We start from the raw sequence: 166,945 nt of genomic DNA, 5'->3' as shown, positions 1-166,945 counted from the left end.
TCGGCGATCACCTGGTTGACCTCGACCCGGTCGCCTTCGACGACGATGGGCTTCTGGTTGAACGAGGTGCCCTGGTTGGAACGCTTGAACTTGGCCACCCGGGAGGTGATGCGGGTGCCGTCGTCGTTCATCACGGTGACGTAGTCGGCGGAGACCTCCTCCACCACACCGGCCTTGGCGGCCATGATCATGTCACCGCTGTCGGTCGCCGCACGATACTCCATGCCGGTCCCGACCAGCGGCGCCTCACTCTTGAGCAGAGGTACGGCCTGCCGCTGCATCCCCGCCCCCATCAGGGCGCGGTTGGCGTCGTCGTGCTCCAGGAAGGGGATCATCGACGTGCCCACCGACACCGTCTGGTGCGGCGACACGTCCATGTAGTCGACTTCCTCGGCACGCGCGAGCTCGGTGTCGCCGCCCTTGGTGCGGACCAGGACGCGCGACTCGGCGAAGGTGCCGTCCGCGTTGAGCGCCGTGTTGGCCTGCGCCTTGACGAAGCGGTCCTCCACGTCGGCGGTCAGGTAGTCGATCTGGTCGGTGACCTTGCCGTCGACGACCTTGCGGTAGGGCGTCTCGACGAAGCCGAAGGCGTTGATCCGGCCGAAGCACGCCAGGTACCCGATCAGGCCGATGTTCGGGCCTTCCGGCGTCTCGATCGGGCACATCCTGCCGTAGTGGGAGGGATGCACGTCACGCATCTCCACGCCCGCCCGCTCCCGCGACAGGCCGCCGGGGCCCAGCGCGGACATGCGGCGCCTGTTGGCCAGACCGGCCAGGGGGTTGGTCTGGTCCATGAACTGCGACATCTGGGAGGTGCCGAAGAACTCCCGGATCGAGGCGACGACCGGGCGGATGTTGATCAGGGTCTGCGGCGTGATCGCCTCGACGTCCTGCGTGGTCATCCGCTCGCGCACGACGCGCTCCATCCGGGCCAGGCCCAGGCGGACCTGGTTCTGGATGAGCTCGCCGACGGTGCGCAGACGACGGTTGCCGAAGTGGTCGATGTCGTCGATCTCCGCGCCGTCAACCCCCGCGTGAAGGCGAAGCAGATACTCGATCGTGGCGACGAGGTCGTCCTCGGTCAGCGTGGTCTCGGTGATCTCCGCTTCCACGCCCAGCTTTTTGTTGATCTTGTAGCGGCCGACCTTGGCGAGGTCGTAGCGCTTGGGGTTGAAGTAGAGGTTCTCCAGGAGGGCCTTGGCCGACTCCTTAGTCGGCGGCTCGCCCGGACGGAGCTTGCGGTAGATGTCGAGCAGGGCGTCGTCCTGGCCGGCGGTGTGGTCCTTCTCCAGGGTGGCCCGCAGCGACTCGTACTGGCCGAAGCGCTCGAGGATCTGTTCGGTGGTCCACCCGAGCGCCTTCAGCAGCACGGTGACGGGCTGCTTGCGCTTGCGGTCGATGCGCACACCGACGCTGTCGCGCTTGTCGATCTCGAACTCCAGCCAGGCGCCACGTGAGGGGATCACCTGGCAGCTGAACAGGTCCTTGTCGGAGGTCTTGTCGAGGCTGCGGTGGAAGTAGACGCCGGGAGAGCGGACGAGCTGGGAGATGATGACCCGCTCGGTGCCGTTCACGATGAACGTGCCCTTCGGGGTCATGAGCGGGAAGTCGCCCATGAACACCGTCTGGCTCTTGATCTCACCGGTGGCGTTGTTGATGAACTCCGCCGTCACGAAGAGCGGGGCGGTGAACGTCATGTCCTTGTCCTTGCACTCTTCGACCGAGTGCTTGGGCGGCTCGAACCGGTGGTCGCGGAACGACAGGGACATGGTCCCGGAGAAGTCCTCGATCGGGCTGATCTCTTCGAAGATCTCTTCCAGGCCGGACTGGGGCGTGATGTCCTTGCGCGCCCGCCAGTTGTCGTTGCCCAGCAGCCAGTCGAAGGATTCGGTCTGCATGGCCAGCAGGTCGGGGACTTCGAGGGTCTCCTGGATGCGGGCGAAGGAGAGGCGAGGTGGAGCGGTGCGTGAAGCTGCCAACAGTTGTCCTTCCGAGGCGGCGCGGATGGATCCGAGCGCACGCATGCCGGACGCCCCGTCAATCGCTAAGCGAAAGCGGGGCACCAAAGGGTCGTGCGAAACGGCAGCATACCCTAAAACGCAAACGGAAGTCCACAACTACTTTGCTTGTCAACCTCAACGCATTCTCATTATTACACGCCTCGAAGGGCCTCGTCAATTCGGAAAATGTGTCCACGAGAGGCGGCGCCGTATGAGGCCAGAGTAGGTGGTCCGACGGAGCGGACGTGAGGGAAAGGGGAAGACCCGCGCCTTTCCACTCTCAACGTATAGCGCACCGGGGGGCTTGCGGCAAGACCCCCGTCATGCCGCATACTCGCTGGCCGAGGCCAGAACCTGCGGAAACGGGGGACAGAATGCAGGTATTGCTGACGACGTACGGCTCACGCGGCGACGTCGAACCCATGCTGGGACTCGCCGTGCGGCTGCGGGAACTCGGCGCGGAGGTGCGCATGTGCGCGCCCCCGGACGAGGAGTTCGCGAAGCTGCCGGCCGGTGCCGGTGTGCCGCTGCTCCCGCTGGGACCGGCGATGGGCACGATGGCGCGGCCGTCGACCGCGGCCGACGCCTCCCGGCGCGTGTCCCAGCTCGCCGAGCTCTACGACACGGTCATCGCGGCGGCCGAGGGCTGCGACGCCCTGGTGGCCGGCGGGCTCGCGCACTTCGCCTCCCGGTCGGTGGCCGAGAAGCTGGGCGTCCCCTACCGGTACGCGACCTTCTGCTCGTACCTGGAAACGGCCCTGAACCCTGGGACCGCGGCCAGGGCGGGCGCCCTGGCCGCGACCATCCGCACCGACGGGGCGGAGGTGGCCGCCAAGCTGCTGCTCGACACGCTGAGCCGGGAACGGCCGCCCGTGTCCGCGTGAACCGCGCGCGACCATCCAGCCTACATTCGCAACCGAAGGACGTGAACCACCTGAACACCAGCGCGTTCGACCTACCCGCCCACCTCGCCCCCAAGGCCGACCCGGCGCTGATCGCCGACGACGAGCGGCACTTCGCGGCCATCGCGCGCAGCCTTGAGCAGTCGATCGCCGAACTGTCCGGCCGCCTGGACGCCGAGCGCAGGTCGCCGGGCGGCAAGGGCCGGCAGGCGCTGGACCGTGACCTGGAGATCCACCGGATCTCGGCCCGCCTGCGCGCGCTGCGCCGCTTCGGCCTGGACCTGTGCCTCGGGCACATGGTGAGCGCGGACGGCGCCGAGCCCGTGTACGTCGGCCGGCTCGGCCTGACCGACAGCGACGGCCGCCGGTTGCTGCTCGACTGGCGCTCCCCCGCGGCCGAGCCGTTCTTCGGCGCCACCCACGGCAACCCGATGGGGCTGGCCAGCCGCCGCAGGTACCGCTGGACCCGCGGCCGGATCAGCGACTACTGGGACGAGGTGTTCGCCTCCGAGGGGTTCGAGGGGCACGCCGCGCTCGACGACCAGTCCGCCTTCATCGCCAGCCTGGGCAGCAGCCGCTCGCCGCGGATGCGCGACGTGCTCGGCACCATCCAGGCCGACCAGGACGCCATCATCCGCGCGGGCTCGCGCGGCGCCCTGGTCGTCGACGGCGGTCCCGGCACCGGCAAGACCGTCGTCGCCCTGCACCGCTCGGCCTACCTCCTCTACTCCGACCCCCGTCTCGGCCACCACCGTGGCGGCGTGCTGTTCGTCGGCCCGCACCAGCCCTATCTGGCGTACGTCGCCGACGTACTGCCGAGTCTCGGTGAGGAGGGCGTGCAGACCTGCACCCTGCGCGACCTCGTCGCCGAGGGGGCGAAGGCGACGGCCGAGGCCGACCCGGAGGTGGCCCGGCTGAAGTCGTCGGCCGAGATGGTGACGGCCATCGAGCCGGCCGTCAGGTTCTACGAGAACCCGCCCGCCAAGCCGATGACGGTCACCACCCCCTGGTCCGACATCCGGCTGAGCGCCGAGGACTGGGCCGAGGCGTTCGAGGCGCCAGACCCCGGCACGCCGCACAACGACGCGCGCGAGCAGATCTGGCAGGAACTGCTCACGATCCTGGTGGACCGGCACGACGGCGAGGCCCCGGAACACCTGCTGCGCAAGTCCCTGACGCAGAACAGGGAGCTGCGCGAGGTCTTCAACCGCGCCTGGCCGCTGCTCGAAGCGGCCGACCTCGTCGGCGACCTGTGGACGGTGCCCGCCTACCTGCGCCTGTGCGCTCCCTGGCTCAGCATCGACGAGATCCGCACGTTGCAACGCCAGGAGGCCCAGGCCTGGACGGTGTCCGACCTGCCGCTCCTGGACGCGGCCCGGCAGCGGCTCGGCGACCCGGAGGCCGCCAAGCGTCAGCGCCGGCGCAAGGCCGCCGCCGAATCCGAGCGCGCCCACATGGCCGAGGCCATCGACCGCCTGCTGGAGGCCGATGACGACGGCGAGGGCGCGGTGACGATGCTGCACGGAAAAGACCTTCAGGACGCGCTGGTCGACGAGGGCGCGCCGCCGGCCACCGACCTGGATGTGCTGGCCGGGCCGTTCGCGCACGTCGTCGTGGACGAGGCGCAGGAGCTGACCGACGCCGAATGGCAGATGTTGCTGCTCAGGAACCCCTCGCGCAGCTTCACCATCGTCGGGGACCGCGCGCAGGCCAGGCACGGGTTCACCGAGTCGTGGGAGGAACGGCTGAAGCGGATCGGGCTCGACCGGATCACCCTGGCCTCCCTGAGCGTCAACTACCGCACGCCCGAGCAGGTGATGGCCGAGGCCGAGCCGGTCATCCGGGCCGTTCTGCCCGACGCCAACGTGCCGGCCTCCATCCGCCGCGGCGACCTCCCCGTCGTACGCGGACCGCTCTCCGACCTCCAGCCGATCCTCGACACGTGGCTCGCCGGGAGCGCGGACGGGATCGCCTGCGTCATCGGCGACCCCGCCTTCCGGGCGACGCCGCGGGTGCGCTCACTGACGCCGGAGCTGTCGAAGGGGCTGGAGTTCGACCTCGTCGTCCTCGTCGACCCGGACAGGTTCGGCGAGGGCATCGAGGGGGCGGTCGACCGGTATGTCGCGATGACCAGGGCGACCCGGCAGCTCGTCATCCTCACGAGTTCGTAGGGCGGCCTCGGGGTCACAGGTTCACGCCTGTGGCCCCGGCGGCGTACGCGCGCAGGTGGCGCTCGGCCAGCGCGGGCGAGAGTGTGGGCACGGCCATCGTGATGTGCAGGCCGTAGCCGTCCTCCAGCGTCACGAGGTTACGCGCGATCGCCAGCGGCTCGTCGGCCAGCGTGAACGTGCCGGTGGCGGCGCCCGCCTGCAGGATGGCCGCGTAGATGCCGACCTGGCGCTCGTAGAGCTTGATGTAGGCGGCGGCGCAGGCGGCGTCGCGCCTGGCGATCGCGCCCAGCTCGTACAGCAGGACGCACAGCTCGTCACGCGGGTCGCCGGGCAGGCCGCTGGAGATCATCGCCGACAGTTTGAGCCGCGGGTCGCTCTCGTCGCGCACGACGGCCTCGCGCTCGTCGCAGAACCGCTCGACGGCCTCGCGGTGCACCTCCCGCAGCAGTTCGGTGAGGCCGGGGAAGTAGTAGAGCACCGAGCCGGAGGACATGCCCGCCTCCTGCGACACGTCGCGCAGGCGCAGGCCCAGGAGTCCCCGCTCGACGACGCTGCGCCTGGCCGCGGCGATGAGATGGGCGCGCCGCTCGTGGGCGCGGCTGGGTCGTGCCATGGCACCTCGCATTCCTTGAAGGCATCTCAAACTTTAGTCGGCCGCTATTGACTGCGGTTCAGCGGAGTTCTTTGATGCTTGTTAAAAGTATGGAGGCGCGGATGAGCACGTCCCAGACCCGTCCCGGTGCCCGTCTCAAGCGCGGGCTGCGCGCGTTCGGAACTCTCCTGATCGTCCTGTCGGCCATCACTCCCGCCTCGTCCGTCTTCATCATCGGCCCGGGCGTGGTCCGGCAGGCCGGGACGGGCGCGTTCTGGAGCTACGTCCTCGCCGCGGTGGTGGGCGTCTTCATGGCCTTCGTGTACGCCGAGTTGTCGTCGGCCTATCCGCTGACCGGCGGCGAGTACACGATCATCGGCAGGACACTCGGCCGGCTGCCCGGTTTCCTGGCGCTGGTGCTGGTCCTGGTCACGCAGCTGCTGATCCTCGCGGTGATCGCCCTGGGCGTCGGCACGTACCTGGGCGTGCTGTTCCCCGGCCTGCCGGGTCCCCTCGCGGGCGCGGTCACCGTCGCGCTCGCCGCCGTGGTGGCCGTCTTCGACATCCGCTTCAACGCCGTGGTGACCGGCGTCTTCCTGGCTCTGGAGATGCTGGCCCTGCTCGCGCTGTCGGCCATCGGCGTGCTCAATGTCGAGCGCCCCTTCACCGATCTGCTGGTGAACCCGGTCGCGCCCGACGGCTCCCCCGCCACGCTCGGGCTGATCGCGCTCGCCACCGCCGTGGCGATCTTCTCCTACAACGGGTACGGCTCCGCCGTCTACTTCGGCGAGGAGACCCACGGTGCCCGGCGCAACATCGCCCGGGTCATCCTGTGGGCGCTGGCCATCACCGTGGCCGCCGAGCTCATCCCGATCACCGCCGTCCTGCTGTCGGCCACCAGCCTCGACGGCGGCAACGTGGTCCAGCAGGTGGTCGCCGAGCACGGCGGCGGCACCCTGAACACGCTGATCAGCCTGGGCGTCGCCCTGGCCATCGCCAACGCGGTGATCGCCATCATGCTGCTCACCGCGCGCCTGATCTTCAGCAGCGCCCGCGACGCGACCTGGCCGGCGCGGGTCAACGCCCTCTTCGGCCGCATCCACCCGCGTTTCGGCACCCCCTGGACCGCGACGATCGCCGCCGGCGCGGTCAGCGCGGCGCTCTGCTTCGTGCCGGAGCGCTACCTCCTCGTCGTCACCGGCACCTCCCTGGTGGTGATCTACGCCGCCCTCTGCGTCGCCGTCATCGGCGGCCGCCGCAACGGCAGCACCGCGCACGGCGTGTACCGGATGCCGCTGTACCCGCTGGCGCCCGTCGTGGCCCTGGCCGCGCTGGCGTACGTGATCTACACCAGCGCCATCGACCCCGTGATCGGCCGCCCCAGCCTGATCGTCACCGCCGCCATCCTGGTGGCGGGCACGGTGGTCTATCTCACCGTCGTACGGCGGCGCGGCGCCTGGACCCTCCAGGACACCGCCGACGATCCCGAATGACCGGCAGGAAGAACTGAACGACACACCGATTACGGATCTTCCGCGTAACGCTCTAGCATTCCATTATCCGGAATATGCGAGGGAGGCGTTATGGCGGAGACCCAGTCACCGGTGGGAAGCGTGGACCGTGCCCTGCTGATCCTTCAGGAGATCGGCAGGCACAGCCGCGGAGTCACGCTCGACGAGCTGGCCACACGGCTCGGGCTGCCCAAGAGTTCGCTGCATCGGCTGCTCGGCGCGTTGAAGCACCGGGGGTTCGCCGCGCAGCCCGAGCCGAGCGGGCCGTACTTCCTGGGCACCGAGATGCTCGCGACCGCGTTCAGGTTCTACGAGAGCATGGATCTGCGCACGCTCGTGCGGCCGCTGCTGCTGCGGCTCAGCGAGGAGTTCGCCGAGACCGTGCACATGGCGACGCTCGACGGCATCGAGGTGGTCTACCTGGACAAGGTCGAGGCGGTGCGCTCGATCACGATGACCTCGGTGGTGGGCGGGCGCAACGCCGCGCACTGCACGGGCGTGGGCAAGGCGCTGCTGGCCTGGACGTACCCGAGCGACGAGGCGATCAAGGCCTGGGCCGAGCGGTTCGGCCCGCTGGCGACCAGGACCCGCAACACGATCACGAACCCGGCGAAGCTGGCCACCCACCTCGACCAGGTACGGCGCCGCGGTTACGCGCTCGACCTGGAGGAGAACGAGCCGGGCGTGCGGTGCGTGGCGGCCCCCCTCTTCCTGGGCAGGACCGCCCCGGTCGCCGCGGTGAGCGTGACCGCGATCAAGGACAGGATGCCGCCGGCGCGGATGGAGGAGCTGGGGCACAGCCTGCGCAAGGCGATCGCCGAGCAGGGCTGACGGTTGACAGCCCGATTCCGGGGTGATGGTGTGGGCTAGGCGTGGAATGAGATTCTGTATCGCGGAAAGAAGGAGGAGTCATGGAGCCGGAGGTCGTTCCCGTGCCGCGGGCGAGCCTGGGTGAGGGTCCGCGCTGGGACGGGCACACGGGCACGCTCCTGTGGGTCGACATCCCGGCCGGGCTGGTGCACCGGCTCGATCCGGCCGACGGCTCGCACGAGGTGACCGAGGTCGGCCGGCCGGTGGGCGTGGCGGTGCCCAGGACCGGCGGCGGGCTGGCGCTGGCCGTCAGGGACGGCTTCGCCGTCCTGCGGGACGGGGGCGGGCCGCGCGACGAGCATGGGGTGCGCGACGGGCGCGGGCTGGAGGTGGTCGCGGCGGTCACGGCCGGCGAGCGGCCGGGCAACCGGATGAACGACGGCGCCTGCGACCGCGCCGGCCGGTTCTTCGCCGGGACCAAGGCCGAGGACGACACGCCGGGCGCGGGCGCGCTCTACCGGCTCGACCCCGGCGGACGCTGCGAGCGGGTGCTGGACGGCGTCTCGATCTCCAACGGCATCGCCTGGAGCCCGGACGAGCGGCTGCTCTATTACGTGGACACGCCGACGGGCCGGGTGGACGTCTTCGACTACGACCCGGCGAGCGGGCGGATGGCCGGGCGCCGGGTGTTCGCCGAGATCCCGCGCGGCTACCCCGACGGGATCACCGTCGACGCCGGCGGGCACGTGTGGGTCGCCCTGTGGGAGGGCGGCGCGGTCCTGCGCCTGCGGCCCGACGGGCGGCTCGACCTGGCCGTGGAGGTGCCCGCCGCCAACGTGACGAGCTGCGCGTTCGGCGGCCCCGGTCTCGGCGAGCTGTACATCACCACGGCCTGGGACGGCAGGGCGGGCGGGGAGCTGTGGCGCTGCCGTACCCCCTATACGGGTCTCCCCGCCAACCCCTACCGCGACCTCAGCCCTTGACCGCGCCGGTCAGCGCCTGGACGAACCGGCGCTGGCCGAACAGGAACACCGCGAGCACCGGCAGCGTGGTCAGCACGGTGCCCGCCATGATGGCCGGCCAGTCCGCGCGGTGCTGGCCCTGGAAGGTCGTCAGGCCCACCTGGACCGTGTAGTTGTCCTCCGAGTTGATCGCCACCAGCGGCCAGAACAGGTCGTTCCACGCCGTGATGAACGTGATGACGGCCAGCGCGGCCAGGGCGGGCCTGGCCACCGGCAGCACCACCCGGTAGAACGTCGCCACCCGGGAGCAGCCGTCGATGCGCGCCGCCTCCTCCAGCTCCTTCGGGAAGGACTGGAAGAAGGAGGTCATGAGGAAGATGCCCACGGCCGAGGCGAGCTGCGGCACGATCAGCGCGCCCAGCGTGTCGGTCAGCCCGGCCTTGTTGAAGATCAGGAAGGTCGGGATGACCGTGAGCTGGAACGGGATCAGCGCGGTGGCGATGACCAGGATCAGGACCAGCTTGGAGCCGGCGAACCTGATCCTGGCGAACGCGTAGCCGGCCATGCTGCACAGCACCACCTGGGCCACCACGATCGCGCCCGAGACGATGATGCTGTTGACGAACCAGCGCAGGAAGTTCGAGCGCTCCACGACCGTGCGGTAGCCGCCCAGGTCGACGCTCTCCGGCCAGATCGCCGGGGGGAACCTGTTCAGCTCGGCCTGGGTCATCACCGAGCTGAGCAGCAGCCACACGAACGGCAGGACGACCACCGCCGACATCGGCACCAGGAGCAGATGCCACCTGCCGGACCAGCGCCTCATGTCGTCACCCCCTTGCGCCGGGCGAGCAGCAGGCCGGCGACGATCAGCACCAGGGTTCCGGCGAACAGGGCGTAGGCCACGGCCGCGCCGTACCCGGCGGTGGAGAAGCTGAAGGCGAGCTGCCACACGTAGTAGACGATGGTCACGGTCGCGTTGGCGGGGCCGCCCTTCGTCGTGGTCATGACCAGGTCGAAGAACTGCAGCGCGTCGATCACGCCCCACACCGTGAGGAAGATCGTCATCGGCCGCACCGACGGCACGATGATGTGACGGAACCTGGCCCAGGCGCCGGCGCCGTCGATCGCGGCGGCGTCCAGCACCTCCTTGCTGATCTCCTGGATGGCCGCCAGGTAGATCACCACGGCGAACCCGAAGCGGGTCCAGAAGAAGATCGCCGTCAGCACGAGCATCGCCTGCGAGGGGCTGCTGAGCAGGCCCTGCAGCGGCAGGCCGAGCTTGGCCAGCAGCCCGTTCACCAGGCCGAAGTCGCGGTCGAAGACGAAGCCCATCAGCAGGCCCGTCGCGGTGGCCGACACGACGTAGGGCACGAGGAAACAGGTCCGGTAGAACCCGATGCCGCGGACCTTCCTGTTCAGCAGCACCGCCACGAGCAGCCCGGCGATGAGCGAGGACGGGATGTACAACACCAGGAGCAGCCCGGTGTTGCGCAGCGCCTGGAAGAACACCGGGTCGGCCAGCAGCGCCCGGTAGTTGTCCAGCCCGACGTTTCGTCCCGGCGACATCAGGTCGGAGTCGGTGAACGACAGCGCCAGCGCCCAGGCCATGGGGATCAGCGAGAACCCCAGGATGACCAGGGTCGCCGGCCCGGCGAAGGACCACCCGGCGATGTTCTCGCCGAGCCTCCTGCGGTCCTTCTGACGCCGGTGCTGGCTGGCGGTGGCGCCGAGCGCGGTCGCGCTCATGATCCCGGTACGGCCAGCGCCGCGTCGGCCTTCCTGGCCGCCTCGTCCAGGGCCGTCTTGGCGTCGCTCTTGCCGAGCAGGGCCTGGGCGATGCCCTCGGCGACGAACGCCGACACCCTCGGGTACCGCGTGGTCGGCGGCCGGACCCGTTTGGCGTTGGCCAGGTTGGCGGAGATCACGTCGATACCCGGATATTTCTTGAGATAGTCCTGGTAACCGGGCAGCTTGGTGATCGACTCGCGGATCGGCAACGACCCCGTGTCGCTCATCCACACGAGCTGCTGCTCGGCCGCGGTCAGCCAGGCCAGGAACGTCGCCGCCGCCTTGACCCGGCGCTCGTCGTGCTGGAAGACCACCCAGTTGTCCGGCCCGGAGATGGTCTCGTGGTTGCCGTTCGTGCCGGGCAGCGGCGAGACGCCGTAGTCGACCTTGGCCGCCTGCAGGTCGGGCAGCACCCACGGCCCGGACATGAACATGGCCAGCCGTCCGGACTCGAACAGCTTCTGCCCCTTCTCGGCCGGGCTGGAGTCGAGGTAGAGCGACTTGTCGTCGACGGCCATGGCGCGCAGCCGGTCGAGGGCCTGCTGACCCTGGGCGGAGTTGAAGGCGGCCTTCTTGTGGTCGGGCGTGAGGATGTCGCCACCCGCCTGCCAGACCATCGGCCACAGGCCCCAGACCGCCTCTTCGCCGCCGCTGATCGGCCAGGTGGCGCCGAAGACGCCGGCCTTGGCGTCGGTGGACCGCTTGGCCATCGCGCGGAAGTCGTCCCAGGTCCAGTCCGGTCCCGGCGGCTTGAGCCCCGCCTCGGCCAGGACGTTCTTGTTGTAGAGGACCACCATGTTGTCGACGACCGCGGGGAAGCCGATGACCTTGCCGTTGACGGTGACGGCCTCGCGTTCGCTGGCCCAGAAGTCCTGCCACTTGACGGCCGGGTCCTTGACGAACGCGGTGAGGTCGGCCGTCTTGGGGTTCCTGGCGATGTTGGGCGCCCAGGAACCGTAGAGGTAGGCGATGTCGGGGTAGGCGTCGGAGGTGAGCGCTGCGGTGATCTTGGGCAGCATGCCGTCCGCGGTGGCTCCGCCGGACTCGGTGTCGACCTTGATGCCCGGGTGGCTCCGGTTGAACTGCGCGACCAGCTTCTCGATCGACTTGGCGGAGGCGTCCTCCTGGCCGTGCCAGATGGTGATCTCCACGGGGCCGTTCGCCGCCGGTTCCTTCCCGCCCGCCCCGCAGCCGGTCACGGCCAGCGCGAGGACCGCGGCGGCGGCCAGGGCCAGCCTCATCGCACACCCTCCGGCATCAGGTCGCCGTGGGCGGCGATCATCTCGTCCACGAGGTCGTGGATCTGCTGGAGCGTGAGCGTCGCCGCGGCGTTGGGGTCGAGCATGGCCGCGTGGTAGACGTGCTCGCGGCGTCCTTCGAGCGCTGCCAGCACGGTCAGCTCGCCCACGTTGAGGAACGTCGTGTTCAGGGCGGCGAGCTGCGGCGGCAGCGCGCCGATCCTGGTCGGGCGCACCCCGGCCCGGTCCACGAGGCACGGCACCTCGACGCAGGCGCCGGCGGGCAGGTTGGCGATCAGGCCGTCGTTGCGCACGTTGCCGTGGATCACCCGGGGCGTGCCGGTCTCGATGGAGTGGATGACCTCGGAGGCGAGCTCCATGGCGGGCTCGATCTCCACGCCCTCCCCCGCGGCCAGCCGCCGCCTGGTCTCCTCGTAGGTGCCGAGGTTCTCCTCCGACCAGCGCAGGTAGATCTCCACGGGGATGCGGAAGTGCGCGACCTGGTCGTCGTGATGGAGGAACCACGGCAGGTACTCCGAGCCGTGTTCGCTGGACTCGGTCGGGAAGTGGCCGAAGCGGCGGTACATCTCCACCCGGACGGTCCTGCGCAGTTCGGGGTCGGCGGCGACGACCTCGTCGAGCGCCGGGTAGAGGTCGCGGCCCTGGTGCTCGAACTTCAGGACGAACGCCTGGTGGTTGGCCCCGGCCGTGACGAAGGAGACCTCCTCCTCCGGCACGCCGACCAGCGAGGCCAGGCGGGCCTGGGTGTCGCGGACCGAGTGGCACAGACCCACCACGTTCGTGAACGGCGTGCCCTGGTAGACCGCGCGCGGGATCATCGCCATCGGGTTGGTGTAGTTGAGCAGGAGCGCGTCCGGCGCCAGCTCGGCCAGGTCGTGGCCCAGCCCGACCATGACCGGGATCGTGCGCAGCGCGCGGAAGATGCCGCCGATGCCGAGGGTGTCGGCGATCGTCTGGCGCAGGCCGTAGCGGCGCGGGATCTCGAAGTCGGTGCGCGTGGCGGCGTACCCGCCGACCGCGATCTCGTTGATCACGTAGTCGGCGCCCTCGACGGCCCGGCGGCGGTCGAGGTGGGCCTCGACCTTGGCGCCCAGGCCCAGCTTGGCGACCATCCAGGCGGCCATGGCCTCCGCGGTGGCCAGCCGTTCCGCGTCGATGTCGTGCAGGACGAGGGTGGTGGAGTCCCCCAGTTCCGGAAATGTCAGAATGTCAGAGAGAACGTTCTTGGTGAATTCGACGCTGCCCGCGCCGACGAACACGATGCGTGCCATGGGCCACTTTCCCTCCACAGAGCACGAAGCGGGCGTGGGTCTCCGCTACGTGCGGCAGTATAACCAGCTATCCGTAATACAGACCAGAATTCCATACTGTGGAATGATCGTCAGCACGGAATTCTCGACATCGAGAGAAGGTTGACAACCTCCGATCTTCCTCTGTTTCCTTATCTGCGGAACATGATTCCGCAATACGGAACGGAGGGTTGGTTTGTTGATCCATCGCATATCCCGCCTGGCCCTGGCCGCGGCGCTGGCGTTCGTGCCGGCACTGGCCTTCACCGCCGGAGCGGCGGCCGACGTGTCGAGCGGCGCGGCGATCTGGCGGCCGCCGGTGCAGAGCCGCTGGCAGTACCAGCTCCAGGGCAGCAAGGCCCACGCCGCCACCGGCGGCATCAACGTCGGCATCTGCGAGGTGCCGCAGTCCGGCGGCGCCTGCGTACGGCCGAGCGTCTTCGACATCGACCTGTACGTCGACGCCGAGGTCGCGGGTGACAACACCACGCTCAACACCGCGGGCGTCGACGCCATCCACGCCAAGGGCGCGAAGGCCGTTTGCTACATCGACGCGGGCTCGATCGAGGACTTCCGTCCCGACTACCCGGCGTTCGCCGAGTGGCACGACAGCCACGGCAAGTCGCTGCTGGGCAAGCCGTTCAGCGACGAGTTCCCGAACGAGCGCTGGGCCAACATCAACAACGACAAGGGCCAGCGGGACTTCCTGCTGAAGATGATGGAGGCCCGCGTCGACAAGTGCGTCAGGGCCGGGTTCGACGGGGTCGAGTTCGACGTCGTCCACGCGCACGAGGAGGGCCAGAAGGTCACCGGCTGGAACATCAGCGCCCAGACCCAGCTGACCTACAACAAGGCGCTGGCCGCCATGGCCCACAGGAAGGGCCTGTCCGTGGCGCTGAAGAACGACCTCAGCCAGGTGGACGAACTGGTCTCCCACTTCGACTACGCGGTCAACGAGGAGTGCTTCCAGTGGAAGGAGTGCGATGTCCTGTCCGCCTTCGTCAAGGCGGGCAAGCCGGTCTTCCAGGTGGAGTACAAGACCTCGCCGGGCGGTTTCTGCTCCAAGGCCGCCGCGCTGAAGTTCAACTCCATCAAGAAGGCGACCGACTACTCGCTCTACGACAAGCCGTACAAGCCGTGTAGGTGAGGGCCCCGGGCGGTCCCGCCGGGGGCGGGGCCGCCCGTTCACGCCAGCCTCGGCACGAGCGCGCGGACGTTGCCGGCGTAGACCTTGCCCAGCACGTCGCCGGGCAGGTCGAGCCCGCTGATGGTCCATCGGCCCATCAGCGGCGGGTCCTCGGTGGAGTGGGCGAACGCCTCGTCGGCGGTCTCCAGGAAGCGGAAGTGGATCCGGTAGGTCTCCGGGTCCGGCGGGAGGTCGTCGGTGCCGAACAGCACGCGGCCCGGGTGGCGCATGATCAGCTCGCGCGCGGCCCGCGGCGCCCGGCCCAGCTCGGCCAGGCGCGCGGCGATGTCGATGTGGAAGTTGGGGTGCTCGTCGAGCATCCCGCCGACCCAGGCCAGGTTCTCCGGCCAGCATCCGGCGTGCACGCCGATCACGGTGGTGGCCGGGTGCGTGCCGATCATGGTCTCCATGGCCTCGATCAGCCGCTCGAACGGCGGGAACTCCGGGCCGGAGAACACCCAGCCGGGGTGGGCGGCGAGCTGTTCGAGCCGTTCGTTGCGCTCGTCGACCGGCTCGAAGAACGCCACCGGGTCGGCGGTGTGCAGGGCGATCGGGATGCCCAGCTCCCCGGCCGCGGCCCACAGCGGGCCGAGCCGTACGTCGTCGAGCATGACCAGCTCGCCGCGGTGGTCGCGCACGCGCAGGCCGACGTCCTTCCAGACCTTCAGTCCCGCGGCGCCCTCCGCGACCGAGGCGCGCAGCTGCGCGGCCAGGCGCTCCCCGAAGCCGGGCTCGGCGGCCTGCGACCAGTCGACGTGGCAGAAGGTGGCGAACCTGCCGGGGTGGGCGGCGTCGTAGCGTTCGAGGTTGGCGGCCAGCTCCCGGCCCCAGCGGCCGTCGAGGTTGACCATGGCGCGCACGTTGAGCGTGTCCATCTCGGCCAGCAGCGCGGGCACGTCCTTGACCATCCAGTCGCCGTCCTCGCTGAGCCAGCGGCCGAGGTGGGTGTGGGCGTCCACGACCGGCAGCCGGGCCCGCTCCACGTGGTGAACGGGGACCCTGAGCTGCGAGATCGGGCGGTACTCGGACAGAGGTGTGCGCACGGACATGGACGCCTCGATTCAGAAGGTCAGCAGGGCTTTGACGGGGGTGGTGCGCCCGTTCATCAGCGTGGTGAAGATCTCCGCGCCCTCGCCGATCGGGTAGGTGGCCACCCAGCCGAGGTCCCAGCCGGCGACCAGGCCGACGGCGGCGGCGAAGTCGGCGTCACGGTAGGCGAAGGAGCCGACCACCTGCTTCTCCCCGCGTACCAGCGCGGCGGCGTCGAATCCGGCGGTCGGGTCGGCCAGGCCCAGCCAGACGGCGGTGCCGCCGGGACGCAGCCGGGCCAGCGACTGCTCGTGGGTGGCGGCGGCGCCCACCGCGTCGAAGATCACGTCGTACTCTCCGGCCAGCTCCGGCACGGCCGCGCCGGCGCCGAGCCGGCGGGCGATCTCGCGGCGGTGCCCCGAGCGGTCGGCGACCTCGATCCGCGCCGCGCCGCCGGAGCCGGCGACCAGCAGGCAGGCCAGGCCGATGGCGCCGGCCCCGATGACGCCCACGCGGGCGCCGGCGGGCGCGCCGGCCAGCGACCAGGCGTGCACCGCGTTGGCCGCGGGCTCCACGATCGCGGCGGCCGTCCAGCCGAGCCCCTCCGGCAGGTCGGTCAGCGTGCCCGAGGGCACCGCGACCCGCTCGGCGAAGCCGCCGGGCCGGTGCACCCCGACGATCTGCCGCTCCCTGCACACGTTGCGCAGCCCGAGCGCGCACAGGTCGCAGGCGCCGCACGACAGGATCGGGTTCACCACGACCCACCTGCCGTCGCCGGTACGGCCGGCGAACTCGTGCCCCATCACCAGCGGCGGCACCCGGAAGCCGGGCGTCCTGACCCCGTGCAGCTCGCTGCCGCAGATGCCGGAGGTCACCACGTGCACCAGTTCGTCACCGGGGCCGACCTCGGGTTCCGGCACGTCGCGGACCTCCATGGCGCCGGGTCCGGTGAACACCAGGGCCCTCATCGGGTGCCCTCCGTGACGGGGTTGACCAGGACGCCGATGCCCTCGACGCCCGTCTCGACGGTGTCGCCGGGGCGCAGGGAGCGCCGCGGGTCCATGAACTCGCCGCAGCCCCAGGGGGTGCCGGTCAGCACGACGTCACCGGGTTCGAGGGTGAAGGCGCGCGAGCAGAAGGCGAGCAGTTCGGCCACCCCGAAGAGCATCTCGGCGGTGCTGGAGTCCTGGACGGTCTCGCCGTTGACGCGGGTCCACAGCTTCAGCGCCTGGGGGTCGCCGAGCTCGTCGGGCGTCACGACGACCGGGCCGAGCGGGCAGAAGGTGTCCAGGCTCTTGCCGCGGGTCCACTGGCCGTCGGCGAACTGCAGGTCACGTGCGGAGACGTCGTTGGCCACGGTGTAACCGGCCACGCCCGCCAGCGCCTCGTCCCCGCTCACGTTCCTGAGCGGCGTGCCGATGACCGCGGCCAGCTCGACCTCCCAGTCCACGCGCTCGGTCAGCCCGGTGTCGATGACGATGGGCTCGCCCGGCCCGATCACGCTGGAGGGGAACTTGGCGAACATCAGCGGCCGCTGCGGCTTGTCCATCCCGGTCTCGCGGATGTGGTCGAGGTAGTTGAGTCCGATCGCCACGATCTTGCCCGGCCGCAGGGGCCGGACGGGCACCGCGGCGTCGAGCGGCCCGGCGGTGCGCACCGAGCCGAGCCCGCGGGCCAGCACGGCCTCCAGCGGGGTGCCCGGGGGCACGTCGAGGGCGTACCAACGTCCGTCGCGTTCCTCCGCGGCCATGCGGGTCTGTCCGACCCGGACCGTGCCGACTCTCATGCGAGCTCCCATTCCATGATGCAGAATGCCATTCCGGCTACGCGAAAAGGACAGCAGTGGCGGGGGCACCTGTCAAGAGTTCTCTGGAACTGTCCAGCATTCTGTATGGCGGAATGCTAATGCTTCTGACGGAATGGCTGTGTTACGTTCGACGGGCAGAGACCCGAGAGGGCGTGATCCATAGATGTATCCAGAAATCGACACCCCTGCCCTGGTCATCGACCTCGACGTGGTCAGGGCCAACGTGAACGAGATGGCGAAGGTGGCCGCCGCAAACGGCGTCCGACTCCGGCCGCACGTCAAGACCCACAAGATGCCCGAGCTGGCCAGGATGCAGCTCGAGGCCGGGGCGAGCGGCATCACCTGCGCGAAGCTCGGCGAGGCCGAGGTGATGGCACAGGCCGGCATCGACGACATCCTGCTCGCGTTTCCGATCTGGGGCCGGCCCAAGCTGCGCCGCCTCGCCGCGCTGCGCGAGCGCGCCAGGGTGCGCGTCAGCCTCGACTCCCCCGAGGTCGCCACCGAGCTCGGCCGCCTCGGCGGGCCGCCGGTGGAGGTGCTGGTCGAGGTCGACACCGGCCAGCACCGGCTGGGCCGGCCACCGGGCCGGGCCACCGCCGACCTGGTCGCCGAGATCGCCGCCGTCCCCGGCGTGGAGGTCGCCGGCCTGCTCACCCTCGCCGGGCACGCCTACCACTGCCGCACCCCGGCCGAGCTCGCCGAGACCGCCCGCCGCGAAGGCGAGGACCTGGTGGCGACCGCCGAGATGTGCGCCCGCGACGGCATCGCGCTGCGCGAGATCAGCGTCGGCTCGACCCCCACCGCCCGCCACGTGGCCGGAGTCGCCGGCGTGACCGAGATCCGGCCGGGCACCTACATCTTCAACGACACCGCCATGATGCGCCTCGGCGTCGCCTCCGAGGAGAACACCGCGGCCAGGATCCTGACCACGGTGATCGGCCGGCCGATGCCCGAGCGGGTCGTGTGCGACGCGGGCACCAAGTGCCTCACCTCCGACGGGTACGGCACGCCGGGCTGGATCCGCGCCGTGGGCCTGCCGTACCTGGGGATGGAGTTCTTGAACGAGGAGCACGGCGTGGCCCGTCTGGAGCCCGGCCACCACGGTGAGCTGCCCGTCGGCTCGCGGATGGGGCTGATTCCCAGCCATGCTTGCTCTGTCGTCAACCTCTTCGACATCGCCTACGGCGTCGAGGACGGGGAAGTCATCACCGAACTGCGCGTCGCCGCCCGCGGGGCCGTGCGCTGAAAGGAGGCAGCATGCGCGGCCTGGCCGGCAAGCGGGTGCTGATCAGCGGAGGCAGCAGCGGCATCGGCGCCGCCACCGCCCGCAGGTTTCTCGAAGAGGGCGCCAGGGTCGTGCTCGGCGGCCTCGACGAGGCAGAGGTGGACGCGGCGGTGACCGGGCTCGCGGCGCTCGGCGAGGTGAGCGGGCTGGCCGGCGACGTCAGCGCGGAGGCCGACGTGGCCCGCCTGGTCGACGGCGCCGTCGCGGCGCTGGGCGGGATCGACGTCCTGGTCAACAACGCCGGTACGGCCTGGCGCGAGCCGTTCCTGGAGATCACCCCGGGGCACTGGGACCGGATCATCTCGGTGAACCTGCGCGGCATGTTCCTGGTCGCCCAGGCAGTCGCCCAGCACCTGGTGGAGCGCGGTTCCGGCGGAGTGATCCTGAACATGTCCTCCACCAACGGCCTGGGCGGCGAGGCCGACTACGCCCACTACAACGCCTCCAAGGGCGGCGTGCTCCTGCTGACCAGGACGATGGCGGTCGAGCTCGGCAAACACGGCATCCGGGTCAACGCGCTGTGCCCCGGCTACATCCAGACGCCGCTGAACTCCGCCATCTCCTCCGGCCTGGCCGGCGACTTCGTCTCCGCCTACGCCCGCGACCACATCCCGCTCGGCCGGGCGGGGCTGGCCGAGGAGGTCGCCGCCGCGTACGCGTTCCTGGCCTCCGACGACGCCGCCTTCGTCCACGGCACCGAGCTCGTCATCGACGGCGGCCAGCTGGCGATCATGTGAGCGGGCCCGCCGGACGGTAGCGCAGCCACAGCACGCCCGACCGGTACGGCGTCGCGGCCACCAGCCGAAGCCGGATCGGGCCGACGCCGTCGAAGACGCGCGGGCCCGCCGCCCAGAGGCAGGGGTTGACCCAGAACCAGAACTCGTCGACGAACCCGCGCCTGGCCAGCGTGTGCGCGAGCTCGCCGCAGCCGGAGACGACCAGGTTGCCGCCGTGGGTGTCCTTCAGCTCGGGCACGACCTCGTCGAGCTCGCCCTTGATCAGGGTGGCGTTCCACTCCAGCGGGCCGGGCCGGGTCCGGGAGGCGACGTACTTGGGCATGCCGTTGATGCGCTTGGCGTAGCGGCCGAGCGCGGGGTCGCCGCCGAGGTGGGGCCAGACGGCGGCCAGGTCCTCGTAGGTCTTGCGGCCGAGCACCAGCGCGTCGGCCAGCAGGAGTTGTTCGAGGGAGGCGTCACCGCTGTCGTTGTCCGCCTCCAGCCAGGTGTCGGGGGCGGGCGAGTCGAACACGCCGTTGACGGTGATCATGTTGTGCGCGATGAGCTTTCCCATGGCCGGCCTTTCGACGGTTACCCAGGCACGCTAGGAGCCGGGGGCGGCCGGCCGCATCGGTCGAACTACTGGCGCTGAACCGGCGGCCTGCCTACAGGTCGAGCCGGCCCAGCTCCGCTCGCCTGCTGACGCCGAGCTTCGGGTAGGCCTTGTACAGGTGGTGGCCCACGGTGCGCGGGCTGAGGAACAGCTGGGCGGCGATCTCGCGGTTGCTGAGGCCGAGAGCGGCGCGCCGGACGACCTGCAGCTCCTGCGCGGTGAGCTGTTCGGCGGCCGCGGTCTCGGGGGGCGGGACGGGGCCGCCGAGCGCGACGAGCTCGGTCCGCACGCGGGCCTGCCAGCCGTGCGCGCCGATCTGGTCGAACGTCGCCAGCGCCCGCGACAGCAGGGTCCGCGCCGAGGTGGGGCGGCGGTGGCGGCGCAGCCATTCGCCGTAGGCCAGCTGGGTCCGGGCACGGTCGTAGGGGCCGCAGCCGTCGACGGCCAGCGACGCCTCGAAGCGCTGCCCCGCCTCGCGGCTCTCGTCGAGGAGGGCGGCGCAGCGCAGCAGGAGCGCTCCGGCCGCGGGGCTGGCGGTGTGCCCGGCCCAGCTCTCCAACTGCGGCAGGTGGTGGCGGGCCCGGTCCTGGTCGCCGGCGCGTACCCCGGCCTCGACGTGGTCGGCGATGGCGCGGACGGTCACGTCCCTGCCGGGCGGGCCCGCGCAGACCTCGTCGAGCCGGTCGAGGGCGGCGTCGGGGTCGCCGGCCATGAGGTCGATCAGCGCCAGTCCCCATCGGGCCTGGGCCGCGGCCATGCCATGGCGGCCGGCGTGTTTGAGCACCAGCTCGGCCTGCTGCCTGGCGGTGTTCACCTCGCCGCGGACGGCGGCGAGCCAGGACGAGATCGCGGTGAGCACGATCACCTGGAAGTCCTGGCCCAGTTCGGCGGCCAGGGAGACGGCCTCGGCGACGTTCGCCTCCGCGTCGCGGAACCCGCCGGTGACGAGCTGGGCGAGCGCGAGCGGCTCCTGGACGTACGGCAGCCAGCCCACGGCGCCCTGGGCGCGCATGGTGGCGACCTGCCGGTCGAGCACCGTCAGGGCGAGGTCGTCGGCGCCGATCAGGACGCCCAGGAAGCCGGCCGTGAGCCCTTCGAGGGTGGCGTCCATGGCGCCGTCGCGGGCCGCGAGGAGCAGGTCGCGCATCGGCGGCACCGCCTCCTCGGTCCGGCCGCTCAGCAGGGCGACGAAACCGCCCAGCGCGCGGGCGACCTCGGGCGGTCCGCCGCGCACCCGGCCCAGTCGCTCGCCGCATCGGGCGAGGAGCCCTTCGTCCGCGGCGTCGCGGGCGCACCACACCGCCTCGGTCAGCACGGAGATCGCGCGGGCCGGATCGGCGGCGAGGACGGGGACGGCGGCGTCGAGGGCGAGTGCGCAGGCCCGCGCGGGCGATTCCCGCTCGTAGGCGACCTGCGCCCGGATCCACGCCGCCTCAGCCTGAATCCACGCCACGCCCGCGACCGTCGCCCCATTCTCGACCGCACCCGCACCCGCGGCCGTCGCCGTGCCTTCGACGGCCTTTCCGGCTGTCGCGCCCCCCGTCGGCGGGTCGTCCGCCCGCTTCGGCGCCCGCCGGGGCGGGTGGTCCGTCGGCTTCGGTGTCCGCAGGGGCGGGGCCGGTCATCGCGGTGACCGCTGCGGCCAAGGTGTCCGCGTGGTCCAGCAGGCCGGCGTCGTAGGCCGCGCGTGCCGCCGCGACCAGGCGGCGGGCCTGGACGGCGGCGTCGCCGCTCAGCCGCACCGCCCGTTCCAGCGCCCGGGACGCCGCCGCGGGCGCGCCCCGGGCGAGGGCACGTTCCGCGGCCCGTTCCAGCTCGTCGGCCACCCCGTCGTCGATCCCGCCCGCAGCGGTCGCGGCGTGCCAGGCACGCCGGTCGGCGTCGCGCGGATCGGACAGGACGTCGGCGAGCGCCCGGTGCGCGGCGAGCCGCCACGCGAGCGGCGCCTCCTGGTACGCCGCGGCCCGGATCAGCGGATGCCGGAACTCCACGGCGTCGGCGGTCACCCGCACGAGCCCCGCGTGCTCGGCGGGCTCCAGGTCGCCGGCGCGCAGCCCGAGCCGCTCGGCCGCGGCCAGGTACGACCACAGCTCGCACCCGTGGTCGGCGGCCACGAGCAGCAGAGCCTGCCGTGTGCGCGAGGGCAGCGTGCGCAGTCGCAGGCGGTAGTGCTCTTCCAGCCGGCCGACGGCGGCCAGGGGCGCGACGGGTGACGGGAGAGCGCCGGTGCCGGACCTGGCCAGCTCCACGATCGCCAGCGGGTTGCCGCCCGACTCCACGAGCACCCGGTCGGCGACCGGCTGCGGCAGCGGGCCGACCGTGGCCAGCAGTTCGGCGGACTCGCGCGCGCCGAGCCGCGGCAGCCTGACGTCGTCGATGCCCGAGGCGGGGAAGGGCCGCTCGCCGTCGCGCACCGCGAAGACCGCTCCCACCGGGTCGGTGTGGAGCCGCCGGACCGCGAACAGCAGCGCGTCCACGGAGGACCGGTCGAACCACTGCACGTCGTCGAACAGGCACAACAGCGGCCTTTCACCGGCCAGCTCCGACAGCAGTGTCAGCGTGGCGGCGCCGACCATGAGCCGGTCGCCGGAAGCCGGTCCCGTCCCGAACGCCGCCCGCAGCGCCTGCGCGTGCGGCGCGGGCAGCGTGTCGAAGCGCGCGGCGTCGCGGGCCAGCATCAGCTGCAGCGCCGCGAACGGGATCTCGGCCTCGGACTCGATCCCGGCCACCCGCAGGACCCGCATGCCGCCGGCGACGCCCGCCGCGTACTCCAGCAGAGCGGTTTTGCCGATGCCCGCCTCGCCGCGCACGACCAGCGACCGGCTCCGGCCGGCCTTGGCGTCGGCGACGAGGCGGACCAGCCGGGAGCGTTCGGCGGAACGTCCCACCATCATGGGGGAAGTCTAGGGTGAGCACCGCTTTTCCCCGTGGAGAAGGGCGTAGGCAGGCGTGAGCGGGCGCTGGTCGTCCTGGAGGAGATGCGGCTGCGGCCGTACGACAGGGAGTCGTTCGAGGCGATGGGCTGCTCGAACTGCCGGCCGCCCGGCATCCGCGCCATCCCGGCGTGCGGCGGATCCTCGCCGACGCGCTCAAGGACGCGAAGGCGTCGCTCGACCTCATGCTCACGCTGACCGCGTACCTGGTCGTGGCGGGTGTCCCGGTCGCGGTCCTCGCCGCGGCCGGCGCGCCGCTCGGGCCGCCAGTTCCTGTACCGCGGCGACCCGCCCGTCTCGCCCGAGTTCCGCTACCGCGACGCCCCCGGAGGCGACCCCAAAGGGCCGGTGCTCAGGGGATGAGGATCGTCTTGCCGGCCAGGCGTCCGGTGACGGCCTCCTCGTGGACGGCGGCCAGATCGGCCAGCGGCCGGCGGCCGGCCACGTCGATCTTCAGGGTTCCCGCGTCCACGCGGGCGACCAGCTCGGCGAGCTGGGCGGCGTCGCTGCGGGCGAATACCTGGGCGACGCGCACGCCGCGACCGGTGTCCTCGGCGGCGGTGGTGGTGCTGACGAAGACGCCGTCGTCGGCGACCAGGTTCGTCAGCTCGGCGGTCTCCTCCGGGCTCGTCCGGACGAGGTTCAGCACCACGTCGAACCTGCGGCCCTCCAACGCCCGCGTGACGGGGGTCTCGGTGTGGTTCACGATCTGGTCGGCCGCGTAGGAGCGGATACGGCCGGCGCTGCGCGGGCCGGCGGTCGCGGTCACCACGGCGCCGGTCCGCTTGGCCAGCTGGGTGGCGTAGCCGCCCACCGCGCCGCCGGCGCCGTTGATCAGGATGTGCCGGCCTGCCCGCAGGGCGGCGTGCTCGTACAGTGCCTGCCAGGCCGTCAGTCCCACCGCGGGCAGGGCGGCGGCGTCGGCGAGGTCCACGCTCCGCGGGGCGGCGGCCAGGATGCCGGCCGGGACAACGGTGTACTCGGCCGCCGCCCCGGGGGTGGTCATCGGGAGGAAGGCGACCACCGCGTCGCCTTCGCTCCAGCCCTCCACCCCGTCGCCGATCGCGGTGATGACGCCGGACAGGTCGAAGTTCGGGATGTGCGGGAAGGTCAGCGGGAACACCTCCCGCACGTAGCCGGCGCGGATCGCGACGTCCACCGGGTTGAACGAGGTGGCGGCCACCTTCACCACCACCTGGCCGGGTCCCGCCGCGGGGAGGTCGGTGTCCTCGTGAACCAGGACGCCGGTGTCGCCGTAGGAGTGGTAGCGCACTGCCTTCATGATCTCTCCTCCTGAAATTGCTTCGAAGTTGAAGCGTGTGATGACAGTAGCTTGCTTTGAGTTCGAAGCAATACCCGGCGAGGAGGCGATGCCGGTCACAATGCTTTGAGTTCGAAACATATAGGCTGAACGGATGACCGACGACGGCGTTCAGGGGCTCGACCCCCGGCAGCTGGGGGCCTACTTCGCGCTGATGGAGGCCGTCAGCCTGCTTCAGCACCACGTCGAGCAGCAGCTCCAGGCCGCGGGGGACCTCAGCTACGTGCAGTTCCAGCTCCTGGCCCGGCTCGCCAACGCGCAGGGGCGGCTCACCATGACCGAACTCGCCGACGGCGTCGTCTACAGCCGCAGCGGCCTCACCTACCAGGCCGGGCTGCTGGAGAAGACCGGTCTCATCACCCGCGGCCCCTCCCCCGACGACGAGCGCACCACCCTGGTCACCATCACCGAGGACGGGCTCGCGCTTCTGGGACGCGTGATGCCGGGGCACATCCAGGTCGTGCGCGGCATGCTGTTCGACCCTCTGGCCGACGAGGACCTGAGCCGGATCGGCGACATCATGGTCCGGGTCCGCGACCACATGCGCTCGCTGCCGCCCCGCTCGGCCGCCCCCCGCAAACGCCGCCCGCCGAGCGCCCGGGCCTGAACCCGCTTCCCCGGGCGGAACGTGTTGTTCGCGGTCGCGCTTGTGGAACATCCGGCTCGACGAGCGCGGCGCCGAGCCCGGCCCGGCGCCAGTTCATCGAGGGACTGACGCATACCGGGCTCCAGGGGCGGGTCAGCTCACGGCCTGCTTCACCAGCGCGCTAATGCGGGCCTCCACCTCGGGGGTGATCTCGATCAGGGCGTAGGAGACCGGCCACATCGCGCCGTCGTCCAGCTTCGCCGGGTCGCTGAAGCCGAGCGTCGCGTAGCGTCCCTTGAACTTCTCCGCGGCCTGGAAGTGGCAGACGAGCTTGCCGTTGAGCGCGTAGGCGGGCATGCCGTACCAGAGCTTCGGAGCGAGGGCCGGGGCACTGGCGGTGACGATGGCGTGGACGCGCTCGGCCAGGACGCGGTCCGCGTCCTTCATCTCGGCGATCTTGGCGAGCACGTCCCGCACCGCCTCCGCGGCCTTCTCGGCCTCGCTGCGGCGGGCCGTCGTCTTCAGCTCCTTGGCGTGGTCCTTCATCGCGGCGCGCTCCTCGGCCGTGAACCCCTCGTACGCGGTGGTGGCGGTGCGGCTCATCGTGTGCTCCTTCGTCGTTGTCGCTGTAAGACAAAGGTGCCTGGGCGGGTTGATACATCCGCTATGCGGAGACGATGCGGCCGCATACCTTTTCTTTCTGGATACCGTCCTGTTAGTTTGCCAGCTATGCCCCTCTCGCTGTTCTTCCTCCTGGATGGCGTTGTTTTCGCCACGTGGGTGGTTCGCATCCCCTCGGTCAAGGACCACCTCGGCGTCTCCACCGGCGGTCTCGGCGTGGCGCTCATGTGCATGGCGATCGGCACCGGCCTCGCCATGACCGTCAGCGGGCGGCTCTGCCTGCGCTACGGCACGCGCCGCGTCATCCTCGCCGCCATCACCCTGCTCAGCCTGGCCCTGCCGGTGATCTCGCTCGCGGACACGATGGTGGCGCTGTGCCTGACGCTCGCCGTGACCGGGCTGTGCTACGGCACCCTCAACATCGGCCTGAACAGCGCGGCCGTCGAGGTCGAGCGGGCCACCCGCCGGCCGGTCATGTCGGTGCTGCACGGGCTGTGGAGCGCGGGCGGCCTGGCCGGGGCGCTGCTCGGCGGCCTCCTCCTGGGCTCGCTGACCACCTCGCAGCACTTCCTGCTGGTGTCCGCCCTCATCCTGCTCGGCACCGCCGTCCTGGCCAGGCCGCTCCTGCGCGGGACGGTCCCCGCGGCCGCGAGCTCTCCCGCCAAGGGCGGGCCGCGAACGTTCCGCCTGGCCGTGGCGCTGTGCGGGGTACTGGCCGTGTGCGCGGCGTTCGGCGAGGGCGCGGTGGCCGACTGGAGCGTGCTGCACCTGCGCGACGACCTGCGCGCCGAGGCCGACCTGGCCGCGTACGGCTTCTCGGCCTACTCGGTGGCGATCGCGATCACCCGGCTGGCGGGCAGCCGCCTGGTGGCGCGGTTCGGGCAGAGCACCGTGCTCGTGAGCGGCGCCGTGCTGGCGGTGTGCGGCAGTCTGGCGGCGTCGTGGACGGGTTCGGTGGCGGTGGCGTTCGCCGGGTTCGTGGTGGTGGGGTGCGGGCTGGCCAACGTCTTCCCGCTGGCCATCGCCCAGGCGGGGGCGCTGGGCGGACCGGCGGGCGTGAGCCTGGCCTCCAGCATCGGCCACGCGGGCATGCTCGGCGGGCCGCCGTTGATCGGCTTCCTGGCCGAGCACGTCGGGCTGCCCGCCGCCCTGTCGGCCATCGCCGTCTCCTCGGCCGCCGTCGTGCCGCTCGCGCTGTACCTCCGCTCAGCGCGATAGATCCCCTGCACACGGAACCCTCAATTATCAGAATAAGTAGCGATATCGTGCTTGGGCATGACAGGAGGGGAGATCACCTCGGAGGCAGGAACCCGCGCACGGGCGTGAGGCCGCCACCCGCGGCGGCACGAAAGGGAGCGATGGAAACGCGCACAGGCGACGCTCTGATCGAGCGGATCCGCACGCATCCGGCCGACGACGACATCGTGGGCCCGGCGGCCAACGACCTGCTCGGCGAACTGCACGCGGGATACCCGGTCGAGAACCTCGGCAGGCTTCTGCGCAGCGACGACGAGGCGGTCGCCGGGACGGGCGCCTGGTTGCTGGCGGAGCTGGCGGAGCTCGCCGCCCCGATGATGGACGAGATCCCGGCCCTGCTCTCCCACCGGAACCGCATCGTCCGCTACTACGCGATCGCGGTCGTCCTGGAGAACGCCGGCGAACGCCACGGGCCCGTCATCGCCCAGGTCATCGCCCTGAGCCAGGACCCGGAGAGCGCCATCCGCTGGAAGGTCCTCGAATTCCTGACCGAGTCCTCCGTCGAGCAACTCGAGGCGGGGGCGTCGTGCCTGTCCCCCGGCCGGTTCAGGGACCTGATCGAGTGGCTGGTCCTGCAGGAGGACGAGGAGCCCGACGTCTCCGGCATCATCACCCGGCTGGCGGCGGGCGACCCGGTGACCAGGCTGTTCGCCGCGGCGGCCGCCACCAGCCTGTCCGGCCCGGACGACATGAGCCTCCTGGAGCACGCGGCCGGGGCCGAGGACGAGGAGATCCGCTCGTTCGCCGGGGAACGGCTGAGCGAACTGCGCGAGCACGGCACCGGCTAGGAGATTACTGGGCGAAGTACCTAAGTACGACAGATTCGCCGTGCCCGGCGTTTGTCTAGCGTTGGGGTCAAGACGAACTCTGAGGAGAAAAGCACATGAGCGACATCAAGCGCTACCTCGCCACCTGGAACCAGACCGACGACGCCGTGCATGCCGGAGCCTGAGTTCCCGGCCGCCATCTGACTTCGGAGGAAACATGACCGCGTACCTGCTCGCTCACCTGCGCAAGCCCGACGAGATCCACCCCGAGGTACTGGAGTACAAGGACCGGGTCCAGTCCACCCTCGACCCCTTCTCCGGCCGGTTCATCGTGCGCGGCGGCGAGGTCGACGTCCGGGAGGGCGACTGGCCGGGCGACGTGATCCTGGTGGAGTTCCCGTCCATGCGGCACGCCCGCGCCTTCTACGACTCGGCCGCCTACCAGGAGATCCTCCACCTCCGCACGGACCACCTGAAGGGCGAGGTGATCCTCGTCGAAGGCATCTGAACCCGGGGCGCCGTCACTCCCGCGGGCGGTTCAGCGCGGAGTGGCGGTAGCTGTAGGCCGCGTAGATGACCAGGCCGATCGCGAACCAGATCGCGAAGCGCAGCCAGGTCGCCGGGCTCAGGAAGGTGATCAGCCACACCGAGAAGATGACGCCGATGGCCGGGACCACCGGCATGCCCGGCGTCCGGAAGGTACGCGGCAGGTCCGGCTGCCGGTACCGCAGGACGATGACGGCCACGCACACCACGACGAAGGCCAGCAGGATGCCGATGTTGGTCAGCTCGGCCGCCTCGCGAATCGGCAGGAACCCGGCGATGAGGGCCGAGACGATGCCGACGATCCAGGTGATACGGCTCGGCACCCGGCGCACCGGGTGGACCCTGGCGAACCAGCGCGGCAGCAACCCGTCACGGCTCATCGCGAACCACACGCGGGTGACGCCGAGCATGAAGGTGAACATGACGGTGAGGATGCCGATGATCGCGCCGACCGCGATGACGCCCGCGAGCTTGGACAGCCCGACCGCGGCGAAGGCCGAGGAGAACCCGCTCTCGGGGTCGATGTCCTGGTAGTTCTGCATGCCGGTCAGGACCAGCGTGGCCAGGACGTACAGCACCATCGAGATGGCCAGCGAGTAGATGATCGCCTTGGGCATGTGGCGCTGGGCGTCCTTGGACTCCTCTGCGGCCGTGCTCATCGCGTCGTAGCCGAAGACGGCGAAGAAGACGGTCGCCGCGCCGGTGATCGCGCCGGTCACGCCGAACGGGAAGAAGGGGGTGTAGTTGGCCGGGTTGATGAAGAAGAAGCCGACCACGATCACCATCAGCACGACGGCGACCTTCAGCACGACGACGAAGGTCTCGAACCGTGCGGCCGCCTTGATGCCGAGGTTCAGCAGGAACGCGATGAGCAGGCACAACACCACCGCGAACAGGTCGACGACCCGGCCGGGCCCGGTGCCGGGCGCGCCCAGCATCCATTCCGGCAGATCGAGGCCGAGGTTGCCGACCAGGAACCCGAAGTAGCCGGAGATGCCGATCCCCACGACCGCGACGATGGCGGTGTACTCCAGCAGCAGGTCCCAGCCGATCAACCACCCCGCCAGCTCACCCAGGACGGCGTAGCCGTAGGTATAGGCCGAGCCCGCTTTCGGGATGAGCCCGGCGAACTCCGCGTAGGAGAACGCCGCGGCCGCGCTGGCCACACCGGCGATGAGGAAGGAGATGAGCACGGCGGGCCCGGCGGTCTGGTTGGCGACCGCGCCGGCGAGGGCGAAGATCCCCGCGCCGATGATGCCGCCGATGCCGATCGCGGTGAGCTGCCACAGGCCGAGCACCCGTGTCAGTTCCCCTTCGTGCTCGCTGGCGATCTGCTCCACCGGCTTGCGCCGGAACACTCCCGAGCCGCCTCCGAACGAAGCCATCGTCTCGCCTCCCTGGTCACGACGCTGTCACCGGCGAGGGGGATGGCTAGAAACGTACCCGTTTTCGCGAAGAATCAGACCGAAGCGTGGACGGAGCCGCGACCAGGCCGGACCCAGTCGCGGTTCTCGCGCAGGACCGTGAATCCGGCCGATCGGTAGAGCGCCACCGCGGCGTGGTTCGAGGACGGCGTCAGGACGGCGACCGCGCTCGCGCCCCGCTCGACGAGGGCCGCGCACGTGCCCTGGACGGCATCGCGCCCGTAGCCGTTCCCGCGATGGCCGGGAACGGTGCCGACCGGTTCGAGCAGCCCGCACCTGCCCACGCCGGCGAACCATCCGGTCGCGGCCGCGGCGGGCTCGCCCGCGGGCGTGCGCACCAGCCTCTCCACGGCCAGCCCGCCCGCGGGCGAGCGCTTCATCGCGTGCCAGCCCTCGATGGTGAACGTGGATCCCGCGAACGCGGAGCGCTGCACCAGCACGCGGTCGGCCGCGTCGGCGTCCGCGACCGGCCGGGCCCGGCCGCGCACCGGCCGCGGAGTCCACGACATGACGACCCAGCTCTCCCCCTCGCGTTCCCACCCGGGCACGGGCAGTCCGTCGGACCAGTCGTTGCCGGGTTCGAGCAGGTCCCCGGCGTCGGCCGCGAGCGCGCCGAGATCGGCGCCGGGCGCGGCGGTCACGCGCAGCACGGGGCCGTCGAGGAATCCGGCCGCCACCGGCGCCGCCCCGTCCGTCCAGAGGAAGACGGCCGCGTCGGCCACCCGCAGGTACCAGCCCACGTCTCCGGGATGGAGGCCGCCGGCCGGGGCGTCGGCCGGCGTCCATGCCGACAGCGCGTGGAGCGCCGGGCCGGTCTCGGCAGGGGTCAGGCGGCGTCGAGCGAGTGAGATCACGGACGGCAGGGTAGCCAGCGCGCTCCCGGTGACTCAAAGGCTTTTCACCGCAGCGCGTCCGCCGGTTCCATGCGGGCCGCGCGCAGCGCCGGATACAGGCCCGCCAGCAGCCCGACCAGCGCGCCGGCCACGGGTGCGGCCAGCGCCAGCCGTACGTCGAGGACCGGGGTCCACTGGCGCACGGCGGCCACCGCGACCACCGTCACCATGCCCACGCTGGCCCCGATCACCCCGCCGGTCAGGCCGATCAGGCTGGACTCCATCAGGAACTGGGCGGCGATGTGGCGGCGGGCCGCTCCCAGGGCGCGGCGCAGGCCGATCTCGGCGACCCGTTCCATGACGGTGACCAGCGTGACGTTGGCGATGCCCACCGCGCCGACGACCAGGGAGACCAGGCCGAGGATGAGGAACAGGCCGTTGACGTCGTCCTGGGCGCCGTCGCGCGCCCGTTTGGGGCTCGGCGGCGCGATCACCTGCAGCTCGGCGCTGCGGTTGGGGCTCAGCGCGAGCGGCGCCTGGCGGGCGATGAGCTCGGCGGCGCCCAGCTGGGTGGCGACCAGGACGCGGGTGACGTCCTTGAGCCCGATGTCGGGGCCCAGCGTGGGCGGGACGAGCACCGCGCTGGCCAGGATCTGCTCGCGCCGCAGGCCGCCGATGATGCCGATGACGGTGTAGGCGCGCTCCTTGATGAACACGGCGGGCGCGTGTTCCAGGCTGGTGATGCCGAGCATGGCGGCGGCCTGCTCCCCCAGCACGACGACCCGGTCGCGGCGGGTGACGTGGCCGGCGTCGTAGTAGCGCCCGGCCAGCATCCGGCCGAGGGTCGTCTGCGGCAGGTCGGGGGTGGCCGCGACCACCGCGAGGGTCTGCCCGGACACCCGGGTGGGGTCGAGCAGGTTGTTGGCGGTCACGACGAGGTTGGAGCTCGTGTCGCTCTGCGCCAGCGCCGTCGCCGAGGTCACGCCGCGCAGGAGACGCAGCTCCTTGGCCGCGTCCCAGGTCACGATGGGGTTGTGGCCGCCGCGGGGCACCTCGACGGTGACGCTGGTGGCCAGCAGCTCGTCGAACCGGCCGACGATCTGGTTGCCCGCGGTGGCGGCGATGCCCAGGGTGACCACCAGCGTGCCGATGCCCAGGACGGTGCCGAGGGTGGTCAGGGCCGAGCGCACCGGACGGGCGAGCATCCCCGCCATGGACTCGGCCCACAGGTCACGGAGCTTCACTGAGCACCCCGTCCGCGATACGGACCCGGCGTTTGGCGCGCGCGCTCACCCCGTCCTCGTGCGTGATCACCAGGATGGTCAGCCCGTCGGCGCGCAGGCCGTCGAACAGGTCGAGGATGGCCTCGGTGTTGCGGCTGTCGAGGTTGCCGGTCGGCTCGTCGCACAGCAGCAGGGCGGGCCTGGCCATCAGGGCGCGGGCGATGGCCACGCGCTGGCGTTCGCCGCCCGACAGGCGATCGGGCAGGAAGCGGATGCGATGGCTCATGCCCACCTGCTCCAGCGCCTGTTCGGCGCGGGTCCGGCGGCCGGAGCGGGGGTGCGGGCCGTACACCTCGGCGAGCATCACGTTCTCCACGACCGTCCGGTGGGACAGCAGGTGGAAGGACTGGAAGACGAAACCGATGCGGGTGCCCCGCAGCCGGGTCCGCCCGCCGTCGCGCAGCGCCGTGGTCTCGACCCCGTCCAGCCGGTACGTGCCGGAGGTCGGCCGGTCGAGCAGGCCGAGAATGTTGAGCAGGGTGGACTTGCCGGACCCGGACGGCCCGACGATGGCCATGTAGTCACCCTGCTCGACGCGCAGGTCCACGTCGGCCAGCGCGCGTACCGGCGGGTCGGAAGGGAAGTCCCGGCAGACGCCGGCCAGCTCGATGACGGGCTCAAGCATCGCTCACCACGACCCGATCGCCCTCCTTCAGCTCGCCCGCGCGCACCGGCGTCACCTTCACCACGCCGTCGGCGGTCAGGCCCGTCCGCACCTCGACCTCGCGGGTACGGTCGCCGTCCAGCGCGACCCTCACCCGGGGCCGGCCGTCGGCGGAGGTGATGACGGCGGCCACGGGGACCGCCAGCACCTCGCCCTCGGTCGAGCCGACCGAGATCCGCACGGTCATGGGCGAGCCGACCAGCGACTTGAGCTTCTTGGCCGAGCCGGGCGTGAGCAGGACGGGCACCGAACCGGACTCCTGTTCCTCGCCCTTCGGCTTGTCCGCTCCCGCCTTGGCGTCCTCCCCCACCGCGCTCAGCGTGGCGGGCAGCTGCGTTCCGTCCATGGTCTCCATCGAGGCCTCCTGGCCGGGGCGCAGCAGCTTGGCCTCCTTGGCCTCGACCGACCCGCTGACCGCGAAGGCCGAACTGGTCACGGTCGCGACCTTGCCCTCGATGGTGTCGCCCGGCTTGACCTCGGCCTTGTCGATGCGGGCGGGCAGCTTCGGCAGGAAGACGATCTCACCGGCCGGGACGCTGACCCCGTAGGTCTTGCGGAACTCGGCCAGCAAGGTCTGGGCGTCGGCCAGGTTCGCGACGCTGTGGGTGACCTTCGCCCGCAGCGGCGAGACCTTCCTGGCCCGCTTCAGCGCCTGGTCGGCGGTGGCCTCGGCCTCCTTCGCCGTGCGCACCGCCTTGCGCAGGTCCTCCAGCCGCTTGTCCCGGTCGGCGCGGACCTGCTCCTCGTAGGCGGCCACCGCCCGGTGGGCCTCGTCGAGGTCCTGCCGGGCGTTGTCCAGCTTCATCTCCAGCAGGCTCGTGTCCACCGCGCTGGGGGTGGGCGCCGGTGTGCCGGTCGGCGTCGGCGCCGGCTTCCTGGCCTCCGCCAGCGCCTGCTCGGCCGCGAGCACCTGCTCCTCGGCAGCGCGTACGGCACGGCGCAGCGCGGCCAGCTGGGTCTCCTGCTCCGGCGTGACCTCCGGCGCCTCGGCCAGCGCCTTCTGCGCCGACTTCAGGTCCCGGCGGGCGTTGTCGTGGCGCAGCCGCAGCGGCCGCACGTCCAGGCCCTCGTCCAGCGCCTTGCGGTCGGCGGCCAGGGTCTCCTGCGCGGTCTGTACGGCCTGGCGGAGCTGCTGCAGGCTCTTACGCGCTTCCAGGTCGGGTTCCTGGGCCTTGTAGCCGCGTTTGGCGTACCAGCGTTTCACCGCCGCCACCGTGGCCGCGTCGAAGACGCCGCTGGCCCGGACCCGCAGCGCGCGCTGGAGCTGTTTGACGTCGTCGCCCTCGGTGCCGGGCACGAGCGGGCGGTACATCGGCTTCTTACCCTGCAGCGCGAACACCGGCCGGCCGTTGACCTGCATCAGCGTCTGGCCCGCGCGGATCGGGCCGGGTTTGGGCGCCGTGGTGACGCGCTGGGCGGCGCCGTTCGCCCCGCCGCCCGGACCGGCCCCGGCGCCCCCGCTGTTCCCGCCGACCATCCCGGCCAGGGTGATCGGCAGCGGCGAGCCGTACGTCAGCGTGCCGCTGACCGTCACCGTGCTCGTGAGCTTGCGGCGCTCGACCGCCGAGGTGACCAGGGAGGGTTTGGGCGGGCGGCGCGAGGCGGCCTCCTCGGCCGGGGACCGCAGCCGGGAGCCGACGACCCAGCCGACCGCGGCGATCACCAGCACCCCCGCCACGACCAGGGCGAGCACTCTGGATCTGCGCACGCTAGCTCGCAACCGTCGCCATCATCATGCCCACGCCGGGCAGGAACTGGGCCTTCTCGTAGACCCCGTTCGCCTTGGGCCGGTAGGCGGCGTAGAAGTCCTTGCCGCACTCCAGGTCCTCCAGGGAGGCCTTGATCTCGCGCTGCAGCAGGGGCCGCGCCTGGTCGGCGGTGGGCGTCTTGCCCTGGCCGAGCTTGCCGAACTCCTGCATGAACGGTTCCTCGGTGCTGCGCGCGATGTCCGAGGGGCGTTGCGAGGAGGTCCGGTAGCCCTTGCCCTTCAGGCAGTCGGCGAACGCGCCGGCCAGCTCCACCAGCTTGGGGTCGCCGTCGATCTCACGGGCGATGATCTGCTTCAGCATCTCGCCCTGGGCCTTGGAGACCTCCTCCATCGACTTCATGTTCTTGCCGGTGACCTTGTTGATCATCACCAGCGTGCAGGAGCCCATCGCGTCGAAGTAGGCGTCCCGCTGCGCCTTCGGCAGCCCGGCGATGACCTTTCCGTTGGGGTCGTCGCCGGCTCCGTCCATCTCCTTCGTCCGCATCGCCATCCGGCCGACGCCGTCGTTGGGGTAGACGAAGGAGGCGGCGAAGCCGAACCCGTACTTTTCACGATATTTCCGCATGCCCTGGTAGTCGCCGGACATTTCCTGCTTGATGGCGTCCGGCAGCTTCGGCGTGGTCACGACCGGGTGATAGGTGAACCCCTTGCCCTTCATACAGGTGGCCAGTTGGGCCTGGTGCTGGCGCTGCTTGCCTGCGGGGTCCGCGGAGGGTGAGGCGGCCGCCCCGGTCTCACCGGAGGTAGAGCATCCGGCAAGGGCCGCCAGCAGGGCCGCAACAATCATGAGCGGCGCTCGGGAGTTGGTCATGGGACTTCACTGTCGCCAGTACAAGCTGAAGCGAACCTGAACGCGCCTGAAGCGCGCTGCTCCCGCCGGCGATCATCACACGGACCCCTGCGGCGCCCGCCCGCGCACGGTCTCCGGCTGCCCCTCGAACAGCTCGTGCGGCCTCCGCACGAGAGGCGAGGGCTACCGGCCCCGGTCCGGGCCACCGAAAGGGCGGTCCCGTCGATCCACGCCACCGGCGGCCTGGTGACGGCTCCCGGCCGGTGGCGCGCTCGCGCGGGCCCGTGAGAGCGGCCCGCCCCCGCCCGGAGCGCGCCGGGCGGGGGTGGTGGCGGTGGCGGTCAGCGGAGGTCGCGGATGAGGGTGCCGATGATGGAGTCGACCTTGTCGGAGTTGAACGAGTCCGAGCCGATCAGCAGGGTGACGGCCCGCCGCCCGTCGTCCGTGACGGCGTTCCTGAACTTGTGTCCGCTGGCCATACTTCCGCTGTGTCCCCACGTGACCAGGCCGGGGGCGTGCTGGTAGCCCTCGACGCCCAGGCCGTAGTCCTGGCCGAAGTCGTCCTTGATGGTCTTCTTCATCTCGGCGAGCTGGGCCGGGGCCAGCAGCTTGCCGGTCATCAGCGCGCTCCAGAAGGCGGTCGTGTCGGCGCCGGTCGAGATCAGCGCGCCCGACGCGTCGGCCTCGGAGGTGTTCCACTCCGTCTTGTCCACCAGCTTCCCGCCCTCCTTGATGTAACCCCGCAGGTCGGGCTTGGGGAGGGTGGTCCGGTCGCCGGGCCAGGAGGTTTCGCGCAGCCCGAGCGGCTTGATGATGCGCCGCCTGATCTCATCGCCGATGCCGCGGCCGGTGATCTTCGTGACGATCAGCCCGGCCAGGTTGTAGTTGGTGTTGGAGTAGGCGAAGCCCGACGGGGTCCTCTCTGGCGGGGGCAGGGGCAGCGCCTGCTCCACCGTCTGCAGGGGCTCGATGTGGTCCCAGCGGTGCTCCTCCTCGTCCTCCCAGAACGGCGCGGCCAGGTAGTCGGGCAGGCCGCTGGTGTGCTGCAGGAGCTGGCGGATCGTGATCTCGCGGCCGTCGTAGTCCTTGGTGCGGATGAGGCCGGGCAGATGGCGCTCGACGGTGTCGTCCAGCTTGAGTCTGCCCTCGCCGGCGAGCTGCAGCACGACCGTGGCCGTCCAGGTCTTGGTGTCGCTGCCGATGCGGCTGTGCTCGTCGCCGGTGACCTTGCGGCCGGTCCTGCGGTCGGCGAGGCCGACGCCGCCGGTCCAGACGCCGCAGCGCGGGCTTTTCACCGTGACCGCGATCCCCGCCCCGACCCTCTCCAGCGCCTTCAGCGCCGTCCAAATGGGCTGGGTGTCGCACCGTGACGTCACGGCCGACGCGGCGGACGGCGCGGCCACCAGGGAGGCCGTGACCACGAAGGCCACGAGAACACCTCGCATATTGTCTCCTTTGACGATACTCCCGCATAAGGCGGATACCCACGGCACGTGCATGCAGCCAGCGTCGCCGCTGACCTGACCGTCCGCATTCGGTGCCCGTCCAGACATTCCGTGCATGCTTTGTACGGCCGGCCAAAGAGGTGAGGATGCTCGGCACCGGAGTACCCGATCTCGCCCAAGTCCTGGACGCGCTGGGCTCGTCGCTGCTGCGCCCGCTGACCGTACTGCCGGAAGGGCCGGTACCGGTCTCCGGCGTGCTCATCTTCGAGCCGCGCGCCCCGCTGCCGTCCGTCAGGGACGCGATCCTGCTGGCCGTCGGCGTGAGCACGGGCGGAACGCGGGCGATGGAGCTCGTGGACGCGGCGGCCGGCATTGGCTACGCCTGCCTGGTGGTGAAGAGTTTCGGCGAACCGGCCGCCGAGCTGGCCGAAGCCGCGCAGCGGTCGGGAGTTGTCCTGCTCGCCGCCGACGAGGCGGTCGCCTGGCATCACCTGGACGCCATGATCTCCACGGCCCTCGCCTTCACGGTCCGCTTCGAGCAGGCCGCGGGAGCGCCGGCGGTCGGCGATCTGTTCGCCCTGGCCAACGCGATCGCGGGGATGGTCGGCGGCGCCACCGTGATCGAGGATCCGCACCGGCGCATCCTCGCGTACTCGACCCTGCCGGGGCAGGCCATCGACGAGGGCCGCCGCCAGGGCATCCTCGGCCTGCAGGTGCCGGACGGCCCGGACTACGACGAGGTGTACCGCGCGCTGGTCAAGGCGGGGTGTACCTGCCGGTTCCCGGCGTTTCGCGGCGGGCTGCCCCGCCTGGGTGTCGTGGTCCGCGCGGGCAGCGAGGAACTGGGCTCGATCTGGGTCGTCGACGCGGAAGGCTCGCTGGACGCCGCCGCCGAACAGGCGCTGTCCGATGTGGCCGACATCGTCTCGCTGCACCTGCTCGCGGCGCGTACCGCCGACGACGCCGTGCGGCGCAGGCGCGCGGACCTGCTGCGGCGGCTGCTGGCCGACCCGAGCAGCGTCACCGCGGTCGCGCCGCAGCTCGGCCTGGACCCGAACCTGCCGGTCGCGGTGGCCGCGTTCGCCGTCGTGTCGAGCAAGGCCGACGACGTTCTGGCGGCGCACGCGGCCACCCGGCTCGCCGACCTGGTGAGCCTGCACTGCGAGGCCCACTACGGCAGGCACGGCTGCGCTCTGATCGACGGCACGGTCTACGCGCTGCTGCCGAGCGGGCCGTCGCCGAAGGCGCACCACGAGCTCGTCGCCGACATCGCCCGGCGGGCCCACGGCGCGCTGCGGGTGCCGATCCAGGCCGGGCTCGGCTCGCGCGTGCCGGGGCTGCGCTCGATCGCGAGCTCACGCGCCGACGCGGATCTCGTCCTGCGCGCCCTGACCGACCGGCCGGGCGAGCACCGGCCGTGCCAGGTCGCCACGATCGACGAGGTGTGGGCGGGCGCGACGCTGTCCGCGCTGGCCCAGATCCTGGCCGCGCACGACGCGCTGCCCCGCAGCCTCGGGCCGGCGGTCCGCGCCCACGATCTCGAGCACGGCACCACCTACGCCGACACCCTCCTCGCCTACCTGGGCGCCGACGGCGACTTCGCCGCCGCCTCCCAGCGGCTGTCGGTGCACCCGAACACGATCCGCTACCGGCTCTCGCGCGCCGAGGAGATCTTCGGCTTCGACCTCGCCGACCCGGACGAACGTCTCGTACTGTGGCTGCGGTTGCGGCTGGGCGACCAGGTCGGCTGGTAGGGGGTGCGACCCATGACGAACGAGCTCAGCGTCCGCGTGACGACCTTGTCTCGCGGCGTCGTCATCCACCTGTCCGGGCCACTGACCAGCGGCGCGCCGGGACATCCGCCTGATCATGGCGGCCACCGGACCGCCGATCGCGCAGGCCGCGGAACGGCCTGCGGGAGGCCGTGGACGAGCTCGAAGGTTGACTCGCGACCAGGGACCCCCGTTAACCGCTTTTTACCGCAGGCAGCCCAAGGGCCTGATACAGTCGTGGGCAGTTGCAGTTGTGGTACCCCATACAAACTTTTGGTGCACCTGGCGATCGTGATGGGTCAGGTGCGTTTTTTGTTGCCGGTCATCTCCGGATGGGCACATCGCGGCAACTCGGAATCCGTAGGTACGGATGCCGGTTCTGCACACCTATCAAAGGGAGATAGACATGGCCGTCGGAACTGTCAAGTGGTTCAACGCGGACAAGGGCTTCGGCTTCATCGAGCACGAGGGCGGTCCGGACGTCTTCGCGCACTACTCGCAGATCGTCTCTCAGGGCGGCTTCCGCGAGCTGCGTGAGGGCCAGAAGGTGTCGTTCGACATCACCCAGGGCCAGAAGGGCCCGCAGGCGGAGAACATCGTTCCCGCCTAGTCTGTACGCGTGAAGGCCGAGGCTCGCACCCGATGGGTGCGGGCCTCGGCTCGTTTCTCCCCCTTGACCGCGGGGAAGAGCATGATCCCGGCCACGACCAGCGCCGCTCCGGCCACGTGCCAGACGGTGAGCGCCTCGCCCAGGAACGCCACCGCCGTCATGACGCCGATCACCGGGACCATGTTGAGGATCACGCCCGCCGTACCGGCGGGAATGTGCCTGATCGCGTGGTTGTAGAGCACGAAGCCGAGCGCGAAGCAGACCCCGCCCACGAAGATCGCGGCCAGCCAGTACGGCGCGGCCACGCCGGTCGGCAGCGGCTCCCTGCCGCTCATCCACGGCCAGAGCGCCAGCGGCAGCACGAGCGCCGTGGCGTAGGTGAACTGGTAGGTCGTCATCGTGAGCGCGTCCACGCCCGGAGCGGTCCTGGCGGCGAGCGTGACGTAGACGGCCGCGGCCAGCGAGCCGCCGAGCACGATCAGGTCGCCGGCGTTGAAGCCGCTCCCGAATCCGTTCCCGAAGCTGCCGCCGTCGAGCACCAGAACACCGAGCAGCGCCAGCACCAGACCGAGCACGGACCTGCTGCGGATGCGCTCCTTCAGGAACATCGCCGCCAGCACCAGGACGAAGGCGGACTCGGTCGCCCCGAGCAGCGAGGCGTTCGTCGCCGTCGTGAAGGTCAGGCCCAGCGTCAGGCCGCCGTAGGCGAGCGCGGGCTCGAACAGGCCGAGCAGCGCGAACCGCCACGGACCGGGCGCCCCGTCGCGCCGGCCGCGCAGCAGCAGGACCGCCCAGAGCACGGCGGTCGCGGCGGCGAGCTTGACGACCAGCAGGGTGAGCGGGCCGAAGCCGTCCAGGGCGTATTTGGTGGCCGTCGTCGCGGCGCCCCAGCCCACCGCGGCGACGATCAGGAGCACGCGGTTCATGACACCGACCGTTCTACGGGGCAGTCGTCCTGCGGGCAGGCGACGTAGTCGCAGAGGCGGCAGATGCGGTCCGCGCGCTCGCGGCTGACGGCCAGGGTGGCCAGCACCTGTTCGACGAGGCCGGTCAGCTGCCGCGCCTGCTCGTCGGTGAGCGTTTCGAGCGCCCTTCGCAGTACGGCCCGCCGCCCGGCCACGATCGCCGTGGCCATCTCGGCGCCGCGCTCGGTCAGCCACAGCGACACGCTGCGCCGGTCACGCCCCGGGCGCCGTTCGACCAGGCCTTCGGCGGCCAGCCGGTCGACCAGGCGGACCGTCCCCGAGCCGGTGATGCCGAGCACCCGGCTCAGCTCGTCGATGTGCTCGCCCGGCACGGCCAGGATCGTGGCCAGGGCCGAGGCCCCGGTGGCGCCCTGGGCGGTGACGCGCCGCGTGGCCTCGTCCAGTTCGTCGGCGAGCCCGACGACCAGAGCGCTGACGAGGTTCGCTGATCTGTCGTCCATGTCGTCCATGCCGTCCATAATAGCTGACTGAGTCAGTCATATAAAGGTTTCAGGGGTGGCTGGCCGGAGCCGGTGATCGTATCGTCTGGAGAGATTCCCGACGTGAGGATCTTCGGATGCCCCGACCACGCACCGTCCTGGCCTTGTTCGCCCTCGTCGCGCCCCTCCTGTACGGCGGGCCCGCCCAAGCCGAGACCGACCAGCCGTTACCCTCGGCGATCTTCCGCGCCACGCACAACAGCTACTCGGGCGACATCGGCGGCGCCAGGAAGTCGATCCCCCACCAGCTCGACCGCGGCATACGCTTCATCGAACTCGACATCCACGACAACGGCTACGCCACCTCCCGCGACTACGCCGTCGGCCACGACTCCCCCGGCGACGAGGTCGACCACCAGGCGGGCAACCCCGGCTCCAACAACCTGCGCGACTGGCTCACCGTGATCAACAACTGGTCCGCGCAGCACCCGGAGGCCGCGCCGATCGTCGTCGCCCTGGACGTCAAGGACAACCTGACGGACAACGGCTCCTACGCCGCGGGCAACCTGGCCGCGCTCAACGACGAGCTCACCTCCGTCTTCGGCGCGCGCCTGCTGCAGGCCAAGGACTACCCCGCGCAGCCGCCCACGGTCGACGCGCTGCGCGGCCGGGTACTCCCGGTGATCTCCGGCGACGGCGGCACCCGGGCCCAGTACAAGCGGGACGTCGGCCACAACCCGGCCGTCGCGATCAACGGCCGCGGGCAGGTCGTCGAGGTGCACGACTCGGGTTCCGGCGACCTCTGGTACTGGTCCGGCGTGTACGGCGCCGACGGCCGCGTCACCTGGCTGCGCCACGGCAGGTACGACACCGGCGTGACCCCGGCCGTCACCCTGAACGACAACGGCGACCTGGTCGAGGTCCACCAGTCGCAGAACGCGACCACGCTCTGGTACCGCGTGGGCCGCCTCGCCGCCGACGGCGAGATCACCTGGTCGGCCTCGAACCGCTACGACAACGGCGTCCTGCCGACGGTCAGGTTCACCGACCCGGCGGGCACCCGGTTGCGCGAGATCCACCGCAGCCAGGCGAACAGCCAGAACTGGACGTGGAACGGCGCCTTCGACGCCGGAGCCCGATCGGTCACCTGGAGCGCCAACGCCAGGACCTCCGACCCCCGCTACGACAAGAGCACCTCGGTCAGCGGCTCCTCCCGCGTGCGCGTGTGGACCGGCGCCGACGGACCGACACCGGCCCAGACCCTGCGCGTGGACACCGACCGGCACGCCGGCGCGCGCATCCGTTACCAGCAGACCGCCTTCATCGAGTTCCAGCAGGGCAACAGCGCCGAACTGCAGCAGGACGCGCTGTTCTACGCGGCGCCCGCGAGCGCCTCCGCGTTCATGGTCTCCTCCCGGCAGGCCGGGCGGCTGGTGCGCGGGTGGGGCTTCAACTCGGCGGGCAACGCGACCACGCCGCTGGCCGGCTATCCGGCGACGGATCACCCGGACGCCGCGTGGTACCAGGACCTCCTGACGAGGTCCGGCGCCGTGCGGTGACCCGGGAAGGGCACGGCCGTACCGCCACCGGCCGTGCCCGCCCCGATCCGCGAGGCCGGGCCGCCCATGGGGGGAGCCGCGGATCAGAGTCCCTCGCGCAGGTTCGCCGCGAGGATCTTGGCCGCGCGCACCGTCGCCGCGTGACCGGTGCTGCGCGGGCTGTGGTGCACGACCAGGACCACGACGTTCGCCAGCCGGAAGGCGAACTGCGAGCGGTAGGGCCCGGACGCGCCGGTGGTCGAGTACTGGGTGAACATGAAGGACCCCTCGCCGACCTTCGGCCGGGAGTGGAGTTTGGTCCCCGGCGTGTGTTTCGGCGTGTCCTTCATGGATCTGACCATCTGCGCCTGATGGTCGCGGGCGAAGGCGAGCTTCTTGTACCGGATGACGGTGACTCCAAGGTACGTTCCGTCCGGACGCTCCCAGGCACAGGAGTTCACGTTCAGGAAGCGGCGCCTGGTCCCCGGCCCGAGCAGCTCGCGGACCTCGGCGGCGTCCAGCAGCTCGCAGGTGTCGACGTCGCGCGTGAACAGTTTCGGGGATGGAGCGGAGGACACGGACGGGCTTGCGGTCGTGGACGGGCCGGCGGTCGTGGTGGTGCGGCCGGGCGGGTTCCGGGTCACGATCACCACCGTGGCCGTGCCCGCCAGCGCCACCGCCAGCGCGGCGCCCAGGATGACGGGTTTACGGCGGCGCGGCGGCCTGGCCCGGCGGCGTCCCGCGCCGGTCGTGGGCGCGCCCCGGGCGGCGGCGTTCAGCCAGTCGGCGGCCTGGGCGGGCGAGCACCGGCGGGCCGGGTCCTTCTCCAGGAGCGCGGCCAGTACCGGGGCGAGCGACCCCGCTCTGCGCGCGGGCGGCGGCTCCTGCATGAGCACGGCGGCCATGGAGGCGGCCGGGTTCTGGCGGGCGAACGGCGCCGTGCCCTCCACCGCGGCGAAGAGGGTGGCCCCGAGCGACCACAGATCGGCGGGCGGGCCGTCGGCCTCGCCGCGCAGCCGCTCGGGAGCGATGTAGCCGGGCGAGCCGGTCAGCAGCCCGGTCTGGGTGAGCACGGCGTCACCGGCGACGCTCGCGATGCCGAAGTCGGTCAGCAGCACCCGTCCGTCGTCGGTGAGCATGACGTTGGCGGGTTTGACGTCGCGGTGCGCGATTCCCGAGGCGTGCGCGGCCGCGAGCGCCTCCAGGATGCGCGCGCCGATCCTGGCGACCTGCTGGGGCGGGAGCGGGCCGTGCTCGCGTACCGCCCGGTCGAGGGAACGGCCGCGCACCAGCTCCATGACGATCCACGGCCGGCCGCCGTCCAGGACGACGTCGTGCACGGTGACGATGGCCGGGTGCGAGCGCAGCCGCGCCGCCGCCCGCGCCTCGCGCAGCGTGCGTTCTCCCAGCTCGGCCCGTGCGGCGGCGTCGAGGTCGGGCGGCAGCCGTACTTCCTTGACAGCGACCTCCTGGCGCAGGAGTTCGTCCAGCGCCAGCCAGACGATCCCCATGCCGCCCTGGCCGAGCTGGGACAGCAGCCTGTAGCGGCCCGCGAGGAGTCCTGCGGATTCTGCGCCCGACATCCCCGTCTCCCGTCGCCCTGGAAAGTCCCGATATTAGGGATAAATGGGGTGAGGTACCGGGGTTTCGGTGATCAGCCGGGGCCTGTTCCCCGGTGTACGCCGGAGCGGGCGCGGCGCTCGCCGGCCCGGCTGACCGCCCGCGAGCACGAGGTCCTGCCGCTGCTCGGGCTCCGCGGCACCAGGCGACGGCCCGGGTCGGCCGGTGATCCGGGGACGATGCGCGCTCCGGACGATACTCAGCACTCCCAGAACCCTACGTGATCATCGACGGCCAGGCAGGTGGCCGCCGACCTGTGCCAAGGGCTCATCGCGTGCCGGACCGGCCGCCGCGCCCGTCTGGCTGGTTCGTCGCCGAACGCCATGAACTGGGCTATCCTCCCGATCCAACAGCTTTTCTGGTTATATGAACCGGTTTGGGGCCTCATGTCTACCCTTGTGCTTCTCCATGCCTTCGGCTCCAGCCGCCGCGCCTGGTCACCCCAGGTCGCCGAACTGTCCCGGCGGCACCGGGTGCTCACGCCCGACCTGCCCGGCCACCACTCCAGCCCCGGCCCGTTCTCCCTGGACGCCGCCGTGCGCTCGGTCCGCGAACTGCTGGCCGCCGAGGACCGGGTCCACCTCGTCGGGATCTCCGGATCGGTGAGCGTCGCCCTCCTGACGGCCCTGGCCGAACCGGAGAAGGTCGCGAGCCTCGTCCTGTCCGGCGGCGTAGCGGCCCCGACCGGCGGCGACGGCCTCCAGCGCACCGTCATGGGGCTGCTGCCGACCGGGATGATCGTGTCGATGATGAAGGGCATGTACTCCGGCGGCCGCCCCGAGCACACCGCGACCGCCGCCGAGGACCTGCGGGCGGCGGGTAAGGCGGCGCTGCTCACCGGGCTGCGCGAGCTGGGCGAACTCGACCTGCGGCCCAGGCTCGCCGAGATCAAGGCGCCCGCCCTGGTGCTCGTCGGCGAGAAGGACAAGGCCAACCTCGCGCCCGCCGAGGTCCTGGCCGCCGGACTCCCCCAGGCGGAACTGCGCGTGATCCCGGGCGCCGGGCACATCTGGAACCTCGAACAACCCGAGCTGTTCACCCGCCTTGTCGCCGGCTGGGCCGAGGCCCCACGGGGTTAGCCCACGGCCGCCGCCAGGCGTTCCAGCTCCAGGGCGACGCCGTCCTCGTCGATGGAGCCGATCACATGGTCCACGGCCGCCAGCACGTCGGCGTGCCCGTTGGCCATGCCGTACGACGTGCCCGCCCAGGCCAGCATGGGCAGGTCGTTCGGCATGTCACCGAACGCGATCACCTCCCCGGCCCCGATGCCCAGCCCCGCGGCGTACGACATCAGGGCCGAGGCCTTGCTCACCCCGGCGGCGATGGCCTCGATCAGGCGTGATCCGTTGGAGTGGTAGACGGTGACGATCGGGGCCAGCTCCGGCGCGGCCAGCGCGAGCAGCTCGTCGGCCGACAGCGTCGGGTGGCGGCCCAGCAGCTTGGGACCCGGCCTGCCGAACAGCTCGTGGTCGGCCATCCGCCGCGGCGTGATGCCGCGGTCCCAGTCCCACGGCTCGTACAGGTCGTCGGCGGCCAGCGTGCCGGCGTACTCGACCGCGATGCCGATGCCGGGGATGGCGGCGCGCAGCCGGGCGGCGGCCTCGCCCAGCACCTCGGGCGGGATGGCGTTCTCCTCGACGACCCGGCGGCCGCCCAGGTCGTAGACGAGCGCGCCGTTGGAGCAGATGGCCACGCCGTGATGGCCGAAGGCGGGGGCGATCTCGTGGATCAGCCGCGGCGGGCGGCCGGTGACGAACACGACGCGCGCGCCCAGCCGTTCCGCGGCGGCGAAGGCGGCCACCACGCGCGCGGACACCGTGCCGTCCTCGCGCACGACCGTGCCGTCGAGGTCGGTGGCGATGAGGCGGGGAAATCCCGGCAGAACGGTTCACCTCCATGGGGCCTGGCAGACAGCCAGACTGGCAGCGCCGGACAGCCGCCCGCAAGGTCAGCCCGCCCGGCGCCCACCGCCACCTCGACATGCACGCCGCCATCGGCCCGGCGCCCCTGTTGTCCCGGTGATCGCCTTCCGTAGGATGGCCGGGTGCGCGCTCGTGAGCTTCCCATCGCCCTGCAGGGCCGCCCCGGTCCCGCCAACGCCATCACCGACGTACCCGGTGTCCAGGTCGGCTACGTCACGCTGACCGAGGGTGCGGCCCGCACCGGGGTCACCGCCATCCTGCCCAGAGGCCGCGACGGAGTCGGCACGCCGTGCGCGGCCGGCGTCTACTCACTCAACGGCAACGGTGAGATGACCGGCGTGACGTGGATCGAGGAGAGCGGCGCGCTGACGCTGCCCGTCGCGATCACCAACACCCACGCCGTCGGCACCGTGCACCGCGGCGTCATCGACTGGGTCGTCGCCGCCCATCCCGCGCTCGGCGCCGAGTGGCTGCTGCCGGTCGTGGCCGAGACCTGGGACGGCTACCTCAACGACATCAACGGCCCCCACGTCCGCCCCGAGCACGCCGGCCAGGCCATCGAGTCGGCCGCCGGCGGGCCGGTCGCCGAAGGCAACACCGGCGGCGGCACCGGCATGAACTGCTACGGATTCAAGGGTGGCTCGGGCACCGCCTCACGCCTGGTCGAGCACGCCGCCGACACCTACACGGTCGGCGCGTTCGTCCAGGCCAACTTCGGCAGGCGATCCGAACTGACCGTGGCCGGGGTGCGCGTCGGGCAGGACCTTCTCGACGACAACCCCATGGAGGAGCGCGCGCGGGCACGGGCCGGCGCGGGCTCGGTGATCGTCGTGGTGGCCACGGACGCGCCGCTGCTGCCCGGCCAGTGCAAGGCGCTGGCGCGCCGGGTGCCGATGGGCCTGGCCAGGACCGGCACCACCGGCAGCCACTTCTCCGGCGACATCTTCCTGGCCTTCTCCACGGCCAACGAAGGGGCGCTGGCCAGCGGGTTCGCCGCCGGTGACGACTACGAGACGCTGCGGTTCGTGCCGTGGGGCCGCATGGACCCCTTCTACACGGCCGTCGTCGAGGCGGTGGAGGAGGCGGTGCTCAACGCGCTGACCGGCGCCGAGGAGAGCGTCGGCCGCGACGGCCACCGCTCCCCCGCCCTGCCACTCGACCGCCTGACGGAACTACTCTCCCGCTGAGGTCACTCCCGGGCGACGACCGCGCCGCCTCAGGGGTCACGGATTTTCCCGCCGCGGGGTACGGCGGCGCCGCCGTACCCCTGTCAGGGCTCGCTCAGTACGCGGCCGGGATCGCGCGCGGCACGCGCGGCATGCCCCACAGGCGGTTCTCCTCGCGCAGCGTGCGCAGGCGCTCCACCTCGGCGCTCCACTCGGCGCCGGCGGGCGTGGCCTTGGCCTTGCGGCGGGCGATGCGGTCGTCGTAGGCCTTGACGCCGAACGTGGCCCGCTGGCCCGCCTCCGCGCCGCGCAGCGCCTCGGTCAGCGCCTTGTCGAAGATGCGGCCCGCGGCCAGCAGCTCGATGTCGTCGACGTCGGCGGCCCGAAGCTCACGCACGGTCAGCTCGGCCTCGCGGGCCTTGGCCAGCAGCTCCGGGAAGGTCTTGGAGATCTCGATGTCCGCGTGGTAGCGCACCTCGGCCTCGCGGCTCACCCGGGGACGGAAAAACGCCATCGACTCTGCCTTTCTCAACGCTGCGTATCAGGCGTAGCGTACGCCGTCGCGGGACACGGGCCGTAATCGGACCCGCCCCGGCGCCTTTACATAGTAGATTTCTTACATGCCCGCGAAGCGACCGCCCGTACCCCTGTCCCGCGAGCGCATCATCGACGCCGCGCTGCACATCGCCGACAGCCAGGGCCTGCGCAGGCTGACCATGCGCCGCCTCGGCGACGCGCTGGAGGTGGAGGCCATGGCCATCTACCACCACCTTCCCCGGGGCAAGGACGCGCTGATGGACGCCCTGGCCGAGCACGTCACCGCCGTCCGGGTCGAGGCGGCTTCGAGCTGGCAGGAGACGGCCAAGGCCTGGTGCAGGGCCGGGCGCGAGGCGTTGCGCGACCATCCCGGCGTGCTCGCCCTCGCCCTGACCAAGCCGCCCAAGGGCGCCACCACGGTCTCGATCAGAGACCAGACCGAGCAGCTCGCCGACGCCGGCCTGCCCGCCGCCGCCGAGGCCGTGCGCACCATGCGCGCCTTCGTCTTCGGCAGCGTCGCGGTCGAGGTCCAGCAGTCCGGCTGGGCCGATCCCGAGGTCGACACCTGGACCCGCCGCGACGAGCGAGCCGACGCCGACTTCGAGCGCGGCCTCGACGCCCTCATCAAAGGACTGCAAATTTAGTCGGCGTGTCGCGCTTGGACCGTTATCCTGCTTAAGACACGCTGTGTCGTAGGTCACAGACTCACCCGGGGCACCCTCCACTAACCGCCCGAACGGGCTATGTCGGTTTGTGTGACCCACGTCGCACACTTGCTAGAAACGAACAAGCCCGAGCCGCTCCCCGTCAGCTCAGTGCGACATGGGAGCCATCCACGAGATATCGGAGGCACGCCGATGTGCCCGCACGACCCGGTCTGCCCGTCTGCCGAGGCGCCCGACCGCGAGGCCGCACGAACCCTCGCCTGCCACCCCGAGCAGGGGTGGAGCCTCCTCTGCAACGGCGTCGTCCTGTTCGAGGACACCGGGGAGCTCCTGCCCGGCGGCATCGTCATCGCACCGCACCGCCCCGCCGTGGGCGCCGCCTGACCTACGCGTAACGCACGATCCAGCGGGCGACGATCTCGCCCACCTTCTCGGGGTCCTTCTTCAGATCATGTCCCTCCCCCGGCAGGACGACCAGCTCAGCGGCGTCTGCCGGGTCCGGCACCCCGAACGGGTCCCGGTCCCCGTTGACCACGAGCACGTCGACGCCCGCCTCGCGCAGCTCCCCCGCCCTGGAACGTTCCGGCCTCCCCGGCGGATGCAACGGAAACGCCAGCGCCACCACGGCCGCGGCGCCCGCCCTCCGCGCCGTACGGCAGGCCACCCGGGCCCCGTTGCTCCGCCCGCCCTGCACCAGCGGCAGGCCGGGAAAACGCGCGGCCAGCGCCGCCACGACGACCTCCCACGCCTCGTCCTGCCGCTCGGGCGAACCCGGCGCCCTGGCCCCCGCCAGCCGGAACGGCTGCGTCACCCTGGCCACGCCGACGCCGGCGGCCAGCGCGTGCTCGCGCACCGCCAGCAGGTCGGGCGCGTCCACCGTCCCCGCGGAGCCGTGCGTCAGCACCAGCAGCAGCTTCGGCCGCCGGACCTCGTCGAGGTCGACCCGCGCGAGACCGCGCGCAGTGGTGATCTCCATGGCGCCAACGGTACTCGGGGAGGAGGCGCGACCTGGCTCTCAGGTGGGATGACGGCGCGCCGCCGGGAGGGGACAATCTCGGTATGGCAGACATGCGTCCTCTCCGCGACGAACTGCAGGCGACTCTCGACGCCCGGCGCGATCTCGGTCCCGAATATGAGCAGGCGTTGGTGGAATCGTTCGTGGAGCGGCTGGACGCCACGATCGCCGCCCGGGTGCGCGCCGAGCTCGACACCCACGGCCCCAGACCCGGCAAGAACCACAAGTCGAGCACCTCGTCGCTGATCCCCATCGCGCTCGGCTCCCTCGCCCTCGGCATCCCGCTCACGGCCATCGCCGCCTCGGCGGCCGGTCCGGCGGGCCTGGTCATGGCGTGGCTGGCGATCATCATGGTGAACGTCGTGGCGGCCGTCGCCATCATGCGCGGCCGCTGACCGCACACCGCTCCGCCACGGGTACGAGGGCTCCGTGGCCCGCGGTGGACAGCCGGGCGGTCAGCCGTCGCGGTCGAGGCGCAGGCGGACCTCTTCCGCCAGCGCCTGGTCGGCGTGGTTGAGGCCATAGCTCCAGACCCGCTCCGCGTCGTCGGCGCGCCCGCGCAGCGGCAGCGTGCGCGCCAGCAGTTCGATGGCCAGCGCGCTGGTGCCCGGCTCGTCGCCGTCCTCCACCGCGCCCGCGAACTCCGCGCAGGCCAGCTCCAGGTGGGCGATCCCCAGCTGCACCCGCAGCCTGGCCACCTCCGCGGCCGGGGCGTCGTGCAGGGCGGCCATGAGCACGTCCGCGGCCTCACCCGGCTCGCCCTGAAGCAGCAGCAGGTCACCGAGCTGCTGGGCGGCCCGCGCGCCGAGGTGCGGGTCTCCGGCGCCGATCGCCGCGCGCAGCTCCTCCTCCGCCGCCTCCAGGTCGTCCCGCTGTACGGCCAGCCTGGCCAGCCCCAGCCGCGCCAGCGCCACGTACTCGGGGGCGCCCATGCCGAGCACCGCCTGCCAGGCGCCTCTGGCCTGCTCCGGCCGGTTCTCGCGCTCGAAGCCCTGGGCCAGGTGGCAGGCGGCCTGCGCGCCGTACTCGGGATGGCCGGTCGACAGCGCCACCCGCGCGGCCGCCCGCGCGCCCTCGGCGTCGCCCCGTTGCTCCAGCACCACCGCCAGCCCCACCGCGGCCTGCGCCCGGTCGGGCCCCGCCGGGTCGGCGGCCAGCTCGGACAGGATGGCCGCCGCCGCATCGAGATCACCGCCCTCGGCCAGCCTCCTGGCGTGTTCCAGCGGGGACGCGTCGACGTCTGGGGGTGTCAAGGAGGCTCCTTCTGAACGTTGATCGCCCCGAGCCTAACGACTCGGAGCGATCACGTCTCGCAACTCGGCCTGTCCTCATCTATCCCTGATGGACACGCTCTTGTTGCCTGCCGCCGTGACGAACGTCCAGGGCGGCCCGTGACATACACCACGACCGTCCCGGCCGGCATCGGACGTCAGCAGCCCCGGGCGCCGAACGCCAGGAACTGGGTGACCTCACGCTGGTCGAAGTTGTCGTCGCTGCCGATCACCAGCGTGCACTCGCCGGTGGCCAGGCGCGGCCCCCACGCCAGGCTCTCCAGGTTCTGGACCGGCGACCTGACGTTCTCCAGGTCCATGACGAGCCGCTTGGAGACGGGCCGGTAGGGGCGCCCGGTCGCCAGGCTGTCACGGGCCTGGACGTCGGTGGCCCGGCGCAGGTCGATCTCGTAGAGCTTGACCTTGTAGTCCACGCCCTCGATCCAGGAGCGCTCCAGCGCGAGGTAGCGGTGGTCGTCGAGGGCGAGGATCTCCGACACGCCGCTGTCGGTGACGCCGTCCGGCGGGATCGGGGCGGCGGGCAGACGGTCGATCGGGTAGGCGTACTGCCCGCGCAGCCGGCCGTCGCGGCCCCACACCGTGATCCGGGCCGGGGCGCCGGACTCTACGGTGGGCGGCTCGCCGTCCTCATAGCGGGGGCCCTCCACGATGGCGGCGATCGTGGTCGGCGCGAACGTCAGCCCCTCGAACCCGAAGTTGCGCCGCGGGCCGCTGGTCGTGCCGGTGACCTTCAGGTTGCCCGGCAGCGGAAGCTCGCCCAGATGACGCCCGTCGCGCCCGGCCCAGCGGACGAACAGGCCGGACAGCGGGATGGCGGGGTTGTGCGCGTCCGGCCGGTCGCCCTCGTGGCCCCAGAGCAGGTTGCGGCTCCACCGGTCGAAGCGGATCGTCTCCGGGTCGGCGTCCCCGGGCTTGCCGTACCCGGGATAGGGGGTCCCGTCGGGGCGCAGGAGCGTGGTGGCGCCGGTCAGCCGCACCCCGGTGAACGCGCCGGTGCGCCGGTCGATGTCGAGGGCGCCGGTGTAGAAGCGGGCGGGGTTGTAGCGCCAGCGGTCGTCGGAGATGAAGTACCAGGTGCCGGTCCGCGGGTCGCGGTCGATGCCGGACAGACCGCCGACCACCGTGCCCTCGAACTCCATCTTGTGCGGAAGGCGCTGCTCACCGAGAAAACGGGTGATTCTGAGCTCCTGCCGCGGGTCGGAGGCGGCGCTCGACGGCGGGGTGGCGACGAGTTGCGCGCCGACCGCCAGCGCCAGAGCCAGGGCGGCCTTCACCGATCTTCCCCGAAGGATCATTCACTTCTCCACGGCTTGGAAACGGGCCCCGTCGGGGCCTGAGCAAGCACATGAGAGCGTGGATCAAGAGGAAAGTCATGAGGACATGCCGCTGCCCCGGCAGCCTTTACCGTCGGCTCCCGGGCCCGGACCGTCGAAGGCCCCGGGAAGGCACAAAGCGCTTCCCGGGGCCTTCGTCAACCTCAGTCCTCGTACGCCTCCAGCGGCGGGCAGGCGCAGACCAGGTTGCGGTCACCGTAGGCCTGGTCGATACGGCGCACCGGCACCCAGTACTTGCCGTCGCGCAGCGAGCTGAGCGGGTAGGCGGCCTCGGCGCGGGTGTAGGGGTGCGCCCAGGTGTCGGAGGTGGCCGCCTCGGCGGTGTGCGGGGCGTTGCGCAGCGGGTTGTCGTCCTTGTCGTAGGCGCCCGAGGCCACCTTGGCGATCTCGCCGCGGATGGCGACCATGGCGTCGGCGAAGCGGTCGAGCTCGGCCAGGTCCTCACTCTCGGTCGGCTCGATCATCAGCGTGCCCGCCACCGGGAAGGACATTGTGGGCGCGTGGAAGCCGTAGTCGATGAGGCGCTTGGCCACGTCGTCGACGGTGACGCCGGTCTCCTTGGTGATCTGGCGCAGGTCGATGATGCACTCGTGGGCGACCAGGCCGCCGCGGCCGGTGTAGAGGACCGGGTAGTGCGGGGCCAGGCGGCGGGCCAGGTAGTTGGCCGACAGGATGGCCTGCTCGGTGGCGGCCTTGAGGCCCTCGCCGCCCATCATCCTGATGTAGGCCCAGGAGATGGGCAGGATGCCGGCGGAGCCGTACGGGGCGGCCGAGACCGCGCCGACCGGCGAGCCGGGACGCAGCGCGTGACCGGGCAGGTAGGCGGCCAGGTGCGCGCGGACCGCGACCGGGCCGACGCCGGGACCGCCGCCGCCGTGCGGGATGCAGAAGGTCTTGTGCAGGTTGAGGTGGGAGACGTCGGCGCCGAACTCGCCCGGCTTGGCCAGGCCGACGAGGGCGTTGAGGTTGGCGCCGTCGACGTAGACCTGGCCGCCGGCCTCGTGGACCTTGGCGCAGATCTCGGTGATCGTCTCCTCGTACACGCCGTGCGTGGACGGGTAGGTGACCATGATCGCGGCCAGCGTGTCGCGGTGCTTGGCGATCTTGGCGTCGAGGTCGGCGAGGTCGATGTTGCCCTCGTCGTCGCAGGCGACCACGACGACGCGCATGCCGGCCATGACGGCGCTGGCGGCGTTGGTGCCGTGGGCGGAGGACGGGATGAGGCAGACCTCGCGGCCCGTGTCGCCGCCCGCCTGGTGGTAGGCGCGGATGGCCAGCAGCCCGGCGAACTCGCCCTGGGAGCCGGCGTTGGGCTGGATGGAGACGGCGTCGTAGCCGGTCACCTCGGCCAGCCAGGACTCCAGCGTGCCGATCAGCTCCAGGTAGCCCTCGGTCTGCTCGGCCGGGGCGTAGGGGTGCACGGCCGCGAACTCGGGCCAGGTGATCGGCTCCATCTCGGTGGTCGCGTTGAGCTTCATCGTGCACGAGCCCAGCGGGATCATCGAACGGTCGAGGGCGATGTCCTTGTCCTGCAGCTTGCGCAGGTAGCGCAGCATGGCGGTCTCGGAGCGGTGGCTGTGGAAGACCGGGTGGGACAGGTAGTCGTCCTCGCGGGCGAGCGAGGCGGGCAGCGCGTCGTCACCGGCCAGGTCGCTGAGCCCGGCGGAGACGCCGAAGGCGGCGGCGACCTGCTCCAGGTGGGCGAGCTCGGTCTTCTCGTCGCAGGAGACCGAGACGTGGTCGGCGTCGACCTGCCAGAGGTTGACGCCGCGGGCGGCGGCCTCGGCGACGACCCGGGCGGCCCTGCCGGGCACGCGGGCGGTCACGGTGTCGAAGAACTCGCCGTGCACGACCTCCACGCGGCCCGCGCGCAGCACCTCGGCGAGCGTCACGGCGTGCGCGTGGGTACGGCGGGCGATCCGCCGCAGGCCCTCGGGCCCGTGGTAGACCGCGTACATGCCGGCGATGACGGCCAGCAGCACCTGGGCGGTGCAGATGTTGGAGGTGGCCTTCTCACGGCGGATGTGCTGCTCGCGGGTCTGCAGGGCCAGGCGGTAGGCGGGCGCGCCGTCGGCGTCCACGGAGACTCCGACCAGGCGGCCGGGCATCTGCCGCTGCAACCCCTCGCGCACGGACATGTACGCGGCGTGCGGCCCGCCGAACCCGAAGGGCACGCCGAAGCGCTGGGAGGAGCCGATCGCGATGTCGGCGCCGAGCGCGCCGGGCGCGGCGATGAGCGTGAGGGCGAGCAGGTCGGCGGCGGCGACCACGAGGGCGCCGGCGCCGTGCGCGCGCTCGGCCAGCGCGCGGAAGTCGCGCACACGGCCGGAGGCGCCCGGGTACTGCACCAGCACGCCGAAACACTCGGGCAGCTCGCCGTCGAGGTCGGAGGAGACGAGCTCGATGCCCAGCGGCTCGGCGCGGGTGGCCAGCACGGCCTTGGTCTGCGGGAGGGCGTCGGCGTCGACGACGAAGACGTGGCTCTTGGACTTGCCGGCCCGGCGGGCCAGGGTCATCGCCTCGGCGGCGGCCGTGCCCTCGTCCAGGAGGGAGGCGCCGGCCACGTCGAGGCCGGTGAGGTCGGAGACGACCGTCTGGAAGTTGAGCAGCGCCTCGAGGCGGCCCTGCGAGATCTCGGGCTGGTAGGGCGTGTACGCGGTGTACCAGCCGGGGTTCTCCAGCAGGTTGCGGCGGATCACCGCGGGCGTGATCGTGTCGTGGTAGCCCAGGCCGATCATCGAGGTGAGCACGCGGTTGCGGCCGGCCAGCTCGCGCAGCTCGGCGATGACCTCGCTCTCGCCGGCCGCCGGGGGCAGCTTCAGCTGGTCCTTGGCCCTGATGGCCTCGGGTACCGCCACCGCCACCAGGTCGGAGACCGACTCGAAGCCGACGGCCTCCAGCATCCGCTGCTGCTCGTCGGCCGAGGGCCCGATGTGGCGGGTGGAGAACGGAGGTGCTGTCAGGTCGGTCATGAGGGTGCCCTCCCGAGGCGATGGAGACCGGCGCCGGGGCGCGGTGGCCGGGTCTCCCCCTCTGTCATGGGACCTGAGAGCTTCACCCCGCGGGCGGGGCTTGCACCGTCGGTGAGGCGCGCCTGGCTGGCGTGCCTGCTTTCCAGAGTTGCCTCACCCGAGCGGTACCGGTTGCCTGAGAGATTCCGGGGAGGGTTGCTCCTTCGGCGCCCCGACTCAGGGTCGGGGACTCTCCCGCACGGGGTCGTCAGCCTTCGGGTCCTAGATTACTACGCCGGGCCGCGTCAGGCGTTCCGGCACGCTCGGCTATCCGATCTTGCGCGCGCGCCGCCGCTGCGCCAGCTCGTCCGCGGGGTGGTCGGCCGGGTCGTCACCGGCCGCGGCTCGTTCCCCCGGCAGCTCCGCGAGCGACCCCTCGACTTCCCGCCAGACTTTGCCCAGCGCGATCCCGAACACGCCCTGACCGCCCTGCAACAGGTCGATGACCTCGTCGGCCGAGGTGCACTCGTAGACGCTGACGCCGTCGCTCATGAGCGTGATCTGCGCGAGGTCGGCCACGCCTCGATCACGCAGATGCTGGACGGCGGTGCGGATCTGCTGGAGCGAGACTCCGGTGTCCAGCAGCCGCTTGACGACCTTGAGCACCAGGATGTCGCGGAAGCTGTACAGGCGCTGCGAGCCGGAGCCCTGGGCGGCCCTTATCGTGGGCTCGACCAGGCCGGTTCTGGCCCAGTAGTCCAGCTGCCTGTAGGTGATGCCGGCCGCCGAGCAGGCCGTCGGGCCCCGGTAGCCGATGTCACCCGGAAGTGTCGCGGGGGCGTCGTCGAAGAGCAGGCCCTGCTCTCCGGCACGCTGCCGCGCGCTCTCGCGCCGCACCGGATCTTCCTGGCCGGCCGTCTTTCCCTCGCCGCTGCTGACCGCCACGCGGACCTCCGGCTTTCTCTCATCCCGCGGCCTGATCTGGGGGTTCGCAACGCGCGACCACGGGTTTCACTTGCACCGTAGGACCGTGACCAAGCGCAGTCAACGATCCGGCTCGGCGCGTCGTGAAGCGTAAATGCACTGAAATACCTACCCCGCCCTGCCGAAGTCCTCGGGCGTGATCGTGTCAAGGAACTCCCTGAACTTCTCCACCTCGTCCTCCTGGTCGTCAGGGATGATCACACCGGCTTCCTGCACGACCTCCTCGCTGGCGAAGATCCGGGCACCGGTGCGCAGGGCGAGCGCGATGGAGTCGGACGGCCTGGCGCTCACTTCGACGCCGTTGGAGAAGACCAGATCGGCGAAGAAGATGCCGTCACGCAGCGCGACGATGTTGACCGCGCGCAGGCCGACGCCGAGCGCGCTGAGCACGTCGCGGAACAGGTCGTGCGTGAGGGGTCGCGGCGGCGGCTCCTCGGCCTGGGCCAGCGCGATGGCGGTCGCCTCGGTCATCCCAATCCAGATCGGCAGGAACCGCTCTCCGTGTGCCTCCTTGAGCAAGACGATCGGCTGATTTGTGGGCATTTCAACGCGAACGCCCACTACCTCCATCTGCAACACGGGCTGCTCCGTATCCGACACCTGACCGCTCTTATGCAATTCAACGTAACACCCGGCGGACACCTGAGGGCGCGCCGGTGGCCTCTTCATCGGCCCAGGACACTCCGCACGCCCGCGCGCAGCAGGGCCGCGTGCAGATCGAGCAGGTGTGCGGACAGCTCCCTGCCCACCTCGTCGGCCTCCCCGATCGCGCCGGGTCTGCGGCGTTTGAGTATGGGCGCGACGGTCTGCTCCACCAGCCCCGCCTCACGCTCGGCCGCGGCCTTGACCGCCCGCAGGTGCCGGGCGTGCAGGCCGAACCTGGCCAGGGCGCCGACGCTGCGCGCCACCTGGAGCGCGTCCTCGTCGTAGCGGCGCGCGACGGGGGCCAGCAGGCCGTAGTCCTCCAGCTCGGTGAGCGTCTCCTCGCTCAGCCCCGCCGCCTCCAGGAGCTCGGCGCGGCTGAGCCGCACCTCCGGGGTCTCCTGTACGGCGTGCGGCCGCCCGAACGACTCGGCCATCTTGTCCTTGATCACGCGCAGCGGGAGATAGTGATCACGCTGCTCGCGCAGGATGAAACGCAGCTGCTCCACGTGCAGATGCGTGAACTTGCGATAGCCGGACGGGCTGCGCTCGGGCTCGATGAGCCCCTCCCCCTCCAGAAAACGGATCTTGGAGATCGTCACGTCGGGGAACTCGGCGTGCAGCAGGCCGAGCACCTCCCCGATGCTCATGTGCGAGCGGGCCGCCTGAGAGGTCATCCCGCGACGGCGGTCCGCATCAGGAAGACCAGCCGGAACTTGCCGATCTGCACCTCGTCTCCGGAGTGCAGCGGCACCTCCTCGATGCGCTCGCGGTTGACGTAGGTGCCGTTGAGGCTGCCCACGTCGCGCACGGAGAACTGGCCGCCGTGGTGGCGGTAGAACTCCACGTGCCGGCGCGAGACCGTGATGTCGTCGAGGAAGATGTCGCTCTCGGGGTGGCGCCCGGTCGTGGTGAGGTCCTTGTCGAGCCGGAAGCGGCTGCCGGCGTTGGGACCTCTGGTGACCGTGAGCAGCGCGGTGCCCGGAGGCAGCTGCTCCACCAGGGCCCGCTCGGCGAGCATGAACTCACCGGTCTCCGCCTCGTACGCCTCGATTCCCGCGACCGAGATGGTCGAAGTGGTGTCCCCGGCGACCTCGGGTCTGGTCAGCGGTGACCCACAGCGGGAGCAGAAACGGGCATCCTCGGGGTTGGCGTGCCCGCACTGCGTGCAGTAGACGCTCGGCATCGATCGGCTCGGCCTCCTACCGCGAAGTCGCGGCAACGGTGCTCGGGGCGCGCCTCGCTTCGCTCTTCAAGTTTGCGAATGCCGCAACTTACGCTGATCAGCGACGAAGGTCAAGACGGACGCCTGACGACAGGTTTGGACGGTGACAAAGTTACCGCCGAGTCTGCCTCAAGGTCCATGCCGCCGCGCTGCCTTTCTGTCACGTTCCTGTTGCCTGCCGGGCGATCCGGCAGGTCATCCTCCCAGATGCCCGTCCAATGATCCACTCGAAGATCCGGCGTGTCACCCCCGGGAATCCCGTTCGATGATCCGGTACGCCACGTTCTGGTGGCCTGGCCGGCTCACGTTCCCGAGGCCTGTTCCACGATGCGGGCCCAGCGTTCCAGGAGCGCCTGTGCCGAGTCGGCGTCGGCGGCCTCGGCCCAGACGTCCGTGACGGGCTCGGTGGCGGCCGGGAGGATGAGCGCCCAGCTGCCGTCGCCGGCGGCCAGCCGTACACCGTCGGTGGTGTCGACGCGGAAGCCCTCGCCCGCCGCTTCCGCGGCCTCGATGACCGAGCGCATCACCGCGCCCTTGGCCGCCCACGGGGTGGGGACGCTGCGCTTGAGCAGGCTCGCCTCGGGGATGCGGGCGTCGATCTGGCTGAGCGACAGGCGCGTGCGGGCGACCAGGCCGAGCAGGCGCATGAAGGCGGCCAGGCCGTCCACGGCGGGGCTGAACTCCGGCACGATGAAGCCGCCTCGGCCGTCCCCGGCGAAGACCAGGTCGTCGGCCGCGGCGGCGGAGGTGAGCGCGTCGGTGCCGGTGGAGGTCCACTCGACCTGCACGCCGTGGAAGCGGCAGACCTGCTCGGCGACGCGGGTGGTGGTGACGGGCAGGGCGACGCGCCCGCGGCGGCGCTCGGCGGCGACGAGGTCGAGCACGACGAGCAGGGCGCGTTCCTCGCCGATGAGCTGGCCCATCTCGTCGACCAGGGCGATGCGCTCGCCCATGGGGTCGAAGCGCACGCCGAAGGCGGCCCGCGAGGAGCTGACCAGCTCCGCCAGGCGCTGCAGGTCGCGGCGGCGCTCGGCGAGGGTCTCGGTGGGCGAGGCCTCGTCCAGGCGGGCGTTGACGGTCAGCACCTCGACGCCGACACGGCCGAGCAGCGTCGGCAGGACCAGTGTCGCGGTGCCGCCGGCGCAGTCGACGACGACCTTCATGTCGCGTACGCCGGTCATGTCCACGCAGGCCAGCAGCTCGTGGGCGTAGTCCTCGACGGCCCTGGCCGGGTAGCGCAGCTCGGCGATCTCGCCGGGGAACGCGCGGCGGAACTCCTGGCGGGAGTAGACGCGCTCCAGCTTGCGCTGGGCGGCGGGCGGCAGGTCGGAGCCGCGCTGGTCCATGAAGACGATGTCGACGCTCTGGGGGTCGCCCGCGGTGGTACGCAGGGCGATGCCGCCGGCGGCCGCCTCGCGGGAGGTGTGGAAGCGCGCCACGGGCAGCGGGGCGGCCTCGAGGTCCAGGACGTTGATGGCGCTGGCGGTCAGGGCGCCGATGACGGCCCGCTTGAGCGCTCTGGCCGCCAGTGAGGAGTCCCGGGCGGTGACGACCCGCTCGCCCTTCTTGAGCGTCGTGGCGTAGGCGCTGGCCAGCCGTACGCACAGCTCGGGGGTGATCTCGACGTTGACCAGGCCGCTGACGCCGCGGGGGCCGAACAGGCTGCGCTGGCCGCGCGACTCCCAGATGACGCTGGTGTTGACGACGGCGCCCGCCTCGATGGTCTTGAAGGGGTAGACGCGTACGCCGCTGGAGACGTAGGCCTCGGCCTCGATGACGCAGTCGTCGCCGATGACGGCGTTCTCCTCGACGCGGGCGCCGGTCATGAGGTCGGTGCCCTTGCCGATCACGCAGCCGCGCAGGTGGGCGCCGGGGCCGAGGTAGACGTTGTCGTGCAGGACGGCGCGGTGCAGGAAGGCGCCCTCGCGGACCAGCGCGTTGTTGCCGACGACGGTGAACTCGCGCAGTTCGGCGCCGGCCTCGATCTTGGCGTACTCGCCGATGAGCAGGGGGCCCTTCAGGACCGCGTCGGGGTCCACGGTGGCCGATTCGGCGACCCAGACGCCAGGGGAGCGTTCGAAGCCGCCGATGTCGAGCTGGACGCGTCCCGACAGGGCGTCGGCCTGGGCCTTGAGGTAGCTCTCGTGGGTGCCGACGTCCTCCCAGTAGCCCTCGGCGACGTAGCCGAAGAGCGGGGCGCCGCGCTTGAGCAGGCGGGGGAAGACGTCGGCCGACCAGTCGACCACCTCGCCGTCGGCGACCTCGTCGAGGACCTCGGGCTCCATGACGTAGACGCCGGTGTTGACGGTGTCGGAGAAGACCTGGCCCCACGTGGGTTTTTCGAGAAAGCGCTGGATGCGGCCGTGCTCATCGACGATGATGATCCCGAACTCGAGCGGGTTGGGCACGCGTTTCAAGCCGATGGTGACAAGCGCCGCATTCTCACGATGGAAACGGATCATGTCCGATAAATCGATATCCGTTAGGGCGTCGCCGGAGATGACCAGAAAGCGGTCGTCCCTGAGCTTGTCCGCGGCGTTCTTGACGCTGCCGGCGGTGCCGAGCGGGAGGTCCTCGGTGGCGTAGTTGAGGCTCATGCCGAGCTCGTCGCCGTCGCCGAAGTAGTTGCGCACGAGCGCGGCGAGAAACTGCACGGTCACGACGGTCTCGGTGAGGCCGTGCCGTTTGAGCAGCCGGAGCACGTGCTCCATGATCGGGCGGTTGACCACCGGCAGGAGAGGTTTGGGCTGGTTGGCGGTCATCGGTCGCAGCCGAGTACCCTCCCCGCCCGCCATCACGACCGCCTTCACCCGATCACTCCTTCTTGTCGGCCTTGATGAGCTGGCGCACCTGTACCACATACAACAGCCCGGCCCACCAGTACAGGCCCGTTCCCCAGATCGCGAAGGCCCAGCCGGTAATCCGGGCAATTTCCGCATACCACCCAGTGTGGGAGGCGAGGAAGAGGAGCGGGAAGGCGTACATCAGGTTGAACATGGCGGCTTTGCCCAGAAAATGCACCTGGAGTGCCCTGTAGCCGTGTTTGCGAAGGACGGGAGCGAAACTCGCGACGAAGAGTTCACGACCGAGGATGAGCACCACCAGCCACCAGGGGATGACCTCGCGCAACAGCAGGCCGATGATCGTGGCGAACACGTAGAGCTTGTCGGCGGCGGGGTCGATGATCCGGCCGAGGCGGCTGGTCTGGTTGAACGCGCGGGCGATCTTGCCGTCGAGCCAGTCGGTGAACCCGGCCACCATCAGCAGCGCGATGGCCCAGCCGTCCGCCTTGGGCCCGAGAACCAGCCAGAGGAACACGGGGACGCCAAGCAGGCGCAGGAAGCTCAGCAGGTTCGGAACTGTCCAGATCCGGTCCTCGGCGGAAGTTTCGCTCACGCTGCGACCCTACTGCGTTGGGTTGTCCTCCCACGCGATCACCTGCTGTTCATCCCCGGACTCCCCCATTTCCGCCCACTCCGCCCGCGGGCCCCGAGAGAGCGAACACGCGGTGCGGGGTCCCCGGGGCGGTCCCGAACGCCAGGGTTCGCGGAGGCGGGCCCGTCGCCGCGTGGGGGCAGGCGCCAGGGGCGGGTCCTGGGCCCGGGGTCTCGGTCGCGAGGGTGGGCACCTGGCGCGGGCAACCCTGGCTCTGGGAGCCACGGGCGGGGGTGCCGGAAAGCCCGGAGCTGGGGCAACAGGGCTGGGCGGGGGGCGTACCCCCGCAGAACGGCTATGGGCGGGCGGAGGTGAGGAAGGCTCGGATGAGGGCGGAGTCCTTCACGCCGCGCGCGACCTCCACGCCGCTGGAGACGTCCACGCCCCACGGCGCGGCGGCGGCCACCGCCGCGCGTACGTTCTGCGGTGTGAGACCGCCCGCCAGCAGCCAGCGGCCCGTCGGGCGGCCGCGTACGGCGGACCAGTCCCAGGGCTCGCCCGCGCCCGCCCGGGGAGCGTCGACCAGCAGCAGGTCCTCGTCGTAGGCCCCGCAGCGCAGATCGGCGTCGGCGGCCACGGCGCGCACCAGCGTGAGGCCCAGGTCCTTCAGGGCGGTGAAGTCGGAGTGCGGGTGCCGGCCGTGGAGCTGGATCGCCCGCACGCCCGCCGTCAGTGCCGCGGCTCTGACCGTGTCCGGGTCCTCGCCCTTGAAGACGCCCACGGTCAGGACGTGCGGGGGGACCAGGGCGGCGAGTTCGGCCGCGCGCTCGGGCGTGATGCGGCGCGGGCTGTTGGTGAGCACGAGGCCGATGGCGTCGGCGCCGGCCTCGACGGCGGTCCGCACGTGCTCTTCTTCGCTCAGGCCGCAGATCTTGACGTACACCCCTCCAGGCTACGGCAATCGTGAGAGAGCGCTCATGAACGCCTCATGAACGGGTAATCACGCTCCGCGACGATCGTGGTCGTGACAAGAACGATCTCCGCCCTCCTCCTCAGCGCCCTGGCCGTGACCGCCGTCGTGATCTTCACGCCGGGGCTCGGCACGCAGGGGAAGATCACGCTGGGCGTGTTCGCGGTGGCGACCGTTCTGTGGGTGATCGCCACGGTGGACGACACGCTCGTCGCCCTCGGGGCCGGGCTGGTGCTGGTGGTGTCGGGGGTGCTGCCCGCCGACGACTTCTTCGGGGCGCTCGGTGAGCCGACCGTGTGGCTGCTCATCTGCGCCTTCGTGATCGCCGCCGGGGTGTCGGCCTCGGGGCTGGCCGCGCGGGCGACCGCCTGGCTGGTCTCCCGGGCCTCGACGGTACGGCGGCTGGTGCACCTGACCACGGCGGCGCTGGTGGTGAGCGCGTTCGCGGTCCCGGCCACGTCGGGGCGGGCGGCGCTGGCGGTGCCGGTGTTCCTGGCGCTGGCCAAGGTGCTGGAGGGGCGGCGCCGGGTCGTGGTGGCGCTGGCGCTGGTCTTTCCCGCGGTCATCCTGCTCTCGGCGGTCGCCTCCCTCATCGGGGCGGGCGCGCATCTCATCACGGTCGAGATGTTGTTCCAGGCCACGGGCGAGCGGATCGGGTTCGCGCACTGGCTGCTGCTCGGGCTGCCGCTGGCCGTCGTCTCCTCGCACCTGTGCGCCGAGATCGTGCTGCTCATGATCACGCGGCGGGCCGACCGGCGCGAACCGGTGAGCGTCGACGCCGAGGCGGTCGGCGAGGCGACGGGCGTACCCGTCAGCGGGCCACTGGACGGGCCGCAGCGCCGTTCGGCCGTGCTGCTCTGCGTGGTGGTGGCGCTGTGGTGCGCCGAGCCACTGCACGGGGTCTCGCCCGCGGTCGTCGCGTTCGTCGGCGCGGTGCTCACCGCCACGCCGAAGGCCGGGACGATCACCATGAACAAGGCGCTGGCCACCGTGCCCTGGGCGATGCTCATGTTCATGGCCGCCACCATGGCCATGGGCGTGGCCATGACCACCTCGGGGGCGGCCGGCTGGCTGGCCGGCGGGTTGTTCGGCGTGCGGGTGCCGGCCTGGCAGTTCCTGGCCGCGGTGGTCGGGGTGAGCACGCTGGCGCACCTGCTGCTGCAGTCGCGCTCGGCGCGCTCCAGCGTGCTCGTCCCGCTCGTCATCACCGCCGCCGCCGGTCTCGGGGTCTCCCCCGCGGCGGCCGCGTTCGCCTCCACGGCCGCCGCGGGGTTCTGCCACACCCTTCCCGCCTCCGCCAAGCCCGTCGCGCTCTTCCACCGCATCGAGGAGGTCCCCACGTACGGCTCCCGCCACCTGCTGGCCCTGTCGGCGGTGCTCGCGCCGCTGACCGCCGGGCTCGTTCTGCTCTTCGCACTCATGGTGTGGCCGCTTCTCGGCCTGCCCTACTGAAGGATGATCATGCGTATTCTCATCGCCCCGAGTGGTTTCAAGGAGTCCCTGAGCGCGGGGATGGTCGCCGAGGCCATCGCCCGCGGGGTACGCCGGGTTCTGCCGCTGGCCAGGACCGAGACACTGCCCCTGGTGGACGGTGGCGAGGGCTCGGCCGCCGCGCTGGCCGAGGCGCTGGGCGGGCGGCTGGTGCCGTACACGACGACCGGGCCGGTGGGCGCGCCGGTGGACTCGCACCTCGCGCTGCTGCCCGGCGGGACGGCGGTGGTGGAGATGGCGGCGACCGCGGGGCTGCGGCTGGTGCCGCGTGAGCTGCGCGATCCGGGGCTGACCACGACGTACGGGGTGGGCCAGCTGATCGCCGCCGCGCTCGATCACGGCGTGCGGCGGGTGCTGGTCGGCTGCGGCGACTCCGGCACCTCCGACGGCGGCGCGGGCGCCCTGACGGCGCTGGGCGCCCGGCTGCTCGACGCGGAGGGGCGCGCGCTGCCGGCGGGCGGCGCGGCGCTGTCGCGGCTGGACCGGATCGACGTCTCCGGGCTGGACCCCCGGCCGGCGGGCGTGGAACTGCTCGTGGCCTGCAACCCGTGCAACGTGCTGTGCGGCCCGCGCGGCGTGGCGCGGGTGTTCGGGCCGCAGAAGGGCGCCACCCCCGAGCGGGTCGAGGAACTGGCCGCCGCGATGGAGCGCTGGGCCGAGGTGCTGGAGCGCGACCTCGGCGCCGGCGGGCTGCGGACCGCGCCGGGGAGCGGGGCGTCCGGCGGTCTCGGCGCGGGTCTCGCGGCGCTCGGCGGGCGGTTGCTGCCGCGCTTCGAGGTGCTGCTCGACCACGTGGACCTCGACGCGAGGATCGCCGCCGCCGACCTGGTGATCACCGCGGAGGGGGCGATCGACGCGCAGACGCCGTCGGGGAAGATCCCGGCCGAGGTGGCGCGCCGGGCCAAGAGGTACGGCAAGCCCGTCCTCGCCCTGGCCGGAACCATCGGCGCCGGGGCCAGCCAGGTGCACGAGGCGGGCATCGACGCCTTCGAGAGCATCGTGCCGGGGCCCATGCGGCTGGCTGAAGCGATCGACGGCGGCGAGGAGTTCCTGGTGGCGGCGGCCGAGCGGGCGCTGCGCATGGTCGTGGTGGGCGCCCGGCTCCAGCGGGCCCGCGGCACGTCCGAGATCATGACGGCCGCGCTCCCCGGGATCCCGGGAAACGGGCCGTCGCCGGGAACGGGCCGCCCCGCCGTCCCGCCCGCGGCCGACCAGGCGTCGGCGGACCGTGCCTCCGGGGGCCGGGTCGCGACGAAGCCGCGGCCCTCAGAGGGCGGGATCACGAGGATGCCGTCGATCTCCGGCGTTCCCCCGCTGACGGAGCTGATCAGGGGGCGGGTCGCGTGATGGGACGGAAGTGGGCGTCCACCAGCCCCATCCGGTGGGCCACCACCGCCGCCTGGATGCGGTTGCGCAGCCCCAGCTTCTCCATCACCGCCCCCACGTGCGTCTTGACCGTGGTCACGCCCACGTGCAGGAGCTCGGCGATCTCGCTGTTGGACAGCCCGGAGCCGAGCAGGGTCAGCACGTCCAGTTCCCGGTCGGTCAGGTGGGGCGCGGGCGCGGCCTCGGCGCGTACGTCCTCGGCGGCCAGCGCCCGCTCCACCACCCGGCGCAGCACGGACGGCGCCAGCAGCTGCTCGCCGATCGCGGCCCTGCGCACGGCGTCGACCATGCGCTCGGGCTCGTCGTCCTTGACCAGGAAGCCGAGCGCGCCGGCGCGCAGGGCGGCGTAGACGTTGGCGTCCTCGGCGAAGGTGGTCAGCACGACGATCCTGGCCGACGGGGTGGCCGCCAGGATGCGCCGGGCCGCCTCCAGGCCGTCGACGCGGGGCATGCGCAGGTCCATGAGGATGACGTCGGGCGTGAGGTGGGCGGCCAGGCGCACGGCCTCGGCTCCGTCCTCGGCCTCGCCGACCACCTCCATGCCGCCCGCCGCCTGCAGCAGCATGCGTACGCCCGCCCGTACCAGGGCCTGGTCGTCGGCGACCAGCACGCGGATCACGCGGATCACGCGGCGCTCCCCCGGGCGCCGGGCAGGGTGGCGCTCAGCAGCCAGCCGCCGCGCCCGTCGGGTCCCGCGGTCAGGGCACCGCCGAGTGCGCGCACCCGCTCGCGCATCCCGGCCAGCCCCTGGCCGGAGGAGGGCAGCGGCTCGCGGGTGGTGACCGGCGGGCCGTTGCGTACCTCGACCGACAGGCCGCCCGCGGTGCGGGCCCGGGTGACGCTGACGCTCACCTCGGTGCCGGGTCCTGCGTGTTTGAGCACGTTCGTCAAGCCTTCCTGGACGATGCGGGCGGCGGAGGCGCGGGTGACCAGCGGCGCCTCCTCCATGGCGGGGTCGACGTCGAGCGCGACCACGAGGCCGGCGGCGCTCATCCGCTCGGCCGACTCCCTGACCACGTCGCCGGGGTCGGCGAGCAGGTCGGGCGGGCTGTCGGGGTCGCGCAGCAGGTGGAGCAGGCCGCGCAGGTCCTCCAGCGCCTGGTGGCCGGTCTGGCGGATGTCGGCGAGCGCGTCGGCGATCGGGCCCTCGGGCGCGGCGTAGTGGGCGGCGCCGGCCCGCAGCACCATGGCGCCGACGTGGTGGGCGACGATGTCGTGGACCTCGCGGGCGATGCGCTCGCGCTCGGCGAGCTGGTCGGCGCGTACCTGGGCGACCGCCAGGCGGGCCGACTCGCGGGCGCGCAGCTGTTCGGCCGAGCGCGCGGCCTGGTTCGCGCCGAGGTAGCGGCCGATCGCCACCGGCGTGACGACCAGCGCCATCAGCACCACGACGCGGACCGGCGTGGTCTCGACGCCGGGCTCGACCACGGCGATCGAGCCCAGGATGCACGCGGCGAGGTAGACCGCGGCGGTCCACAGCCACGAGGAGACCCGCATCGCGAACACGCCGATGGAGATGAGCACCAGCAGCATGCAGGTGTTGACCACCTGCGGCAGGTAGCTGTCGGCGGCCAGCAGCAGCAGCCCCTGGAGCAGGAAGACCAGGCCGGGCAGCCGCCGCGCGACGCCGAGCGACAGCCCGCCGGCCACCGCGAGCAGCCCGGTGACCCAGATCGGCTGCTCGGCGGCGTGCCAGCTCGTCCAGGTGCTGAGCACCGCGTAGGCGACGCCGCCCGCCGCGAGCAGCAGGTCGGGCGCGATGGCGCGCTCTTCCAGCCGTACGGCGGGCCGCCGCAGATAGGCGCCGAGCAGCGCGGGGAACAGCGCTATCCCCACCGAGTACATCCACGCGGTGGACGTGAACGCCACGCCCGGGTCGGCGATGTTGAACGCGCTCGCCAGCGCGCCCGCCGCCACGGCCGCGACCATCCGGGACCAGCGGGTGCGGTAGGCGGCGGCGCCGAGGGCCGCGCACAGCAGCACCTGCGCCGTGTTGGAGGTGAAGGACCCGATCTGGTCGGTGTAGACGAGGAAGCCCGCGAGGTAGAGGACGACGGCGACCGGCCAGCGGCGCACGAACCCCATCGGCGCCCCGGCCAGCACCGCGAACAGGATCACCGACAGGGCGGGACGCTCCTCCCACGCGGGAGCCTTGCCCGATATCAGCAGGTCCAGGCCGATGCCGGAGGCGGCCAGGAGGAGATCGAGCGGCACTCCCCGCCATCGCCAACGCATGGACAAACGCTATCCCCGCGTGTCGGCTACCGGGTCCTCCCCGGGGAGGACCGGGCCTCCTCCAAGTGGCCGGAACTCTGTCCGTTCGACCGAGGAGTGAGCCCCGATCTATGCCGTAAGTTTCCTCACATGTCTAACGACACCGCTCTCTTTCTGGGCCAGTTCCTGCGCTCGCCCGCCAGCATCGGCGCGCTCGCACCCAGTTCCAGGCGGCTGGCCGAGGCGGTCTCGGCCCCGATCCCGGAACGCGGAGAACCGGTCGTGGTCGAGCTCGGCCCCGGCACCGGCCCCTTCACGGCCGAGATCCAGCGCCGGTTGTGCGGGCGCGGGCACCACCTGGCCGTCGAGTTGAACGACTCGCTGGCCGGGCTGCTCGCCCAGCGCTACCCGCTGGTGGACGTGGTACGCGACGACGCCGCCCGGCTACCGGAACTGCTGGCCGAGCGCCGCCTGAACCGCGCGGACGTGGTCGTCAGCGGCCTGCCCTGGGCCGCCTTTCCCGAGAGCCTGCAGCAGCAGTTGCTCGGTGCGGTGTGCACGGCGCTCGGCTCCGGCGGGGCGTTCACCACGTTCTCCTACATCCACGCCATTCCGCTCAGCGCCGCCCGCCGCTTCCGCGGCCTGCTGGACGAGCGGTTCGAAGAGGTCGTGCCGGGCCGTACGGTGTGGCGCAACGCGCCGCCCGCCTTCGTCTTCCACGCGCGCCGCCCCCGCCCCTGAGCCTGCCCGCGCGGATCAACGATGATCCGCGCGGCTCGACCCTGACCAGAACTTCCTTCTACGATGGGCCGATGGATTTCACGCTTCCGGAGAGCGCGCTGGCCGTCCAGCGCGGCGTCGGCGACATCTGCGCCCGATACGACATGGACTACTGGCAGCGCTGCGAGGCCGAGAAGCGGTGGCCGGAGGAGGTCTGGGCGGAGCTGGCCAAGGGCGGGTGGCTGGGGCTGGCCGTACCCGAGGAGCATGGGGGTGGCGGTCAGGGGCTGCTGGAGCTCGCGGTCGCGACCGAGACGCTGTCGGCGTCGGGATCGGCGGGGGGCTCGGCGTTCACGTACGTGCTGACGCCCGGCTTCGGCGCGCTGACCATCGCCCGGCACGGCTCGGACGAGCAGAAGGCCGCGCTTCTGCCCAAGATGGCCACGGGCGAGATCGAGACGTGCTTCGCGCTGACCGAGCCGGACGCCGGGTCGAACTCCCTGGCCATCACCACCTCGGCCCGCCGCGACGGCGACGAGTTCGTGGTCAGGGGCCAGAAGATCTGGATCACCGGCGTGCAGCGGGCGACGTGGATGCTGCTGGTGACGCGGACGATCCCGGCGGCCGAGGCCAAGCCGCGCACCAACGGCCTGACCGTGCTGCTGGTGAACGTGCCGGAGGCGGTGGCCGCGGGCCAGCTCAGCTACCGGCCGATCCCCAAGATGGGCGCGAACACGACGCCGTCGAACATGGTGTTCCTGGACGACCTGCGGGTTCCGGCGAGCGGTGTCGTGGGGCAGGTGGACCAGGGCGCGCTGGTGCTGTGGGACATCCTCAACCCCGAGCGCATCCTGCTGGCCGCCTCCGCGCTGGGCGGGGCCGAGGTGGCGCTGCGGGTCGGGGTCGCGTACGCCAAGGAGCGCGAGGTGTTCGGCCGGGCGATCGGCGCGAACCAGGCGATCGCGTTCCCGCTGGCCCGGGTCAAGGCCAAGATCGAGCTGGCCCGGCTGATGTTGTACAAGGCGGCGTGGTCGTTCGACCGCGGGCTGCCCTGCGGGACCGAGGCCAACATCGCCAAGCTGACCGCCTCGCAGGCCGCGTGGGAGGCGGCCGACGCAGCCTTCCAGACGCACGGCGGCATGGCGTACTCGCTGGAGTATCCCGTGGCCCGCCTGCTCACCGACGCCCGGATCGGCAAGGTGGCGCCGGTGACCGAGGAACTCCTCCTGAACTACCTGGCCACCCAGGTCCTCGGCCTGCCACGCAGCTTCTGAGGCAGCGCGCCTCGCCCACGCCCGGAGGCGGTGCCGAGCCGGTCGGCGGACTAGAAGCTCGGCGGCCGCTTCTCGCGCAGCGCCCGCACGCCCTCCCGCACGTCGGGGCCGGTGAAGCCGAGGAACTCCATGGCCAGCGAGGCGTCGAAGGCCGGTCCCGCCATGCGCAGCCAGTTGTTGAGCGAGTACTTGGTCAGCCGGATCGCCTCCTGGGCGCCGGCGGCCAGCCGTACCGCGATCTCCATGGCCTTGTCGTGGACCTGGTCGTCGTCCACGCACAGGCTGACCAGGCCCATCCGCTCGGCGTCCGCGCCGGAGACCGGCTCGCACAGCAGCAGGTGGTACTTGGCCTTGGCCATGCCGCACAGCAGCGGCCAGATGATGGCCGCGTGGTCGCCCGCCGCGACGCCGAGGCGGGTGTGGCCGTCGATGATGCGGGCGGTGCGCCCGGCGACGGAGATGTCGGCCAGCAGCGCCACGGCCAGCCCCGCGCCGACCGCGGGGCCCTGGATGGCGGAGACGATCGGCTTGGAGCAGTTGAGGACGTTGTAGACGATGTCGCGGGCCTCGCCGAACACGCGCAGCCGGGTGGCGTGGTCGAGCGTCATCTCCTCGATCATCGACAGGTCGCCGCCGGCGGAGAACGCGCTGCCCTCTCCCCTGACCACGACCGCGCGGACCGCGTCGTCGCGGTCGATGTCGCGCCAGATCTCGGCCAGTTCGCGGTGACCGGCCATGTCGACGGCGTTGAGGCGGCGCGGCTCGCTGATGGTCACGCGCAGCACGCCGTCGGCGGGCATGTCGGTCTTGAGCTTGTCGTAGGAGTAGATCACGGGGCCAGGTCCTCGCGCAGCCGCTCCGCCACGTACTCGCGGGCCTCGATCGCCTGGTCGAACAGCCCCGGCAGGCCGAAGAAGCTGTGCACGGCGCCGTCGAACCTGCGTGACTCCACCGCGACCCCGGCCTTGGCCAGGCGTTCGGCGTAGCGCTCGCCCTCGTCGCGCAGCACGTCGCATCCGGCGGTCACGACGGTCGCGGGCGCCAGCCCCTCGCAGGAGTCCAGCCGCAGCGGCGACAGTCGCGGGTCGGCCGGGTCGGCGCCCGGCGCGTACTGGGCGAAGAACCAGGCCATCTCCCTGGCGTCGAGCCCGAAGCCCTCGCCGAACTCCCGGTAGCTCGGCGTGTCCATCGCCGCGTCCATGACCGGGTAGACCAGCACCTGGTGGGCCAGGCTCAGCCCGGCCTCACGCGCCTGCCAGGCGGCCACGGCGGCGAGGTTGCCCCCGGCGCTGTCGCCGATGACGGCCACGCGGCCGTTGCTCTGGTAGAAGGCGGGCCGGGCGAAGACGTCGCGCACCACGGCCCAGGCGTCGTCGGCCGCGTCGGGGAAGACGTTTTCCGGAGCGAGCCGGTAGTCGACGGAGACCACGACGGAGCCGGTGCGGATGGCCAGGTCGCGGCCCACGGCGTCGTTGCGCTTGACGCTGCCGAAGACGAAGCCGCCGCCGTGGAAGTAGACCACCACCGGCAGGGCGTCCTCGCCGCGGTCGGAGCGGTAGATCCTGATGGGCACGCCCTCGGCCGTCTCGTCGCGCACGAACGGCAGGTGCGTGATCGGCCCGCGCTCGGCGGCCAGGCCGTCCTCCGCGCGCATCCGCTGGATGGCGCCCAGATCGAGCGTGTCCGGGTCGACGCCCAGATCCGACGGGAAGCGCGCGACGAAGTCCCGCGCCTGGGGATGCAGCGGCATGATCCGAAGCCTAGCGGGCCGCCTCCACGAGCGCATCGAAGAGCTTGATCTCCTCGGCGCGTTCCGGGTGCCACTGCACGCCCACGCCGAAACGGTGCCCCTGGAGCTCGATCCCCTCGACGATCTGGTCGTCGGCCCAGGCGACGGCCAGCAGGCCCGAGCCGAGCCTGCGTACCGACTGGGTGTGCGGGGCCACCACCTCGACCTTGTCGCCCACGGCCTTGCCCAGCTTGCTCGACACGCTCACCTGGATCACGTGCGGGCCCTGTTCGCCGTGCCGTTCGTGGTCGAGCACGTCGGGCAGCCAGGGGATGAGCGTGCCGCCCTGGGCGACGTTGAGCACGTGCATGCCGCGGGCCACGGCCAGGATGGGCACGTCGGCCTGGACGGCGGCGCGGGCCAGCGCCAGCTCGAACCGGTCGCGGTGCGCCTGCGGCTCGGCCACCCTGGCGTCGTCGTCCTCGCCGTAGGCCTGCGCGCCGACCTCGACGCCACCGGCCAGCACGATGCCCTTCAGCCCGCGTACGTAGTCCTCGACGGCGTGCAGGCCGAGCGGCGGCAGGATCACGGGGGCGCCGCCGGCGCGGGTGACGGCTTTGGCGTACGAGGGCGGAGACAGCACGGCCTCCCTGACCCAGTCGCCCCAGCGGGCGGCCTCGAAGTAGGCGGTGATACCGATCAGGGGTCGAGACATGCGATCTCCAGGGAGTTGGGGCCTCAAGCCCATCATGGCGCAGACCATTTCGGTTATGTCGGCTCTCCCGGAGATCCCGTTCTGTCACTTCTATCCCCGCCCGAATCTCACGTGCTGATCCGCTTCTCGGCTATCGGTGGGCGGACAGGAGGTCGCCGGCGGCGCGGGCGAAGGCGAGGACCCGCGCGCTCCCTCCCCCCGACCGCCACATGAGGCCCCACTCGACCGGGGCCGCGTCGCCGAAGGGCACGTAGGCCACGTCGGGGCGGGGGTGGTAGCGGCGGGTCTGCGCGCCGACCGGGAACACGCCGCGCCCTGCCCCCACGAGCGTGAGGATCTCGTGCAGGGTCGCCGCCACCGGACCCGGCGCGATGGCCCGGCCGGCCGGTGTACGGCGGGGCGTACGGTCGGCCCGGTGCGACTCCGGCACCGACTCGGGCAGCCGCAGCACGGGCACCCGGGCCAGATCCTCGACCGACACCCGCGTCCTGCGGGCGAACGGATGCCCGGCGGGCACCGCCAGCATCCGCGCCTCGCGCACCAGCACCGGCCCGGCCACCACGCCGGACGCGTCCATGGGGAAGCCGGTCAGCGCCAGGTCGGCCACGCCCTCGCGCAGCCAGGGCACGACGTCGCCGAGCTGCGCCTCCCTGATGTCCACCGCGCACCCCGGCTGCCTGGCGCGGAACTCCTCGGCCGCCCCCATGACGAGCTGCCCGCCGGCCGGGCCCACGAAGGCGACGGTCAGCGTGCCGGTGATGCCCTTGCCGGTCTCGATGGCGCGTTCCACGGCCGCGCCGATCAGCTCCCAGGCGGGCCGGATCTCCTCGTGCAGCTGCCGTCCCACGGCCGACAGCTCGACCCGCCGGCTGCTGCGGTCGAACAGCGGCACCCCGACCTTCCGCTCCAGCTTCTTGATCGTCTGGCTGACGCGGGCGGTGGACACGCGCAGCCGCTCGGCGGCGCGGCCGAAGTGCAGTTCCTCGGCCAGCGTCAGGAAGGCTTCCAGCTCGTATCTCTCCACCATGCCACCCCGGACCGTTAAACCACGCTTCATGATCCTTGCACAGACTCGCATTGATGACGAGAACGGACGAAACAAGGATGAATCACATGTACGTCACTACTGACCGCGCGCTCGCGGACGGCGCGGACCCGCGCGACCTGCCGGAGATCATCGACGCCCTGTACCGGTTCGCGCTGGGCCAGGACCTGGGGGACGCGGAGCTGTTCGCCTCGGCCTTCGCCGAGGACGCCGGCCTGGACTTCGGCCCGGCCGCGGCGAAGTGGGGGGCCGCGCCGCCGGTGATGTCGGGCAGGGACACGATCGTCTCGGCCATCCTGGGCGGGTTCGCGGGCCGGGTGGCGACCACGCACCAGGTCACCAACCCGCGCGTCCAGGTCACCGGCGACACGGCCCGCCTGACCGCGATGGTCGAGGCCCAGCACCTGCTCACCGCCGACCGGAGCGTGCACGCGCTGCTGAAGAACCTCTACGACGTGGAGCTGGTACGCGAGGGCGGGCGCTGGGTGATGACCCGGGTGGTGATCGACAACCGCTGGTACACCGGCGACCCGCCCGCGATCTTCGGCTAGAGGCGGACCGGGAGGGTGGCGGCGGAGTTGGAGAACAGGGAGGGGACCGGGGGGATGCGCGCGGCGTCCAGCGACATGCCGGGATAGCGGGCGAACAGGGCGGGCAGGGCCACCGCGGCCTCCAGACGGGCCAGCGCGGCGCCCAGGCACACGTGCGGCCCGCCGCCGAAGGCCAGGTGACGGCGCTGCTCACGGGTGAGGTCGAAGCGGTCGGCGTCCGCACCGTGCTGCGCCGGGTCGCGGCCCACGGCGCTGTAGGGGGCCAGGATGGCCTCGCCCGCGGGGATCGTCACACCCGCCACCGTGAGGTCCTCCAGGGGGTAGCGGGCCATGAAGTTGCCGATGGGCGCGTCCCAGCGCAGCGTCTCCTCCACCACCGCGGCCCAGGTGGCCTCGTCGCCCTTCAGGGCCAGGGAGAGCTGGTCGGGGTGGGTCAGCAGCGCCCGTACGGCGTTGACGACCAGGCTCAGCGTGGTCTCGTGCCCGGCGGCCAGCATGAGCCAGATGGTCCCGGCCAGTTCCTCGTCGGTCAGCCGGTCCGGGTCGTCCACCTGCGCGGCGATGAGCGCGCTGGTCAGGTCGTCGCCCGGTGCGGCGTGCTTGCCCGCCACCAGGCGGCCCAGCAGCAGGTGGATGTCGCGCTGGGTGCGCAGCACCTCCTCGGGGGAGGTGGTCGAGCGGAAGATGCTGTCCACGAGCGTGCGCAGCTCGTCGCGCTCCTGCTCGGGCACGCCGACCAGCTCGCAGATCATCCGCATGGGCACCGGGTAGGCGTAGTGCGGGCGCAGGTCCACGGTTCCGTCCGGGGCGGCGTGGCCGGGCAGCTCGTCCAGGAGCCCGTCCACGATCTGCTCCAGCCTCGGCCGCATGCCCTGCACGCGGCGCGGCGTCAGCGTCTGGGTGACGAACTTGCGCAACCGGTGGTGCTCGCGCCCGTCGGCGGTGACCATGTTGGTGACCTTGACCATGCCGATCAGCGGCCAGTCGTCGGGGATCTCGCCGCGCCGGATGGCGTTCCAGTTGCGCCAGTCCTTGCTCACCCGGCGGTCGGCGACCAGTTCCGCCAGGAGTTCGTGGTGGGTGACGGCCCAGGCCCGGACGCCGCCGGGCAGCTCCACCCGCACGACCGGCCCCGCCTCGCGCAGCCTGGCCGCCTCGCCGTGGTGGTCGGTTCCGGCCGGGTCGAGCGTGATGATGTCCATCAGTGATCTCCAAACAGGACCGGGAGCGCCGCGGGGCAGCGGGTCCACGGCGAGGGGTGCGGGGTGAGCTCGTCCGGCGCCACCGCGAGGCGGACGTCGGGCAGCAGGTGCAGGGCCGTCTCGACCGCGGTGCGGGTGATCAGGCGCGCCGGGACCGGGGCGGGGCAGGCGTGCGGGCCCGCGCTCCACGCCAGGTGGGCCCGGTTGCCGAGTTCGATCACCGCTTCGCCGGTGTGCGCGCCCGGGTCGGCGTTGGCGGCGGCCAGACCCAGGACCAGGGCGTCGCCGCGCGCGATGCGCCGGCCGCCGAGTTCGGTGTCGCGCAGCGCGTACCTGGCGGGCATGTTCGTCATCGGCGGGTCGCGCCACAGGACCTCGTCGAGCGCGTCGTCGACGCCGAGCCGTCCGCCGCGCATGCGGCCGGCGAAGCGCGGGTCGGTCAGCACCAGGCGCAGCGTCTGGGAGATCCACGTGGTCGTGGTCTCCTGGGCGGCGGAGATCATCACCACCATCGACTGCAGCACCTCGGCGTCGCCGTTGAGGTCGTGGTGGCGCAGGAAGCGGCTGGTGAGGTCCTCGGCGGGGTCCTGCTGGCGGGCGTGCATGATGCCGCCGAGGATCTCCTCGAACTTCCTGTTGCCGGCCTGGGAGTCCTCGGCGCTGCCGAACAGCGCGCGCAGCGCCGCCAGCAGCTCGTGCCCCTGGGTGACGTCCAGGCCGAACAGGTCGGCGATGGCCAGCATGGGGATGACCGCCGCGTACTCCCCCACCAGGTCGGCGCTGCCCTTGTCGCGGAAGCCGGCGATCAGGTCCGCGCACATGCCCTCCACCGAGCGGCGCATGCGCCGCTGGTCGATCGCGGCCACGCCGTCGTCCAGCGGACGGCGCAGCCTGCGGTGCTCGCCGCCGTCGGCGCCGATCACGTTCGGCCGCCAGAACATCATCGGCCCGAGCCCCGAGTCCGGCGGCACCACCCCCTCCTGGAACAGCCGCCAGTTGCGGGCGTCGCGGCTGTAGAGCTTCTCCTGGCGGGTGATGGTGAGGATCTCCTGGTAGCCCATGACGAGCCAGGCGCCCACCCCGGGCTCCAGCTCGACCCAGGCCACGTCACCCCACTGGGCCCGCAGCTCCTCGTAGTCGGTGGTGGCCGTGAGCGGGGTGGTCATGCCTTCTCTTTCTGTACGGCGGGCGCCTTCTGGCCCGCCTGCTCTTTCTGTACGGCGTGCTCGACCAGCGTGATGAGGCAGTCGAGGGAGGAGGCCCGGTTCCTGGCGTCGCACTCGACGATCGGCGTGTCCGGGGCCAGGTCGAGCGCCTCGCGCAGCGCCTTCCTGCTGTGCCTGACCGAGTCGGGGAACAGGTTCACGGCCACGGCGAACGGCATGTCGCCGCGGAGTTCGAGCTGGTCGAGCACCTCGAAGCTGCCTTCGAGGCGCCGCGTGTCGATGAGCACCAGCGCGCCCACCGCCCCTTCCGACAGCCCCGCCCACAGATCCCAGAAGCGCTGCTGGCCCGGCGTGCCGAACAGGTAGAGGGCGGTGAGCGGGCTCAGCGTGATGCGGCCGAAGTCCATGGCGACCGTGGTGGTGGCCTTGGCCTCCAGCCCGGCCAGGTCGTCGACGCCGACGCTGGCCTGCGTCATCGTCTCCTCGGTGCGCAGCGGCTCGATCTCGCTGACCGACCCGATCATGGTGGTCTTCCCTACGCCGAAGTCGCCGACCACGAGGATCTTCACCGATTCCTGGACCGTGTCGGGAAGGTAGCGGTCAGCGGAGCCTGCGGAGGCCATCCAGCACCTCCTTGAGCATGTTCGGTGACGGCCGGGCGACTTCGGGGATACGCGAGCGGGCGGTCAGGTGGCCGGAGTCGACCAGGTCGGAGGCGAGGATCGAGGCGACGCTGAGCGGCAGTTCCAGGTAGGCCGCCGCCTCGGCCAGCGACAGCAGCCTGCGGCACATGCGCACCAGGTCGCGTTCCTGGCGGCTGGCCGAGACCGGCAGCGGCTTGCCCGCCTCGGTGACCACGAGCAGCGTGTCCAGGCCGATCGTGTTGCGCGAGGGGCGGGCCCTGCCCTGCGTCAGCACGTACGGGCGGACCGCCTGGTCCTTGTAGCCGCCCGGGTCCGTCATGCCCTGCGGGCCGGGGTGCTGAAGTTCCGTTCTCCGATCTTGATGACCTGGGCCTGCATCTGCTGGGCGATCAGGCGCGGGTCCACCACCGGCTCGGTGATCACCACCAGGTGGGAGCCGGTGCCCGCCGAGCGCGCGAACAGGTAGCCGCCCTCGAAGCCGACCATCAGCTCCTTGACCGCGCCGCCGTCCATGCCGAACTCCCTGCCGACGCTCTGCGCCAGCGACTGCAGGCCCGAGCAGGCCGCCGACAGGCGGTCGGCGACGTCGCGCGGGGTTCCGGCGGAGCGGGCCTTCAGCAGCCCGTCGGAGCTGAGGACGACGACGTGCCTGACACCGGGGACCCAGACGACCTCGCCGATCATCCAGTCCTGGTCCTGCTGCATCCATTCCTCCGTCATTCGTCGTCGCCGGGCTCGGTATCGGCGTTGTGGTCGAAGAAGGCCGCCATCCAGGCGCCCGCCTGCTCGGGCGTCGTGTCGGTGCGCGCCGGTGCGGGCTGGTCCGCGGGCACGCCTTCCTCGCCTGGGCCCTCCGCCGCGGTGAACGGGCCGCCCGCCGTACCCTCTGCCGGGGGCGCGGCCTCGCCGCGCTTGGAGCGGCGGCGGGGCAGCTCGGGATCCTGGGGGGCGGCGTGCGGCGCCCTCTCCTCCGGTACGGCGGGCCGGGCCGCCCTGACCGGCGGCGCGGACACCGGTTCCAGCGTCTCGACCACCTCGGTCGGCACCAGCACCACGGCGCGCACGCCGCCGTAGGGCGAGGGCAGCAGGTCGGCCAGGAAGCCGTGGCGGCGCACGTAGTGCCCGATGACGGCCAGCCCCGTCTGCGGGATCTCGCCGACCTCGCCGACGCCGACGGTGCGGCGGCCGGAGACGACCTCGCGGGCCTGCTCCAGGTGGTGCTCGTCCATGCCGACGCCGCCGTCGTCGATCTCGATGACCGCGCCGCGCTGGACGTTGCGGATGGCCACCAGCACCGTGGTGGCGGGGGGCGAGGACTGGGTGGCGTTGGCCAGCAGTTCGGCGACGAGGTGGATGAGCGGCTCGACGACCTTGGCCGAGGCGGCGGTGTCGGGGTCGCCGGAGACCTCGACGCGCTTGTAGGCGACGATGCGCGAGGCGGCGGCGCGTACCACGTCGACCAGCGCGAGCGGCTTGGGCCACTGCTGGCCCGGCCAGTCGCCGCACAGCACGGCCAGGCTCTGCGCGTGGCGGCCCTGCTGGGCGGCGGCGTGGTCGACCTGCATGCTGGCCTCGAGGACGTCCGGGTTGCCGGGGTGCCGCTCGGCCATGAGCGAGACGGTCTCCTGGATGCGGTGCGCGGAGGTCTGCACCCGGCGCGCCAGCGCCACGACGGCCAGCCGCAGCGACTCCTGCCGCTCGCCGTCCTGCTTGGCGGACCCGGCCACGGCGTCGAGCACGTCCTCCAGCCGGGCGGCCACCTCCTCGTCCAGGGCCCCGTTCTGGTACGGCGGGGGCACCGGGGTGTCGTTTCCCACCGCCGGGATGCGCTCGGTGACCAGGTGCTTGACCGCCTCGTCGAGGGCGGCGGCGCGGGCGGCCAGGTGGTTGTTCCACTGGAGGTTGCGCTGCTGGACGTGGTGCTGGAACTCGGCCTCGCGCTGCTTGCTCGCCCGCTCCCGCTGCTCCAGGGCCTGGACCGTGGCTCCGTGCTCGTACCGGACGGCGGCCACGGCCACGGCGCAGACCAGCGCCAGCACGCCCGCGGCCACGGGTAACCAGGCGGCGGCGCCGGTCGCGGCGGCGAAGGCCAGCAGCGCGGCGAGGATGGGGAGGGCCAGGGTGACGGGCCAGAGCCACTGCGCCTGCTGGGGCGAGCGAGGGGAAGCCATGACAACCTTTGCATGGGTGGATGGGAGGCGTGGCCGTCCTGCGGGGTGTCGCTTGTGGCGGCGGAGGAACTCACACACCAAGATCCGATTATTCCGACTTCACACGATCAGTCAATCCATCTCGCGTTATCTGTCAGATATATGGCAAAGGTTGGTTTTATCCCGGTTTTGGATGATTTATCAGCTTTTAGGGGTGTTTTCGGGCCCGGCTGGCGCGCACCCCGCCCCCGGCACCCTCTAATATGTCTGGCAGATACGTGAGCGCGCTCACCGTGCGAGCGCCGATCGGAGGAGAGCACAGGCCGGCGACCTCCGTCATATGTCTGCCAGACGCATTATGCTGGCCGCATGGCACAAGATGATCAGCTGCCCGACCTGACGCCCACCGCGTGGGCGATCCTCGGCTTCCTGTCGTTGAAGGCGCAGTCCGGCTACGAGATCCTGCGGGCCGCGAAGCGCTCGATGGAGGCGTTCTGGGGCATCAGCAACGGCCAGCTCTACCCCCAGCTGCGCCACCTGGCCGAGCAGGGGCTCATCCGGCCGGACGGGGAGGCCGAGGGTCCGCGCTCACGCCAGCGCTGGGAGATCACCGACTCGGGCCGCTCCGCGCTGCGCGCCTGGCTGGAGTCGCTGTCATCGCCCGTCCAGATCAGGGACGAGAACCTGGTCAAACTCTTCTTCGCCGGCGGCGGCAGCCCCGACCTCGTCGGCCGCCTCCTGGAGGAGCGCAAGAACATCTTCTCCCAGTTCGAGAAGGTGATCGACGCGGTGCTGCCCGGCGACCAGCTGCCCGAGGCGGAGCAGGCCGCCTCGCTGGGCGCCCCCGAGCTCCTGTTCCGCTACGGCAAGCACTTCACGAAGTCGACCATGCGCTGGATCGACCAGGAGGAGTCCCGCATGCTGGCGGCCCTGCGAAAGGCCGAAGAGGACGACGAGGGGCGCTCCTGAGCATGGACCTCCTGACTCCCCTCACCCTGGCCGTCACCGCCTGGCTGGCCGCCGTCGTGGCCAGGCGCGCGCTCGGCATCCCGGTCGGCTGGCCCCGCACGATCGTCGTCGGCCTGTTCGTGACCAGCGCCATCGGCTCGGCCGTCACGTCGTTCTCCGAGTTCGCCGGGATCGTCGCCGACGGCCGGATCATGGTCTCGATGCCGGCCGCGTACCTCGTCCTCAGCCTGGTGATCGCGTGGGTGTTCGTCCTCGGGCTCACCGCCCTCGTGGTGCTGGAGGTGGTCGTCCCCACCGGCACGCTGCCGTCCCCGCTCGACCTGCTCAAGGGCTGGCGGGCCCGCCGCCGCCGGGCCCGCCGCTACACACAGATCATGAAGATCGCGGTACGGCACGGCCTCGGCGGCTACCTGCGCGGCAGGCGCAGAACCGACCCGTACCACGGCGACACGAAACTCGCCCGCTCCCTGAAGGCGGCGCTCAACGAGGGCGGCGTCACCTTCGTCAAGCTCGGGCAGATGCTCTCCACCCGCCGCGACCTGATCCCCGGGCAGTTCGCCGACCAGCTCGCGACCCTGCAGACCAGGGCGGAGCCCGAGCCGTGGCCCGAGATCGAGGCGGCCATCAGGGCGGCGCTCGGCAGGCCGGTGGCCGAGGTGTTCGCCTCCGTCGACCCCGAGCCGATGGCCGCCGCCTCCGTCGCCCAGGTGCACGCGGCGCGGCTGCTCGACGGCCGCGAGGTCGTGCTCAAGGTGCAGCGGCCGCGCGCCCGCGCCCAGGTCGCCTCCGACATGGAGATCATCCTCAGGCTCAGCCGCAGGCTGGAGCGCGGCACGCCGTGGGGGCGCTCGCTGCGGGTGTTCACGCTGGCGAAGGGGTTCGCCGCCTCGCTGGAGGAGGAGCTCGACTACACCGTCGAACTCGACAACCTGCGCAGTGTGTCGGCCACGCTCGACGGCGGCATCGCGGTGCCCGAGGTCGTCGAGGAACACTCCAGCGGCACGCTGCTCGTCATGACCCGCCTGCGCGGCACCCCCGTCGGCGCCGCCGCGCCCATACTGGCCGCCCTGGGCCCCGAACGGCGCGGCCAGATCGCCCACCGGCTGCTCAGCGAGGTGCTCAGGCAGCAGGTACGCACCGGTGTCTTCCACGCCGACCTGCACCCCGGCAACGTCCTGGTCGACGAGGACGGCGGGCTCGGCCTGCTCGACTTCGGCTCCGTCGGCCGGCTCGACGACTCCACGCGGCGGGCGCTCGGCATGCTGCTGCTGGCCGTGGACAGGGACGACGCGATCGCCGCCACCGACGCCCTGATCGAACTGCTCGACCGGCCGCGCGGCCTGGCCGAACGGGACCTGGAACGGCAGATCGGGCAGCTCATGGTCCGCTACCGGAGCGGAACCGGGCGCGGCGGGTCGAGCGGCATGTTCGGCAGCCTGCTGAGGGTGGTCCACGACCACGGCTTCGCCGTACCGCCGCAGATCGCGGCCGCCTTCCGCGCGCTCGCCGCGCTCGACGGAACCCTCGCGCTGATCAGCCCCGACGTCGACATGGTCGGAGCCGCCCGCGAACAGGGCCGCGCGCTGATGCGCGAGGCCGTCGAGCCCGGCAGGGTCAGGGCCGATCTGGAGGAACGGCTGGCCGGCTACCTGCCGATCCTCCAGCGGCTGCCGCGACGCGTCAGCCACGTCGTCGAGGATCTGGAGCAGGGCAGGCTCTTGTTCAACGTACGGCCGCTGGCCGACGACGGGGACCGGCGGTTCCTGACCGGGCTGGTGCAGCAGATCGTGATCGCGGTGCTGGCGGGGAGTGCCACGCTGGGCGCGATCATGCTGATCACGGCGGACATCGGGCCGATGATCACACCGAACATCCGGTTGCTGACGGTGGTCGGGGGTGCGTTCCTGCTGATCGGGTTCATCCTGGCACTGCGGTCGCTGGCCCTGGTCTTCAACCCGAGATCCGACTAGCGCCCTTTCCCGTCCCCTATGTGCTCTCAGCGGGCCGGCCGGTGCCAGGCCTCGCGGATGGCCGCTCCGGCATCCGCCACCGACCCGGCCGCCCGCCACGCCACGGTGGGCGCATGGCCCATGGGTGGCGGTCGGGGCGGGAGCGGGCCGGGGTGGGGTGCGGTGGTCAGGCCGGTGGGGGCGGAATGGGGGCGGCTTGAGCGAGAGAAAGGGGGGAATGCGAATCCGATTAACTTTCACTTTTAAAGTCCGCCGCCATAACCAGATGAATGCGGAAAATAACGTTACAGTTACGGATAGTTGTGGTTCGCACCATATTGAGGTGAAACGGTTGTGGCTCCAACGCAGTGATGTAAGACTCCAAAGCGAGCGATCGGCCGAGCCGGGGCCCGTCGAGCGCTCGTCACCCGGAGCCGTCAGGGAGGTGAACATCACGACCGGAATGAGATTCCGGCCGAAAAGTGGGGTCAGTTAAATGACGTTGAATCCGCGCCTGGTCAAGGAAAGTTTCTCCGTCGTCGAACCGGTGGCAGACAAAGCCGCCGCCTACTTCTACGGCCGGTTGTTCGCCGAGAGCCCGCACCTGCGAGGGATGTTCCCACCGGCCATGGACATCCAGCGCGACCGGCTCTTCACCGCCCTCACCCGCATCGTGTGGAGCCTGGACAGTCCCGACAGCCTGGCCTCCTATCTCGGCCAGCTCGGCCGCGACCACCGCAAATACGGCGTGATCGCCGAGCACTACACCGCCGTCGGCAACGCGCTTCTGGCCACGATCAGGCGTTTCGCCGCCGACGTGTGGAACACCGAGATCGAGGCGGCCTGGGTCGCCGCCTACACCGCCGCCGCCAACCTCATGATCGAATCGGCTTCCGCCGACGCCGGGGTCTCGCCCGCGTGGTGGCTGGCCGAGGTGATCGACCACGAACGCCGGGCCCCGGACATCGCCGTCCTCACGCTCCGGCCGACGCAACGCCTGCCGTACACGGCGGGACAGTACGTGAACGTCCAGACGGCGCGATGGCCGCGCGTCTGGCGGACCTTCTCCATCGCCAACGCCCCGCGCGCCGACAACACCCTGCGCCTGCACGTACGCGCGGTGCCCGGCGGCTGGGTGTCGACCACGCTGATCCGGCACACGCGCATCGGCGACACCGTCATGCTCGGCCCGCCCATGGGCACGATGGCGGCCGAGGAGCACAGCGCGCGCGACATCCTGTGCGTGGCGGGCGGCACCGGGCTGGCGCCGATCAAGGCGATCATCGAGCACGTCATCGCCTCGGGCCGGCGTCCCAACATCCATCTGCTGTACGGCGCGCGTACCGCGGAAGAGCTCTACGACCTGCCTGATCTGATCAGGATGGAGTCGTCGTTCCCGTGGCTGCGCGTGCTGCCCGTGGTGTCCGGCCAGCCGTCGTGGGACGGCATGCGCGGCCACCTGCCGGAGGTGACGCAGCGTTTCCACACGTGGTCCGAGCACGACGTCTACGTCTGCGGCCCGCCCTCGATGGTCAACGAGACCGTGCGCCGCCTGCAGACCGACGGCGTGCCGCTGTCGCGCATCCACCGCGACATCGTGCAGTCGGAGCGGTGAGCGCCTAACGGAAGAACGCCGCCGTCTCCTCGTCGTTGGGCCAGAACGTCTCGATGGCCAGCTCCGACACCGTCACCTCCACGGGCGTGCCGAACGTCGCGATCGTGGTGAACATCGACAGCACGCGCTCCCCGTGCCGCACCCTCAGCGGCAGCAGGATGTCGGCCGGGCTGGGCACGACGGCGACGTTCAGCTCGACGCCGGGGTAGGTGTAGGCGGCCAGTTCGTCGTGCAGTTCCGCCAGGCGGCCGTCGCCGCTGGTCTCCGCCTGGCGGCGCAGCCGGTGCAGCAGGTGGGCGCGTACCTCGGGCAGGTTGAGCAGGCGCCCGCCCATCGCCTCCGGGTGCAGCGACAGCCGCATGATGTTGATCGGGTCCTTGAGCAGGTGGTCGGGGACGCCGTCCATGAACATCCCGGCGGCCTCGTTGGCGGCCACGAGGTTCCACGTCGCGTCGACGACGACCGCCGGGTACGGCTGGTGCCCGGCCAGGATCTTGTCCAGGGCCTGCCGTACCGCGTCCATCTCGGGGGCGGTGACGTCGCGCTCGCGGAAGACGGGCGCGAACCCGGCCGCGACCAGCAGCCGGTTGCGGTGCCGCAGCGGCACCTCCAGCTCCTCGGCGAGCTTCATCACCATCTCGCGGCTCGGCCGGGCCCTGCCGGTCTCCAGGAAGCTGACGTGCCGGGCCGACACCTCGGCCTCGATGGCGAGGTCGAGCTGGCTGACGCGGCGCCGCTGGCGCCAGGATCTCAGCAGGTCGCCAAAGGACTCTTCAGTCATAGCAAGCGCTTCCATAGCCCGGAATCTACCGAGCATGGGGAAGTATCACGATTACCTGGCGGGTAATCGAACGACCTTCGGTACAAATCCCACAGTCACCGGCGGTACCTGCCATGCCGTGACACGATGGCCGAGAAGCGAACATGCGAACGATGGGAGCTCCGACATGAGTGAGGCCATACTCGCGATCGGCACCCGCAAGGGCCTGTTCCTCGCGCGATCCGGCGACGGCGGCCCGTTCGAGGTCGGCCCGATCCACTTCTCGACGGTCGCCGTGCCCGCCGTGGCGATCGACACCCGCCACGCCACGCCCCGCCTGCTCGCCGGCATCGAGTACGGCCACTTCGGCCCGTCGGTCATGTACTCCGACGACCTCGGCGAGACCTGGCAGGAGGCCGACCGCGCGCCGATCGCCTTTCCCGAGGACAGCGGCGCCACGCTGGAGCGGGTCTGGCAGCTGCTGCCCTCCCCCTCCGAGCCCGACGTGGTCTGGGCCGGGGTGGAGCCGGGCGCGCTGTTCCGCTCGGAGGACGGCGGCGTCACCTACGAACTCGTCGAGGGCCTGTGGCGGCACCCGCATCGCGAGCAGTGGCAGCCCGGCGGCGGCGGGCTGTGCCTGCACACGATCCTGAACCACCCGACCGACCCGAAGGTCCTCGGCGTCGCCGTCTCCACCGGCGGCTTCTACCGCTCCACCGACGGCGGCGCCTCGTGGGAGGCGGCCAACCAGGGCATCCGCGCGCCGTTCATGCCGGAGGGCCAGCAGTACCCGGAGTTCGGGCAGTGCGTGCACAAGGTGACCTTCCACCCCGCGCGCCCGGAACGCCTGTTCCTGCAGCACCACTTCGGCGTCTACCGCAGCGACGACTTCGGCTCGTCCTGGAAGGACATCGGCTCGCCGCTGCCCTCCGACTTCGGCTTCCCGATCGTGGTGGACCCGGCGCGGCCCGACACCGTCTTCGTGCTGCCGCTGCAGGCGGACATGGACCGCACCCCGGTCGAGCACCGCTACCGCGTCTACCGCAGCGACGACGCCGGTGACACCTGGCGCCCCCTCGCCGAGGGCCTGCCCGAACCGCCGGTCTACGCCACCGTCCTGCGCGACGCGATGACCGCGTCGGAGGCGGGCGTCTTCTTCGGCACCCGCGACGGCTGCGTGTACGGCTCGCGCGACGGCGGCGAGAGCTGGGCGCAGATCGCCGGACACCTGCCGGATGTCCAGACCGTCCGGGCGGCGGTGCTCTAGGCGATGGCCAGGCCCGTCACCATGGTGGTGTTCGTGCTCCCCAGCGCCTTCCAGCGGTGGGTCAGCGGGCAGAGCGAGGTGAAGGTCTTCGCCGTGGGCGCCGACCCCGAGACCCCGCCGACGCTCGGCTCGGCGCTCGACACCCTGCGCCGCGTCCACCCGTCGCTGGAGGAACGGCTGCGCGACGAGTACGGCAGCATCCGCCGCCACATCAACATGATCGTGTGCGGTGAGAACGGCCACGGCGTCGGCCGCCTCGACTGCGAACTCCCGCCGGGCGCCGAGGTCTACGTCCTGCCCGCCCTCTGATGACCGGCGCCCGCGCTCGCGCGGGCGCCGGTCATCAGAGCTTCTCGGCCAGCGACTCCATGAACGTCGGCCAGGCGCGCCCGCCGGTGTCCACGCCGAAGCGCACCATCACCAGCTTCTTGTCCGGCACCACGTAGATGACCTGCCCGTAGCGGCCGGAGGCGACCCTGGCCTCGCCGCGGGCCCACCAGAAGAGCTGGTAGCCGTCGGCCCAGCCGTTCGGGGCGACCACCGGCGTGTTGGGCTCGTTGATCCATTCGGCGGGCACCAGCTGCTGCCCGTTCCACCGGCCCTGCTCGGCCACGAGCATGCCGAGCTTGGCGAAATCGACGGCGCGGCCGTTGACGCCGCTCTCCATCTTCTCGAAGCCGTCGGAGGAGTCCAGGCTCCACGAGCCGTCGGCCTCCATCCCGAGCGGGCGCCAGAGCTTCTGCTCCAGGTAGGTGGCGACCGGCACCTTCGTCGTCCGCTCCAGCGCCAGCCCGACCAGCAGCGGGTTGAAGTTGTTGTAGCGGAAGCCCTGGCCGGGATCGCTCTCCACGCCGGAGTCGTCGATGGCCAGGCCGCGCAGGTCGGGGCTGTAGTAGGTGCTGGTGTCGTCGCTGAACGGCGTGCCCTCGTCGTCGTAGCGCAGCCCGGAGCGCATGCCCATCAGGTGCCGCAGCGTGATCTTCTCGAAGCGCGGGTCGCGCTCGCGCAGCTCCGGCACGTACGCGGTGATCGGGTCGTCCGCCGACCGGATCTTCCCCTCGCCCACGGCCACGCCCACCAGCAGCGACAGCACCGACTTGGCCACCGACATCGAGGTCAGCGTGGAGTCGCGGCGGGTGCCGTTGAAGTAGCCCTCGTACAGCAGCTTGCCGTCGCGCACCACGACGAACGCGGTGGTCTGGCCCGCCGCGAGCGCCTGCTCGTCGAGGCCGGGGATCGCCTGCGGCTGCTTGGGCAGCGGCGCCGGGGTGCCCGTGGACACCTTGCGGAACGGGAAACGCTGCCAGTCGCCGACGTCCGAGTCACCCCAGAAGAAAGCCCTGGCCAGTTGCGAACGGCCGGTGCTGGCCCACAGGCCACCGTAGGCAGCGGCGGCGACCAGCACCAGAACTCCGAGGATGATCAGCAGTCGGCGCACACGCCCATTGTTGGTGCGCCGCCTGCTGACGTAAACCCTTACTCCGCCGGAGGTGCAGGGGTCAGACCTTGCGCCAGCCGGGGACCCAGGCGCCGTCCTCGACCACGTAGTCGCCGAACAGCGCCGGCGCCTCCTTCTTCATCAGCTCGCCGATGCGCTGGAAGAGCAGGCGGATCTCCTCCTCCGCGCCGACCGCGGTGCGCGCCTCGATGGTGTGGCGCAGCGTGCGCACGTTGGCCGTCCACACCAGGCCGGTGGCCACGCCCTCGGGGGCGAAGCGCCGCATGAAGGAGGTGCGGTGCTTCTTCTCCGAGAACGGCACGCCCTCCTCGTCGAGGCCGAAGTGCCCGGCCATCCACCCCTGGAACTCCTCCAACTGCTCCAGCACCGCGCCGGCCCGCTTCATCAGCTCGGGGTCCTCGCGGGCCCAGTCGGGGAACCAGAAGGGCAGCTCGGTCAGCCGGACGAAGCGCAGCGACTCCTGCGAGATGGCCACGCCGGGCCGGTGGCGGACGAGTTCGTGCGTGAGCACGCGGCTGACGTTGTGGAGCACGAAGCTGAAGCTGACGTGCTCGAGGACCGAGCCGTGGGCGCTGGCCAGGATGTTCCGCAGGTACTCGGTCTGGTCCTTGCGGATGCGCACCACGTTGGGGTTGAGGCCGGGCTCGAAGGAGCGGTAGCACAGCCGCCCGGCGAACTCGGCGAGGTTCTGGGCGTCGAGGTCGCCGCGGTCCAGCCGTTCCAGCCACGCCGTGCCGCCCACCTCGCCGAGGTAGCGGGCCAGCTCGTCGTAGTCGAGTTCGGGACGGGCGACGATAAAGACCTCTGGTTCGACGGCGTGCATGGCAGCCCCCCGGCTTGGCGATGTGACGGCCCTAGCAAACCAGGTCCGGGGGTCGGTTCGCGACTCGCCCGCCGTACCTCTGAGCGATGGGGTACGGCGGGCGGCCGGAAGGGTGTCAGCAGCGGCCGATGGGCCGCTCGCGGTAGACCAGATCGGTGTCTCCGGCGGAGCCGTCGATCCAGGCGGTGAGCGTGCCGTCACCGGAGGCGTTGGCGAACTGGTCGCCCCTGTTGCAGGAGAAACGGGTCATCGGCCCGCCCGCGAGGGGCAGCTGGAACAACTTGGGCAGGTTCGCGTTGGTGAGCGTGCCGTCGCCGTGCGGGTTGACGCCGACGGTGACGATGGCGTCGTTGGCGTCGACGGTGCTGGGCAGCAGCGCCTTCGGCCCGTCGGGCACGAGCCAGGTCAGGCCGGTGCCGTCGTGGTTGGCCCGCACCAGGCCGTAGACGTCGTCGGCGTCGGTGTCGGCGTACCACACGACGTGCTTGGAGGTGAGCACGGGCAGGGCCGAGGACGACGGCTCCTGGCCGGTGGAGGGCACCTCGGGCAGCAGCGTCTCGGTGCCGGTGGCCACGTCGTGCACGACGGGCGCGGTGTGCGTCTGCTCGCCCACGCGCCAGACCCGCAGGTAGGACAGCTTGCCGCCCTTCAGCTTGGGCTGGACGCCGAGCACGTCGGCGGTCGCGGTGAGGTTGACCGGCGGCGCCGTGCCCTTCTTCAGCCACATCTCCGTCTCGAACGTGGCCGTGTCCAGCGACTCCCAGGCGATGGCCCCGCCGGAGGCCGCCACCACCCCGAGGGGGGTGGACACCTCGGCGACCACCTGCTCGGGCGCGCTGCCGTCCAGCGGCCGGGTGAGGATCCGGTACGTGCCGGTGCCGGCGTTGAATCCCGCCCACACCGCCCGCCGGCCGTCGATGACCGGGGCGAAGTTCCAGGAGGTGTTCTGCGAAAGCTTCACCGGCTTGCCGCCACGGAAGCGGCCGGTGAGGATCGAGGTCGGCTCGGAGGCGTCGGGCGAGGAGTTGCCGACCACGTACCGGTCGCCGGCCACGCCGGGGCGGGCGCCGCCGTCGCTGATGTTGTCGACCAGCACGCGGCTGTCGGTGCGGATGTCGCGCTCCCAGCCGCGCCGGATGCCGTGGCGCTCGAAGGCCAGGGCGATCGTCACCCGGTCGTGCAGCGACACCCCGAGCGCGCGGGCGGCGGACTCGACGGCGCGGCGGCCGTCGGCGAAGTCGTCGATGGGCGTCATGTACTCCGTCAGCGCCTTGTAGACGACCTTGTCGGCCTTCGCTCCGAGCTTCTCGCGGATGTCCCAGAGCGCGCCGGAGAAGATCGTGGAGTTCAGGTGGACGCCGCCACCGTCGAGGCTGACGCCGACGCCGATCCAGTCCTTGGCGGCCGAGCGGCCGTCGTCGAGGTCGCGGATGGCGCACTCCTTGGGCGGCAGCGTCTTGCACAGCCGGTCGCCGAGCAGGCTGGCGTCGGGGTGGCTCATCGGGACGCCGAGCGCGTCGACCTCGATGGCGTTGCCGAAGTAGTCGGCCAGGCCCTCGTTCATGGCGCCCGACTGGCCGAAGTAGGCGAGGTCGGCGCTGTTGGTGATGACGCCGTGGGTCATCTCGTGGCCGACGACGTCGAGGCCGGCGGCGAGGGAGTGGTAGGTGGGGCCGCCTCCGCCGTACACCATCTTGGTGCCGTCCCACAGGGCGTTCTCGAACGGTTCGCCGAAGAAGGTGACGTTGACGACGGACAGCATCGAGCCGCCCTTGCCGTCGAGCCCTTCCCGGCCGAGCCCGCGGTAGTACTCGTAGACCTTGCCGGTGCCCCAGTGGGCGTCGGCCGCGCCGCTCTCGGTGTGGCCGGGCCCGAAGACGGGCGTGGGCGACTCGGCCAGCTTGGCGCCGGGCGGGATGCCGGGCACGAGGTAGTCGAACAGGTCGCCCTTGTTCGCGTCGTAGGTGAGGATCTCGCCGCTCGTGCCGTTCCACATCGGGCGAGCGCGGTCGCGGGTCTCGTAGACGCCGTCGGCGCGCTGGTAGAGGTTCAGGGGTACGGCCCGGCCGTCCGAGGCGGTTCCGGAACCGGTGGCGGGGCCCTCCATCTGGATCCGGCTGATGGCCTGGAGCGGCTGGCCGGAGTGGGCGTCGATGTAGGCGTCGAAGGCGAGGAGCTTCTTCTTGGCCCGGTCGAGGCCGGTCATCGGCAGTTTCCAGGCCAGGCGGCCCATGGTGCCGCGCGGGACGACGACCAGGCTGCCCTGGCCCGTCTTCACCGCGCGGCGGGCGAGCGGGTCGGTGACGAAGCGCGTCAGCGCGATCCGGGCGGCCGACTCGGCGGTCAGCTTGGGCGTGGTGTCCACGCTCAGCTCGGTGAGGAAGCGCCCGCCGGCGCCGGTGACCTGCCGGGCGGCGCCGCTGCCGCGGAAGTGCACGAGGTACTGGCCGCCGAGGACCGGCAGGCCGCGGTGCTTCTGGGCGAACCTGACCGTCGTGTCCTGGCCGTCGGTGACGGTCTGGATCGGGGTGAGGTCGGCGGGGTCGAGGTGGTAGCGGGAGTTCTTCAGGTGGTTCCTGGCCGCGGTCGCGAGGTCGCCTTCGGCGGCCGCTTCGGCCAGGCCGCTCACCTCGGCGGGGGCGTCGGTGCCGGCGCGGGGCTCGACGGCCGGCGGGTCGGCGGCGTGGGCCGGGCCCTGGACCGTCAGGGGGACGGCTAACGCGAGCGAGAGGGCAAGAGCCGATGATGTGATGGGACGCCAGGACACGACACCTCCAGGTGTTGCGTAAGGGGTTCTGGCGTCTTGATCATCGCCTTGCCCTGACTGGCTAGTGGGTCACGTTTCAATATCATCAGTCAGGAAATTTCGCTTTTCTCAGGCCTTGCGTAGATGTGTGCGAGGGAGTTACGGCCCCGAGGCCGTCGCGGGCCGCGGGGCTGCCACCCTGCCATCGGGACGGTCACGACACGGACTCGGGCGTGGCCGCAACTTCGCCCTAAAGGTTGTCCCTTCAAGTTTTCAGGACTACAGTCTGGCTCACCGCAATAACTTGAAGGGACAACCAATGGACGTGGTCCTCTGGATCCTCCAGATCCTGCTCGCCCTCGCCTTCGCCGCCTCAGGCGTCAGCAAGATGGTCGTGGCGAAGGAGCGGGTCAGGGAGCGCATGCCGTACGTGGACGACTTCACCCAGGGACAGCTCCGGCTCGTCGGCCTCGTCGAGTTCCTCGGCGCGCTCGGCCTCGTCCTCCCCTGGGCCACCGGCATCGCGCCCATCCTCACGCCGCTGGCCGCCGTCGGGCTGGCGGCCACGATGGTCGTCGCGGCGGGCGTACACGTGAGGCGCAAGGAGAACTTCGCCGTTAACCTGGTACTGCTGGCGGTGGCGGTCGTCATCGCCATCGGACGGTTCTGACGCTGGGAGTTCTTTGATCGAGGGCCTCGACGCCGACGAGCGGCGCGCCTGGCACGGGCTCATGGCCGTGTTCCTGGTCGGCATTCCGCAGGTGGAGCGTACGTTCCGCGCGCATGGGCTGGTGCACATCGAGTACGGCTTCCTGTGCGCGCTGGAATCGGCCCCGAAGCGGCTGTCGGACCTGGCCGCGACCTCCAACGTGTCCATCAGCCGGTTGAGCCACCGGATCAGCAAGCTGGTGGAGCGGGGGTACGTGCGGCTGCGCCCCGACGAGAGCGACGGCCGGGCCACGGTCGCCGAACTCACCGACACCGGCCGCGCCCTGATCGCCGAGATCGCCCCGGCCCACGCGAAGGCGCTGCGCGAGGTCCTGTTCGACCACCTGACCCGAGACCAGGTCAACGCGCTGGCAGAAGCCATGCAAACCGTCGGCACCAACCTGGGCGCCTGCCTCGACCCCACCTGACCCCCGCGCCCCTGCCCAGCGCCACGGCCCCGCCGCCCAGACGCCCAGCGGGCGGCGCGCCACCTGCTCGAAGGACTCCGCCGGCGGGTCATCATGCCGGCCACCCGGGGCTCACGCGCGGCCGGTTCACCGCATCGGTTCATCTCGGCCTCGGCAGCTCGCCGAGCCTGTCCGCGCATCCAAGCCGTGCCCGCGCGGAGGGTCCCCGGCAGCACCCGCAGCGCTGCCCCTGGATCCAGCCCGGCAACCACGCGACGATCCGGTGGTGTTCTGCGGGGCTGCCCGTGGGTCCTCGGGGGTCAGAGGCGGTAGACGCGGCGGGCGTTGCCGGAGCCGATCATGTGGGCGATGCGGGCGCAGTCGGTGGGGTTCCACTCGCCGTCGTCCAGGCGGGCGCGCAGGGTGCGGGCCAGGCCGTGGCGGAAGTAGAGGGCGCCCAGGTGGCAGGTCTCGGCCACGCCGTAGCAGTCGGAGGAGAACATCTGCTTGTGGAACGGCACCAGCTCCAGCAGTTCGGCCATCACCCTGGCCGAGCCGGCGGCGGTGTAGGTGAGGGCCAGGCCCACGTCGACGTAGACGTGCGGGAAGACGGCGGCCAGGTAGGCGGCCTGGCGGTGGTAGGGGTAGCAGTGGAGCAGGATGACCGGGATGCCGATCGGCTGCAGGGAGCGGATGAAGCCGGTCATCAGGGCCGGGTCGGCCCGGTCCAGGTCGAGGTCGGTGTCGCCGTACCCCGTGTGGAACTGCAGGGGGAGGCCGCGCTCGCGGGCCACGTCCACGGCGGTCCAGAGCAGGTGGCGCAGCAGGATCGGGTCGGTCAGGCGCTGCTTCGGGTCGGACAGCCGGCGGTTGGCGGCGGCGATGACCGAGCCCCTGCTCGGGCGGGCGGGGTCGAAGTCGAGGCCGCACCGGTAGGCGACGATCGACTTCAGGCCCACGGCCCGGGCGGCGCGGGCGGCCAGTTCCTCGGCGAGGCTGTCCATGTAGTCGACGGCGATCTGGGCGGTTTCGGCCACGTCGTGCTCGATCTGCTCCAGGCGGACGATCTCGTCTGCCGCGGCGCCGCCGTGGCGTCCCATCTCGGCGGCCGACAGCAGTTCGGGGGCCTCCAGGCCCGTGTCCACCAGGAACGCCACGATGCCGGCCGCCTCCAGCAGCCTCCTGTTGACCTCGCCCGCGCCCAGCTCGGCGCGTCTGGCCAGGTAGACGGCGGGTGGAGCGTGGGGTTCCAGGTCGAGCACCGGCGCGCACCACCGGCGGATCGCGGCGCCGACGGGGGTGTCGAAGTGGGTGGTGCCGGGGGGCGCGGGGGTGCTGCCTTCGGTGATGAGCAGCTCGAACTGTGCCCTGCTGAGCTCGTCGCGCCTCACCCCGTGGCAGTGGTGGTCGACCAGGGGCGCCAGCAGCGCCTCGCGCACCGCGTCGGGAAGGTCTACGGGGAGCATGCGGGCGAGCCTAGGCGTTCGCGCCGGGCCACACGCCGCGATTGCGCACTTGTCCCGGCGCCACCGCCCGGGGATGCCCCGATGCGCCCCGTAACGCCGGTCCCGTGTTCACCGAGGGCGGAGCCCGGGGACCTGGAGCGGCCGGAAAGCCTGGGTCAGCCCGTGGGCCGGGCCCAGGCAGGGCCTCCGCTTCCGCGGGAACGGTCGAGGCGGGAGAGGGCGTGCCGGAGAAACCGGGGTGTGAGGCGCGTGGGGAACAAGCGCTGGCGTGGCAGCGCGCGTGGAAGGTGGGGAGCCCGTGGGGAGCGGGCGCAGGGGGGTGGAGGCACGCGCGTGGAAGGTGGGTGGGCAGGGTCCCGGAGAGGGCCTGCCCACCCTGCCGTTCGGTTAGCGGCGGGTCAGGCGGAGGACGTTGGCGATGATTTTGGCGCCGGCGTCCCCCTCGGCCGTGAGGATGGACTCCGGGTGGAACTGGACGCCGTAGCGCCGGTTCGCCGGGTCCTCGATGGCCATGACGTTGCCGTCGGGGGTCAGGGCGGTCGGGGTGAAGGAGACCACCCCGGGGCGCTTGGCGTGCAGCGAGTGGTAGCGGGCGGCCGTGAACGTCTCGGGCAGGCCCTCCAGCAACGCGCTCTCCCCCAGGCGCGAGACCTGCCCGCGCTTGCCGTGCTCCGGGTAACTCAGCAGTTCGAGCGTCCCGCCGGCGTGCTCGACCATGGCCTGCAGCCCCAGGCACACGCCGAAGACCGGCAGGTTCCTGGAGTACAGCTCGTCGATGAGCGCGGACATCCCGAAGTCGACGGGCCATCCCGGCCCGGGTGACAGGACGACGAGGTCGGGGGCGATCGTGTCGATCATCGCGGCGGGGAAGCCGTGCCGCAGCGTGGTGACCTCGGCGCCCTGCTGGCGGAAGTAGTCGGCGAGGGTGTTGACGAAGGAGTCCTCGTGGTCGACGAGCAGCACCTTCATGCCGAGCCCCGGCTGTTCGGGGGCGGGGGCCACGGGGACGGACGCGGGCTGGTTGACCGCGTCCAGGGCGCCGAGCAGCGCGCTGGCCTTGAGTTCGGTCTCGCGCTCCTCCGACTCGGGGTCGGAGTCGAACAGCAGCGTGGCTCCGGCGCGTACGGTGGCCACGCCGTGCTTGATCTGGGCGGTACGCAGGGTGAGCCCGGTGTTCATGGACCCGTCGAAGCCGATGAAGCCGATGGCCCCGCCGTACCATCTGCGCGTGGTGGCCTCGTGGTCCTCGATGAACTGCATCGCCCAGGTCTTGGGGGCGCCGGTGACGGTGACGGCCCACATGTGGGTGAGGAAGGCGTCGAGGGCGTCGAACTCGGGGCGCAGGCGGCCCTCGATGTGGTCGACGGTGTGGATCAGGCGGGAGTAGAGCTCGATCTGGCGGCGGCCGATGACCTTGACGGTGCCGGGGACGCAGATGCGCGACTTGTCGTTGCGGTCGACGTCGGTGCACATGGTCAGCTCGCTCTCCTCCTTGACGGAGGAGAGCAGGGTGCGGATGGCCTCGGCGTCCTCGACGGGGTTGGAGCCGCGGGCGATGGTGCCGGAGATGGGGCAGGTCTCCACGCGGTCGCCGCTGACGCGCACGTACATCTCGGGTGAGGCGCCGACGAGGTGCTCGCCCTCACCGAGGCTGATGATGAACTCGTACGGGGCGGGGTTGGACCGGTGAAGGGTGCGGTAGAAGGCGGGCGGGTCGGTGCAGACGGAGTGGAAGACCTGGCCGGGCACGACCTCGAACAGGTCGCCGCGCTTGAACTTCTCCTTGGCCGCGGCCACGACCTTGGCGTAGGAGCCCTTCTCGGGGTCGGGCGGGATCTGGCCGGGGACCACCTGCGGCACCGAGGCTCCGGTGCGCTCCATGCCGCGGGTGGAGACGCCGTCGACGGTGAACTCGTAGCGGTGCTCGACGCTGGTCTCGCGCTGGCGGTCGATCACCACGAGCCGGTCGGGCAGGTGCAGCACCAGGTCGCGCTGGTCGTCGGGGCGGGTCAGCTCGTGCCGGATCGGCTCGAACTGGAAGGCCAGGTCGTAGCCGAAGGCGCCGTACAGGCCGAGGTGGGCGTCGTCGCCGGCGAAGGCGGCGATGACCTCGCGGATGGCGGTGAAGACGGTCGGGCGGCGGCTGCGCATCTCCTCGGGCAGCAGTTCGTCGCTCTCGGGAACGTGCACCTCGACGCGGTCGGCGGTGGGCTGGGCCACCGGCTTGCCCGCGGCCAGCAGGCACGTCGCCAGCACGGGCAGGACGACCCTGCCGCGCTCGTTGAGCGCCGTCGCGCTGATGCGCCGCCCTCTGGCGACGAGCTCGACGCACGGGTCGACGTAGCCGAAGGCCCACCGGCTGTAGCGGCCCGGGTAGTCCATGCCCGAGGAGAACGCGCCGCCGCGGCGTTCTCCGAGCGCGCTCACGATCTCTTCGAGGGCCTCTTCGGCGACCTCACGTGTCTCCCGCTCGACATGGACGCCACCGGCGGTCGTATATCCGCTCGTCTCCATTGCCTGCCCCTTGCTAACCCAATGAGCCCCGGAGGCGAGACAACGAAGGCCGCCTTCCGGGGCGGCCGTCGTTGAGGAATGCGAAGTACGCGCCGCCTAGAGGGGGCGCCACCACTGGCTCTGCAAGCCGATTCGCATGCAGGGATGCTAACACGCCCGGCCGAGGTCGCGACCATGGCGTGCCCCCTGACACGGCAGCGGTTCGCGTAAGGGCGGGTTAGGGGCTCGCACGTGGTGACAAGCCCAAGTCAAGCACCTAACTTCAGCGAGTATGGAGCGCGCCTTCGCCTGGCGGCCCGTCACCGCGATCGCTCTCGGCACGGCCGCGATCCTGGTGGCTTTCAGCGGGGCCTACGACTATCACCGTGACGAGCTGTACTTCCGCATGCTCGCCGAGCATCCGGCCTGGGGCTACGTCGACCAACCTCCGCTCACCCCGATGCTGGCGCGTGCCGCCATCGGGGTGTTCGGCGACACGCTCACCGCCATCCGCGTTCCCGCCGCCGTGTGCGCGGCGGTGCTGCTGGTGCTGGTGGCACTCATCGTCCGCGAACTCGGCGGTGGCCGGTTCGCGCAGATACTGGCCAGTCTGGGGGTGGCGACCGCGGGATTCGTCCTGATCGTCGGCCACTCGCTGCTGACGCTCAGCGTCGACCTGCCGCTGTGGGCGGCGGCCATCCTGTTCATCCTCAAGGTGCTGCTGCGCGACGAGCCCCGCTGGTGGCTGGCCGCCGGCGCGGTGATCGGGGTGGCCACCTACAACAAGCATCTGATCGCGCTGCTGGTCATCGGCCTTGCCGCCGGCCTGCTCGCGGTGGGGCCACGCCGGGTGCTGCTCAGCCCGTGGTTGTGGGCGGGGGCGCTGATCGCGGTGCTGCTGGCCGTACCGAATCTCGTCTATCAGGTCGCGAACGGCTGGCCGCAGCTGAAGATGGCGGCGGCGCTGAGCGCCGACAAGGGCGCGGAGATGCGCGCTTTGTTCCTTCCGATGCAGGTGCTGCTGCTCGGCCCGGCGGCGGCGGTGGTGTCGGCGTTCGGGTTCGTGCGACTGTGGCGCGACCGGCGGGTGCGGGCGCTGGCGGTGGCCTATCCGGTGACCGGGCTGCTGACGGTGCTTTCCGGCGGCCGTCCCGACTACATCACCGGGCTGATGGTGCTGCTGTTCGCGGCGGGCTGCGCCGGCCTGGAGGTCGCGCGCCCGCGCTGGCGGGTGGCGGGCACGGCGGCGCTGGCGGTGGTGGCGGCGGGCAACCTGTTCATCGCGCTGCCGATCCTGCCCGCGAAGGAGGTGGCGCAGACGGTGATCCCGGAGGCCAACCAGGTGGTCCGCGAGTCGCTGGGCTGGCCGAGCTTCGCCACGCAGCTCCGGTCGGTGTTCGACACGCTGTCACCGGAGGACCGCTCGCGGGTGATCCTTCTGATGGGCAACTACGGCAACGCGGGCGCGGCCGACCGCGCGGGCCTGCCGCGTGTCTACAGCGCGCACAACCAGTTGTTCGAGTACGGCCCGCCCCCCGAGACCGGCACCGTGGTCATCGCGGTCGACGTGATCAGGTGGGCCATGAACAAGCAGTTCACGACGTGCGACGAGGCCGGCGAGATCGACAACGGCCTTGACCTGGACAACGAGATCCAGGGCATGGTGATCTTCGTCTGCAGAGGCCTGAAGATCCCGTGGCGCGACGGCTGGCGCAACTTCCAGCATTACTCGTAGAAAACCCGAATTACCACTTTGACTCTTGCCAACTTGACTGTGTCGAATCACGCTCTGCACATGGTTGTCAAGATCGCCTGGCGGGCGGCTCTCACGGGGGCCGCAGCAGCCCTGTGCCTCCTGCTCCCCCAGTCCGTGGCCCTGGCCGCACCCCAACCCGACAAGATCGACAAGTCCGTGATGGACGACCTGAAGGCCGATGACAAGGCGACCTTCTGGGTCAAGATGAAGGGCGAGGCCAACTTATCCGCGGCCCGCCGGGCCACCTCCAAGGACGCGAAGGCCGCCGAGGTCTTCAAGACCAAGAAGGGGCACGCCGCGTCCTCCCAGGCGGAGCTGCGCAAACTGCTGACCGCGCAGAACGCCGACTTCGCCCCCTACTGGATCGTCAACGCCGTCCGCGTCACCGGCGCGGGCGCCAAGCTCGCCACCGCGATCGCGGACCTGGCGGAGGTCGAGAGCATCCTCCCGGTACGCACGTTCGCGGTGCCGAAGCCGGAGCAGGGCAGGGCGGAGGCCAGGGCCAGGGCCGCCGTCGAGTGGAACATCGACCGGGTCGGCGCGCCCCGCGTGTGGAGCGAGCTCGGCAGCAAGGGCGAGGGCATCGTCGTCGGCCACATCGACACCGGCGCCGACTTCACTCACCCGGAGATCGCCGCGCAGTACCGGGGCCGGGGCCCCGACGGCTCCTACGACCACAACTACAACTGGTTCGACCCGGCGGGCGTGTGCCCGAGCGCGGCCCCGTGCGACAACAACGACCACGGCACCCACGTGATGGGCACCATGGTCGGCGCCAACGGCATCGGCGTGGCGCCGGCCGCGCGCTGGGTCGCGGCCAAGGGCTGCGAGACCGACAGCTGCACCGACGAGTCGCTGATCAGGTCCGGCCAGTGGATGGCCGCGCCGACCGACCTCAACGGGGAGAACGAGCGGCCCGACCTGGCGCCCGACATCGTCAACAACTCCTGGGGCGGAGCGGGCTTCGACCCCTGGTACAAGACGATCGTGGAGTCGTGGATCGCCGCCGGCATCTTCCCCGCCTTCGCCAACGGCAACGCCGGCCCGGCCTGCACCACCAGCAGTTCCCCCGGCCAGTACGTGATCAGCTACAGCGTCGGCGGCCTCGACATCAACAACGTCCTGTACGCCCGCTCCAGCAAGGGCGCCGGCGAGAACGGCGAGATCAAGCCGAACATCGCCGCCCCCGCGGTGAACGTGCGCTCCTCGGTGCCCGGCGGCGGATACGCGGCCTTCACCGGCACCTCGATGGCCACGCCGCACGTGGCCGCTACGGTGGCGCTGCTGTGGTCGGCGGCGCCGAGCCTGCAGGGCAACGTGGACGCCACGCGGCCGCTGCTCGACAGCACGGCGATCGACGTCAACGACACCAGCTGCGGCGGCACGGCCACCGACAACAACGTCTGGGGCGAGGGCAGGCTCGACTCCTTCGCCGCCGTCCAGTCGGCGCCCCGCGACGGGCTCGGCGGCCTCAGCGGCACCGTCACCGCCGGCGGTGCCCCGGTCGCCGGCGCCGAGGTCAGCCTGACCGGGCCGCTGAGCCGCACGGTCTTCACCGGCGCCGACGGCACCTACGCGGTGCCGCGCCTGCTGCCCGGCGACTACCAGGTGAGCGCGGCCAGGTTCGGCTACACCTCCGGCACCGCGAGCGCCACCGTGGCGGCCGGGCAGACGGCCACCGCGGACGTCACGATGACGCGGAAGGACAGCGGCACGGTCTCCGGCCTCGTCTCGATCGCGGGCGCGCCCGAGTCCGGCGCGACCCTCGCCGTCGCCGGTACGCCGGTCCAGGCGGTCACCGGCGCCGACGGCCGCTACACGTTCACCATCCCGCACGGCACCTACGACGTGACCATCACGCCGCGCTCGCGCTGCGCGACGGCCTCGACGACCGTCCAGGTGACGGTGGCGGGGGACGTGGTCAAGGACGTCGACCTGCCGCTGCGGGGCGACGGGTTCGGCTACACCTGTGAGAGCAAGGCCCTGCCGTACGTGGGAGGGACCGAGAAGCTGGCGCTGACCGGCGACGACGAGGCGCAGCAGGTGACGCTGCCGTTCACCTTCCCGTTCTACGGCGCCGCGCAGGCGAAGGCGTGGATCACCACGAACGGCTACGCCTCCTTCGCCAACGAGAAGGTCACCACCGGCGCGAACGGCACGCTGCCGACCACGGGCACGCCGAACAACGCGGTCTACGCCTACTTCGACGACCTCGTGGCCGACGCGGAGTCGGGCATCTACACCGCGACGCAGGGCACCGCGCCCAACCGCGTCTACGTGGTGGAGTGGCGCAACGTGAAGTTCTACTCCGACGCCACGATGCGGATCTCGGTGTCGATGCTCCTGGGCGAGAACGGCACGGTGTCCTACCGCTACAAGGACGTCGAGGGCGCCCGCGAGCAGGGCAACAGCGCCACGATCGGCGTGGAGAACGGGACCGGCACCGACGCGCTGCTGTACTCGTTCAACACCGCCGCCGTCTCGACCGGCCAAAGCGTGACGGTCGCGGCCACCCGCCACGGGCTGGTCACGGGCACGGTCACCGACGCCAACGACGGCAAGGCGATCGCCGGCGCGACGGTGAAGGTGGGCCAGGCGGCCACGTTCACCACGGGCGCGGACGGCACGTTCTACGGCCAGGTGCCGGCCGGCGACCACAAGGTGGAGGTCTCCAGGGAGCACTACGGCACGTTCTCCCAGGACGTCACGGTCGCTCCCCTGGCGTTCACCCGGGTGGACACGGCGCTGATCACCGGCGCGGTCAGCGCCTCGGTCGGCGAGCTGGCCGTGGTCATGCCCACGGGCGTCAGCCGCAGCCGCTCGTTCGAGCTGACCAACCTCGGCGCGCCCGCCGACTACACCGTCACCAGCGACGCCGCCTGGCTCACCGCCGCGCCGACCGCCGGCCGCCTCGCCAAGGGCGAGAAGGCCGCGGTGAAGGTCACGGTCAGCAGCCAGGGCGTGCAGCCGGGCACGGTTCAGGCGGGCAAGCTCACGGTGAAGTCCAACAGCGGCCGCCAGCCGGTCCTGGAGATCACGGTGAACGTCGTGGTGCCCAAGCACCAGGTGGCGCTCGACGCCGGCGCCTCCAGGCAGGTCGTCGACGCCCAGGGCGACGTGTGGACCGCCGACCGCAAGTACACCCAGGGCGGCCATGGCTGGGTGGCCAACCAGAACCGCACGGCCGACACCCGCAAGACCATCGCGGGCACCACGGAGCAGACCTTGTTCCGCACCGCCCGCGAGAACCTGCTGGAGTACCGCTTCGACAACGTGCCGAACGGCACCTACACCGTCGAACTGGGCTTCGCCGAGATCACCTCGAAGCGTCCCGGCTCCCGGGTCTTCGACGTGATCGTCGAGGGCCAGCTCGCCGTACCCGCGCTCGACCTGGCCCTGGAGGTGGGCACCTACACGGCGGCGAACCGCTCGTACACCGTGAAGGTCACCGACGGCCAGCTGAACGTGCGCTTCGCCCGGCGTGACGGCCAGCCGATCGTCAACGCCGTCCGCGTCTCCGAGCGTCCCGACAAGAACTAGCCGGGCCGTACCGGCGTCAGCCCCGGCCGCTTGGGGCTGACGCCGTCGCCGGAGGAGCGGCCGTGCAGGCGGCGGTTGATCCACGGCGCGAGGAACTGCCTGGCCCAGCGCAGGTCCTCCCGCCGGGCGTCCGTCCAGACGGGCGGGCGCCGCGGCGGGTACGGCTCGCGCCAGTCTTGCTCGACCGGTACCCCGAGCACCTCGGCGGCGGCCAGCGCCACGCGGCGGTGGCCGTCGCCGTTGAGGTGGAGACGGTCGGAGTCCCAGGCGCGCGGGTCGCGCAGCACGGCCATGGGCCACAGGTCGACCAGGTGGGCGTCGTAGCGCCGGGCGATGTCGTGGATGTGCAGGTTGTAGACCTCGATCTTGCTGTGCGCCAGCCGCATGACGGGCACGTGCCGCAGGTCGAAGCCGGTGAAGAGCATCACCTTGGCTCCGGCCTCGGTGAGCGTGCGCACCCCTTGTTCCAGCCGCCTGGCGACGATCGCGGGCCCGCTGCCGGGCCGCAGGATGTCGTTGCCGCCCGCGCAGAGCGAGACCAGGTCGGCGCCCATGGCGACCGCCCGCGGCACCTGCTCGTTCACGATCTCGTCGATGATCCGGCCGCGCACCGCGAGGTTGGCGTAGCGCAGGCCGGGCCGGTCGGCCTCGATGTGCTCGGCGAGCCGGTCCGCCCAGCCGCGGAAGCCCGTGGCGGCCGGGTCTTCGAGTCCCTCTGTGAAGCTGTCCCCTAGGGCGACGTATGAAGAAATTCGTCCCATGACGGGATAGTTTGCCGCGAATGTCAGGCCCTACGCGACCGTAGGTCAATCCGGCGGGCGCCCCCGGACGAAGAAGGAGGCAAAGTCCCCACGAGAAGGAGCACCCATGCGTAAGACACTGGCCCTCGCCGCCATCGTGGCGGCCGCCGGCGCCGGCCTGGCCGCGCCCGCGCTCGCCGACGCCTCCCCTCGGCGCGACGGCGCGACCCTGCGGGTCGCCGGGCTGACGGCCGACGGCAGGCTGGTCGCCTTCCGCGCCGACCGTCCCGGCTCCGTCACGGACATCGGCAAGGTCAACGGGCTGAACGGCGACGCGAAGGTGGTCGGCATCGACTACCGCGTGCAGGACGGCAAGCTCTATGCCGTCGGCGACCAGGGCGGCGTCTACACGCTGTCCGGGGCGGCCAAGGCGACCAAGGTCTCCCAGCTCAGCGTCGCGCTGGACGGCAAGAACTTCGGCGTCGACTTCAACCCCGCCGCCAACCGGCTGCGCGTGATCAGCGACACCGGCCAGAACCTGCGCCACAACATCGACGACCCCATGGGCGCCCCGGCCACCGGCACGACCGCGACCGACGGCAAGCTCACCAACCCGCCCGTGCCGCCCGCCACGACCGGCCTCACCGCCCTCGGCGTGAGCGGCGCCGCCTACACCAACAACGACCTGGACGCGACGACGGCCACGACGCTGTTCGACGTGGACACCACCGCCGACCAGATCGCGGTGCAGTCGCCGGCCAACGCCGGCAACCTCGCCCCGACCGGCAAGCTCGGCGTGGACGCGGGCCCCGCGGCCGGCTTCGACATCTACACCACGCTGCGCAAGGGCGCCGCCTCGGCCAACACCGCCTACGCGGCGCTGACCGTGAGCGGTTCCTCCCGCTTCTACGCCGTCGACCCCCTGACCGGTGCGGCCGTGCAGGTGGGAACGTTCCCGTCCCGCCGCCAGGTCGTGGACATCGCGCTGCCGCTCGACCAGGGCTGACGCCCTCCGGAACCCCGTCTGACCGGGACATCGGCGGCACGCCCGGCCGGCCGTGAAGCCACACGGGCGGCACGCCCCGCACCGGCCGTCAAAGGCACGCCTGACCCGCCTCTGGGCGCGAATCCCCCTTGTCCCCCCGCCCGCGCGTCTGTTACCCGTTGAGATATGCGGGGGAAATATCCAATACGTGTCACCAGAGACCTGCCCGTCCCCATGCCCGACGGCGTCCGGCTGCTGGCCGACCACTACGCGCCCGTGGGGGCGCCGCGTGCTCCGGTCGTGCTCATCCGCTCGCCGTACGGCCGCAGGGGCGCCTTCGGATGGATGTTCGGCCGCGGCTTCGCCCGGCAGGGCTTCCAGGTCGTCATGCAGTCCTGCCGGGGCGGTTTCGGCTCCGGCGGGCTGCTCGACCCGCTCGGCGACGAGCACGACGACGGCCTGGCCACCGTGGCCTGGATGCGCGAGCAGCCCTGGTACGGCGGCAGCTTCGCCACCTTCGGCCCCTCCTACCTCGGCTACACCCAGTGGGCCATCGCCCCCTACGCCGGTCCCGACCTGCGGGCGATGGCCACGCAGATCACCGCCTCCCAGTTCCGCGACGCCGCCTACGTGGGCGGGGCGTTCGCGCTGGAGTCGGCGCTGAGCTGGACGACGCTGACCGACGCCATGTCACGCCGCTTCGGCGGCACCGCCGCGCTGACCGCGCCCCGGCTGACGCGCCGCGCGGTGCTGTCCGGGCGGCCGATGGGCGAGCTCGACCTGGTCTCGGCCGGGCATCCGCTGGCCTTCTACCAGGATCTGCTCGCCCATCACGGCGATCCCGCCGCGCCGTACTGGGCCAAGCGCGACTTCTCCCCCGACGTGGCCGACGTCGGCGCCGCCGTCACGATGCTCGGCGGCTGGTACGACGTGTTCCTGCCCTGGCAGATCAAGGACTATCTGACGATGCGCAGGGCCGGGCGGCGGCCGTACCTGACCATCGGCCCCTGGTACCACGTCGACATGCGCCACGGCCGCCCCTCCGTCGCCGAGGCGCTGACCTGGTTCCGCGCCCACCTGCTGGGTGACTTCTCCCGGTTGCGGGCCGACCCGGTGCGGCTGCACGTCACCGGCGCCGGCGAGTGGCGTGACTATCCGGACTGGCCGGTTCCGGGGATGCGGATGCGCCGCTGGCACCTGCGGTCCGGGTTCGGGCTGGATCCGGCCGCGCCCGGCGAGGACGGCGCCGACGGCTTCCGCTACCACCCCGCCCATCCCACGCCCGTCATCGGCGGCCCGGTCCTGCTGGCCGACTCCCGCCCACGCGACCAGCGCCGCCTGGAGGCCCGCCGCGACGTGCTCGTCTACACCTCCGCGCCGCTGCGCGCCGACACCGAGATGATCGGTCCCGTGGGGGCCGAGCTGTCGGTGCGCTCCAGCGCGCCCTGCACCGACGTGGTGGTGCGGGTCTGCGACGTGCACCCGTCGGGCGCGTCCATGAACATCTGCGAGGGGGTACGGCGCACGCTCGGCGGGCCGGAGGACATCCGGCGGGTCGAGGTGGACCTGTGGCCGATCGGACACCGCTTCAAGCGCGGCCACCGTATCCGCGTCCACGTGGCGGCGGGGGCGTACCCGACGATCGCCCGCAACCCGGGCACCGGCGACCCGATCGCGGACGGCGGGCCCATGCTGGCGGCCGACGTGGAGGTCCTCCACTCCCCCGCTCATCCCTCGGCCGTCCTTCTGCCGGAAGTGCCCGGCCCTTAGAGTCGGATCGTGCGCGCGTCCCGGTTGATGTCGGTGATCCTGCTGCTGCAAGGGCGGGGCGGGATGACGGCGGCCGAGCTGGCCGAAGAGCTGGAGGTCTCCGAGCGGACCGTCCACCGTGACGTGCTGGCGCTGTCCGAGGCGGGCGTCCCGGTCTACGCCGACCGGGGGCGGCGCGGCGGCTACCGGCTGCTGGAGGGTTACCGCACCCGGCTGACCGGGCTCGACCGGGCCGAGGCGGAGGCCCTGTTCCTGTCGGGCGTGCCGGGGGCGCTGCGCGAGATGGGGCTGCAGGACGTGGCGGCCACCGCCCGGCTGAAGGCGGCGGCCGCGCTGTCACCCGGGCTGCGGGACGCGCCCTCGACGGCGGCGCAGCGCTTCCACCTGGACGCGCCGGGCTGGTTCGCCGGCGAGGACCCGCCGCCGGCCGCGCTGGCGCCGCTGGCCAGGGCGGTGTGGAGCGATCGGGTGGTCGGGCTGGCGTACAAGGGCAGGCAGCGCACGGTGCGTCCGTACGGGCTGGTGCTCAAGGCGGGCGTCTGGTACTTGGTGGCGCACGCGGGTGACTTCCTGACCTTCCGCGTGGACCGGGTGGAGGCGGTCGTGGCCCGGGAGGAGGGCTTCTCCCGCGATCCGGGGTTCGACCTGGCGGCGTACTGGCGGCGGCAGTCGGCCCGCTTCGCCCGCTCCCTGCTGCGCGCCACCGTCACGCTGCGGCTCAGCCCGTCCGGGGTGCGCATGCTGCGGCACATCGCCGACCCGGCCGCGCTGGAGGACGCGCTGGCCTCGCTGGGCGAGGACGGGACGGTCGAGCTGGCCGTGGAGTCGATGAGGGTCGCGTTCACGCAGGTGCTGCGGTTCGGGCCGGAGGCGGAGGTGCTGGCGCCGCCGGAACTGCGCGCGATGGTAGGCGAGGCCGTCCTGCGGACGGCCCGCCTGTACACCCCTGACGGCTAGCGGTACTCGGACGCGTCGGCCTTCTTGCCGCCGTCCTCCACCTCGTCGATGTAGCGCCACACGTCCGGCCGGCTGCCGTCGAGGTCGGTGAAGCCGTAGACCTGGGCCAGGCCGCCGCTGTCGAGGGACTGGCCGGTCCAGCGCATCTTGTCCGGGTCCTGGGCCAGGGCCGCCACGGCCCGCCCGACGAAGGCCGGCGTCTCCGACACCGCCCAGGTGGCGTTCTTCGGGATGTAATCGCGCCAGGTCTCCTCGGTCACCTCGAAGTTCTCCAGCATCGCCTCCGAGCGCAGGAACCCGGGCGTGAGGGCCACGGCGGCGCAGCCGTGCTCGCGCAGGTCGTGCGAGAGCGCGTACGCCAGCCGGACGACGGCGGTCTTGGCCTGGTCGTAGAAGAGCGAGAGCCGGTAGTGGCCGTCGTTGTACTTCTTGGTCCCGTCGGTCACCTCGACGACCAGTCCGCCGGGCTTCCTGGACAGCAGCGGCAGCGCGTAGTGGCTGGTGATGATGTGGGTGTCGATCGCCAGCCGCAGCAGGCGCAGCCCGTTGTCCAGGTCGTGCTCCCAGACCGGGACGTTCCACTCGGTGAGCCGGTCGCCGCCCCACACGTCGTTGACCAGGACGTCGAGCTGTCCGTGGTCGCGTTCGATCCGCTCCACCAGGGCCTTGACCTGCTCCTGGTCGAGGTGGTCGACCCGGACCGGGATGCCGGTGCCGCCGGCGGCGGTGACGAGCGCGGCGCTCTCCTCGATGGTCTCCGGCCGGTTCATCTCCGAGCGCCGCGATCCGCTGGAGCGGCCGGTGCAGTAGACGGTGTAACCGGCGGCGCCGAGTTGTACGGCGATGCCCCGGCCCGTGCCTCGTGTGGCCCCTGCCACCAGTGCGATCTTCATGAAGACCACTCTCGGCCGAAAAGAGGACACCTCATGTCATGTTTTCTCAAGGATTCTCGCGTGATAAGTAAGGAGTTACCATGAACGAAGAGTTCGAACTGCGCGGGGTCAACCATCTGGCACTGGTCTGCTCGGACATGAAGCGGACCGTCGACTTCTACTCCGGCGTCCTGGGCATGCCGCTCATCAAGACGATCGAGCTGCCGATGGGCTGGGGCCAGCACTTCTTCTTCGACGCCGGCGGCGGCAACGCGCTGGCCTTCTTCTGGTTCCCCGACGCGCCGGAGGCGGTGCCCGGAATCTCGGCGCCCAAGGGACTGCCGGACCGGGGCGAGCTGCTGTCGGCGGTCGGCTCCATGAACCACATCGCCTTCGACGTGCCGCCGGACAAGATCGAGGAGTACCGCGACCGGCTGATCGCCAAGGGCGTGGACGTGGGCGTGCTGCTCAACCACGACGACAGCGAGTTCGGCGTCGCCCCTGCCCCGCACGAGGGCGTGTTCGTGCGTTCGATCTACTTCAAGGACCCCGACGGCGTCCTCGTCGAGTTCGCCTGCTGGCTGCGGGAACTGGGCCGCGAGGAGGACGTGCGGCACGAGCCGAAGACCGCCGCCGACCGGACCGCCTGATGCCGCGCCTGCGCCGGGTCCCGCGTGAGGAGGTCGCCGATCCGCTCACCGCGTTCTTCTACGACCGCCTGCTGACCGGCGACGGCACCGCCACGGGCTCGCCCGGCGACTGGTGGGAGGTCTTCGCGCTCGACCCGGCGATCCTGCGCCACTGCGTGAAGGGCTTCCAGCTCTACCGGGAGTCCGCGCTCGACCCGGTGCTGCGCGAACTGGGCCAGACCCGCGCCGGATGGGCCAGGCAGTCGCGGTTCGTCTACTCGCAGCACTGCAAGCAGATGCGCGCGATCGGCGTGCCGGAGGAGAAGATCCAGGCGGTCGCCTCCTGGCAGGTGAGCACCGTCTTCGGCGAGCTGGAGCGGGCCGTGCTCGCCTACACCGACGCGCTCGTGCTGGACGGCGGCCGGGTGCACGACGAGGTCTTCGCCGTGCTCAAGAAGCACCTGCCGGACGAGCAGATCCTCGAACTCACCTACGTCACCTGCATGTACGAGATGCACGCCACGATGGCCAGGGCGCTGCGGGTGGAGTTCGACGACCGCGACGACCCGATCACCGAGGTGCCGGCGCCCGAGGGGTACGGCACCCGGGACATCGCCGACGAACTCGCCTGACCGCCCGCCTGACCGTTCGTCGCGAAGAGCCGACCGTTCGCCGATCCGCGACCGGTTTCCCGGCCGAACCTCACTAATGTCACGTCGGATGACGCCTCCCCTGCCATCCCCCCAATGGTCTAGAAATAGGCCAAAACGTGATATTTCAGTCATTGGGCCTTCTGGGTTGTGACGCTAGTGTCCCCTCACTCGCGAACCACTGTCATACCGGAGGGGTCATGGCCGAGCCGCCACCTCGCACCGACAAAAGCCCGTGGAACTGGCTGCTGATCGTGCCGATCGTGCTGCCGTTGTGCACGTTCCTGTTCAACGCCGACGAACCCCGGCTGATGGGCTTCCCGCTGTTCTACTGGCTGCAGCTCGCCTTCATCCTCGTCGGCGTCGCCTGCACCGTGGTCGTCTACAGGATGACCAAGTGAGCGGGCACACGACCGAGCTGGTCGTCTTCATCGCACTGTTCGCCCTGGTCAGCGGCATGGGCTTCGTGGCCGCCCGCTGGCGTAAGCCGAAGGACATCGAGAGCCTCGACGAATGGGGCCTCGGCGGGCGCAACTTCGGGACCTGGATCACCTGGTTCCTGGTCGGCGGCGACCTCTACACCGCCTACACCTTCGTGGCGGTGCCCGCCCTGGTGTTCGGCGCGGGCGCGCTGGGCTTCTACGCGGTGCCGTACACCATCGTGATCTATCCGCTGGTCTTCCTCGTGCTGACCCGGCTGTGGTCGGTCTCGCACGTGCACGGCTTCGTCACCCCGGCCGACTTCGTGCGCTCGCGCTTCGGCTCGCCGACGCTGGCGCTGGTCGTGGCCATCACCGGGCTGGTCGCGACCATGCCCTACATCGCGCTGCAGCTCGTCGGCATCGAGGCCGTGCTGCAGTCGATGGGCGTCACCGGCCACTGGCCGATCATCGTCGCCTTCGCCATCCTGGCGGCCTACACCTACCAGTCGGGCCTGCGCGCCCCCGCGCTGATCGCCTTCGTCAAGGACTCGCTGATCTACATCGTGATCCTGGCGGCGGTCGTCTACATCCCGATCAAGCTGGGCGGCTGGGGCAACATCTTCGACGCGGCTGCGGCCAAGTTCGACAAGTCCCCCGCCCCGGGCGACGGCCTGCTGCTGAACGCGGGCAACCAGCTGCAGTACATCACGCTGGCCTTCGGTTCGGCGCTGGCGCTGTTCCTCTACCCGCACAGCCTCACCGGCGTGCTGGCCGCCAAGAACCGGACCGTCATCAAGCGCAACATGTCCGCGCTGCCCGCCTACAGCTTCCTGCTCGGCCTCATCGCCCTGCTCGGCTACATGGCGATCGCCGCCGGCACCAAGCCCGTCATCGGCGAGAACGGCAAGCCGATCGGCAACACGGTCGTCCCGGTGCTGTTCGACAACATGTTCCCCGACTGGTTCGCCGGCGTCGCCTACGCCGCGATCGCCATCGGCGCGCTCGTGCCCGCCGCGATCATGTCCATCGCCGCGGCGAACCTGTTCACCCGCAACATCTACCGCGAGTACTTCAACAAGAACGCCACCGACAAGCAGGAGGCCACGGTCTCCAAGCTCGTCTCGCTCGTGGTCAAGGTCGGCGCGGTCCTGTGCATCCTGCTGCTGGACCCGCAGTTCTCCATCGACCTGCAGCTCATCGGCGGTGTGATCATCCTGCAGACGCTGCCCTCGGTGGCCCTGGGCCTGTACACCCGGTGGTTCCACAAGAACGGCCTCATCGCCGGCTGGGCCCTGGGCCTGGCGGCCGGCATGTGGATGCTCTACACCATCCCGAACCCCGCCTCCGGCAAGCTGCACTTCGGCGGCTCGGCGTTCTCGCTGGGAGAGCTCGGCTTCGACACCAAGACGACCGTCTACGCCGGCATCCTGGCCCTGGCCGTCAACCTCCTGGTGGCCGCCGTCGTCACCGTGGCCCTGCGCGCCGCGAAGGTGGCCGACGGCGAGGACGGCACGCGGCGCGACGAGTACTTCGCCGACGAGGGCGACCCTCGGGTCAAGGACCTGGACGTGTCCGCACCACACTAGCGGCCGCCGCGGAGGGGCAACGTTGATGCAACCTCCGCGGGCACACCGTGGACAAATGGGCACGCCCCGTCCGTCGCCCCCGTGCAGACGGTACGTGCCCCGGTCCGGGCGGGCGGTGATCTGCGCCTTGCCACCCGCCCGGACCGCAGGAGCGCGTCACGGAGCCGCGTAGCCGGGGTTGGCGACGTCGAGCTTGGCGCGCACCGCCGCGGTCAGGGCCGCGAGCAGCTCCGGGTCGTCGGCGCGGCCCTCCCTGATCCGGGCGGCCAGCTCCGCGTCGGTGCCCACGCCGAGCCCGGCCAGCCGTTCCGCGTGCTCGGCGGCCTGGGCGGGGCCGAGTTCGATCTCCCGCTCCACCATGCCGAGCACGTTGATCGCCACCCGCGTGTGAAAGCGCACCCGGCCCTCGACCGCCGGCAGTACATCGGACTCCAGGAACTGCCTGACCGCCGCGACCAGCTGGGCCGCGTCGGGCACGTCGTGCGGCGCCGCCATGGCGCCTCCTCTCCGCTCCGCCGAAGACGTTGGAAAGTGACCGCTTATCCGTTGACCGGGCAACGGATAGACGGTGTGATCCTTTCATGAGCTTCGCCGTACCCGACAGCGTCCGGCCGGTTCGCGACGCCGTCCACGCGTTCATGACCGAGCGGGTCGAGCCCGCCGAGCCCGCCCTGTGCGACGGCGACGCCGCCACGCTGCGCGAGCTGCAGGAGGAGGCCAAGAAGGAGGGCCTGTGGGCGCTCGGCCATCCGCGTGAGCTGGGCGGCGGCGGCCTGCCGTTCCTCGACTACGTCTACGTCAACGAGGTGCAGGGGCGCAGCGAGTTCGGCCAGCTCGCGCTCGGGACGTTCACGCTGCAGGACTCCCTGATGCTGCACGAGCACGCGTCGAGCGGCCAGCGCGAGCGCTACCTGGAGCCTCTCGTGCGCGGCGACATCTGGCCGAGCTTCGCGATGACCGAGCCGGACGTCTCCAGCAGCGACCCCACCCAGATCCAGACCGAAGCGGTGCTCGACGGCGGCGAATGGGTCATCAACGGCCACAAGTGGTTCACCACCGGCGCATCCCGCGCCGCCTACACCACCGTGATGTGCCGCACCGAGCCGGAGGCCCCGCCCCACCTGGCCTTCTCCATGATCCTGGTGCCGACCGGCACGCCCGGCTACACGATCGTCCGCGAGACGCCCGTGCTCGGCCTCGGCGGCGCCCACTGCGAGGTGCGCTACGAGGACGTCCGCGTCCCGGCGGCCAACCTGCTCGGCGAGCGCGGCCACGGCTTCGTCATCGCCCAGAAGCGCCTCGGGCCCGGCCGGATCTTCCACTGCATGCGCTGGCTCGGGCAGGCGCAGCGGGCCTTCGACCTGATGTGCCACCGCCTGCACGGGCGTACGGCGTTCGGTGAGCCGCTGGCCAAGAAGCAGCTCATGCGCCAGCACGTCTTCGACTCCTACACCGAGATCCAGTCCGCGCGGCTGCTCACCCTGCACGCGGCGCAGGCGGTGGACGCCGGTTCCGACGCGCGCGTCGAGATCGGGGCGATCAAGGTGGTGGGGGCGCGCATGCTGCACAACGTGATCGACCGGGCCATCCAGGTGTACGGCGCGGCGGGCCTGACCCCGGACACGCCCCTGGACCGGATGTACCGGCACGCCCGCGCCGGACGCATCTACGACGGCCCCGACGAGGTGCACATCGACTCGGTCGGCAGGCGGGTCCTGGGCGCGTACACGAGCGGCGGCTCGTGGGAGTTCGGCCTGCGATGAACGCGCGCACCGGCGACCGGGTGGCGGGCATCGTGCGGGACGCGCTGGGCGCGGGGGCGGTGGTCCTGTCGAGCGCGCGGCTGCCCGGCGGCGCCTCACGTGAGACCTGGTCGCTCGACGTGGACACGCCCGGCGGTGAGCGGGCGCTCGTCCTGCGCCTGGACTCTCCCGGCGCGCCCCTGAACCCCGGCACCTCCCCGAACCCCGGCGCGCCCCCGAAGACCGGCGCGCCCCCGGAGACCGGGGCGCCCCTGGAGACCGGCGCGCCCCCGGAGACCGGCGGCGGACTGGCTGCCGAGGCGGTCCTGATGCGCGCCGCCGCCGAGGCGGGCGTCCCGGTCCCGGAGATCGTCGCCTGCGGGGACTCCTACATCCTCATGGCGCGGGTGGACGGGGAGACGATCCCGCGCAAGATCCTGCGCGACGAGGCCTACCGGCACGCCCGGCCGCTCCTGGCCGCGCAGTGCGGGCGGGCGCTGGCGGCGGTGCACCGGATGCCGCTCGGCGCCCTGCCCGCGGAGAAGGAGACCGACGCGCTGACCCGGTGGCGCGAGGTGCTCGATCTGACCGGACAGCCGCATCCGGTGTTCGAGCTGGCCCTGCGCAGGCTGGCGGCGACCCGGCCGCAAGGCACGCGGCGCACGGTCGTGCACGGCGACTTCCGCAACGGGAACCTGATCGTGGGGCCCGAGGGCGTGCGGGCGGTGCTCGACTGGGAACTGGCCCACGCCGGCGACCCGGTCGAGGACCTCGGCTGGCTGTGCGTGAAGGCGTGGCGGTTCGGGCAGAAGGCGCCGGTGGGCGGCTTCGGCACCTACGACGAGCTGGTCAGCGCCTACGAGGAGGCCTCGGGGCACGCGGTGGACCGGGAGGCGCTGCGGTGGTGGGAGGCGTTCGGGGTGCTGAAGTGGGGCGTCATCTGCGTCATGCAGACGATGCGGCACCTGGCCGGCGGCGCGCGGTCGGTGGAGCTGGCGGCGATCGGGCGGCGGGTGTGCGAGACGGAGTGGGACCTGCTGGAACTGCTCGGCGCCCGCTGAAAACGCGTTGCGGACGCCCGGCCGGCACCGCACGCCGGCCGGCCTCGAAGGGGTTGTCCGCGTGGGCGCTCAGGTGCGTGCGCGCCCAGGGGAAGCCGTCGCGGTTCGGGGGCTGAGCGGGCGCGGGGCGAGCGCGGCCACGATCACCTCGGCCAGGCCGTCGACGACCTCGCCGGGGTCGACGCCGGGATGGTCGAGCCACCAGTCGGCGGTCGTCTGGACCATGCCGATGAAGGCGTGGCCGAGCACCTGGGCGCGTACCGGATCGGGGGTGACGCCCTCGGCCACCAGCACCTGCGCGAGCTCCTCGCCGAGACCTCTGACCAGCGTGGTCATGTGGCTGCGGATCTTGCTGTCCTCGGCGCTGGCCCGGTGGAACAGGAAGCGGTAGAGGTTGTGGTTGGCGCCGATCAGGTCGAGGTAGACGGCGATCGCGGCGCGGGCGCGCGAGCGCAGGTCGCCGCCGCCCTCGGTGAACTGCGGGCGCAGCCGGTCGATGACGGTGCGCACGTGGCGGTCGGCCAGCGCCTGGTAGAGGCCGCTCTTGTCGCCGAAGTGACGGTAGAGGATGGGCTTGGTGATCCCGGCCTCAGCGGCGATCGCGGCCATCGACACCTCGTGCCCGTCACGCTCGATCACCCGGTCGGCGGCGTCGAGCAGCGCCCTGCGCCGGTCCGGGCTGCGTCCCCTCACCCGGCAAGGATAGATCGCTCCCGTCCGCGCAACAGCGCCGAGGTCACCAGCAGCGCGCCGACGACCGTGTAGAGGCCGGTGACCCCGGCCAGGGTGCCCGGCGGCTCGCCCGGCAGCGCGCCCCAGCGGGGCAGCCCCGCCGCCACCAGCAGCGCGAGGTCGAGCCGCGTGGCGAACAGGGCGCCGAGCGCGACGAGCGGCAGCCCGCAGATGATCGCGGCCAGCGGGGACAGCCGCTGCCATCCGGTCAGCAGCCCGGCCAGCGCGGCCACGGCGCTCAGGTATCCGAATCCGGCCGGGCTCGGGCCGAAGCCGGTGTAGCCGGCGCGCAGCGCCCGCGCGCCGGCCTCGGTCAGGTAGTAGACGGCGGGCAGCGCGAGCAGGCCCACCGCGGCGGCGGCCAGGTGACGTCCCACGTCTTCATCGTCCCGTGGAATCCGGACAATGTCTCGATCTTGGGACAGACGGCCCGGAGTGCAGGCTTTAGCGTGGATACATGGCTAACAGTGGCACTGGTCCTGGTTCGATCACACCTGACGGATCCCCTGTTGAGTTCTATCTCCTCATCGAGCCCGGCGGCGAGCCCGAGATCGTCAGCGCCGCGCTCGCGCCCGGCGCGTCGATCCTCGAGATCGGCTCGGGGGTCGGGCGGCTCACCCATCCCCTGCTCGCGCTCGGCCACGAGGTGGTGGCCGTGGACGAGTCCGCGGACATGCTCGCGCACGTGCGCGGCGCGCGGACCGTGCGGGCACGGGCGCAGGAGCTGCGGCTGGAGCGCGAGTTCGACGCGGTCCTGCTCGCCTCCTACCTGGTCAACACCGCCGACGACGACGCGCGCAGCGAGCTGCTGTCGGCGTGCGCCCGGCACGTACGGCCCGGCGGCTCCGTCCTCATCCAGTGGACCCCGGCCGAGCAGCACGACGCGTGGGAGGTCGGCCGGGGGCGCACCACGGGCAACCTCACCATCACCCTCGCGGCGCTGGAGCCGGTGCGGCCCGGGGTGGTCGCCTCCACGATGCGGTACACGCAGGACGAGCGGGTGTGGACCCAGTCGTTCTGGTCGCGCCGCCTGACCGACGACGACCTCCGGGCCGAGCTGGAGCGGGCCGGGCTGCGGATGGAGCGGTTCCTGACCGACGACCACAGCTGGGTGCTGGCCGTACGCGGCTGATCAGGAGAGGATGCCGTGCCCGAAGGGGTAGAGCGGGTCGCGGGTGCCACCCGGGACGTCGGACGGGCTGGCCTCGACGGCCGCCATCGACCGCGGCAGCTCGTACGGCAGCCGCCCCTTCGGCTCGGCCCGCCCGAACAGCACCTCCAGCAGCGCCCGGTCACTCGCCCCGTAGTCGGCGACCACGGCGGCGGCGCCCTCGGCGATCTCGGGGAAGACCGCGGGCCGCTCCAGGTAGACGTTCACGACGGTGGGCACCGTGCGCTGCAGGCGGGTGATCCGGTCGATCTCGGCGGCGTCGAAGGCGAGGCTGCCGGAGTGGAAGAAGGCCTCGAAGGCGCCCGGCCGCGGCTCGTACGGCGCGGCCAGCCGTAGCACGGCCACGTCGGCCTCCTCCGGTGCCGGCACGACCTTGCCGTAGCCGGCGGCGAGGCCGGCGTCCACGCCCTCCACGTACAGGCGCACGCCCTCGGCCAGCGGCAGCGGGCCGTTCTTCAGCAGGGTGAGCGAGGCGGTCTGCGCCTCGAACCCGGCCCGCGCGAAGGCGGCCCGCCCGACGATCTCCCCGGCCGCGTCGGGGTCGACGAAGGGCGCGTCGAACAGCCCGAGCGTGAACTTCTCCCGCAGCACCCGCCGCACCGACGCGTCCAGCCGCCCGGTGCTGATCCGCCCGGCTTCGACCCATTCGGCGAGCAGATCGGGGCAGGCCTCGCCGCCGAACTGGTCGACGCCGGCCTCGAACGCCTTCAGCACGCGTTCGGCGGGGGTGAGGTGCTCCACGCCCCAGGCGCGGGCGGGCATCTCCTGTCCCATGATGAAGGCGTCGGTGATCAGGCCCCAGTCGGTGCAGACGATGCCGTCGAAGGCGTAGCGCTCGCGCAGCAGGCCGGTGATGACGCCCTTGTTGAAGCCGAAGCCGACCTCTTCGTGCTCGGTGCCGACCGGCACGCCGTAGTAAGGCATGATCTGTGAGGTTCCGGCGTCGAAGGCGGCCTCGAAAGGCTTCAGGTGGTGCTCGAACCGGCCGCCGGGGTAGACCTGCTCGCGGCCGTGGGCGAAGTGGGGGTCCTCGCCGTCCTTCTGCGGCCCGCCGCCGGGGAAGTGCTTGGTCATGCAGGCGACGCTGCCGGGGCCGAGGCGCTCGCCCTGGAAGCCGAGGATGTAGGCGCGCACGAGGCGGGAGGTGAGCTCGGCGTCCTGGCCGAAGGTGCCGTTGGCGCGTGACCAGCGGGGCTCGGTGACCAGGTCGATCTGGGGGTGGAGGGCGACGCGGATGCCGACGGCCAGGTACTCCTGCCGTGCCATGTCGGCGAAGGTCCGGACCAGCTCCGCCGAGCCGATCGCCGCCAGCCCCGGCGGCTCCGGCCACTGCGAGAACGCCCCGGCCATCATGGACGCGCCCGGGTTGCCGGAGAAGGAGTGCCGCGGGTCGGTGGAGAGCGTCACCGGGATGCCCAGCCGGGTGGCGGCGGCCCGCTCCTGCAGCGCGTTGTGCCACTCGGCCATCTCGCGCGGCGAGCCGCCGCCGAGCACGTTGAAGTGGTTCATGTGCCTGCCGTCGATCATGCTCTCGGCGGTCTCGGCCCCCGGCGGCGGCGCGAACCAGGAGATGGTGTGGAACAGCAGTCCCGCCTTCTCCTGCAGGGTCATCCTGGCCACGAGGTCGTCGACCCGCGCCGCGGTGGGGAGTGAGGGGTCCTTGTAGGTCATGGCGTGATTATACGTATCATCACCTTCTTTACCAGAGGTTCGCGCCATGCGCCACGCCGCCGCGTGCCGAAATTACTGGGAAATACTGGAACTCCTGCTACCCTCGCGCCATGAGTGACCGGCTGGACCAGCTGGAGAGGCGCATCGACGAACTCCGCGCCGGGGTGCGCCGCGCCATGCGCGCCCGTGACGCGGTCACCGCCCGGGGCCTGCGCGCCGACCTGCGCGCCGCGGAACGCACCTGGGACTCCCTGGTCAGCTCCCCCGTCCAGACCCCGGGCGGCAAGCGGGCCGGCGCCACGACCGTGCGCGAACGGGTGCACCAGGCGCTCGACGCGCTCGGCGCCCCCGCCCAGCCCCGGCTGATCGTGGCGGTCAGCGAGGCGTTCTTCTCCGGCGGGCTGCGTTCCGCGCAGCTCACCAGCATCCGCCGCGACGAGGAACGTTCCTTCCGCTCCAGCCCGTACGGCCGGCCGTACTACCTGTGCGCCGCCCTGACCGACCGCCTCTCCCCCGCCCGGGGCCTGCTCACACTGAGCACCTGGCCGCTGGAGCGGCGGGTGGTGGGGCCGCTGAGCCCGAGGGTCGACTTCCTGACCTGCGCGGCGGCGGTGGCCCGGCACATCCAGCGCAGCGCGGGCCCGTCGCCGGAGTCACTGCGGCTGGTGGCCAGGATGGGGCGCAACATCCCCGGCGGTGAGCTGGTCGAGCTGGGCAAGGACGTCGATCCCGGCCGCGTGGCCGAGATGGCGCTGGCGGAGCTGGCCGTACACCTTGATCGGGACACGCGCGACCGGGCCGGGCTGGCGGCCCGCGCGCGCGAGCAACTGGACGACCCCGCGCGGCTGTTCGGCGCCGCGCTCCTGAGCGCCGCCAACGTCGGCGCCCTCGGCAAGGAAGGGATCACGGCGTGAGACGGATCGACGCGCTGCGGGGGACGACACCGCCGAAGCCGCACGACGCGCGGGCCATCGCGGCACTGGCCGCGAATCCGGGTTGCGCGCGCCGGGCGCTCATGGACGGCGCGGGGGTGGACAAGGACGCGGCCGCGCGGCATCTGGGCTTTCCCGCGCCGTTCGGGCAGTCGCCGTTCGCGATCACCCGCGGCAACCAGTTCGAGGCGCTGGTCAAGTCCGACGGCTGCGCCGAGCTGCTGCGCATGCTGCGCGAGCTGCTGGAGCTGCCGATCGCCGAGGTCGCCTACCACGACGTGGAGAACGTGGGCGCGCACCTGCGCCACGCCCACACCCGCGCGTTGTTCGACCGGGCGGCCAGGGGCGAGCACGACGCGGGCACGCTCTACGACCACCCGCTGCTGAGCCTGGACATCGCCGGCCACACCGCCTACCTGGAGCCGGACGTGGTCGCCTTCCAGCTGGAGGGCCGCTTCCACATCGTGGAGATCAAGTCGTTCGCGATCGTGGACGGCCAGGCCGACCCGGCCGCGGTCGCGGCGGCCGCGCGGCAGGCGGCCGTGTACGTGCTGGCGCTGCGCACCATGCTGGAGGAGCTCGGCCACGACCCGCTGGCCGTCTCCCACGACGTGGTCCTGGTCTGCCCCGAGAACTTCGCCAACCGCCCGGTCGCGAAACTGGTGGACGTGCGCAGGCAGCTCGCGGTGCTGCGCAGGCAGCTGACCAGGATGACCACGCTCGACCGGCTGCTGGAGGAACTGCCGGAGGAGCTCACCTTCGACCTGGAGCCGGGCGAGGACGGCCTGCCGCTGCGCCGCGCCGCGGACCTCGCCGACGCGCTGCGCGCGGTCGCCGCCCGTTACGCGCCCGACTGCCTGTCCACCTGCGACCTGTGCTTCTTCTGCCGGGACGAGGCCCGCGAGGAGGGCGCCTCCGACCTGCTGGGCCGCAACGTCCGCGACGAGCTGGGCGGGGTGGCCGGCGTCGAGGAGGCGCTCGGCCTGGCCGACGGCACCCGGGCCCCGCGCGAGGGGCAGGAGGAGATCGCCCGCCTGCTGCGCGGCGCCGAGCGGCTGCGCCAGGACTGCCTCGCATGAGTCTCCTGACGTCGCTGGCCAAGCTGCGCGCCCTGCAGGAGGGGCGGGCGCAGCCGATCGCGACCGTGCGGCACTGCCACCTGTCCGAGCGGCCGATGGTGTTCATCCCGCTGAAGCTGTCCGGCGAGGCCGCCGCGCCGCTGGCCGCCATGTTCGGCACCGACCGGCAGGCGCCCCAGCTGCTGGTGGTGGCCCAGCCGCGCAACCGCGACCTGCGCTTCGCCTTCACCGCGGAGCTGGCCGGGCTGCTGCTGCCGTATCTGGAGAGCTTCCTGGCCGACACCGAGACGGTCGAGCGCAAGAACGCCGACCCCTACGAGCGCGCGCTCGACGCGCCGCAGGTGCTGCTGCCCAACCGCGTGGGCGTGGCGTTCACCGCGCTGCTGGGCCGTTCGACCCGCTTTCGCCGCGTCGACGGCCCGTACCCGGTGCCGGAGGGCGTGCCGCTGCTGGGCCGCTGGCTGACGTATCTGGCCGAGCGCGCCGCCTACCCGGGTTCGTCGCTGACGCTGGCCGTGACCGAGGAGCTGGGCCGCCACTGGGCCAGCGGGCAGAGCGCGCTGGAGGACGCCAACCTGGCCGCCCTGATGGCGTGGGTCGAGGGACGCCCCTCCGACGAGGCCGAGGACCCGCTGGTCTGGCCGCCCGCCGGGCCCGCCACCGACCCCGGCTTCGACTCCGAGGTGCTGGCGCCCGCGATCGAGAACGGCTCGGCCGAGCGCATCACCGAGGCGCTGCGCACCCAGCTGGAGCCCACGTGGCGGCTGATGTGGCAGGCGGCCGACCTGCTGCGGGCACTGCCCGAAGGCGCCAGCGTGGCGCAGCGGTGGGAGCTGGACCGCGGCTCCTACAGCGGTTTCGCCACGCAGCTCGCCGAGGGCGGCCCACCGCAGGCCCGCCGCGACGGCGCGGTCGCCGCCGCCTCCCGCCTGTCGCGCATGGAGCGCGCCCAGGCCTCCTACGACGTGCAGCGCGCCTACGACGACCCGCTGATCATGGCCGACCACCGGCTGTCGGGCGAGGCGTTCGCCGGCGAGGTGGTGCAGACCGAGCCGGACAACTTCGAGGGCGAGGGCCGTTCGCGCAAGCTGCGCCCGCTCGTGGTGGTCAAGACCGACGATCCGGTACGGCTGCCGCCCGGCAGCGCCCTCGGCACCCCGCAGCGCAGGGGCCAGGGCGCCGAGCTGGTCGAGGCGGGCGGCGGCCTGGTCACCTTGAAGATCACCAAGGGGATGGGCAGGGGCAAGACGCCCGCCCCCGGCTCGGTCCCCGAGGTCGGCGAGCGGGTCTGCTACACCACGCTGACCGACGACTTCCAGGGCGCCGCGACGCTGCCCGAGCCCGAGGCGACCCCGTGGACGCACGGCGGCCCGCCGCTGGAGTACGTGCCGAACGACGACGACGCCAGGGAGGCGTGGGAGTGAGCCCCGAGGAGGTCATCCAGAACGTCCTGGCCGACCTGCCCAGACACCGCGGCGTGGTGGTCGACTCCCCGCCCGGCGCGGGCAAGTCGACGCTCGTGGTGCGGGCCGCGGCGCACATCGCGGCGACGGGCGAGCCGCTGATGATCGTGGCGCAGACCAACGAGCAGGTCGACGACCTTGTCACCCGCATCAGCGACAAGCACCCGGACCTGACCGTCGGGCGGCTGTCGGCCGGCGGGTACGTGCCGCCGCGCCGGCTGCTGGAGCTTCCCGGCGTCACCGTCGGCACCCGCATCCAGGACCTGGGCGACCCGGACATCGTCCTGGCCACCTCCGACAAGTGGGCGTGGATCTCCGGACGCACCTGGCCGTGGGCGATCGTGGACGAGGCGTACCAGATGCGCTCGGACAAGCTGCTGCGCATCGCCGCGCTGTTCGAGCGGGCGTTGTTCGTGGGCGATCCCGGCCAGCTCGACCCGTTCTCGATCGTGGAGGCGGACCGCTGGTCGGGGCTGTCGTGGGATCCGCTGCAGAGCGCGGTGTCGGTCCTGCTGCGCCACAACGGCGACCTGCCGGTGCACCGGCTGCCGGTCTCCTGGCGGCTGCCGGCCTCGGCGGCGCCGGTGGTCTCGCGGGCCTTCTATCCGTTCACCGGCTTCACCTCGGGCACCGGGCCCGGTGAGCGGCGGCTGGAGCTGAGCACGGGCGGGCTCGGGACCGTGCACGACCGGGCGCTGGAGGAGGCGGCGCGCTCGGGGTGGTCGCTGCTGGAGCTGCCGAACCGGCACACGGTCCGCACCGACGGCGAGGCCGTGCAGGCGGTGGCGCTGCTGGCGGCGCGGCTGCTGCAGCGGGGCGCGGTGGCGAGCTCTGAGCAGGGCGAGCGGCCGGTGACGGCCGAGCGCATCGCGGTCGGCGCGGCCCACCGCGACCAGGTGGCGGCGATCAGGAACGCGGGGCTGCCGCCGGAGATCACCGTGGACACCGCCAACCGGCTGCAGGGCCGCGAGTACGACGTGACGATCGTGCTGCACCCGCTGTCGGGGCGGCGTGACGCGACCGCCTTCCATCTGGAGTCGGGACGGCTGTGCGTGCTGGCCTCGCGGCATCGGCACGCGTGCGTGGTGGTGGCGCGGGCGGGCATCGCCGAACTCCTGGACGCCCACCCGTCGGCCGAGCCGGTGCAGCTGGGCGTGCCGGTGAAGTTCCCCGACGGGTGGGAGGCCAACCAGTCGGTGCTGGAGCATCTGGCCGCGCACCGGGTCAGGGCCTGACGACGTCCTCAGACCCGGCGGCGCCACACGTCGATGACCATGACCGGGCTCATGCCGGCCGAGGTGTAGAGGCCGAGCGCCGGGGTGGTGTTGTTGGAGTCGACGTGCAGGATCGTGCCCTTCCTGCCGCGGGCGTGGTCGGCGGCGAACGCCTGGAGCAGCAGGTGGCGGCCCAGGCCGCGGCCCCGGTAGGCGGGCAGGGTGGCCAGCGTGCCGACGTAGCCGCAGTCCTCGTCGGGGACGAAGGCGTTGTTGGCGTGGAGCATGGCGGCGGGCTCGCCGTCCACCCTGGCCACGATGAGCTGTGACCAGTCGTTGACGCTCTGGGCCGCGCGCCGCTGGTACCAGGCGTCGTAGCCGACCTTGGTGAAGCCGAAGTGGTCGGCGAAGCCCTCCTGGTGGACGAGGTGGGCCTGGCGGCGTACCTCGTCGTCCTCGCCGGTGTGCAGGGTGAGGCCGGGCAGCGGTTCCGGGGCCGCGGGCGGGGCGGTGAAGTCGACGCGCATGCGGTGGAAGCTGGTGGCGGGCTGGAAGCCCTTCGCGCCGGCCTCGGCCCGCTTGGCCTCGTCGTCCCGGTAGACGCCGATGTCGACGGTGGCGCCGCCGTGGCCGAGCTCGGCGGCGATCTCCTTGGCCCTGCCGAGCACCAGCGCCCACAGGCCCGCGGACAGGCCTTCGGTGCCGGGCCGTACCAGGACCTCCACGTCGACGTTGTCGCTGTCGCCCTTACGGCAGGCCCACGCCCAGCCGACCGGGCGCCCATCGGAGTCCTCGGCCAGCCAGCCGTCGGTGTCGCGGTCGAACTCGGGCTCGACCAGCTCGTCGGCGATGTCCTCGAGCGTGGTGTCGACGCGGCCGAGCACCGCCAGGTCGCAGGCGGAGACGAGGTCGTGGATGGCGGCGGCGTCCTCGATCTGCGGGCGCCGGATCCGATGGGTGTTCATGCAGGATATTGTCCCGATCTATCGGGTTTTCCGCCTCCGATTTTTCCCTCGTCGTAGGCTGGTGGCGTGCTCGACAAGACCCCGCTGCGCGTCGAGGTCGCCACTCCCGTCCCGGGCACCGTCAGGCTCTCGCTGACCGGCGACCTCGCCTTCGACACTGCCGCGAAACTCTCCGGGCTGGTGTTCGAGTCCGGCTACCACCGTCTCGACCTGGACCTGGCCGGGGTCTCCTTCATCGACTCCTCCGGCCTGGCCGCGCTCGTCCGCCTCCACCAGCAGGCCGAGTCGGAGGGCGCGGCCCTGCGGCTGGTCGCGGTCAGCCCGCACCTGCGCCGGCTGCTCAAGGTGACCGCGCTCGACCAGTTGTTCAGGCTCCCTTGAGCGACTCCTCTGGCTCCTGCGCGGGCTCGGGCGCGCCGCCCCGCAGCGGGATCTCCTTGATGAACAGCGCCAGCAGCGGTACGACGACCGCGAACGGGATGGCCCACCAGAAGATGTTGGAGGTGGCCCCGGCCAGCGACTCCAGCACTCCGGCGCGCTCACTCGGCACCATGGCGGCCAGGGTCGCCGGGTCCAGGCGGCCCCCGCCGCCCGCCAGGCGCGCGGCCTCCTCCGCCCCGAGGCGCTCGGTCATCCCGGACAACAGGTGGTTGTTGAAGATCGCGCCGAACACCGAGACGCCGAACGAGCCGCCGATCGAGCGGAAGAACGTCGAGGTGCTGGAGGCGACGCCGAGGTCGCGCTGCTCGACGCTGTTCTGGGCGATGAGCATCGTGGTCTGCATGAGGAAGCCCATGCCGACACCGAGCACGCCGATGAACAGGCCGGTCTGCCACTCCGGGGTGCCCACGCCCATGAGCGAGAGCAGCCACATGCCGAGCGCCATGCCGACGCCGCCGAGGATCGGGTAGAGCTTGTACTTGCCGGTGGCGGTGATGGCCTTGCCCACGAAGATCGAGACGACCATCGCGGCGCCCATCATCGGCAGCAGGAGCAGGCCGGAGTTGGTGGCCGAGGCGCCCTGGACGGTCTGCTGGTAGAGCGGCAGGAAGTTGATCGCGCCGAACATCGCGAAGCCCAGCAGGAAGCCGATGGCCGAGATCAGCGTGAAGTTGCGGTTGCGGAAGAGCTGCAGCGGCATGATCGGCTCGGCGGCGCGGCGCTCGATCGGGATGAACGCGGCCAGCGTCACGATGGCCAGCGCGCCCAGGCCGAGGATCTGCGGGGAGCTCCAGGCGTACTGGCTGCCGCCCCAGGCCGTGACGAGCACCATCGCGGTGATGCTGATCGACAGCAGGATCGCGCCCAGCCAGTCGATGCGCACCTGGTTGACGTGCTTGGGGAGCTTGAGCTTGACCGCGAGCCAGGCGAGGGCGAGGCCGCCGACGGGCAGGTTCACGTAGAAGGCCCAGCGCCAGTCGAGGTGGTCGGTGATGAAGCCGCCGACCAGCGGGCCGGCGATCATCGCCAGCGACATGACGCCGGCGGTGATGCCCTGGTACTGGCCGCGCTCGCGCGGCGGGACGAGGTCGCCGATGATGGCCATGACGTTGACCATGAGGCCGCCGGCGCCCAGGCCCTGGATGGCACGGAAGGCGATGAGCTCCATCATGCCGCCCTCGGGGCCGCCGAGCAGCTCGGATCCGGCCATGCCGCACAGCACCGAACCGATCATGAAGATGACGATGGAGACCATGAAGATGGTCTTGCGCCCGTACAGGTCGCCGATCTTCCCCCAGATCGGGGTGGAGACGGTGGTGCCCAGCACGTATGCGGTGACGACCCAGGACAGATGGGTGACGCCGCCCAGCTCGCCGACGATGCGCGGCATCGCCGTACCCACGATCATGTTGTCGAGCATCGCCAGGACCATCGCGAGCATCAGGCCAGGGAGGACGACCATGACTTCGCGCCGTCTTTCCACGATTACACCCCCAGTTTTGGATCTTACTTACTTGCCGACCGGCAAGCTTAGACTAGACTACGTACTAATCCCTCGAAATAGGTGCACATTGCGGGAAGACACCCGATCGCGGATCCAGCAGATCGCCCTCAGGCTCTTCACCGAGCAGGGCTACGAGGCGACCTCCCTGCGGGAGATCGCCGAGGAGCTCGGCGTCACCAAGGCCGCGCTCTACTACCACTTCAAGACGAAGGACGACATCGTCGCGAGCCTCGCCGACGACCGTGTCGCCGAGATCGAGGAACTGCTGGAGTGGCTGCGGGAGCAGCCCCGCACGCCCGAGACCCGCCGCGAGCTCATCGTGCGCTACGCCGAGAGCCTCGACCGGCCGCGCCAGGCCGGGCTGGCCCGCTTCCTCGAACGCAACCAGACGGCCCTGCGCGACCACCCGAAGATCCTGCGGATGCGGGAGAAGATGCTGGAGGTGATCGCCGAGCTCGTCGAGCCCGGCGACCCGCTGACCACCAGAATCAGGCGCACGCTGGCGATCTTCAGCCTGCACGCCGGCATGTGGCTGACCCAGGACGTGGACGCCGGCCCGGAGGAGCGCAGGAAGGCGACCCTGGAGGTCGCGATCAGCCTGCTGGAGTCTTAGGGACGCATAACCGGCGAGGTTCCGGGCATGGTGCGCCCATGGAGGCGACCATCGCGCTGAGACTGCCCAGAGACGCCGCGAGCGTGCCGCTCATCCGTCAGATGTTCGACGGCACGCTCCGATCGCTCGGCGTCGTTCCCCAGATCAGGGACGACATCGAGCTCATGCTGAGCGAGGCCTGCACCAATGTCGTACGGCACGCCGCGCCGAGCGACGAGTACATGGTGACCGCCGGCGTCCACGACGACCTGTGTGTGATCAGGGTCGTGGACACCGGCGGCGGCTTCGACCCCCACCAGGTCCGTGAGCCCAAGGAGAGCGCGGAGAGCGGGCGGGGGCTGCTCATCATGCGTGCGCTGGCCGACGACGTGCGTTTCACCAACCGGCGCGAGAACGGCGCGGTCGTGTCGCTGGAGAAGCGGCTGCGTTTCGAGGCCGGCGCCGCGGGCCTGTCCCTCTGACCGTTCAGCGGGGTCTGGCCAGTACGCCGAGCACGACGAGGGTGAGCGCCGAGATGAGCAGAACGGCCAGGAAGCACAGCAGGAGGGTGATCGTCAGGGAGGCGGCCATGCCGAGCATCGTCAACATGGCACCATGCCCTGCCCGATATAGCGGGCTTTATGCGTCTATGTGGTGCGCACCACACGGCTGGGGAGAAGGTCGAGGCGGCGCAGGATGACGCCCTCGCGCAGCGCCCACGGGCAGACCTCCAGACGCTCCACCTCGAACAGGTCCATCGTGGCGTCGGCCACGATCGCGCCCGCGGCCAGCTGCATCGCCCGGCCCTCCGAGACGCCCGGCAGCTGACGGCGGGTGGCGGCGTCCATCGTGGTGAGCTTGACCGTCCAGTCGGCCAGCGCCTCCCTGGTCAGCGAGCGCGAGACGTACGGGCCGTCGCTGGAGGGGGCGCCGCCGGCCAGCCTGGCCAGCTGCTTGAACGTCTTGGAGGTGGCCACGGCGCGGTCGGGCTGGCCATAGCGGACGATGTCGCCGACCGTGCGGGCTATCTCGGCGCGCACGTGCCTGCGGAGCTTGCGCACCTCGGCGACCGGCGGCGGGTCGGCGGTGAACCAGTCGCGGGTCAGCCGCCCGGCGCCCAGCGGGAGCGAGACGGCCACGTCCGGCTCCTCGTCCACGCCCGCGGCCAGCTCCAGGGAGCCGCCGCCGATGTCGAAGGCGAGCAGCCGGCCCGACGACCAGCCGAACCAGCGGCGCACCGCCAGGAACGTCAGCCTCGCCTCGTCCTGGCCGGTGAGCGTCTGGATGTCGACACCGCAGCGGGCGTCGATCTCGGAGAGCACCTGCTCGCCGTTGGCGGCGTCGCGGACGGCGGAGGTGGCGAAGGCCAGGAAGTCCTCCACGCCCTTGTCCTCGGCGATCTGGAGCGCTTCCTCGACGAAGGCGCCGAGCCGTTCGACGCCCTTGGAGGAGAGCGTGTCGCCCTTCTCCAGGTGCTCCGACAGGCGCAGCTCCTCCTTGTGGGAGTAGGCGGGGATGGGACGCGCGCCGCGGTGGGCGTCCACGACGAGGAGATGGACGGTATTGGAGCCGATGTCCAGAACGCCGAGTCGCATGGCAGGAACGCTACCGGTCCACGGGCCTTGCGGCGAAGTGGAGGGCCGCCTGCGGGGATCGGATCATATGCGGGCATACGCGGGGGCTACTCTGCCTAGGAAACCGGGACGGGTGAAGGGGTGCAGGTGGAGTCGTGCTGCGGGCCCGGCAGGGATGCCGGGGCGGTGCCGTACCAGGTGGAGGTGACGCCCAGGCGGCAGGCGCCGCGCGGGATGGCGCGGGTGCCCGGCGGGCCGTTCCTGATGGGCGGCGACGACGCCGACGGGCGGCCGGGCGACGGCGAGGGGCCCGTGCGGGAGGTGCGGGTGGACGCGTTCCTCATCGATCCGGCGTGTGTGACCAACGCGCAGTTCGCGACGTTCGCGAAGGAGACCGGGTACGTCACCGAGGCGGAGGCCATCGGGTGGTCGTTCGTGTTCCGTCCCTTCGCCACCGGCGGGATCATGGACGCCTCGGTGCCGCAGGCGCCCTGGTGGGCCGGGGTCGAGGGGGCCGCCTGGCGGACGCCGGAGGGCCCCGGGTCGACGGTGGGCGACCGGCAGAACCATCCGGTCGTGCACGTGTCGTGGAACGACGCCCACGCCTACGCCACCTGGGCCGGCAAGCGGCTGCCGACCGAGGCCGAATGGGAGAAGGCCGCACGCGGCGGGCTGGAACGGGCGAAGTACCCGTGGGGGGACGAGCTCGCCCCCAAGGGACGCCGCCGGTGCAACATCTGGGAAGGTCCCTTCCCCAGCGCGCCCAGCAAAGGCACCGTGCCGGTGAAGTCCTTCCAGCCGAACGGTTACGGGCTCTACAACGTCTCGGGCAACGTCTGGGAGTGGACGGCCGACTGGTGGGGCACCTCATGGCGGGATTTCGCGGAAAATCCCACAGGTCCGGAGGCCGGCGACGCTAAGGTCATTCGCGGGGGTTCGTACATGTGCCACGACTCCTACTGCAACCGCTACCGGGTCGCCGCGCGCACCATGAACACGCCGGACTCCTCGACTGGGCACACCGGTTTCCGCTGTGCGGCAATACTCTGATCGCATGGCACGAACCCTGCGACTCCTGATCACCGGCGGCGGCACCGGCGGTCACACGTACCCGGCCCTCACCACCCTGGCCGCGGTGCAACGGCGGCAGTTGCCGCACGACGTGCTCTGGGTGGGCACCGCGAACGGCCTGGAGGCCAGGATCACCGCCGAGCACGGCATCCCCTTCAAGGCGATCACGACGGGCAAGCTGCGCCGCCGTCCCAACCTGCGCGAGCTGGGCACCAACGTCGCCGACGTCTTCCGCATCCCCGTGGGCGTCGCGCAGGCGGTCGGGCACGCCGCCAAGTACCTGCCCGACGTGGTGCTGTCGACGGGCGGTTACGTCGCGGTGCCGATCGGGGTGGCGGCCAAGCTGATCCGCCGCCCGCTGGTCATGCACGAGCAGACGACCGTGGTGGGCCTGGCCAACCGCATCCTGTCCCGGCTCGCCACCCGCATCGCGCTGTCGCACGAGTCGTCGCTGGAGTACCTGCCCGAGTCGGCCCGCGCCAAGGCGGTCGTGACCGGCAACCCGATCCGCCCCGAGCTGCTGCGCGGTGACCGCGCCGCCGCCTACGACCACTTCGGGCTCACCTTCGAGGTGCCGCTCATCTACGTGACCGGCGGCGCCCAGGGCAGCAAGCAGATCAACACGCTGATCTCCGAGAGCCTGCCGGTGCTGCTGCGGCACGCGCAGATCGTGCATCAGTGCGGCCCGGCGTGGATCGAGCACATGCGGTCCGTGCCGCTGCCTCCCGGACTGGCCGACCGCTACCATCCCGTGCCCTACGTGGGCGCGGAGCTGCCCGACCTGTTCGCCGCCGCCGACGTGGTGGTGGCGCGCAGCGGCGCGGGGACGGTCTCGGAGCTGACCGCCGTGGGCAAGCCGTCGGTGCTGGTCCCGCTCATTCCGACCGGCGGCGACGAGCAGCGCAAGAACGCCTCCTACCTGGCCTCGTCCGGGGCGGCGCGGGCGCTGCTGGAGCCGCGGCCGACGGCCGAGATGCTGCTGGCGGAGCTGATGCCGATGCTGGCCGACCCGGCGCTGCGGGCGGCGATGGCGGAGGCGGCGCGCAAGCTCGGCCGCGTGGACGCCGCCGACGCGCTGGCCGACGTGCTGCTGCAGGCGGCCGCGAGCTCCGGCAGAGGCTGAGCCCTCAGGCGCCGGGCCAGGTGTCGCCCGGCCTGGTGTCACCCGGCCTGGTGTCACCCGGGCTCGTGTCACCCGGGCTCGTGTCCCTCTCGCGAGGATCGCCCGGCCTGATGCCCAGGTGCGGGGTGTCGCCGGAGCCGAGGCCGTTGGAGTCCTGCCGGTCGTGCGGGTCGAGGTGGCGGAAGGCCTCGTGGGCGGAGCGGACGCTCCGCCTCAGCGCCTGCTCCAGCAGGTCCGCGTCGTCCGCCAGCCGATCGAGCTCCGGTACGGCGAAGCCGTCCGCCCCCGACTCGGCCACCAGTTCCTCGTACTGGGGCAGCCGCCCCCGCAGTTCCTCGATCTGGTGGTGGGCGTGGAAGGCCCGCTCGGCCTCGGCCACGTGGGTGGCGTAGCGTTCCAGCGCCTCCACCCGGGCCACGACGGCCGCCTCGCTGCTGTCGAGCGCCCTGGCCAGCGGCGCGGCGACCGCCTCCACCTCGGGCGCGAGACCGGTGGAGACCGTCCTGTGATGCTGGGCGCGTAAGCCGGAGAGCTTGGCCAGCAGCCGGGCGATCTCCCATTCCTCGGCCGGCAGCATGACCCCGTTGCGCACGTCGTCGAGCAGGCCCTCGGCGTTGACGCGGGAGCAGAGCACGGCCTGGATCGCCCGGCCGGCCCTGCCCAGCAGCCGCTGGGAGGACTCGTCGAGGTCGCCGAGAAGGATGAAGCGGCCCTCGTACCAGCGGGCCTGCTCGTAGACCTCCCGCAGGGTGGTCTCGCGCTCGTCTTCCGCGGGGTCGATGTCGCGCCGGAGGATCCCGGTCATGAAGATGATCACGGTGACGACGCCGAGCAGGAACCCGAAGCCGTCGAAGCCGGAGTTGATGACGGTGATGACCAGCACGATGGCGAGCGCCGCCGCCAGGCCGAGCTGCATCTTCTGCTTGTGGGCCGGGCTCGCGTCGGTCCGTCGCGGTGGCGCCCATCCGCGGCGGATCCTGGCCAGCAGCGGCCCGTGGCGCCGTAACAGATGAGCGTCATGGTCCGGCACGTCGGGATCTACGATGACATCGGCCATCGGCCTATCTTTCCAGATGACGGAACGCCTCGTGCGCCGAGCTGACACTGTCGCGCAGGGCCTGCTCCAGCCGGCCGGCGTCGTCGGCGAGCTCGGTCAGCTCGGGCACCGCCTGCCCGTCGGCGCCCGACTCGGCCAGCAGTTCCTCGTAGCGGGGCAGCTTGGCGGTCAGGCGTTCGATCTGGCTGCGGGCGCGGTAGGCGCGCTCGGCGTCGCGCACGTGCCCGGCGTAGCGTTCCAGCGCCTCGACGCGCTCGGTCACCGCCCGCTCGCTGCTCACCAGCACCTTGGCCAGCGGCTCGGAGACCGCGAGCACCTCTGGGGTGACGCCCTCGGACATGACCTCACGGTGCTCGGAACGCAGCCCCGACAGCTTGGCCAGCAACCGGGCGATCTCCCACTCCTGCGCGGGCAGCATGATCGCGTTACGCGCGCCGTCCAGCAGTCCCTCGGCGTTGACCCGTGACTCGGTGACGGCGTCGATCGCGCAGTGCGCGCGCAGCATGAGCGCCCTGGCGGCCTCGTCGAGGTCCTCGCGCAGCACGAACCTGCCCTGGTACTGCCGGGCGCACTCGTAGACGTCGAGCTCGGAGTCGAGCTGTTTCTCCACCTCGGCGTCCGGGTTGGGCTTGAGCAGGGAGGCCAGGATGAGGAAGGAGACGCCGGTCATGATGAACGCGAACGTGGTGTAGTGGGCGGCGCGGAAGAAGGCCAGCGCGGCCACGGTCGCCGAGGACGCCATCGCGATCAGAATGATCTTGTAGGTGATGCGCGCCGCCACGCTGCGCCGTTTGTGCGGCGGCGCCCAGCCGCCGCGCATGCGGACGAGAAGCTTGCGGTGCTGCCGTAACAGCTCCGCCGCCTGGTCGGGAACGGTTGGATCGACAACCACTTTCGCCTGACGCCCGGACACGCAAATGATCCTATGTAACGTTCTGTCCTAATGTCAGCCTTCGAGGTGGCGAAACGCCTCGTGTGCGGACGTCACGCTCCGCCGTAAGGCCTGTTCGAGGTGGCCGGCGTCCTCGGCGAGCCGTTCTATCTCGGGTACGGCCAGCGCGTCGGCCCCCGACTCGGCCAGCAGTTCCTCGTAGCGGGGCAGCCTGGCCCTGAGTTCCTCGATCTGGCCGCGGGCATGGTAGGCGGCCTCGGCCTCGGCCACGTGGCCGGCGTACCCCTCCAGGGCCTCGACGCGCGCCAGGACGGCGGCCTCGCTGGAGTCGAGGGCACGTTCCAGCGGCGCGACCACCTCGGCCACCTCCGGCGCGACCCCCCGGCCGAGCAGCGCCCGGTGCTCGGTGCGCAGCGACGAGAGCTTGGCCAGCAGGCGGGCGATCTCCCATTCCTGGGCGGGCAGCATGACGGCGTTGCGGATGTCGTCGAGCAGGCCCTCGGCGTTGACGTGGGAGCGCAGGACGGTGCCGATGGCCTCCTGCGCGCGGGCCAGGATCGGCAGCGCCTCGGCGTCGAAGTCCTCGGGCAGCAGGTAGCGGCCCTCGTTCCAGCGGGCCTGCTCGAAGACGATCCGCTCGTGGACCCTGCCGTCCGGCGGGGTCTCGTTGATGGCGGCCATCCTGACCAGGACCAGCACCACGAACGCGCCCAGCACCACGAACCCCGCCGGGGCCACGCGCGACTCCAGCAGCACCGCCACCAGCGCGATCATGGGCGGCGTGGCCAGCAGCAGGAGCAGGCTCGACGGGTTTCTGCGGGGGCGCTCCGTCGCCACGGGCTCGGGCCGCCAGCCTAAGCGGATCCTGGCCAGCAGGTGAGCGTTCGCACGGAGGAGTCCGGCCGTCTCGGCGGAGACCGCTGGGTCGATGACCACACTCACAGGCTGTACCGGCAACTGGCGCCCCCAAATGCTGGTTTTGCCCGGATACTACGGCGATTTCCCGCCCTATGGCAGAGATCGACGGAGGCCGTTCAGCGCCAGCGCCGCCGCGACGCAGGCCAGCGGGATGGCGGGCAGCACGTAGCGGTGGTCGAAGTCGAGCGCGGCGACCGGTGCCACCAGCAGGAAGACGGCCGCCGCCCACGGCAGCAGCGCGTCACCCGCGGAGCGGGCCGCGGCCTCGGCCCGCGCGCCGTCCACGACCGCGTGGCGGACCGGGCGGCGCGGGCGGGCCAGGCCGGACAGGCCCGCCAGCAGGAGCACGGCGAAGAAGGGGCCGCCGTGCAGGAGCCAGGGCCAGCGGTAGCGGGCCAGGAGGCCGGCGAAGGGCTCGACGGAGCGCTGGGCGCGGATCGCGGGGTCGTAGGCGGCGCGGGCCTGGGCGACAAGGGGGTGGCCGGGCAGGCTCCAGACGCCGGTGGGGAAGGCGCCGTCGGGCACCGAGACGCGTTTCGGGTGCGCGGTGGGCGTCCAGGCGAAGGCCAGTGAGGTGTCCTCGGCGACCTCGCGGAGGTAGTCGAGGGGCTGGGCGGTGATCGCGGCCAGGGCGAAGCGGCGGGCGCGGTCGTTGTGGGCGAAGCGGTCGCCGAGGAGGTTCAGGGAGGCGCCGGGGTCCCAGACGTACTCGGAGGCGGCGTCCAGGCGGACGCTGTTCGGGCAGAGCGGGGCCAGGTCCTGCGGCGGGCGGATCCTGGCGCAGTCGGCGAAGGTCATCGTCCTGGCCCACAGGGCCACGCCGTCGGAGCCGCTGAGGGCGAAGCGGCCGTGGTGCTGGGCGTACCAGCCGGCGTACAGCACCAGGGGCACCAGGGCGGTCGCGGCCATGGCGGCGGTGGTGCGCCATGGCGTCCGCCGTACCAGGAGGAAGAGCAGCGCCAGCCCGATGAGGGGGACGGCGGCCGTGCGGGTCAGCCCGGCCAGGGCGAGCATGAGGCCGGCCGCGGCGGCCGCGCCGGGCGCCACGCGCTCGCGCCACAGCAGGACGGTGATCGCGCCGACGGTCAGGAAGATCACCTGGAGGTCGGAGAGCACGGCGTGCTCCAGGCGCAGGAACCCGGTGTCGAACAGGACGGGCACGGCGGCCGTCGTCGCGGCCCAGCCGGGCAGGCCGCGGCGGCGCAGGAGCAGGTAGATCATCGTGGCGATGCCGAGGCCCATGGTGTGCTGGACGGCGGCGACCAGTTCGACGCTGTGGAAGGGGCGCAGCAGCCACAGGAACCACGAGTATCCGGCCGGGTGGAAGGCGCCCTGCGGGCGCATGCGCAGGGCGGTGTCGAGGTAGGTGAAGGAGTCGTACCAGTACAGCTGGGCGGTGTCGTAGGCCAGCATGACGAGCACGCGCAGCGCAGCGGCCAGAGCGAGGACGGCCGGGAACAGCCGGTGTGTCGAGGTCGGGGTGGTCACGGGCGGGTAGCCCACCGCCCCGGAGGTAGCCTCGGCGTCACGTGATCTGGTTACGCGGAGGTTATGTGACAATCACCAGACTTACGGGAGTTTAAGATCGTTTGGGGGGAAGAGTGCGAGTGCTGATCGCCGAGGACGAGCGCATGCTCGCCGACTCGATCGCGGAGGGGCTGCGCGCCGAGGCGCTGGCCGTGGACGTCGCCTACGACGGGGAGTCGGCGCTGGAGCGGCTGTCGGTGAACGCCTACGACGTGCTCGTCCTCGACCGCGACCTGCCGCTCGTGCACGGGGACGAGGTGTGCAAGCGGGTCGTCGCCGACGGGGCGCTGGTGCGCGTCCTCATGCTGACGGCCGCGAGCGACATCCGGGCGCGGGTGGCGGGGTTGTCGTTGGGGGCCGACGACTACCTGCCGAAGCCGTTCGCGTTCGAGGAACTGGTGGCGAGGGTGCACGCCCTGGGCCGCCGGGCCCGTCCCGCCGACCCGCCCATGCTGGATCGCGCGGGCGTGCGGCTCGACTGGGCGCACCGCCAGGTCTTCCGCGACGGACGGTACGTGCCGCTGGCGCGCAAGGAGTTCGGCGTGCTCGCGGAGCTGCTCCGGGCCAAGGGCGCCGTCGTGTCGGCCGAGGACCTGCTGGAGAAGGTGTGGGACGAGCACATCGACCCGTTCACCAACACCGTGCGGACCACGATGATGAAGCTGCGCAAGAAGCTCGGCGAGCCGCAGGTCATCGAGACCGTGCCGGGAGCGGGGTACCGCATCCCATGAGCGTGCGCCTGCGCTTCTCCCTCGCCTGCGCGGCGGTGTTCCTCGTGCTGGGCGCCGTCGTGCTGGCCGCCGTCTACTTCGTCGTGCAACACAGCCTCTCCTACCGCACCGGCCTCATGACGCCGACCGGCATCGACGTCAACGTGCCGGCGGAGTACGGCCCTGGCTACTACGAGCGCTTTTCCGCCCATTACGAGATCGCCCGCGCGCGGGCCATGCAGGTCCAGGCCGTCTACCGGCGCGACACGCTCGCCAACGTCCGCCTGATCGGCCTGGCCGCCGTGGCGGCGGGGACCGGCCTGGCGTTCCTGGTCGGCTGGCGCGCCGCCTCCTGGGCGATGCGCCCGGTGAAGACGATGACCGAGAACGCCCGCCGCGTCGCCCAGAGCCACGACTTCACCGAGCGCATCGGCTACGAGGGCCCGCGCGACGAGGTCGCCGAACTGGCCGGGACCTTCGACACCATGCTCGTCCGCCTGGCCCGCTCCTTCGACGGCCAGCGCCGCTTCGTCGCCAACGCCTCCCACGAGCTGCGCACCCCGCTGACCATCAACAGGACCCTCGTCGACGTGGCCGTGCGCCGTCCCGACGCCACCGAGGACGTCAAGCGGCTGGGCGAGTCGCTGCTGCTGGTCAACACCCGGCACGAGCGGCTCATCGACGGACTGCTCGCCCTGGCCGAGGGCGAGCGGGCGCTGCTGGACCGGCGGCCGTTCGACCTGATGGACGTGGCCGAGCACGTGCTCGACCAGGTGGCCGTCGAGGCCGGCAAGGCCGAGGTGAGCATCCACCGGCTGCTGGACACGGCGCCGACCAGCGGCGAGGCGGTGCTGGTCGAGCGGCTCGTGCAGAACCTCGTCGAGAACGCGGTGCGCCACAACCACCCGCAGGGCGAGGTGTGGGTGACGACGCGGGGCCGGGCCGAGCAGGTGGAGCTGGTGGTGGCCAACACCGGGCTGCCGGTGCCGCCGTACGAGCTGGAGGCCATCTTCGAGCCGTTCCGGCGGCTGCACGGGGACCGGCTGCGTTCCGATCGGGGCAGCGGGCTGGGGTTGTCGATCGTGCGCGTGATCGCGGAGGCCCACGGGGGGACCGTCATCGCGCGGCCCCGGGAAGAGGGCGGGCTGACGATCACCGTCGAGCTGCCGCTGGACAACGCCTCCGGGTGACACCCGCTTTTCGGATGGCCGATACCCTGACTGGATATCGGGCGATCTTTCGGGAGGTGCGGTGGAACTGCGGGGCAAGGTCGTCCTGGTGACGGGCGCGTCGTCGGGCATCGGGGCGGAAACGGCCAGGGAGTTCGCCCGCGCCGGGGCCACGCTGGTCCTGACCTCCAGGAACGAGGTCAAGCTCCACGCGCTGGCCACGGAGCTGGGCAAGTCACACGTCTTCCCCGCGGACCTGGGCGATCCGGCGGCCGTCACCGCCATGGCCGAGCACGTGAAGGCCACGGCCGGCGTGCCCGACGTCATCGTGAACAACGCGGGCGCCGGGCTGTGGCTGTTCGCCGACGAGACCTCTCCCGAGCAGTTCAGGGAGCTGGCCGCGGTGCCGTTCCTCGCCGCCGGCTACGTGAGCGCCGCCTTCGCCCGTGACATGGTACGGCGGGGCAGCGGCCGCATCGTCGTCGTCAACTCCCCCGCCTCCCGCATCGCCTGGCCCGGCGCGTTCGGCTACACCGCGGCCCGGTGGGGACTGCGCGGCCTGGTCGCCGCCCTCCGCGCCGACCTGCACGGCACCGGGGTGGGGGTGACCGAAATCATCCCTGGCAAGGTCTCCAGCGACTACTTCGCCAACAACCCCGGCTCGGAGGAGCGCATCCCGCGCATCGCCGGCATCATCCCGACCGTCACCCCCGAGCAGGTGGCGCGCGCTCTGGTCAACGCGGTGCGACGGGGGCGGGGACGTACGTCGCTGCCGGTGATGATGCGCCTCATGCTGGGGGCCGCCTGGGCCTCGCCCAGCCTGACCCGCCTGCTGGCGACCAGGACCGGGGCACGCCGTTAGCTCCCGGGGTGGGTCAGCGGCCGGCTCTGGAGCGGGTGACGGCGACGCCGGCCAGGCACAGGAGGCCGCCGGCGAACGTCAGCCAGCCCGGCACCTCACCCAGCACCACCCACGCCATGGCCACGACCAGCGCAGGGACCGCGTACGTGGTGGCGCCCATCTTGCCCGCCGTCGTCCTGGCGAGGGCGTAGGCCCAGGTCGTGAAGGCGACGGCGGTCGGGAAGACGCCCAGGTAGACCAGGTTGAGCGTGGCCGACAGCGGGGCCCGCGCCGCCTCGGTGACCAGTTGCCCGGCGAAGGGCAGGCAGGCGATCGTGCCCACGACGCACCCGTAGGTCGTCACCTGGAGCGCCGAGGCGTACTTCAGGGCCGGTTTCTGCGCCATGATCGCCACCGCCCACGACACCGCGGCCAGCACACACAGCCCGACCCCCAGCACCGACGACGCCCCGCCCTCCGACATCGACACCCCGACCACGACCGCGCCGGCGAACGACACCGCCAGTCCCGCCAGCAGCCGCCCGGGGAAGCCCTCCTTGAGCACCCACCCGCCGAGCAGCGCCATCAGCACCGGCCCGATCCCCAGCACCATGGAAGCGGTGCCGGCGTCGACCTGCTGCTCACCCCAGTTCAGGGCCACCATGTACACCCCGAACCACAACACCCCCGACACCACGATCCCGGGCCAGGCCTGACGCGAGGGCAGCCCTTCGCGGCGAACGAGCAGGATCACGCCGAGCGCGATCGATCCGGCCAGCAGCCGCCCGAGGGCGAGCGCGCCGGGCGAATAATCCTGTACGGCGGCGCGAATCGCCACGAACGCCGACGCCCACAACACCACGGTCACCCCGACCGCCACCAGCGCCCGCCGGTCGGTCCTCACCTCAACGCTGTGCTCCATACCCCTGACCCTAGGGCCACGACATTTAACCCTTCATCAAACCATCCCCACCCACCCCGGCTACCCCGGCACCTCGGCAACCCCACGTCCCCACGCCTGACGCCCGGGACATGCGGGTCCAGGGACGCCGAAGGCAGCGAGCCCCCACGCGCCCGCATGGGTTACAGGGCGTCGGTGATCTCCTGGAGGGCGGCGGGGTCCTCGATGGTGGAGGGGGTGCGGTAGGGGCGGCCGGCGGCGATGTCGCGCATGGTCGCCCGGAGGATCTTGCCCGACCGGGTCTTCGGGAGGCGGGTGACCACCAGGGCGCGGCGGAAGGCGGCGACGGGGCCGATGCGGTCGCGGATCATGGTGACGAGTTCGCGTTCGAGATCGGCGGGGTCACGGTCGGCGCCGGCCTTCAGGACGACGAACCCCATGGGCAACTGGCCCTTCAACGGGTCGTCCACGCCGATCACGGCGCATTCGGCCACGTCGGGGTGGGCCGCGATGACCTCCTCCATGGCGCCGGTGGACAGGCGGTGCCCGGCCACGTTGATGACGTCGTCGATGCGGCCCATGACGTAGAGGTAGCCGTCGGCGTCGATGTAGCCGCCGTCGCCGGTCAGGTAGTGGCCGGGGTAGCGGGTCAGGTACGACTCGGTGAAGCGCCGGTCGTCCTTGTACAGGGTCGGCAGGCAGCCGGGCGGCAACGGCAGGCGGATCGCGACGGCGCCTTCGATGCCGGGCGGGCAGTCGGCGCCCGCGGAGTCCAGGATGCGCACGTCGTATCCGGGGACCGGCTTGGTGGGTGAGCCGGGCTTGAGGGGGAGCTGTTCGATGCCGACGCAGTTGGCGGCGATGGGCCAGCCCGTCTCGGTCTGCCACCAGTGGTCGATGACGGGGATGCCGAGCAGGCCGGTGGCCCAGTGGTAGGTGTCGGGGTCGAGGCGTTCCCCGGCCAGGAAGAGATGCCGCAGGCCGGACAGATCGGTTGTAGCGGCCCGCTCCCCCGCCGGGTCCTCCTTCTTGATGGCCCGGATCGCCGTCGGCGCCGTGAACAGCACGCGCACCCCATGTTCGGCCACCACCCGCCAGAACGCCCCGGGGTCCGGGGTTCCGACCGGTTTGCCCTCGTAGAGGATGGTCGTGCAGCCGGCCAGCAGCGGCGCGTACACGATGTAGGAGTGCCCGACCACCCACCCCACGTCGGAGGCCGCCCAGAAGACCTCGCCCGGCGCGACGCCGTAGACGGCGCTCATGCTCCAGTGCAGCGCGACCGCGTGCCCGCCGTTGTCGCGCACGACGCCCTTGGGGACGCCGGTGGTGCCCGAGGTGTAGAGAACGTAGAGCGGATCGGTGGCCCGCACGCTGACACAACCGGTGGGCTCGGCCGTGCTGAGCGCCTCGGCCCAGTCGAGGTCGCGCCCCGCTTCCAGCTCCGCGCGGCACTGCGGCCGCTGCAGGATCACGCAGTGATCGGGCCGGTACTCGGCCTGCCGGAGTGCGGCGTCGAGCAGCGGCTTGTACTCCACCAGGCGGGACGGCTCGATCCCGCACGAGGCCGACATCACCACCTTGGGCCGCGCATGGTCGATCCGCACCGCCAGCTCAGGCGCCGCGAACCCGCCGAACACCACCGAATGCACCGCCCCTAGCCGGGCGCAGGCCAGCATGGCGACGACGGCCTCGGGCACCATGGGCATGTAGATCACCACGGTGTCCCCGCGCCCGACACCGAGCCCGGCCAGCATCCCCGCCGTCCGAGCCACCTCATCCAGCAGCTCACGATAGGTGTAGGTCCGTTTGAGCCCGGTGACCGGGCTGTCATGGATGAGCGCCGCCTGCTCTCCGCGTCCGGCGGCGACGTGCCGGTCGAGCGCGTTGTGGCAGGTGTTCAGCCACCCATCGCCAAACCACCGCCCATCACCCCAGACCCGCGCAGGCTCCACATCCCACTCAATCCCCCGCGCCGCCTCGGCCCAGAACCGCTCGGGCCGCTCAATGCTCCGCCGATACACCTCATCAAAACCCACCCCCCGATCCCACCAGCCCCGCCACCACCCGATCAACCCTCCCAGCCGCCGTTTTACCGCTCACTCCCCACAAGCCCTCGATCTTTTACGGCTCCGCCACCCCACCCACCCCCCGCCCTCCACGGCTTCCACGCCCCTCGGGCGCGAAGTCCCGCGAATATGGGGAGGACATGGCCGTGTTCATCCAGGTAGCGTGTGGCGCCTGGGCGGCTCAGGGTGTGCTTCCTTCTCTTCACTTCACATGAACAGCGTGCCCGCTCTCCGCCCCGGGAGGCCGTGCTCGGCACGGCCTCCCGCACGCGTCTTCAGGGGAGGCCAGGGGTGCACGCGATCGCCGAGGTACTGCTGCGCGCACGGCGGCTGGTCGCCCTCGCGCCCATGCTGGCCGACCCGCGGGCGGTGCCGCCGGTGGGCAAGCTGCGCAAGGGGATGCGGCTGGTCGCGGCGGACGTTCCCCACGGGGTCGCGGCGCTGGAGGCCGAGCTGGTGCAGCTCGGTTTCCTGCTGTCGGGTCCGCTGCGCGACGCCCTGTCCGGGCTGGACGCGGCCGGCCTGGCGAAGGTCGGCCGCAGGGTGCTGCACTGGGCGCGGAACGAGGTGGGCGCGGGTGCGGAACACATCCCGCTCTTCCGGAAATTTCCTGACAGCGTGCCTCAGGACACGCGGGACTTCTATGTGCGCCGCGTGTTCAGCCTGCTCACCCAGGCGGCCGAGCAGCCGTGCGTGCTGTGCGGGGAGCGCGGGACCGTCCATCCCGTCTCGCCGTGCGCGCACCTCGTGTGCCGCCTGTGCTGGGACGGCGCCGACTTCAGCGCCTGCCCCGTCTGCCACCGGCGGATCGCCGCCGGCGATCCGTTCCTGCGTCCGGCCGGATCAGCCGGTACGGCCGCGCGCGGCGTCCTCACCCGGCCGGTCGCGGTGCTGGGGCTGTGCGACGACCCGTCGGCCGCCGCCCGCGAGCTGACCGGTTCCCTCCTGGCACGACGCACTCCCATGCCCGCGCACGAGCGGGCGGAGGTGCGCACCCTGCTGGAGGCGTGCTGGCCCGAGTCGGCGGCGTGGCTGCCGGAGGCGATCCCGGTCAAGGAGACCAGGGCGGTGGCCATGGCCGTGGCCACCCGGCACGGCGCCACCGCGCTGCTGGAGGCGCACGTGGAGACGGCCACCGACGTGCTGCGGCTGCTGTTCGAGCTGATGGGCGGCGATCCCGGGCTGCGGGTGGCGCCCGGGCGCCTGGCCCTGGGCAGGGGGATGCGGCGGGTCGTGCTGGGCTGCCTGGATCGGATGGCGGTGCCGTACCTGCTGGAGGATCTGCGGCGGCACGCCCGGCTGTGGGTGCGGATGGGCGAGGTGCTGCACCCGCACGAGCACGCGCGGAGGTTCCCGGTGGCGGCGATGGCGTTCGCGGCGCTGCGCGGGACGGCGCTCGACGACGGGACGGCGTTCGGGCGGGCCGTGCTGGCGCGGGCGGCGCTCCATCCGGAAGTGGTGCGGGTGCGCGGTGGGCGGCTGCGGGCGACGACGTTCAACGGGCTGGTGGAGCCGGCGCTGGCGGCCAAGCGGTATGGGGAGGCGGCCGGGCTGCTCGCCGCGCGGCCGGGCGAGCTGGTGCGCCGCCTGTCGCAGATGCTGCGGCTGTCGCCGGAGACGCTGCTGGATTCCGGGACGGTGCTTCAGGACGCGGTGCGCCGGGTGGCGCCGGGCGTGCTCGTGTCGGCGCTCGGGCAGCTGCGGGCGGCTCCGGGAAGCCGGCGGTTGTTCCTGCCGAGGGGTGGCACCGCGCGGTTCTGGACGCTGCCCGACGAGCGGCCGCCGCTGGCCGACGAGGTGGTGCTCGGCGCCGAGGACGTGCTCACGGCCGAGCTTCTGCGGCGCGCCTGCGCGCTGCCCGGGGTGCGCCGCGCGCTGCTGGACGAGGCGCTGGCCGACCTGGTCGCGCCGACCTCGGAGCGCACCGCGTCCAAGGCGCTGGTACGGCTGACGCGCGGCAGCAGGCAGCCGATCCCGGACGACGCCCGGCTGCGTTTCTTCCTGCACTGGGCGGAGCCGCCGGGAACCCGTGTCGACCTCGACCTGTCGGTGGCGGTCTTCGACGAGAGCTGGCGCTTCGCCGGCCTGTGCGACTACACGAACCTGCGGCTGGGCGCGGCGCTGACGCACTCGGGCGACCTGACCTCGGCGCCGGAGCCGCTCGGCGCGTCGGAGTTCATCGACGTGGACGTGCGGGCGCTGCGCGGCCGGTATCTGGTGCCGGTCGTGTTCAGCTACAACGACGTGCCCTTCGACGAGCTGGTACGCGGCTTCGCCGGGTTCATGCGGCAGCCGGAGGGGGCGTTGTTCGACCCGCTGGCGGTGCGGCAGCGCTTCGACCTGTCCGGTCCGGCGAAGATTCTGGTCCCGCTGGTGGCCGACCTGTGGTCGCGTACCTCGGTGTGGGCGGACCTCAACCTGTCGGCCGCCGGATACGGTCACCAGGTGGCCGGCAGCGGCCACGAGCTGGCGGCGCTCGGCCGGGCGCTGGGCGAGGCGTTCGAGGAGCGGGTGACCATGTGGGAACTGGCGTGCTGGCACGCGGCGGGACGCGCACGGGAGGTGCTGGTGCGCCGGCGCGACGGCGCGGTCGTCCGCTACGAGCGCCGCCCCGGCGAGCCGGTCGCCGCCTTCGCCGCGCGCCTGTCCGCCCGCGCCGGCGCGCCCGAGGGCCGCCCGGACGGCGCCGAGCTCGCGATGCTGGTCCGCGGCGACGTCGACCTGCCCGGCGACGCCGACGTCTACGCCCTCTACCCGGACCGCTGCGGCGGACGCCGCCTGGAGGCCGCCGACCTGCTGAGCGGGCTGGCGCCGTGAACGACGACCTGATCCTGTCCGTCGTCGTGGGCTCGCGCGCCTACGGCCTGGACACCGGCGCCTCCGACACCGACCGCAGGGGCGTGTTCGTGGCGCCGACGCAGGCGTTCTGGCGCCTGGACAAGCCGCCCACCCATCGGGACGGGCCGCTGCCCGAGCAGTTCTCCTGGGAGGTGGAGCGCTTCTGCCGCCTGGCCCTGGAGGCCAACCCGACGGTGCTGGAGTGCCTGTGGTCGCCGCTGGTCGAGCTGAGCACCCCGTTCGGCGAGCGGCTGATCGGGCTGCGCCGTGCGTTCCTGTCCGAGCGTGCCCGCCAGACCTTCTGCGGATACGCCGACGCCCAGTTCCGCCGCCTTGACCCGGCCGCGCCCAAGTGGAAGCAGGCCATGCACATGATCCGCCTCATGCGCTGCGGCCTTCATCTCGTACGGCACGGCGACCTCGAGATCGGCGCCGGCCCGGAGCGCGAGCGGCTGCTGGCCGTCAAGCGCGGCGAGGTCCCCTGGCAGGAGGTGACCGCGTGGCGGGCGGGTCTGGCGGCCGAGCTGGAGTCCGCGGTGAGCGTCCTGCCGGCGGCCCCGGACCGCGCGGCCGTCGAGGAGTTCTTGCTGGACGTCAGAAAGGCGCATCTGTGAACCTGCCCGGCTGGCTGCCCGAGATCCCGGGCGAGCAGCCGTACCCGCTGGTGTTCGCGACCGTGAGCGGCGCGCACCTGTACGGCTTCCCCTCCCGCGACTCCGACGTGGACCTGCGCGGCGCGCACATCCTGCCGGTGCGCGAGGTCGTCGGCCTGCGCACCGGGCCGGAGACGCTCGACCGCACCTGGACGCGCGAGTCGGTCGAGGTGGACCTGGTGACGCACGACCTGGCCAAGTTCTGCCGGCTGCTGCTCAACCGCAACGGCTACGTGCTGGAGCAGTTGCTGTCGCCGCTGGTCGTGGCCACCTCGCCGGCGCACGCGGAGCTGACCGCGCTCGCGCCCGGCTGCCTGACCCGCCACCACGCCCACCACTATCTCGGCTTCGCCCGCACCCAGTGGCGCCTGTTCGAGAAGAGCGGCGAGCTCAAGCCGCTGCTGTACACGTTCCGAGTGCTGGCGACCGGCACCCACCTGATGCGCACGGGCGAGCTGGTGGCCGACCTCACCCTGCTGTCCGGGTACGGCCCGGCGTACCTGCCGGAGCTGGTGGAGGCGAAACGGGAGGCCGAGCACGGGCCGGCGCCGGTGATCGACGGCGTGGCGGCGGACGTGACCCGGATGACCGCGGCCCTGCACGAGGCCCAGACCACCTCTTCCCTGCCCGAGACCGCCACCACCCACGACGCCCTCAACGACCTGGTGATCCGCCACCGGGTCCCGGCTCCGTCGCCGCCCGCCAGAGGCGGAGGGTGAGTTCCTCCTCGGCGCGGCCGGCGTAGGTCATGGCGGCCGACCAGGCGCGGGCCAGCGCGTCGGGTGCTTCCGGCAGCGACTCGCCCGTCACGGTACGCCGGACGGCGGCGGCCTGGCGGGCCAGGCGCTCCAGGAGGGCGGCGGCGGTGGGCAGCTGGTCGCGGCGCAGGCGGGCGGCGGTGGCGGCGATCGTGGCCGCCGCCGTGGGGCCCGCGGTCGCCCTTCCGCCCATGGCCATCCGGTGCAGGACGCGATGGAGCGGGGTGAGAGGGGTGGCGCGTCTGCCGGGCTTGGGCGGGAGCGGCGGGCCTGACGGTCCGGGCAGGTCTGCGAAGGGCAGGTCGTGCCGGTCGGCGGCCAGGACGGTGACCACGCCCGGCTGGTCGGGCACCACACGGACGATGACGTCGTGCTCAGGCGCGGGGGCGAGTTTGCGGAGGTTGGCCTCGGCGGCGGGCGTGGCGCCGACGGCGGTCAGGGTACCCGCGCCGGTGCGCAGATCACGGCCCGCCAGTTCGGCCCGCAGGAACATCAGGCCGTCGCGCTCGCCGCGCAGCGCCCTGGCCAGCTGGCCGGCCGGAGGTTCCGTCCACAGGGGGCCGGTCCATGCGCAGTCGCCGTGGATCGCGGCCTTGGTCTCCTTTGTACTGCTCAGTCTGCCGTCGGCGCTGGCGGCGGCGTGCTGCGCGAAGACGCGGCTGCGGCCCAGCCGTTCGGGCGACAGCGCCAGCCCGCCGAACCGGACCGCCGACCGGTAGGCGGCCCCCACCCGCTCCACGCCGCCCGGCGTCACGTCGCCCACGCTGTACAGCCGTCCCGCCGCGTCGGCCAGCCAGGTCACCACGCCCGCGTAGCCGGAGGCCGTGACGACGGGCTCGCTGAACAACCCCTGAAGGATCAACGGCGGCAGCGCCTCGTAGTGGCGCCTGCCGCTCCGGCCGCCCGGTTCGGCGGCCCGCCGGGCCGTGCCGAGCAGATCGGCCAGGTCCCGCGCGTAGGCTGCCAGCTCGAACTGCGGCCGCCTGGCCCGCACGTCGTGAACGCCCTGGGCCACGGCGGTGGCCGGCCGGGCCAGATCGTACAGGCGCGCCTCCGCACAGGCATGGGCCGCCCGCAGCAGCCGTTCCCTGGCCGCCGCGCCCGCGTGCGCCACCCCGGCGGCAAGCACCTCGGCCCCGGCCTCCCACGCCATCCCGGCCGGTCCGCCACCCTCCGGAGGCGCGTGGCCGCCGTCCTCGTGCCTCGGCTCTCGCGGGGTGCCGGGCTCGGGGCGCTCGGCGCTCTGGGACGGCGGGGTACCGGGGCCGGGCTCCTCGTTCTGGGCCGGCGACGTGCCGGCCGGCGGCAGGGCGCTGAGGACGGACAGGGCGTGCAGGCAGCGGGGGGTGAGCAGGCAGGTGCAGGCGATCTGGGCGAGGTCGGTGAGCACGCCCGCGAGCGGCAGCCGTACCGTCTCCTGGCCGGTGCTGACGTGCAGTTGACCGCCTTCGGGATGCCACCGCCAGTCCTCCGCCGCGCCCGGCGCGGCGTCGAGGCGCCTGGTGACGCGGGCGGGGGCGGCGGCGAGGGCGGCGGCCAGGACCGCGGGCATCACCTGTGGCCTCATCCGCGCACCCTCTCGGCGATCCAGCCGGCCAGCTCGGACGGGGACAGCGCCGCCACCGGCATTCCGGCGGCCGCCACCTGTCCGGCGACGGCCCGGTTGTAGACGGGCTTGCCCTGATCGTCCAGGGCGGCCAGGCCGAGGGGGTGGGCTCCGGTGCCGGCCAGCGCGCGTACCTCGGCCAGCAGGCGTCCCACCGACACCCCCTCGTCGAAGTCGCTCACCACGGCGACGATGCTGCGGCGGGGGACGGTGAGGCGTTCGCGGGTGTAGCGCAGGGCCGTGCCGATGTCGGTGCCGCCGCCCACGGACACCTCCAGCAGCAGCGACAGCGGGTCGGCCACCCGGTCCGACAGGTCCGCGACCTCGGTGGAGAACGTGATGAAACGTACGCTCAACGCCGGAACCCCGTGCAGCACGGCGGCGGCCAGCGCGGCGTAGACGGTCGAGCGTTCCATGGAGCCGGACACGTCCACGCACAGGTGCAGGTGCCAGTCGGCGCCGCGCCGCGCCCGGGTCCTGAACACCGGCCGCTCCACCACGACCTCCGGCCCCCGTTCGGTGAGCCGGGCGGTGTGGAGGTTGCGCCGCAGGGTACGGCGCAGGTCGACGGGCCCGCCCGGCCGCGAGGTGGGCCGCGGCGTGGTCAGGCCGGTGAGCGCGGGCCGCATGCGCCGGGCCAGCTTCTCGGTCAGCTCGGTCACCATGCGCGCCACCAGCGGGCGCAACCTGGCCAGCCGCGCCTCGGGAAGCGCCCCGGCCAGGGCCAGCATGCCTTCGAGCAGGCCGACGTCCGCGCTGACCCGGTCCGGGTCCAGGGCCAGGAGCGCGTCCACCCGTCCGCGCGCCGCCGCCCGTCCCACGACCTCCTCGCGGACCCGGGCTCCGAACAGGGCCTCCAGCTCCTCGACCCACTCCCGCGCGGACGGATACGGCCGTCCGTCGCCTCCCGCGTCGGCCCCCTCCCCCGTTCCCGCCCCGTACAGGTCGTCCAGCGCCCGCGCGACCGCCCTGGCCGCGGGGTCCAGCCGGTCGGCCTCACGCCCGAGCACCATCCGCCACCGGTCCGCCCTCCCGATCCGCCGCGCGTCCTCCGCCTCGTCCCGCGCGACCGCCACGGGGTGCGCGCCATCCGCCGCCGCACCGGCCGCGCCGTCCAGGGCCGTGGGATCCAGCTCCAGTACGGCCAGCCGCCCCGCCTCGTCGGCCGCGGCCCAGGCGGCGAGCTCCCCGGCGGGGGCGTGCAGGGTCAGGTCGGCGTCCAGTCCGAGGCTGTCGAGCAGGCGCTGGCGGGAGGCGGGAGACAACGCCTCGAACCCGTCACGGAGCGCGGGCAGCCTCGCGAGGAACCCGGCGTCATCCCAGGCCTCGACCCGTTCGGCCAGTGGAGCCAGCAGTTCGGCCGACGCCTCCAGCATCGCCCCCGCCACCAGCACCACCCCGGCCACCCGCCCCGCCGCCACCACGCCGGCCCCCGCCGTCGCCCCGGCCCCGGTCCCCGTCTCGGCCGGCGGGTGGGGCGGCCGATCTACGGGCGGTCGCGGGTCCGGGGCCGGGGAGGCGGATTCGGCCCAGGCGGCGAGGCGTACCGGCAGAGAGCCCGAAGTGTCCGCGCCCGCGACGAACAGGGCCGCGGCGGCGGCGCCCTGGGCCAGCGGGGTGCCGTCGGCGGCCATGCGGCGCAACACCCACGTCAGGCGGCCCCGGACGGGTGCGAGCCGGACCAGTTCGCCCAGCAGCGCCGCCTCCTCGTGGCGGGTCATCCCGGACAGGCCTTCGACGGAGGCGACGGCCGCGGTCAGGACGCGTTCGGCCGCTTCCCGGCAGCCGGGCGGCGGCGAGGGGAGGGCGGCGAGGCGGCAGAGGAGGCGGTGGCAGGCCACCAGGTCGGCGGGGCCGGCCACGGGGATGAACTCCGCGCCGAGACGGCCCACCAGCTCCGCGGTCAGCTCCGGCAGGCCGCATGCGGCGGCCTTCTCCAGGACGCCGGGGAGGCGTTCGGACAGGGCGGCGCGGCGCAGGCGGCCCTCGGCGGCGGGGGCGAGGGTCGTGCCGTAGACGGCGGCGCGCTCCAGCGTGGCCTCTGTCAGGGGACGCCAGCGCGCGGTCCACGAACGGCCCAGGGTGTCGGCGCCGCCGACGCCGGTCATGGGGCGTTCCTCCGCGTAGCCGACGTCCAGCGCGGACAGGCGGCTGAGCGCGAGGTGACGGCGCTGGTCGAGGGGTGAGCGGTGGGGGTCGAGGCGCAGGACGGCCTCCGGCTGCCCGGGTCCCGGCAGGCCCAGGTCCGCGACGAGCGCCTCGACGTGGGTGAGCAGGCCGGAGCGGGGGGCGGCGGGGTCGACCTGGCCGCGGCGGGCGCCGATGAGGACACGTTCGGCGGCTCGGGCCACGGCGCGGGCGCGGCCCAGGGGTTCGCCCTGTGCCAGAGTGCTCTGGAGGGCTTCGACCAGCTCGCGGCGTCCGGGGGCGGGCAGGTCGCGGAGGGCGGCCAGGTCGCGGGCCATGCCGTACGCGGCCTTGGCGTCGGGGACACCCGCCACGTGGCCCTCGCGCCGCAGTTCCGCGCAGATCCGCGCGATCGTCTCCGCGGCGGCCCGCTCCACGGCGGCGGGATCGCCCCCGGCCAGGTAGACGGCCTGGCGCCACTCCGGGTCCTTGATGCCCGCGGGGTAGCCGGAGCGCGAGTCCAGCAGCTCGAAGCCGTAGGGGACGAGCGCGGTCACCACCTCCCCCCGCATGGGCTCAGGAACGGCGGAGGCGGGGGCGGTCAGTGCCGGGGCGTGGAAGGCGCCGGCGACCACCGCCGCGCCCCGCGGCCCGATGTCGGCGATACGGCGCCGCATCCACGCCTCCCTCGCCAGATCCCGCTCGGAGATCGGACCGGCGTCCTGCCGCAGGGCCCAGCCGACGGCCAGGGCGGCACGGCGGATCCGCGCGGGGTCCGCCCCGTGGGAGGGCGTCTCCACGAGGCGGTCCCACAGCTCCTCGTGGTCGTCCACGTCCAGGCGCCGCATCAGGGCGGGCATCAGCGGCCCCGCCGGGTTGTCGCCGGGCAGGTCGGTGAGCAGGTCGATGGCGTGCACCGGCACCCCGCGCGCGACCGCCCACCGCACCGCGGCCAGCTCCGGCGAGAAGTCGGCGAACGGGTAGAAACCCAGCCGTTCCCCCTCCTGCGAGGCGACGGCCAGCGCCACGGGCGCCGTGGTGGCGGGCGAGCCGAGCCAGCCCAGCCACTCCTGCAGTTCCCCGGGCAGTTCGACCAGCACCGCCCGCGGCCGCGCCGCCTCCAGCAGGTACGGCATGGCCGCCGCCAGCACCGGCGAATGGTGACGCACCCCGATCAGGTACGGCTCCCGCCCCCCGGCCAGCTCCTCCAGTTCTTTCACGACCCACCGGACAGCGCGTCGCGCAGCTCGTACAGCCGCCGCCACAACCGGGGCCCGCTCTCGGCCCGCCGCCGCACCGTCGTGTCCCAGTACGCCAGCAGCTTGCCCTGATCGTCGGGATCGTCCTTGCGCACCACGCCCAGCAGATACCCGGGCAGCAAGGACAGAGGGTCGGGAACGGGCAGGTAGGCGGCCTGCAACCCCATCGACCCGGCGACCGCCACCGCCTCGGCGGTGCTCATCACGGCGGCCGGCCGTTCCACCGGCCAGCCTTCCTCTGCGGTGCCGAGACGCAGGTCGCGGAAGGTCGTCACCAGCGCCTCCATGACCGCGTCGTCGACCTCCAGCGTGGCCCCGGCGCGGGCGAGGGCGGCGGTGGCCTGGGCGCGGACGAGGGCGACCTCGTCGGCGAGGGTCCCGACGGGCGGCACGACCTCGAAGTTGAAGCGCCGCTTCAGGGCCGCGCTCATCTCGGAGACGCCCCGGTCGCGCAGGTTCGCGGTGGCGATCACGTTGAAGCCCTGGGCGGCGTACTCGGTGGCGCCGAGCTCCGGCACGGCCATGCGGCGCTCGGACAGCACCGACACCAGCGCGTCCTGCACCTCGGGCAGGCAGCGGGTGATCTCCTCGACCCTCGCCACGGCTCCCGCGCGCATGGCGGCCAGGATCGGGGAGGGCACGAGCGCCTGCCCGCTGACCCCTTCGGCCAGCAGGAGGCGGTAGTTCCAGCCGTAGCGCAGGTGTTCCTCGGTGGTGCCCGCTGTGCCCTGGACGACCCGCTCGCTGGCGCCGCTGACGGCGGCGGCCAGCAGTTCCGACAGCATCGACTTGGCGGTGCCCGGCTCGCCGACGAGCAGCAGGCCGCGTTCTCCGGCGAGCGTGACCACGGCCCGCTCGACCAGCGCCCGCTCGCCGACGAACTTGCGGGCGACCCGCCGTCCGTCGCCCATGACGAAGTCCACGACGGCCGAGGGCGTCAGCCGCCAGCCGGGCGGGCGGGGACCGGGGCGGGCGGCCAGCTGCTCCAGCTCCTCGGCGTGGCGGACCTCGGCGGGCTCGACCTGCGCCTGAAGGCTCATCGGGGGCCCTCCCCCTCGCTCACACGCCGCCACGCCCGCTCGAACAGCTCGGGCAGCGACGTCTCCGGCAGGCGGCGGCCGAGCGTGAGCGGATACAGCGTCTCCAGCTTCCACGTCTCGGCGGGCAGGTCGGGCGCCTTGCCCTTGGTCCAGCCGCCGGGCAGGAAGAGCCCGCGGCCCGCGCGTTCGCGCTTGGCGGCCATGACCAGCCCGCGTTCCGACAGGACGGCGGCGGCCTTCTTGTGGCGGGCGGGCGTCCAGTCGTTCCAGGTGCGGACGTTGCGGTCGGTGGGTTCGAGGAGCGTGAGCAGTTGCAGGTAGAGGACGGCGGCGTCCTCGTCCAGGCCGAGCTTGTCCGCCGCCGCGGCGAGCACGGCGGGTGCGCCGGCCCTGGGGTCGGCCTCCCAGCGGCCCGCCTCCAGCAACGGGGCCCGTTCGGCCATCCGGGTGTAGCCGTCCGAGCGCAGCAGCTCGACGACCCGGGCCGCCGGCGTCCGGGTGTCCCAGGGCGACTCCAGCGACAACTGCAGCCGGGAGCGGGCGTCGCCGCCGAGGAGGGCGGGGCGGAAGAACGTCTGGCCGTGGGTCACGACGATGGTCAGGCCGTCGTCGACCGCCGTGACCTCGTCGTCCAGCTTTCCCCCGTACGGCTCGCCGGTGAAACCGTCCGCCTCCATCGTGCCGCCGCGCAGGAGCAGCCCCGGGTGGTTCAGGCGGCGCCGTACCAGGTCGAGGGCGGCCGGCAGGCCCGAGCGGACGGGATGGCCGCCCGGCAGCGTGGCATACGCCCACGGCAGCGCCAGAGCGAGGTCGGCGAGCAGGTCGTCCAGGGCGAGGGGCTCGACCGCCTCGTGGTACTTCTTCCCGGCCAGCCAGGTGTCGTGGTCCTGGTTCAGTTCGGCGACCGGGGACGGGTCGGTCAGCGCGCCGAGCGCCCTGGCCGCGGGCAGCCGCAGCGGCAGCGTCCTGGCGGCGGTCACGGCGTCCTCGGGCACCCGCGTCCGGCGTCCGAAGCGGGCGGTCCACGCTTCGGCGAGGCCGCGCGCGAGCGCCTTCTGGTCCCAGGGGTCGGCGGGGACGGCTTCGTCGAGCAGGTCGCGCCGTTCTCGCCGGCTGAGCGCCTTGAGCTCGTCGCGCGCGATGACGGCCTCGGCGGGCTTCAGCCCGAGTACCTCGCGGCTCTCGGTGTCGAGGAAGTCGCGGCCCCAGCTGTCCAGGCCCGGCAGACCGGCCAGCAGCAGCGCGGCGGCGGGCCGGCCGAGACCGGTCTCGGCGCACAGGAGCTCGACGGCCTCGGGATCGTGCTCGGCGGGGCCCTGTTCGCGCAGCCGGGCCACGAAGGCGGCGAGCGTGCGCGGCGTGGCCCAGCCGGTGGGCAGCTCGGCCGAGACGTCCAGCACCTCGCCGGCGCGGGGAGCGGTGCCGTACTCGATGAACCTGCGCCGCCGCGCCTGGTAGATGCCCGAATAGTCGGGGGTGAGGTCGAGCGTGAGATGGGCGCCGCCGGCGGACAGGTGGCCGGTGGGGTCGGCCACGTCGGCGACGCCGCGGCGCCAGCCGGGCTCGGCCAGCCGCGAACCCGACCACAGCTCCAGCAGGGTGAGGATCGCGGCTCTGCGCGGCGCGGGCGTGGCGGGCGAGATCGCGCGCACGGCCAGGCCGCCGAGGCGGCCGATCAGGTCGGTCCAGTCGTGGAAGCTGCCGGGCATGCCGCCCTTGACCGCCTCGGGCGGGATCTCGCCGGACAGGAACGCGGCCGTGAAGGCGACCTGCCGCCCGGCCTGGTAGGTGAGCAGTCCCTGGGCGTGCACCAGGTCGGCCAGCGCCTTGGCGAGCTCCTCCTCGTCGAGGCCGGGGACGAGCCCTGCGGTGGCGTGCGCGCTGGTGAGCAGTTCGTCGCGGCGGGTGGCCAGGTCGTTCGCCTGCCGAACCAGCCCGGCCACGCCGCGCCGCAGCCGCTCGTGCGTCACGGGTGGCGCGCCGCCGTCCATGAGCGCCCGCGCACCGGCCCGCGTCAGCTCCCGCAGGACGGCGGAGCCGCCGGGATCGCGCGGAGCCAGATGGTGCCAGAACGCCGGGAACGGCACCAGGGCGGTGCCGTCCGAGCTGCCCTTGGCGGTGCTCCACCGGTCGCGGCCGGTGGTGACGTCCCAGTGGAGCGTCCCGTCGGCCTCGGTGAGGACGACCGTGGTACCGCTGCCGGTGAGCAGCAGGGGCTCCGCGCGTCCGGGCAGGTCGAGCAGTCCCCAGGGCGTCGCCGTCAGCTTCGCGACGCCGCCGCGGCCGTCGGCGCGCGCGTAGGTGTAGTGGCCGCCGGCCGCGTGGACGCGGAAGCCGATCATGCCGTCGGCGGCGCCGAGCAGCGTGCGCTCCAGGCCCTCGGGCAGCGGGGCGAGCGAGCAGCCCTCCAGCTGCCACCGCGCGCCGGGCGGCGGTGGCGCGTCCTCCAGAAACGCCGGCAGGCTGGCCCGCCCGAGCTGCCCGGTGGCCGGGTCGAGCTCGCGCAGCACCGGCCGCCACGCGTCGGGCTGGATCCAGAACGTGGCGCCGTCGGAGAACATGCGGCCGGTCTCGTCGAGATCGGGTTTCCGGTCACCGGGATGCAGGGCCTTGCGGCCGGTGACGCGCCCGCCGGAGGGGGTGAGGAAGGCGTAGCCGAGCCCGGCCCGGTGCTCGTGGAAATAGTGCCAGCCGTCCTTCTCGTGGATCTCCGAGGGCGCCGACGACCAGTAGAACGAGCGCGACTCGTTCGTGCCCCAGGCGACGCGGAAGGCGCCGCCGGCGTAGAGGACGTCGAGGTGGGGCGTGCCGGCGGGCACCCGCAGGTCGTGCTCGGCGACCCGGCCGCCCGGACCGAGGGCGATCGCCTTGGCGGCGGTGAAGACGGTGAGCACGGGCCAGCTCGCGCTGACGCGGGCGTCGTCGCCGAGCTCTTCCAGGGCGGCGTCGAACGCGTCCCAGCCCAGCTCGTCGTAGACGCCCGCCCGCAGCGTACGGCACAGCGGCACCGCGAAGTCGATGCCCTCGACCGCCTCGCGCAGCCCGTCGAAGGCGGCCAGCACGGGACCGGTGAGCGCGTTCTCCAGAGCGGCGAGCGCGGAGCGCGCGTCCAGCAGCCCGCCGGAAGCCGCCTGCCGGATCCTGTCGAGCAGCCAGGCGTGGACCATCGGCCGCAGCACCGGGATCTCGATCAGTTCCTCGACCTCGCGGTGGTTGCCCACGGCCTGCTCCAGCAGGGGCGCGAAGCGCGGGTCGGCGGCGACGGCGGCCAGGTCGCGGTTGCGCCCGTTCATCAGCCACCTGCCCAGGTGGACGACGGCCTCGCCGCCGGGGTCGGCGACGGGGACTCCGGCGGCCAGGCACGTGTCCAGCAGATCGAGGTCGAGCATCCGGCTGCGCCAGGCCACTCCCCCTTCCAGCCGGACCGGCTCGCCCTCGGCGGCCAGCCGGCCGGCGATCCGCTCCACCAGCGCGAGCAGCGCCGGTGAGCCGGGCTCCGAGCGCCAGCCGCGCTTGAGGTGCGCGACCAGCCGCGACAGCCAGGCGGCCGGGACGGTGTCGAGCGCGCCGGACTCCCGCAGCAGCTCCAGCCACCATTCGTCGACGCCGTCGGCGGTGGGGAAGACCTCCAGCAGCGCCTGCGGCGGCTGGGCGAGCAGGGTCGTCCGGTAGGCCTTCCAGAACAGTGGGCGGGCCCGCTTCACCGCCGGGGCGCCGAGCAGGGTGGCGATGAGGCGTTCGTCCTCGGCGGCCGGGTCGAGCTTGGCGGCCTTGGCCAGCTTGCGCAGCTGCTTGGGCAGGTCGCTCCACGGCGGCAGGCCGCCCAGCGTGCGCCGGACCGCCAGCTCGAACAGCTCGTCGTAGGCGCGGCGCGGCTCGTAGCGTTCTGCCAGCTCGACGACGTAGGCGTTGACCGCCTTGACCGGCAGGGCCCCGGCGAAGGCGTACTCCAGGAAGACCGCCCGGCGGGCCGCCTCGTCCACGGGCAGCGCGTAGGTGGCCTCGGCCTCGCGGGCCCGGCCGAACATCACCGCCGCCTGGCCGCCGTGCCCGGCCGCGATGAACGTGCGCCCGGCCTGCTCCCAGAAGCTCGGCAGGTGCGTGCGCGGAAGGGTGGCGGCCAGTTCCGCGTAGGCGTCGGCGGCGGCCCCCGGACGGGCGGCGGCCAGGCGGGCGGCGCGCTCCATGCCGGAGACGGCGGCCAGCGCCGCCTTCGCACCGCGCGGGTCGTTGACCAGGGCCCATGCCGGGTAGCCGAGGCCGCGGCGGCGGCCGGTGGCCAGGGGCGGGCTCACGTGCGGCTCGCCATACCCGAGGAAGGCCATGGCGCGGTCCTCGGCCGGCGCGGTCGTCTCGCCGATGAGGCGGATCACCGGGCGCTCGCCGAGCGCGGGGTGGCCGTAGGCGCGGGCCCGGACGGGCTGGCCGCCTTCGGCCCCGGCCGGGGCGAGCCCGGCGTCGAGGAGGAGGTCGTCAGTCACCGTCGGTGATCCTTCCCGCGTAGATGAGCTCGGCCATGCGCACGCCTTCCGACCAGGCGACCGGGCCGACGTCGGCGGGTTCGAGCGGGCGCTCGTCGGCGCCGACCCAGATCAGGTCTCCCGTGTACGCCTCGTAGTCGGGGCCGTCGTCGCCCAGCCAGTAGCGGGCCTGGACGGGACGGCCGGCGTCCACGACGGGGCAGACGGCGTAGCCGCCGCGCACCCGGAAGCCGAAGCGGGCGGCGCGGGCGGTGGCGTGGCGCAGCTCGGAGAAACGCCCGCCCGCGTAGTCGGGCGGATGCGCGCCCTTGTGGTGAACCTCGCGGGCCAGTTGCGGCACACGCTGCGCCGCGCCCAGCTCGGCGGCGAACTCGCGCAGGTCGGCCAGATCCGCCAGCAGCACGGGGTGCGGGATCAGGATCGGCCCCGGCTCCAGCCAGGCGGTCTCGGCGTCGAGGTCGACGACGCCGAGCCGGCCGTCCTCGCCGGCCTCCTTGAGCAATCCCGGCTCGTCGTCACGCAGGACGACCAGGTCGGTGAGCGCCTCGCGCCAGGCCGGATCCGGCCAGACGGCCGCGATCATCGGGGACGGGACGGGGTGGCCGCCGAGCATCCAGGACTCCACCGTGGCCAGGCACTCGGCCTCGTGCTGGGCGAGGTGGTCGCGCAGGGCGAGCAGTTCCTCGGCCACGGGGCCGTCCTTGACCGCCTTGGGCACCGATTTGAGCCGCCTGCCGGCGGCGTTCTGGCAGGCGAGCGTGCCGCCGTCGAGGGCCAGCCGGTAGCCGCCCCCGGCCTCCACCCACGTCACATCTTCCGACATGGCTGGCATCTTTGCAGAAGTCAGCGACAATCCCGTTTTGTCAGATTATTCGGCCGATGACAGGACGAGGCGGATCGAGTAGTTCCGATACCCGAGCCGCTCGAACGAACGCGCCATCGGCACGTTCCCCAGATCCGTGTCCGCCGCGATCCGCCGCGCGCCCCGCCCGGCCAGGAACCTGGTGATCTCCGCCAGCAGGTCGTCGCCGTAGCCGTGACCGCGGTGCTCGGGCACCACGCCCAGGTAGCCGACGACCGGCCCGCCGTTGTTGGCCGACGGCAGCGCGACGCCGACCAGGTCGCCGTCCGGAGCGTGGGCCAGCATCCACCACGAGCGCTCGCCCGGCATCGACTTGTAGTCCTCGACGTCCTGCCTGGCCTGCTCGATCGGGTCCATGGTGGCCAGCGCCTCGCGCGTCTCGTGGTCCAGCGTGCCCTCGGCGACCCGCCGGAACGCCTCGGCGAACACCTCGTCGTCCTCCTCGGCCCTGAACACCAGCCTGCCGGAGGCCGCGGGCAGCGGGTCGGCAGAGGTCCACTCGTAGCGCAGCCGCTCCAGCTCGAACGTCAGCCCGGCGCGGGCCGCCGCCTCCTGCCGCCAGGCGATGGCCGCGGCGACGGCGGGACGCTCGCGCCAGCCGTTCGGGAGGAAGACGTGGTAGGCGGGCCGCGTGCCGTACACCTCGTGGGCGTGGGAGAGCAGGTCGGCGGCGAGCGCCACGCGGTCCTCCACGGAGGGGTCGACGTAGACGCAGTCGAGCGCCATCGGCCTGTCGCTGCCGGCGAAGCTCCACCAGACGGCGCGGGCCATGACACGCCCGTCCCGCTCGGCGATCCAGATGCGGTCGTGCCGGTACTGCCCGTCGGCCAGAAAGCCGGTCAGCCGGTCGGGGTCGGCCCAGCTGATGCCGTCATCGACGGTGCAGGCGAGCAGGCGGCCGAGATCAGACTCGACCGAGGGGCGAAAGAGCACACTTCCTCCACAACTTCCAGGTCGGGGGACTCTAGCAAGTAGAGTCTTCGACGATGAACCACACGATCTCGCCCACTCCCGGCGCCCTGCTCGGCGACGACGCCTACGCCTGCTCGTGCGGCGCCTCGTTCGCCGGCCGGATGCCCGCCGAGCTCCACGCCGCCGAGAACGACCGGTGCACCGGCTGCCTCGGCTCCGGCGAGGAGACGATGGCGCCCGGCGTCACCCGGCCCTGCACCAACTGCGCGGGCAGCGGGGGACGCAGGGAGCAGATCATCTGGCAGCTGGCGCACTCCGAGGCGGAACAGCTGATCACGATGAGCACGGTGCGGGGGGTGATCGCCGGGTTCGACGGGCCGTTCCGGCTGTCGGAGATCGCCGACATGATCCGCTCGGGCCTCGACCTGCCGGTGGGCCGCCTCCCGGTGGGGCCGCGGGTACGTGACCTGCTCCTGGAGCTCCAGTCCATCGGCGAGATCACCATGATCTCCGCCCCCGACGAGCTCCTCGACGGCACCGACGTCGTCCTCTACCGCGATCCCAGCTGGCAGCGTACGCCCACGCTCGGCATCTGACCCCCTTCTTTCACGTGACGGCTCCCGCCGGCTTTCCCGGACTCGCCGTCGCGGGCTGAGGTCTGTCGAGCGCCGGTCGTGAGGGCTCACGGGGCGCTCGCCGTGACGACTCCGCTGTTGGCCGGCCTTCGGGTCATCGGCCCTCGGCCCACCACCATTCGGCGGGCCACAGGGGCGGTGGTGCCGTCCTCTGAGCGCACGGGGGTCGCACCGCCCCTGCCTCCGGTGCCTCCGGGCGTGCCTTCTCAGGCGCGGGCGAGGAGTTCGCCGTGGAGGATGGAGAACCAGCCGTCCTCGTCGGCCGCCCAGGTGCGCCAGCCCTCCGACAGCCGCGCCAGGCCGGGCGCGGTGGCGAGGCCGGTCGAGGTGGCCTGGTGGGCCAGCGCGGAGGAGACGACGCGTTCGGCCCACATGCCGCCCCACCACTCCCGGTCCTGTGGCGTCGAGAAGCACCACGTGGACGAGGTGGCCGTCACGTCGGAGAAGCCCGCCCGCCTGGCCCACGACCGCAGACGGCGGCCGGCGTCGGGTTCGCCGCCGTTGGCTCGGGCGGCGCGCTGGTAGAGGTTCATCCACTCGTCGAGCTCCGGCGGCTCCGGGTACCACGCGAACGCCGCGTAGTCGCTCTCGCGCACGGCCACGATCCCGCCCGGCTTGGTGACGCGCCGCATCTCGCGCAGCGCCCCCACGGGGTCGGCCACGTGCTGGAGCACCTGGTGCGCGTGCGTCACGCAGAAGGTGCCGTCGGGGAACGGCAGCGCGTGCACGTCGGCCACGGCGAAGTCGATGTTGCCCGCTCCCCTGGCCGCCGCCTCGTCGCGCGAGAGCTGGAGCGCCTCGTCGGTGACCTCGGCGGCGGTGACGCGGGCGACGCGCGTGGCCAGGTCGGCGGTGATGGTGCCGGGTCCCGCGCCGACGTCCAGCAGGCTCATGTGCGGCTGGAGGTGGGGCAGGAGGTACCCGGCCGAGTTCTCGGCGGTGCGCCAGCGGTGGGAGCGCAGGACGGACTCGTGGTGGCCATGTGTGTACATGAGAGTCACCCTAGCCGGGATCTCAGAGTTTGGAATAATGGGTCTCACATAACAAGACCAGCGGTGCCGTACACTTGTTGCGAATCTTTCGCATCTAGGGAGGGCGTCCGTCGTGGGAGAGGTCCGTCCGATCGTGTACGTCGGGGATCCGGTGCTGCACACCCCCTGCGAGCCGGTCACCCGGTTCGACGAGGCACTGGCCGCGCTGGTCGACGACATGTTCGCCAGCATGTACGCCGCCAAGGGCGTGGGCCTGGCCGCCAACCAGATCGGCGTCGGCCTGCGCGTCTTCATCTACGACTGCCCCGACGCCGACGGCGAGCGCCAGGTGGGCGTGGTCGTCAACCCCACGCTCGAACTCCCGCCGGTCGGCGAGCGCAACCTCGACCCGGGCGACGAGGGCTGCCTGTCGGTGCCCGGCCAGTACGCGCCGCTGCCCCGCGCCGACGTCGCCACCGTCCACGGCCAGGACCTCACCGGCGCCCCCGTCACCGTCGAAGGCACCGGCCTGATGGCCCGCTGCCTGCAGCACGAGAGCGACCACCTCGACGGTCACCTCTACATCGACCGCCTCCCGGCCAAGCGCCGCAAGCAGGTGCTCAAGGCCTACGAGGAGTCGCTGACCACCACCTGAGCCGGGTCAGAAGGTGAACATCCGCAGGCCCGGCTCCAGCGGCCGGGGCTGCCCGGTGTAGCGGTGGACGCCGACCGTGAAGTCCTCCCGGGTGAGCCCTTCCAGCTCGAAGCCCTCCTCGGCGAACCACGAGCACACCCGCGGTCCCAGGTCGGGCTCGCGGCGGTGGCGGGTCCAGATCACGGTGGCGCCGGGTGCGCACAACATCGGCAGGCAGCCGATCGTGCGGCGCACGTCCGCGTCGCTGACGTTGCCGAAGACGCCGCAGACCAGGACCAGGTCAGCGGGGACGGCTCCGGCGTAGGCGTCGGTGAGGGCGGCGTCGGCCGCGACGACCTCGACGCCTTCCGGGGCGGACTGCCGCGCCAGCCGTACATTGCGCTCGTCGAGCTCCACCAGGCGGGCGCTCACCCCCGCGCGCCCGGGGTGGGCGGCGAGGACGGGCAGCAGGTCGCGGCCCTGGCCCGCGCAGAGGCTGACCACGGTACGCGCGCCGGCGTCGAGCACGTCGGAGATCGCCGCGCGCACCACCCTCAGCCTGCGCCACAACGGAGAACCTGGGGCGTCGTAGCCGGTGTGCCAGCCGTGCCAGTCGGGTTCCTCCATGATCGCCATGCTACGCCGCCGGACCGGGCCGGGACCCGAGGCCCCGGCCCGCCCGCACCGTCAGGGCGCCGGGCGCGCGTTCACCGGGCCGCCTCGTGCGCGGTGACGGCCTTGGCGCCGAGGCCGACCCGGGCGTAGACCGCGGGCTGCCGGGCACGCAGCACCAGCGCCCAGACCACGCCCAAGGCCATCCCCGCCACGTACACCAGCGGCAGGATCCAGGTCAGCGGGTCGCCCGGCGGCACACCGAGCAGCGCGTCGATGTTCGTCCAGCCGAGCCACACCATCACCGCCAGCAGGATCGCCGCCGGCACCGGCGTGACGAGCCTGCGCAGCGCGCTCACCCCGCTCGGCTCACGCACGAAGAACACGATGATCGCGATCGAGGTGGTGAAGATCAGCAGCAGGACTCCGAACCCGCCGAACGCGCCGCCGTAGAAGAAGAGCTGGACCAGCGGGTTGAGGTCGAGCACCGCGTAGACGACGATCACCACGAGGCCCAGCACGCTCTGGGCGATCGAGCCCGCCTGCGGGGCGCCGCTGCGCGGGCGGGTGCGGCCGAAGACGGCGGGCAGCACGCGCTCGCGGCCCAGCGCGAAGAAGTAGCGGGCGGTCGTGTTGTGGAAGGAGATCATCGCGGCGAACACGCTGGTGACGAACAGGACGCGGGCGATGTCCACGACCAGCGAGCCCAGGTGCGAACCCGCCAGGACGAAGATCGTCTCGGCGCCGTCCCTGGTGGCCGTGGCCACGATGTTGCCCGGTCCGGTGGCCACCGTCATGGCCCAGGCCGACAGGGCGTACAGGCAGGCGATGATGACGATCGAGGAGTAGGTGGCGAGGGGTACGGTGCGGCGCGGGTCGCGGCTCTCCTCGGAGAACACCACCGACGACTCGAACCCGACGAACCCCAGCGTCGCGATCACCAGCAGCGCCCCCACGCCCGGCACGAACAGCGCGCCCGGCGACAACGTCTCCAGCGACAGGCCGCCGGGGGCCGGGTTGGCCAGGTCGGCGAAGTCGAACAGCAGGATGACGGCCACTTCCAGCGTCAGCAGGATGGCCAGGAGGCGGCCGTTCACATCGACGCGCATGACGCCGAGCACCGCGACCAGCGCCCAGACGATCAGCGACAGCACCCACCAGGGCGGCGCCGTCCCGAACCACCGCTCGACGATGGGTGTGGCGGCCGCGCCGAACGCGCCGTAGAGGCCGACCTGGAGGGAGTTGTACGCGATCAGCGCCACCCAGGCCGAGGCGATGCCGGCGGGACGGCCGAGGCCGCGGCTGACGTAGGTGTAGAAGGCGCCGGCGTTGGCCATGTGGCGGGCCATCGCCACGTAACCGATCGCGAACAACGCCAGCACCAGTCCGACCACCAGGAACGCGACCGGGAGACCGGTGATCTTCGTCACGCTGTAGCCGGTGGTCATCACGCCGGCCACGACGGTGAGCGGGGCGGCGGCCGAGAGGACGAAGTAGACGACCGAGGGGGCGCCGAGCCGATCGGCGGCCAGAGCGCGGGTGATCGGGTCCGGCTGGGGGGTTTCCATCGGCATCCTTTCTGTGGAGGGGTTGGGATGCTGCTGGTCAGTGGGGGGCGTCCCGCCGGCCCGGGTGGAGGCGTTCCCTGAGGCCCGGCACACCTACTGAAGGTCGGCGACCCGGGGCCGCCCGGGAGACCACAGCCCAGGGTCAACCCACCGGCCACGGGCAACTCACGGCTCAGGGGTGACTCACGGCTTGGCGGCGGTCCGGCGCTTCTCGGCGATCCGAGGCTCTGTGGCGACCTGAGGCTTTGCGGTGACCCGAGGCTTTGCGGTGGCCTGAGGATTCGGGGTAATCGGGGAGTTCGCGGTAAGCCGGGGCCTTCGGGGGACCCGGGGCCCCGGGGAGGGCGGGGGCGCCGGGGAGAGCCGGGTGGGCGGTGAGCGGACATGGGGCGGGGCCGGTCAGGTGCGGTAGGTCAGGACGGCGTCGCCGACGGCGGCGTGGACGTGACGGGCCAGGTCGGTCAGTTGGGGCGGCAGCGCGGCCAGGACGGTGGTCAGATGACGCCGGGCGGTCTTCCGCTCGGCTGGGTCCTCCACCACGACGTCCGTCATCCCGCAGGCTTCCACCAGCGAGGCCAGCGCCATGTCGTGCGGGTCGAGCGGCTGCCATCGGGTGAGCGCCATGTGGAGACGCGTTCTGGGCCACGCGGCCGGACCGAAATCGGTGGCGAAAAAACGGCCCGGCTTGCGCCGCCATAATTTCGGCGCTTCACGTTCCAGGAATCCGGCCAGGATCATTCTCCCGGACACGTCGTCGACCGCCCGCTGCGACAGGTACACGAGCCAGGTCCGCAGATCCGTGTGCTGCGGCATGCTGCCCATGTCGGCGAGCACCCGGTCGGCCACGACCTCCTGCACCGGCCGCGGATCGACCAGCCGCACCGTGGACCCGCGCACCCCGACCCGCCCGGCCAGCACGAGCTCGGCGATGAGCGCCCCGGCCAGCCCCAGTTCGACTCCCTGGACATGCAGCCGGGGACGCCCCGTGCTCGTGGTGTCCCAGCCGACCAGGAAGAGCTCGTCGGCTAGCGCCCGCATGATTCACCCTTTGTGGAAGCCCGATATTCGATACCGCTCACATGACCAGAGCGAAATATCTATCAGACGGATGATCGCCGGGCTAGTCCCATTTAATTAGGTGCAACGCGTTTTAGAATGATATTTCATTGCGCCGCGAGATATTCCGCATACACCTTTTTCGGCACGGTCATCCGCCAGGCCTCCACGACCAGCTCCCGCATCTCGTCCACCTCCAGCGCCGCCATCCGGGCCTGGACCCACTGATAGCGCAGGTCACCCTGGGACGGCATGAGAAACTTCTCCGGCTCCGCCGCCACCAGCGCCTCCCGCTCCTCCTTCGGGAACCCGAACCCCATGATCGTCTCGTCCCTGGAGAAGGCGACATAGACGATGCTGCCCACCCGGAACTTGACCCGGTCCCGGATGAGATGCTCCGACGAGCGCGGCAACCGCGACGCCACCTGCCGCACGTCCTCAACAGTGATCACGGCCCGACCCTAACCCGGCCCACCGACAATTCCCGGCCGTCGCCTCGTCTCACGCGCTGGACGCCCGGGGCAACGCCCTGACCGGGGAACCGGCCCACGGGGCGGCGTCGCGGCGAGTACGCCGTGAGCCCTCACGAGCGGCGCTCGACGGGCGCCCGCCGGGGTCGGCGGTGCGGGGTGGGGGGCGGTAGCCGTAACTCATGGGGCCCGCGGACGCTCAGGAGACGTCAACGCCCGCAGGAGGTCAGGAGACGTCAACGCCCGCAGGAGGTCAGGAGACGTCAACGCCCGCAGGAGGTCAGGAGACGCTCCGATACAGGTCGGCGGCGAGTTTGTTGATGCGCTTCACCGACGCGTCCCAGGTGCCGGCGGCCGGGTGGGCGGTCAGCAGGGCCATGATCAGGCGGTCGTCCTTGCCGAGCAGGCCGGTGGTGTGGAGCACGGGGTGGCCGTAGTCGGGGACGGTGGTGCCGCGCGCGTTGGCCGCCAGGACGCTGATGGGGCCGCCCCCGATCGGCGCCCCGGCGGAGGCGGGGATGATCTCGGCCGCCGCGGTGGTGTTCGCGCACCGGACCGGAGGCGTCAGGCCGAACCCCGACCACCCCTGCTTCACCGCCCACGGACGCGGGATCGCGCCGGGGATGCCGAACGACTGGTCGAAGCCGTCGGTCCCGCACCGCGTGGACTTGCGCAGGTGGCCGACGACGAGGTCGCGCACGCGCGGGTCGGCGGTGTCGAGGAGGTAGCGGTAGGTCTTGACGATGTCGTACGCGCTCAGCGACACGTACCCCCAGAAACCGGGCTTCGAGGCGGGCGGCGGCGTGGTGTCGGACAGGCGCAGCTTGCGGGCCATCCGAGTGATGATCGCGCCCTTGCCGCCCCGGTTCCAGAACGAGGTGGCGGCGCCGTCGTCGCTGGACCGCAGCATGATCCGCAGCAGCCGCGCATCGCCCGCCTGGACGCTCTTGTGGGTCTCCAGGAAGTCGATCGCGATGAGGATCTTGCTCACCGAGGCCGACCGGAACTTCCTGCGCGCGTTCTGGTGAACAACGATCTTCCCCGTGGTCCGGTCGAACACGACATACCCCGCGGTGGTGCCCGCGGGCACCTTGGGCCGCTTCGCCGCAGGCGTCTTGGAGGTGGTCACGTTCGAACGCTCCGTGCCGCCGGCGGTGCCGGATCCGAGCGGGTGCGCACTGCTCTGCGCGCTCGACGACGACCCGGCGGCTCCGGCCGCACATCCGGCCACCAGGGGTACGGCTGCCGCGAGCGCGGCCAAGGGCTTGATTCGCACCCGACCATAACTACCAGATCCACCCACACCCCACCGGCCGCCCGGCCATTCCCCCACCCCGCCAAGCCACCGCCCACACCCCCGCCCGATCCCACCGCGACCGGCCGGGGCCGCGGTCCAGAACCACGGGGCAGGACCCACAGGAGCAGCCCACCGAGTCCCCGGCCAGGGCGGCGAAGCAAGCCGCCCGACCTGCCCCGAGCGCGGCACAACGGACCCGAAGCGCCCACACCCTGGGACACGGTGGCGAGCCGCCGTCGCGCGGCACGAGGACCCTCCGGCGCCTTCGGGCGCAGTGGCCGGGCGAGCCGCCGGCGCCTTGGGGGCAGCGGTCAGGCGTCGGCGCCTTGGGGGCAGTGGTCAGGCGTCGGCGCGGCACGGCTCGACGGACCCGGAGCCCGCCGGCGCCTTGGGACAGGGTGGCGGGTCCGGTGGGTCTAGCTGGAGGATTCCCCGCTTTGTTCAGGGACCTCTTCGGAGGTGGCGGCTGGTTCTGGGGTGGTGGCCCGGAGCACGAGACGGTCGTCGGTGCCGGCGTCCACCCTGACCGTGCCGCCCTCCCCCACCTCGCCGGTCAGCACCATCGTGGACAGGCGGTTGTCCAGTTCCCTCTGGACCGTGCGGCGGAGCGGGCGGGCGCCGAACTCCGGCTGGTAGCCCTTCTCGGCCAGCCAGTCCTTGGCCGCGTCGGTGACCTCCATGCCGATGTCCTGGCCCTTCAGGCGCTGGCGGGTCTTCTCCAGCAGGAGGTCCACGATCTGCCGCAGTTCCTCCTTCTCCAGGCGCTTGAAGATGATCGTCTCGTCGATCCGGTTGAGGAGCTCGGGGCGGAGCGAGTGGCGCAGCAGGTCCATGAGGCGTTCTTCCAGCTCGGCCTCGTCGCCGGTGGAGTCGAGGATGAGCTGGGCGCCGATGTTGCTGGTCATGATGACGATCGTGTTGGTGAATTCGACGGTACGGCCCTGCCCGTCGGTGAGCCGGCCGTCGTCGAGCATCTGGAGCAGGATGTTCATGACGTCGGGGTGGGCCTTCTCGATCTCGTCGAGCAGGATCACGCCGTGGGGGCGGCGGCGCACGGCCTCGGTCAGCTGCCCGGCCTCCTCGTAGCCGACGTATCCGGGCGGGGCGCCGATCAGCCGGGAGACGGTGTGGCGCTCCTGGAACTCGCTCATGTCGATGCGGACCATGTGGTCCTCGCCGCCGAACAGCGCGTCGGCCAGGGCGCGGGCCAGTTCGGTCTTGCCCACGCCGGTCGGTCCGAGGAACAGGAAGCTGCCGATCGGGCGGTTCGGGTCCGACAGGCCGGCGCGGGCGCGGCGAACGGCTTCCGCGATCGCGACCACGGCCTCGTCCTGGCCGATGACACGCTGGTGGAGGTGTTCTTCCAGGCGCATGAGCCTGTCGCGTTCCTGCTCGGTCAGCTGGGCCACCGGGATGCCGGTGCGCCGGGAGACGACCTGGGCGATGTCGGCGACCGACACCTCGGGGACGCTGTCGTCGCCGTGTCGGGCGTTCTCCAGCTCGGGACGGAGCTTGTCGATCTCGCGGGTCAGCTCCTTGGCGCGGTCGAAGTCGTCGCTGGAGACGGCCTGGTCCTTGTCCCGGTGGAGGCTGTCGAGGCGCTCCTCCAGCTCGCGTACGTCGGCGCCGGGGGTGCGGGCGCGCAGCCGTACCCTGGCGGCGGACTGGTCCATGAGGTCGATCGCCTTGTCCGGCAGGAACCGGTCGGAGATGTAGCGGTCGGAGAGCGTGGCGGCGGCGTCCAGCGCCTCGTCGGTGATGCGGACCTGGTGGTGGGCCTCGTAGGCGTCGCGCAGGCCGGCGAGGATCTCCACCGTCTGCTCGACCGTCGGCTCCGGGACGAGGATCGGCTGGAAGCGGCGTTCGAGCGCCGCGTCCTTCTCGATGTTCTTGCGGTACTCGTCGATCGTGGTGGCGGCGATGACGTGGAGCTCGCCGCGGGCCAGGGCTGGCTTGAGGATGTTGGCCGCGTCCATGCCGCCCTCGGCGGAGCCGGCGCCGACCAGGGTGTGGACCTCGTCGATGAAGACGATGGTCTCGTCGGCGTGCTCGCGTACCTCGTCGATGACCTTCTTGATCCGCTCCTCGAACTCGCCGCGGTACTTGGAGCCGGCGACCATGCCCGTCAGGTCGAGGGCGATGACGCGGCGGTCCTTGAGGGTGTCGGGGACGCTGCCGTTGACGATGCGCTGGGCGATGCCCTCCACGATCGCGGTCTTGCCGACGCCCGGCTCGCCGATGAGGACCGGATTGTTCTTGGTACGGCGCGAGAGCACCTCGATGGCCTGCTCGATCTCGTCCTCACGGCCGACCACCGGGTCGATCTTGCCCTGCCTGGCCTCCTCGGTGAGGTCGCGGCCGTATTCGTCGAGGGCGGGCGTCTCGCCGGAGCCTTGGGTCGCGCCTTCGGTACGGCGGCCGGGCTGGGCGGCGCCGGACATGAGGGCCTGCTGCAGTTCGTTGGCGGAGGCGCCCTGCTCGGCCAGCAGGCGGGCGGCGCTGGAGTCGGGGTTGGCGGCCAGGGCGAGCAGCAGGTGCTCGGGGCCGATGTAGGAGGAACCCAGTGCTCTGGACACGCGCTGCGCGTCGAGAATGGCCCGCTTCGCGGCCGGGCTCAACGTGTCGGGCGGCTGACCGGCAGCTCCGGCTCCGGTGAGGGCGGCGATGCGGTCGTGCAGGCGGTCGGCGTCCACGCCCGAGGTCTGCAGCAGCGCGCGGCCGGGGTCGTCCTGGGTGGCGGCGTCGAGCAGGTCGAGCACGTCCAGGTCATGGGCGCCGCGGCGGGCGGCGATCTCCAGGGCGCTGGTCAGCATGTCGCGGGCCGACTGGCTGAGGAGCTTGCCCACGTCCACGCGCTGGACGCTGGGACGGGAGGGCGGCCACGCGTCCATCCCGCCGAAGACCCGGCCTGTGAGCTCCTCGAATCCGCGGAACGGATCCCTGCCAAAGAACGACCCGAACGGCGATGCTTCCGACATGACCTCTCCCCTCTCCGGAGAGGCCCATTACCGGAAACCCGGACAAACAACCCCAGGTTTCCGCAAAGTTCCCAACCCGCCCACCACCCCGAAGCCACCCGGGGCGGTCAACCCCCAGGAGGTGCGCCGCCGAGGGTCAACGCGTGAGGGTGCGGTCAGGCAGGGGGCAACGCGCGGAGGAGACGCGGGACGTGGATGGGCGGACCCGCGTGGGGGACGACGCGTGGGGGTGCGAGTGTGAGGGGCGTGCGGAGAGCAACGCGCGGCGGGTGGGTGGGGGTGGGGAGGGTCAGTGGGTGTAGCGGGCGCAGGCTTCCTGGATGGGAGTCGGGCCGGAGATCAGTTCCAGCACGTCTCCCACCCCCGCCCCGGTACGCAGCAGTTCCGCCACCACCGCGGCCACGTCGGCACGCGGCACGGACCCGCCCGGCACCGACGGCTCCAGCAGGACCGAGCCCGTCCCGCCCGTGTCGGTCAGGCGGCCGGGGCGCAGGATGGTCCAGTCCAGGTCGCGGCCGCGCAGGTCGTCCTCGGCCGCCGTCTTGGCGGTGATGTAGGCGGCCCACACCTCACCCCGTGACAGGTCGGGCGGTGAGCCCGCCCCCATCGAGGAGATCTGCACGATCCGCCGCACGCCCGCCCGCTCGCAGGCCTCGGCCAGCAGGACTGCGGCGCCCCGGTCCACGGTGTCCTTGCGGGCCGCCCCGCTGTTCGGCCCGGCCCCGGCGGCGAAGACGGCCGCCCGCGCACCTGCCAAAAGCGCGGCCACCTCGTCCACCGGCGCGTGCTCCAGGTCGCACACGAGGGCGGAGCCGCCCGCGGCCTCCACGTCGGCGACGTGGCCGGGATTGCGGACCAGCCCGACCGCGTCCTTGCCCATCAGCGCCGCGAGCCGCAGCGCGATCTGACCGTGTCCACCCGCGATGATGGTTCGCATACGCCTCATGGTTGCATGGGGAATATCCCTCCGAACCCCCGGGCTTGATCCTGCGTATCACCGGCAAAGGAGCCTGAACATGGATTTGGCAGACATCGGCGTCACGGGCCTCGCGGTCATGGGCCGGAACCTGGCCCGCAACCTGGCCAGGAACGGGTACGCGGTGGCGGTGCACAACCGGACGGCCAGCCGTACCGACGACCTCGTGAACGAGTTCGGCGGCGAGGGGACGTTCCTTCCCGCGCACGACGTGGCGGGTTTCGTCGCGTCGCTGAAGCGGCCGCGGCGCGCGATCATCATGGTGAAGGCCGGAGCGGGCACCGACGCGGTGATCGAGGAGCTGGCCGGGCACATGGAGCCGGGCGACATGATCGTCGACGGGGGCAACGCGCACTTCGCCGACACCCGGCGCCGTGAGGCGGCGCTGCGCGAGCGCGGCATCCACTTCGTCGGCACCGGCATCTCCGGCGGCGAGGAGGGCGCGCTGAACGGCCCGTCGATCATGCCGGGCGGTTCCGTGGAGTCGTGGGAGGCGCTCGGGCCGATCCTGCAGGACATCTCGGCCAAGGTGGACGGCGTGCCGTGCGCGGTGCACGTGGGCCCCGACGGCGCCGGGCATTTCGTGAAGATGGTGCACAACGGCATCGAGTACTCGGACATGCAGCTCATCGCCGAGTCCTACGACCTGCTGCGCCAGGCTCTCGGCGCGACCCCCGCCGAGCTGGCCGAGGTCTTCCGCGAGTGGAACAAGGGCGAGCTGGAGTCGTACCTCATCGAGATCACCGCCGACGTGCTCGATCAGGTGGACGAGGCGACCGGCAAGCCGTTCGTGGACGTGGTGGTGGACCAGGCCGAGCAGAAGGGCACCGGCCGCTGGACCGTGCAGAGCGCCCTGGATCTCGGCGTGCCCGTGACCGGCATCGCCGAGGCGGTCTTCGCCCGCGCGCTGTCCGGCCACCCGGAGCAGCGCGCCGCCGCCCGCTCGCTCGAGGGTCCGTCGCTGTCGGGCGTGGGGGGCCGCGAGCTCATCGAGGACGTACGGCAGGCGCTGCTGGCCTCCAAGATCGTCGCCTACGCGCAGGGCTTCGACCAGATCGCCGCCGCCGCCAAGGAGTACGGCTGGAACGTCGACCCCGGCGCCATGGCCACCATCTGGCGCGGCGGCTGCATCATCAGGGCCCGCTTCCTCAACCGGATCCGCGCCGCCTACGACGCCGACCCGGACCTGGCGACGCTGCTGGCCGCCCCCGAGTTCGCCGCGGTGCTCAACGCCGCGCAGGACGCGTGGCGGCGCGTGGTCACGACCGCGGTGCGCATCGGCGTCCCGACCCCGGGCTTCTCCTCCGCGCTTGCCTACTACGACGGGCTGCGCCGCGACCGGCTGCCCGCCGCGCTGGTCCAGGGCCTGCGCGACTACTTCGGCGCGCACACCTACCACCGGGTGGACCGCGAGGGCGCCTTCCACACCGACTGGTCGGGCGACCGCGGGGAGCGCGCCACCGGCTCCTGACCCGCAGGCGCCGGACGGGCGAAGAACCGCTGAACATCCGCTGACATCGCTTGCCCCCGGCGCCCGCTTCGACTGGGCTTTGCGCCATGGACGTGGCGGGTCCGGGTGCCGGCGGCCCCGTCACCGTGTTCGCCGACTCGGGGGCGGCGGACGGCGGCGCGACCTGGACCGGCCGGCCGATCGAGGTGGACGTTCCCGGCGGCGGACGGGGCGTCGTGGTGACGGGCAAGCCGGTCCGTCATCGCGGGGCCTGGCCGCTGCCGTGTTCCGAGCGCGCGGGAGCGGGCGTGCTGCGCTCGTCCGACCTGCGCACGTGGCGGCGCGGAGGGCCGGCCGTGCCGCCACGCGGGATCCTCGTCGGGGAACCGCGGGTGGAGCGCGCCCACGCCGCGCACCGGGCCGACGGCGCCGCCCGCCTCGAGTGGAGCCTGGTGACCGCGACGATCGGCAGCCAACCTAGCCCGCGCCCAGCGGCACCGGGTTGGCCACGGCGGTGACCACGCAGTAGCCGATCGGCCCGTCCGCGTCGTGCAGGACGCAGTCGCCGGTGCCGATCCCGTCGGCGCTGAGGTGCCCCGCGGCCTGCATGCCGATCAGCTCGCCGGCCGGCTCGCGGGCGAGGGTGAGCGTGAAGTCGGCGTTGATGAACTGCACGCCGAGCGTCCCCGACCCGCTCAGCGGGCTGGCGAAGTCGGCCGCCAGCCCCGCCCGCGTGAACGGGCTGAGCTCCTCCTGCCCCACCAGCGGCCGGTTCTCGCGCATCCACACGCGCCGCGGTCCGGCGGTGTCCCACGCGGTCAGCCGCCACAGGTCGAAGGGTGGCCGCCAGTCCAGCTCGGCGGGCGGGCGCGAGGGCGGCCGCTCGCCCCACGCCGGTGTGTCGTTGCGCTCGCCGCCGGGCTGCTCACCCTCTCTCAGCAGTACGGCGGAGGCCCGCCCGATCACGCCCTGCCCGGTGCTGAGGGTGGCGTCGGCGACCCGGATCCGGCGCCCGTCCCTGACCCGGACGGTCTCCACCCGCACGGGCAGCAGCGGGCTGTTCTTGAACAGGTCGACCGTGAGCCGGGCGAAGCGCAGCCCGTCCGAGCGGTGCTCCAGCTCCAGGCAGCGGGCGGCCAGCCCGCCGAGCAGGCGGCCGTGGAGCATGTCGGGGGACCAGGGGCTGTGGGCGTGGGGGGCGGGCAGGAACTCCCCGCCCTTCAGCTCGAAGAAGGCTTGGGACACAGAACGGGATTCTAGTCGAGGGCCTTCCCATGGGCCCGGATGAGGGCCGCCAGCCCGCGTTCCA

General features: G+C 72.1%; 151 protein-coding genes and 1 riboswitch (1 of these 152 only partly in view). Of the genes, 64 read left to right on the top strand and 87 right to left on the bottom strand.

Annotated features, from left to right (window positions below; genetic code table 11):
* Window positions 1-1,898 (bottom strand): DNA-directed RNA polymerase subunit beta (locus ACIBI5_RS42695; protein WP_397255750.1); only part of this gene is annotated, 1,898 nt, incomplete at its 3' end.
* Window positions 1,899-2,374: 476 nt separating this feature from the next.
* On the opposite strand from ACIBI5_RS42695, the gene ACIBI5_RS42690 reads away from it, so the two are divergent.
* Window positions 2,375-2,884 carry a glycosyltransferase gene (locus ACIBI5_RS42690; RefSeq protein WP_397255740.1) on the top strand — a complete coding sequence of 170 codons (510 nt, stop codon included), beginning with the start codon at window positions 2,375-2,377 and terminating at the stop codon, window positions 2,882-2,884.
* Window positions 2,885-2,925: 41 nt separating this feature from the next.
* Window positions 2,926-5,073: an RNA polymerase recycling motor ATPase HelR gene (gene helR / locus ACIBI5_RS42685; protein WP_397255738.1), complete on the top strand. Its 2,148-nt coding sequence runs from the start codon at window positions 2,926-2,928 to the stop codon at window positions 5,071-5,073.
* Window positions 5,074-5,086: 13 nt separating this feature from the next.
* Here helR and ACIBI5_RS42680 read toward each other — a convergent pair whose 3' ends face one another.
* On the bottom strand, window positions 5,087-5,686 hold the full coding sequence (locus ACIBI5_RS42680) for a TetR/AcrR family transcriptional regulator (RefSeq protein WP_397255736.1): 600 nt from the start codon (window positions 5,684-5,686) through the stop codon (window positions 5,087-5,089).
* A 101-nt stretch (window positions 5,687-5,787) separates the two neighbouring features.
* Here ACIBI5_RS42680 and ACIBI5_RS42675 point away from each other — a divergent pair, with 101 nt between their 5' ends.
* The 3 genes from ACIBI5_RS42675 (at window position 5,788) to ACIBI5_RS42665 (ending at window position 8,969) form a co-directional block, all read left to right on the top strand.
* On the top strand, window positions 5,788-7,158 hold the full coding sequence (locus ACIBI5_RS42675; RefSeq protein ID WP_397255734.1) for an APC family permease: 1,371 nt from the start codon (window positions 5,788-5,790) through the stop codon (window positions 7,156-7,158).
* A 90-nt stretch (window positions 7,159-7,248) separates the two neighbouring features.
* A complete protein-coding gene (locus ACIBI5_RS42670) occupies window positions 7,249-8,007 on the top strand; it encodes an IclR family transcriptional regulator (RefSeq protein ID WP_379627204.1) in 759 nt (252 codons plus the stop codon).
* A gap of 80 nt (window positions 8,008-8,087) precedes the next feature.
* On the top strand, window positions 8,088-8,969 hold the full coding sequence (locus tag ACIBI5_RS42665; RefSeq protein WP_397255732.1) for an SMP-30/gluconolactonase/LRE family protein: 882 nt from the start codon (window positions 8,088-8,090) through the stop codon (window positions 8,967-8,969).
* On the opposite strand, the gene ACIBI5_RS42660 is transcribed toward ACIBI5_RS42665, so the two are convergent.
* Genes ACIBI5_RS42660 through ACIBI5_RS42645 form a run of 4 tightly spaced genes read right to left on the bottom strand, consistent with a single transcriptional unit; the run spans window position 8,959 to window position 13,266 of the window.
* Window positions 8,959-9,771: a carbohydrate ABC transporter permease gene (locus tag ACIBI5_RS42660; protein ID WP_397255730.1), complete on the bottom strand. Its 813-nt coding sequence runs from the start codon at window positions 9,769-9,771 to the stop codon at window positions 8,959-8,961. The genes ACIBI5_RS42665 and ACIBI5_RS42660 overlap by 11 nt on opposite strands.
* Window positions 9,768-10,694, bottom strand: a complete 927-nt coding sequence (locus ACIBI5_RS42655) for a carbohydrate ABC transporter permease (RefSeq protein WP_397255728.1) — start codon at window positions 10,692-10,694, stop codon at window positions 9,768-9,770. The genes ACIBI5_RS42660 and ACIBI5_RS42655 overlap by 4 nt, the downstream gene beginning before the upstream one ends.
* A complete protein-coding gene (locus ACIBI5_RS42650) occupies window positions 10,691-11,977 on the bottom strand; it encodes an ABC transporter substrate-binding protein (protein ID WP_397255726.1) in 1,287 nt (428 codons plus the stop codon). Before ACIBI5_RS42650 ends, ACIBI5_RS42655 begins: the two co-directional genes overlap by 4 nt.
* Window positions 11,974-13,266 carry an alpha-glucosidase/alpha-galactosidase gene (locus tag ACIBI5_RS42645; RefSeq protein ID WP_397255724.1) on the bottom strand — a complete coding sequence of 431 codons (1,293 nt, stop codon included), beginning with the start codon at window positions 13,264-13,266 and terminating at the stop codon, window positions 11,974-11,976. The genes ACIBI5_RS42650 and ACIBI5_RS42645 overlap by 4 nt, the downstream gene beginning before the upstream one ends.
* 217 nt (window positions 13,267-13,483) lie before the next feature.
* Between ACIBI5_RS42645 and ACIBI5_RS42640 the strand changes: the two genes are divergently transcribed.
* Entirely contained in the window at window positions 13,484-14,431 is a 948-nt protein-coding gene (locus tag ACIBI5_RS42640) for an endo alpha-1,4 polygalactosaminidase (RefSeq protein ID WP_397255722.1), read from the top strand.
* A 38-nt stretch (window positions 14,432-14,469) separates the two neighbouring features.
* Here the strand turns inward: ACIBI5_RS42640 and ACIBI5_RS42635 are convergent, their stop codons facing one another.
* Genes ACIBI5_RS42635 through ACIBI5_RS42625 form a run of 3 tightly spaced genes read right to left on the bottom strand, consistent with a single transcriptional unit; the run spans window position 14,470 to window position 17,285 of the window.
* A complete protein-coding gene (locus tag ACIBI5_RS42635) occupies window positions 14,470-15,519 on the bottom strand; it encodes an amidohydrolase family protein (RefSeq protein WP_397255720.1) in 1,050 nt (349 codons plus the stop codon).
* A 12-nt stretch (window positions 15,520-15,531) separates the two neighbouring features.
* Entirely contained in the window at window positions 15,532-16,467 is a 936-nt protein-coding gene (locus tag ACIBI5_RS42630) for a zinc-binding dehydrogenase (RefSeq protein WP_397255718.1), read from the bottom strand.
* Window positions 16,464-17,285, bottom strand: a complete 822-nt coding sequence (locus tag ACIBI5_RS42625) for a fumarylacetoacetate hydrolase family protein (RefSeq protein WP_397255716.1) — start codon at window positions 17,283-17,285, stop codon at window positions 16,464-16,466. Before ACIBI5_RS42625 ends, ACIBI5_RS42630 begins: the two co-directional genes overlap by 4 nt.
* A gap of 184 nt (window positions 17,286-17,469) precedes the next feature.
* Here ACIBI5_RS42625 and ACIBI5_RS42620 point away from each other — a divergent pair, with 184 nt between their 5' ends.
* Window positions 17,470-18,552 carry an alanine racemase gene (locus tag ACIBI5_RS42620; RefSeq protein WP_397255714.1) on the top strand — a complete coding sequence of 361 codons (1,083 nt, stop codon included), beginning with the start codon at window positions 17,470-17,472 and terminating at the stop codon, window positions 18,550-18,552.
* An 11-nt stretch (window positions 18,553-18,563) separates the two neighbouring features.
* Window positions 18,564-19,328 carry an SDR family NAD(P)-dependent oxidoreductase gene (locus ACIBI5_RS42615; protein WP_397255712.1) on the top strand — a complete coding sequence of 255 codons (765 nt, stop codon included), beginning with the start codon at window positions 18,564-18,566 and terminating at the stop codon, window positions 19,326-19,328.
* Here ACIBI5_RS42615 and ACIBI5_RS42610 read toward each other — a convergent pair.
* From ACIBI5_RS42610 to ACIBI5_RS42595, 4 genes are all read right to left on the bottom strand, one after another.
* Window positions 19,321-19,881, bottom strand: a complete 561-nt coding sequence (locus ACIBI5_RS42610; protein WP_397255710.1) for a dihydrofolate reductase family protein — start codon at window positions 19,879-19,881, stop codon at window positions 19,321-19,323. The two genes, ACIBI5_RS42615 and ACIBI5_RS42610, sit on opposite strands and share 8 nt — an antisense overlap.
* Window positions 19,882-19,972: 91 nt before the next feature.
* Window positions 19,973-21,373 carry a LuxR C-terminal-related transcriptional regulator gene (locus tag ACIBI5_RS42605; RefSeq protein ID WP_397255708.1) on the bottom strand — a complete coding sequence of 467 codons (1,401 nt, stop codon included), beginning with the start codon at window positions 21,371-21,373 and terminating at the stop codon, window positions 19,973-19,975.
* Complete coding sequence (locus ACIBI5_RS42600; protein ID WP_397255706.1) at window positions 21,354-22,814, bottom strand: AAA family ATPase; 1,461 nt, start codon at window positions 22,812-22,814, stop codon at window positions 21,354-21,356. The genes ACIBI5_RS42605 and ACIBI5_RS42600 overlap by 20 nt, the downstream gene beginning before the upstream one ends.
* A gap of 391 nt (window positions 22,815-23,205) precedes the next feature.
* Window positions 23,206-24,135, bottom strand: a complete 930-nt coding sequence (locus ACIBI5_RS42595) for an NADP-dependent oxidoreductase (protein ID WP_397255704.1) — start codon at window positions 24,133-24,135, stop codon at window positions 23,206-23,208.
* A 133-nt stretch (window positions 24,136-24,268) separates the two neighbouring features.
* Between ACIBI5_RS42595 and ACIBI5_RS42590 the strand changes: the two genes are divergently transcribed.
* The gene (locus ACIBI5_RS42590) at window positions 24,269-24,781 is read left to right on the top strand and encodes a MarR family winged helix-turn-helix transcriptional regulator (RefSeq protein WP_397255702.1); all 513 of its coding nucleotides are present in this window, start codon (window positions 24,269-24,271) and stop codon (window positions 24,779-24,781) included.
* Window positions 24,782-24,913: 132 nt separating this feature from the next.
* Here the strand turns inward: ACIBI5_RS42590 and ACIBI5_RS42585 are convergent, their stop codons facing one another.
* Complete coding sequence (locus ACIBI5_RS42585; protein ID WP_397255700.1) at window positions 24,914-25,363, bottom strand: iron chaperone; 450 nt, start codon at window positions 25,361-25,363, stop codon at window positions 24,914-24,916.
* Window positions 25,364-25,489: 126 nt separating this feature from the next.
* Here ACIBI5_RS42585 and ACIBI5_RS42580 point away from each other — a divergent pair, with 126 nt between their 5' ends.
* From ACIBI5_RS42580 to ACIBI5_RS42570, 3 genes are all read left to right on the top strand, one after another.
* Complete coding sequence (locus ACIBI5_RS42580; protein WP_397255698.1) at window positions 25,490-26,599, top strand: MFS transporter; 1,110 nt, start codon at window positions 25,490-25,492, stop codon at window positions 26,597-26,599.
* Window positions 26,600-26,739: 140 nt separating this feature from the next.
* Entirely contained in the window at window positions 26,740-27,426 is a 687-nt protein-coding gene (locus ACIBI5_RS42575) for a hypothetical protein (protein WP_397255697.1), read from the top strand.
* Window positions 27,427-27,622: 196 nt separating this feature from the next.
* The gene (locus ACIBI5_RS42570; protein ID WP_397255695.1) at window positions 27,623-27,913 is read left to right on the top strand and encodes a DUF1330 domain-containing protein; all 291 of its coding nucleotides are present in this window, start codon (window positions 27,623-27,625) and stop codon (window positions 27,911-27,913) included.
* Between the two features lie 13 nt (window positions 27,914-27,926).
* Here the strand turns inward: ACIBI5_RS42570 and ACIBI5_RS42565 are convergent, their stop codons facing one another.
* From ACIBI5_RS42565 to ACIBI5_RS42535, 7 genes are all read right to left on the bottom strand, one after another.
* Window positions 27,927-29,336, bottom strand: a complete 1,410-nt coding sequence (locus ACIBI5_RS42565) for an amino acid permease (RefSeq protein ID WP_397255693.1) — start codon at window positions 29,334-29,336, stop codon at window positions 27,927-27,929.
* 74 nt (window positions 29,337-29,410) lie between these two features.
* A complete protein-coding gene (locus ACIBI5_RS42560; protein ID WP_397255691.1) occupies window positions 29,411-30,229 on the bottom strand; it encodes a GNAT family N-acetyltransferase in 819 nt (272 codons plus the stop codon).
* Window positions 30,230-30,273: 44 nt separating this feature from the next.
* Window positions 30,274-31,452, bottom strand: coding sequence for an ABC transporter permease (locus ACIBI5_RS42555; protein WP_397255689.1), 1,179 nt, complete (start codon window positions 31,450-31,452; stop codon window positions 30,274-30,276).
* Window positions 31,439-32,116: an ABC transporter ATP-binding protein gene (locus ACIBI5_RS42550; RefSeq protein ID WP_397255686.1), complete on the bottom strand. Its 678-nt coding sequence runs from the start codon at window positions 32,114-32,116 to the stop codon at window positions 31,439-31,441. Before ACIBI5_RS42550 ends, ACIBI5_RS42555 begins: the two co-directional genes overlap by 14 nt.
* Complete coding sequence (locus ACIBI5_RS42545; RefSeq protein WP_397255684.1) at window positions 32,109-33,863, bottom strand: peptidoglycan-binding protein; 1,755 nt, start codon at window positions 33,861-33,863, stop codon at window positions 32,109-32,111. The genes ACIBI5_RS42550 and ACIBI5_RS42545 overlap by 8 nt, the downstream gene beginning before the upstream one ends.
* Window position 33,864: 1 nt before the next feature.
* A complete protein-coding gene (locus ACIBI5_RS42540; protein ID WP_397255682.1) occupies window positions 33,865-34,734 on the bottom strand; it encodes a hypothetical protein in 870 nt (289 codons plus the stop codon).
* 320 nt (window positions 34,735-35,054) lie between these two features.
* Entirely contained in the window at window positions 35,055-36,158 is a 1,104-nt protein-coding gene (locus ACIBI5_RS42535) for a serine hydrolase domain-containing protein (RefSeq protein ID WP_397255681.1), read from the bottom strand.
* A gap of 146 nt (window positions 36,159-36,304) precedes the next feature.
* Between ACIBI5_RS42535 and ACIBI5_RS42530 the strand changes: the two genes are divergently transcribed.
* Window positions 36,305-37,912: a PucR family transcriptional regulator gene (locus ACIBI5_RS42530; RefSeq protein WP_397255679.1), complete on the top strand. Its 1,608-nt coding sequence runs from the start codon at window positions 36,305-36,307 to the stop codon at window positions 37,910-37,912.
* Between the two features lie 424 nt (window positions 37,913-38,336).
* Window positions 38,337-38,540 carry a cold-shock protein gene (locus ACIBI5_RS42525; protein ID WP_184963150.1) on the top strand — a complete coding sequence of 68 codons (204 nt, stop codon included), beginning with the start codon at window positions 38,337-38,339 and terminating at the stop codon, window positions 38,538-38,540.
* Here the strand turns inward: ACIBI5_RS42525 and ACIBI5_RS42520 are convergent.
* Together ACIBI5_RS42520 and ACIBI5_RS42515 are read right to left on the bottom strand one after the other, a co-directional pair.
* Window positions 38,537-39,466: a DMT family transporter gene (locus tag ACIBI5_RS42520; RefSeq protein ID WP_397255677.1), complete on the bottom strand. Its 930-nt coding sequence runs from the start codon at window positions 39,464-39,466 to the stop codon at window positions 38,537-38,539. The two genes, ACIBI5_RS42525 and ACIBI5_RS42520, sit on opposite strands and share 4 nt — an antisense overlap.
* Window positions 39,463-39,975, bottom strand: coding sequence for a MarR family winged helix-turn-helix transcriptional regulator (locus ACIBI5_RS42515; RefSeq protein WP_397255675.1), 513 nt, complete (start codon window positions 39,973-39,975; stop codon window positions 39,463-39,465). The genes ACIBI5_RS42520 and ACIBI5_RS42515 overlap by 4 nt, the downstream gene beginning before the upstream one ends.
* A 107-nt stretch (window positions 39,976-40,082) precedes the next feature.
* Between ACIBI5_RS42515 and ACIBI5_RS42510 the strand changes: the two genes are divergently transcribed.
* Window positions 40,083-41,504 (top strand): hypothetical protein, encoded by a 1,422-nt coding sequence (locus tag ACIBI5_RS42510; protein WP_397255673.1) that lies wholly within the window; start codon window positions 40,083-40,085, stop codon window positions 41,502-41,504.
* Between the two features lie 83 nt (window positions 41,505-41,587).
* On the opposite strand, the gene ACIBI5_RS42505 is transcribed toward ACIBI5_RS42510, so the two are convergent.
* Window positions 41,588-43,066, bottom strand: coding sequence for a serine/threonine-protein kinase (locus tag ACIBI5_RS42505; RefSeq protein ID WP_397255671.1), 1,479 nt, complete (start codon window positions 43,064-43,066; stop codon window positions 41,588-41,590).
* A 423-nt stretch (window positions 43,067-43,489) separates the two neighbouring features.
* Here ACIBI5_RS42505 and ACIBI5_RS42500 point away from each other — a divergent pair, with 423 nt between their 5' ends.
* Window positions 43,490-44,182 carry an alpha/beta fold hydrolase gene (locus tag ACIBI5_RS42500; RefSeq protein WP_397255669.1) on the top strand — a complete coding sequence of 231 codons (693 nt, stop codon included), beginning with the start codon at window positions 43,490-43,492 and terminating at the stop codon, window positions 44,180-44,182.
* Here the strand turns inward: ACIBI5_RS42500 and ACIBI5_RS42495 are convergent.
* Window positions 44,179-44,964, bottom strand: coding sequence for an HAD family hydrolase (locus ACIBI5_RS42495; protein WP_397255748.1), 786 nt, complete (start codon window positions 44,962-44,964; stop codon window positions 44,179-44,181). The two genes, ACIBI5_RS42500 and ACIBI5_RS42495, sit on opposite strands and share 4 nt — an antisense overlap.
* A 35-nt stretch (window positions 44,965-44,999) precedes the next feature.
* On the opposite strand from ACIBI5_RS42495, the gene ACIBI5_RS42490 reads away from it, so the two are divergent.
* A complete protein-coding gene (locus tag ACIBI5_RS42490; protein WP_397255667.1) occupies window positions 45,000-45,125 on the top strand; it encodes a hypothetical protein in 126 nt (41 codons plus the stop codon).
* A 22-nt stretch (window positions 45,126-45,147) separates the two neighbouring features.
* Entirely contained in the window at window positions 45,148-46,212 is a 1,065-nt protein-coding gene (locus tag ACIBI5_RS42485) for a P1 family peptidase (RefSeq protein ID WP_397255665.1), read from the top strand.
* A 94-nt stretch (window positions 46,213-46,306) separates the two neighbouring features.
* Here the strand turns inward: ACIBI5_RS42485 and ACIBI5_RS42480 are convergent, their stop codons facing one another.
* Window positions 46,307-46,705 carry a hypothetical protein gene (locus ACIBI5_RS42480; protein WP_397255663.1) on the bottom strand — a complete coding sequence of 133 codons (399 nt, stop codon included), beginning with the start codon at window positions 46,703-46,705 and terminating at the stop codon, window positions 46,307-46,309.
* A 106-nt stretch (window positions 46,706-46,811) separates the two neighbouring features.
* Here ACIBI5_RS42480 and ACIBI5_RS42475 point away from each other — a divergent pair, with 106 nt between their 5' ends.
* Window positions 46,812-47,372: a TetR/AcrR family transcriptional regulator C-terminal domain-containing protein gene (locus tag ACIBI5_RS42475; RefSeq protein WP_397255662.1), complete on the top strand. Its 561-nt coding sequence runs from the start codon at window positions 46,812-46,814 to the stop codon at window positions 47,370-47,372.
* Window positions 47,373-47,585: 213 nt separating this feature from the next.
* Complete coding sequence (locus ACIBI5_RS42470; protein WP_184963175.1) at window positions 47,586-47,777, top strand: DUF5999 family protein; 192 nt, start codon at window positions 47,586-47,588, stop codon at window positions 47,775-47,777.
* 1 nt (window position 47,778) lies between these two features.
* Here the strand turns inward: ACIBI5_RS42470 and ACIBI5_RS42465 are convergent, their stop codons facing one another.
* Window positions 47,779-48,369 (bottom strand): alpha/beta family hydrolase, encoded by a 591-nt coding sequence (locus ACIBI5_RS42465; protein WP_397255660.1) that lies wholly within the window; start codon window positions 48,367-48,369, stop codon window positions 47,779-47,781.
* Between the two features lie 83 nt (window positions 48,370-48,452).
* Here ACIBI5_RS42465 and ACIBI5_RS42460 point away from each other — a divergent pair, with 83 nt between their 5' ends.
* Window positions 48,453-48,803 carry a hypothetical protein gene (locus tag ACIBI5_RS42460; RefSeq protein ID WP_397255658.1) on the top strand — a complete coding sequence of 117 codons (351 nt, stop codon included), beginning with the start codon at window positions 48,453-48,455 and terminating at the stop codon, window positions 48,801-48,803.
* Window positions 48,804-48,863: 60 nt separating this feature from the next.
* Here the strand turns inward: ACIBI5_RS42460 and ACIBI5_RS42455 are convergent, their stop codons facing one another.
* The 10 genes from ACIBI5_RS42455 to ACIBI5_RS42410 form a co-directional block, all read right to left on the bottom strand.
* Window positions 48,864-49,661, bottom strand: a complete 798-nt coding sequence (locus ACIBI5_RS42455; RefSeq protein WP_397255657.1) for a tetratricopeptide repeat protein — start codon at window positions 49,659-49,661, stop codon at window positions 48,864-48,866.
* Window positions 49,662-49,837: 176 nt separating this feature from the next.
* On the bottom strand, window positions 49,838-50,995 hold the full coding sequence (locus tag ACIBI5_RS42450) for an esterase-like activity of phytase family protein (RefSeq protein WP_397255655.1): 1,158 nt from the start codon (window positions 50,993-50,995) through the stop codon (window positions 49,838-49,840).
* Between the two features lie 182 nt (window positions 50,996-51,177).
* A complete protein-coding gene (gene gcvP, locus ACIBI5_RS42445) occupies window positions 51,178-54,006 on the bottom strand; it encodes an aminomethyl-transferring glycine dehydrogenase (RefSeq protein WP_397255653.1) in 2,829 nt (942 codons plus the stop codon).
* A 152-nt stretch (window positions 54,007-54,158) separates the two neighbouring features.
* Window positions 54,159-54,253: riboswitch (glycine riboswitch) on the bottom strand.
* Between the two features lie 59 nt (window positions 54,254-54,312).
* On the bottom strand, window positions 54,313-54,930 hold the full coding sequence (locus tag ACIBI5_RS42440) for a MerR family transcriptional regulator (protein ID WP_379623108.1): 618 nt from the start codon (window positions 54,928-54,930) through the stop codon (window positions 54,313-54,315).
* A gap of 147 nt (window positions 54,931-55,077) precedes the next feature.
* Complete coding sequence (locus tag ACIBI5_RS42435; RefSeq protein ID WP_090771501.1) at window positions 55,078-55,548, bottom strand: bifunctional nuclease family protein; 471 nt, start codon at window positions 55,546-55,548, stop codon at window positions 55,078-55,080.
* Between the two features lie 86 nt (window positions 55,549-55,634).
* A complete protein-coding gene (locus ACIBI5_RS42430; protein ID WP_397255651.1) occupies window positions 55,635-56,288 on the bottom strand; it encodes a MerR family transcriptional regulator in 654 nt (217 codons plus the stop codon).
* Window positions 56,285-56,797 (bottom strand): FHA domain-containing protein, encoded by a 513-nt coding sequence (locus ACIBI5_RS42425; protein WP_397255649.1) that lies wholly within the window; start codon window positions 56,795-56,797, stop codon window positions 56,285-56,287. Before ACIBI5_RS42425 ends, ACIBI5_RS42430 begins: the two co-directional genes overlap by 4 nt.
* A 341-nt stretch (window positions 56,798-57,138) precedes the next feature.
* Window positions 57,139-59,646, bottom strand: coding sequence for a sugar phosphate nucleotidyltransferase (locus ACIBI5_RS42420; protein WP_397255647.1), 2,508 nt, complete (start codon window positions 59,644-59,646; stop codon window positions 57,139-57,141).
* Between the two features lie 4 nt (window positions 59,647-59,650).
* The gene (locus ACIBI5_RS42415; protein ID WP_184963195.1) at window positions 59,651-60,232 is read right to left on the bottom strand and encodes a CDP-alcohol phosphatidyltransferase family protein; all 582 of its coding nucleotides are present in this window, start codon (window positions 60,230-60,232) and stop codon (window positions 59,651-59,653) included.
* A 334-nt stretch (window positions 60,233-60,566) separates the two neighbouring features.
* Complete coding sequence (locus ACIBI5_RS42410) at window positions 60,567-61,154, bottom strand: phosphoribosylanthranilate isomerase (protein WP_397255645.1); 588 nt, start codon at window positions 61,152-61,154, stop codon at window positions 60,567-60,569.
* A gap of 81 nt (window positions 61,155-61,235) precedes the next feature.
* Here ACIBI5_RS42410 and ACIBI5_RS42405 point away from each other — a divergent pair, with 81 nt between their 5' ends.
* On the top strand, window positions 61,236-62,633 hold the full coding sequence (locus ACIBI5_RS42405; protein WP_397255643.1) for an SLC13 family permease: 1,398 nt from the start codon (window positions 61,236-61,238) through the stop codon (window positions 62,631-62,633).
* 9 nt (window positions 62,634-62,642) lie between these two features.
* Entirely contained in the window at window positions 62,643-64,019 is a 1,377-nt protein-coding gene (locus ACIBI5_RS42400) for a glycerate kinase (RefSeq protein ID WP_397255641.1), read from the top strand.
* Here ACIBI5_RS42400 and ACIBI5_RS42395 read toward each other — a convergent pair.
* Window positions 64,000-64,677: a response regulator gene (locus ACIBI5_RS42395; protein WP_397255746.1), complete on the bottom strand. Its 678-nt coding sequence runs from the start codon at window positions 64,675-64,677 to the stop codon at window positions 64,000-64,002. The genes ACIBI5_RS42400 and ACIBI5_RS42395 overlap by 20 nt on opposite strands.
* Before the next feature lie 5 nt (window positions 64,678-64,682).
* Window positions 64,683-66,293, bottom strand: a complete 1,611-nt coding sequence (locus ACIBI5_RS42390; protein ID WP_397255639.1) for a histidine kinase — start codon at window positions 66,291-66,293, stop codon at window positions 64,683-64,685.
* A 129-nt stretch (window positions 66,294-66,422) separates the two neighbouring features.
* Here ACIBI5_RS42390 and ACIBI5_RS42385 point away from each other — a divergent pair, with 129 nt between their 5' ends.
* On the top strand, window positions 66,423-67,013 hold the full coding sequence (locus ACIBI5_RS42385) for a class I SAM-dependent methyltransferase (protein WP_397255637.1): 591 nt from the start codon (window positions 66,423-66,425) through the stop codon (window positions 67,011-67,013).
* A gap of 71 nt (window positions 67,014-67,084) precedes the next feature.
* On the top strand, window positions 67,085-68,266 hold the full coding sequence (locus tag ACIBI5_RS42380; protein WP_397255634.1) for an acyl-CoA dehydrogenase family protein: 1,182 nt from the start codon (window positions 67,085-67,087) through the stop codon (window positions 68,264-68,266).
* Window positions 68,267-68,316: 50 nt separating this feature from the next.
* Here the strand turns inward: ACIBI5_RS42380 and ACIBI5_RS42375 are convergent, their stop codons facing one another.
* The 4 genes from ACIBI5_RS42375 to ACIBI5_RS42360 all read right to left on the bottom strand — a co-directional run bounded on the left by ACIBI5_RS42375 (window position 68,317) and on the right by ACIBI5_RS42360 (window position 71,737).
* Complete coding sequence (locus tag ACIBI5_RS42375) at window positions 68,317-69,099, bottom strand: enoyl-CoA hydratase/isomerase family protein (protein WP_397255632.1); 783 nt, start codon at window positions 69,097-69,099, stop codon at window positions 68,317-68,319.
* Complete coding sequence (locus ACIBI5_RS42370; protein ID WP_397255630.1) at window positions 69,096-70,016, bottom strand: alpha/beta hydrolase; 921 nt, start codon at window positions 70,014-70,016, stop codon at window positions 69,096-69,098. The genes ACIBI5_RS42375 and ACIBI5_RS42370 overlap by 4 nt, the downstream gene beginning before the upstream one ends.
* Window positions 70,017-70,026: 10 nt before the next feature.
* Window positions 70,027-70,710: a gamma-glutamyl-gamma-aminobutyrate hydrolase family protein gene (locus tag ACIBI5_RS42365; protein ID WP_397255628.1), complete on the bottom strand. Its 684-nt coding sequence runs from the start codon at window positions 70,708-70,710 to the stop codon at window positions 70,027-70,029.
* A gap of 130 nt (window positions 70,711-70,840) precedes the next feature.
* Window positions 70,841-71,737, bottom strand: a complete 897-nt coding sequence (locus ACIBI5_RS42360) for a LysR family transcriptional regulator (RefSeq protein WP_397255626.1) — start codon at window positions 71,735-71,737, stop codon at window positions 70,841-70,843.
* A gap of 86 nt (window positions 71,738-71,823) precedes the next feature.
* Between ACIBI5_RS42360 and ACIBI5_RS42355 the strand changes: the two genes are divergently transcribed.
* Window positions 71,824-72,306, top strand: coding sequence for a nuclear transport factor 2 family protein (locus ACIBI5_RS42355; protein ID WP_397255624.1), 483 nt, complete (start codon window positions 71,824-71,826; stop codon window positions 72,304-72,306).
* On the opposite strand, the gene ACIBI5_RS42350 is transcribed toward ACIBI5_RS42355, so the two are convergent.
* The 6 genes from ACIBI5_RS42350 to ACIBI5_RS42325 are packed head-to-tail and all read right to left on the bottom strand — an operon-like array spanning window position 72,303 to window position 77,489.
* Window positions 72,303-73,508 carry a cytochrome P450 gene (locus ACIBI5_RS42350; protein WP_397255622.1) on the bottom strand — a complete coding sequence of 402 codons (1,206 nt, stop codon included), beginning with the start codon at window positions 73,506-73,508 and terminating at the stop codon, window positions 72,303-72,305. The genes ACIBI5_RS42355 and ACIBI5_RS42350 overlap by 4 nt on opposite strands.
* Window positions 73,508-74,674 carry a cytochrome P450 gene (locus ACIBI5_RS42345; RefSeq protein ID WP_397255620.1) on the bottom strand — a complete coding sequence of 389 codons (1,167 nt, stop codon included), beginning with the start codon at window positions 74,672-74,674 and terminating at the stop codon, window positions 73,508-73,510. The genes ACIBI5_RS42350 and ACIBI5_RS42345 overlap by 1 nt, the downstream gene beginning before the upstream one ends.
* Entirely contained in the window at window positions 74,671-75,297 is a 627-nt protein-coding gene (locus tag ACIBI5_RS42340) for an ATP/GTP-binding protein (protein WP_379623144.1), read from the bottom strand. Before ACIBI5_RS42340 ends, ACIBI5_RS42345 begins: the two co-directional genes overlap by 4 nt.
* Window positions 75,275-75,637 (bottom strand): DUF742 domain-containing protein, encoded by a 363-nt coding sequence (locus ACIBI5_RS42335; protein ID WP_397255618.1) that lies wholly within the window; start codon window positions 75,635-75,637, stop codon window positions 75,275-75,277. The genes ACIBI5_RS42340 and ACIBI5_RS42335 overlap by 23 nt, the downstream gene beginning before the upstream one ends.
* A complete protein-coding gene (locus tag ACIBI5_RS42330) occupies window positions 75,634-76,023 on the bottom strand; it encodes a roadblock/LC7 domain-containing protein (protein WP_397255616.1) in 390 nt (129 codons plus the stop codon). The genes ACIBI5_RS42335 and ACIBI5_RS42330 overlap by 4 nt, the downstream gene beginning before the upstream one ends.
* A gap of 11 nt (window positions 76,024-76,034) precedes the next feature.
* A complete protein-coding gene (locus tag ACIBI5_RS42325) occupies window positions 76,035-77,489 on the bottom strand; it encodes an ATP-binding protein (RefSeq protein ID WP_397255614.1) in 1,455 nt (484 codons plus the stop codon).
* Window positions 77,490-77,837: 348 nt separating this feature from the next.
* Here ACIBI5_RS42325 and ACIBI5_RS42320 point away from each other — a divergent pair, with 348 nt between their 5' ends.
* From ACIBI5_RS42320 to ACIBI5_RS42310, 3 genes are all read left to right on the top strand, one after another.
* Window positions 77,838-78,437, top strand: a complete 600-nt coding sequence (locus tag ACIBI5_RS42320) for a PadR family transcriptional regulator (RefSeq protein WP_397255612.1) — start codon at window positions 77,838-77,840, stop codon at window positions 78,435-78,437.
* 2 nt (window positions 78,438-78,439) lie between these two features.
* Window positions 78,440-80,407, top strand: coding sequence for an ABC1 kinase family protein (locus tag ACIBI5_RS42315; protein WP_397255610.1), 1,968 nt, complete (start codon window positions 78,440-78,442; stop codon window positions 80,405-80,407).
* 475 nt (window positions 80,408-80,882) lie between these two features.
* Window positions 80,883-82,001, top strand: coding sequence for a globin domain-containing protein (locus tag ACIBI5_RS42310; RefSeq protein ID WP_397255608.1), 1,119 nt, complete (start codon window positions 80,883-80,885; stop codon window positions 81,999-82,001).
* A gap of 4 nt (window positions 82,002-82,005) precedes the next feature.
* Here the strand turns inward: ACIBI5_RS42310 and ACIBI5_RS42305 are convergent, their stop codons facing one another.
* Entirely contained in the window at window positions 82,006-82,782 is a 777-nt protein-coding gene (locus tag ACIBI5_RS42305; protein ID WP_397255606.1) for a helix-turn-helix domain-containing protein, read from the bottom strand.
* A 166-nt stretch (window positions 82,783-82,948) separates the two neighbouring features.
* Here ACIBI5_RS42305 and ACIBI5_RS42300 point away from each other — a divergent pair, with 166 nt between their 5' ends.
* Both ACIBI5_RS42300 and ACIBI5_RS42295 read left to right on the top strand, forming a co-directional pair.
* The gene (locus ACIBI5_RS42300; RefSeq protein WP_397255604.1) at window positions 82,949-84,028 is read left to right on the top strand and encodes a WD40/YVTN/BNR-like repeat-containing protein; all 1,080 of its coding nucleotides are present in this window, start codon (window positions 82,949-82,951) and stop codon (window positions 84,026-84,028) included.
* Between the two features lie 3 nt (window positions 84,029-84,031).
* Complete coding sequence (locus ACIBI5_RS42295; RefSeq protein WP_184963241.1) at window positions 84,032-84,337, top strand: molybdopterin synthase sulfur carrier subunit; 306 nt, start codon at window positions 84,032-84,034, stop codon at window positions 84,335-84,337.
* A gap of 34 nt (window positions 84,338-84,371) precedes the next feature.
* Here ACIBI5_RS42295 and ACIBI5_RS42290 read toward each other — a convergent pair whose 3' ends face one another.
* The 3 genes from ACIBI5_RS42290 to ACIBI5_RS42280 all read right to left on the bottom strand — a co-directional run bounded on the left by ACIBI5_RS42290 (window position 84,372) and on the right by ACIBI5_RS42280 (window position 89,077).
* Window positions 84,372-85,466 carry a serine hydrolase domain-containing protein gene (locus tag ACIBI5_RS42290; protein WP_397255602.1) on the bottom strand — a complete coding sequence of 365 codons (1,095 nt, stop codon included), beginning with the start codon at window positions 85,464-85,466 and terminating at the stop codon, window positions 84,372-84,374.
* Between the two features lie 61 nt (window positions 85,467-85,527).
* Window positions 85,528-86,310 (bottom strand): FAD-dependent thymidylate synthase, encoded by a 783-nt coding sequence (thyX, locus tag ACIBI5_RS42285; protein ID WP_397255600.1) that lies wholly within the window; start codon window positions 86,308-86,310, stop codon window positions 85,528-85,530.
* Window positions 86,311-86,425: 115 nt separating this feature from the next.
* Window positions 86,426-89,077, bottom strand: coding sequence for a M4 family metallopeptidase (locus ACIBI5_RS42280; RefSeq protein ID WP_397255598.1), 2,652 nt, complete (start codon window positions 89,075-89,077; stop codon window positions 86,426-86,428).
* A 298-nt stretch (window positions 89,078-89,375) separates the two neighbouring features.
* On the opposite strand from ACIBI5_RS42280, the gene ACIBI5_RS42275 reads away from it, so the two are divergent.
* Window positions 89,376-89,726, top strand: coding sequence for a DoxX family protein (locus ACIBI5_RS42275; RefSeq protein WP_397255596.1), 351 nt, complete (start codon window positions 89,376-89,378; stop codon window positions 89,724-89,726).
* Between the two features lie 13 nt (window positions 89,727-89,739).
* Window positions 89,740-90,192 (top strand): MarR family winged helix-turn-helix transcriptional regulator, encoded by a 453-nt coding sequence (locus ACIBI5_RS42270; protein WP_397255594.1) that lies wholly within the window; start codon window positions 89,740-89,742, stop codon window positions 90,190-90,192.
* A gap of 299 nt (window positions 90,193-90,491) precedes the next feature.
* Here the strand turns inward: ACIBI5_RS42270 and ACIBI5_RS42265 are convergent, their stop codons facing one another.
* Together ACIBI5_RS42265 and ACIBI5_RS42260 are read right to left on the bottom strand one after the other, a co-directional pair.
* The gene (locus tag ACIBI5_RS42265) at window positions 90,492-91,637 is read right to left on the bottom strand and encodes an amidohydrolase family protein (RefSeq protein ID WP_397255592.1); all 1,146 of its coding nucleotides are present in this window, start codon (window positions 91,635-91,637) and stop codon (window positions 90,492-90,494) included.
* Between the two features lie 387 nt (window positions 91,638-92,024).
* Complete coding sequence (locus ACIBI5_RS42260) at window positions 92,025-94,151, bottom strand: anthranilate synthase component I (protein WP_397255590.1); 2,127 nt, start codon at window positions 94,149-94,151, stop codon at window positions 92,025-92,027.
* Window positions 94,152-94,422: 271 nt separating this feature from the next.
* On the opposite strand from ACIBI5_RS42260, the gene ACIBI5_RS42255 reads away from it, so the two are divergent.
* Together ACIBI5_RS42255 and ACIBI5_RS42250 are read left to right on the top strand one after the other, a co-directional pair.
* Window positions 94,423-95,865: a glycosyltransferase family 39 protein gene (locus ACIBI5_RS42255; protein ID WP_397255588.1), complete on the top strand. Its 1,443-nt coding sequence runs from the start codon at window positions 94,423-94,425 to the stop codon at window positions 95,863-95,865.
* A 60-nt stretch (window positions 95,866-95,925) separates the two neighbouring features.
* On the top strand, window positions 95,926-99,426 hold the full coding sequence (locus ACIBI5_RS42250) for a S8 family serine peptidase (protein WP_397255586.1): 3,501 nt from the start codon (window positions 95,926-95,928) through the stop codon (window positions 99,424-99,426).
* On the opposite strand, the gene ACIBI5_RS42245 is transcribed toward ACIBI5_RS42250, so the two are convergent.
* Entirely contained in the window at window positions 99,423-100,187 is a 765-nt protein-coding gene (locus tag ACIBI5_RS42245; RefSeq protein ID WP_397255584.1) for an SGNH/GDSL hydrolase family protein, read from the bottom strand. The two genes, ACIBI5_RS42250 and ACIBI5_RS42245, sit on opposite strands and share 4 nt — an antisense overlap.
* 106 nt (window positions 100,188-100,293) lie before the next feature.
* Between ACIBI5_RS42245 and ACIBI5_RS42240 the strand changes: the two genes are divergently transcribed.
* From ACIBI5_RS42240 to ACIBI5_RS42230, 3 genes are all read left to right on the top strand, one after another.
* Window positions 100,294-101,172 (top strand): DUF4394 domain-containing protein, encoded by an 879-nt coding sequence (locus ACIBI5_RS42240; RefSeq protein ID WP_397255582.1) that lies wholly within the window; start codon window positions 100,294-100,296, stop codon window positions 101,170-101,172.
* Window positions 101,173-101,385: 213 nt separating this feature from the next.
* A complete protein-coding gene (locus ACIBI5_RS42235; protein ID WP_397255580.1) occupies window positions 101,386-102,921 on the top strand; it encodes a CocE/NonD family hydrolase in 1,536 nt (511 codons plus the stop codon).
* Window positions 102,922-102,930: 9 nt separating this feature from the next.
* Window positions 102,931-103,878: a helix-turn-helix transcriptional regulator gene (locus tag ACIBI5_RS42230; protein WP_397255578.1), complete on the top strand. Its 948-nt coding sequence runs from the start codon at window positions 102,931-102,933 to the stop codon at window positions 103,876-103,878.
* Here ACIBI5_RS42230 and ACIBI5_RS42225 read toward each other — a convergent pair.
* Window positions 103,875-104,771, bottom strand: a complete 897-nt coding sequence (locus ACIBI5_RS42225; RefSeq protein WP_397255576.1) for an SDR family oxidoreductase — start codon at window positions 104,769-104,771, stop codon at window positions 103,875-103,877. The two genes, ACIBI5_RS42230 and ACIBI5_RS42225, sit on opposite strands and share 4 nt — an antisense overlap.
* A gap of 80 nt (window positions 104,772-104,851) precedes the next feature.
* Between ACIBI5_RS42225 and ACIBI5_RS42220 the strand changes: the two genes are divergently transcribed.
* The 4 genes from ACIBI5_RS42220 to mctP all read left to right on the top strand — a co-directional run bounded on the left by ACIBI5_RS42220 (window position 104,852) and on the right by mctP (window position 108,037).
* Window positions 104,852-105,400, top strand: coding sequence for a VOC family protein (locus ACIBI5_RS42220; RefSeq protein ID WP_397255574.1), 549 nt, complete (start codon window positions 104,852-104,854; stop codon window positions 105,398-105,400).
* Window positions 105,400-106,011 carry a carboxymuconolactone decarboxylase family protein gene (locus ACIBI5_RS42215; protein WP_397255572.1) on the top strand — a complete coding sequence of 204 codons (612 nt, stop codon included), beginning with the start codon at window positions 105,400-105,402 and terminating at the stop codon, window positions 106,009-106,011. Before ACIBI5_RS42220 ends, ACIBI5_RS42215 begins: the two co-directional genes overlap by 1 nt.
* 218 nt (window positions 106,012-106,229) lie before the next feature.
* Window positions 106,230-106,430: a DUF3311 domain-containing protein gene (locus ACIBI5_RS42210; RefSeq protein ID WP_379623284.1), complete on the top strand. Its 201-nt coding sequence runs from the start codon at window positions 106,230-106,232 to the stop codon at window positions 106,428-106,430.
* Complete coding sequence (mctP, locus tag ACIBI5_RS42205; protein ID WP_397255570.1) at window positions 106,427-108,037, top strand: monocarboxylate uptake permease MctP; 1,611 nt, start codon at window positions 106,427-106,429, stop codon at window positions 108,035-108,037. Before ACIBI5_RS42210 ends, mctP begins: the two co-directional genes overlap by 4 nt.
* Window positions 108,038-108,193: 156 nt before the next feature.
* Here the strand turns inward: mctP and ACIBI5_RS42200 are convergent, their stop codons facing one another.
* Complete coding sequence (locus ACIBI5_RS42200) at window positions 108,194-108,532, bottom strand: DUF6285 domain-containing protein (protein ID WP_397255568.1); 339 nt, start codon at window positions 108,530-108,532, stop codon at window positions 108,194-108,196.
* 86 nt (window positions 108,533-108,618) lie between these two features.
* On the opposite strand from ACIBI5_RS42200, the gene ACIBI5_RS42195 reads away from it, so the two are divergent.
* Both ACIBI5_RS42195 and ACIBI5_RS42190 read left to right on the top strand, forming a co-directional pair.
* Window positions 108,619-109,800, top strand: coding sequence for an acyl-CoA dehydrogenase family protein (locus tag ACIBI5_RS42195; RefSeq protein WP_397255566.1), 1,182 nt, complete (start codon window positions 108,619-108,621; stop codon window positions 109,798-109,800).
* Complete coding sequence (locus ACIBI5_RS42190) at window positions 109,797-110,840, top strand: phosphotransferase family protein (RefSeq protein ID WP_397255565.1); 1,044 nt, start codon at window positions 109,797-109,799, stop codon at window positions 110,838-110,840. Before ACIBI5_RS42195 ends, ACIBI5_RS42190 begins: the two co-directional genes overlap by 4 nt.
* Window positions 110,841-110,909: 69 nt before the next feature.
* Here the strand turns inward: ACIBI5_RS42190 and ACIBI5_RS42185 are convergent, their stop codons facing one another.
* Both ACIBI5_RS42185 and ACIBI5_RS42180 read right to left on the bottom strand, forming a co-directional pair.
* The gene (locus ACIBI5_RS42185) at window positions 110,910-111,533 is read right to left on the bottom strand and encodes a TetR/AcrR family transcriptional regulator (protein WP_397255563.1); all 624 of its coding nucleotides are present in this window, start codon (window positions 111,531-111,533) and stop codon (window positions 110,910-110,912) included.
* Window positions 111,530-111,949: a hypothetical protein gene (locus tag ACIBI5_RS42180; RefSeq protein ID WP_397255561.1), complete on the bottom strand. Its 420-nt coding sequence runs from the start codon at window positions 111,947-111,949 to the stop codon at window positions 111,530-111,532. Before ACIBI5_RS42180 ends, ACIBI5_RS42185 begins: the two co-directional genes overlap by 4 nt.
* A gap of 80 nt (window positions 111,950-112,029) precedes the next feature.
* Between ACIBI5_RS42180 and ACIBI5_RS42175 the strand changes: the two genes are divergently transcribed.
* A complete protein-coding gene (locus tag ACIBI5_RS42175) occupies window positions 112,030-112,704 on the top strand; it encodes a class I SAM-dependent methyltransferase (protein WP_397255559.1) in 675 nt (224 codons plus the stop codon).
* On the opposite strand, the gene ACIBI5_RS42170 is transcribed toward ACIBI5_RS42175, so the two are convergent.
* Entirely contained in the window at window positions 112,705-114,414 is a 1,710-nt protein-coding gene (locus ACIBI5_RS42170) for a glycoside hydrolase family 3 protein (RefSeq protein WP_397255557.1), read from the bottom strand. It lies immediately after the preceding gene.
* A gap of 110 nt (window positions 114,415-114,524) precedes the next feature.
* Between ACIBI5_RS42170 and ACIBI5_RS42165 the strand changes: the two genes are divergently transcribed.
* From ACIBI5_RS42165 to ACIBI5_RS42150, 4 genes are read left to right on the top strand one after another with little or no spacing between them, the layout of a single operon-like run.
* Window positions 114,525-115,328 (top strand): hypothetical protein, encoded by an 804-nt coding sequence (locus ACIBI5_RS42165; protein WP_397255555.1) that lies wholly within the window; start codon window positions 114,525-114,527, stop codon window positions 115,326-115,328.
* A complete protein-coding gene (locus ACIBI5_RS42160) occupies window positions 115,325-116,425 on the top strand; it encodes a hypothetical protein (protein ID WP_397255553.1) in 1,101 nt (366 codons plus the stop codon). The genes ACIBI5_RS42165 and ACIBI5_RS42160 overlap by 4 nt, the downstream gene beginning before the upstream one ends.
* Window positions 116,422-117,849 carry a hypothetical protein gene (locus ACIBI5_RS42155; RefSeq protein WP_397255551.1) on the top strand — a complete coding sequence of 476 codons (1,428 nt, stop codon included), beginning with the start codon at window positions 116,422-116,424 and terminating at the stop codon, window positions 117,847-117,849. Before ACIBI5_RS42160 ends, ACIBI5_RS42155 begins: the two co-directional genes overlap by 4 nt.
* Complete coding sequence (locus ACIBI5_RS42150) at window positions 117,846-119,123, top strand: AAA family ATPase (RefSeq protein ID WP_397255549.1); 1,278 nt, start codon at window positions 117,846-117,848, stop codon at window positions 119,121-119,123. The genes ACIBI5_RS42155 and ACIBI5_RS42150 overlap by 4 nt, the downstream gene beginning before the upstream one ends.
* A gap of 8 nt (window positions 119,124-119,131) precedes the next feature.
* Here the strand turns inward: ACIBI5_RS42150 and ACIBI5_RS42145 are convergent, their stop codons facing one another.
* A complete protein-coding gene (locus ACIBI5_RS42145) occupies window positions 119,132-120,067 on the bottom strand; it encodes a GNAT family N-acetyltransferase (RefSeq protein WP_397255547.1) in 936 nt (311 codons plus the stop codon).
* Window positions 120,068-120,133: 66 nt separating this feature from the next.
* Here ACIBI5_RS42145 and ACIBI5_RS42140 point away from each other — a divergent pair, with 66 nt between their 5' ends.
* A complete protein-coding gene (locus tag ACIBI5_RS42140) occupies window positions 120,134-120,448 on the top strand; it encodes an STAS domain-containing protein (RefSeq protein ID WP_397255545.1) in 315 nt (104 codons plus the stop codon).
* Here ACIBI5_RS42140 and ACIBI5_RS42135 read toward each other — a convergent pair.
* A complete protein-coding gene (locus tag ACIBI5_RS42135) occupies window positions 120,435-121,991 on the bottom strand; it encodes an MDR family MFS transporter (protein WP_397255543.1) in 1,557 nt (518 codons plus the stop codon). The genes ACIBI5_RS42140 and ACIBI5_RS42135 overlap by 14 nt on opposite strands.
* An 88-nt stretch (window positions 121,992-122,079) precedes the next feature.
* Here ACIBI5_RS42135 and ACIBI5_RS42130 point away from each other — a divergent pair, with 88 nt between their 5' ends.
* Together ACIBI5_RS42130 and ACIBI5_RS42125 are read left to right on the top strand one after the other, a co-directional pair.
* Entirely contained in the window at window positions 122,080-122,625 is a 546-nt protein-coding gene (locus ACIBI5_RS42130; protein WP_397255541.1) for a TetR/AcrR family transcriptional regulator, read from the top strand.
* A gap of 38 nt (window positions 122,626-122,663) precedes the next feature.
* A complete protein-coding gene (locus ACIBI5_RS42125; protein ID WP_397255538.1) occupies window positions 122,664-123,086 on the top strand; it encodes an ATP-binding protein in 423 nt (140 codons plus the stop codon).
* A gap of 4 nt (window positions 123,087-123,090) precedes the next feature.
* Here the strand turns inward: ACIBI5_RS42125 and ACIBI5_RS42120 are convergent, their stop codons facing one another.
* Both ACIBI5_RS42120 and ACIBI5_RS42115 read right to left on the bottom strand, forming a co-directional pair.
* Complete coding sequence (locus ACIBI5_RS42120) at window positions 123,091-123,213, bottom strand: hypothetical protein (RefSeq protein WP_379623248.1); 123 nt, start codon at window positions 123,211-123,213, stop codon at window positions 123,091-123,093.
* A gap of 38 nt (window positions 123,214-123,251) precedes the next feature.
* Window positions 123,252-124,199: a Ppx/GppA family phosphatase gene (locus ACIBI5_RS42115; RefSeq protein WP_397255536.1), complete on the bottom strand. Its 948-nt coding sequence runs from the start codon at window positions 124,197-124,199 to the stop codon at window positions 123,252-123,254.
* A gap of 213 nt (window positions 124,200-124,412) precedes the next feature.
* On the opposite strand from ACIBI5_RS42115, the gene ACIBI5_RS42110 reads away from it, so the two are divergent.
* Window positions 124,413-125,228 (top strand): formylglycine-generating enzyme family protein, encoded by an 816-nt coding sequence (locus tag ACIBI5_RS42110; protein WP_397255744.1) that lies wholly within the window; start codon window positions 124,413-124,415, stop codon window positions 125,226-125,228.
* A gap of 4 nt (window positions 125,229-125,232) precedes the next feature.
* A complete protein-coding gene (locus tag ACIBI5_RS42105; RefSeq protein WP_397255534.1) occupies window positions 125,233-126,372 on the top strand; it encodes a UDP-N-acetylglucosamine--N-acetylmuramyl-(pentapeptide) pyrophosphoryl-undecaprenol N-acetylglucosamine transferase in 1,140 nt (379 codons plus the stop codon).
* A 4-nt stretch (window positions 126,373-126,376) separates the two neighbouring features.
* On the opposite strand, the gene ACIBI5_RS42100 is transcribed toward ACIBI5_RS42105, so the two are convergent.
* The 4 genes from ACIBI5_RS42100 to ACIBI5_RS42085 all read right to left on the bottom strand — a co-directional run bounded on the left by ACIBI5_RS42100 (window position 126,377) and on the right by ACIBI5_RS42085 (window position 130,727).
* On the bottom strand, window positions 126,377-127,429 hold the full coding sequence (locus ACIBI5_RS42100) for a hypothetical protein (RefSeq protein WP_397255532.1): 1,053 nt from the start codon (window positions 127,427-127,429) through the stop codon (window positions 126,377-126,379).
* A gap of 4 nt (window positions 127,430-127,433) precedes the next feature.
* Window positions 127,434-128,342, bottom strand: a complete 909-nt coding sequence (locus ACIBI5_RS42095) for a hypothetical protein (RefSeq protein WP_397255530.1) — start codon at window positions 128,340-128,342, stop codon at window positions 127,434-127,436.
* Window positions 128,343-128,375: 33 nt separating this feature from the next.
* Window positions 128,376-129,257, bottom strand: a complete 882-nt coding sequence (locus ACIBI5_RS42090; protein WP_397255528.1) for a hypothetical protein — start codon at window positions 129,255-129,257, stop codon at window positions 128,376-128,378.
* A gap of 72 nt (window positions 129,258-129,329) precedes the next feature.
* Window positions 129,330-130,727: a hypothetical protein gene (locus ACIBI5_RS42085; RefSeq protein WP_397255526.1), complete on the bottom strand. Its 1,398-nt coding sequence runs from the start codon at window positions 130,725-130,727 to the stop codon at window positions 129,330-129,332.
* A 113-nt stretch (window positions 130,728-130,840) separates the two neighbouring features.
* Between ACIBI5_RS42085 and ACIBI5_RS42080 the strand changes: the two genes are divergently transcribed.
* The 3 genes from ACIBI5_RS42080 to ACIBI5_RS42070 all read left to right on the top strand — a co-directional run bounded on the left by ACIBI5_RS42080 (window position 130,841) and on the right by ACIBI5_RS42070 (window position 133,507).
* The gene (locus ACIBI5_RS42080; RefSeq protein ID WP_184963320.1) at window positions 130,841-131,497 is read left to right on the top strand and encodes a response regulator transcription factor; all 657 of its coding nucleotides are present in this window, start codon (window positions 130,841-130,843) and stop codon (window positions 131,495-131,497) included.
* Complete coding sequence (locus ACIBI5_RS42075; RefSeq protein ID WP_397255523.1) at window positions 131,494-132,666, top strand: sensor histidine kinase; 1,173 nt, start codon at window positions 131,494-131,496, stop codon at window positions 132,664-132,666. Before ACIBI5_RS42080 ends, ACIBI5_RS42075 begins: the two co-directional genes overlap by 4 nt.
* A 61-nt stretch (window positions 132,667-132,727) precedes the next feature.
* Window positions 132,728-133,507: an SDR family NAD(P)-dependent oxidoreductase gene (locus ACIBI5_RS42070; RefSeq protein WP_397255522.1), complete on the top strand. Its 780-nt coding sequence runs from the start codon at window positions 132,728-132,730 to the stop codon at window positions 133,505-133,507.
* A 13-nt stretch (window positions 133,508-133,520) separates the two neighbouring features.
* On the opposite strand, the gene ACIBI5_RS42065 is transcribed toward ACIBI5_RS42070, so the two are convergent.
* Both ACIBI5_RS42065 and ACIBI5_RS42060 read right to left on the bottom strand, forming a co-directional pair.
* Entirely contained in the window at window positions 133,521-134,408 is an 888-nt protein-coding gene (locus ACIBI5_RS42065; protein ID WP_397255520.1) for a DMT family transporter, read from the bottom strand.
* Window positions 134,409-134,569: 161 nt separating this feature from the next.
* Entirely contained in the window at window positions 134,570-136,423 is a 1,854-nt protein-coding gene (locus ACIBI5_RS42060) for a propionyl-CoA synthetase (protein WP_397255518.1), read from the bottom strand.
* Between the two features lie 321 nt (window positions 136,424-136,744).
* Here ACIBI5_RS42060 and ACIBI5_RS42055 point away from each other — a divergent pair, with 321 nt between their 5' ends.
* From ACIBI5_RS42055 to ACIBI5_RS42045, 3 genes are read left to right on the top strand one after another with little or no spacing between them, the layout of a single operon-like run.
* Complete coding sequence (locus ACIBI5_RS42055) at window positions 136,745-139,270, top strand: MXAN_6230/SCO0854 family RING domain-containing protein (protein ID WP_397255516.1); 2,526 nt, start codon at window positions 136,745-136,747, stop codon at window positions 139,268-139,270.
* On the top strand, window positions 139,267-139,905 hold the full coding sequence (locus ACIBI5_RS42050) for a DNA polymerase beta superfamily protein (protein WP_397255514.1): 639 nt from the start codon (window positions 139,267-139,269) through the stop codon (window positions 139,903-139,905). Before ACIBI5_RS42055 ends, ACIBI5_RS42050 begins: the two co-directional genes overlap by 4 nt.
* Entirely contained in the window at window positions 139,902-140,663 is a 762-nt protein-coding gene (locus ACIBI5_RS42045) for a DNA polymerase beta superfamily protein (RefSeq protein ID WP_397255512.1), read from the top strand. The genes ACIBI5_RS42050 and ACIBI5_RS42045 overlap by 4 nt, the downstream gene beginning before the upstream one ends.
* Here the strand turns inward: ACIBI5_RS42045 and ACIBI5_RS42040 are convergent.
* The 6 genes from ACIBI5_RS42040 to ACIBI5_RS42015 are packed head-to-tail and all read right to left on the bottom strand — an operon-like array spanning window position 140,599 to window position 153,010.
* Entirely contained in the window at window positions 140,599-142,269 is a 1,671-nt protein-coding gene (locus tag ACIBI5_RS42040) for a hypothetical protein (RefSeq protein ID WP_397255510.1), read from the bottom strand. The two genes, ACIBI5_RS42045 and ACIBI5_RS42040, sit on opposite strands and share 65 nt — an antisense overlap.
* Entirely contained in the window at window positions 142,266-145,655 is a 3,390-nt protein-coding gene (locus tag ACIBI5_RS42035) for a DUF5682 family protein (RefSeq protein WP_397255508.1), read from the bottom strand. Before ACIBI5_RS42035 ends, ACIBI5_RS42040 begins: the two co-directional genes overlap by 4 nt.
* Window positions 145,652-146,734 (bottom strand): AAA family ATPase, encoded by a 1,083-nt coding sequence (locus ACIBI5_RS42030; protein ID WP_397255506.1) that lies wholly within the window; start codon window positions 146,732-146,734, stop codon window positions 145,652-145,654. Before ACIBI5_RS42030 ends, ACIBI5_RS42035 begins: the two co-directional genes overlap by 4 nt.
* Window positions 146,731-151,215: a hypothetical protein gene (locus ACIBI5_RS42025; protein ID WP_397255504.1), complete on the bottom strand. Its 4,485-nt coding sequence runs from the start codon at window positions 151,213-151,215 to the stop codon at window positions 146,731-146,733. Before ACIBI5_RS42025 ends, ACIBI5_RS42030 begins: the two co-directional genes overlap by 4 nt.
* On the bottom strand, window positions 151,208-152,038 hold the full coding sequence (locus ACIBI5_RS42020) for a DUF4132 domain-containing protein (protein WP_397255502.1): 831 nt from the start codon (window positions 152,036-152,038) through the stop codon (window positions 151,208-151,210). The genes ACIBI5_RS42025 and ACIBI5_RS42020 overlap by 8 nt, the downstream gene beginning before the upstream one ends.
* A 45-nt stretch (window positions 152,039-152,083) precedes the next feature.
* Complete coding sequence (locus ACIBI5_RS42015; protein WP_397255500.1) at window positions 152,084-153,010, bottom strand: GNAT family N-acetyltransferase; 927 nt, start codon at window positions 153,008-153,010, stop codon at window positions 152,084-152,086.
* 53 nt (window positions 153,011-153,063) lie between these two features.
* On the opposite strand from ACIBI5_RS42015, the gene ACIBI5_RS42010 reads away from it, so the two are divergent.
* Window positions 153,064-153,585 carry a hypothetical protein gene (locus ACIBI5_RS42010; RefSeq protein ID WP_397095864.1) on the top strand — a complete coding sequence of 174 codons (522 nt, stop codon included), beginning with the start codon at window positions 153,064-153,066 and terminating at the stop codon, window positions 153,583-153,585.
* A 245-nt stretch (window positions 153,586-153,830) separates the two neighbouring features.
* On the opposite strand, the gene ACIBI5_RS42005 is transcribed toward ACIBI5_RS42010, so the two are convergent.
* Window positions 153,831-154,616: a class I SAM-dependent methyltransferase gene (locus tag ACIBI5_RS42005; RefSeq protein WP_397255498.1), complete on the bottom strand. Its 786-nt coding sequence runs from the start codon at window positions 154,614-154,616 to the stop codon at window positions 153,831-153,833.
* 112 nt (window positions 154,617-154,728) lie between these two features.
* Between ACIBI5_RS42005 and def the strand changes: the two genes are divergently transcribed.
* Window positions 154,729-155,250 (top strand): peptide deformylase, encoded by a 522-nt coding sequence (gene def, locus ACIBI5_RS42000; RefSeq protein ID WP_379623203.1) that lies wholly within the window; start codon window positions 154,729-154,731, stop codon window positions 155,248-155,250.
* Between the two features lie 6 nt (window positions 155,251-155,256).
* On the opposite strand, the gene ACIBI5_RS41995 is transcribed toward def, so the two are convergent.
* From ACIBI5_RS41995 to ACIBI5_RS41965, 7 genes are all read right to left on the bottom strand, one after another.
* A complete protein-coding gene (locus ACIBI5_RS41995; protein ID WP_397255496.1) occupies window positions 155,257-155,856 on the bottom strand; it encodes an SAM-dependent methyltransferase in 600 nt (199 codons plus the stop codon).
* A gap of 80 nt (window positions 155,857-155,936) precedes the next feature.
* Window positions 155,937-157,409 carry an APC family permease gene (locus ACIBI5_RS41990; RefSeq protein ID WP_397255494.1) on the bottom strand — a complete coding sequence of 491 codons (1,473 nt, stop codon included), beginning with the start codon at window positions 157,407-157,409 and terminating at the stop codon, window positions 155,937-155,939.
* Window positions 157,410-157,808: 399 nt separating this feature from the next.
* Window positions 157,809-158,447 (bottom strand): GPP34 family phosphoprotein, encoded by a 639-nt coding sequence (locus ACIBI5_RS41985; RefSeq protein WP_397255492.1) that lies wholly within the window; start codon window positions 158,445-158,447, stop codon window positions 157,809-157,811.
* Window positions 158,448-158,572: 125 nt separating this feature from the next.
* Complete coding sequence (locus ACIBI5_RS41980; protein WP_397255491.1) at window positions 158,573-158,917, bottom strand: MmcQ/YjbR family DNA-binding protein; 345 nt, start codon at window positions 158,915-158,917, stop codon at window positions 158,573-158,575.
* A gap of 298 nt (window positions 158,918-159,215) precedes the next feature.
* Window positions 159,216-160,211, bottom strand: coding sequence for a hypothetical protein (locus ACIBI5_RS41975; RefSeq protein WP_397255490.1), 996 nt, complete (start codon window positions 160,209-160,211; stop codon window positions 159,216-159,218).
* Window positions 160,212-160,648: 437 nt separating this feature from the next.
* Window positions 160,649-163,210: an ATP-dependent Clp protease ATP-binding subunit gene (locus tag ACIBI5_RS41970; protein ID WP_397255489.1), complete on the bottom strand. Its 2,562-nt coding sequence runs from the start codon at window positions 163,208-163,210 to the stop codon at window positions 160,649-160,651.
* Window positions 163,211-163,499: 289 nt separating this feature from the next.
* Window positions 163,500-164,147 (bottom strand): NAD(P)H-binding protein, encoded by a 648-nt coding sequence (locus ACIBI5_RS41965; RefSeq protein ID WP_397255488.1) that lies wholly within the window; start codon window positions 164,145-164,147, stop codon window positions 163,500-163,502.
* A gap of 79 nt (window positions 164,148-164,226) precedes the next feature.
* Between ACIBI5_RS41965 and gndA the strand changes: the two genes are divergently transcribed.
* Both gndA and ACIBI5_RS41955 read left to right on the top strand, forming a co-directional pair.
* Entirely contained in the window at window positions 164,227-165,657 is a 1,431-nt protein-coding gene (gene gndA / locus ACIBI5_RS41960) for an NADP-dependent phosphogluconate dehydrogenase (protein ID WP_397255487.1), read from the top strand.
* 86 nt (window positions 165,658-165,743) lie between these two features.
* Window positions 165,744-166,154 (top strand): hypothetical protein, encoded by a 411-nt coding sequence (locus ACIBI5_RS41955; protein WP_397255486.1) that lies wholly within the window; start codon window positions 165,744-165,746, stop codon window positions 166,152-166,154.
* Here the strand turns inward: ACIBI5_RS41955 and ACIBI5_RS41950 are convergent.
* Window positions 166,114-166,881: a thioesterase family protein gene (locus ACIBI5_RS41950; RefSeq protein ID WP_397255485.1), complete on the bottom strand. Its 768-nt coding sequence runs from the start codon at window positions 166,879-166,881 to the stop codon at window positions 166,114-166,116. The two genes, ACIBI5_RS41955 and ACIBI5_RS41950, sit on opposite strands and share 41 nt — an antisense overlap.
* Window positions 166,882-166,892: 11 nt before the next feature.
* A protein-coding gene (locus ACIBI5_RS41945) for an SRPBCC family protein (RefSeq protein WP_397255484.1) crosses the window boundary here: on the bottom strand, window positions 166,893-166,945 show its 3' end. It continues 352 nt past the right edge of the window; 53 of the gene's 405 nt are visible here — the last part of the coding sequence; its start codon lies beyond the right edge, outside the window; its stop codon occupies window positions 166,893-166,895.

The organism is Nonomuraea sp. NPDC050540 (assembly GCF_044457485.1).
In the GTDB taxonomy this organism is placed as follows: domain Bacteria; phylum Actinomycetota; class Actinomycetes; order Streptosporangiales; family Streptosporangiaceae; genus Nonomuraea.
Note: the sequence above shows the minus strand (reverse complement) of the source record. Positions and strands in the feature narration are given on the sequence as shown.

Coding starts and splice junctions, on each gene's coding strand:
- ACIBI5_RS42105 (WP_397255534.1), top strand. CDS start 125,233: ATGGCACGAACCCTGCGACTCCTGATCACCGGCGGCGGCACCGGCGGT.
- ACIBI5_RS41985 (WP_397255492.1), bottom strand. CDS start 158,447: ATGCGGGCGCTAGCCGACGAGCTCTTCCTGGTCGGCTGGGACACCACG.
- ACIBI5_RS42240 (WP_397255582.1), top strand. CDS start 100,294: ATGCGTAAGACACTGGCCCTCGCCGCCATCGTGGCGGCCGCCGGCGCC.
- ACIBI5_RS42325 (WP_397255614.1), bottom strand. CDS start 77,489: ATGGCTTCCCCTCGCTCGCCCCAGCAGGCGCAGTGGCTCTGGCCCGTC.
- ACIBI5_RS41990 (WP_397255494.1), bottom strand. CDS start 157,409: ATGGAAACCCCCCAGCCGGACCCGATCACCCGCGCTCTGGCCGCCGAT.
- ACIBI5_RS42670 (WP_379627204.1), top strand. CDS start 7,249: ATGGCGGAGACCCAGTCACCGGTGGGAAGCGTGGACCGTGCCCTGCTG.
- ACIBI5_RS42065 (WP_397255520.1), bottom strand. CDS start 134,408: ATGGAGCACAGCGTTGAGGTGAGGACCGACCGGCGGGCGCTGGTGGCG.
- ACIBI5_RS42215 (WP_397255572.1), top strand. CDS start 105,400: ATGCCGCGCCTGCGCCGGGTCCCGCGTGAGGAGGTCGCCGATCCGCTC.
- ACIBI5_RS42565 (WP_397255693.1), bottom strand. CDS start 29,336: ATGGCTTCGTTCGGAGGCGGCTCGGGAGTGTTCCGGCGCAAGCCGGTG.
- ACIBI5_RS42680 (WP_397255736.1), bottom strand. CDS start 5,686: ATGGCACGACCCAGCCGCGCCCACGAGCGGCGCGCCCATCTCATCGCC.
- ACIBI5_RS42195 (WP_397255566.1), top strand. CDS start 108,619: ATGAGCTTCGCCGTACCCGACAGCGTCCGGCCGGTTCGCGACGCCGTC.
- ACIBI5_RS42590 (WP_397255702.1), top strand. CDS start 24,269: ATGACCGACGACGGCGTTCAGGGGCTCGACCCCCGGCAGCTGGGGGCC.
- ACIBI5_RS42345 (WP_397255620.1), bottom strand. CDS start 74,674: ATGACCACCCCGCTCACGGCCACCACCGACTACGAGGAGCTGCGGGCC.
- ACIBI5_RS42315 (WP_397255610.1), top strand. CDS start 78,440: ATGGACCTCCTGACTCCCCTCACCCTGGCCGTCACCGCCTGGCTGGCC.
- ACIBI5_RS42010 (WP_397095864.1), top strand. CDS start 153,064: ATGAACCACACGATCTCGCCCACTCCCGGCGCCCTGCTCGGCGACGAC.
- ACIBI5_RS42665 (WP_397255732.1), top strand. CDS start 8,088: ATGGAGCCGGAGGTCGTTCCCGTGCCGCGGGCGAGCCTGGGTGAGGGT.
- ACIBI5_RS41995 (WP_397255496.1), bottom strand. CDS start 155,856: ATGGAGGAACCCGACTGGCACGGCTGGCACACCGGCTACGACGCCCCA.
- ACIBI5_RS42075 (WP_397255523.1), top strand. CDS start 131,494: ATGAGCGTGCGCCTGCGCTTCTCCCTCGCCTGCGCGGCGGTGTTCCTC.
- ACIBI5_RS42570 (WP_397255695.1), top strand. CDS start 27,623: ATGACCGCGTACCTGCTCGCTCACCTGCGCAAGCCCGACGAGATCCAC.
- ACIBI5_RS42630 (WP_397255718.1), bottom strand. CDS start 16,467: ATGAGGGCCCTGGTGTTCACCGGACCCGGCGCCATGGAGGTCCGCGAC.
- ACIBI5_RS42350 (WP_397255622.1), bottom strand. CDS start 73,508: ATGGACATCATCACGCTCGACCCGGCCGGAACCGACCACCACGGCGAG.
- ACIBI5_RS42380 (WP_397255634.1), top strand. CDS start 67,085: ATGGATTTCACGCTTCCGGAGAGCGCGCTGGCCGTCCAGCGCGGCGTC.
- ACIBI5_RS42330 (WP_397255616.1), bottom strand. CDS start 76,023: ATGCAGCAGGACCAGGACTGGATGATCGGCGAGGTCGTCTGGGTCCCC.
- ACIBI5_RS42340 (WP_379623144.1), bottom strand. CDS start 75,297: ATGGCCTCCGCAGGCTCCGCTGACCGCTACCTTCCCGACACGGTCCAG.
- ACIBI5_RS42505 (WP_397255671.1), bottom strand. CDS start 43,066: ATGTCGGGCGCAGAATCCGCAGGACTCCTCGCGGGCCGCTACAGGCTG.
- ACIBI5_RS42265 (WP_397255592.1), bottom strand. CDS start 91,637: ATGCTCCCCGTAGACCTTCCCGACGCGGTGCGCGAGGCGCTGCTGGCG.
- ACIBI5_RS42515 (WP_397255675.1), bottom strand. CDS start 39,975: ATGGACGACATGGACGACAGATCAGCGAACCTCGTCAGCGCTCTGGTC.
- ACIBI5_RS42190 (WP_397255565.1), top strand. CDS start 109,797: ATGAACGCGCGCACCGGCGACCGGGTGGCGGGCATCGTGCGGGACGCG.
- ACIBI5_RS42360 (WP_397255626.1), bottom strand. CDS start 71,737: ATGGTGGAGAGATACGAGCTGGAAGCCTTCCTGACGCTGGCCGAGGAA.
- ACIBI5_RS42250 (WP_397255586.1), top strand. CDS start 95,926: ATGGTTGTCAAGATCGCCTGGCGGGCGGCTCTCACGGGGGCCGCAGCA.
- ACIBI5_RS42575 (WP_397255697.1), top strand. CDS start 26,740: ATGGAAACGCGCACAGGCGACGCTCTGATCGAGCGGATCCGCACGCAT.
- ACIBI5_RS42355 (WP_397255624.1), top strand. CDS start 71,824: ATGTACGTCACTACTGACCGCGCGCTCGCGGACGGCGCGGACCCGCGC.
- ACIBI5_RS42625 (WP_397255716.1), bottom strand. CDS start 17,285: ATGAGAGTCGGCACGGTCCGGGTCGGACAGACCCGCATGGCCGCGGAG.
- ACIBI5_RS42165 (WP_397255555.1), top strand. CDS start 114,525: ATGAGTGACCGGCTGGACCAGCTGGAGAGGCGCATCGACGAACTCCGC.
- ACIBI5_RS42260 (WP_397255590.1), bottom strand. CDS start 94,151: ATGGAGACGAGCGGATATACGACCGCCGGTGGCGTCCATGTCGAGCGG.
- ACIBI5_RS42235 (WP_397255580.1), top strand. CDS start 101,386: ATGCCCGACGGCGTCCGGCTGCTGGCCGACCACTACGCGCCCGTGGGG.
- ACIBI5_RS42120 (WP_379623248.1), bottom strand. CDS start 123,213: ATGTTGACGATGCTCGGCATGGCCGCCTCCCTGACGATCACCCTCCTG.
- ACIBI5_RS42255 (WP_397255588.1), top strand. CDS start 94,423: ATGGAGCGCGCCTTCGCCTGGCGGCCCGTCACCGCGATCGCTCTCGGC.
- ACIBI5_RS41965 (WP_397255488.1), bottom strand. CDS start 164,147: ATGCGAACCATCATCGCGGGTGGACACGGTCAGATCGCGCTGCGGCTC.
- ACIBI5_RS42610 (WP_397255710.1), bottom strand. CDS start 19,881: ATGGGAAAGCTCATCGCGCACAACATGATCACCGTCAACGGCGTGTTC.
- ACIBI5_RS42335 (WP_397255618.1), bottom strand. CDS start 75,637: ATGACGGACCCGGGCGGCTACAAGGACCAGGCGGTCCGCCCGTACGTG.
- ACIBI5_RS42115 (WP_397255536.1), bottom strand. CDS start 124,199: ATGCGACTCGGCGTTCTGGACATCGGCTCCAATACCGTCCATCTCCTC.
- ACIBI5_RS42525 (WP_184963150.1), top strand. CDS start 38,337: ATGGCCGTCGGAACTGTCAAGTGGTTCAACGCGGACAAGGGCTTCGGC.
- ACIBI5_RS42470 (WP_184963175.1), top strand. CDS start 47,586: ATGTGCCCGCACGACCCGGTCTGCCCGTCTGCCGAGGCGCCCGACCGC.
- gcvP (WP_397255653.1), bottom strand. CDS start 54,006: ATGACCGACCTGACAGCACCTCCGTTCTCCACCCGCCACATCGGGCCC.
- ACIBI5_RS42225 (WP_397255576.1), bottom strand. CDS start 104,771: ATGAAGATCGCACTGGTGGCAGGGGCCACACGAGGCACGGGCCGGGGC.
- ACIBI5_RS42460 (WP_397255658.1), top strand. CDS start 48,453: ATGGCAGACATGCGTCCTCTCCGCGACGAACTGCAGGCGACTCTCGAC.
- ACIBI5_RS42370 (WP_397255630.1), bottom strand. CDS start 70,016: ATGCCGCTGCATCCCCAGGCGCGGGACTTCGTCGCGCGCTTCCCGTCG.
- ACIBI5_RS41970 (WP_397255489.1), bottom strand. CDS start 163,210: ATGTCGGAAGCATCGCCGTTCGGGTCGTTCTTTGGCAGGGATCCGTTC.
- ACIBI5_RS42005 (WP_397255498.1), bottom strand. CDS start 154,616: ATGTACACACATGGCCACCACGAGTCCGTCCTGCGCTCCCACCGCTGG.
- ACIBI5_RS42020 (WP_397255502.1), bottom strand. CDS start 152,038: ATGTCGGAAGATGTGACGTGGGTGGAGGCCGGGGGCGGCTACCGGCTG.
- ACIBI5_RS42175 (WP_397255559.1), top strand. CDS start 112,030: ATGGCTAACAGTGGCACTGGTCCTGGTTCGATCACACCTGACGGATCC.
- ACIBI5_RS42320 (WP_397255612.1), top strand. CDS start 77,838: ATGGCACAAGATGATCAGCTGCCCGACCTGACGCCCACCGCGTGGGCG.
- ACIBI5_RS42245 (WP_397255584.1), bottom strand. CDS start 100,187: ATGGGACGAATTTCTTCATACGTCGCCCTAGGGGACAGCTTCACAGAG.
- ACIBI5_RS42465 (WP_397255660.1), bottom strand. CDS start 48,369: ATGGAGATCACCACTGCGCGCGGTCTCGCGCGGGTCGACCTCGACGAG.
- ACIBI5_RS42675 (WP_397255734.1), top strand. CDS start 5,788: ATGAGCACGTCCCAGACCCGTCCCGGTGCCCGTCTCAAGCGCGGGCTG.
- ACIBI5_RS42595 (WP_397255704.1), bottom strand. CDS start 24,135: ATGAAGGCAGTGCGCTACCACTCCTACGGCGACACCGGCGTCCTGGTT.
- ACIBI5_RS42100 (WP_397255532.1), bottom strand. CDS start 127,429: ATGGCCGATGTCATCGTAGATCCCGACGTGCCGGACCATGACGCTCAT.
- ACIBI5_RS42400 (WP_397255641.1), top strand. CDS start 62,643: ATGCGTATTCTCATCGCCCCGAGTGGTTTCAAGGAGTCCCTGAGCGCG.
- gndA (WP_397255487.1), top strand. CDS start 164,227: ATGGATTTGGCAGACATCGGCGTCACGGGCCTCGCGGTCATGGGCCGG.
- ACIBI5_RS42110 (WP_397255744.1), top strand. CDS start 124,413: ATGGCGCGGGTGCCCGGCGGGCCGTTCCTGATGGGCGGCGACGACGCC.
- ACIBI5_RS42650 (WP_397255726.1), bottom strand. CDS start 11,977: ATGAGGCTGGCCCTGGCCGCCGCCGCGGTCCTCGCGCTGGCCGTGACC.
- ACIBI5_RS42305 (WP_397255606.1), bottom strand. CDS start 82,782: ATGACTGAAGAGTCCTTTGGCGACCTGCTGAGATCCTGGCGCCAGCGG.
- ACIBI5_RS42520 (WP_397255677.1), bottom strand. CDS start 39,466: ATGAACCGCGTGCTCCTGATCGTCGCCGCGGTGGGCTGGGGCGCCGCG.
- ACIBI5_RS42210 (WP_379623284.1), top strand. CDS start 106,230: ATGGCCGAGCCGCCACCTCGCACCGACAAAAGCCCGTGGAACTGGCTG.
- ACIBI5_RS42030 (WP_397255506.1), bottom strand. CDS start 146,734: ATGAGCCTTCAGGCGCAGGTCGAGCCCGCCGAGGTCCGCCACGCCGAG.
- ACIBI5_RS42295 (WP_184963241.1), top strand. CDS start 84,032: ATGGCCAGGCCCGTCACCATGGTGGTGTTCGTGCTCCCCAGCGCCTTC.
- ACIBI5_RS42655 (WP_397255728.1), bottom strand. CDS start 10,694: ATGAGCGCGACCGCGCTCGGCGCCACCGCCAGCCAGCACCGGCGTCAG.
- ACIBI5_RS42300 (WP_397255604.1), top strand. CDS start 82,949: ATGAGTGAGGCCATACTCGCGATCGGCACCCGCAAGGGCCTGTTCCTC.
- ACIBI5_RS42040 (WP_397255510.1), bottom strand. CDS start 142,269: ATGAGGCCACAGGTGATGCCCGCGGTCCTGGCCGCCGCCCTCGCCGCC.
- ACIBI5_RS42365 (WP_397255628.1), bottom strand. CDS start 70,710: ATGTCTCGACCCCTGATCGGTATCACCGCCTACTTCGAGGCCGCCCGC.
- ACIBI5_RS42155 (WP_397255551.1), top strand. CDS start 116,422: ATGAGTCTCCTGACGTCGCTGGCCAAGCTGCGCGCCCTGCAGGAGGGG.
- ACIBI5_RS42510 (WP_397255673.1), top strand. CDS start 40,083: ATGCCCCGACCACGCACCGTCCTGGCCTTGTTCGCCCTCGTCGCGCCC.
- ACIBI5_RS42535 (WP_397255681.1), bottom strand. CDS start 36,158: ATGCGAGGTGTTCTCGTGGCCTTCGTGGTCACGGCCTCCCTGGTGGCC.
- ACIBI5_RS42480 (WP_397255663.1), bottom strand. CDS start 46,705: ATGGCGTTTTTCCGTCCCCGGGTGAGCCGCGAGGCCGAGGTGCGCTAC.
- ACIBI5_RS42220 (WP_397255574.1), top strand. CDS start 104,852: ATGAACGAAGAGTTCGAACTGCGCGGGGTCAACCATCTGGCACTGGTC.
- ACIBI5_RS42550 (WP_397255686.1), bottom strand. CDS start 32,116: ATGCTTGAGCCCGTCATCGAGCTGGCCGGCGTCTGCCGGGACTTCCCT.
- ACIBI5_RS42490 (WP_397255667.1), top strand. CDS start 45,000: ATGGGGCCTGGCAGACAGCCAGACTGGCAGCGCCGGACAGCCGCCCGC.
- ACIBI5_RS42390 (WP_397255639.1), bottom strand. CDS start 66,293: ATGCGTTGGCGATGGCGGGGAGTGCCGCTCGATCTCCTCCTGGCCGCC.
- ACIBI5_RS42310 (WP_397255608.1), top strand. CDS start 80,883: ATGACGTTGAATCCGCGCCTGGTCAAGGAAAGTTTCTCCGTCGTCGAA.
- ACIBI5_RS42145 (WP_397255547.1), bottom strand. CDS start 120,067: ATGAACACCCATCGGATCCGGCGCCCGCAGATCGAGGACGCCGCCGCC.
- ACIBI5_RS42585 (WP_397255700.1), bottom strand. CDS start 25,363: ATGAGCCGCACCGCCACCACCGCGTACGAGGGGTTCACGGCCGAGGAG.
- ACIBI5_RS42275 (WP_397255596.1), top strand. CDS start 89,376: ATGGACGTGGTCCTCTGGATCCTCCAGATCCTGCTCGCCCTCGCCTTC.
- ACIBI5_RS42540 (WP_397255682.1), bottom strand. CDS start 34,734: ATGACCAACTCCCGAGCGCCGCTCATGATTGTTGCGGCCCTGCTGGCG.
- ACIBI5_RS42475 (WP_397255662.1), top strand. CDS start 46,812: ATGCCCGCGAAGCGACCGCCCGTACCCCTGTCCCGCGAGCGCATCATC.
- ACIBI5_RS42125 (WP_397255538.1), top strand. CDS start 122,664: ATGGAGGCGACCATCGCGCTGAGACTGCCCAGAGACGCCGCGAGCGTG.
- ACIBI5_RS42660 (WP_397255730.1), bottom strand. CDS start 9,771: ATGAGGCGCTGGTCCGGCAGGTGGCATCTGCTCCTGGTGCCGATGTCG.
- ACIBI5_RS42170 (WP_397255557.1), bottom strand. CDS start 114,414: ATGACCTACAAGGACCCCTCACTCCCCACCGCGGCGCGGGTCGACGAC.
- ACIBI5_RS42620 (WP_397255714.1), top strand. CDS start 17,470: ATGTATCCAGAAATCGACACCCCTGCCCTGGTCATCGACCTCGACGTG.
- ACIBI5_RS42615 (WP_397255712.1), top strand. CDS start 18,564: ATGCGCGGCCTGGCCGGCAAGCGGGTGCTGATCAGCGGAGGCAGCAGC.
- ACIBI5_RS42635 (WP_397255720.1), bottom strand. CDS start 15,519: ATGTCCGTGCGCACACCTCTGTCCGAGTACCGCCCGATCTCGCAGCTC.
- ACIBI5_RS42200 (WP_397255568.1), bottom strand. CDS start 108,532: ATGGCGGCGCCGCACGACGTGCCCGACGCGGCCCAGCTGGTCGCGGCG.
- ACIBI5_RS42600 (WP_397255706.1), bottom strand. CDS start 22,814: ATGATGGTGGGACGTTCCGCCGAACGCTCCCGGCTGGTCCGCCTCGTC.
- ACIBI5_RS41955 (WP_397255486.1), top strand. CDS start 165,744: ATGGACGTGGCGGGTCCGGGTGCCGGCGGCCCCGTCACCGTGTTCGCC.
- ACIBI5_RS42425 (WP_397255649.1), bottom strand. CDS start 56,797: ATGCCGAGCGTCTACTGCACGCAGTGCGGGCACGCCAACCCCGAGGAT.
- ACIBI5_RS42530 (WP_397255679.1), top strand. CDS start 36,305: ATGCTCGGCACCGGAGTACCCGATCTCGCCCAAGTCCTGGACGCGCTG.
- ACIBI5_RS42430 (WP_397255651.1), bottom strand. CDS start 56,288: ATGACCTCTCAGGCGGCCCGCTCGCACATGAGCATCGGGGAGGTGCTC.
- ACIBI5_RS42690 (WP_397255740.1), top strand. CDS start 2,375: ATGCAGGTATTGCTGACGACGTACGGCTCACGCGGCGACGTCGAACCC.
- ACIBI5_RS42500 (WP_397255669.1), top strand. CDS start 43,490: ATGTCTACCCTTGTGCTTCTCCATGCCTTCGGCTCCAGCCGCCGCGCC.
- ACIBI5_RS42645 (WP_397255724.1), bottom strand. CDS start 13,266: ATGGCACGCATCGTGTTCGTCGGCGCGGGCAGCGTCGAATTCACCAAG.
- ACIBI5_RS42385 (WP_397255637.1), top strand. CDS start 66,423: ATGTCTAACGACACCGCTCTCTTTCTGGGCCAGTTCCTGCGCTCGCCC.
- thyX (WP_397255600.1), bottom strand. CDS start 86,310: ATGCACGCCGTCGAACCAGAGGTCTTTATCGTCGCCCGTCCCGAACTC.
- ACIBI5_RS42580 (WP_397255698.1), top strand. CDS start 25,490: ATGCCCCTCTCGCTGTTCTTCCTCCTGGATGGCGTTGTTTTCGCCACG.
- ACIBI5_RS42450 (WP_397255655.1), bottom strand. CDS start 50,995: ATGATCCTTCGGGGAAGATCGGTGAAGGCCGCCCTGGCTCTGGCGCTG.